The sequence below is a fragment of the Streptomyces sp. NPDC088794 genome (assembly GCF_044750545.1).
Classification (GTDB): Bacteria; Actinomycetota; Actinomycetes; order Streptomycetales; family Streptomycetaceae; genus Streptomyces.
Genome location: NZ_JBIVKB010000001.1, coordinates 837,421 through 1,012,513 on the forward strand (window position 1 = coordinate 837,421; position 175,093 = coordinate 1,012,513).

General features: G+C 70.5%; 150 protein-coding genes and 5 pseudogenes (1 of these 155 cut by a window edge). 82 read left to right on the forward strand and 73 right to left on the reverse strand.

Annotated elements, in window-relative coordinates; translation table 11 throughout:
• The 6 genes from ACIP6U_RS03805 to ACIP6U_RS03830 form a co-directional block, all read left to right on the forward strand.
• A protein-coding gene (locus ACIP6U_RS03805; protein ID WP_401712446.1) for a hypothetical protein crosses the window boundary here: on the forward strand, positions 1 to 609 show its 3' end. 798 nt of this gene lie to the left of the window's left edge; the window shows 609 of its 1,407 coding nt (coding positions 799-1,407); its start codon lies off the left edge, out of view; its stop codon occupies positions 607 to 609.
• Positions 610 to 700: 91 nt separating this feature from the next.
• Positions 701 to 1,702, forward strand: coding sequence for a GDP-mannose 4,6-dehydratase (locus ACIP6U_RS03810; protein ID WP_401712449.1), 1,002 nt, complete (start codon positions 701 to 703; stop codon positions 1,700 to 1,702).
• A 31-nt stretch (positions 1,703 to 1,733) separates the two neighbouring features.
• Positions 1,734 to 2,447 carry an NDP-sugar synthase gene (locus ACIP6U_RS03815; protein ID WP_401712452.1) on the forward strand — a complete coding sequence of 238 codons (714 nt, stop codon included), beginning with the start codon at positions 1,734 to 1,736 and terminating at the stop codon, positions 2,445 to 2,447.
• 7 nt (positions 2,448 to 2,454) lie between these two features.
• Positions 2,455 to 3,366 (forward strand): NAD-dependent epimerase/dehydratase family protein, encoded by a 912-nt coding sequence (locus ACIP6U_RS03820; protein ID WP_401712455.1) that lies wholly within the window; start codon positions 2,455 to 2,457, stop codon positions 3,364 to 3,366.
• Positions 3,363 to 4,022, forward strand: coding sequence for a spherulation-specific family 4 protein (locus tag ACIP6U_RS03825; RefSeq protein WP_401712458.1), 660 nt, complete (start codon positions 3,363 to 3,365; stop codon positions 4,020 to 4,022). Before ACIP6U_RS03820 ends, ACIP6U_RS03825 begins: the two co-directional genes overlap by 4 nt.
• Positions 4,022 to 4,873, forward strand: a complete 852-nt coding sequence (locus tag ACIP6U_RS03830; protein ID WP_401712461.1) for an endo alpha-1,4 polygalactosaminidase — start codon at positions 4,022 to 4,024, stop codon at positions 4,871 to 4,873. The genes ACIP6U_RS03825 and ACIP6U_RS03830 overlap by 1 nt, the downstream gene beginning before the upstream one ends.
• 18 nt (positions 4,874 to 4,891) lie before the next feature.
• Here ACIP6U_RS03830 and ACIP6U_RS03835 read toward each other — a convergent pair whose 3' ends face one another.
• Positions 4,892 to 7,093, reverse strand: coding sequence for a serine/threonine-protein kinase (locus ACIP6U_RS03835; protein ID WP_401712464.1), 2,202 nt, complete (start codon positions 7,091 to 7,093; stop codon positions 4,892 to 4,894).
• A gap of 235 nt (positions 7,094 to 7,328) precedes the next feature.
• Complete coding sequence (locus ACIP6U_RS03840; protein WP_401712467.1) at positions 7,329 to 7,934, reverse strand: lamin tail domain-containing protein; 606 nt, start codon at positions 7,932 to 7,934, stop codon at positions 7,329 to 7,331.
• A gap of 363 nt (positions 7,935 to 8,297) precedes the next feature.
• Here ACIP6U_RS03840 and ligA point away from each other — a divergent pair, with 363 nt between their 5' ends.
• Positions 8,298 to 10,433 carry an NAD-dependent DNA ligase LigA gene (ligA, locus tag ACIP6U_RS03845; protein WP_401712470.1) on the forward strand — a complete coding sequence of 712 codons (2,136 nt, stop codon included), beginning with the start codon at positions 8,298 to 8,300 and terminating at the stop codon, positions 10,431 to 10,433.
• 61 nt (positions 10,434 to 10,494) lie between these two features.
• Here the strand turns inward: ligA and ACIP6U_RS03850 are convergent, their stop codons facing one another.
• From ACIP6U_RS03850 to ACIP6U_RS03860, 3 genes are read right to left on the reverse strand one after another with little or no spacing between them, the layout of a single operon-like run.
• Entirely contained in the window at positions 10,495 to 13,683 is a 3,189-nt protein-coding gene (locus ACIP6U_RS03850) for a hypothetical protein (protein ID WP_401712473.1), read from the reverse strand.
• A 2-nt stretch (positions 13,684 to 13,685) separates the two neighbouring features.
• A complete protein-coding gene (locus ACIP6U_RS03855; protein WP_401712476.1) occupies positions 13,686 to 15,542 on the reverse strand; it encodes an HSP90 family protein in 1,857 nt (618 codons plus the stop codon).
• A gap of 49 nt (positions 15,543 to 15,591) precedes the next feature.
• Positions 15,592 to 16,578 (reverse strand): hypothetical protein, encoded by a 987-nt coding sequence (locus ACIP6U_RS03860; protein ID WP_401712479.1) that lies wholly within the window; start codon positions 16,576 to 16,578, stop codon positions 15,592 to 15,594.
• A 197-nt stretch (positions 16,579 to 16,775) separates the two neighbouring features.
• Between ACIP6U_RS03860 and ACIP6U_RS03865 the strand changes: the two genes are divergently transcribed.
• The 3 genes from ACIP6U_RS03865 to ACIP6U_RS03875 are packed head-to-tail and all read left to right on the forward strand — an operon-like array spanning position 16,776 to position 18,942.
• Positions 16,776 to 17,840 carry a Rieske 2Fe-2S domain-containing protein gene (locus ACIP6U_RS03865; protein ID WP_401712481.1) on the forward strand — a complete coding sequence of 355 codons (1,065 nt, stop codon included), beginning with the start codon at positions 16,776 to 16,778 and terminating at the stop codon, positions 17,838 to 17,840.
• On the forward strand, positions 17,837 to 18,010 hold the full coding sequence (locus tag ACIP6U_RS03870; RefSeq protein WP_401712483.1) for a hypothetical protein: 174 nt from the start codon (positions 17,837 to 17,839) through the stop codon (positions 18,008 to 18,010). The genes ACIP6U_RS03865 and ACIP6U_RS03870 overlap by 4 nt, the downstream gene beginning before the upstream one ends.
• Positions 18,007 to 18,942: a PDR/VanB family oxidoreductase gene (locus ACIP6U_RS03875; protein WP_401712486.1), complete on the forward strand. Its 936-nt coding sequence runs from the start codon at positions 18,007 to 18,009 to the stop codon at positions 18,940 to 18,942. The genes ACIP6U_RS03870 and ACIP6U_RS03875 overlap by 4 nt, the downstream gene beginning before the upstream one ends.
• On the opposite strand, the gene ACIP6U_RS03880 is transcribed toward ACIP6U_RS03875, so the two are convergent.
• Positions 18,857 to 19,708, reverse strand: a complete 852-nt coding sequence (locus tag ACIP6U_RS03880; protein ID WP_401712489.1) for an IclR family transcriptional regulator C-terminal domain-containing protein — start codon at positions 19,706 to 19,708, stop codon at positions 18,857 to 18,859. The two genes, ACIP6U_RS03875 and ACIP6U_RS03880, sit on opposite strands and share 86 nt — an antisense overlap.
• A 159-nt stretch (positions 19,709 to 19,867) precedes the next feature.
• Here ACIP6U_RS03880 and ACIP6U_RS03885 point away from each other — a divergent pair, with 159 nt between their 5' ends.
• The 4 genes from ACIP6U_RS03885 to ACIP6U_RS03900 are packed head-to-tail and all read left to right on the forward strand — an operon-like array spanning position 19,868 to position 23,314.
• Positions 19,868 to 20,842, forward strand: coding sequence for an ABC transporter substrate-binding protein (locus tag ACIP6U_RS03885; protein ID WP_401712492.1), 975 nt, complete (start codon positions 19,868 to 19,870; stop codon positions 20,840 to 20,842).
• The gene (locus tag ACIP6U_RS03890) at positions 20,839 to 21,612 is read left to right on the forward strand and encodes an ABC transporter permease (protein ID WP_401712494.1); all 774 of its coding nucleotides are present in this window, start codon (positions 20,839 to 20,841) and stop codon (positions 21,610 to 21,612) included. Before ACIP6U_RS03885 ends, ACIP6U_RS03890 begins: the two co-directional genes overlap by 4 nt.
• Before the next feature lie 47 nt (positions 21,613 to 21,659).
• Entirely contained in the window at positions 21,660 to 22,436 is a 777-nt protein-coding gene (locus tag ACIP6U_RS03895; RefSeq protein ID WP_401712920.1) for an ABC transporter permease, read from the forward strand.
• A gap of 29 nt (positions 22,437 to 22,465) precedes the next feature.
• Positions 22,466 to 23,314: an ABC transporter ATP-binding protein gene (locus tag ACIP6U_RS03900; protein WP_401712497.1), complete on the forward strand. Its 849-nt coding sequence runs from the start codon at positions 22,466 to 22,468 to the stop codon at positions 23,312 to 23,314.
• Here ACIP6U_RS03900 and ACIP6U_RS03905 read toward each other — a convergent pair.
• The 10 genes from ACIP6U_RS03905 to ACIP6U_RS03950 form a co-directional block, all read right to left on the reverse strand.
• Positions 23,283 to 25,424 (reverse strand): discoidin domain-containing protein, encoded by a 2,142-nt coding sequence (locus tag ACIP6U_RS03905; RefSeq protein ID WP_401712500.1) that lies wholly within the window; start codon positions 25,422 to 25,424, stop codon positions 23,283 to 23,285. The two genes, ACIP6U_RS03900 and ACIP6U_RS03905, sit on opposite strands and share 32 nt — an antisense overlap.
• Before the next feature lie 158 nt (positions 25,425 to 25,582).
• Positions 25,583 to 27,199 (reverse strand): glycoside hydrolase family 13 protein, encoded by a 1,617-nt coding sequence (locus tag ACIP6U_RS03910; protein ID WP_401712502.1) that lies wholly within the window; start codon positions 27,197 to 27,199, stop codon positions 25,583 to 25,585.
• A gap of 40 nt (positions 27,200 to 27,239) precedes the next feature.
• Entirely contained in the window at positions 27,240 to 28,115 is an 876-nt protein-coding gene (locus tag ACIP6U_RS03915; protein WP_124001935.1) for a carbohydrate ABC transporter permease, read from the reverse strand.
• Positions 28,112 to 29,071 carry a carbohydrate ABC transporter permease gene (locus tag ACIP6U_RS03920; protein ID WP_401712505.1) on the reverse strand — a complete coding sequence of 320 codons (960 nt, stop codon included), beginning with the start codon at positions 29,069 to 29,071 and terminating at the stop codon, positions 28,112 to 28,114. Before ACIP6U_RS03920 ends, ACIP6U_RS03915 begins: the two co-directional genes overlap by 4 nt.
• A gap of 5 nt (positions 29,072 to 29,076) precedes the next feature.
• A complete protein-coding gene (locus tag ACIP6U_RS03925; RefSeq protein ID WP_401712508.1) occupies positions 29,077 to 30,426 on the reverse strand; it encodes an ABC transporter substrate-binding protein in 1,350 nt (449 codons plus the stop codon).
• Between the two features lie 186 nt (positions 30,427 to 30,612).
• Entirely contained in the window at positions 30,613 to 31,608 is a 996-nt protein-coding gene (locus ACIP6U_RS03930) for a LacI family DNA-binding transcriptional regulator (protein WP_401712510.1), read from the reverse strand.
• Positions 31,609 to 31,701: 93 nt separating this feature from the next.
• Positions 31,702 to 32,517 carry an ABC transporter permease gene (locus ACIP6U_RS03935; RefSeq protein ID WP_401712513.1) on the reverse strand — a complete coding sequence of 272 codons (816 nt, stop codon included), beginning with the start codon at positions 32,515 to 32,517 and terminating at the stop codon, positions 31,702 to 31,704.
• An 11-nt stretch (positions 32,518 to 32,528) separates the two neighbouring features.
• The gene (locus tag ACIP6U_RS03940) at positions 32,529 to 33,419 is read right to left on the reverse strand and encodes an ABC transporter permease (protein WP_401712516.1); all 891 of its coding nucleotides are present in this window, start codon (positions 33,417 to 33,419) and stop codon (positions 32,529 to 32,531) included.
• Positions 33,420 to 33,422: 3 nt separating this feature from the next.
• Positions 33,423 to 34,631: an ABC transporter substrate-binding protein gene (locus tag ACIP6U_RS03945; protein ID WP_401712519.1), complete on the reverse strand. Its 1,209-nt coding sequence runs from the start codon at positions 34,629 to 34,631 to the stop codon at positions 33,423 to 33,425.
• 17 nt (positions 34,632 to 34,648) lie between these two features.
• Complete coding sequence (locus tag ACIP6U_RS03950) at positions 34,649 to 35,692, reverse strand: ABC transporter ATP-binding protein (protein WP_401712522.1); 1,044 nt, start codon at positions 35,690 to 35,692, stop codon at positions 34,649 to 34,651.
• Between the two features lie 104 nt (positions 35,693 to 35,796).
• Here ACIP6U_RS03950 and ACIP6U_RS03955 point away from each other — a divergent pair, with 104 nt between their 5' ends.
• Both ACIP6U_RS03955 and ACIP6U_RS03960 read left to right on the forward strand, forming a co-directional pair.
• The gene (locus ACIP6U_RS03955) at positions 35,797 to 36,543 is read left to right on the forward strand and encodes a FadR/GntR family transcriptional regulator (RefSeq protein ID WP_401712525.1); all 747 of its coding nucleotides are present in this window, start codon (positions 35,797 to 35,799) and stop codon (positions 36,541 to 36,543) included.
• A 36-nt stretch (positions 36,544 to 36,579) separates the two neighbouring features.
• Positions 36,580 to 37,362, forward strand: coding sequence for a cache domain-containing protein (locus ACIP6U_RS03960; protein WP_401712528.1), 783 nt, complete (start codon positions 36,580 to 36,582; stop codon positions 37,360 to 37,362).
• 70 nt (positions 37,363 to 37,432) lie between these two features.
• Here ACIP6U_RS03960 and ACIP6U_RS03965 read toward each other — a convergent pair whose 3' ends face one another.
• Complete coding sequence (locus ACIP6U_RS03965) at positions 37,433 to 38,095, reverse strand: hypothetical protein (RefSeq protein ID WP_401712531.1); 663 nt, start codon at positions 38,093 to 38,095, stop codon at positions 37,433 to 37,435.
• A gap of 223 nt (positions 38,096 to 38,318) precedes the next feature.
• On the opposite strand from ACIP6U_RS03965, the gene ACIP6U_RS03970 reads away from it, so the two are divergent.
• A complete protein-coding gene (locus ACIP6U_RS03970) occupies positions 38,319 to 38,969 on the forward strand; it encodes a helix-turn-helix transcriptional regulator (RefSeq protein ID WP_280874093.1) in 651 nt (216 codons plus the stop codon).
• 32 nt (positions 38,970 to 39,001) lie between these two features.
• On the forward strand, positions 39,002 to 39,532 hold the full coding sequence (locus ACIP6U_RS03975) for a toxin-antitoxin system, toxin component (protein WP_401712923.1): 531 nt from the start codon (positions 39,002 to 39,004) through the stop codon (positions 39,530 to 39,532).
• Between the two features lie 103 nt (positions 39,533 to 39,635).
• Here ACIP6U_RS03975 and ACIP6U_RS03980 read toward each other — a convergent pair whose 3' ends face one another.
• A complete protein-coding gene (locus ACIP6U_RS03980) occupies positions 39,636 to 40,664 on the reverse strand; it encodes an alpha/beta fold hydrolase (protein ID WP_401712535.1) in 1,029 nt (342 codons plus the stop codon).
• A 207-nt stretch (positions 40,665 to 40,871) separates the two neighbouring features.
• Between ACIP6U_RS03980 and ACIP6U_RS03985 the strand changes: the two genes are divergently transcribed.
• A complete protein-coding gene (locus ACIP6U_RS03985) occupies positions 40,872 to 41,105 on the forward strand; it encodes a hypothetical protein (RefSeq protein WP_401712538.1) in 234 nt (77 codons plus the stop codon).
• A gap of 19 nt (positions 41,106 to 41,124) precedes the next feature.
• On the opposite strand, the gene ACIP6U_RS03990 is transcribed toward ACIP6U_RS03985, so the two are convergent.
• Both ACIP6U_RS03990 and ACIP6U_RS03995 read right to left on the reverse strand, forming a co-directional pair.
• Positions 41,125 to 41,811: a 4'-phosphopantetheinyl transferase gene (locus tag ACIP6U_RS03990; protein WP_401712540.1), complete on the reverse strand. Its 687-nt coding sequence runs from the start codon at positions 41,809 to 41,811 to the stop codon at positions 41,125 to 41,127.
• Positions 41,808 to 42,695, reverse strand: coding sequence for a metallophosphoesterase family protein (locus tag ACIP6U_RS03995; RefSeq protein WP_401712543.1), 888 nt, complete (start codon positions 42,693 to 42,695; stop codon positions 41,808 to 41,810). Before ACIP6U_RS03995 ends, ACIP6U_RS03990 begins: the two co-directional genes overlap by 4 nt.
• A 313-nt stretch (positions 42,696 to 43,008) precedes the next feature.
• Between ACIP6U_RS03995 and ACIP6U_RS04000 the strand changes: the two genes are divergently transcribed.
• Together ACIP6U_RS04000 and ACIP6U_RS04005 are read left to right on the forward strand one after the other, a co-directional pair.
• Complete coding sequence (locus ACIP6U_RS04000; protein WP_401712546.1) at positions 43,009 to 44,166, forward strand: ATP-grasp domain-containing protein; 1,158 nt, start codon at positions 43,009 to 43,011, stop codon at positions 44,164 to 44,166.
• A 196-nt stretch (positions 44,167 to 44,362) separates the two neighbouring features.
• Positions 44,363 to 46,042, forward strand: coding sequence for a carbohydrate binding domain-containing protein (locus ACIP6U_RS04005; protein ID WP_401712548.1), 1,680 nt, complete (start codon positions 44,363 to 44,365; stop codon positions 46,040 to 46,042).
• Positions 46,043 to 46,095: 53 nt separating this feature from the next.
• Here the strand turns inward: ACIP6U_RS04005 and ACIP6U_RS04010 are convergent, their stop codons facing one another.
• The 5 genes from ACIP6U_RS04010 to ACIP6U_RS04030 all read right to left on the reverse strand — a co-directional run bounded on the left by ACIP6U_RS04010 (position 46,096) and on the right by ACIP6U_RS04030 (position 53,643).
• The gene (locus tag ACIP6U_RS04010; RefSeq protein WP_401712551.1) at positions 46,096 to 47,001 is read right to left on the reverse strand and encodes a sulfotransferase family protein; all 906 of its coding nucleotides are present in this window, start codon (positions 46,999 to 47,001) and stop codon (positions 46,096 to 46,098) included.
• Between the two features lie 192 nt (positions 47,002 to 47,193).
• Positions 47,194 to 48,444 carry an alpha-L-fucosidase gene (locus tag ACIP6U_RS04015; RefSeq protein ID WP_401712553.1) on the reverse strand — a complete coding sequence of 417 codons (1,251 nt, stop codon included), beginning with the start codon at positions 48,442 to 48,444 and terminating at the stop codon, positions 47,194 to 47,196.
• Positions 48,445 to 48,446: 2 nt separating this feature from the next.
• A complete protein-coding gene (locus ACIP6U_RS04020) occupies positions 48,447 to 51,500 on the reverse strand; it encodes an alpha-mannosidase (protein WP_401712556.1) in 3,054 nt (1,017 codons plus the stop codon).
• Positions 51,501 to 51,544: 44 nt separating this feature from the next.
• The gene (locus ACIP6U_RS04025; RefSeq protein ID WP_401712559.1) at positions 51,545 to 52,882 is read right to left on the reverse strand and encodes a 6-phospho-beta-glucosidase; all 1,338 of its coding nucleotides are present in this window, start codon (positions 52,880 to 52,882) and stop codon (positions 51,545 to 51,547) included.
• Positions 52,879 to 53,643: a DeoR/GlpR family DNA-binding transcription regulator gene (locus tag ACIP6U_RS04030; RefSeq protein ID WP_124001918.1), complete on the reverse strand. Its 765-nt coding sequence runs from the start codon at positions 53,641 to 53,643 to the stop codon at positions 52,879 to 52,881. Before ACIP6U_RS04030 ends, ACIP6U_RS04025 begins: the two co-directional genes overlap by 4 nt.
• A 129-nt stretch (positions 53,644 to 53,772) precedes the next feature.
• On the opposite strand from ACIP6U_RS04030, the gene ACIP6U_RS04035 reads away from it, so the two are divergent.
• The 7 genes from ACIP6U_RS04035 (at position 53,773) to ACIP6U_RS04065 (ending at position 64,478) form a co-directional block, all read left to right on the forward strand.
• Positions 53,773 to 54,831 (forward strand): carbohydrate kinase family protein, encoded by a 1,059-nt coding sequence (locus ACIP6U_RS04035; RefSeq protein ID WP_401712562.1) that lies wholly within the window; start codon positions 53,773 to 53,775, stop codon positions 54,829 to 54,831.
• A 66-nt stretch (positions 54,832 to 54,897) separates the two neighbouring features.
• A complete protein-coding gene (locus ACIP6U_RS04040; protein ID WP_401712564.1) occupies positions 54,898 to 56,184 on the forward strand; it encodes an ABC transporter substrate-binding protein in 1,287 nt (428 codons plus the stop codon).
• Entirely contained in the window at positions 56,184 to 57,134 is a 951-nt protein-coding gene (locus ACIP6U_RS04045) for a carbohydrate ABC transporter permease (RefSeq protein WP_401712566.1), read from the forward strand. Before ACIP6U_RS04040 ends, ACIP6U_RS04045 begins: the two co-directional genes overlap by 1 nt.
• 12 nt (positions 57,135 to 57,146) lie before the next feature.
• Positions 57,147 to 57,986: a carbohydrate ABC transporter permease gene (locus ACIP6U_RS04050; protein ID WP_401712568.1), complete on the forward strand. Its 840-nt coding sequence runs from the start codon at positions 57,147 to 57,149 to the stop codon at positions 57,984 to 57,986.
• Positions 57,983 to 60,904, forward strand: coding sequence for a glycoside hydrolase family 2 TIM barrel-domain containing protein (locus tag ACIP6U_RS04055; RefSeq protein ID WP_401712571.1), 2,922 nt, complete (start codon positions 57,983 to 57,985; stop codon positions 60,902 to 60,904). Before ACIP6U_RS04050 ends, ACIP6U_RS04055 begins: the two co-directional genes overlap by 4 nt.
• Before the next feature lie 34 nt (positions 60,905 to 60,938).
• Positions 60,939 to 62,783: a LamG-like jellyroll fold domain-containing protein gene (locus tag ACIP6U_RS04060; protein ID WP_401712573.1), complete on the forward strand. Its 1,845-nt coding sequence runs from the start codon at positions 60,939 to 60,941 to the stop codon at positions 62,781 to 62,783.
• 27 nt (positions 62,784 to 62,810) lie between these two features.
• Positions 62,811 to 64,478, forward strand: coding sequence for a PHP domain-containing protein (locus ACIP6U_RS04065; protein WP_401712576.1), 1,668 nt, complete (start codon positions 62,811 to 62,813; stop codon positions 64,476 to 64,478).
• 14 nt (positions 64,479 to 64,492) lie between these two features.
• Here the strand turns inward: ACIP6U_RS04065 and ACIP6U_RS04070 are convergent, their stop codons facing one another.
• Genes ACIP6U_RS04070 through ACIP6U_RS04085 form a run of 4 tightly spaced genes read right to left on the reverse strand, consistent with a single transcriptional unit; the run spans position 64,493 to position 68,307 of the window.
• Positions 64,493 to 64,948 (reverse strand): MaoC family dehydratase, encoded by a 456-nt coding sequence (locus tag ACIP6U_RS04070; protein WP_401712578.1) that lies wholly within the window; start codon positions 64,946 to 64,948, stop codon positions 64,493 to 64,495.
• Between the two features lie 23 nt (positions 64,949 to 64,971).
• A complete protein-coding gene (menE, locus tag ACIP6U_RS04075; RefSeq protein ID WP_401712581.1) occupies positions 64,972 to 66,474 on the reverse strand; it encodes an o-succinylbenzoate--CoA ligase in 1,503 nt (500 codons plus the stop codon).
• 19 nt (positions 66,475 to 66,493) lie between these two features.
• A complete protein-coding gene (locus tag ACIP6U_RS04080; protein WP_401712926.1) occupies positions 66,494 to 67,369 on the reverse strand; it encodes an amidohydrolase family protein in 876 nt (291 codons plus the stop codon).
• A 20-nt stretch (positions 67,370 to 67,389) separates the two neighbouring features.
• On the reverse strand, positions 67,390 to 68,307 hold the full coding sequence (locus tag ACIP6U_RS04085) for an SDR family NAD(P)-dependent oxidoreductase (protein WP_401712584.1): 918 nt from the start codon (positions 68,305 to 68,307) through the stop codon (positions 67,390 to 67,392).
• A gap of 201 nt (positions 68,308 to 68,508) precedes the next feature.
• Here ACIP6U_RS04085 and ACIP6U_RS04090 point away from each other — a divergent pair, with 201 nt between their 5' ends.
• From ACIP6U_RS04090 to ACIP6U_RS04110, 5 genes are all read left to right on the forward strand, one after another.
• Entirely contained in the window at positions 68,509 to 68,940 is a 432-nt protein-coding gene (locus ACIP6U_RS04090) for a MarR family winged helix-turn-helix transcriptional regulator (protein ID WP_401712929.1), read from the forward strand.
• Complete coding sequence (locus tag ACIP6U_RS04095; RefSeq protein WP_401712587.1) at positions 68,937 to 69,698, forward strand: IclR family transcriptional regulator; 762 nt, start codon at positions 68,937 to 68,939, stop codon at positions 69,696 to 69,698. Before ACIP6U_RS04090 ends, ACIP6U_RS04095 begins: the two co-directional genes overlap by 4 nt.
• Positions 69,699 to 69,822: 124 nt before the next feature.
• A complete protein-coding gene (locus ACIP6U_RS04100) occupies positions 69,823 to 71,025 on the forward strand; it encodes a sensor histidine kinase (RefSeq protein WP_401712590.1) in 1,203 nt (400 codons plus the stop codon).
• Complete coding sequence (locus ACIP6U_RS04105) at positions 71,022 to 71,723, forward strand: response regulator (protein WP_401712592.1); 702 nt, start codon at positions 71,022 to 71,024, stop codon at positions 71,721 to 71,723. Before ACIP6U_RS04100 ends, ACIP6U_RS04105 begins: the two co-directional genes overlap by 4 nt.
• Positions 71,724 to 71,854: 131 nt before the next feature.
• The gene (locus ACIP6U_RS04110; protein ID WP_401712932.1) at positions 71,855 to 73,954 is read left to right on the forward strand and encodes an MMPL family transporter; all 2,100 of its coding nucleotides are present in this window, start codon (positions 71,855 to 71,857) and stop codon (positions 73,952 to 73,954) included.
• 135 nt (positions 73,955 to 74,089) lie between these two features.
• Here the strand turns inward: ACIP6U_RS04110 and ACIP6U_RS04115 are convergent, their stop codons facing one another.
• Complete coding sequence (locus ACIP6U_RS04115) at positions 74,090 to 77,284, reverse strand: FAD/NAD(P)-binding protein (protein WP_401712595.1); 3,195 nt, start codon at positions 77,282 to 77,284, stop codon at positions 74,090 to 74,092.
• A 316-nt stretch (positions 77,285 to 77,600) separates the two neighbouring features.
• Between ACIP6U_RS04115 and ACIP6U_RS04120 the strand changes: the two genes are divergently transcribed.
• The 3 genes from ACIP6U_RS04120 to ACIP6U_RS04130 all read left to right on the forward strand — a co-directional run bounded on the left by ACIP6U_RS04120 (position 77,601) and on the right by ACIP6U_RS04130 (position 80,949).
• A complete protein-coding gene (locus tag ACIP6U_RS04120; protein ID WP_401712598.1) occupies positions 77,601 to 78,845 on the forward strand; it encodes an Ig-like domain-containing protein in 1,245 nt (414 codons plus the stop codon).
• Positions 78,846 to 78,988: 143 nt separating this feature from the next.
• Positions 78,989 to 79,345, forward strand: a complete 357-nt coding sequence (locus ACIP6U_RS04125) for a twin-arginine translocation signal domain-containing protein (RefSeq protein ID WP_401712600.1) — start codon at positions 78,989 to 78,991, stop codon at positions 79,343 to 79,345.
• A gap of 218 nt (positions 79,346 to 79,563) precedes the next feature.
• Positions 79,564 to 80,949: a glycoside hydrolase family 16 protein gene (locus ACIP6U_RS04130; RefSeq protein ID WP_401712603.1), complete on the forward strand. Its 1,386-nt coding sequence runs from the start codon at positions 79,564 to 79,566 to the stop codon at positions 80,947 to 80,949.
• Positions 80,950 to 81,053: 104 nt separating this feature from the next.
• Here ACIP6U_RS04130 and ACIP6U_RS04135 read toward each other — a convergent pair whose 3' ends face one another.
• Positions 81,054 to 81,959 carry a helix-turn-helix domain-containing protein gene (locus tag ACIP6U_RS04135; protein WP_401712605.1) on the reverse strand — a complete coding sequence of 302 codons (906 nt, stop codon included), beginning with the start codon at positions 81,957 to 81,959 and terminating at the stop codon, positions 81,054 to 81,056.
• Positions 81,960 to 82,114: 155 nt separating this feature from the next.
• Between ACIP6U_RS04135 and tkt the strand changes: the two genes are divergently transcribed.
• The 8 genes from tkt (at position 82,115) to ACIP6U_RS04175 (ending at position 92,556) form a co-directional block, all read left to right on the forward strand.
• A complete protein-coding gene (gene tkt / locus ACIP6U_RS04140; RefSeq protein ID WP_401712608.1) occupies positions 82,115 to 84,190 on the forward strand; it encodes a transketolase in 2,076 nt (691 codons plus the stop codon).
• Positions 84,191 to 84,209: 19 nt separating this feature from the next.
• Positions 84,210 to 85,355, forward strand: a complete 1,146-nt coding sequence (gene tal, locus ACIP6U_RS04145; RefSeq protein WP_401712611.1) for a transaldolase — start codon at positions 84,210 to 84,212, stop codon at positions 85,353 to 85,355.
• Positions 85,352 to 86,893, forward strand: a complete 1,542-nt coding sequence (gene zwf / locus ACIP6U_RS04150) for a glucose-6-phosphate dehydrogenase (RefSeq protein ID WP_401712614.1) — start codon at positions 85,352 to 85,354, stop codon at positions 86,891 to 86,893. Before tal ends, zwf begins: the two co-directional genes overlap by 4 nt.
• Positions 86,890 to 87,825, forward strand: coding sequence for a glucose-6-phosphate dehydrogenase assembly protein OpcA (gene opcA / locus ACIP6U_RS04155; protein ID WP_401712617.1), 936 nt, complete (start codon positions 86,890 to 86,892; stop codon positions 87,823 to 87,825). The genes zwf and opcA overlap by 4 nt, the downstream gene beginning before the upstream one ends.
• Positions 87,818 to 89,500: a glucose-6-phosphate isomerase gene (gene pgi / locus ACIP6U_RS04160; RefSeq protein ID WP_401712619.1), complete on the forward strand. Its 1,683-nt coding sequence runs from the start codon at positions 87,818 to 87,820 to the stop codon at positions 89,498 to 89,500. Before opcA ends, pgi begins: the two co-directional genes overlap by 8 nt.
• 1 nt (position 89,501) lies before the next feature.
• On the forward strand, positions 89,502 to 90,377 hold the full coding sequence (gene gnd / locus ACIP6U_RS04165; RefSeq protein WP_401712621.1) for a phosphogluconate dehydrogenase (NAD(+)-dependent, decarboxylating): 876 nt from the start codon (positions 89,502 to 89,504) through the stop codon (positions 90,375 to 90,377).
• Between the two features lie 7 nt (positions 90,378 to 90,384).
• Complete coding sequence (locus ACIP6U_RS04170; RefSeq protein ID WP_401712624.1) at positions 90,385 to 90,972, forward strand: histidine phosphatase family protein; 588 nt, start codon at positions 90,385 to 90,387, stop codon at positions 90,970 to 90,972.
• Between the two features lie 120 nt (positions 90,973 to 91,092).
• On the forward strand, positions 91,093 to 92,556 hold the full coding sequence (locus tag ACIP6U_RS04175; protein WP_401712627.1) for a membrane-associated oxidoreductase: 1,464 nt from the start codon (positions 91,093 to 91,095) through the stop codon (positions 92,554 to 92,556).
• On the opposite strand, the gene ACIP6U_RS04180 is transcribed toward ACIP6U_RS04175, so the two are convergent.
• Entirely contained in the window at positions 92,543 to 94,333 is a 1,791-nt protein-coding gene (locus ACIP6U_RS04180; protein ID WP_401712630.1) for a TIM barrel protein, read from the reverse strand. The two genes, ACIP6U_RS04175 and ACIP6U_RS04180, sit on opposite strands and share 14 nt — an antisense overlap.
• A 90-nt stretch (positions 94,334 to 94,423) precedes the next feature.
• Positions 94,424 to 95,296, reverse strand: a complete 873-nt coding sequence (locus ACIP6U_RS04185; protein ID WP_401712633.1) for a shikimate dehydrogenase — start codon at positions 95,294 to 95,296, stop codon at positions 94,424 to 94,426.
• A gap of 165 nt (positions 95,297 to 95,461) precedes the next feature.
• Between ACIP6U_RS04185 and ACIP6U_RS04190 the strand changes: the two genes are divergently transcribed.
• Positions 95,462 to 96,127, forward strand: coding sequence for a TetR family transcriptional regulator (locus tag ACIP6U_RS04190; RefSeq protein WP_401712635.1), 666 nt, complete (start codon positions 95,462 to 95,464; stop codon positions 96,125 to 96,127).
• A 170-nt stretch (positions 96,128 to 96,297) separates the two neighbouring features.
• The gene (locus ACIP6U_RS04195) at positions 96,298 to 97,638 is read left to right on the forward strand and encodes an MFS transporter (protein ID WP_401712638.1); all 1,341 of its coding nucleotides are present in this window, start codon (positions 96,298 to 96,300) and stop codon (positions 97,636 to 97,638) included.
• Between the two features lie 131 nt (positions 97,639 to 97,769).
• Here ACIP6U_RS04195 and ACIP6U_RS04200 read toward each other — a convergent pair whose 3' ends face one another.
• Entirely contained in the window at positions 97,770 to 98,378 is a 609-nt protein-coding gene (locus ACIP6U_RS04200; protein ID WP_401712641.1) for a TetR/AcrR family transcriptional regulator, read from the reverse strand.
• Positions 98,379 to 98,478: 100 nt separating this feature from the next.
• On the opposite strand from ACIP6U_RS04200, the gene ACIP6U_RS04205 reads away from it, so the two are divergent.
• The gene (locus tag ACIP6U_RS04205; protein WP_401712643.1) at positions 98,479 to 99,438 is read left to right on the forward strand and encodes an NAD(P)-dependent oxidoreductase; all 960 of its coding nucleotides are present in this window, start codon (positions 98,479 to 98,481) and stop codon (positions 99,436 to 99,438) included.
• Positions 99,439 to 99,449: 11 nt separating this feature from the next.
• On the opposite strand, the gene ACIP6U_RS04210 is transcribed toward ACIP6U_RS04205, so the two are convergent.
• On the reverse strand, positions 99,450 to 99,902 hold the full coding sequence (locus ACIP6U_RS04210; protein WP_401712646.1) for a PPOX class F420-dependent oxidoreductase: 453 nt from the start codon (positions 99,900 to 99,902) through the stop codon (positions 99,450 to 99,452).
• Between the two features lie 101 nt (positions 99,903 to 100,003).
• Between ACIP6U_RS04210 and ACIP6U_RS04215 the strand changes: the two genes are divergently transcribed.
• The 3 genes from ACIP6U_RS04215 (at position 100,004) to ACIP6U_RS04225 (ending at position 103,376) form a co-directional block, all read left to right on the forward strand.
• The gene (locus tag ACIP6U_RS04215) at positions 100,004 to 100,594 is read left to right on the forward strand and encodes a TetR/AcrR family transcriptional regulator (protein ID WP_401712649.1); all 591 of its coding nucleotides are present in this window, start codon (positions 100,004 to 100,006) and stop codon (positions 100,592 to 100,594) included.
• Positions 100,591 to 102,081: an MFS transporter gene (locus ACIP6U_RS04220; RefSeq protein ID WP_401712651.1), complete on the forward strand. Its 1,491-nt coding sequence runs from the start codon at positions 100,591 to 100,593 to the stop codon at positions 102,079 to 102,081. The genes ACIP6U_RS04215 and ACIP6U_RS04220 overlap by 4 nt, the downstream gene beginning before the upstream one ends.
• Positions 102,082 to 102,146: 65 nt before the next feature.
• Positions 102,147 to 103,376 (forward strand): serine hydrolase domain-containing protein, encoded by a 1,230-nt coding sequence (locus tag ACIP6U_RS04225; protein ID WP_401712654.1) that lies wholly within the window; start codon positions 102,147 to 102,149, stop codon positions 103,374 to 103,376.
• A gap of 42 nt (positions 103,377 to 103,418) precedes the next feature.
• Here the strand turns inward: ACIP6U_RS04225 and ACIP6U_RS04230 are convergent, their stop codons facing one another.
• The 4 genes from ACIP6U_RS04230 to ribA form a co-directional block, all read right to left on the reverse strand.
• Positions 103,419 to 104,573 (reverse strand): saccharopine dehydrogenase family protein, encoded by a 1,155-nt coding sequence (locus ACIP6U_RS04230; RefSeq protein ID WP_401712657.1) that lies wholly within the window; start codon positions 104,571 to 104,573, stop codon positions 103,419 to 103,421.
• Complete coding sequence (locus ACIP6U_RS04235) at positions 104,566 to 105,627, reverse strand: saccharopine dehydrogenase (protein ID WP_401712660.1); 1,062 nt, start codon at positions 105,625 to 105,627, stop codon at positions 104,566 to 104,568. The genes ACIP6U_RS04230 and ACIP6U_RS04235 overlap by 8 nt, the downstream gene beginning before the upstream one ends.
• Positions 105,624 to 106,769, reverse strand: a complete 1,146-nt coding sequence (locus ACIP6U_RS04240; protein WP_401712663.1) for an NAD(P)/FAD-dependent oxidoreductase — start codon at positions 106,767 to 106,769, stop codon at positions 105,624 to 105,626. The genes ACIP6U_RS04235 and ACIP6U_RS04240 overlap by 4 nt, the downstream gene beginning before the upstream one ends.
• Before the next feature lie 68 nt (positions 106,770 to 106,837).
• Positions 106,838 to 107,497: a GTP cyclohydrolase II gene (gene ribA, locus ACIP6U_RS04245; protein ID WP_401712666.1), complete on the reverse strand. Its 660-nt coding sequence runs from the start codon at positions 107,495 to 107,497 to the stop codon at positions 106,838 to 106,840.
• Positions 107,498 to 107,536: 39 nt separating this feature from the next.
• Between ribA and ACIP6U_RS04250 the strand changes: the two genes are divergently transcribed.
• A complete protein-coding gene (locus ACIP6U_RS04250) occupies positions 107,537 to 108,301 on the forward strand; it encodes a creatininase family protein (RefSeq protein WP_401712669.1) in 765 nt (254 codons plus the stop codon).
• Positions 108,302 to 108,444: 143 nt separating this feature from the next.
• Here ACIP6U_RS04250 and ACIP6U_RS04255 read toward each other — a convergent pair.
• The 5 genes and pseudogenes from ACIP6U_RS04255 to ACIP6U_RS04275 all read right to left on the reverse strand — a co-directional run.
• Positions 108,445 to 109,542: pseudogene (locus tag ACIP6U_RS04255) on the reverse strand (YbhN family protein); the annotation flags it as partial.
• Positions 109,539 to 110,636 carry a class I SAM-dependent methyltransferase gene (locus ACIP6U_RS04260; RefSeq protein ID WP_401712672.1) on the reverse strand — a complete coding sequence of 366 codons (1,098 nt, stop codon included), beginning with the start codon at positions 110,634 to 110,636 and terminating at the stop codon, positions 109,539 to 109,541. The pseudogene ACIP6U_RS04255 and the gene ACIP6U_RS04260, both read right to left, overlap by 4 nt.
• A complete protein-coding gene (locus tag ACIP6U_RS04265) occupies positions 110,633 to 111,817 on the reverse strand; it encodes a glycosyltransferase family 4 protein (RefSeq protein WP_401712675.1) in 1,185 nt (394 codons plus the stop codon). The genes ACIP6U_RS04260 and ACIP6U_RS04265 overlap by 4 nt, the downstream gene beginning before the upstream one ends.
• Positions 111,814 to 112,212 carry a 6-carboxytetrahydropterin synthase gene (locus ACIP6U_RS04270; RefSeq protein ID WP_280874153.1) on the reverse strand — a complete coding sequence of 133 codons (399 nt, stop codon included), beginning with the start codon at positions 112,210 to 112,212 and terminating at the stop codon, positions 111,814 to 111,816. The genes ACIP6U_RS04265 and ACIP6U_RS04270 overlap by 4 nt, the downstream gene beginning before the upstream one ends.
• A gap of 116 nt (positions 112,213 to 112,328) precedes the next feature.
• Positions 112,329 to 113,300, reverse strand: coding sequence for a zinc-binding alcohol dehydrogenase (locus ACIP6U_RS04275; RefSeq protein WP_401712678.1), 972 nt, complete (start codon positions 113,298 to 113,300; stop codon positions 112,329 to 112,331).
• Positions 113,301 to 113,407: 107 nt separating this feature from the next.
• Between ACIP6U_RS04275 and ACIP6U_RS04280 the strand changes: the two genes are divergently transcribed.
• Positions 113,408 to 114,202 (forward strand): CDP-alcohol phosphatidyltransferase family protein, encoded by a 795-nt coding sequence (locus tag ACIP6U_RS04280; protein ID WP_401712681.1) that lies wholly within the window; start codon positions 113,408 to 113,410, stop codon positions 114,200 to 114,202.
• Positions 114,203 to 114,562: 360 nt separating this feature from the next.
• Here ACIP6U_RS04280 and ACIP6U_RS04285 read toward each other — a convergent pair whose 3' ends face one another.
• The 5 genes and pseudogenes from ACIP6U_RS04285 to ACIP6U_RS04305 form a co-directional block, all read right to left on the reverse strand.
• Positions 114,563 to 115,000: a GNAT family N-acetyltransferase gene (locus ACIP6U_RS04285; protein WP_401712683.1), complete on the reverse strand. Its 438-nt coding sequence runs from the start codon at positions 114,998 to 115,000 to the stop codon at positions 114,563 to 114,565.
• A 57-nt stretch (positions 115,001 to 115,057) separates the two neighbouring features.
• A pseudogene (locus ACIP6U_RS04290) lies at positions 115,058 to 116,300 on the reverse strand (MDR family MFS transporter).
• Positions 116,297 to 118,069 carry an ABC transporter permease subunit gene (locus ACIP6U_RS04295; protein ID WP_401712686.1) on the reverse strand — a complete coding sequence of 591 codons (1,773 nt, stop codon included), beginning with the start codon at positions 118,067 to 118,069 and terminating at the stop codon, positions 116,297 to 116,299. Before ACIP6U_RS04295 ends, ACIP6U_RS04290 begins: the two are co-directional and overlap by 4 nt.
• A 3-nt stretch (positions 118,070 to 118,072) precedes the next feature.
• Positions 118,073 to 119,563 (reverse strand): ABC transporter substrate-binding protein, encoded by a 1,491-nt coding sequence (locus tag ACIP6U_RS04300; RefSeq protein WP_401712689.1) that lies wholly within the window; start codon positions 119,561 to 119,563, stop codon positions 118,073 to 118,075.
• 7 nt (positions 119,564 to 119,570) lie between these two features.
• Entirely contained in the window at positions 119,571 to 120,107 is a 537-nt protein-coding gene (locus ACIP6U_RS04305) for a GNAT family N-acetyltransferase (RefSeq protein WP_401712692.1), read from the reverse strand.
• 114 nt (positions 120,108 to 120,221) lie between these two features.
• Here ACIP6U_RS04305 and ACIP6U_RS04310 point away from each other — a divergent pair, with 114 nt between their 5' ends.
• Positions 120,222 to 121,169: an ATP-binding protein gene (locus ACIP6U_RS04310; RefSeq protein WP_401712694.1), complete on the forward strand. Its 948-nt coding sequence runs from the start codon at positions 120,222 to 120,224 to the stop codon at positions 121,167 to 121,169.
• A 57-nt stretch (positions 121,170 to 121,226) separates the two neighbouring features.
• Complete coding sequence (locus tag ACIP6U_RS04315) at positions 121,227 to 121,619, forward strand: SCO5389 family protein (protein WP_401712697.1); 393 nt, start codon at positions 121,227 to 121,229, stop codon at positions 121,617 to 121,619.
• Here the strand turns inward: ACIP6U_RS04315 and ACIP6U_RS04320 are convergent.
• Positions 121,606 to 122,445 carry an SDR family NAD(P)-dependent oxidoreductase gene (locus ACIP6U_RS04320; RefSeq protein ID WP_401712699.1) on the reverse strand — a complete coding sequence of 280 codons (840 nt, stop codon included), beginning with the start codon at positions 122,443 to 122,445 and terminating at the stop codon, positions 121,606 to 121,608. The genes ACIP6U_RS04315 and ACIP6U_RS04320 overlap by 14 nt on opposite strands.
• Before the next feature lie 77 nt (positions 122,446 to 122,522).
• Between ACIP6U_RS04320 and ACIP6U_RS04325 the strand changes: the two genes are divergently transcribed.
• The gene (locus ACIP6U_RS04325) at positions 122,523 to 122,927 is read left to right on the forward strand and encodes a winged helix-turn-helix transcriptional regulator (protein WP_401712702.1); all 405 of its coding nucleotides are present in this window, start codon (positions 122,523 to 122,525) and stop codon (positions 122,925 to 122,927) included.
• A 49-nt stretch (positions 122,928 to 122,976) separates the two neighbouring features.
• Here the strand turns inward: ACIP6U_RS04325 and ACIP6U_RS04330 are convergent, their stop codons facing one another.
• From ACIP6U_RS04330 to ACIP6U_RS04350, 5 genes are all read right to left on the reverse strand, one after another.
• Positions 122,977 to 124,845 carry a discoidin domain-containing protein gene (locus ACIP6U_RS04330; RefSeq protein WP_401712705.1) on the reverse strand — a complete coding sequence of 623 codons (1,869 nt, stop codon included), beginning with the start codon at positions 124,843 to 124,845 and terminating at the stop codon, positions 122,977 to 122,979.
• Between the two features lie 188 nt (positions 124,846 to 125,033).
• On the reverse strand, positions 125,034 to 126,392 hold the full coding sequence (locus ACIP6U_RS04335; RefSeq protein ID WP_401712708.1) for a GH1 family beta-glucosidase: 1,359 nt from the start codon (positions 126,390 to 126,392) through the stop codon (positions 125,034 to 125,036).
• Positions 126,393 to 126,421: 29 nt separating this feature from the next.
• Complete coding sequence (locus tag ACIP6U_RS04340; protein WP_124001858.1) at positions 126,422 to 127,282, reverse strand: carbohydrate ABC transporter permease; 861 nt, start codon at positions 127,280 to 127,282, stop codon at positions 126,422 to 126,424.
• Complete coding sequence (locus ACIP6U_RS04345; protein ID WP_401712712.1) at positions 127,275 to 128,267, reverse strand: carbohydrate ABC transporter permease; 993 nt, start codon at positions 128,265 to 128,267, stop codon at positions 127,275 to 127,277. Before ACIP6U_RS04345 ends, ACIP6U_RS04340 begins: the two co-directional genes overlap by 8 nt.
• A gap of 8 nt (positions 128,268 to 128,275) precedes the next feature.
• On the reverse strand, positions 128,276 to 129,592 hold the full coding sequence (locus ACIP6U_RS04350; protein WP_401712715.1) for an ABC transporter substrate-binding protein: 1,317 nt from the start codon (positions 129,590 to 129,592) through the stop codon (positions 128,276 to 128,278).
• 211 nt (positions 129,593 to 129,803) lie between these two features.
• Here ACIP6U_RS04350 and ACIP6U_RS04355 point away from each other — a divergent pair, with 211 nt between their 5' ends.
• Positions 129,804 to 131,600 (forward strand): coagulation factor 5/8 type domain-containing protein, encoded by a 1,797-nt coding sequence (locus ACIP6U_RS04355; RefSeq protein ID WP_401712718.1) that lies wholly within the window; start codon positions 129,804 to 129,806, stop codon positions 131,598 to 131,600.
• 130 nt (positions 131,601 to 131,730) lie between these two features.
• Here the strand turns inward: ACIP6U_RS04355 and ACIP6U_RS04360 are convergent.
• The 3 genes and pseudogenes from ACIP6U_RS04360 to ACIP6U_RS04370 form a co-directional block, all read right to left on the reverse strand.
• Positions 131,731 to 131,880 (reverse strand): annotated as a pseudogene (locus ACIP6U_RS04360) (hypothetical protein); the annotation flags it as partial.
• Positions 131,881 to 131,982: 102 nt separating this feature from the next.
• Positions 131,983 to 134,025, reverse strand: coding sequence for an elongation factor G (gene fusA, locus ACIP6U_RS04365; RefSeq protein WP_401712721.1), 2,043 nt, complete (start codon positions 134,023 to 134,025; stop codon positions 131,983 to 131,985).
• Positions 134,026 to 134,346: 321 nt separating this feature from the next.
• On the reverse strand, positions 134,347 to 135,090 hold the full coding sequence (locus ACIP6U_RS04370; RefSeq protein ID WP_401712723.1) for a dienelactone hydrolase family protein: 744 nt from the start codon (positions 135,088 to 135,090) through the stop codon (positions 134,347 to 134,349).
• Positions 135,091 to 135,300: 210 nt separating this feature from the next.
• Here ACIP6U_RS04370 and ACIP6U_RS04375 point away from each other — a divergent pair, with 210 nt between their 5' ends.
• Positions 135,301 to 135,756, forward strand: coding sequence for a TerB family tellurite resistance protein (locus tag ACIP6U_RS04375; RefSeq protein WP_124002293.1), 456 nt, complete (start codon positions 135,301 to 135,303; stop codon positions 135,754 to 135,756).
• Between the two features lie 129 nt (positions 135,757 to 135,885).
• Entirely contained in the window at positions 135,886 to 137,001 is a 1,116-nt protein-coding gene (locus ACIP6U_RS04380) for an acyltransferase family protein (RefSeq protein ID WP_401712726.1), read from the forward strand.
• Between the two features lie 44 nt (positions 137,002 to 137,045).
• On the opposite strand, the gene ACIP6U_RS04385 is transcribed toward ACIP6U_RS04380, so the two are convergent.
• Positions 137,046 to 137,405: a metalloregulator ArsR/SmtB family transcription factor gene (locus ACIP6U_RS04385; RefSeq protein WP_124001850.1), complete on the reverse strand. Its 360-nt coding sequence runs from the start codon at positions 137,403 to 137,405 to the stop codon at positions 137,046 to 137,048.
• 128 nt (positions 137,406 to 137,533) lie between these two features.
• On the opposite strand from ACIP6U_RS04385, the gene ACIP6U_RS04390 reads away from it, so the two are divergent.
• Positions 137,534 to 138,811: an MFS transporter gene (locus tag ACIP6U_RS04390; RefSeq protein WP_401712728.1), complete on the forward strand. Its 1,278-nt coding sequence runs from the start codon at positions 137,534 to 137,536 to the stop codon at positions 138,809 to 138,811.
• Here the strand turns inward: ACIP6U_RS04390 and ACIP6U_RS04395 are convergent.
• From ACIP6U_RS04395 to ACIP6U_RS04405, 3 genes are all read right to left on the reverse strand, one after another.
• The gene (locus tag ACIP6U_RS04395; RefSeq protein ID WP_401712731.1) at positions 138,781 to 139,578 is read right to left on the reverse strand and encodes an SAM-dependent methyltransferase; all 798 of its coding nucleotides are present in this window, start codon (positions 139,576 to 139,578) and stop codon (positions 138,781 to 138,783) included. The two genes, ACIP6U_RS04390 and ACIP6U_RS04395, sit on opposite strands and share 31 nt — an antisense overlap.
• 66 nt (positions 139,579 to 139,644) lie before the next feature.
• Positions 139,645 to 140,559 carry a TetR family transcriptional regulator C-terminal domain-containing protein gene (locus ACIP6U_RS04400; RefSeq protein WP_401712734.1) on the reverse strand — a complete coding sequence of 305 codons (915 nt, stop codon included), beginning with the start codon at positions 140,557 to 140,559 and terminating at the stop codon, positions 139,645 to 139,647.
• A gap of 29 nt (positions 140,560 to 140,588) precedes the next feature.
• Complete coding sequence (locus ACIP6U_RS04405; protein WP_401712737.1) at positions 140,589 to 141,983, reverse strand: flavin monoamine oxidase family protein; 1,395 nt, start codon at positions 141,981 to 141,983, stop codon at positions 140,589 to 140,591.
• A 158-nt stretch (positions 141,984 to 142,141) separates the two neighbouring features.
• On the opposite strand from ACIP6U_RS04405, the gene ACIP6U_RS04410 reads away from it, so the two are divergent.
• The 5 genes from ACIP6U_RS04410 to ACIP6U_RS04430 all read left to right on the forward strand — a co-directional run bounded on the left by ACIP6U_RS04410 (position 142,142) and on the right by ACIP6U_RS04430 (position 149,971).
• On the forward strand, positions 142,142 to 143,680 hold the full coding sequence (locus ACIP6U_RS04410) for an APC family permease (protein ID WP_401712740.1): 1,539 nt from the start codon (positions 142,142 to 142,144) through the stop codon (positions 143,678 to 143,680).
• Between the two features lie 141 nt (positions 143,681 to 143,821).
• Positions 143,822 to 145,945 carry an acetate--CoA ligase family protein gene (locus ACIP6U_RS04415; protein WP_401712743.1) on the forward strand — a complete coding sequence of 708 codons (2,124 nt, stop codon included), beginning with the start codon at positions 143,822 to 143,824 and terminating at the stop codon, positions 145,943 to 145,945.
• Positions 145,929 to 147,083, forward strand: coding sequence for an acyl-CoA dehydrogenase family protein (locus ACIP6U_RS04420; protein ID WP_401712745.1), 1,155 nt, complete (start codon positions 145,929 to 145,931; stop codon positions 147,081 to 147,083). The genes ACIP6U_RS04415 and ACIP6U_RS04420 overlap by 17 nt, the downstream gene beginning before the upstream one ends.
• Before the next feature lie 97 nt (positions 147,084 to 147,180).
• A complete protein-coding gene (locus tag ACIP6U_RS04425) occupies positions 147,181 to 148,182 on the forward strand; it encodes an NAD(P)H-dependent flavin oxidoreductase (RefSeq protein ID WP_401712748.1) in 1,002 nt (333 codons plus the stop codon).
• Between the two features lie 166 nt (positions 148,183 to 148,348).
• Entirely contained in the window at positions 148,349 to 149,971 is a 1,623-nt protein-coding gene (locus ACIP6U_RS04430; protein ID WP_401712751.1) for a cellulose binding domain-containing protein, read from the forward strand.
• 10 nt (positions 149,972 to 149,981) lie between these two features.
• Here ACIP6U_RS04430 and ACIP6U_RS04435 read toward each other — a convergent pair whose 3' ends face one another.
• Positions 149,982 to 150,896: a DUF429 domain-containing protein gene (locus tag ACIP6U_RS04435; RefSeq protein WP_401712753.1), complete on the reverse strand. Its 915-nt coding sequence runs from the start codon at positions 150,894 to 150,896 to the stop codon at positions 149,982 to 149,984.
• A 74-nt stretch (positions 150,897 to 150,970) separates the two neighbouring features.
• Between ACIP6U_RS04435 and ACIP6U_RS04440 the strand changes: the two genes are divergently transcribed.
• Positions 150,971 to 152,191 carry a metallophosphoesterase gene (locus ACIP6U_RS04440; protein ID WP_401712756.1) on the forward strand — a complete coding sequence of 407 codons (1,221 nt, stop codon included), beginning with the start codon at positions 150,971 to 150,973 and terminating at the stop codon, positions 152,189 to 152,191.
• Between the two features lie 65 nt (positions 152,192 to 152,256).
• Here the strand turns inward: ACIP6U_RS04440 and ACIP6U_RS04445 are convergent, their stop codons facing one another.
• Together ACIP6U_RS04445 and ACIP6U_RS04450 are read right to left on the reverse strand one after the other, a co-directional pair.
• A complete protein-coding gene (locus tag ACIP6U_RS04445) occupies positions 152,257 to 152,805 on the reverse strand; it encodes a S26 family signal peptidase (RefSeq protein ID WP_401712759.1) in 549 nt (182 codons plus the stop codon).
• Entirely contained in the window at positions 152,802 to 154,001 is a 1,200-nt protein-coding gene (locus tag ACIP6U_RS04450; RefSeq protein ID WP_401712762.1) for an ABC transporter ATP-binding protein, read from the reverse strand. Before ACIP6U_RS04450 ends, ACIP6U_RS04445 begins: the two co-directional genes overlap by 4 nt.
• Positions 154,002 to 154,563: 562 nt before the next feature.
• On the opposite strand from ACIP6U_RS04450, the gene ACIP6U_RS04455 reads away from it, so the two are divergent.
• On the forward strand, positions 154,564 to 155,319 hold the full coding sequence (locus ACIP6U_RS04455) for a DUF4142 domain-containing protein (protein ID WP_401712765.1): 756 nt from the start codon (positions 154,564 to 154,566) through the stop codon (positions 155,317 to 155,319).
• Between the two features lie 42 nt (positions 155,320 to 155,361).
• On the opposite strand, the gene lpdA is transcribed toward ACIP6U_RS04455, so the two are convergent.
• Positions 155,362 to 156,792 carry a dihydrolipoyl dehydrogenase gene (lpdA, locus tag ACIP6U_RS04460; RefSeq protein WP_401712768.1) on the reverse strand — a complete coding sequence of 477 codons (1,431 nt, stop codon included), beginning with the start codon at positions 156,790 to 156,792 and terminating at the stop codon, positions 155,362 to 155,364.
• A gap of 327 nt (positions 156,793 to 157,119) precedes the next feature.
• On the opposite strand from lpdA, the gene ACIP6U_RS04465 reads away from it, so the two are divergent.
• The 5 genes from ACIP6U_RS04465 (at position 157,120) to ACIP6U_RS04485 (ending at position 161,749) form a co-directional block, all read left to right on the forward strand.
• Positions 157,120 to 158,304 carry a sensor histidine kinase gene (locus ACIP6U_RS04465; RefSeq protein ID WP_401712771.1) on the forward strand — a complete coding sequence of 395 codons (1,185 nt, stop codon included), beginning with the start codon at positions 157,120 to 157,122 and terminating at the stop codon, positions 158,302 to 158,304.
• The gene (locus ACIP6U_RS04470; RefSeq protein ID WP_401712774.1) at positions 158,301 to 158,969 is read left to right on the forward strand and encodes a response regulator; all 669 of its coding nucleotides are present in this window, start codon (positions 158,301 to 158,303) and stop codon (positions 158,967 to 158,969) included. The genes ACIP6U_RS04465 and ACIP6U_RS04470 overlap by 4 nt, the downstream gene beginning before the upstream one ends.
• A gap of 76 nt (positions 158,970 to 159,045) precedes the next feature.
• Positions 159,046 to 159,963, forward strand: a complete 918-nt coding sequence (locus ACIP6U_RS04475) for an ABC transporter ATP-binding protein (RefSeq protein WP_401712777.1) — start codon at positions 159,046 to 159,048, stop codon at positions 159,961 to 159,963.
• Positions 159,960 to 160,730 (forward strand): ABC transporter permease, encoded by a 771-nt coding sequence (locus ACIP6U_RS04480; RefSeq protein WP_401712779.1) that lies wholly within the window; start codon positions 159,960 to 159,962, stop codon positions 160,728 to 160,730. Before ACIP6U_RS04475 ends, ACIP6U_RS04480 begins: the two co-directional genes overlap by 4 nt.
• Before the next feature lie 32 nt (positions 160,731 to 160,762).
• Positions 160,763 to 161,749, forward strand: a complete 987-nt coding sequence (locus ACIP6U_RS04485; protein WP_401712782.1) for an alpha/beta hydrolase — start codon at positions 160,763 to 160,765, stop codon at positions 161,747 to 161,749.
• Between the two features lie 480 nt (positions 161,750 to 162,229).
• Here the strand turns inward: ACIP6U_RS04485 and ACIP6U_RS04490 are convergent, their stop codons facing one another.
• Complete coding sequence (locus ACIP6U_RS04490) at positions 162,230 to 162,805, reverse strand: hypothetical protein (protein ID WP_401712784.1); 576 nt, start codon at positions 162,803 to 162,805, stop codon at positions 162,230 to 162,232.
• Positions 162,806 to 163,184: 379 nt separating this feature from the next.
• Between ACIP6U_RS04490 and ACIP6U_RS04495 the strand changes: the two genes are divergently transcribed.
• Positions 163,185 to 163,316 (forward strand): hypothetical protein, encoded by a 132-nt coding sequence (locus ACIP6U_RS04495; protein ID WP_401712787.1) that lies wholly within the window; start codon positions 163,185 to 163,187, stop codon positions 163,314 to 163,316.
• A gap of 179 nt (positions 163,317 to 163,495) precedes the next feature.
• On the opposite strand, the gene ACIP6U_RS04500 is transcribed toward ACIP6U_RS04495, so the two are convergent.
• The 3 genes from ACIP6U_RS04500 to ACIP6U_RS04510 all read right to left on the reverse strand — a co-directional run bounded on the left by ACIP6U_RS04500 (position 163,496) and on the right by ACIP6U_RS04510 (position 165,978).
• Positions 163,496 to 163,924: a hypothetical protein gene (locus ACIP6U_RS04500; RefSeq protein ID WP_401712789.1), complete on the reverse strand. Its 429-nt coding sequence runs from the start codon at positions 163,922 to 163,924 to the stop codon at positions 163,496 to 163,498.
• Positions 163,925 to 163,953: 29 nt separating this feature from the next.
• Positions 163,954 to 164,940, reverse strand: coding sequence for a hypothetical protein (locus ACIP6U_RS04505; protein WP_401712792.1), 987 nt, complete (start codon positions 164,938 to 164,940; stop codon positions 163,954 to 163,956).
• A 552-nt stretch (positions 164,941 to 165,492) separates the two neighbouring features.
• Positions 165,493 to 165,978, reverse strand: coding sequence for an ATP-binding protein (locus tag ACIP6U_RS04510; protein WP_401712795.1), 486 nt, complete (start codon positions 165,976 to 165,978; stop codon positions 165,493 to 165,495).
• Positions 165,979 to 166,147: 169 nt separating this feature from the next.
• On the opposite strand from ACIP6U_RS04510, the gene ACIP6U_RS04515 reads away from it, so the two are divergent.
• Positions 166,148 to 166,510: an STAS domain-containing protein gene (locus ACIP6U_RS04515; RefSeq protein WP_401712798.1), complete on the forward strand. Its 363-nt coding sequence runs from the start codon at positions 166,148 to 166,150 to the stop codon at positions 166,508 to 166,510.
• 77 nt (positions 166,511 to 166,587) lie between these two features.
• On the forward strand, positions 166,588 to 167,376 hold the full coding sequence (locus ACIP6U_RS04520) for an anti-sigma factor domain-containing protein (protein WP_401712802.1): 789 nt from the start codon (positions 166,588 to 166,590) through the stop codon (positions 167,374 to 167,376).
• Positions 167,377 to 167,414: 38 nt separating this feature from the next.
• Here the strand turns inward: ACIP6U_RS04520 and ACIP6U_RS04525 are convergent, their stop codons facing one another.
• Entirely contained in the window at positions 167,415 to 167,813 is a 399-nt protein-coding gene (locus tag ACIP6U_RS04525; protein WP_401712805.1) for an ATP-binding protein, read from the reverse strand.
• A gap of 354 nt (positions 167,814 to 168,167) precedes the next feature.
• Between ACIP6U_RS04525 and ACIP6U_RS04530 the strand changes: the two genes are divergently transcribed.
• The 3 genes from ACIP6U_RS04530 (at position 168,168) to ACIP6U_RS04540 (ending at position 169,887) form a co-directional block, all read left to right on the forward strand.
• Positions 168,168 to 168,830, forward strand: a complete 663-nt coding sequence (locus tag ACIP6U_RS04530) for a fasciclin domain-containing protein (RefSeq protein ID WP_401712808.1) — start codon at positions 168,168 to 168,170, stop codon at positions 168,828 to 168,830.
• Positions 168,831 to 168,947: 117 nt separating this feature from the next.
• Entirely contained in the window at positions 168,948 to 169,286 is a 339-nt protein-coding gene (locus ACIP6U_RS04535) for a hypothetical protein (RefSeq protein ID WP_401712811.1), read from the forward strand.
• A 94-nt stretch (positions 169,287 to 169,380) separates the two neighbouring features.
• Positions 169,381 to 169,887, forward strand: a complete 507-nt coding sequence (locus ACIP6U_RS04540) for an SRPBCC family protein (RefSeq protein ID WP_401712814.1) — start codon at positions 169,381 to 169,383, stop codon at positions 169,885 to 169,887.
• 92 nt (positions 169,888 to 169,979) lie between these two features.
• On the opposite strand, the pseudogene ACIP6U_RS04545 reads toward ACIP6U_RS04540, so the two are convergent.
• A pseudogene (locus ACIP6U_RS04545) lies at positions 169,980 to 170,179 on the reverse strand (IS5/IS1182 family transposase); the annotation flags it as partial.
• A gap of 50 nt (positions 170,180 to 170,229) precedes the next feature.
• Positions 170,230 to 170,352: pseudogene (locus ACIP6U_RS04550) on the reverse strand (hypothetical protein); the annotation flags it as partial.
• 417 nt (positions 170,353 to 170,769) lie between these two features.
• Between ACIP6U_RS04550 and ACIP6U_RS04555 the strand changes: the two are divergent.
• The 5 genes from ACIP6U_RS04555 to ACIP6U_RS04575 all read left to right on the forward strand — a co-directional run.
• Positions 170,770 to 171,168 carry a hypothetical protein gene (locus tag ACIP6U_RS04555; protein WP_401712816.1) on the forward strand — a complete coding sequence of 133 codons (399 nt, stop codon included), beginning with the start codon at positions 170,770 to 170,772 and terminating at the stop codon, positions 171,166 to 171,168.
• 729 nt (positions 171,169 to 171,897) lie between these two features.
• The gene (locus ACIP6U_RS04560) at positions 171,898 to 172,881 is read left to right on the forward strand and encodes a phosphotransferase family protein (RefSeq protein WP_401712819.1); all 984 of its coding nucleotides are present in this window, start codon (positions 171,898 to 171,900) and stop codon (positions 172,879 to 172,881) included.
• Positions 172,882 to 173,266: 385 nt separating this feature from the next.
• Positions 173,267 to 173,785 (forward strand): toxin-antitoxin system HicB family antitoxin, encoded by a 519-nt coding sequence (locus ACIP6U_RS04565; RefSeq protein WP_401712822.1) that lies wholly within the window; start codon positions 173,267 to 173,269, stop codon positions 173,783 to 173,785.
• Between the two features lie 99 nt (positions 173,786 to 173,884).
• Positions 173,885 to 174,727: a DUF4097 family beta strand repeat-containing protein gene (locus ACIP6U_RS04570; RefSeq protein WP_401712825.1), complete on the forward strand. Its 843-nt coding sequence runs from the start codon at positions 173,885 to 173,887 to the stop codon at positions 174,725 to 174,727.
• A gap of 100 nt (positions 174,728 to 174,827) precedes the next feature.
• Positions 174,828 to 175,093 (forward strand): ATP-binding cassette domain-containing protein (locus ACIP6U_RS04575; RefSeq protein ID WP_401712828.1); only part of this gene is annotated, 266 nt, incomplete at its 3' end.

A 175,093-nucleotide genomic window follows, 5' to 3' on the forward strand; every position in this document is an offset into this window, starting at 1 on the left:
CCGCTGCTGTCCCTGCTGGGCGCGGTGGCCACGGCCGCCTGGGCCCTGCGCGCCGCCCTCGCCACCACCCCGGCTCCGGGCAACTCCCGTCCCCCGCTGCGCCGTTCACTGCCCTACGGCCTGTTCGGACTGGCCGCCGGGTCGCTGGTGCTGCTGACCGGGCAGGACCAGCCGTACGCGGTGATCGTGCTGACTGTGAGCATGGGTCCTGCCGAATGGCTGCTGTACCGCTACCGCGGACTGTCGGTGGCGGCGCTGCGGGCGACGGCCACCCCGACCGCCTTCCAGCTGCGCTCGGCGGGCATCCTCGCCCTCTGCCTGTGCGCCTATCTGCTGCCCCTGCTCCCGGCGGCCCTGCTCACCGACTCCGACCCGGCCCCGCTGCTGCTGCTCGCGGCGGCGCTGTGGACGGCCCTGCTGCTCCAGGCGTTCGGCGCGGCCTGGCCGCCGGCCGGGGTCTGTCTCGTCGCCGCCGCGGCGGCGGGCGCGCTCACCCTCATGGACTCGCTCCCGGTCGTCGAGGCGCTGTCCCTCTGTTGCGGCGTCGCCGCCCTCTGTCTCACGGCGTGCGTACTGCGCCTGTTGGGACGCCCCGCTCCGCACGCCTGACCGCCTGGACCCGGTCCCCGTCCGGACGTGCACCACCCCGTTGTCGCGACACCCCCCACAGGAAGCACAACCGACCGGAAGGAAGCACGAGTTGACCACCGCACCACTCGCCGCAGTCACCGGAGCCGAGGGTTTCATCGGCTCCCACCTCACCGAGGCGCTGGTCGCCTCCGGGCACCGGGTGAGGGCCATGGCGCAGTACAACTCCTTCTCCTCCTACGGCTGGCTGGAGACCCTCCACCCCGACGTCCTCGACCAGGTCGACATCGTCCTCGGCGACGTCCGCGACCCCGGCTCGGTCCGCGGTCTGCTCGAAGGCGCCGGCACCGCCTACCACTTGGCCGCGCTGATCGCGATCCCGTACTCCTACCAGGCACCGCACAGCTACGTGGACACCAACGTCACCGGCACCCTCAACGTGCTGGAGGCGGTCCGCGCACTGGGCACGCCCCGGCTGGTGCACACCTCCACCAGCGAGACCTACGGGACCGCGCAGACCGTGCCGATCACCGAGGACCACCCGATCAACACCCAGTCCCCCTACGCGGCTTCGAAGGCGGGCGGGGACCGGCTGGCCGACAGCTACCACGCCAGCTTCGACACCCCGGTGGTGACTCTGCGGCCCTTCAACACCTTCGGGCCGCGCCAGTCGATGCGGGCGGTCATCCCGACCGTCATCGGCCAAGTGGCCGCCGGAGAACGGACGATCACCCTCGGGGACCTCCGACCCACCCGGGACTTCACCTACGTCAAGGACACCGCGCAGGCGTTCCTCACGGTCGGCACCGCACCCGCCGAGCAGGTCGTGGGCCGCACCTTCAACGCCGGCACCGGCGGGGAGATCTCCATCGGCGACCTGGTCTCGCTGATCGGCAAGGTGATGGACACCGACCTCGACGTGCGCGAGGACACCGCGCGCATCCGGCCGGCCAACTCCGAGGTGATGCGGCTGGTCGCGGACGCGAGCCGGCTCACCGCCGCGACCGGCTGGCAGCCCGCGCACTCCCTGGAGGAAGGCCTTGCGGGAACCGTGGAGTTCTTCCGCGACCCGGCCAACCTCGCCCGGTACAAGACCGGCATCTACAACATCTGACCCGACCGGTACGTCCAGAAGGAGGAGTCCCATGCACGCAGTGATCCTGGCCGGAGGCAAGGGCGTCCGGCTGCGGCCCTACACCACGGCACTGCCCAAGCCGCTCGTGCCGATCGGAGACCAGCACGCCATACTGGAGATCGTGCTGCGCCAGCTCGCCGGGGCGGGGTTCACCCGCTGCACCATCGCCATCGGCCACCTCGGCGAGATCATCCGCGCCTACGTGGGCGACGGCAGCCAGTGGGGCATGTCCATCGACTACGCCACCGAGGAGAGCCCGCTGGGCACCATGGGCCCGCTGCTCACCATGCTCGACCGGCTGCCGGAGAAGTTCCTCGTCATGAACGGCGACATCCTGACCGACCTCGACTACGCGGACGTCCTGCGCCGACACCGCGACTCGGACGCGCCGTTGACCATCGCGACGTACTCCCGCAAGGTGCACATCGACTTCGGGGTGCTGACCACCGACGAGGGCCGGGTGGTCGCCTTCACCGAGAAGCCGAGCATGGACTACCGCGTCTCCATGGGCGTGTACGGCCTGTCCCGGTCCACGCTCGCCGGCTACACCGCCGGACTGCCGCTGGGCTTCGACGAGTTGGTCCTCGACCTGCTCAAGACAGAGAACCCGCCGCACGCCTACGACTTCGAGGGGTACTGGCTGGACATCGGACGCCCGGACGACTACGACCGGGCCAACGCCGAGTTCACCTCCCGCAAGTCGCTGTTGCTCAAGGGAGCCTGACCTTTCCATGCGCATTCTCGTCCTGGGCTTCACCGGCTATCTGGGCGGCCATGTCGCCGGGCACCTGCGCACCCTCACGGGTGTACGGGTGCTCGGCGGCGGCCGCTCCCCCGCCGCGGAGTTCGGCATCGACCTCGCCACCGCCCGCGCGGACGACCTGGCGCGGGCACTGGCCGACGCGGCACCCGACGCCGTGATCAACTGCGCGGGCACCACCGGGGGCGACGCCGTGACCCTCGCCGAGGTCAACTCCCGCGGCCCCGCGGTCCTTTGCGCGGCGCTGCGCAAGGCGGCGCCGACGGCCCGGCTGATCCACCTGGGCTCGGCCGCCGAGTACGGCCCCGGCGCACCGGACGTGAAGGTGACCGAATCGGCGGCCACCCGCCCGGTCGCCGTGTACGGCGCCACCAAGCTGGCCGGCACGGTCGCGGTCACCACCTCCGGGCTCGACGCGGTGGTGCTGCGGGTGGGCAACCCGGTGGGCGCGGGCGCCCCGGCGGCCGGACTGCCCGGCCGGGTCGCCGGTCTGCTGCGCGCGGCCGGCCACGACCCCGGGGCGGTGATCCGGCTCGGCGACCTGTCGGCGTACCGCGACTTCGTCGACGCGCGCGACGTGGCACGGGCCGCGGCGCTCGCGGTGTCGTCCCCCCGCGCCCTGCCGGGCATTCTCAACATCGGCGGCGGACAGGCCACTCCCGTAAGGGACTTGGTGCACACGCTGGCCCGCGTCTCCGGGTTCCGGGGACGGATCGAGGAGAACGGCGGCGGCTCCGCCCGCTCGGGGGAGGTCTCGTGGCAGTGTTCCGACATCACGGCCGCCGAAGAGGCGCTCGGCTGGCGGCCGTCGTACCCCCTCGACGACTCGCTCACCGCACTGTGGACGGCGACGGCGGGCCCGGAAGGCGACCGGACGCCGTGAGCCTGCTCATTCCCCTGTACGTCCATCCCGCCGAGGATCCCGGCGCCTGGCACCGGCTGATCGGGGCGGTGGCCGGCACCTACGCGGTGGTGATCAACCCGGCGAACGGGCCCGGTCCGGCACCCGACCCCGCGTTCGCCGCGGCGGCGGGGGCACTGCGCGCGGCCGGTGCCCGGCTGCTGGCGTACGTCGACACCGACTACGGCGCCCGCAGCCCGGCCGAGATGACGGACGACGTCCTCCGGTACCGCGAGTGGTACCGGACCGACGGCTGCTTCCTCGACCAGGTGACGGCCTCGCCGGACGAACTGCCCGCCTGCAGACGCCTGGTGAGGTCCCTGCGCAAGCTCGGCGCCTCGCCGGTCGTCCTCAACCCCGGCATCCACCCGGCGCCCGGGTACGTCCGGCTCGCCGACCTCGTCGTCACCTTCGAGGGCCACTGGTCGACGTATGTCTCGACGTTCAGCCGGCCCGCATGGACGTCCCGGCATCCGCCCGAGCGGTTCTGTCACCTCGTCTACGGTGTGCCCGAGGCGCTGGTGCCGCTCGCCGTGCGCACCGCGGGCGAGCGCGGGGCGGGCGTGGCCGGACCGGTGACGGGTGAACTTCCGAACCCCTGGGCGCAGTTGACACCCGCACTGAAGGAGACGGAGTGATGAGGCGTACTGCCCTGGCGGGCGGCTTACTGACGGCGGCCCTGGTCCTGAGCGCGTGTTCGGGCGCGGGCGACGACGACCGGGCCGACGGCGGCGACCGTACGGCGTCGAGCGCCCCGGACCGCTCCACCAGGACGACTCCCGCCACGCCGAAGCGCTGGCAGCCCACTCCGGGCGTCGCCTGGCAGTGGCAGCTCGACGGCGAGGTCACCCCCTCCGTCGACGTGCCCGTCTACGACATCGACGGCTTCGAGAACACGGCGGCGGACGTGGCCCGGCTGCACCGCGCCGGCCGCAAGGTCATCTGCTACATCAATGTCGGCGCCTGGGAGAACTACCGCCCCGACAAAGGCGAGTTCCCCAAGTCGGTGCTCGGTGCCGGCGACGGCTGGGCGGGCGAGCGCTGGCTGGACATCCGACGGATCGACGTGCTGCGGCCGATCATGGAACAGCGTTTCGACATGTGCCGCGACAAGGGATTCGACGCCGTGGAACCGGACTTGGTGGAGGGCTACGCCAACAAGACGGGCTTCCCGCTGACCGCCGCCGACCAACTCGCGTACAACCGCATGATCGCGGACATCGCCCACGCCCGCGGCATGGCCGTCGGCCTCAAGAACGACCTGCCGCAGATCCCCCAACTCCTGCGCCACTTCGACTTCGCGGTCAACGAGGAGTGCGCGCAGTACGACGAGTGCGGTCGGCTCCGCCCGTTCACCGCGGCGGACAAGGCGGTGTTCCACGTCGAGTACGAGGTGCCCAACAGCGAGTTCTGCGCCGAGTCCCGCAAGCTGAAGCTGTCGTCCATGAGCAAGAAACTGGACCTCGGGGTGTGGCGCCGGCCCTGCTGAACACCGGCTGGAGGCAGGTCAGTCGGCTGCTGTGGGCGTCGGCGTGCCCGAGGGGCGGTCCGGGCTTACGGAGAACGCCTTGTCGCCCGCCACGGCCACGATCGCGTCCTTCACCAGCACCAGGCTCGGGATCCGGTCCTCCGCGGAGGTCCCCAGGTCGTCGACCTTGTCGGTGGTCCAGGCGACGGCGCCGGTCTTGCGGTCGAGCGCGAGCAGCCGGCCGTACCGGTTGGCGAAGTAGAGATCGTCGTACGTCGTCGACCGGACCGGTGCCGACAGGTTCTCGATCTGCGTCCCCTGCTGCCACAGTCGGGCGCCGTCGGTCACCCTGTTCGCGGTGATCGTCCCGTCGGGGCGGACGAAGTAGACGGCGCCGTCGACGAGGGTGGCCGTGCCACGCGGAGTGCCCGCCAGCGGAATCCGGACGGCCGTGCCACTGTCCGGGTCCACCCGCAACAGGCTCTTGTACGCCTCGTCCCGCCCGTCGTTCGACTCCCACTCCGCCTGCTGGGGCAGCAGGAACAGCGGCTTCCCGTCGACGGCGCCGAGCGGCGACGCGGCCAGGGGCAGCTGCTGGAGTTCGTGCGCCGTGCCGTCGGCCGGGTCCAGGCGCAGGAGGCCGGCCCGGCCCACGGTCGGGTCGTTCGCGTCGACGCACACGGCGTAGGGGGCGTCGCCCAGGACCAGCGGCACGCAGTCGGTGCCGGCCGACGACTTCACGGTCGTCCGCCACAGGTCCTCGCCCGTCGTCTCGTCGAGGGCGACGAACTCCTCGGTCCCGTCGCGCATCGCGATGACACCGCCGTCGAACAGGGCGGCAGGCGAGCCGGCGTCCACCGTCCGGGTCCAGACCGGTTTGCCGGAGTCGGCGTCGAGGGCGAACACCCGCTGGGCCGAGTTCACTTCGGTCACGTCCGGCTGGTCGGCTCCGTACACGACCCCCTCCCGGACCCCGAGGGGTCGCTCCGAGCTCTGCGGGCCGCTGCCGAACCGCCACGCGACGCGGCCCGTGGCGGCGTCGAGCCGGGCCACCGTGAAGCCGGTCCCCGAGCAGTACACGGAGGAATCGGCGGACGCGCAGCCTGATTTCACGCTGTCCACGTCGACGACCACCGACTTGTCCTTCACGGCCTGGACCAGGCTCGTCCGCCAGGGCTTCCACCCGGCGGGCAGCGCCACGGCGGGAGTTGCGGAGCGGCCGGACGCGGACGCCCGCCCGGCGGCCGGGTTCGCGGGGCTCTCGGGGCCGGACATCAGGTAGTACGCCGTCGACGCGCACACCACGGTGCCGGCCAGCGCCGCGCCGAGGATGACCAGCCGCCGTACCCGACGCCCGCGGACGCCCGCTCCGGCGGCACCGGCAGTGGGTACGACCGTCGTGCCCCCGGGCCTTCGAGGGGCGCCGCGCTGTCCCGGAACCGTCGGCGGGCTCGTCATGTCCGGCAGGTCCAGCAACAGGCCGTGCAGTTCGGCGAGTTGAGGGCGGTCCGCCGCGTTCTTCTCGAGGCAGCGGGCGGCGATGGTGCTGAGCGGTTCCGGCACGCCGTCCAACTGCGGCTGCTCGTGCATGACCTGATAGCCCGTCAAGTACGGGCTGGCGCCGTCGAAGGGACGGTTTCCGGTGGCCGCGTACACCAGGAGCGAGCCGAGCGAGAAGACGTCCGAGGCGGCGGTGACGTCCTTCGGGGAGGAGAACTGCTCCGGTGACATGAAGGGCGGGGTGCCGATCAGACGGCCGGTGACGGTGAGGGCCTGGTTGTCGGCGGCGCGGGAGATGCCGAAGTCGATGACGCGGGGGCCGTCCTCGGCCATCAGGACGTTGCTCGGCTTCAGGTCCCGGTGCACGACGCCCGCCTGATGGATGTCCCGCAGCGCCTCGACCAGTCCCAGCGCCAGCATGCGCAGTGCGCGCCCGCCCAACGGGCCGTCCTTCTCCACCACTTCGGCCAGGGTGCGGCCGGGCACGTACAGCGTCGCCATCCACGGCACCTCGGCGTCGGGGTCGGCGTCCACGACCGGTGCGGTGAACGCGCCGCTCACCCGTCTCGCCGCCGCGATCTCCTGCCGGAAACGGGTCCGGAACTCCTCGTCCAGCGCGTACTGCGCGTGCACGACCTTGACCGCCGCCTGCCGTCCCGAGGCCGAAAGACCCAGATAGACGACCCCCATGCCACCGCTGCCGAGCCGGTCGATCAGCGCGTAGCCGCCTATGGACCCCATGGGCCCCGATTCCCCGGTGCGTGGTGGCATCCCCGGTTACCCTCTCCAACCCTGCCGCGCCGCACAGCTGTTCGGCGGCATCAGGCTAACGCGTGCGCCACTCGGTCCTCACGCCCACCACCGGCATCTCCGCACGGCACAACGCGGACGGCGCGCCGGACCCGGAGGTCCGACGCGCCGTCTGCTCATCGCCCGTTGCGGGCTGTTCGATCAACCCCCCGATCGGTGTCCGGTGTCAGCGGCGGGCGTCGCGGCCACCGCCGTGACCCCCGCCCTCGTGACCGCCACCGCCGTGGCCGCCGCCCTGGTGACCGCCACCCTGACCGCCGCCCTGGTGGCCGCCGCCGTGGTGACCGCCGCCCTGGTGCCGACCCCAGGAGAAGTCGTCGACGAGGCGGTTGCGGTCGTTGCGCAGGGTGACGGTGCCGCGGTCGTTGTCCCACACGTAGTTGCGACGGTCCTGGAAGAGGTCCTTGCGGGTGTCGCGGCCCTCACCGGAGTGGACACGGACCGTGGCGCGGGGGGCCAGCCGGTAGTGGTGGAACGTGTACGTACGGCCGTGGTCGTCCTTGAGGGTCCAGCCGTCCAGGTTGACCGCGTCGCGGGTGGTGTTGGTCAGGTCCACCCACTCGTTGTTCAGCGAACGGTTCGAGCGGTCCTCGCGTCCCGGGGAGTCGTACTGGAGGGCCGAGATCTCCACCTTCGGCCCGTGCGGTCGGGCGTGGTCGGCCGCGGACGCCGGCAACGTCACCACGGATACCAGGGCGCCGGCGGCCAGTGCGGCGGCGGCGAGACGGCGGGCGGTGACAGAAGCGGAATCGGACACAGAGTCCCCCTGCATAGTGCGGGCACCCTCTCGCGGGCAGCGGTCATCACTGTCCCCGAGAGATTCGGCGCGGTGTGCTTGTCAGGCCGGTCGGCCTCACACCCACACTCTGTCCACCGAGTGCGGGACATGGGTGGGAAACGTGGATGCTTTTGCCCGTTGACCATGGTTTCGTAACTCTCGACTGCACTGTCCATGTATGTCGTGTATGCGCGAGGTTGACGATCAACTTCGGTGCGGGAGTTGGCCGCACCCCCTCTTTCGCCACACCACGCCACCCCGGCCCGCCGAGGGCGTTCACCCGAAAGTGAGTAACAGCCGAGGTGCCGCGAAATCGCTCCGGGGGCGTTGTCAGTGGTGGCAGGCAGGATGGAAGGCATGACGACACCAGTTGCAGTGATCGCCGATGCCGCCGCCTACGCGCAGGCCGTCGAGGACGCGGTGAAGGCCTCGGCCGCCTACTACGGGGGCGACACGTCCGCGCTCGACGACGACGCCTACGACCGGCTGGTGCGCGGCATCGCCGCGTGGGAGGCGGACCATCCGGAGCAGGTGCTGCCCGATTCGCCGACCGGGAAGGTGGCCGGCGGGGCCGTGGAGGGCGATGTCCCGCACACGGTGGCGATGCTGAGCCTGGACAACGTGTTCTCGGCGGAGGAGTTCACCGCCTGGACCGCGTCACTGGCCCGACGCCTGGGCCACGACGTCGAGCGCTTCAGCGTCGAGCCGAAGCTGGACGGCCTCGCCATCGCGGCCCGCTACACCGACGGCCGACTCAGACAGCTGATCACCCGGGGCGACGGGACGGCCGGGGAGGACGTCTCGCACGCGATCGGCACCATCGAGGGGCTGCCCGTCGAGCTGGCCGAGCCGGTCACGGTCGAGGTGCGCGGCGAAGTCCTCATGACCACCGCCCAGTTCGAGCACGCCAACGAGGTGCGCACCGCGCACGGCGGGCAGCCGTTCGCCAACCCGCGCGGCGCGTCCGCGGGCACCCTGCGGGCCCGGGAGCGCACCTACACCGTGCCGATGACGTTCTTCGGCTACGGCCTGCTCCCCCTGCCCGGCACCGGGACGGACCTCGCCGACCGACTGGGCGAACTCGCCCACAGCGAGCTGATGGCGCGGGCCGCCACGTACGGGGTGAACACCACCGCCGGCACCGCCGTACCCGGCACCACCGCCGCCACGGTCGAGGAGGTGCTGGACCGGGTGCGCGAGATCGCCACCCTGCGGGCCGAGCTGCCGTTCGGGATCGACGGCATCGTCATCAAGGCCGACCTCGCCGACGACCAGCGCACGGCCGGTTCCGGGACGCGCGCCCCGCGCTGGGCGATCGCCTACAAGCTGCCCGCCGTCGAGAAGATCACCCGCCTCCTGGAGGTGGAGTGGAACGTGGGGCGCACCGGCATCATCGCCCCGCGCGCGGTCCTCGAACCGGTCGAGATCGACGGGGCGACCATCACCTACGCCACCCTGCACAACCCGGCCGACATCACCCGCCGCGATCTGCGTCTGGGCGACCACGTCATGGTCCACCGGGCCGGTGACGTCATCCCGCGCATCGAGGCCTCCGTCGCCCATCTGCGCACCGGCGACGAACAGCCCATCGCGTTCCCCGAGGTGTGCCCGCGCTGCGGGGCAGACATCGACACCAGCGAGCAGCGCTGGCGCTGTGCGAACGGGCGCAACTGCCACCTGGTGGCCGCCCTCTCCTACGCCGCGGGACGCGACCAGCTCGACATCGAGGGACTCGGCCACACCCGGGTCGTGCAGCTCGTCGACGCGGGCCTGGTGACCGACCTCGCCGATCTGTTCGCCCTCACCCGCGACCAGCTCCTGGCCCTGGAGCGGATGGGCGAGACAAGCACCGACAACCTCCTCGCCGGGATCGCGGCGGCCAAGGCGCAGCCCCTGTCGCGGGTGCTGTGCGCGCTCGGGATCCGCGGCACCGGCCGCTCCATGTCCCGCCGTATCGCCCGCTACTTCGCCACGATGGACCACATCCGCGCGGCCGACGCCGAGGCGATGCAGCGGGTCGAGGGCATTGGTACCGAGAAGGCGCCGTCCATCGTCGCCGAGGTCGCCGAACTCGCCCCGCTCATCGACAAGTTGACGGCCGCCGGGGTGAACATGACCGAGCCCGGTGCCACGCCGCCGGTCGCGGAGGACGCCGAGACCGACGCCGACTCAGGCTCCGAGGGCTCGGGCACCGCGGGTTCCGGCTCCGACGGCCAGGTGGAGACCGCCGAAACTGCGGGCGGGCCACTGGCCGGGATGACGGTCGTGGTCACCGGCGCGATGACCGGCCCGCTGGAGAAGCTGAGCCGCAACCAGATGAACGAACTCGTCGAGCGCGCCGGTGGCCGCTCCTCCTCCAGCGTCTCCAAGAAGACCACTCTCGTGGTCGCCGGAGAGGGCGCAGGATCCAAGCGCACCAAGGCCGAGACGCTCGGCGTCCGGCTGGCCACGCCGGACGAGTTCGCGGCCCTGGTCGCCGACTTCATCGACTGATCGGCGCGCTTCGCGGGGTCACTCCACGACGCTCACCGCTCGCTGTTCGCTCCTCGGCGCGTCACTCCTCGTCCCGCAGCCGGGCCGACAGGGCGACCAGTTCCTCGGTCAGGTCGGTGTGACCCAGGGCCGTCAGGCGGGTGACGGCCGCGTCGAGGCGGGTGAGGGCGGGCGCCGGGCGTTCCAGGTAGAGGCCCTCCACGGCGCCCGCGAGGCGGACGCACTCGGCCCACTCGCCGGCGGGTTCGTCGTCCTGCCCCGGCTCGCCGATCAGCGACAGCGCCTTGTCCAGGGCGACCAGCGCGTCCTCGTACTCACCCGCGTAGGCGTTGACCCGCCCGTGCTCGTAGGCCAGGGCGGAGTCCAGGGAACGGCCGTGGTAGTGGTACTCGGCGGCGCGCGCCTCCTCGGCGATCCGGCCCGCGTCGTCGAGGAAGCGGAGCGCGTCGGCCAGGCCGTCGGGGCCCTGCTGCTGGGCCTGGAGACGGGCGAGTTCGCGAAGGCAGCTGCTGAGCTGCTCGTAGCGCGGGTTCCGGGCATGGGCGGCGAGCGCCTGGTCCGCGACCTCGCGGGCCCGGCCGAACTCGCCGGACTCGCCGAGGAGTACGGCGGTCTCCGCGGCGATCATGGCGTGGCTGCCCGGGTCGTCGTCCCAGCCTGCCGACGCGGCCGCCAGGGTGACGTACTCCGCGGTCGCGGCCTTGAGGTCCTCCCCCGCGCGCAGTGCGCGGGCGCGGGTCAGCCGCAGCTGGGCGACGAGCCGGTCGTCCAACTCCCCCTCGGTGACGACCGGTTCGGCCAGCAGGGAGTCAAGCAGGGCGATGCAGTCCTCGATGCGGCCCAGGTCGAGGGTGAGCTGGGCCGCGTTGCTGTAGGTGCAGAACGCCTCGATGCGGTTGCCGCGACGCAGACTCACCTCCGCCGAACGCGTGAGGTGCCGCAGCGCCTCGTCCGGGCGGCCCAGGCGCATGGCGGCCTCGGCCAGATCGCTCTGGAGGCGCGAGGTGTCGACGGTGTCGGCCGGCCACTCGGCGGCCAGTCGCAGGCCTTCGGTGAGGTTGTCGTACGCGGCCTGCGCGTCCCTGAGTCCGAGCTGGAGCCGGCCGCGCAGGCCGAGGGTCCGGGGCAGGTGCCAGGCGGGGCCCTGCGCCTTCAGCCGGTCGAGGAGGGCGTCGATCTCGGTGATCGCGGCGGGCAGGTCACCGGAGAGGGCGTAGGAGCTGGCCCGCATCAGCACGGCGCCGGAGATCTGGGTGCGGACGTCGTGCTCGGTGGCGAACGCCTCCAGCAGATCCACCTCGGCGAACACCGACGCGGCATGCTCGTCGCTCCCGGAGGCCTGGAGGCGCAGGCCGAGCGCGGTCGCCCGCATCCGCAGCAGCCGGGCCTCCTGGTACGGAGCGAGTCCGGGCGTGTCCTCGTGAAGACGGACCAGGGAGGCGTGGGCGGCCGTCAGCGCGACGACCTTCGCGTCGGCGACGCGGGCGGCCTGCGCCTCGACGTCGTTCGCGTTCCGCGCGTCGGTGCCGCCGTCGGCGGCGTGCGCCTCGGCGTCGCCCGTGCCCTTTGCCTCGGCACCGTCTGCTGCCGTGGTCTCGGCACCATCCGCAGCCTCCGCTTCGACACCAGCCGCAGCCTGTGCGGCGACACCGCCGGCGGCCTCTTCATCGGCACCTGCCGAGTCCCCGGCCTCAACGGCGTCGGCGGCCCGTGCCTCGGCCCGATCCGCGTCATCCACGGGAATCTCGGCGAGGGCGAGCACCGCGCAGGCCCGGGAGAACGCCGCCTCACCAGGCTCTCCGGCGTCCTCGTACAGGGCCGCGGCCTCCTCGTGGAGCGCGGCGGCGTCGGCGAACTCGTCCTTCTCGCCGGCCCGGTTCGCCTCGTCGGCCAGCAGGTCCGCGCGGAGCCGTTCGAGGGGGCCCGCGGCCGGATCGTCGGGGTGGGTGTAGTCCCGGGCGGCCACGAGCGTGCGCAGGCGCGCCCAGCAGGCCGTCGCGTCCGGGTGCCCCTGCTGGTCCAACGTCCTTGCCCGGCCGATGAGTTCGGGCAGGGAGTCGGGAAGGGCGGCGTCCGTACGCGGGGCGGGCGCGGCGACCGGCGTGGCCGTCGCCGTGGCCACGTCGTCGAGGCTGCGGGTGCGCAGGGTCAGGTCGAGCGCGTCCAGGAGCGGGGCCCGGTCGAGGCGGGTCCGGCGGCCGTCGGTGTGGGCGGCCGTTCCGTTGCGGGCGTCGAAGCGTGCGGCCAGGTCGTCCGCGCGGTCGCGCACCTCGGCGCGCAGTCCGGCCACCGTCCAACTGCGGCCCGCGTACCCGGCGGCGGGCAGTTCGCCGTGGCCGAGGGCCTCGACGCGCTGGAGCAGCACCTCGACGCCGGTGAGGAAGCCGAGCAGGTCCAGCGGCGAGTCGACGTCGTCGAACAGGTTCCGGTTCTCGGCGAGCAGTTCGAGTCCGCGTGCCTCGTTGCCGGTCAGCGCGCAGAACTCCAGGTGTCGGCCGACCTCCTGGGACATCGAGGGGTTGCGGCGGCAGCCTCGGTAGCCGACCAGGTGCAGTTCACGGGCCCGGTCGACGCTGCCGGTGCGCAGCAGGGGCAGCAGCGCGTACGAGACGGAGCGGGCCGGCTCCTCCTGGCAGGACTCCTTCCCGGCCAGGACGGGCTCCCAGGTGCCGAGCGCCCGTTCGTCGTCGCCCGCCGTGAGGTGGTACAGGGCGCGCTCGCAGATCTCGCAGGCCTCGCAGTCGCTGAGCCGGACGCGGGTGCGGCCCGCCCACAGTTCGTAGGCGAGGTCGGTGTCCTCGCCGGTGTGGACGGCGAGTTGGTAGGCCTGTCCGTAGTAGGGCTGGAGGCCGAGGCCGGCCTTCTCGTACCGGTCGCGCATCTCCTGCAGCCACTGGCGCAGGCTGGCCAGCGGTATCTCGGGCAGGGCGCGCAGCGCGGTGGCCACCCACTTGAACCGCCAGAAGAGCATGTGGCGCAGGCGCTCATCGAAGACGTCGGGCTGCTCGTCGAAGAGGGTGAGCAGGCGGGCGAAGACGACGGGCGACTTCCGGGGTTCGGAGCCGTAGGTGTACGCCTCCTGGAGTTCGAGCAGCGCGTGGACGAGCGGTACGGGCTCCGCCAACTGCTCGGCGACGTCGACGAGTTCCTCGGCGGTGACGGTGCGGGTGCGGCCGTAGGGGCGCCGGTCGTTCTCCTGGAGCGCCTGGAACAGCTCGTCCGTGTTCTGTGGGTGGGGTGCGGTCGGCATCGTCAGCTGTCCTTGCGGAGGGCGTGGGCGAGAAGGTCGAGGAAGGAGCGGTTGATGAGGCTCGACTCGGCGGGCCGCAGCGGGCGCCGGGAGAGCATCGCGGCCTGCCCGTAGAGGGCTTCGGCGCTGGTGCGGGCCAGCTCGGGCTCGTCGATGGAGACGGCGGTGCGGACCAGCGGGTTGAGCTGGTTGAGGATCAGCTGGGCGCGCGGTGCCTCCTGGCGCAGGGCGCCGAGGATGTCGCCCCACAGGCCGCCCTCCTGCTCGCGGGCGAGCTGGGAGCGGGTGCGCTCGTGCCGGGCCTCGCGGCTGTCGACCAGGAGGGCGGGCGCGGAGGCGGGGTGGAAGGTGCGCAGCGCGACGTCGCAGTCGAACACGGCGAGGGCGTCACGGGCCTGGGCGAGGTAGGCAGCGGCGGCCAGTTCCGTCTCCCGGTCGACGGGGTCGAGGTGCGCGGTGAGGGTCGCCGGATCGAGGTCGGCGACGGTGACCTCGGGCCTGATCTCGGGCAGCCGGTGGACCAGTTCACGGTCGTAGGTGTAGCCGCCGTTGACGACGCCGAGCCCCGCGGCCGAGGCGATCGCCGCGACCTGCCGGAACTCCTCCACGCTGGAGGTCACCAGGACGGTGCGGTGGGTGCGCGCGAACTCGTCGAGGGTGGCGTGTCCGTCGGTGGTCTCGAACGGCAGCCAGGGCAGCAGCATCCGCAGGATCTCGTCGTCGTGCACGGCGAGGGACTTCACGGCCAGGTGGTGGGCCTGGAGGAAGCGGCCGAGCAGGTCGGGGTCGCTGGCGGCGGCCCGGGAGATCCACGCGCGCAGCCGCTCGGCGAGGGCGTCGCGGACGGCGGCGAGCGTGTCGTCCTCGTACAGGGACTCGCGGGAGGCCGTCGGGCGCAGGCTCTCGGCGTCGACGACGCAGCGGACGAAGAAGGCCCACTCGGGCAGGATCTCCTCGGCCTGCTCGGACAGCAGCATGCCCTTGACGTGCACGCGGTGGCCGTGGCGGCGACCGGCGGGCACGGCCTCGGGCAGGACGCACGCGATGCCCTTGAGGCCCACGGCCGGCAGGTCCAGCTCGATGGTGTCGAGCGGTGTGAATCCGAGGGTTTCCTCGCCGAACGCGGCCAGCGCTCGGGAGCGGGCTCCCGGCGTGGGGTACGTGCGGGCCCAAGGGGCCGGCTCGGGGTTGACGGCCGCGCCGGTGCCGCCCGGACCGCCCTTGCCGTCGTCGAAGGTCACCGGGTGGCGCAGCAGGGACCCGAAGTGCCGGGCGAGCGCGTGCACTTGGGCCGGGCGGGTCCACTCGCCCGCGTCGGCGCGCGGGGTCAGCGTGACCGTCGTGCCGGGCCGAGGCCGGGCGGAGGCGGGCAGGGCGCGGACGGTGTAGCTGCCGTCGCCGCGTCCCCGCCACTCCACCGCGGGCGCCTCGGGCGTGGCGGCGGACCGGCTCAGGACGTGGATCTCGTCCGCGACCAGGAAGCAGGAGAGCAGACCGATGCCGAACTGCCCGATGAAGTCGCCGCGTTGCTCGGCGATCTTCTCCGCGCGCTTGCTGCTGCGGCCGATCGTGGCGAGGAAGGTGTGCACGTCGGCCTCGGTGAGACCGACGCCGTCGTCCTCGACGCGTACGACGGATCCGTCGGCGTACAGCCGGATGCCGAACGCGTCGGCGGGTGCGCCGGGTTCGAGGCGGTGCCGGGCGGTCAGCGCGTCGACCGCGTTCTGCATCAGTTCACGCAGGTAGACGCGGGGGCTGGAGTAGAGGTGATGGGAGAGGAGGTCGACGAGGCCGCGCAGATCCACCTGGAAGGTGCGGTCGGCGCCGGCCGGGCTCGAAGGGGCGTCGGGCAGTGTCATCGGGCAGTCCGGTGTGAGGTGAGCGACGAGCGGCGGACGGTCGGCGGAATCAGGCGCTGCGCCGGGCGCGGGCGTACATCTTTTCCGGCTGCGCCATGTACTTCCACGGCCATGGGGTGAAGGCGCCTTCGAGCTGCTCGAAGATGCGCGGCAGCGCGCTGCGCGAGGAGGCCAGCGACATCGCCATGGCGAAGGTGTTGAAGTCCTCCTGCCAGCCCGGGAAACGCTCGTAGCCGGGGTGGAGGATGCTGTGCTCGGCCGCCTCCACCAACTCGTCCTGGATCTCGGGGGTTTCGAGGCAGGTCTTGTCGTCCGACTCCACCCAGTTCTCGATGTGGGCCATGGCGATCACACAGCCGAGCCGATGCCCCTCGGGCGCGCCGGCGAACGCCTCACGGGCGAACGCGAGGGCCTGGCCCGGCTCACCGCTCCAGCGGGGCTGGAGGTACGAGATCCACTCGATGTGGGTCTCCAGGTCCAGCGGGTCGCGGCGCAGGGCCGCGTCGCGCCGGGTCTCGTTGACGGCGTGCCCCAGCGACATACCCCGGCCGGAGGTCAGCAGACGGCGCCACGGCGTGATCCACTCGGGCCGCAACTCGGCGGCCTCCAACAGCTGTTCCTCGGCGATGTGCAGCCGTTCATGAAAGATCCGCCACTGCTCCTGCGTGACGTTCACGGCCCGGTCGGCGGTACGCGCCTCCCAGCCCCAGATGATGTGCCGGGCCCCGGATATGAGCAGGGCGGTCGCCCGGTGCTCCTTGTCCTCCTCGACGGCCCGGCCGATCCAGTCCTGCACTCCGTCCACCTCGGCCAGCTCGCCCAGGACTTGATGCTCACGGCCGAGATCGAACGGGACCAGCGCGTCCTTGACCGCCGCCCACTCCCCCGCGTCGGCCGCCTCCACCAGCGCGAGCACCCGCGCGTCGCCGAGCGCCCGCAGCGGATACACCCCGTTCTTCTGCCTGCGCGGCACCGGAAGGGAGTGCGGAACCTCCGCCGGTCTCTCCGCACCTCTCCCGAACAGCTTCCCCAACATGCCGCGCCCTCCCCTGGTCCCGCGTGATCGTCCGGAGCAGCATAAACGGCACCCCTGACACCGCTTCCACAGGGTTTTCACGGGGGCCGCTTCCGTCTGACGGAAGCCGTCTTGCCGTGCTGTCGCGGGCGTCACGACTCTGGTCCCAACCACGGCACGCGGGGCAGAGCCGCCCCGCACTCAGGGACGGGATCGCCATGCCGCACACGACCGCCTTCGCCCGTAATCAGTGGTACGTCGCCGCCTACAGCCACGAGATCGGCCGGGAGTTGCTCGGCCGGACCATCCTCGGTGAGCCCCTCGTCCTCTACCGCACCGAGGACGAGGGCACCCCCGTCGTCCTGCACGACCGGTGTGTGCACCGCCGGTACCCCCTGTCCGAGAGCGGGCTCGACGGTGACCGGATCGTCTGCGGGTACCACGGGTTCACGTACGACACGACCGGCGCCTGCGTGTACGTGCCCGGGCAGAAACGGATACCCCGCACCGCGCGCGTGGCCTCCTACCCGGTCGTCGAACTGGACGCCCTGATCTGGGTGTGGATCGGCGATCCGGCGCTCGCCGACCCCGAGACCATCCCGCGCGCCCGGCACCTCGACTCCCCCGGCTGGGTCACCGTCTCCGGCATGGAGCCGATCGACGCCGACTACGGGCTCCTCGTCGACAACCTGCTGGACCTCTCCCACGAGACGTATCTGCACGGCGGGTACATCGGCACCCCCGAGGTCGCCGAGACGCCGATCACGACGGAGGTCGACGAGGGCGCGGGGATCGTGCGGGTCAGCCGGCACATGGACGACGCCGAGTGCCCGCCGTTCTACGCCAAGTCGACCGGGATCAAGGGCCGGATCACCCGCTGGCAGGACATCGAGTACCACGCGCCGTGCCTGTACCTGCTGCACAGCCGGATCGCGCCGGTCGGTGTGCTGCCGGCGGCCGACGGCAGTGACCCGAACGGCTTCCACACCGAGATCACGTACGCCATCACGCCCTCCGCCGACGGTCATGTCTACGACTTCTGGGCCGTCTCGCGCGACTGGGCGATCGACGACGCCGAGGTCACCGAGTTCCTGCGGGGCAACAACCACACCGTCGTGATGCAGGACGTCGACGCGCTCAACCTCCTTCAGAAGACGCTCGGTTCGGAGCGGTCGGGCTACCAGGAGCTCAGCATCAACATCGACACCGGCGGCCTGGCCGCCCGCCGCATCCTCGCCCGGCTGGTCGAGGAGGGCGACAAGCCCGTGGAGAAGGTGCTGTGAGCGGCAGCCCCACCGGGGAGGTCTACCGCATCGACTGGCTGCCGGGCACGGACGTCCTGCACGGCACGTGTCACTGCGGCGCCGAGCACACCGCCCAGGACCCGGTGGAGATGTGGGAGTGGATGCTCGGCCATCCAGAAGGACACCAGCCCCGGGGGCACGGCGCATGAGCCTGTACGAGGCCGAACTGGTCGTGAGCGCGAGGGAGTCGGCCGCGGAAGGGGTCGTCGTCCTCACTCTCCGGCACCCCCTCGGCGACGAACTCCCCGCCTGGGAACCGGGAGCGCATCTGGACGTCGCGCTCGGGCCGGAGCTGGAACGGCAGTTCTCGCTCTGCGGGGATCCCGGGAACTGCTCCGAGTGGCGGATCGCGGTACTGCGTGAACCCGACGGCCGGGGTGGATCCGCCTTCGTCCACGAGCAGTTGGGCGTCGGCGACAAAGTACGGGTACGTGGACCTCGTAACCACTTCCGGCTGGAGCCCGCACCTGGTTACCGGTTCATCGCGGGCGGCATCGGGATCACCCCCGTCCTGCCGATGCTGGCCGCGGCCGAGGCGGCGGGTGTGCCGTGGACGCTGCTGTACGGCGGGCGGACCCGTCGATCCATCGCGTTCACCGAGGAGTTGGCTCGGTACGGGGACCGGGTCACCGTCGCCCCGCAGGACGAGACCGGGCTGCTGGACCTCGCCTCCGTGCTGGACGACCTGGACGAGGGCACCCTCGTCTACTGCTGCGGTCCCGGGCCGTTGCTGGACGCGGTCGAGGAGCGGTGTCCGGCGCCGGTGCTGCGGGTCGAGCGGTTTCAGCCCAAGGTCCGACAGGGCGGTGACAACAGCGAGTTCGAGGTCGAGCTGGCGCAGAGCGGGCGTACCGTCACGGTCGCTCCGGACGTCTCCGTGCTGGACGCCGTGCGTGCCGCCGGGGTCGAGGTGCTGTTCTCCTGCACCGAGGGGACCTGCGGCACCTGCGAGACCGACGTGCTCGACGGTGTCCCGGACCACCGGGACTCGGTGCTCACCGAAGAGGAGCGGGCGGGCGGCGAGACGATGATGATCTGTGTGTCCCGCTGCCGGGGAAAGCGGCTCGTGCTGGACCTGTGACCGCGAGGTCGGCGTCGATCCGCTCGACCGTCGCGAACAGGTGCGGCAGCAGGTCGCGGCGGATCGACTCGACGGAGGTGCGGCCCGCGGGCACCGCGAGGTTGACCGCCGCGACCACCTCGCCGTCCCGGCCTCGTACCGGGGCGGCGACCGACCGCAGCCCCTCCTCCAGTTCCTGGTCGACGATCGCGTACCCCTGTCGGCGCACCCGGCGCAGCTCCGCCCGCAGGGCCCGGGACGAGACGATGGTGCGGTCGGTCAGCGGGCGCAGTTCCACGCGGGTGAGCCGGGCGTCGACCTCCTCGTCCGGGAGATGGGAGAGGATCACCCGGCCCACCGACGTGGCATGGGCCGGGAAGCGCGTGCCGACGGTGATCGTGGCGGCCATGATGCGGCGGGTCGGCACCCGGACCACATAGACGATGTCGTCGCCGTCGAGCACGCACAGTGACGACGACTCCCGTACCTGCGCGACGAGTTGCTCCAGATGGGGCTCGGCGATCTGCGGCAGGGTGACGCTGGAGAGGTAGGAGTACCCGAGTTCGAGGACGCGCGGGGTGAGGCGGAACAGGCGCCCGTCCTGATGGACGTATCCCAGGTCGACCAGGGTCAGGAGCAGTCGGCGGGTGGCCGCTCGGGTCAGCTCGCAGGCGTCGGCCACCTCGCTCAGGGTGCGGACGGGGTGCTCCTCGTCGAAGGCGCGGATCACGGCGAGGCCGCGCTCGAAGGACCTCACGAAGTGTGACGCTCGGGCGTCCGCTGGCATTGCCGCCTCCAGAAGTGTCAACAATGTTGTTGGCGAACCCATTGACCCGACCCGTTGTGCCTTCTACCTTCCGGCTGTGCGAGGTCGCGCACTACTGTGCGCCTTGCGCACGACCTGTCGGAACACCGTTGCACCGTTGTTGTCTGCACAGGAGGAGCCATGCGCCGTCTGCTCGCCGGTCTCACCGCCGGTGCCTTCCTGCTCGTCGCGACCGCCTGTGGCTCGTCCGACGACTCCAACTCGTCGTCGGACAAGGGCTCGTCGTCCGGCGGCATCACCACCGTCAAGGTGGGGATCATCCCCATCGTCGACGTCGCCCCGCTCTATCTCGGCCAGAAACAGGGCTTCTTCAGCAAGCAGGGCCTGAAGCTCTCGATGACGCTCGCCCAGGGCGGCGCGGCCATCGTGCCCGGGGTGACGAGCGGTCAGTTCCAGTTCGGGTTCTCCAACATGACCTCGCTGATGGTCGCCCAGTCCAACAACGTGCCCATCGAGGCCATCGCCAACGGCGTCGCCTCAACGGGCGTCAAGGGCAAGGACTTCGGCGGGCTCGTGGTGAAGAAGGGCAGCTCCATCAAGTCGCCCAAGGAGCTCGAGGGCAAGAAGGTCGCCGTCAACACCCTCAAGAACATCAACGAGATTGTGGTCCGCGACTCGGTCCGCCGGGCCGGCGGCGACCCGGACAAGGTCAACCTGGTCGAGCTGGCCTTCGACCAGATGCCGGCCGCGCTGGACTCGGGCCAGATCGACGCGGCGATGGCGGTCGAACCGGCGCTCACCACCATGAAGCTCCAGGGCGCCACCGAGATCGCCTCCCCCATGGTCGACGTGGCCCCGAACCTCACCGTCGCCATGTACTTCACGTCGACCGCGTACGCGCAGAAGAACCCGGCCATCGTGAAGAAGTTCCAGGACGCGACCGCCGAGTCCCTCGCCTACGCCGACGCGCACCCGGACGAGGTCCGCCAGATCGTCACCACGTACACCAAGACCCCGGCGGACGTCCTGGCCGCGATGACCCTGCCCAAGTGGCCGGCCGAGGCGAACCGTTCCTCGATCGAGGCGCTGGAGAAGCTGAGCGACGAGAACGGCCTCTTCAAGAACGCCCCGGACCTCGACAAGCTGCTGCCGTGAGGGGATTGAACGCCGCACTCGGCGCGGCCGGGCTCGCGGCCTTCCTCGCCCTGGGCGAGGCGGTGCCGCGGGTCGGCCTCGTCAAGGAGGCCTACTTCCCGCCGACCAGCCGGATCGCCTCGGCCCTGTGGGACGAGGTCACCACCGACGGCTTCTGGTCGGCGCTCGGCGACACCCTCACCGGCTGGGCGGTGGGCCTCGCCATCGCGGTCTGCGCGGGGGTCGTCGTGGGCGTGACGATCTCGATCGTGCCCTACCTGCGCGAGGCCACCGCCTCGACGATCGAGTTCCTGCGCCCGATCCCGTCGGTCGCTCTCATCCCACTGGCCGTCCTGCTGTACGGCGCCGAACTGAAGTCGGTACTCATCCTGGTCGTGTACGCCTCCTTCTGGCAGGTGCTCCTCCAGACGCTGTACGGCGTCCAGGACGTGGACCCGGTCGCCGAGGAGACGGCACGCTCGTACGGTCTCGGCACCTGGGCGCGGGTGCGCCATGTGCTGTGGCCGACCGCGCTGCCGTACGTCATGACCGGGGTGCGGCTCGCCGCCGCGGTGGCGCTGATCCTCGCCATCACCGCCGAACTCGTCATCGGCGCACCGGGGTTGGGCCAGGAGATCGCCGTCGCGCAGACCTCGCAGGCGGTGCCGGAGATGTACGCGCTGATCGTGGTCACCGGGGTGCTGGGGCTGCTCATCAACGTCGGCGCGCGTACGGTGGAACGGCGGGCGCTGGCCTGGCACCAGTCGGTGCGCGGGGAGGTGGCGGTGTGAGCGACGGTGTGAAGGGCGCCGTGCGCGGCCCTGTGCGTGACGGTGTGATCGGACGCCTGCTGCTGCGGCTGCTGTTCGTGCTCGCGCTGCCCGTGGTGCTGGTCGCCCTGTGGTGGGCCGCGTCGGACGGCAACACCGATCCCTTCTGGCCCCCGCTGCGCACGATCCTGAAGACCTTCCCGGACGTCTGGACCGCCGACCGGCTGCGCACGGACGTCGTACCGAGCGTCCTGCGCCTCCTCGCGGGCTACGCGACAGCGGCCGTCGTCGGCATGGCGCTCGGCACGGTCATCGGCTCGTACCGCAAGGTGCGGGCGGTGTGCGAGCCGGTACTGGAGTTCCTGCGGGCGGTGCCGCCACCGGTGTTGATCCCGGTGATCATGCTGTTCGCGGGCATCGGCGACACGATGAAGATCGTGGTGATCGCCAGCGGCTGCGTCTGGCCGATCCTGCTCAACACGGTCGAGGGCGTCCGCGCGGTCGACTCGGTGATGCTGGAGACGGCCCGCTCGTACGGCGTCGACGGCCCTGCCCGGCTCACCCACTTGGTCCTGCCGTCGGCCAGTCCGCAGATCTTCGCGGGCCTGCGCCAGGCGCTGTCGATCGGCATCATCCTGATGGTCATCAGCGAGATGTTCGCGGCGAGCAACGGCATCGGCTTCACCGTCGTCCAGTTCCAACGCAGCTTCGCCATCCCCGACATGTGGACCGGGATCCTCGTCCTCGGCCTGCTCGGCTTCCTGCTCTCCGTCGTCTTCCAACTGGTCGAGCGCCGGGTGCTCGGCTGGTACCACGGTCTGCGCGCCTCCACCCGGCGGTCCTGAGTGAACTTCGTGAAGGGGCGGTCCAGTCCATGCTCGACGTACGCGGCCTGAACAAGGTCTACGAGGGTTCGGGGCGCCGGGTGGAAGCCGTGCGCGACCTCACCTTCACGGTGTCCGCGGGTGAACTCGTCTGCCTGGTGGGCCCGTCGGGCTGCGGCAAAACGACCCTGCTGAAGTGCATGGGCGGTCTGCTCACGCCGACGGGCGGTCAGGTGCTGCTGTCGGGCAAGCCGGTGAGCGGCCCGCCGCCCGGGATGGCGTTCGTCTTCCAGGAGTACGGCCGCAGCCTCTTCCCGTGGATGCGGGTCGGCCAGAACGTCGAACTCCCCTTGAAACAGAAGAACTTGACCAAAGCGCGGCGCAAGGAGCTGGTCGCGGACGCGCTGGAGTCGGTCGGTCTCACGGACGCGGCGGGCGCGTACCCGTGGCAGCTGTCCGGCGGCATGCAGCAACGCGTCGCGATCGCGAGGGCGTTGGCCTACGAACCCCAAGTCCTGCTGATGGACGAGCCCTTCGCGGCGGTCGACGCACAGACGCGAGCCGACCTGGAGGACCTCGTACGAGGCCTGTGGCGCGAGCGCGGCATCACGATCCTGTTCGTCACCCACGACATCGACGAGGCCGTCTACCTGGGCGAGCGGGTGATCGTGCTGTCCGCCTCCCCGACCGTCGTGCGGGAGCAGCTGAAGATCGATCTGCCCGACGAGCGCGACCAGTTGCACACGCGCGTGGCCCCGCGCTTCGCCGAACTGCGGACCCATGTGTACGAGCAGATCCAGGCGGCGAAGCGCGGGACACCTCAGGACGCGGTCCCGAAGCCGGTCTCGGTCACGAAGTCGGACCCGGTCACGAAGTCGAGTACGCCTCCACTTCACTGAACTGCGCTGCCGGCCAAGCGGTGTTGGCGCTGACGGACAGCCGCAGATAGCGCAGGTTGGTGCTGGCGGGCAGCGCGATGGTGACCGTGTTGCCGGTGGCCGGGTCGAACCGGTAGCCGGTGGCGCCGACGACGGTCGAGGCGGTCCCGGCGTCGGTGCCGCCCTGCACGGTGATGGTCTGGGTGCGCGCGCCCCAGGCCGAGGACGGCGGCAGCTTCAGCACCACTCGGCGCACGTTCTTGGTCGCGCCCAGGTCCACCGTGAGCGCCTGCGGGAAGGCGTTGTTGGTGGACTCCCAGTAGCTGTTCGCGTTCCCGTCCACGGCGTTGCCCGGCGGGAAGCCGCCCTGTGAGCCGGTCGCGGTGGCCGGGCGACCCTGGGCGAGGTTGCCGCCGGTGCCCGGGTCGGGGTTGCCCTGGCCGGGCTGCGGCCAGGCCGCGCAGTTGGACCAGGTGCTGCTCCAGCCGGAGTTGCCGCCGCCGTCGGTGAGGGCGAAGGTGCCGGAGTTCGCCGGGTAGGGGCAGTTGTAGATGCCCGCCGCGCCGACCGAGGTGGCCGTCACGTTGCGGAAGGTGGCCGCGCCCTGGGCCTCGGCCTGGACGACGACCGTGCCGGTGTTCCGGACGGTCGCGCCGGTCACGTTGACGTTCCGGACCGGGTAGCCCTGACCGCCGCCGGAGACGAACTCGAAGGCGCTGTAGGGGCTGTCGGTGATCGTCGTGTTGGTGATGTTGACCGTGGCGTTGATGGCGCTGTCGTAGGAGTCGACGCGCAGGGCGCCCATCGGGTGGCCCCAGTTGGGGTTGACGGCTCCCGCGCGGACGAGCGTGTTGCCGTCGACGGTGATGGTGCCGGCCAGCGGGGAGAAGGGGTCGAGGAACTTCTGGTTGGAGATCGCGATGCCGCTGCCCAGCGCGTTGGTGTCGGAGATCAGGTTGCCCCGCACCGCGATGTCGGTGCCGCCGTAGATCGCGATGCCGTTGGCGAGGTTGGGCTGCGAGATGGTGTTGTTCTCGAAGCTGCTGTTGCTGTCCGCCCCGTTCAGCGACCACATGGCGAGCGAGTCGTCGCCCTGGTTGCGCAGGAAGTTGTTGCGGACGCGGACCCCGTGGGCGTTGCCGTTGAGGTTGAGGCCGTCGGCCGTGGTGTCGAGGATGCGGTTGTTCTCGACGACCAGGTTGTCGTTGTTGCCCATCAGCCAGAAGCCGACCTTGAGGTGCTGGATCCACATGCCGGAGACCGAACTGTTAGGTCCCAGCGTGCCGTTGACGAAGTTGTCCGGGTTGGAGTCGACGCGCTCGGTGACCTCGCCGAGGACCGCGAAGTCCCGGATGCGGACGTTTCCTGAGGAGCCGGACTGGTCGATGAACCGGGACGAGTGCACGACGGAGTACCAGCTGCCGGCGCCCTGGAGGGTGACGTTCTGGACGCCGCTGAGCGAGGACGTCAGCCTGTAGTCGCCCGGCGGAATCCACACGACTCCCCCTTGCGCGGAGGCGATCGCGTCCCGGAAGGCCTGCGTGGAGTCGCCGTTGCCGCTGGGATCGGCACCCTTGGAGGTGACGGAGACCGAACCGGCGGGCTGGCCGGTGGCCGCGGCGACCTGCTCGAAGTCGGCGACGTCGACGGTGACTTGGGTGCCGGTCGACTGGAAGGCGACCTTGTCACCCGCCTGCACGTTCCGCCCGAGCAGCAGCCGGGCGTTGTCGAAGAAGTGGTGCGTCTTCGCCCCGGCGATCCAACTCGTGTCGACGTACGAGTACTTGGAGGTCACCGCGAGCGTCTTGGCGAGCTTGGTCCCGTTGACGTAGACGTCGAGCGCGCCGGACTGACCGTCCGGGACGCTGTAGGAGACGTTCACGGCGTTGGCGGCGCTCGGCACGGTGAACTCGACGCGCTGGCCGGAGGTGAGGCGTACGGCCTGCCGTCCCGAGGCCTCGGAGGCGAGCGTGCCCTGGGTGTAGTCGGGGCCGATCCTCGTGCCGGTGGTGGTCGCGGACTCGGCCTCCACGGAGGTGAAGGGCAGGCTCGCACCAGCCGCGTGGGCGGCGGTGGGGGCGATCGCGGTGAGGAGGCCGGCGGAGAGGGCGACCACCAGCAATGATGGCATGCCCCTGACAGTTCTGTGCATTGCTGATCCCTTCGTGGTGGGGGTAAAGGGGATAGCGAGGCGGGGGTAAAGGGGATAGCGAGGCGGGGGTGGGGGTTGGTGGGGTGGAGGTAGGGGGCTGGGGGGGGGTGGCGAGGTGCGCGCGGCCTGGCCGCGGGTCAGGTGCGCAGCCAGGCCGCGGTGTCCCTCGGCAGTCGGCCGTCGGCGTCCAACGGGCCGCTGGCGAGGAGCAGTTCGGTGTGGGCGGGCAGGCCGACGGGCGCGTCGGCGAGGTTGACGACACACAGCACGCCGGCCCCCCGGGTGAAGGCCAGGACGCCCTCGGGTGCGGGCAGCCAGCCGAGCGGACCGTCGCCGAGGAGCGGCCGGAGCCGGATGGCCTCACGGTAGAGGGAGAGCATCGAGCGGGGGTCGGCCGCCTGGAGATCGGCCGCGTACGAGGCCCAGCCGGCCGGCTGCGGCAGCCACGGTTCCTGCTGCGAACCGAAGCCCGCGTACGGCGCGTCGGCGCTCCAGGGCAGCGGGACCCGGCAGCCGTCGCGCCCGGGATCCGTGCCGCCGGAGCGGAAGTACATCGGGTCCTCGATGCGCTCGCGCGGGATGTCCGCCTCGGGCAGGCCGAGTTCCTCGCCCTGGTAGACGTAGACCGCGCCCGGCAGGGCGAGCGAGAGCAGGGCCGCCGCGCGGGCGCGCCGGGTACCGAGGACGAGGTCGGTCGGGGTGCCGAAGGCCTTGGCGGCGAAGTCGAAGCCGGTGTCCGCGCGGCCGTAGCGGGTGACGGTCCGGGTGACGTCGTGGTTGCACAGCACCCAGGTGGCGGGGGCGCCCACCGGGGCGTGCTCGGCGAGCGTGGTGTCGATCGACGTACGGAGTCTGTCCGCGTCCCAGGGGCAGGACAGGAACGAGAAGTTGAAGGCGGTGTGCAGTTCGTCGGGACGCAGGTAGCGGGCGAAGCGCTCGGCGTCGGGCAGCCACACCTCGCCGACGAACACGCCGCCGAACTCGTCGGCGACCGCGCGCCAGGCGCGGTAGATGTCGTGGAGTTCGTCGCGGTCGACGAAGGGGTTGGGGTCGCGGCCCTCGACCCAGTCCGGCAGCTCCGGGTCCTTGGCGAGCAGGGCGGCCGAGTCGATGCGGACGCCCGCGACGCCCCGCTCGAACCAGAAGCGCAGGATGTCCTCGTGCTCCTGACGGACGGCCGGGTGGGCCCAGTTGAGGTCCGGCTGTTCCGGCGTGAACAGGTGGAGATACCAGTCGCCGTCCGGCAGCCGGGTCCACACCGGCTCGGTGGAGCCGACGAACTGCGACGGCCAGTCGTTGGGCGGGAGTTCGCCGTGCTCCCCGCGCCCGGGCCGGAAGTGGAACAGCTCGCGCTCGGGGCTGCCGGGCCCGGCGGCGAGCGCGGCGCGGAACCAGGGGTGCTGGTCGGAGACATGGTTGGGCACGATGTCGACGATGGTGCGGATGCCCAGCTCCCGCGCCTCCGAGATCAGCTTCTCCGCCTCGGCGAGGGTGCCGAAGGCCGGGTCGATCGCGCGGTAGTCGGCGACGTCGTAGCCGCCGTCCTTCAGCGGGGACAGGTACCAGGGGTTGAACCACAGGGCGTCCACACCGAGTTGGGCGAGGTAAGGCAGCTTGGCGCGGACGCCGGCGAGGTCGCCTGTGCCGTCTGCGTCGCCGTCGGCGAAGCTGCGGACGTAGACCTGGTAGATGACGGCGGAGCGCCACCAGTCCTGGTGCTGCGGCTGCTTCTGGGCATGGCTGGGCTGTCCCACTGTGCCTGCCTTTCTGTCTCGGGTCGGAGGGCGGTCGGTGTCAGCCCTTCGTGCTGCCCGTGCTGATTCCGGCGATGATGTGCCGCTGGAAGATCAGGAACATCGCGACCATCGGGATGCTGGCGATCACCATCGCCGCGATGAGCACGGTCAGCTGGATGTTCTGCGACAACTGGACGAGCGCCACGCTGATCGGCTGTTTGTCGGTGTCGGAGAAGACCATCAGCGGCCAGAGGAAGTCCTGCCAGACGGCGACCAGGGCGAAGATGGAGACCACACCCAGGACCGGCCGTGACATCGGCAGCACGATCGACCACAGGATGCGCAGCTTTCCGGCGCCGTCGATCTCGGCGGCCTCCAGCACGTCACGCGGGATCTGGTCGAAGAACCGCTTGAGCAGATAGAGGTTGAAGGCGTTCGCGACGGCCGGCAGCCAGATGCCCAGCGGGTCGTTGAGCAGACTGGTGTGGATCAGCGGCAGGTCGGCGACGGTCAGGTACTTCGGTACGACCAGGGCCTGGGCCGGCACCATCAGGGTGGCCAGGATGCCGCCGAGGATCAGCTTGCCGAAGGCCGGCTTCAGCTTGGACAGGGCGTAGGCGGCGGCGGTGCAGAGCACCAGCTGGAAGAACCAGGCGCCGGCCGCCTGGACCACCGTGTTCCACAGATGCTGGGGCAGCTGCATCAGGTCCCAGGCGTCGGTGTAACCGCTGATGTGCCAGTGCTCGGGAATCAGCGTCGGCGGGGTCTGGGTCACCTCGTCCGGTGACTTCATCGCGCCGGTCACCATCCAGTAGACCGGGAAGAGGAAGGCCAGCGCGAAGAGGAGGACGACGCCGGTGAAGACGGTCCAGTAGACGGCCCTGCCGCGCGGCCGGGCCAGCGCCGCCGGGGAGACCAGGGTGCGGGTGCTCACGCGAAGTCCTCCCCGGATCGGGTCAGGCGCAGGTATACGGCGGAGAAGACGCCCAGCAGCACGAGGAGCATCACGCTCAGCGCGCAGGCGCCGCCGAAGTCGTTGTAGAGGAAGGCGTACTTGTAGATCAGGTACAGGACGGTGACCGTGGCGTTCTCCGGGCCACCGCCCGTGATCACGAACGGCTCGGTGAACACCTGCATGGTGGCGATGATCTGAAGGAGCATCAGCATGAGGATGACGAACCGGGTCTGAGGGATCGTCACGTACCGGATGCGCTGGAGGATGTTCGCGCCGTCCAGCTCGGCCGCCTCGTACAGCTCGCCCGGGATGGACTGGAGGGCGGCCAGGTAGATCAGGACGGTGCCGCCCATGTTGGCCCAAGTGGCCACGATGACCAGGGAGATGAGCGCCGTGTCCGCGCCGTTGGACCAGTTCGAGGTGGGCAGGTGCAGGAAGCGCAGCGCCTCGTTGGCGAGGCCGGCTCCGGGATCGTAGAACCACTTCCACAGCAGCGCGCTGACCACCGGCGGGATCATCACCGGCAGGTAGACCACGACCCTGAAGAAGGCCTTGGCGTGCCGCAGTTCGTTGAGGACCAGGGCCATCACGAAGGGGATCGCGAAGCCGATGAGCAGGGCGAGCAGCGTGAAGGTGAGTGTGTTGCGCCAGGCGGCGGTGAACTCGGGGTCGTGCCAGACGCGGGTGAAGTTGTCGGTGCCGACCCACTCGGGGTCCGAGCCCGGCGTGTACTTCTGGAAGGAGATCACGACGGCGCGGATCGCCGGGTACCAGGAGAAGAGCGCGAAGCAGATCAGCCCGCCGACGAGGAAGGCGTAGGCGCGCGCCTGGTCGGCGAGACGGCGCCGCCTCCGGTCCCCTGCCGGAGGCGGCGCCTGCACCGGGCGCACGGCGACCGTCTCGACCGGTCGCCGCGCTGCGGTGGTCTTGGGCATGTCGGTCAGCCCCGGGCCAGGATGCTGTCGATCTTGCCGGAGGCATCCTTGAGGAGCTTGTCGATGTCGGCGTCCTTCTTGGTGAGGACGGCGGAGACGGCCCCGTCGAGGACGGAGTAGATCTGCTGGGCGTTGGGCGGTTCGATCTTCATCTGGAGGGCCTGGTTGCCGTCCAGGAAGGCCTGGTAGTTCTCCACCGGGACGTTGGCGTTGGCCTTCTTGACCTGCTGGTCCTTGGCGTCGGCGGCGCCGGTGAACAGGCGCGGCTCGGGCAGGCCGACCGGGGCGTTGTTCTGCTTGGCGCGGGCGTAGTCGCCGAGGAAGCCGTCTCCGGGGGTCAGGAACATGGAGTCGAGCCACTTCAGGCCGGCGCGGATCTGGGCGGGCGAGTCGTTCTTGTTGAACATGTAGCCGTCGCCGCCGATGAGCGTGCCCTGGCCGCCGGGCATGGGGGCCAGCGCGAGGTCCTTGTAGTTGCCGCCCTTCTCCTTGACCAGGATCGGGATGTTGTCCGGGGCGGAGAGGTACATGCCGAGCTTGCCCGAACCCATCATCTGCTGGACGTCGTTGATGACCAGGAGCTGCTTGCTGCCCATCGAGTTGTCGGTCCAGCGCATGTCGTGCAGGTTCTGCAGGACCGCGTGACCCTGCGGGGTGTCGATGCTGGCCTTCTTGCCGTCGGCGGTGACGACGTCGCCGCCCTGGGAGTACATCTCGGCGGTGAAGTGCCAACCCCCTTGGTTCTGGGCGGAGTAGTCGGCGTAGCCGACGGTGCCGTTGCCGAGCGCGGCGATCTTCTTGGCGTCGGCGCGCACCTCTTCCCAGGTGGCCGGAGGCGTGTCGGGGTCGAGGCCGGCCTTCTCGAAGAGCGCACGGTTGTAGATCAGACCCATCGAGTAGCCGGTGCGCGGGATGCCGTAGATCTTGCCGTCCACGGTGTAGATGTCGCGCAGCTGCTTCTGGATGGTGTCGTAGCTCTTCAACTCCTTGACGTACGGCGTGAGATCGGCGGCCTGGCGGATGTCGACGACATGCTTGGCGTCGGTGAAGTACGTGTAGAAGACGTCTTCCATCTGCCCGCCGGCGAGCTTGGCGTCGAACGTCTTGGGGTCCTGGCAGGGGAAGGCGTCGTGCGCGACGACGTCGATGTTCGGGTTCTTCTTCTCGAAGGACGCGATGTCCTGCTGGAAGAACGAGCGGTCGACCTTGGCGCTCTTGGGCGGCATGCAGTTGACCGTGATGCGGGTCTTGCCGCTCGCCGAGTCGTCGTCGCCCGACCCGCAGGCGGAGGCGGCCAGGGCAAGCGAACAGACACTGAGCGCGGCGAAAGTACGGCGGAACCCGGTGATTCTCATCGGTGGACCCCTCGTGGCAGGAGCGGTGGGCGCCGCACACTCAAGCACCGCCGACAGCTGTCCGCAAGATGTCGCGCAGAATCCGTAATTATTTGACAGAGGATTGGATGTGATGGATCTCCGATTGACTGTGCATCGTCAGTGACCGACAGCTCTGCCGGAAATCAGTCCGGCGGTTGCCCGGAATCAGTCCCGCGGCGCTTGCGCGGTCGAGCCCCGGACCACCAGCTCCGGCTCGAAGAGCAGTTCGTCTGCCGGTACGGCACTGCCGCCGACCTGTGCGTTCAGCAGCTCGACCGCCGCGCGCCCCATGGCCTCGATGGGCTGGCGCACGGTGGTGAGGGGCGGCTCGGTGCAGTTCATCAGCGCGGAGTCGTCGTAGCCGACGACGGAGATCCGCCCCGGCACGTCGAGGCCCTTGCGGCGGGCGGCCCGGATGACGCCGAGCGCAAGCGGGTCGCTGGCGCAGATGAAGCCGGTGACCCCGCGGTCGATGAGCCGGGTGGCCGCCGCGTGGCCGCCCTCGATGGAGAACATGGCCCGGGCGATGTGCTCGTCGGGCAGCTCGCCCAGCGCGCGGGCCGCGGTCAGCTTGCGCGCCGACGGCATGTGGTCGTCCGGCCCGAGGACCAGGCCGATCCGCTCGTGCCCGAGCGAGGCGAGGTGCCGCCACGCCTGCTCCACGGCCACCGCGTCGTCACAGGAGACACCGGGGAAACCGAGGTCGTCGATGGACGCGTTGACCAGCACAACCGGAATGTTGCGCTCGGCAAGGCGGCGGTAGTGGTGGTGCGGCGCGTCCGCCTGGGCGTAGAGACCGCCGGCGAAGACGACACCGGAGACCTGCTGCTGCAGGAGCAGATCCACGTAGTCGGCCTCGGAGACACCGCCCTTGGTCTGGGTGCACAGCACCGGGGTGAGCCCGGCCTGGGCCAGCGCTCCCCCGATCACTTCCGCGAAGGCCGGGAAGATCGGGTTCTGGAGTTCGGGCAGGACCAGACCGACCAGTCGCGCGCGCTCGCCGCGCAGTTGAGTGGGCCGTTCGTAGCCCAGGACGTCCAGGGCACTGAGCACCGCCTGCCGGGTGGGCTCGGAGACCCCCGGCTTGCCGTTGAGCACCCGGCTGACCGTGGCCTCGGAGACCCCGACCTTCTTCGCTACCTCGGCAAGTCGTCGCGTCATGCGCGCAAGAATAGCGCAAGAAACGCAAACGGCTTGCGTGGAGGTCCGATTCGGCAGCTGGATCCGTCGGCCGGACTCGTCGGGTCCGGATTCTCAGACCCTGCTGCTCGTCGCCGTGTCGGCCGACATCCGCTGGGCCACGTAGATCGGAATCACCGAGAACAGTACAAGGACGGCCGCCACCACGTTCACGACTGGTGCCTGCTGCGGTCGGGTCATGTTGTCGAAGATCCAGAGCGGCAGGGTCTGGACACCCGGTCCGGCCGTGAAGGTGGTCACCACGATCTCGTCGAAGGAGAGCGCGAAGGCGAGCAGTCCGCCCGCGAACAGCGCCGAGCGCACCAGTGGGAAGGTGACGTCGACGAAGGCGCGGAAGGTGTTGGCACCGAGATCCATCGCGGCCTCCTCGTACGTCCCTGAGGTGCGGCGCAGCCGGGCGACGACGTTGTTGAAGACCACGACGATGCAGAAGGTGGCATGCCCGACGACCACCGTGAACAGGCCGAGGCCCACGCCCAGCGGCTCAAGTACCGTGCTGAAGGCCGAGTTGAGGGCGATGCCCGTGACGATGCCGGGCAGCGCGATCGGCAGGACGACCACGAAGGACAGGGCACCTCGGCCGAAGAAGCGGTACCGGGAGACGGCGAAGGCGATCAGCGTGCCCAGGACCAGCGCGATCGCGGTGGCCCCGAGACCCGCCTTCACCGAGACCCAAAGGGCTTCCCGCGCACCGGAGTTGTCCTTGGCCACCGACCACCAGTGCAGGGTGAACCCGGGCGGCGGCCAGCTCGCGCTGCGGTCCGGGTTCAGGGAGTTGACCAGGACGAGCAGCAGCGGCACGTAGATCACCGCGAAGCCCAGCCCGGCGGCGACGCGCAGCGCGATCCGCGCGGAACGGGAGAGTTGCACGACGGGCTCCTCTACAGGTTGCTCAGCGCGCCCGTACGGCGCATCGCGAGCAGGTACAGCACGATGACGGCGACGGGGACCGTGGCGAGGGTGGCGGCCATGGGCAGGTTGAGTTCGATGTTGGAGTAGACGAGGTTGCCGATCAGCTGGGTCTTGCCGCCGACGATCTGCACGGTGATGTAGTCGCCGAGACTGAGTGAGAACGTGAAGATCGACCCGGCGGCCACGGACGGCAGCACCATCGGCAGCACGACCGACCGGAAGGTCCGCCAGCCGCGCGCGCCCAAGTCGGCAGACGCGTCAAGGAGGTTGGCGGGCAGCTGCGCCAGCGCGGTGTGGATCGGCAGCACCATGTACGGCAGCCAGAGGTAGGTCAGGGTCAGCACGGTGGCCGGCAGACCGAATCCCGGCCCGCTCAGCCCGAACGGCTTCAGCATCCAGTCGGCGAGCCCGCCCTGGGACAGGATCAGCCGCCACGCGTACACCTTCACCAGGTAACTCGCCCACAGCGGTGTGAGGATGGCGACCACGAGCAGCGGCCTCCACTTCGGCCGCGCCACCCGCGCGGTGTAGAAGGCGAGCGGAAAGGCGATCACCGCGCACAGCACGGACACCGCGAGCGCGACCCCGACACTGCGCAGGATCACCTGGCGGTAGACCGGCGTCGTGAACAGCGCGTGGAAGTTGTCGGTCGACCAGACCTTCACCACCTCGGAGGTGAAGGAGTTCGTCGTCCAGAACGCGGAGACGAACAGCACGGCGAGCGAGCCGAGATAGAGCACGGCCAGCCACAGCAGCGGGGCGGTCAGCAGCAGCCCCAGCCGGAGCCGGGGGCGCCGGTGCAGCGCCCCGGCGAGCCGCCGGACGGTCCCCCGCCCGGCGGTCTGCGCCTCTACGGTCATGGGTCAGCCCTTGATCTCGGTCCAGGCCTGGATCCACTTGGCGTACGGCACGCACTTGACGTCCGTGCGGCCGTCCAGGCACTGCTCGATGGGCGTGTTCCAGAAGGCGATGTTCTTCCAGTAGCTCTCGTCGGTCGCGTGGTAGGTGGTGCAGAAGTTCTTGTCGCTGGTCAGGTCGCATGCCTTGGAGTTGGCGGGGGCCTCGCCGAAGTACTCGGCGACCTGGGCGTTGACCTTCGGCGAGATGATCCAGTCCAGCCACTTGTAGGCGCAGTTGGGGTGCTTGGCCTTCGCCGACACCATCCAGGTGTCGGACCAGCCGGTCGAACCCTCCTTCGGCACGAACGCCTTGACCTTCGCGCCCTCGTCGGACGCCAGGTTGGCGATGACCTGCCAGGTGGTGCCGACGACGGAGTCACCGCTCTTGAACGCGGAGATCTCCTTCAGGTAGTCGCCCCAGTACTCGCCGATGCTGGAGTTCTGCGTCTTGAGCAGCGCCACCGCGGCGTCGAACTGCTTCTGGTCGAGCGCGTAGGGGTCCTTGATCTTCAACTCCGGCTCGGTGGCCTTGAGATACAGGGCCGCGTCGGCGATGTAGATCGGCGAGTCGTACGCGGTGACGTGGCCCTTGTACTTCGACGCGTCGTCGAAGACGGCCGCCCAGGACGTCGGCGCGGGCGTCACCTTCTCGGTGTTGTACATCAGCAGGTTGGCGCCGCGGCCGTGCGGGATGCCGTACATCTGCCCGTCGACGGAGTTCCAGTTCCCGTCCTTCAACCCGGCGAAGACGTCCGCGTAGTTGGGCACCAGCTTGGTGTTGACGGGCGCGGCGTCGCCGGAGGCTATGAGACGCAGGGACGCGTCGCCGGAGGCCGAGACGGCGTCGTACTCACCGGTCTTCATGAGTTTGACCATCTCGTCGGAGCTGGCGGCGACCTTGGAGTTGACCTGGCAGCCGGTCTGCTTCTCGAAGTCGCTGACCCAGTCGACCTTGGGGTCGTTGGAGCCGTCCTCGACATAGCCGGCCCAGGCGATCAGGTTGACCTGTCCCTCGGTCTTGCCGAGCTTCGACTGCTCTTTGAGATCAGGGGGGTTGAGGCCGCCGGCCGAGCCGCTGCCGGAGTCGGAGGAGCCGCAGGCGGCGGTGGCCAGGAGCAGCGCGGCGGCGGCCGCGATCTGGAGGGTACGGATGTGGCGCACGACGTTCTCCATACGTGAGGGGCGGCGGATCAGTCGGGGACGTGGACGGTGTGGCGGCGCTGCCAGCGCAGGCGGACCCGGGTGCCGCGGTAGGCGGCGACGTCCTCGGCGGAGGTCTCCAGGTTCTGCTGGAGCGCGGTGAGGCGACCGCCCGCGTCGAGGTCGACCAGGAAGCGGGTGGAGTCCCCGAGGTAGACCACCTCGGCGACGGTGCCGATCGCGGTCGTGTGCTCGGGCGAATCGGCCCCGGCGGACTCCTCGGCGGACTCCTCGGCGATCCTGACCTTCTCGGGCCGGATGCTGAAGGTGCCGGCCTTGCCGACGACGCGCTGGGCCGCCTCGCCGGTCAGCAGGTTCGAGGTGCCGACGAAGGACGCGACGAACGAGGTGAGGGGGCGTTCGTAGATCTCGGCGGGGGTGCCGACCTGTTCGAGCCGGCCCTGGTCGAAGACGGCGATGCGGTCGCTCATCGTCAGGGCCTCCTCCTGGTCGTGGGTGACGAAGACGAAGGTGATGCCGACCTCGCGCTGGAGCGCCTTCAGTTCGACCTGCATCTGCTCGCGCAGCTTGAGGTCGAGGGCGCCGAGCGGTTCGTCGAGCAGCAGGACACGGGGGCGGCCGACCAACGCGCGGGCGAGGGCGACGCGTTGGCGCTGGCCGCCGGAGAGCTGGCCGGGCCGGCGTTTCCCGTACCCGTCCAGGCGGACCTCGGCGAGTGCCTTGCGGGCCCGCACGAGCCGCTCGGCCTTGGGCACCCTGCGGACCTTGAGGGCGTAGGCGACGTTCTGCTCGACGGTCATGTGCGGGAAGAGGGCGTAGTCCTGGAAGACGGTGTGGACGTCGCGCTCGAAGGGCGCGAGCCCGGTGACGTCCTGGCCGGCCAGCTCGATCCGGCCGCCGGTCGGCGTCTCGAACCCGGCGATCATGCGCAGGACGGTGGTCTTGCCGGAGCCGGAGGGACCGAGCAGCGAGAAGAACTCCCCGTCCCGGATCTCCAGGTCGATGCCGGCCACGGCGGTCGTCCCACCGAACGACTTCCGCAGTTCGTGCAGCCGGATCGCACTTCCCTCCATGGGCGGGAACCTTTCTGGCGCTCTCATACGTTGCACGGAAACATATGAAGTCATAGTTCAAATCTCAAGGCCCCCTTAGGGTAAAGCTTGAGTCAACGCACAAGGTGGTGGCCGTGAAGCAATCGACCGACGGCGGCGCCCGCAGAGCCGTCTTCGCGCCCGTGGACAACCGGGCGCGCGTGGACGCGGTGGTACGCCGGCTCGGCGACGCCATCGAGCTCGGCCTGCTCGCCGACGGGGAGCAGCTGCCCGGCGAGAGCGAGCTGGCGGGGCAGCTCGGCGTGTCCACCGTGACCCTGCGCGAGGCCCTCATGGCGCTGCGCCAGCAGGGCCTGGTCACCACCCGCAGGGGCCGCGGCGGCGGCTCCTTCGTCTCGCTGCCCGAGGACCCCGGCGAGGAGCGCCTCCGGGTCCGGCTGCGCGGCTGGAGCCCGGAGGAGCTGCGCGATCTGGGCGACCACTGGGCGGCCCTGTCGGGCACCTCGGCCCGCCTCGCCGCGGACCGCACGGAACCCGACGACCTGGTCCAACTGCACCGCACCGCAACCGAGTTGAGCGAGGCGCCGGATCCCGCGGCCTGTTCCCGGATGTACGGGCGCTTCCATGTGGAGCTGGCCGCCGCCGCGCAGTCCGCGCGGCTCACCCGGGAGCAGGTCGCGCTGCAGACGGAGGTCGGGGCGCTGCTGTGCCTTGTGCTCGGCGACGACGAATATCGTGAAGAGGTGGCGGACCGTCACCGCTCCGTAATCTCGGCCGTGCAAGATGGGGCCCAGGATTCGGCCAGGGAACTGGCCGAGCGGTGCGTCCAGGAGTCGACGGCACGGCTCATCGCCGTACGCCTCGCCCTGTAGCCGCGCCGCGCCGGTCCCCGTCCGCTGGAGGGCCCCATGAGCAGCAGCCCTGGCCTCGTCGGCACGGCGACCCCGACGCTCGACACTTCCGCCGAGGAACAGGTGGCGGCGCGGGTGGGCGACGCGCTGGAGGCGGTGTTCGACGCGGTCGCCGAAACCCGCACGGACGCGACGGAGTTGCTGACCCGGGTGGCCGGCCGGCAGCGCCGCCCCGCGACCGCCGACCTGGCCGCGCTCCGCCCCGGTCTCCATCTGCGCCTGACCCGCCAGGAGTTGGTCTCCGGGGTGGGCTTCGTCGCCGCCCCGGGTCTGCTGACCGACGTGCCGGCCTGGCTGGAGTGGTGGCAGACCGGTGCCCAAGGGGACGTGAAACCCCTTCTGTTGGACCTCGACCCGCAGCACTCGGCGTACTCGGACTACACGCACTGGGACTGGTTCGCGCTGCCCCGCGACACCGGCCGGCGGGCGGTGGCGGGCCCCTACGTCGACTACCTCTGCTCGGACGAGTACAGCCTCACGCTCTCCGCACCCGTCGAGGTGGCGGGCCGGTTCGTCGGAGTGGCCGCGGCGGACGTGTACCTGCGGCACTTCGAGGCGGCCGCACTGCCGTTGCTGCGAGGGCTGCCGGGACCGGCGTACCTGGCGAACGCGCGCGGCCGGGTGGCGGCCTCCGCGGACCCCGCCCATCTCGCCGGCTCGCTGACCAAGGGCCCTGATTTCGCGGGGGTGTTGGAGCGGTCGCGCCCCGCGGACCTCGACGGCATACGACTGTTCCCGTGCCACGGCATCCCGTTGGTGCTGGTGACGACCGCTCGCTGAAGCCCGGATCGACAACCGCCCGGATCACTGACTGGGCGCCGTCGGCGACCTGAACGCCGACGGTGCCCGGTCAGGCCTCGGGGGTGGGAACCACCCTGAGATGAGCGGCCGTGGACCTGGCACCGCGCGGCCGGGACCGCTCACGGCGGGTCTCGCGCAGCACCAGCGTCAGCCGCCGGTATCCCAGCTCGCGCAGCGTCCGCGGTGTCTCGTCCACCACCCGGCAGTCGGTGGCGCCCCAGCGCGGATCGGGATGGAGGACGGGCCGCACGACACCGTCCTGTTCGAGGGCGGCCTCCCCGGCCACGCACATCCAGTGCGGCAGGCCCTGCCGGTACGCGGCCTCCATGATCGGGTCCTGGGCGATCTCGCGGCGAATGGCCTGAAGTCCATGGTCGTGGGCGCACCGCTCCACGGCGGTCGAGAAGTGGGCCAGCATCGGCAGGCACCACAGGGACTCGTGATCGCCGAGGACCGTGCCCGCGTCCGGGTGGAACAGCACGAAACGCAGCAGGTTGTCGCCCGGCATCGCGGTCGGATGCGGGCTCATCTCGCGGAAAAGTGACGCGAATGCACTGTTCGAAAGAACGACGTCCCAGCGGTGGTCGAAGACGACGGACGGAAAGGGGACAGCCTCCACGAGGGTGGCGTAGTCCTGCAGATACGCCTGAGCCTCGGGGCTCTCGGGGACGGGCCGCGGTGCCGGCCGCTGCCCTCCTGCCTGATACGCCATCGGGAGGTCACCCCTCTTGCCTATGCGGCCTTCACGCGGCGCCTTGATCCTGCGGTCCCGACGCGAGCCGTGTCAACTATCGTGGCATTCCGTGCCTGTTGACGGCTTAAATTGGCCACAGTTGTGGCGAGACCTGGATGTGAGTTCGAACCTACGGGTAATGTCCGTCGGGTTCACGGCAACGGCTTGTGAAAAGCCGGTGAGAAACGTAGGAGATCTGTCGGTGACGGATGGCTTCGAGGGTCCGGGCACCACGGCGACCGCTGCGCTGCCGGCCGTCGTCGCTCGCGTCGCCGCGCTCGCCGACCGCCTGGGCGTCGCGCACACGGAGGTCTTCGACGTCGGCCGCCTCTCCGCCGCCTCCGGAGTACCGCAGCCGGTGGTGCGGGACCTGTTGAACGGTCGCCCGGCGGGCGAGCCCGACGTCCAGGCCCGCTTCCTCCAGCGCCTGGGCCTGCTGCGCCGCACCCGCCTGAAGCCCAACGGCCGCAAGTACACCCAGCAGGAGATCGCCGACGGCGCGGGTATGTCCCGCCAGCAGGCCGGCGCCCTCATCAACGGCGACCGGCGCCCCACCATGGAGCACTGCGACGCCATCCAGCGCTTCTTCCGGGTGCACGCGGGCTTCCTCACCGCCGAGGACCCCGAGGCCCTCACCGGTGCTCTGCAGAGCACCGAGCAGGAGTTGCTGCAGAAGCTCGCCGAGCGGGAGGCGGACGGCACCGGCGAGGACCCGCTGGAGCGGCTGCTGCAGGACCACGGGGTGCGCGGGATCGCCTGGCGGGCCGCCCAACTCCCCACCGACCAGCACCGCGACAAGGTCGCGGAGTGGCTGGACATGCTCCTGGAGAGCGTCAAGCGGCCCGAGTCGTGAGCCGGGGGAGAACTGTGGGCATCGGCAAGCAGATGCGCCGCCTGTGCGGCGAGTTGGTCACCGAACTCACGCTGCCCGCGCCCGCGCCACCGGCGGACCTGTACGGCGCCCTGTGCTCCGCGATGAGCCGCCGCCGCGGTCGCCCGGTGCACTTCCGTACGGCGGCCTTCCCCACGGCGACGGCCAGCGGCCTGTGGCTCGACATGACCGACCAGGACCTCGTCGTCATCGAGGAACGCACCGCGCCCGATCACCAGTTGGTGATCCTGGGCCACGAGCTGTGGCACATGCAGGCCGACCACCATGGCCATCACGTCGAAGGCGCCAAGGTGGCGGCCCGGCTGCTGGACGACGGGGCGGACCTGCTGGCCACCGTGCGCGCGGTCGCCGCCCGCAGCCACTTCGACCAGGCCGAGGAGCAGGAGGCGGAGGCCTTCGGGCTGCTGCTGGCCAGCAAGTGCCGTACGTGGCTCGCCGGTTCGGGACTGCGCGGCCCGGTGCAGCGCGACCACCTGGCGGGCCGGATCGGGGCGTCGCTGGGGTATCTGGGGCCACAGGGCTGAAACGCTACGCGCGGTGACAGTGCGCCGCGCGCGCCCAACTGCCGTGCTGGAGCGACGCGTTACCGAACGGCGCTCGCCCCGTGCACCGGTACCCCGCTCACCGTCACGTGGCGCTGCGCTCGCTCGCCTCCCGCAGCTCCGCCTCCGCCGCCCGGCCGTACGCCGTGTCCATGTCCGGCTGTCCGTCGCAGAGCAGCTCCCGCCAGTGCTCGCGGCTCCAGTCGGCCGGGTCCGTGGTCCGGGTGAACTCCTCGACCAGCGACACGAATCGCCCGGGATCGCTGTGGAACGGGAAGTGTCCGGCGCCCTCGAAGATCTCCAGCCGGCTGCCCGGCATCGCCTCGTGCGCCCCGTACGCGTGCCGCACGGGCACCACGCTGTCCCGGTCGCCCCACAGCAGCATGGTCGGCATGCCCTCGGTCAGATAGCACCGGTCGAGCATGGTGACGACCTGCCCGCGCCAGTCGACGACCGCGCGCAGGGTCCGTACGAAGGCGTTGCGCGCGGTCTCGTCGGGCAGGGCGTCGACCAGGTTCAGCCACTCGCCCGCGTCCTGCCCCAGATCGGTGTTCAGCAGCTTCATCAGCCGTATCGTCAGGCCGACTTGGAGCCGCATCCCCGGCAGCCGCAGCGACGACAGCATCAGATGCGCGCCCGGCAGGGAGACCAACCGCAGCAGGGGGTTGACCTCGCGCCCCACGCCTCCGGCGCCGACCAGGATGAGCCGCTCGGTGCGCTCGGGGAACTGGTAGGCGAACTGCATGGCCACTCCCCCGCCCAGCGAGTGCCCGACCAGGGTGGCCGACTCGATGCCGAGGGCCGTCAGCAGGTCCCGCACGCCGTTCGCGTACGCGGCCACCGAGTAGTCGGCGCGGGGCTTGTCGGAGGCTCCGTGCCCGAGCAGGTCGGGGGCGATGACGGTATGGGTGCGGGCGAGGTCGGGGATCAGCTCGGTCCAGGTGGCCGAGGAGTCGCCGATGCCGTGGATGAGGACCAGCGCGGGGCCCTCGCCCGCCATGCGGAAGGCGCGCCGGTAGCCGTGCACGACGCGGTACCGCAGCGCCAGTTCGTCGTCGCCCACCGAACGCAGCCGTACGGCGCGCACCGGACGCCGACGCGGGACGTCGACCACGCGTTCGCCTCCCGTTCCCCGGCCGTGCGGAACACGGCCGAAAGCTCTTTCTCCTAGCGTAGGACCGCTTTCCCACAAGGGATTTCGGGGACGTTTCGCCTCGGCTAAGCGGGCGAACCGGAAGGCGGCGAAACCCGATTGTCAGTGGTGGACGGCAAGCTTGGGACGAGCGACCGACGACGCCGATCCAGAAGGAGCCGCCCGATGATGCCCACCGCCGTTCTGACCGACCGCGAGCGCACCGCCGTGCAGGCCTACATGCGACTGCTGCACACCGTGCGAGCCGCCTTCGACGCCGACGCCCCGCCCGAGACCCGCCGACCACCCGTCGTCCCGCCCGCCGTCCTCGCGGAGGCGGAACGGGCTCTGGCGGACGCCGGGTTGCGGGGCAACGAGGAGGAGTTCTTCCGACTGCTCCAGAGCTGGTGCCCCGGCGGTTAGGAGCCGTCGTAACCGTGGTTCAGGTGGTGGTGTGCGGCACGCTGATCGCCGTCGCCACCAGGCCCCGCTGGACGGTCCAGCGGCCCTCGAAGTGGCTGACGCGCCGTCCGCCGACGAGCGGCCCCGGCACGAGCAGTTCGGCGCGGAAGCCGCCGTGCAGCCGTTCGCCGGGGTCGTGGAAGACCTCGATGTCGGCCTCGGTGAACTCCAGCCACTGCCCGGTGAGGGGGAACCACGCCTTGTAGACGGACTCCTTGGCGCTGAACAGCAGCCGGTCCCAGTGGACGCCGGGACGCTCCTGGGCCAGCGCCCGCAGCCGGACCGCCTCCACGGGCAGCGACACGGCGTCCAGGACGCCCTCGGGGAGCGGTCCGTGGGGTTCGGCGTCGATGCCGAGGGAGGCCAGCTCGCCGGCGCGGACGAGGACGGCGGCGCAGTAGCCGTCGCAGTGGGTCATGCTGCCGACCAGTCCCGCGGGCCAGCCCGGTGCGCCGCGCTCGCCGGGCAGCAGGGGCGCCGGCGGCACGCCGAGCTTCTCCATGGCCCGGCGCGCGCAGGCCCGGACCAGGGCGAACTCGCGGCGGCGCTTGGCGACGGCCTGCGCGACCACCGCCGCCTCCTCCGGGTACAGCGGGGCGGGCTCGCTCCCGTCGTCGCCGAGTACCTCGACGGCGACCACCTCGGGCGGCAGCAGCTCCTCGATCACCGGGTCCCGACCTCCTTCGACACGTCCGACGCGCCCGGGTCGTACGGCAGGATCCGCCTCAGTCTGCCCGGTGGCTGGGGCCGCTTGCGCCACTCCCGTGGGTAGCCGACGGACACCTCTTCGAAGCGGATGCCCTCGTGCCAGGTGGTGCGCGGGATGTGCAGGTGTCCGTAGACCATGGTCGCGACCCGGAACCGGCGGTGCCAGTCGGCGGTGAGGTCGGTGCCGCACCACATGGCGAACTCGGGGTGCCACAGGACGTCGGTGGGGTGCCGGTCCAGCGGGTAGTGGTTGACGAGGACCGTGGGCAGGTCCTCGGGGATCTCCGCGAGCCGCCGTTCGGTCTCCGCGACCCGGGCCCGGCACCAGGCCTCGCGGCTCGGGTACGGGTCGGGGTGCAGGAGGTACTCGTCGTTGCAGACGATGCCGGTCGTGTGCGCGTACTCGAGCCCCTGCTCCTTGGTGACGCAGCCGGCCGGGAGGAACGAGTAGTCGTAGAGCAGGAAGAGCGGGGCCACGACGACCGGGCCGCCAGGTCCTTCCCAGACGGGATACGGGTCCTCCGGAGTGGTCACCCCCAGCTCCCGGCACATGGTGACCAGGTGCTCGTAGCGGGCGGTGCCGCGCGCGGTGACGGGGTCCTTGGGGTGGGTCCACAGCTCGTGGTTGCCGGGCGCCCAGATCACCTTGCGGAAGCGGCTCGCGAGGGTCTTCAGCGCCCAGCGGATGTCGGCCACGGTCTCGGAGACGTCGCCGGCCACGAGCAGCCAGTCGTCGTCCGTGTCCGGCCGCATCTCCTCGACCAGGGCGCGGTTCTCCGCGTACCCGATGTGCAGGTCACTGATGGCCAGCAGCTGTCCGGCACCACCGGCCGTCGACGTCACCTCGCGCCCCCTCCGCACGACCGGCACGTCCCACGCGCACCGGTCGGGACCACGACAACATATTCACGGCCCCCCGACAAGGCGGTCCGGCGCGGACCGCGTCGACGCGTGCGGAACTCCTGATCCGGGTGGGCATGATCGGAAAATCCGTAACACGTACGTTGCACGCCCGGCCTCCGCGAAGCCGTATGATCGCCCCAACACCACCGCCAGGAACTTCCCTTCAAGCAGGGGTTGTTTGGCGACCCTCCCTCCACCCTGCCCGGGCACGGGCCTGCTTTGCCCTGCCCGCGAACCATGAAAGGCGGCCTGCATGGTCTCTCGCGTACGCGTCTGGCTCAACCGCACGTACGCGGAGAACGTGTTCTTCATGGATCAGCTGCGGCGAAATCCCAGCGATCGCGCCGTCGAGATTCATGCGACGCACGGGGACGCGGACTCTCCCGTGCTGGCCGCCGCCGACACCGCCGACCTGGAACCCGAGGGCCTGTCCCCGGCCGCGTACGTCGAGTACGCGCTCGACCAGTGCCAGCGCCGTGGCATCGATGTCTTCGTGCCCCGGCTGCACCAGTCGGCGGTCGTGGCGCACCGCGCCGACTTCGAGTCGGTCGGCACCGCACTGCTGGCCCCGCCGCCCGAGGCGGTCGCCGTCTTCCACGACAAGGTGATCGCGTACGAGGCCGTGCAGGCGATCGGCGTGCCCGTGCCGTCGTGGTTCCGCGTCCGCAACGCCGACGAACTCCTCGCCGCCGTCGAGGAGTTGGAGGCCGACGGGCACAAGGCGTGCTTCAAGCCGGCGTCCGGTGCGGGCGGGGTGGGCTTCCGGGTCATCACGCGTACGCCGTTCTCGATGATGCATCTGACCGGGTTCCCGAGCTCGTATGTGCCACTGGATCTGGTCCTCGGCGCACTCAAGGAGACCGACGAGCCGGTCGACTGGCTGGTGATGCCGCGTCTTGAGGAGCCGGAGGTGTCGGTGGACTGCCTCACCGGTCCCGACAACCGGGTGCGGCTGGCGATCGGCCGGACGAAGAACGGTCGGCGGCGCGGGTTCACGCTGCACGAGCAGTGGCTGGAGCCGGCGCGACGGATCGCGGAGGGCTTCGGGCTGCACTATCTGTCCAACATCCAGTTCCGGATGTTCGGTGACCGCCCGGTGCTGATGGACGTCAACACGCGGCCCGCCGGCGGGCTGCACCAGCTGTCGCTGTGCGGGGTCAACGCCCCTTGGGCGGCTGTGCAGTTGGCACTCGGCGAGGACCCGGGCGAAATCGTGCCGCCGTTCCTTGGACAGGACTACACGGTGGTGTCGGGACCGCGCCAGCTGCGCCCGCTGTCGGTGTCGCACCAACGGCCGGACGAGGACGAGCAGCTGTCCCTGCCGGCGATGCCCGCGCAGTCGGCGGAGTCGGCCGAATCCGTCGGGGTCGCCCCGCAGTCGGCGGGCAGCCACGCGGGCGCGTCCGCCTAGGCCCCGCGCGGCGGATCACGCCCTGGACGCCCGGCGGATCACGCCCGGACGTACAACTTCATACCGGTCTGGACCAATCGCATCGCAGTACCTTGACACCGCGATTGGTCCATACCAACTTGGGTGACGCACCCTGCTCTGCTCGGTACTCCCGAGTCTGCACTCCCGAACATCCCCATTACTTCAGGGAGATCGCGTGCGTAACCCACTCAGACGTCCCGGACGTCGACTCCTCGCACTCCTCGGCACCGCCGCTCTCGCACTCGCCGGAGCCGTCGCCCTGCCGACCACGGCCGAAGCGGCCAACATCCTGCCCAACCCCGGCTTCGAGTCGGGCGCCCTCTCGCCCTGGACCTGCACCGGCAACCTGGGCTCGGTCGTCTCCTCCCCCGTCCACGGAGGCACCAAGGCCCTTCAGGGGGCGGTGAGTTCGAGCGACATCGCGCAGTGCAGCCAGACCGTCGCGGTCCAGCCGAACACGACGTACGCGCTGACCGGCTGGGTCCGCGGCTCCTACGTCTACCTCGGTGTGAACGGCGGCGCCTCGACGTGGACCACGTCCCCGTCGGCGTACAGCCAGTTGAGCGTCTCCTTCACCTCCGGTGCCTCGCAGACCAGCGCGACGATCTACACGCACGGCTGGTACGCGCAGGGCACCTACTACGCCGACGACATCAGCCTGGACGGGCCCGGCGGCAGCAACGACACCCAGGCGCCGACGACCCCCGGCGCCCTCTCCTCCACCGGCAAGACCTCGTCGAGCGTGTCGCTGAAGTGGAACGCCTCGACGGACAACGTGGGCGTCACGGCCTACGACATCTACGCCGGTTCCAGCCAGGTGCTCAGCGTCTCCGGTACGACGGCGACGGTCAGCGGGCTCTCGCCCAGCACCGCCTACACCTTCACCGTCCGGGCGCGCGACGCGGCCGGCAACTCCTCGGCGGCCTCCAACTCCGTGAGCGTCACGACGGACGCGGGCACCGGCACCCCCACCGGGTTCAAGCAGGCCGCGCCCTACCTCTTCGAGGGCTGGGGCGACCCGCCGAGCCCGACCACGGTGATGGCCGCGACCGGCGTCAAGTGGTTCACGATGGCCTTCGTCCTCGACTCCGGCGGCTGCAACCCCGCGTGGGACGGCCAACGGGCGCTGACGGGCGGGGTCGACCAGACCGCCATCAACCAGATCCGGTCGGCCGGCGGTGACATCGTCCCGTCGTTCGGCGGCTGGCAGGGCAGCAAGCTCGGCGCCAACTGCTCCTCCGCGAGCGCGCTCGCCGGAGCGATCCAGAAGGTGATCGACGCCTACGGACTCAAGGCCGTCGACATGGACATCGAGAACACCGACGAGTTCGAGAACGAGGCCACGCAGGCGAAGATCCTCACCGCCCTGAAGACGGTCAAGGCCAACAACCCCGGCCTGAAGACCATCGTCACCTTCGGGACGTCGACCACAGGGCCGACCTACTACGGCAACCGGCTGATCGAACAGGCCCAGTCGCTCGGCGCGAACATCGACGTCTTCACCATCATGCCGTTCGACTTCGGCGGCGGCGCGGACATGTACGGCAACACCGTCAACGCGGCGGAGGGCCTGAAGACCAAGCTGAAGTCGACGTTCGGCTGGGACGACGCCACCGCGTACTCCCACATCGGCATCTCCGGCATGAACGGCCTGTCCGACCAGCAGGAGAACACCACGCCCGCGATCTGGACCCAGATCAAGGACTGGTCGAACAGTCACCACATCGCCCGTCTCGCGTTCTGGGCGGTCAACCGTGACCGGCCGTGCCCGGGCGGCGGCGTGGTGAGCAACTGCTCCGGCATCAGCCACAACACCTGGCAGTTCACCTCGATCACGGCCGGCTTCACCGGCTGAGCCATCGGCTCGACCGGCTGAACTGTCAGCGACAGCAGGCGTGGGGGCACCCGTCAGGTCGGGTACCCCCACGCCTTCGCCAACTCCACGAGCCTGGGCGGCAGTTCGGCCGTGGCGTCGGCGGGTCTGGCGGGCTGGACACGGCCCGACTTGATCGTGCTGGACCAGTCGCCGAGCTGGGGGCGGAAGGTCCCGTGGTCCTTGCTGCCGTAGTCCAGCATGGCGGGCTCCCACGCGACACCCAGGTGGTCGCACAAGCCGCGCGTGACCCGCTCCGGGTCGGCGGTGAGTTCCTCGTACGTGACCACGTGGACGGAGCCGAGACCCAGCCGGGCCTCCTCCAACTTCTCTGCGTAGCGCAGGACTTCGGCGCGGATGTCCTCCTGGTCCGGGTTCTTGCGGCGGTCGGTCAGGGAGGCGACGATCGCGCCCGGGTGCCGCAGCAGCAGGATGTAGCGGGCGTCCGGCCAACATCGGTGCAGGCGCGGCCAGATGAGGGTGTTGGGCGGGGTCTTGTCGACGATGACGTCCTTGCCGCTGCGGGTGAGTTCCAGGTGCAGCACCCGGTCCCACAGCATGTGCTCCAGCTCGTCCTTGTCGAGTTGCAGTGCCTGCATCGCGTCCGCGCTGAAGGTCCGGCTCAAGTCGACGTGCAGGGTGCGCAGATGCATCTCGTGCGGGGCGCGGATCCGGCTGTGGCTGTTGAGCAGGACCCGCAGCAGCGTCGATCCCGATCGCACCGAGGACAGCACGAAGACCGGCGACTCGACCAGGCGCGGGGCGCCCGGGGCGGTGTACGACGGCGTGGCCGAACTCTTCGTGGCCGCCGGGTTCTTGGAGGCGCTGCGAGGTGACGGCATCGCGTCCAGGCTCCGGCGCGGCGGGCTCACCGCCTCGGCCATGAGCCGTCCCCGGCGCCTGAGGCCCTTCCCTATCGCGGACATTCGCGGCTCACGCACGGTCGCACCTTTCTCTCGCCTTACCGGCGCATCTCAGGCGCGACAGGCGAACTCCAGGTGTCCAAAAAAGGAACACCCCTGGTCAGCGGAGCCTAAATGCGGCCCTTGACCAGGGGACTTACCGTTCTCTTAATTCTCCATGGGAATCAGGACGCCGCGAGGATCAGAACCGCCCGGCGCCCCGGTACGGCTTCAGAACCGCCCGGCCCCCCGGTACAGCTCCAGCTCCCCGTCCAGCTCGACCGCGAGCACGGTGGCGTACGGATCGAGGTCCGCCGCGGCGGGCGGGTCGATCCACAGCACGCCGACCGCCTCGTGCAGGCCGCCGACCACCCGGTGGGCGAGTTCCGTGCCGGTGCCGAGCACACTCACCCGGCGGACCTTGGTGGCCAGCCCCCGTACCCCGATCTCGGCGCGCGGGGCGTCGAACAGCGTGAGGTAGAGGGTCCGGCCGTCGGCGGACAGCGTGCTGGGCCCGTAGTGGTGCCCGGCCGGCAGCCCGCGCACGGTCCCGTACACGGCCTCGGAGTGCTTGCGGATCCACTCCCCCAACCCCTCCAGGCGTTCGACCTGCGGCTGCGGGATGGTGCCGTCCTCCATCGGGCCGACGTCGAGCAGCAGGTTGCCGCCGCCACCGATGGTCTCGGTGAAGTAGCGGACGAGCTGCGCGAGCGACTTGTGGTTGTGGTCGTGGTGCTGGTACCCCCACGAGTCGTTGATCGTCAGGCACAGCTCCCACGGGCCGTCCGGCGGCACGATGGGGGCGCCCTGCTCGGGGGTGGCGTAGTCGCCCTCGCTGAGCATGCGGGCGTTGAAGACGACCTGCGGCGTGTACGACCGGATGAGCGCGGCCAGTTCGGGGATCCGCCACTGCTCCTCGCTGCGGTCCCACTCGCCGTCGAACCACATCAGGTCGGGCCGGTGGCGGGAGGCGAGTTCGCGGATCTGGCCGTCGCGGTAGGCGAGGAAGCGTTCCCAGGCCGCCAGGTCCTCGTCCTCGGCGGCGACTTCCGAGTAGCGGTTGTCCTCCTGCTCCGGCGGGCGGCCCGGCTTGCGCGTGGAGGCGTAGTCGGGGTGGTTCCAGTCGGAGTGCGAGTAGTAGAAGCCGACCTTGAGGTCCTTCTCGCGCAGCGCCTCGGTATAGCCGGTCAGGTAGTCCCGGCCGAGGTTGAGGTCGCCGAACTCCGTGTCCCACAGGGCGACTCCGTCATGGTGACGGCTCGTCAGCACCGCGTACTTCGCGCCCGCCCGGGCGAACAGGTCCGCCCAGGCGCGCGGGTCGTAGTGGGCACCGGTGAAGCGCTCCAGCTGGGACATGTACCGGTCGTGCGGCACGATGTCGTCGTAGAACGACCAGGACTCCTGGACGCCGTCGACGGCATAGATGCCCCAGTGCACGAAGATCCCCAACTTGGCGTCGGTGAACCAGGGTTGCATGGCCAAGGTCAGTTCACCCCGGCCCGCTTCAGGCGCAGCGTGAGGATCTGGAAGGGGCGCAGCTCGACCAGGACACCGCCGTCGTCGACGGACGCGGTCTCCAGGGGCCGCTCCAGGAGGTCGGTCACCTCGGCGCCCGCGAGCGGGAAGCCGGTGCGCAGGACGCCCTGGGCACGGCCGCCGCGCGACTCGTAGAGCCGCACCACGACATCGCCGGACTCGTCGTCGGCGAGCTTGACCGCCTCGACGGTGACGCCCTCGCCGGTCACCGAGACGACCGGCTCCGGGGTGCCCGCCGAATCGGCGACGCGCAGCGGGAGGTTGAGGGCGTAGCCCTCGGCGACCGCGTCCTCGATGCTCGCGCCGGGCAGCAGCGCGTAGGTGAAGCGGTGGCGGCCCTGGTCGGCCCCGGGGTCGGGGACGCGCGGGGCGCGGACCAGGGAGAGGCGGACCGTGGTGGTCGTACCGCCGTCCTCGCGGACCGTGCGGGAGACGTCGTGGCCGTAGGTCGAGTCGTTGATGACGGCGACGCCGTAGCCGGGCTCGCCGATGTGCACCCAGCGGTGGCCGGAGACCTCGAAACGGGCCGCCTCCCAGCTGGTGTTGGTGTGCGTGGGCCGCTGGACGTGACCGAACGCGATCTCCGCCGAGGAGTGCGGGGCGCGGATGTCGACGGGGAAGCCGGCCTTGAGGAACTTCTCGGCCTCGTGCCAGTCGATGTCCGTCTCGAAGTCGATCCGGGGGCTGCCCGCGCGGACCGTGATCGTCTGGGTGATCTTCGAGCCCTTGCCGAAGGAGCGTGTGACGCGGATCGAGCCGAGCAGCGGGTCCTCGTCGGCGATCTCCACGGAGTCGGCGTCCAGCAGGTCCGTGTAGCGGTTCTTGTAGTGCTTGTCGACGTCCCAGGCGTCCCAGTAGTTGGGGAGGTCGGTGTGCAGACGCAGCAAGTTGCCCTGCTCGGCGAGGACTTCACGGCCGCCCGCGCGCAGGTCGCGCACGGAGGACAGGGTGCCGTCCTCGGCCACCTCGACGCGGATCAGGCCGTTGTCGAGGACGCGACCCGTGACGGTCACCGGCTGCGGGGGCTCGGCGTCGGTGAGCGGCGCGCTGCCGCTGCCCGGCACCTCGACGTACGCGGCGACACCCGCGGCCGTCCGCACGACCTCGGCGCGGTCGAAGGGGCCGGCGTTGAACACCCGGGTCCCGTCGGCGCCCATCGCTGCCACCGCCTCGGCGGTCAGCGCCTCCAACTCCTGCGCCACACGGGCGTATTCGGCCTCGGCCTCGCGGTGCACCCAGGCGATCGAGGAGCCCGGCAGGATGTCGTGGAACTGGTGCAGCAGGACCGTCTTCCACAGGCGGTCGAGCTTCTCGTACGGATAGGCGTAGTCCGGCGCGTGCAGGGCGGCCGTGGTCGCCCACAACTCGGCCTCGCGGAGCTTGTGTTCGCTGCGCCGGTTGCCCTGCTTGGTGCGGGCCTGCGAGGTGTAGGTGGCGCGGTGCAGCTCCAGGTAGAGCTCGCCGACCCAGACGGGGGCGTCCGGGTACTCCTCGCGGGCCTTGGCGAAGAAGGCGTCAGGGTGCTCGATCTCGACCTTCGCGGAGCCCTCCAGGTCCTTCAGCCGGCGGGCACGCTCCATGATCTCGCGGGTGGGGCCGCCACCGCCGTCGCCCCAGCCGAAGGGAGCCAGGGAGCGGTTGGCGTTGCCCTTCTCCTGGTAGTTGCGGACCGCGCGGGACATCTCCTCGCCGCTGAAGCGGGCGTTGTAGGTGTCGACGGGCGGGAAGTGGGTGAAGATGCGGGTGCCGTCGATGCCCTCCCACCAGAAGGTGTGGTGGGGGAACTTGTTGGTCTGGTTCCAGGAGATCTTCTGGGTGAGGAACCAGTCGTTGCCGGCGAGCTTGGCGAGCTGCGGGTAGGCCGCGTTGTAGCCGAAGGAGTCGGGCAGCCAGACGCCCTTGGTCTCCACGCCGAAGTGCTCGATGAAGAACCGCTTGCCGTGGATGAGCTGGCGGGCCACGGCCTCGCCGCCGGGCAGGTTGCCGTCGGCCTCGACCCACATGCCGCCGACCGGCGCCCACTGGCCCTTCTTGACGGACTCCTGGATGCGGCCCCAGACCTGGGGGTAGTTGTCGCGGACCCACTCGTACTGCTGGGCCTGCGAGCAGGCGAAGATGAAGTCCTCGTACTCGTCGGCCAGCGAGGTGACGTTGGAGAAGGTGCGGGAGGTCTTGCGCTTGGTCTCGCGGATCGGCCACAGCCAGGCCGAGTCGATGTGCGCGTGGCCGACGCCGGAGACGATGTGCGCGCTGGCGTTGGCGGGCTTGGCGAGCACGGGCGCCAGCGCCTCGCGCACCGCCACGGCCGAGCCGGCGATGTCGTCCAGGTCGAGCAGGTCCATGGCGCGGTCGAGGGCGTGCATGATCTCGTGCCGGCGCGGGTCGTGCTCGCCCAGCTCCAGCATCAGCTCGCGCAGCACCTGGATGTCGAGGTCGAGGTGGAAGACGTTCTCGTCGAGGACGGCGAGGTCGGCGCGCTTGAAGGTGTAGAGCGGCTTGTCGCCTGCGGTGAGGACGTCGCCGAGCGGGGTCGGCCCCGCGAAGTCGTTGGCGAGGATGTCGGGGTTGGAGGCGGCCTCGACGAGATAGTCGATCTGCTCGCCGCCGACCGCCGGGTTGGCGATCGCCACGTACTGGTTGAGCGGGTTGACCGCCTTCAGCGGGGTCCCGTCGGTCAGATGGACCAGGGCCTCGGCCTGGTTGCCGGGCCAGTCGCCCACGAAGCCGAGGTCGATGACCGACTCGACGCGCTTCCCGGCCCACTCGGCGGGCACCTGCCCGCGCATCCGGAACCAGGTCGTCCCCCAGGGCGGACCCCAGGGGGTCTCCATCGCGAAGGGCTCGTACGGAGCGGCCGACGCCTCCTCGAAGGGCACCGGCTCGCCCGGCGCCTGCCAGGCCTCGACCTCGAAGGGGACGGAGGCCGCGTAGATCGCGGGCTTGATGCGCTGGTTGTGGAGGCGCTCGACGCGCTCCTCGATCCGGCGGCGTTCGTCGTGCATGGAAGTCTCCAGAAGAAGGATGGAAAGCGCTTTCCGGCGGTCGGCTACTTAAGATACGCCAGGCCCGGGTGGATCCCGGTGTAGCCCTCGACGAGCCGACGGGCCACGTTGACCGAGTCGACGAGCGGATGCAGCGCGAACGCCTTCACGGCGGTGGCACGGGACCCGGACTCGGCGGCGGCGAGCACCTCGCGCTCGACCGCCTTCACCGCGCAGACCAGACCGGTGGCGTGGTCGGGCAGCGGGTCCACCGCGACCGGGTGGGCGCCGTTGGCGTCGACCAGGCAGGGGACCTCGATGACGGCTTCCCCGTCCAGGGCGGAGAGGGTGCCGGCGTTGCGGACGTTGAGGATCAGGGTGGTGCGCTCGTCGCGGGCGATGGCCCGCATCAGCGCCAGGGCGACCTTCTCGTAGCCGCCGGACAGGTCGTCGGCGTCGCGCTCGCCGGCGCCCGCGGTCTCCCGGTTCTCGGCCATGTAGGTCGCCTCGCGCTCGGCGCGGGTGGACTCCCAGGCGGCCAGCGCGCGGGCACCGGGGTCGCTCATCCCCTCGTAGAAGCTCGCCTGCTGGTCGCGCAGGAAGGCGCCGCGGGTCTTCTCCACCTGCTGGTAGGAGCGGACGGCCTCGCGGTTGAAGTAGTAGTAGTGCAGGTACTCGTTCGGGATCGCGCCGAGCGACTGGAGCCAGTCGACGCCGAAGAGCTTGCCCTCCTCGAAGGAGCCGAGCAGGTCGGGGTCGGCAAGGAGCCGGGGCAGTTCGTCGCGCCCGGCGATCTTCAGGCCGCGGACCCAGCCGAGGTGGTTGAGACCGACGTAGTCGATCCACGCCTCCTTCGGGTTGCCGCCCAGCACGCGGGCGATACGGCGGCCGAGGCCGACCGGGGAGTCGCAGATGCCGATGACGCGGTCGCCGAGGTGGCGGGACATGGCCTCGGTGACCAGGCCCGCGGGGTTGGTGAAGTTGATGACCCAGGCGTCGGGTGCGAGTCGCGCGACGCGGCGGGCGATGTCCTCGGCGACCGGGACGGTGCGCAGTCCGTAGGCGATGCCGCCCGCGCCCACCGTCTCCTGGCCGAGCACGCCCTCGGCGAGCGCCACCCGCTCGTCGTTCGCCCGGCCCTCCAGGCCGCCCACACGGATCGCGGAGAAGACGAAATCGGCGCCGCGCAGCGCCTCGTCCAGGTCGGTCGTCGCGGTCACCTCCGGGGCGTCCGGCACGGCCGCGGCCTGTTCGGCCAGGACCCGGGTCACCGCCGAGAGGCGTCCCGCGTCCAGGTCGTGCAGCACCACCTGGGTGACCCGGCCCTCGGCATGGTCCGTCAGCAGCGCCCCGTACACGAGCGGGACCCGGAATCCGCCGCCGCCCAGAATCGTCAGCTTCACGCCTGCACCTTTCCTGCCAGCACGATCTCGACGCCCGCCTCCTCGAAGGAGGAGCGGGTCGCCGCGTCGACCGGCGCGTTCGTCACCACCACGTCCAGGTCCTCGGGACCGCAGACCTTCGCCATGCCCGTGCCCGGGAACTTCGCCTGGTCGGCGAGGAGGACGACCCGGTCGCTCGCCTGGATCATGGCTCGCTTGACCGGCACCTCGACGACCGTCGTGTCCATCACCTGCCCACCCGGGCGTACTCCACTGGTGCCGAGGAAGAGCCAGTCGGCGTGCAGCTGGCGCAGGTTGTCCTCGGTGAGGAAACCGACCAGGGAGCGGTACTCGCGGCGGACCATGCCGCCGAGCAGGACCAGCTCGATGCCCTCGTCGTCGGCGAGTTCCTCGTAGACCACCAGGTTGCTGGTGATCACGGTGAGGCGGCGGCCGTGCAGCTGCCGGGCCAGGCGGTAGGCGGTGGTGCCGATGTCGAGCAGCACCGACTGGCCGTCCTTGACCATCGCCGCGCCGCGCGCCGCTATCGCGTCCTTCTCGGCCACCCGTACCTCGGCGACCTCGGCGAAGGGCTGGTCGCCCTCCTCGGCCACGGCGCCGCCGTGGACCCGGGTGAGCAGACCGTCCTCCTCCAGCTTGAGCAGGTCCCGCCTGATCGTGGCGGGGCTCACGCCCAGCTGCTCGGAGAGGTCGGTCACGGCCGCGGGGCCACCGGAGCGCAGGGCCCGCAGGATGAGTTGATGTCGTCGTTCTGCCAGCACGCGCTGAACACTACTCGTCATCTTCAATCATTTCTATGCTCAGTTCTGCTCGACTATTGACCAATCTCGCAGCGGGGCGCACGATTCCCTGCATCGAATTTGAAGAGTTCTGACGAGAGGACCGCCTTCGTGTCCGAGGACCACGATCGGCCCGACGTGTTGTTGACAGGGCTGCTCTTCTACGACCTGGTCCTGACCGGCCTCGGCAAGCCCCCGACGCCCGGTGAGGAGATCTGGACGGCCGGCATGGGCTGCGGCCCCGGCGGGATCGCCAACCTGGCGGTCGCCGCGTCCCGGTTCGGCCTGCGCACCTCGCTGGCCACGGTCTTCGGGGACGACTTCTACGGCGCCTACTGCCACGAGGTCCTCGCCGGTCAGGAAGGCGTCGACCTCTCGCTCTCCCGCGTCGCGGACGGCTGGCCCACCCCCGTCACCGTCTCCCTCGCGCACGGACAGGACCGGGCCCTGGTCACCCACGGCCAGGAACCGCCGTACTCGCAGGACGCGCTGATGGGCGACCCGCCCGAAGCGCGCACCGCCCTCGTGCACATCGAGGCGGAACCACGGGCCTGGCTCGCGAAGGCCGCGGCGAACGGCACGCAGATCTACGCCGACGTCGGCTGGGACCCCACCCAGCAGTGGTCCTCGGACCTTCTCGACCAGCTCTCCCTGTGCCACGCCTTCCTCCCCAACGAGACCGAGGCGATGGCCTACACCCGCACCGACAGCGCGGTGGCGGCCCTCGGCACGCTCTCCGAGCTGGTCCCGGTGGCCGTGGTCACGCGCGGCGGCGACGGCGCGGTGGCCGTCGACCAGCACACCGGCGAGTACGCGGAGGTCCCGGCCCTCGACGTCGACGTCCTCGACGCGACGGGCGCCGGTGACGTCTTCGGTGCGAGCTTCGTGACCGCCTCGCTGGCAGGCTGGCCGCTGGCGGAGCGGCTGCGGTTCGCCGTGCTGTCGGCCGGACTGTCGGTCCAGCAGCACGGCGGGGCGCTCGCGGCACCCGGGTGGTACGGCGTCGACCGCTGGTGGCGCTCGCTGACGGACCCGGACCTGAAGCGGGCCTACGGCTTCCTGGCGGACCGGCTCCCGACGGACGTCGGACCGCCGGTGCGCCACGCCCCGGTCACCCCGCCGGCCCGGCACGACCCCTTCCCCCCACGCGACACCGCACGGCAGCACTGATCCCCAACGCCCCCCACAAGCCCCTCGTTCGCACGTCCTGAAAAGATCCGAAAGGCGGTGGGAGCTGTGCGGCTCTCACGAAGAGGCCTGCTCCGCGCGGGCCTGGCCGGTACGGCCGCCACGGCGCTCGGCGGCCTGACGTCCGGCTGTGCCGTTCCGACCGGTTCCACCGGCCGGAACATGGTCCTGTGGTACTGGAGCGGCGGCCTGAGCGACACGGTCGTCAAGAACGCCAAGGCGCGTTACGACAGCTCCGTGAACCTCCAGGCCATCCAGATCGGCGGCCAGTACCGCTCCAAGCTGATCACCACGATCACCGGCAACGCCCACATCCCCGACATCGCGGGACTCAAGGGCGAGGACATGGCGGCCTATCTGCCGAACGCGGACCAGTTCATCGATCTGCGGACGCTGGGCGCGGAGAAGTACAAGAGCCAGTACCTGTCCTGGAAGTGGGACCAGGGCATCGCCGACGACGGCACGATGGTCGGCTTCCCCATCGACTGCGGTCCGGTCGGGCACTTCTACCAGTTCGACATCTTCCGCAAGGCGGGGCTGCCGTACGAACCGGCCGACGTGTCCGCGGAGTTGAACACCTGGGACAAGTACTTCGACGCGGGTGAGCAGCTCAAGAAGCGGATCCCGGGGACCATGCTCCTCACCGACGTCAACTCCGTCTTCGAGAACGTCGTGCAGCAGGGCGCGAAGCGGTACGTCGACAGGAACCGTCACTTCATCGGCGACGAACAGCACGTGCGCGACGCCTGGGCGCTCGCCGTGGAGGCCAAGCGGCGCGGGATCGTCTCCGACCTGGTGAGCGGCACCCCCGACCAGCTGTCGGCCAAGCAGGACGGCAAGCTGCCCAGCGAACTGGGCGCGTCCTGGGCGGCCTTCGACATCAAGAACGGTGTGCCGAAGGCCAAAGGCAGGTACCGGGTCGCCCAGATGCCCGTGCGACCCGCCAACAACGGCGGCTCGTTCCTGTCGATCACCAAGGCGTGCCGGGAGCCCCAGCAGGCCTTCGAGATCATCACGTGGCTCCTCAACTCCGCCAACCAGGCGCAGGGTTACGTCGACGCGGGCCTCTTCCCCTCCACGCCCGCTTCGTACGGACTGAAGCCGATGCAGGAGCCCGACCCCTTCTTCGGCGGCCAGGTCACGACCGACATCTTCGGTCCTGCCGCGCAGAAGATCGTGGTCGCCTACAACAGCCCGTTCGACGTCGCGCTCGGGCAGCCCATCAAGGACGAGATCAAGAACGTCGGCGTCCTCGGCAAGGACCCCAAGAAGGCCTGGAGTGACGCCATGAGCAAGTGCCGTCGCATCGCGAAGCACCTGGGGGTGAGCTACTGATGGCTGTTCTCCAGCAGACCCCGCCCGCCGTGGTCACGCCCTCCCCGTCGCAGCCGAAGAGCGGATTCCGCAAGTACTGGCACCTGTACGCGGCGATCTCGCCCTTCTACCTGCTCTTCCTCGCCTTCGGGCTCTTCCCGGTCGGCTTCTCGCTCTATCTGTCGTTCCACCGCTGGGACGGGCTCGGCACCATGGAGTGGGCCGGCCTCTCGCAGTACCAGTACCTGCTGAGCGACAGCGACTTCTGGAACTCGATCGGGAACACGATCATCATCTGGGTGCTGGCCACCTTCCCCATGATCTTCCTGGCGATGGTCACGGCCGTGATGCTGAACTCCGCGGTCCGCTTCAAGAGCCTGTACCGGGTCGCCTACTTCCTGCCGAACGTCACCTCGGTCGTCGCGATCGCCATCGTCTTCGGCTCGATCTTCTCCACCAACAACGGTGTGATCAACGCCGTCCTGCAAGGGGTGGGGCTCGACCAGGTGGCCTGGTTGAACACGCCCTGGGGCATCAAGGTCACCATCGCGGCCCTGATGACCTGGCAGTGGACCGGCTACAACGCCATCATCTTCCTCGCCGGACTCCAGACCATCCCCAGCGATCTGTACGAGGCGGCGCGGATGGACGGCGCCGGACCGATCCAGACCTTCTTCCGGATCACGCTCCCGCTGCTGCGGCCCACGCTGCTGTTCGTGCTCGTCGTCTCGACGGTCACCGGTCTGCAGAGCTTCTCCGAACCACAGGTCCTGCTCCAGACCTCGTCCAACGACTCGACGTTCGCGGGCGGTCCGGGCCACTCGGGCCAGACCATGGTCCTCTACTTCTTCCAGCAGACCTTCGACAACAACGACTTCGGGTACGGAGCCGCGGTGGCCTGGGGCATCTTCCTCGTCGTCGTGCTCTTCTCGATCATCAACTGGCGCCTCGTGCAGCGCCGGGGCGAGTAGGAGGGGCGCATCATGTCTTCCATCAAGGGATCCCGCCGCAGAGGGATCGCGCTGCACCTCCCGCTGATCATCGGCACCCTGCTCTCGGCCTTCCCGTTCTACTGGGCCGTGATCATGTCGACGCACAGCTCGTCGGAGATCTTCTCCTACCCGCCGAAGCTGCTGCCGGGCACGCACTTCCTGGAGAACGTCCGCAATCTCTTCGACGCCATCGACTTCTTCGGTTCGATGTGGAACTCGCTGCTGGTCGCGGTGTCGGTGACCTTCCTGGTCCTGCTCTTCGACTCGCTGGCGGCCTTCGTCTTCGCCAAGTTCGACCTCCCCGGCAAGAACGTGCTCTTCGGCCTGCTCATGGTGATCTTCATGGTGCCGGCGCAGCTGTCGATCATCCCGCAGTTCGTCCTCATGGCGAAGATCGGCTGGATCGGCTCGATGACCGCGCTCATCGTGCCCGCGGCGGCCAACGCGTTCGGCATCTTCTGGATGCGCCAGTACATGAAGACGGCCATCCACGACGAACTGCTCGACGCCGCCAAGCTGGACGGCGCGAACTTCCTGCGCCAGTACTGGCACGTGGCGCTCCCGGTCGTCCGGCCGGGCCTGGCGTTCCTGGGCATCTTCACGTTCATGGGCCAGTGGAACGACTTCGCCTGGCCCCTGATCTCCCTCACCAACCCGGACAACGTCACCCTCCAGGTCGCGCTGTCCCAGCTCAACGGCACGCACGGCACCACGAACTACGGCATCGTGATGACCGGTGCGCTGCTCGCCCTCATTCCGCTGCTGATCGTGTTCGCCATCGGCGCCAAGCAGATCATCGGCGACCTCGCGAAGGGAGCCGTCCGCGGATGACGAGCGATCCACTGCTCGCCCTCCGCCCCTGGGAGTCACCCGAGGTGACCTCCTGGGGGCGGTTGCCCATGAACGCCGTCGACCGCCGCCGCGAGGCGGTGTCCCTCGACGGCGACTGGCGCTTCCAGCTGCTGCCGAGCCCGGACGCGTCGCTCACCGAGACCTGGTCGTCGACGCACGTCCCCGGCGCCTGGACCGTCCAGGACACGGACGACCTCCCTCAGTACACCAACGTCCAGATGCCGTTCGCGGAGTTTCCGCCGCACTCCCCCGCGGCCAACCCGACGGGTGTGTACGAGCGTGAGGTGGACGTGCCCGCCGAGTGGACCGATCGCCGGATCGTGCTCCAGGTCGGCGCCGCCGAGAGCGTGCTGCTCGTGCACGTGGACGGGCGGCCCGTCGGCGTCTCCAAGGACTCGCACCTGGCCGCCGAGTTCGAGCTGAGCGATGTCGTGCGCGCCGGCGAGCGGGCCACCGTACGGCTGACCGTCGTCAAGTGGTCCGACGCCTCGCACCTTGAGGACCAGGACCAGTGGTGGCACGCCGGGATCACCCGGTCGGTGCTGCTGTACTCAACGGATCCGCTGCATCTGGCGGACGTGAGCGTGCGGGCGTCCTTCGGGGGCGAGTTGCGGGTGGACTGTCTGGTGCGGGACGCGGGCGGGGCGCTGCCCGACGGCTGGTGGGTCAGCGGCGACCTGGACGGTCGACTCCTTGCGCAGAACGTGGAGTTCGACCGCGCCAACGCCGAGGACGACCGCGTCTCCGACTTCCTCGGCGAGGCCCGCCTCGACGCCGTCGTGCCCGAGGTCCGCACCTGGAACGCCGAGACACCCGAGCTGTACGGCCTCACCGTCCGGCTGCACCGCGCCGACGGAACGGTCGCCGACACCTCGTACCACCGCATCGGTTTCCGGGACGTCACGATCGACGGGCGGGACCTGCTGGTCAACGGCGAGCGCGTGTACATCCGGGGCGTGAACCGGCACGACTTCCATCCGCTGACCGGCCGCACGGTGTCGTACGACGACATGCGCGCCGACCTGGTGCTGCTGAAACGCTTCGGCTTCAACGCGATCCGCACCGCGCACTACCCCAACGACCCGTCCCTCTACGACCTCGCGGACGAGCTGGGTTTCTACGTCGTCGACGAGGCGGACATCGAGTCGCACGACCACGCGCACGAGATCGCCGACGACCCGCGCTATCTCAACGCCTTCGTGGACCGGGTCGCGCGGATGGCGCTGCGCGACAAGAACCATCCGTCGGTCATCATCTGGTCGCTGGGCAACGAGTCGGACTACGGCGCGAACCACGACGCGGCGGCGGGCTGGCTGCGCCGGCACGACCCGACCCGGCCCCTCCAGTACGAGGGGGCCGCCAAGCTGGACTGGGCGGCCACGGACGACGCCTCCGACATCGCCTGTCCGATGTACGCGCCACTGGAGGACTGCGTCGCGCACGCGCTGTCGGGCCTGCAGACCCGGCCGCTCATCCAGTGCGAGTACTCGCACGCCATGGGCAACAGCAACGGCACACTCGCCGACCATTGGGCCGCCATCGAGTCCACGCCCGGTCTTCAGGGCGGGTTCATCTGGGAGTTCTGGGACCACGGAATTCTGCAGAGCGTGAGCGACGGAAGACCCACCGGGCGCGCGGGCGCCGGGCTGTACGACAACGGTGTCGCCGCGCCCGGTCACCGCTGGGCGTACGGCGGCGACTTCGGCGAGACCATCCACGACGGCGCGTTCATCGCCGACGGGGTGGTCTTCCCCGACCGCACCCCCAAGCCCGTGCTGTTCGAGCACCGGGAGATCGCGGCCCCGCTGCGGATCGAGTGCTACCGGCACGAGGGCATCGTGCTGGGCAACCACCAGCATTTCCGGGGCCTGGACTGGCTGAACGGCACCTGGGAACTGGTCCTGGCCGACGGCCGTACGCTGACCGCGCCCGCCGTGCTGCCCGATCTGGTGCCCGGCGAGACGGTCGCGGTGCCCCTGCCCTTCGAGGTGCCGCGGGACGGCGGCGAGGCCTGGCTGACCCTGCGGGTGACCACGGCCGAGGAGTTGCCGTGGGCGCCGGTCGGCACCGAGGTGTGCGCGCCGCAGGTGCGGCTGCGCGGGCCCGCCGTGTCCGAGGGCGTCCCGGTGGACCGGCCCGTCGAGGTCGACGGCGAGGGACTGTTGATGCACCCGCTGCTGACGGCCGCGCCGGCGCTGTCCCTGTGGCGGGCGCCCACCGACAACGACGAGCTGGGCGGGATGGCGCTGCGTTGGCGGGCCTGGGGGCTCGACACACTGGTCCGCAAGGTCGTGTCGGTGCGGCAGACCGGTGCGAGCGTGACCGTGCTCGCCGAGTACGCCGGTACGGGCGGTGTCGTACGGCACCGGCAGCAGCTCACCCCGGTCGAGGGCGGCATCCGGATCGACGAGGAGGCCGAGCTGCCCGAGGAGTTCGACGACGTGGCCCGGGTCGGCTCGGTCTTCGAGACGGTGGCCGGTCTTGATCTGCTGGAGTGGTTCGGGCAGGGGCCCTGGGAGTCGTACCCCGACCGCAGCGCGGGCGCGCCGGTCGGCCATCACTCGGTCCCCGTCGACGAGTTGTTCACCCCCTATCTGCGTCCGCAGGAGAGCGGCGGCCGGCACGGGGTGCGGCGCTTCACGCTCTCGGCCGCGGACGCCACCGGCCTCGCGGTCGCGCTGGACGAGCCGCGCCAGGTCTCCGTCACCCGCTTCCGCGCCGACGACCTGACCGAAGCCGGCCACCACGACGAACTGGTGCCGCGCGCCGGGTGCGTGGTGCACATCGACGCGGCGCACCGCGGTCTGGGCACCGCCTCGTGCGGCCCGGACACCTTCCCCTCGTACCGCATCGCACCGGGCCTCCACCGCTGGAGCTGGACCCTGCGCGTGCTGTAACCCCAGGCTTTCTCACGTCACTTACGGAGCACCCGTGTGTACTTCGCATGACCACGACCAGGACGCGGCCGCCCAGTGCGAGGCCGTCCCGTCCGGGGCCGGCCGACGCGGCTTCCTGCGCGCCACCGCACTGCTCGGCGCCGCCGCCACGGCCGGGGTCGCGCTGCCGACCGTCGCCGAGGCGGCCGAGAAGAAGGGCGGTTGGCGGCCCGACCCGGACAGCCGGCGCTTCACGCTCGCCGTGATGCCCGACACCCAGTACCTCTTCGACGGGCCGAGCATCCACCCGGCGCCCCTCGAAGCCTCGTTGCGCTATCTCCTGGAGCACGGCAAGGACGACAACATCGTCTTCCTGAGCCATCTCGGCGACCTCACGCAGAACGGCGCCGAGGCCGAATTCGACGCCATCGGCGAGACGTTCGGGATCCTGGACCGGCGGGGCGTGGGCTACAGCGTCCTGGCCGGCAACCACGACGTGAGCTCCTCCACGGACGACCAGCGTGGCTCGACGCCGTACCTGGACACCTTCGGACCGCAGCGGTTCAAGGGCCGGAAGACCTTCGGCGGCGCGTCCGACGACGGCTACAACACCTACCACCTCTTCACGGCCGGCGGACGCGAGTGGATGGTGCTCGCGCTGGACTGGCGGCTGTCGGCGAAGGGCTACGCCTGGGCGAAGGACGTCCTGGCCCGGCACCCGAGGACGCCGGTGGTCCTGACCACGCACGAGCTGGTCGTCGAGGAGAACACCCTGTCCTCGTACGGGCAGCAGCAGTGGGACCAGCTGATCAAGGACCACGACCAGATCTTCCTGACGCTCAACGGCCACTACTGGCCGGCCGGGCGGGCGGTCCGCGAGAACGCGGCGGGCCACGACGTCCACCTGCATCTGACGAACTATCAGAACCGCTACTTCGGCGGCGCGGCGATGGTCCGCCTCTACCACTTCGACCTGGACCGCAACGTCATCGACGTCGAGACGGTCTCCCCGTGGATCCTCGGCCGGGCCGCCAAGGGCCTCAACGAGCTGGAGCGGCAGGAGATCGAGCTGAGCGGTGACGAGGACCGCTTCTCCGTCGACATCGACTTCACCGAGCGCTTCGCCGGCTTCGCCCCGGTGCCGGCTCGCCCGGCCCGGCCCGCCTCTCGCCTGCTGATCCCGGGCACGCAGGCGTACTGGCGCTTCGACTCGGCCCCCACCGGGACGGTCCGTGACCTCTCCGGGCGCGGCAACGACCTCACCACGGTCTCGGTGGGCGGCGGCACGCTCGGCTGGTCGGCGGACCACCACCCCGACCAACCCGGCCACGGCAGCCTGGAGTTCAGCGGCTTCAAGTCCCCGCTGAAGGGGGCGTACCTCCGGACGGTCGACAAGGCGCCGCTCAACTCGGCGACCTTCAGGGACGGTTACACCATCGAGGCGTTCTACCGGCTGCCGGCCGACTGGGACCCCGACCACAACGCCTGGTCGGGCCTGGTCGGCCGGACCGGTACGGGCGGCGCGGCGGGCAAGACCGCGGACGATCCGGACGAGCCCCTCGCCACGCTGTCGCTGTCCAACGACCGGGAACCGCAGTGGGCGATGCGCCCGCTCAACCAGCAGGGCATCGCCACCAACTGGGGTCAGGAGACCCCGCTGGAGACCTGGTGGCACCTCGCCGTCGTCAACGACGGCAGGCACACGACGCTGTACGTCGAGGGCTGCCCGGTCATCCGCAACCCGACGGCGGCCGCCGTCGGCATCACCTCGGTCGGACTGCCGTGGCTGCTCGGCGGCTACACGTACGCCGACAAGATCGACCAGATCCTGCACGGCCGCCTCGGCGATGTGCGGATCGTCTCGCGGGCGCTGCCCGTCACGTCCTTCATGACCCACTGACGCCCTCGAAGAGGACCTTCCACGATCATGACCGAGCAGCAGCTGCCCGACTGGGCCGACCCCGCCGTCTCCCCCGCCGCCCTCGACGCCCAGGGCGTGTCGAGGCGCCAACTCCTGCGTCGCGCCGGCCTGTTCGGCGCCGCGTTCACCCTCGGTTCGGCCGCGACGCCCGCCCTCGCCGCCGACCGCGCCGGCTTCGGCGGCAACGACCCGCGCCTGGCCTACCTGGTCGGCGACCACCATGTGCACTCCGTCTACAGCCACGACGCGAAGTACACGTTCTCCCAGCAGGCCAAGGCCGCCGCCAAGTACGGCCTGGACTGGATGGTGTTCAACGAGCACTCCAACTTCGGGCACGCAGACTACGGCGCCGCGCTGGAGCACAAGGAGATCCTCAAGGCCCGCGCGCAGAACCCGCGTCAGCTGATCTTCCAGGGCCTGGAGTGGTACATCCCGGCCGCCGAGCACTGCACGGTGTTCGCCGCCCCGGGTCGGCACGAGGTGGACCTGCTCACGCAGTTCGAGCTGGCCTACGACGGCAAGCTGCTGGGCTACACCGAGGGCGCGGCCGGCGCGACCGACACCGCCCGCAACGAGGCGCATGCCGTCAAGGCCATCAAGTGGCTGGCCGAGCAGCGCCGTTCGGGCTACGTCGACGACGTGCTGGTCCTCGCCAACCACCCGCTGCGCCTGGGCATCGACTCCCCGCACGAGATCCGCAACTGGCGGGACGCGGCCCCCGAGATCATGATCGGCATGGAGGGCGCGCCCGGCGCCCAGGGCGCGGCGATCCCCGGCTGGCGCGGCGCCACGTCGATCCGCGGCGAGTACGAGAACAAGCCCTCCGCGCAGTCCTGGGCGGGCTACCCGGCCGACGCCTACCTCACCTACGGCGGCTTCGACTGGGCGACCGCGACCGTCGGCGGGCTGTGGGACTCGATGCTGGCCGAGGGCAGGCTGTTCTCGATCAGCACCAACTCCGACAACCACCGCACGGTCTTCGACACCTGGAAGAACGGCGACTGGCCGGCCGGGCAGAACTTCGACAACACCGGCAGGCTGCCCGACCCGGTGAACACCGACACCCCGCAGCCCGGCAGCGACTTCTGGCCCGGCGAGTTCAGCCGCACCCACGTGGGCGTGACCCGCTACGGCTACACCGCGGTGATGGCGGGCCTGCGCGCGGGCCGGGTCTGGCTCGACCACGGCCATCTCCTCGACGGGCTCGACGTGCGGGTCAAGCGGGACTGCGACGCCGGCCGCGGTGTCACCCTCGGCAGCCGGCTGCGCGTGCGCAGGGGCGAGCGGATCACGCTGTACGTGACGGTGACGAGCGCCTCCCGGGCCAACCCGCAGGGAATCCTGCCCGAGTTGGCGCACGTCGACGTCATCCGGGGCGCGGTGCGCGGCCAGGCGAGCGACCGGGATGGTTGGAAGGCGCCGGACACCAGGGTCGTCTCCACGAAGGACGTGTCGGGCCGCAAGGGGACGTACACCCTGCGCATCCCGCTGACCGCCGGGGACGAGTCCTTCTACCTCCGGCTGCGCGGCAGCGACGGCAACCGGCACGGGGCCGGTTACCTCGGCGCCTCCGTCGACCCGCACGGGCCGATCACGCACGAGCCCGGCAACGGTGACCCGTGGGCGGACACGTGGTTCTACTCCAACCCCGTCTTCGTGGACGTAAGTCGGTAGGTCGGTAGGGATGATCAGGCGTAGAACCTGGACAGGCTCTGGAGGACGGCGGCGGGCTTCCCGCCGCCGTCGATCTCCATGGTGCCGTCGACGGCGATCTGCACCCCGCCCGGGACTTCCTCGACGGACGTCAGCTTCGCGACCAGACGGATGCGGGAGCCGACCTTCACCGGTGCCGGGAAACGCACCTTGTTCAGGCCGTAGTTGACCTTCGTGGTGACGCCCTGGACGTCCAACAGCTCGGTGAACAAAGGGATGAAGAGGGACAGGGTCAGGTAGCCGTGCGCGATGGGCGCGCCGAAGGGGCCCTGGGCCGCCCGCTCCGGGTCCACGTGGATCCACTGGTGGTCGCCCGTGGCGTCGGCGAAGGTGTCGATCCGTTCCTGGGTGACCTCGATCCACTCGCTGGTGCCCAGGTCGCTGCCGGCGAGCTTCTTGAGTTCGTCGAGGCCGTTGACGGTGATGCTCATAAGTTGCCTGTTCCTTAAGGGAGTTACCGGTCGCCGAAGCGCTTGCGCACCCGGGACTTGAGGAGCTTGCCGGAGGCGGTGCGCGGGAGTTCGTCCGCGACCACGACCGACTTCGGGATCTTGTACTTGGCGAGCCGGCCGGACAGCGAGGCGAGCACCTCGTCGGGGTCGAGCGAGGCACCGACCCTGGGCACGACGACCGCCCGCGGCACCTCGCCCCACTTCTCGTCCGGCACGCCGATGACCGCGCACTCGACGATGTCGGGGTGGCCGAGGAGCAGGTCCTCGATCTCGGCGGGGTAGATGTTCTCGCCGCCGGAGATGATCATGTCCTTGATGCGGTCGACGATATGGACGTACCCGTCCTCGTCGACCCGGGCCGCGTCCCCGCTGCGGAACCAGCCGTCCGTGAAGGAGGCGGCCGTCTCCTCGGGCAGTCCCCAGTAGCCGGGCATGACGTGCGGCCCGCGGACTACCACCTCGCCGGTCTCGCCGAGGTCGACGGGGACCAGGTCCGGCCGGACCACCCGCACATCGCTGAAGAAGTGCGGCACACCGGCCGAACCCGCCTTGCTCACCGCGTGTTCGGCGTCCAGGAAGAGTGTGCCGGGGGACGCTTCCGTCATGCCGTAGCCCTGGAGGAAGGTCAGTCCGCGCTCCTGGTAGGCGGCGATCAGCGGGGTCGGCACCGGGGAGCCGCCGCAGGTCAGGATGCGCAGCGAGGACAGGTCGGCGGCCGGCCAGTGCGGGTGTCTGGCCACCTGGTCGAACATCGTCGGCACCCCGAACATGAAGGTGATCCGGTGTTGTTGGATCAGGTCGAGGGTCCGGCCCGGGTCGAAGGCCTCGACCAGCACGCAGGTGCCGCCCTTGAGCAGGACCGGGAGCGTCAGCATGTTCAGACCCGCCGTGTGGAACAACGGGGCGGAGACCAGGGCGCGTTCGTCGGCGATCAGGTCGGTGTCGACGAGGACGTTGAGCGCGTTCCAGGTGAGGTTGCCGTGGGTGAGCATCGCGCCCTTGGGGCGGCCTGTCGTGCCCGAGGTGTACATGATGACGCAGGTGTCGTCGGGGGTGACCGGTTCGTCGACCGGCTCGGCCGCGGCCGACGTCAGCAACTCCTCGTACTCGGCGCCGACTTCGACGTAGGTGCGGACGTCGGTGCTGCCCGGGAGTCCGGCGACGAGCCCGGTGTGCGAGGGGCCGTGGACGAGGGCCTTGGCGCCGGAGTCGGCGAGCTGGTAGGCGATCTCGGGCCCGGTCAGCCGGGTGTTGAGGGGGACGAAGACCGCGCCGAGCGTGCCGGCCGCGAACAACGTCTCCAGATAGGAGGGGTGGTTGGGGCCGAGGTAGGCGACGCGGTCGCCGCGCCGGACGCCGCGGGCGCGCAGGGCGTGGGCGAGGCGGGTGGTGCGGTCGCACAGGTCCGCGTACGTGAGTGAGGTGGCGCCGTGGATCAGGGCGGTGCGGTGCGGGGTCTTGCGGGCCCGGCGTGCGGGCCACGACCCCAGTCCCTCGTTGCGCATGTCGGGCCCCTTTACGGTTCTACGGTGCGGTCAGCCCGAGCAGTCGGGCGGCGTTCTCCTTGAGGATCTTCGGCCTGACCTCGTCCTTGATCGGCAGCTTCTCGAAGTCCGCGAGCCAGCGGTCCGGGGTGAGGACGGGATAGTCGGAGCCGAAGAGGACCTTGTCCTTGAGCAGCGTGTTCGCGTACTGCACGAGCTGCGGCGGGAAGTACTTCGGCGACCAGCCGGACAGGTCGATGTGCACACCCGGCTTGTGCGTGGCGACGGCGAGGGCCTCGTCCTGCCAGGGGAAGGACGGGTGCGCCAGGATGATCTTGAGGTGCGGGAAGTCGGCGGCCACGTCGTCCACGTGCAGGGGGTTGGAGTACTTGAGGCGGATGCCGCCGCCTCCCGGCACCCCCGCGCCGATGCCCGTCTGGCCGGTGTGGAAGAGGGCGATGGTGCCCGTCTCCTCGATCACCTCGTACAACTCGTACGCCACCGAGCGGTCGTTGGGGAAGAAGCCCTGGATGCTGGGGTGGAACTTGAAGCCCTTGACCCCGTACTCCTCGACCAGCCGCCGGGCCTGCTGCACGCCCGCACGGCCCCGGAACGGGTCGATGGACGCGAAGGGGATGAGCACGTCGGCGTTGGCGGCGGCGGCCTCGGCGACCTCCTCGTTCGGGACGGGCGCGGTGCCGGTCGCGGACTCGGCGTCCACCGTGAAGATCACGGCGGCCATCTTCCGCTCGCGGTAGTACGCGGCGGTCTCCTCCAGGGTCGGCTTCCGCTTGCCCTCGACCTTGAAGTAGGCGGAGGAGGCGTCGTGGAGGTCGTCGTCCAGGGAGGAGTGGCCCTTGGTGGACACCTCCGCGTGGGTGTGGACGTCGATGGCGGCGAGTTCGCCGATGTCCATGGGGCCCGTGGGGGGTGTCATCACGCCTCCGGCAGCTTCGGTGCGGGGATGCCGACCGACTGGAGTTCGGCGCCGACCGAGGTGGGGAAGGCGTCGGCCAGGGTGTCGGGGGTCCAGCCGCCGTCGGCGTACGCCGTCCTGATCTCCTGCGGATGGGACCAGAGTGCCACCTTGTCGCCGCCGATGCCGATGGCCTGGCCGGTCACTCCGCGTGCCCGGTCGGAGGCGAGGTAGGCGACGAGGGCCGCGCAGTCCTCAGGGGTGCCGAAGCCCTCGCCCTTGCGCAGGAAGCCGGGCAGCGGCTCGCCGTTCCGCATGGCCTCGACGTACGGGGCGAAGGCGGGGATCGTCTCGGTCATCGCGGTCGCGGCGACCGGCACGATCGCGTTGACCGTGATGCCCGCGCGGCCCAGCTCCATCGACCAGGTGCGGGCGAACGCGGCGATGCCGGCCTTGGCGGCGGCGTAGTTCGTCTGGCCGAAGTTGCCGCGCTGTCCTGCCGGGGAGCCCACGAGGATCAGCGTGCCGCCCTCGCCCTGCTCGCGCATGCGGACGGCGGCGGCTCGGGCGCAGGTGAAGGTGCCCTTGAGGTGCGTGGCGATCACGGCGTCGAAGTCCTCGTCGGTCATCTTCCACAGCACCTTGTCGCGCAGGATGCCCGCGTTGGTGACCAGCACGTCGAGCCGCCCGAACTCGGTCACCGCCCGGTTCACCAGCCGGTCCGCGGCCTCGGCGGTGCCGACCGGGACGACCTCGGCGACGGCCGTGCCGCCCGCCTCGGCGATGGACTTCACGGCCTGCTCGGCCACCGCCTCGTCGACGTCGTTGACCACCACGGAGGCTCCGTGGGCGGCCAGGGCGTGGGCATAGGCGAGGCCGAGGCCCCGGCCGCTGCCGGTGACGACGGCGACCTTGCCGGTGAGATCGATGCTGGGCACGGGTGGGTCCCTTCACGAGCTTGTGCGGGTGGTGCGGCTTCGAGATCGAAGCTAAGAGCAATAGTTGTTGACGTCAATAGTTGTTGATTGCCGAAAGGTGCGGGATGCTGGGAACCCTCAGCACGTATCGAGCCGCACCGGGAGCCCGCCATCGCACGCCAGCACGCCACCCCGAACCCCATCGACGCGGACGAGCCGTGGATGCGCGGGCTGCACGCGGACACCGGCTACCTGCTGTACCGCCTGGGCCTGCGCTCCGGTCAGTTGTTCAACACGTTCCTCCAGGAGTCGGGGCTGCGGCTGCGCCACTACGCGGTGCTGCGCTTCCTCGCCACCTCCGAGGGCGCCCTGCAACGCGAGCTGAGCTCCCGGCTCGGCTACGACCCGAGCGCGATCGTCGGCCTGGTCGACGACCTGGAGAAGCAGGGCTTCGCCGAGCGCCGGCCCTCCCCCGACGACCGGCGCAGCCGGATCGTCGTGCTGACCGAGGACGGCCGCGCCTTCCTGCGGGACACCGACGAGGCGGGGCTGCGCGTCACGAACGAGCTGCTGGGCCCGCTCGGTCCGGCCGAGCGCGAGACGCTGCACGCGCTGCTGCTGCGGATGACCGAGGAGGGCTTCGGCTCGCCATGAGCGACGCCCGCTCCGCGCCCGACCGGCTGCTCGCCGTGCTCGCCGCCTTCGACCACGAGCACCCAGGACTGTGCCTGACCGACATCAGTCGCCGGGCCGGTCTCACCCTCACCACCGCGCACCGGCTGGTGGCCGCGCTGACCGAGTGGGGCGCGCTGGAGCGGGACGAGTCGGGTGTCTACCACGTCGGGCTGCGGCTGTGGGAGATCTCGGCGCTCGCCCCGCGCGGGCTCGCGCTGCGACAGGTCGCGCTGCCGTATCTGGAGGACCTGTACGAAGCGACGCACGAGAACGTGCAGTTGGCGGTCCGGGACGGCGGCGAGGTCGTCTACACCGAGTGGCTGTCGGGGCGTTCGGCGGTGGGCGTGCACATCAGGGTCGGGGCGCGCTGGCCACTGCACGCCACCGGAGTCGGCCTCGCGCTGCTGGCCCACGGGGAACCGGCGTTCCAGGAGGAGTACTGCGCCGGGCCGCTCGCCTCCTTCACGCCGTACACCGTCACCGATCCGGGACGGTTGCGCCGGATGCTGGCCGAGGTGCGGCGCACCGGGATCGCGGTGAGCAGCCGCCAGGTGACGTCCGACGCCCTCTCGGTCGCCGCGCCGGTGCGTGGTCCGGGCGGTGCGGTGGTGGCCGCCGTGTCGGTGGTGGTGCCCCAGGTCGAGGCGCAGGTACCGGTGTTGGTGCCCGCGGTGCGGCTGGCCGCGCGCGGGATCTCGCGGGCGCTGGGATGGCGGCCGGAACGGAAGGAGACGTGAACTCCCGCCGCTCGGTGAGGCGGACGCCGTCCGCCGGGGCGCGCCGGATATCCCTCTCACCGGTGAGGACCGGCCCACCCTGACCTCGTGATACTGGAACGGCCCTTGCCCCGAGGAGCCGCCCATGTCCCCGCAGTCCTCCGTCGCGCACTCCTGGTACGCGCGGCTCGACACCCGCCTGCGCACCGCGAATCCCTACGTCGTCGACACCGCCCTCGCCGCCCTGGTGCTGTTCGCCGTCTCGCTCCAGTGGCTCTTCCCCGACGAGGGCGACGACCGCCTGACCTGGCAGGGCTGGCTGCTGGGCGCCGCCACGGCGGTGCCGCTGGTGTGGCGGCGCCGATCGCCGTTCGGCACCGCGTGCGCCGTGTCGGTCACGTCACCCGCGATGGCGATCTACCACGCGCCACCGCCGGACGTGGTCTACGGCGGTCTTGTCGTCCTCTACACGATGGGCGCCCAGGGCCGGCCCTGGCAGCGGCGCGTGATGCTGTTCGGCTGGATCGTCGGGGTCACGCTGACCATGCAGCACAAGGAGGGTGCCCGGCCCTTCGAGTACGCCTTCCATCTGATGACCATCGTCTGCGCCTACGCGCTCGGCGTGCTCACCCACGTCCAGCGCGCCTACACCGCGGAGTTGGAGGACCGGGCGCGCCGCCTGGAGCGGGAGCACGCCGCCGACACCGCGCGGGCGACGGCGCAGGAACGCGCCCGGATCGCCCGCGACATGCACGACATCCTGGCGCACGCGGTCAGCCTGATGGTGGTGCAGGCGGAGGCGGGACCGGTCGTGGTGCGCAGTGATCCGGCGCGCGCGGAGGCCGCGTTCGAGGCGATCGCGGGGGCCGGGCGGGACGCGATGGGGCAGCTGCGGCGGATCCTCGGTGTCCTCAAGGAGGAGCAGCGGCAAGGGACTTCGCCGCAGCCAGGGGTGACCGCACTGCCCGACCTGCTCCGCCAGGTCGGTGAATCCACCGGCCTGCACGTCGAGTTGCGCACCACGGGCGAGCCGCGCCCGCTGCCCCCGGACACCGGCATCGCCGTCTACCGGGTGGTCCAGGAAGCCCTGACCAACACCGTGAAGCATGCGTACGCTTCCTCCGCGACGGTCCGACTCGACTGGACGGAGAGGGAGTTGACCTTGACGGTGACGGACAACGGCCGGGGCCCGTCGGCGCCCGGCGACGGCGGACACGGGCTGATCGGCATCCGCGAGCGGGCGGCGGCCTGCGGCGGCACCGCCGAGGCGGGGCGCGGTCCTGACGGCGGCTTCCGAGTGGTCGTACGCCTGCCGGTGGCCGCGGGCCGGCAGGCGGCGCTGGGGTGAGCATCCGCGTGGTCGTCGCCGACGACCAGGAACTGGTGCGCAGCGGGTTCACGATGATCCTGGAAGCCCAGCCGGACATCGAGGTGGTCGCCGAGGCCGGGGACGGGCAGGAGGCGGTCGCCGCGGTCCGGCTGCACGCGCCCGACGTGCTGCTCCTCGACATCCGGATGCCGGTGATGGACGGGCTCGAAGCGGCGCGGCGGGTGTGCGCGCAGTCGAGCTGCAAGGTCGTCATGCTGACCACGTTCGACCTCGACGAGTACGTCTACGAGGCGCTGTACGCGGGCGCCAGCGGCTTTCTGCTCAAGGACGTCCGCCGGGACGACCTCGTGCACGCGGTGCGGGTGGTCGCGGCCGGCGACTCGCTCCTCGCGCCGACGGTGACCCGGCGCCTGGTCGCGGACATCGTGCGGCGGCGCCGCAAGGAGACCGCCGCCGCGGTCACCCCGCAGCGGCTCGACGTCCTGACGACTCGCGAGACGGAGACCCTGACGCTGCTGGCCCGCGGACTGTCCAACGCCGAGATCGCCACGACCTTCTTCGTCAGCGAGCACACCGTCAAGACCCATGTCAGCAATGTGCTCAGCAAGTTGGGCCTCAGGGACCGGGTGCAGGCGGTGATCTGCGCCTATGAGACGGGACTTGTCATCGCGGGGGCGCCGGTCACGGAAGACGGGATTCCTCCCGCGCGGGAGTGAGTCCCGGCCCCCTCTCCCCCGTACGACGGAGTCCCGGAAACCGCTCCCTCCGGCGATCCGGTGGCACCCCCTCCCGCACGAGCCTGTGGGGCATGTCCATCGATGCCTCGCACACCTCGCAGGGAGGGACCGTGCTCTCCGCACTCGCCCGGACGGCCACCCGTCGTCCGCTCACCGTGATCCTGTTCTGGGTGCTCTTCCTGTTGCTCGGCTTCGGCCTGGGGACGGGCGTCTTCGCACGACTCTCCGACAACGTGCCCGAGGTACCCGGCACCGAGTCCGAGCACGCCGCGCAGTACCTGGACCGCACCGACCCGACCGGCGAGTCGATCACCGCCGTCGTCGAGGGCGTCGCGGTCACCGACCCCGGCCTGCGCGACCAGGTCGAGCGGGCCGTCGCCGACGTGCGCGCGATCGCCGGGGTCGCCGCCGTGCCGGACCCGTACACGACCCGCGGCCTCACCTCGGAGGACGGGCAGGCGCTCCTCATCCCGGTGACCCTCACCGGCGGTCTCGACGACGACGCCGAGGAACGGGCCGTGGACGCGGCGGCCGACCGGATCAAGGAGATCGACGCGCCCGAAGTCCACGTCAGCGGCGGCCCGTTGCTGGGCACGCAGATCGGCGAGCGGGCCCAGGAGGACGTGCGGAACGCCGAGTTGATCTCCCTGCCGGTCGTACTGGCCCTGCTCCTGGTCGTGTTCGGCGGACTGCGCGCGGCCGCGCTGCCGTTGGTGATCGCGGTCAGCGGGATCGCGGGCGCGTTCCTCACGCTGTTCGGCTTCAGCCAGGTCACCGACATCTCCGTGTACGCGATCCAGGTGACGACGATGCTGGGGCTCGGACTCGCCGTGGACTACGCCCTGTTGATGCTGGTCCGCTTCCGCGAGGAACGCCGGCACACGGACGACGTCGTCGAGGCCGTGCACCGAACGGTCGCCGCGGCCGGGCGGACCGTGCTGTTCTCCGGGGTCACGGTGGCCGTCAGCCTGACCGGGCTGCTGGTCTTCCCGAGCGTCTTCCTGCGCAGCATGGGCCTGGCCGTGGCCGCCGTGGTGGTCATCGACATGCTGGCCGCGCTGACCCTGCTCCCGGCGCTCCTCGCGAAGTTCGGCGGCAGGATCCCGCCGGCGAAGGTCCGTCCGGACCGCGAGGAGGGTCGCGTCTTCGCCCGCCTCGCCCGCTTCTCGGCCCGCCACCGGGTCGCCGTGGTCGCCGTCGTCGTACCCGTCCTGCTCGTCCTGGCGCTGCCCGTCGCCGGCATGAAGATCCAGCTCGGGGACGCCACCCAGCTCCCGAAGAGCACCGAGGCACGGCAGTTGTACGACACCGTCGACGCGCACTTCCCGCCGGGCACCGGCGTCTCCCCGGTCACCGTCGTCCTCAAGCCGGGCACCGACACGGCGACCGCCGACCGTGTCCGGGCCCTCTCACCGACGGCCGAGACCCACCAACTGCCCGGTGGCACAAGCATCGTCGAGATCCAGCCCGCCGGCAGTGTGGACGGCACGGCGGCCACGGACCTGGTGAAGCGGGTCCGGGACGTACGCGGTGACGCGCCCGTCCAGGTGACCGGACCCGCGGCCCGGCTGGTCGACTTCCGCGCGATGCTCTCCGACCGGGCGCCCTGGGCCGCGGTGACCGTGCTCGTCGGCATCTTCGCCCTGCTGTTCGCCTTCACCGGCTCGGTGCTGATCCCGCTGCGCACGATCCTGACCACGCTGCTCAGCCTGGGCGCGGCGCTCGGTGCGGTGGTCTGGGTCTTCCAGGACGGGCATCTCGCCGGGGCGCTGGGAGCGCAGGGTCTGGGCGCGCTGAGCCTGACCGCACCCCCGCTGATCATCGCGATCGCCTTCGGACTCGCCATGGACTACGAGCTGTTCATCCTGTCCCGGATGCGCGAGGCCCGGGCGCGGACGCACGACGACCAGGAGGCTGTGGTGACCGGTCTGCGCCGCTCCGGCCGCGTGGTCACCTGCGCCGCGCTGCTCCTCGCCGTCGTCTTCGGCGCCTTCATGACCGGCGGCTTCTCCCCCATCCTCCAGATCGGCCTCGGTCTCACCCTGGCCGTCCTGATCGACGCGACGGTCGTCCGGATGCTCCTCGTCCCGGCGACGATGGCCCTGCTCGGCCGCCGCGCCTGGTGGGCACCGAGGCCGCTGCGCCGGGTGCACGACCGGTTCGGGCTGCGTGAAGAGGCGACTGAGCAACGGGAGTTGACCCACCACTGATCCCGCTCCGGCCCACCGCCGGCTCGCCGGAGCCGCGGTCCGTCCTCCCACGGGGGTGGAGGACGGACCGCGGCTCGACGTACGGAGCAACCGATCACACGAACAGTGCGCCCAGGCAAGGCAGCTGACGTCGGCTCAGTTCCCCACCCCCGCAAGCCCCTCCCGCATCCGCCGGTCCCGCGGCGCCTCCTTCCGGTCCAGCCGTGCGTCCAGCAGCCGTCGTGCCGCCTCGCACCGGCCCGCCGCCACCAGGGCGTAGAGCAACGTCTCCTCGACGACCTCTCGTTGGGCCGAGCTGCCGCCGACCCGACGCAGGACCGGGAGCAGGGCGTCCAGGCCGCGGGCGGCCTCCTGGAAGCGTTCCTCGACGAGCGCGGCGAACGCCTCGCACAGCGGGACGATCACCTCGCGCTGCACCTGGTCCTCGCCGGCGGCGTGATCGCGCAGCCGCCGCAGGGCCGGGAGGTCTCCGGCGGCGGCGAGGGCGACGGCCGCGTGCAGGGCGGTGAAGGCGGTCGCGGGGCGTTCCAGGACCTCGTGCGTCACCGACTCCAGAACGTCCGAAGTGGGCAGCTCGCCCGGCCAGTTGTCGCTCAGCCGGGCCCGCCACAGCAGCGACCCCGAGTCGACCAGGGCCCGTACCCCGGTCACCACCCGCCCGGGCGCGAGCTGCGCGAACCAGCGTCGGCGCACGGCTTCCGGATCGTCGAGGGCGAGTTCGTGCAGCGCGATGTGCCAGGAGAAGTGCGCCCGGTGCACCGCGCCCCGGCCCTGCCCGGCGACCCAGCCGTCCAGCCAGTCGCGGCCCGCCTCGTGCGCGCCGGACTCGTAGTGGACGTGGGCGAGCGCGTGCACGGCGTGTCCGGAGGCGGGCTCGGCGGCCAGCGCGCGGTGGGCGAGTTCGCCGCCCTCGCGCAGCCGGCCCTGCCCCTGGCGCAGGAAGGCCAGCAGCGAGGTGTGGAACCAGTGGCCGTCCTGTGCGCCGGAGGTCGCCTCGACGAGCCGCAGCGCCTGGTCGTCGTCGAGGTCGGTGACGCCGGAGAAGGCGATCGTGGGCACGGCGGCGGCGAGGGCGAGCACGTCGGCGGGGAACGCGTCGAGGTGCCGCACGAGCGCGGTGTCCCCTTCCGCTCCGTGCACCCTGCGGGTCACGACGTCCACGAAGGACCGCTCCCGCTCGTCGGCCCGTTCGCGGGCGCTGCGCTGCGCCTCGGCCAGGGCCCGGGGTACGTCGACGGCGGCGCCGCACTCGTGGCCGAGCAGGGCGAGGGCCGCGTGGCCCAGCGCGAAGCCGGGGTCGAGGGCGACCGCGCGGGCGAAGGCGTCCTCGGCGCCGGCCCGGACCTTGAGGACCCGGTCCAGTCCTGTGCGGTAGGCGGCTGCCGACTCGGCGTGGGTGGAGAGGGCGAGGTCGTGTCCGTCGACCGGACGGCGGGCCGGGCGTCGGCTCGATCGGTGTCCCGGAACGAGCGGGGCGAGCAACTGCCGTGCCAGGGCCGCCGCTTGGACCCGGATCTCGGGGATCGCGGTGGTCTCCCACAGTTCGCCGCGGCGCGGGGCTCCCAATGTGAACAGCGGCCGGTCGGCGCGCCCCTCGGCGTCGAGCAGCCGTCCGTCGACCGTGGCCACGCCCATGCCGAGCGGCCCGGCGACCGCAGCGCCGGACGCGAACAGGGAGCCCCAGAGGGGGTCGTCGAAGCGGCGGCCGGGTCCTGTGCAGTCGATAACCCAACCGACGCGCAGGGTAAGGCCGTTGGAGATTGTGACCGTGAGCGCGCCGTCGTGCTCGACGGCGTCCGTGACCACCCCGGTGTGGACGGTGAGCCGGCGCGCGGTGCGGGCCCGGGAGACGTGCTCGGCGGTGGCGGGGGCCATCCGGTGGCGGTGGGTGTTCCACAACGAGCCCTCGCGGGCCAGGAATTCGGCGCGTTCCTCGGGCGTCAGGCTGTGCCACAGGCGCGCGGTGTGCGGGCGCAGGCTGTCGAGGGCGGGGCGCCAGTCGCCGTGGGTGCGCACGGAACGGCTGATATGCCGGTAGACGGCGCGACGCAGCCGGCCGAGCGAGGTGTCGTCGAGCCCGTCCGGCGGGGCCATCGGGCCGGCCGGGGTGAGCGCGTGCGGCTGAGGCAGCAGGCCGCTGCGGGAAAGGGCGTGCACCGTGCGGCCGGGACGGTCGAGGGCGAGGGCGAGATCCACGGCGGTGAGTCCGGTACCGACGAGGAGGACGTCGGCGGTGTCGCCCCGGGGTCCGTCCGAGACGGCCTCGGCGGTGTCCCCCCTCGGGCCGCCCAGGGCACCGTCAGTGATGCCGTTCCGCGGACCATCCAAGGCACCGGCAGCGGTGTCGCTCCGCGGGCTGCCCAATGGGACATCGGCGGTGCCATTCCGCGGACCATACAAGGAGACGTCCGCGATGTCCCTCCGCGAGCCGCCCAAGGCGCCGTCAGCAGTGCCATTCCGCGGACCACCCAAAGCACCGGCAGCGGTGTCCCGCCTCGGCCCGCCCAAAGGGACATCGGCGGTGCCATTCCGCGGACCACCCAAGGAGACGTCCGCGATGCCCCTCCGCGCCCCGCCCAAGGCACCATCAACAGTGCCATTCCGCGGACCACCCAAGGCACCGTCAACGGTGTCCCTCCTCGGCCCGCCCAAGGCGACGTCCGCAATGCCATTCCGCGGACCACCCAAGGTGACACCCGCGATACCGCTCCGCGACCCACCCAAGGCGACGTCCGCCGGGTCGGCCAGCGGACCGTCCATGGCGCCCGTGGTCCACGGCTCGGCGACGAAACGGGCCGAGGCGCGCAGAGCGGGTGGTGCCCAGCCTGCGGAGGGGGCCGCGGGTCCGGTGGCCAGGACGGCGCTGTGCGCGATGAGGTGTCCCCCGTCGGCGAGGTGGAGGTCCACCCGTCCGTCGGGGGTGCCGGTACAGCTCTCGGCGCGGGTGCGCAGCCGGCGTACCGCGACCGTGCCCTGGGCCCGGACGATCGCCTGCGCGAGGGTGTCGGCGAGGTAGGCGCCGTAGCGGTAACGGGTGGCGAAGTCGGCGGCGGTGACGGACGGTTCACCGTGTCTGCACAGCCAGCGGGTGAAGTGGCCCGGGTCGTCCGGATAGCAACTCATGCCGCCCGAGGGCACGTTGAGGCGGTGACGTGGGTCCCGGGTGGCGTACGCGGTGCCGCGGCCGGCTTCCGGGGCCGGATCGACGAGCACGAGGTCGAGCGGTGTCCGGCGGCGCGTGGCGCTCTCGCAGAGCTGGACGGCGGTGAGGGTGCCCGCCGCGCCCGCTCCGACGATGGCCACGGTGTGTCGCTCGCGGACTTCGGTCACGAGTACCTCCGGCAGTGATCGGCGGCGGAGCCGCGGGAAACGGAACTCCGCCTTCAGTCGTTCCTCGCTTTCGAACTATTCCGACCGGGAAGGTGGGGAAGCCATGCCGGAGCGGGGATCTCACCGGATACTCAGGGCCCGGCCGGGCCGTTCATACTCTGTTCACAAACCCTGCCGCCCCCACAACCGTGCTTTCAGGCCTTCTCTCACCCTGTCCTCACAGGAATCTCAGGGAGCGGCCCGGGGATTCAAAGGATCAACCCATGTCCGCGGCGCAGGATGCACCCGCAAGGTGGATTTCTCAGGAAGGCCTGCCGTGGGCGCATCGCACATATCGAACCGGTCCGAGCAGCAGTCGGCGAGGTGGTCCCGCCGCGGGGTGCTCACCGCACTCGGCGCGGTGCCTGCCGTCGTCCTGACCGGGTGCAGCTCGGCGGGCGCCTCGGAGGACGACACCACGAAGGCCGCCGCGTCGGGCGTGGCCTCGGCTTCGGCCACGAAGCGGCCCACCATCACGGTCAGCCCGGCCGACGGCACCAAGAAGGCCGACTTCGCGAGCCCGGTCGAGGTCACCGTGACCGACGGCACCCTCGCCTCGGTCGAGGTCACCGGAAACGACGGTTCCACGCTGGCCGGCTCGCTCAACGACGCCAAGACCAAGTGGACGTCCACGAAGAACCCGTACTCGGGTACGAAGTACACCGTCGCGGCGACGGCCCAGGGTGCGTCCGAGCAGACCTCGACCTTCACCACCAAGGCGCCCGGCGAGACCTTCGTCGGCTACTTCACGCCCGAGGCGAACACCACCTCCGGCGTCGGCATGCCGGTGTCGCTCAACTTCACGCACGCCGTGGCGGACCGGGCCGCCGTCCAGAAGGCGATCACGGTGACCGCCGAGCCGGCCGTCGAGGTGGTCGGCCACTGGTTCAGCGACACCCGGCTCGACTTCCGCCCCGAGACGTACTGGGCGTCCGGCACGACGATCACGCTCAGCCTGCGCCTGAAGGACGTCGAGGGTTCCGACGGCGTCTACGGCGTCCAGTCGAAGGACGTCACCTTCCACATCGGCCGCGAGCAGATCAGCACGGTCGACCTGTCCACCAAGGAGATGGTGGTCAAACGGGACGGCGCGACCCACGCCACCTACCCCGTCTCCGGCGGCGACTCCGACCACACCACCTGGTCCGGGATCATGGTGATCAGCGAGCGGTTCAAGCAGACCCGCATGGAGTCCTCGACGGTCGGCCTCGGTGACGAGTACGACATCTCCGACGTCCCGCACGCCCAGCGCCTGACCACCTCCGGCACCTTCGTGCACGGCAACTACTGGGCGTCCACGGGGGTGTTCGGCCACCAGAACACCAGCCACGGCTGCGTCGGCCTGCACGACACCAAGGGCGCGAACGACACCTCGGTGCCCGGCTACAAGTTCTACGACAGCTCGATGCTCGGCGACGTCGTCATCGTCAAGAACTCCGGCGAGAAGACGGTGGAACCGTCCAACGGCCTCAACGGCTGGAACATGTCGTGGGCCAACTGGAAGGCGGGCAGCGCTATTTAGGCCCCGCCCTTCGCACGAGGCCGGTCTCGCCCAGGTCATCCACGAGCGGACGATCTCGTTCAGCCCCTCGCCGTGATCGACCGTGCATACGATCGGCCGACGGCCCCGGGAGGCACCCGCGCGGCCGTGAAGGAGGGGGTACTTTGTCCAGAATCTCAAGACGTTCCCTGCTCGGATACTCCGGTACGGCCACCGCCGGCGCCGTGCTCGGTGGCGCGGCGGCGGCCCAGCCGGCCCAGGCCGCGGAGGCGGAACAGACCGCGGAAACCACATCGACCGACTTCCCCAACGGGACGCTCTTCAGCGGGAACTCCCAACTGGTTCAGGACGATATGAACGGGGACCTCACGATCAAGTTCAGCGTCGGAGTGAGCGACGCATCGGCGGCCCACGTCATCTCCCCGCTGGAGATCGCCGAGGCGCTCAACGAACTCGCGGCCACCAAGGGCTGGCCGCCGATCACGTTCTACGGCACCCCGGCGCCCGCTCCGCTGAACTGACCCGGGCCGAGGCGGCCGCGGCCCGCGGCCGCCTCGCACCCATACCTTCCATACGGTCCTTCATCGGGTGAACTCGCCCCGTCCGCAAGGACTTTCCCTGCTTCAACTCTTGACGACCGGAGTACCTGAGGGCACATTGACCCCACCTCTGAGAGCGCTCTCAAAGGCTCTTGGACACCCGCGCACCCCACCTCACTCCGTACCCGAGAGGCACCCCCATGAGTGCACCCTCCGGAATACCCAGACGCCGCCGGGCCCTCGTCGCCGTACTCTCCACGATCGGTCTGGCGGCCGCTCTCGCCACGGCCGCCAGCCTCCCCGCGAACGCCTCCGCGCCCACGCCCCCGGCGGGCTGGTCGCAGGTCTTCCTCGACGACTTCAACGGGACCGCCGGCACCGGCGTGAACACCTCCAACTGGCAGTACGACACCGGGACTTCATATCCGGGCGGCCCCGCCAACTGGGGCACCGGCGAGGTCGAGACGATGACGAACAGCACCACCAACGTCTCGCTCGACGGCTCCGGCAACCTGCGCATCACCCCGGTGCGCAACGCGGCAGGACAGTGGACCTCGGGCCGCATCGAGACCACCCGGACCGACTTCCAGCCCCCGGCCGGCGGCAAGCTGCGCGTCGAGGCCCGCATCCAGATGCCCAACGTCACCGGCACGGCGGCCGAGGGCTACTGGCCGGCGTTCTGGGCCCTGGGCGCCCCCTACCGCGGCAACTACCAGAACTGGCCCGGTGTGGGCGAGTTGGACATCATGGAGAACGTCCAGGGCCTCAACAAGGTCTGGGCAACCCTGCATTGCGGCACCAGCCCGGGCGGCCCGTGCAACGAGACGACGGGCATCGGCAATTCGGTCGCCTGCCCCAACACGACCTGCCAGTCCGGCTTCCACACCTACTCCATGGAGTGGGACCGCTCGGTCAGCCCCGAGGCGATCCGCTTCTACGTCGACGGCGTCAACTACCACACCGTGACGGCCAGTCAGGTGGACGCGACCACCTGGGCGAACGCCACCAACCACGGCTTCTTCCTGATCCTGAACGTGGCGATGGGCGGCGGCTTCCCGGACGCGTTCGGCGGCGGCCTCGACGGCGACACGCAGTCCGGCGTGCCGATGGTCGTCGACTACGTCCAGGTCCTGTCGGCAAGTGGGAGCGGTACCACGCCTCCGCCGACCGGCAACCGGGATGCCTACAGCGCCATCCAGGCCGAGTCCTACGACAGCCAGTCCGGCACGGTCCCCGAGACGACCACCGACACCGGCGGCGGCCAGGACATCGGTTCGCTCGCCAACGGCGACTGGGCGCAGTACAAGGGCGTCAACTTCGGCTCCACGGCGGCCACCCAGTTCGTCGCGCGCGTGGCCAGCGGTGCCGCCTCCGGCGTGAGCGGCCTGGTCGAGGTGCGCCTCGACAGCCGCACCAGCACACCCATCGGCAGCTTCGCCCTCGCCAACACGGGCGGCTGGCAGTCCTGGCGGACGATCCCGGCCAACATCAGCTCGGTCACGGGGACGCACGATGTCTATCTGACCTTCACCAGCGGCCAGCCGGCCGACTTCGTGAACGTCAACTGGTTCAACTTCGGGCACTGACGCACCCGTTGGCAATGCCCCCGCGAGGCCGGTGAGATCCGGTCCTGCTCGCGGGGGCATCGTCGTGCGCGGGGCATCGCAAGGGGCACCCGCGGGCCCGGCCGCTACCGCAGCTCCGCCCGGAACCCCGCCGGCGTCAGGTCCGTGTGCTGGTGGAAGAACTTGGAGAAGTTCGCCGCGTCGGGGAAGCCGACCGCCGCGCCGACACGGCCGATGGGCAGGTCCGTGTGGGCGAGGAGGCGCTTGGCCTCCAGGACCACGCGTTTGTCGATGAAGCCCTTGGGGGTCTCGCCGGTGGCGGCGCGGACCGCGCGGACGAGGGTGCGGCGGGAGTAGCCGAGGGCGTCGGCGTACGCGCTGACGCTGTGGTTGGTGGCGAAGCCCTGCTCGACGGCGTCCCGGAAGAGGGTGAACGTCGTGTCGGCCTGTCCGCGGGCCGCCTCCGCGGACGTGGCCGCGAGATGGGCGAGGCGGAGCAGGAACGCGGTCAGCGAGTGGCGCAGGATCGAGGTGTGCAGGCTCAGCGTGAGCGTGGTCGTGTCCTCGTACTCGCGTTGGAGCTGGGCCAGGGACGAGCGCAGGGCGGCCAGTTGGGGGGCGTCGGGGCGGAGCAGGGGCGGCAGGTCGTAGCGGTAGAGGCCGGTCGCCTCGACCGTGGCGCGCGGGAGGAAGCCGGGCTGCATGGTCAGGACGGTGCCGCGGTACTCGTCGTCCCGTGCGAAGCGGTGGACCTGGCCGGGGCGGATCCACAGGATGTCGCCGGCCGTCGCCTCGTACTCGTCGAAGTCGATCATGTGGCGGACCGGTCCCTCGTCGAAGAGCATCACGACATGGAAGTCGATGCGGTGGACGCGGTGCAGCGGGGCATCCGCGTGCCAGGTGCGGTCGGTGCCCATCGGCCCGACCTGCATGCCGACCCCGCACACACTCAGCTCGACCGGGAAGGGAAACGTTCGGATGGCGTCCACGCCGCCTTCACCGTCGCCACCTTGGATGGTTCTGTCCGCCATGTCCTTCTCGTGCCGCCTCGATCGCGCTGTCCGTGTCCCACTTTCACCACAGGCTGACACACAGGGACCTTCCCTCTAAAAAGTCAGACTTTTAGTTTTGAACGCGTCAGACCAGCTACCCCGCTCCGATCGAGGACTTCTTGAAGATGAGGACGATGAGCGCGCAGACACCGGACAGCTTCGAATGGACCGAACTCGACCGGCGTGCCGTCGACACGGCCCGGGTCCTGGCGGCCGATGCCGTGCAGAAGGTGGGCAACGGGCATCCGGGCACCGCGATGAGCCTGGCCCCCGCCGCATACACGATCTTTCAGAAGGTGATGCGTCACGACCCGGCGGATCCGGAGTGGACGGGCCGTGACCGCTTCGTCCTCTCCCCCGGCCACACCTCGCTGACGCTCTACACCCAGCTCTTCCTCGCCGGATACGAGGTGGGTCTCGACGACCTCAAGGCCTTCCGCACGCACGGCTCCAAGACCCCGGGTCACCCGGAGTACGGACACACCGCCGGCGTCGAGACCACCACGGGCCCGCTCGGCCAGGGCGTCGCCAACGCGGTCGGCATGGCGATGGCCGCCCGCTACGAGCGCGGCCTGTTCGATCCCGAGGCCCCCGAGGGCACCTCCCCGTTCGACCACACCATCTGGGCGATCGTCTCCGACGGCGACCTGGAGGAGGGCGTCTCCGCCGAGGCCTCCTCGATGGCCGGCCACCAGAAGCTCGGCAACCTGGTCTTCCTCTACGACGACAACCACATCTCCATCGAGGGCGACACCGCCACCGCGTTCTCCGAGGACGTGCTGAAGCGCTACGAGGCCTACGGCTGGCACGTCCAGCGGATCGAGCCGGCGCTCGGCGGCGACATCGACCCGGCGGCCCTGTACGCGGCACTGAAGGCCGCGCAGGCCGAGACCGGGCGGCCCTCGATCATCGCGATGCGCACGATCATCGCCTGGCCCGCCCCGAACGCGCAGAACACCGAGGCCTCCCACGGTTCCGCGCTCGGCGCCGACGAGGTGGCCGCGACCAAGCGGCTGCTGGGCTTCGACCCGGAGCAGTCCTTCGAGGTCGCCGACGACGTCCTCGCCCACACCCGCACCGCCCTGGACCGGGGCGCGGAGGCGCACGCGGCCTGGGACAAGCAGCTCGACAAGTGGCGCGGCGCCAACGCCGAGCGGGCCGCCCTGTTCGACCGGATCGTCGCGGGGCAGCTGCCCGAGGGCTGGCAAGACGTCCTGCCCGTCTTCGAGGAGGGCGCCTCCGTCGCGACCCGGGCCGCCTCCGGCAAGGTGCTCCAGGCGCTCGGCGGGGTGCTGCCCGAGCTGTGGGGCGGCTCCGCCGACCTGGCCGGCTCGAACAACACCACGATCGACAAGACGTCGTCGTTCCTGCCCGAGGGCAACCCGCTGCCCGGCGCCGACCCGTACGGCCGTACGATCCACTTCGGCATCCGCGAGTTCTCCATGGCGGCCGAGATGAACGGCATCGCGCTGCACGGCAACACCCGCATCTACGGCGGCACCTTCCTGGTGTTCTCCGACTACATGCGCAACGCCGTCCGCATGGCCGCGCTGATGCAGCTCCCGGTGACCTACGTCTGGACGCACGACTCCGTCGGTCTCGGCGAGGACGGGCCGACCCACCAGCCGGTCGAGCACCTCGCCTCACTGCGCGCGATCCCGGGTCTGAACGTGGTCCGTCCCGCCGACGCCAACGAGACCGCGATCGCCTGGGCCGAGATCCTGAAGCGGCACGCCACCGACCCGGCCCCGCACGGCCTCGCCCTCACCCGGCAGGGTGTGCCGACCTACGCGCCGGACCCGGACGCGGCCAAGGGCGGCTACGTCCTGCGCGAGTCCTCCAAGGACACGCCCGACGTGATCCTCATCGCCACCGGTTCCGAGGTCCACCTCGCGGTCGAGGCGCGTGAGCGGCTGGAGGCGGAGGGGATCGGCACGCGCGTGGTGTCGATGCCGTCCGTGGAGTGGTTCGAGGAGCAGCCGCGGGAGTACCGCGAGCGGATCCTGCCGCCGGCCGTGAAGGCCCGTGTCGCCGTCGAGGCGGGTGTGGGTCTCACGTGGTACCGGTTCGTAGGTGACGCAGGACGCATCGTCTCCCTCGAGCACTTCGGCGCCTCCGCCGATGCAAAGACCCTTTTCGCCGAGTTCGGTTTCACCCCCGAGAACGTCGCCACGGCAGCCCGGGAATCCCTCGCCGCCGCGCGCGGTTGATCCGTTCGCCAGAAAGAAGATGATCATTGTGACCGATGCAACCGCGTCCGCGGACAACCTCAAGCGCCTGTCCGACGAGGGCGTCTCCATCTGGCTGGACGACCTGTCGCGCAAGCGGATCGAGTCCGGCAACCTGGCCGAACTCGTAGCTAAGCAGCACGTCGTGGGCGTCACCACGAACCCCTCGATCTTCCAGGCCGCGATCGGCACGGGTGAGGGTTACCAGGAGCAGCTCGCCGACCTCGCCGTCCGCGGTGTGACGGTCGACGAGGCCGTACGGATGATGACGACCGCCGACGTGCGCGCCGCCGCCGACGTGCTGCGGCCCGTGTACGACGCCACCGGCGGCCGGGACGGCCGGGTCTCCATCGAGGTCGACCCCCGTCTGGCCCACGAGACGGCGCCCACGATCGCCGAGGCCAAGCAGCTGTCCTGGCTGGTCGACCGCCCGAACGTCATGATCAAGATCCCGGCGACCCTGGCGGGCCTACCCGCCATCACCGAGGTCATCGGCCTCGGGATCAGCGTCAACGTCACGCTGATCTTCTCCCTGGAGCGCTACCGCGAGGTCATGGACGCCTACCTGGCCGGCCTGGAGAAGGCCGCCGCCAAGGGCCTCGACCTCTCGACCATTCACTCCGTGGCCTCCTTCTTCGTCTCCCGCGTCGACTCCGAGATCGACAAGCGCCTGACCGTCCTGGGTACCGACGAGGCCCTCGCCCTCAAGGGCCGGGCGGCACTGGCCAACGCGCGCCTCGCCTACGAGGCGTACGAAGATGTATTCCAGGGCGGTCGCTGGACCGCACTCGCCGGCGCGAGGGCCAACAAGCAGCGTCCGCTGTGGGCCTCGACCGGGGTGAAGGACCCGGCGTACAAGGACACCCTGTACGTGGACGAGCTGGTCGCGCCGGGCACCGTCAACACGATGCCGGAGGGCACCTTGAAGGCGACGGCGGACCACGGCGTGATCACCGGTGACACGGTCACCGGCGGCTACGCCCAGGCACGCGCCGATCTCGCGGCCGTCGAGCGGCTCGGGATCTCGTACGAGGAGGTCGTCAAGCAGCTGGAGGACGAGGGCGTGGCCAAGTTCGAGGCGGCCTGGCAGGACCTGCTGGACGCCGTGACGAAGTCCCTGAACAGCGAAGGGGTCGACGGAGAATGACCGAGAGTCCCGCCATCGACTGGGCGAACCCGCTGCGCGACGCGCGCGACCGGCGGCTGCCCACCATCGCCGGCCCGTCCGGCCTTGTCATCTTCGGCGTCACCGGCGACCTGTCCCGCAAGAAGCTGATGCCGGCCGTCTACGACCTCGCCAACCGCGGCATGCTGCCGCCGGGCTTCTCCCTGGTCGGGTTCGCCCGCCGGGACTGGGAGGACGAGGACTTCGCGCAGATCGTGCACGACTCCGTGCGCGAGCACTCCCGCACCCCGTTTCGCGAAGAGGTGTGGCAGCAGCTCGCCGAGGGGATGCGATTCATCCCGGGCGACTTCGACGACGACACGGCGTTCAAGCAGCTCAAGTCGGCCGTCGAGGAGCTGGACGCCTCCCGGGGCACCGGGGGCAACTTCGCCTTCTACCTCTCCGTACCGCCGAAGTTCTTCCCCAAGGTCGTCAAGCAGCTCAAGAAGCACGGTCTGGCGAACGCGCCCGAGGGGTCCTGGCGGCGCGCGGTCATCGAGAAGCCGTTCGGCCGCGACCTGGCGAGCGCGCGGGAGCTGAACGCGCTCGTGCACGACGTGTTCGAGCCGGACCAGGTGTTCCGCATCGACCACTACCTGGGCAAGGAGACGGTCCAGAACATCCTGGCGCTGCGCTTCGCCAACCAGATGTACGAGCCGATCTGGAACCGTTCGTACGTCGACCACGTGCAGATCACGATGGCCGAGGACATCGGCATCGGCGGCCGGGCCGGCTACTACGACGGCATCGGCGCCGCCCGTGACGTCATCCAGAACCACCTGCTGCAGCTCATGGCGCTCACCGCCATGGAGGAGCCCATCGCCTTCGACGCCGAGTCGCTGCTCACCGAGAAGCTCAAGGTGCTCAAGCAGGTGCGGCTGCCGGAGAACCTGGGCGAGCACACCGTGCTGGCGCAGTACGCGACCGGCTGGCAGGGCGGCGAGAAGGTGGCCGGCTACCTCCAGGAGGAGGGCACCGACCCCAAGTCGAAGACCGACACCTACGCGGCCGTCAAGCTGGAGGTGGACAACCGCCGCTGGGCGGGCATCCCCTTCTACCTGCGCACCGGCAAGCGCCTGGGCCGCCGGGTCACCGAGATCGCGGTCGTCTTCAAGGTCGCCCCGCACTCCCCCTTCGACTCCACGGCCACCGAGGAACTGGGCGCCAACGCCATCGTGATCCGCGTCCAGCCGGACGAGGGCATGACGGTCCGCTTCGGCTCCAAGGTGCCGGGTACCTCGATGGAGATCCGGGACGTCTCCATGGACTTCGCGTACGGCGAGTCCTTCACGGAGTCCAGCCCGGAGGCGTACGAGCGGCTCATCCTTGACGTGCTGCTGGGTGACGCCAACCTGTTCCCGCGTCCCCAGGAAGTGGAAGAGTCCTGGAAGATCCTCGACCCGATCGAGGAGTACTGGGCGAAGCAGGGTAAACCCGCTCAGTACCCCTCGGGCAGCTGGGGGCCGAAGGAAGCCGACGAGATGCTCGCACGAGACGGACGGAGCTGGCGCAGGCCATGAAGATCGACCTGACCGACACCACGGCAAGCAAGATCAACAAGGCGTTGGTGCAGGGTCGCCGCGCCATCGGCACCCCTGCCGTGGGCATGGTCCTGACGATGGTCATCGTCACGGACGAGGAGAACGCCTACGACGCGATCAAGGCGGCCGAGGAGGCCTCGCACGAGCACCCCTCGCGCACCCTGGTCGTCATCAAGCGGCTCGCCCGCTCGCCCCGCGACCGTACGACGTCCCGCCTGGACGCCGAGGTCCGGGTGGGCGCCGACGCCGGCACCGGCGAGACGGTCGTGCTGCGCACCTACGGCGAGGTGTCCGACCACGCCGACTCGGTCGTCCTGCCGCTGCTGCTGCCGGACGCCCCGGTGGTCGTGTGGTGGCCGGCGGACGCGCCCGAGGTGCCCGCCAAGGACCCGCTGGGCGCCCTCGCCCAGCGCCGGATCACCGACCTGTACGCGGTCGAGCGGCCGCTGGAGGCGCTGGCCGGACGGGCCCGCGCCTACACGCCCGGTGACACGGACCTGGCCTGGACCCGGCTGACACCGTGGCGCTCGATGCTGGCGGCGGCCCTGGACCAGGCCCGGATGCCGATCATCTCGGCGGCCGTGGAGAGCGAGGCGGACAACCCGGCGGCCGAGCTGCTCGCCCGGTGGCTGGAGGCCCGCCTGAAGGTGTCCGTCGACCGGGTCGAGAGCGCGGGCCCCGTGGTCACGGCCGTGCGCCTGGGCACCACGAGCGGCGAGATCGTCATCGACCGACCCGAGGGCCCGCTGGCCACGCTGACCCTGCCGGACCAGCCGCCGCGCACCCTCGCCCTGAAGGTACGCCCCACCTCCGAACTCATCGCCGAGGAGCTCAGGCGCCTCGACGCCGACGAGATGTACGCCATCGCCCTGCGGGGCGAGGCCACCAAGGAGACCCCCTCTCATGTCTGACTCCCCGACGCTGGACCGGCGCCCCGAGTGGGCGGCACTCGAGGACCACCGCGCCCAGGGACAGCCGCAGTTGCGCGAGCTGTTCGCGACGGACCCCGGACGCGCCGAGCGGTACGTCGTGCGCGTGGGCGACCTGCGCATCGACTACTCCAAGCATCTGATCACCGACGAGACGCTGGCCCTGCTCCAGGAACTGGCCACCGCCACCGACGTGTTCGGGCGGCGCGACGCCATGTTCCGCGGCGACCACATCAACTCCACCGAGGACCGCGCGGTCCTGCACACCGCACTGCGCGCCCCGCGCGACGCGGTGATCGAGGTCGACGGCGAGAACGTCGTGCCGGCCGTGCACGCCGTCCTCGACAAGATGAGCGACTTCGCGCACCGCGTCCGCTCCGGCGAGTGGACCGGGCACACCGGCAAGCGCATCAAGAACGTCGTCAACATCGGCATCGGCGGCTCCGACCTCGGCCCCGCGATGGCCTACGAGGCCCTGCGGGCGTTCACCGCACGGGAGTTGACGGTCCGCTTCGTGTCGAACGTGGACGGCGCCGACCTCCACGAGGCCACCCGCGACCTCGACCCGGCGGAAACGCTGTTCATCGTCGCCTCCAAGACCTTCACCACGATCGAGACGATCACCAACGCCACTTCGGCCCGCTCCTGGCTCCTCGCGGGCCTCGGAGATGGGGGCCCCTCCCGCTCGAACGAAGTTGAGAGTGGGGGAGACAAGGCGGTGGCCAAGCACTTCGTGGCGCTGTCGACGAACGCCGGCAAGGTCACCGAGTTCGGCATCGACCCGGACAACATGTTCGGGTTCTGGGACTGGGTCGGCGGGCGCTACTCGTTCGACTCCGCGATCGGCCTCTCGCTGATGATCGCCGTCGGTCCCGACCGCTTCCTGGAGATGCTCGACGGCTTCCGGATCGTCGACGACCACTTCCGCACCGCGACCGCCGAGTCCAACGCCCCGCTGCTCCTTGGCCTGTTGGGTGTCTGGTACGGCAACTTCCACGACGCCCAGTCGCACGCGGTGCTGCCCTACAGCCACTACCTCTCCAAGTTCACCGCGTACCTCCAGCAGCTGGACATGGAGTCCAACGGCAAGTCGGTGCAGCGCGACGGCCGGCCGGTGGAGTGGCAGACCGGCCCGGTGGTGTGGGGCACGCCCGGGACCAACGGGCAGCACGCGTACTACCAGTTGATCCACCAGGGCACCAAGCTGATCCCGGCGGACTTCATCGGCTTCGCCCGGCCCGTGGCCGAGCTGAGCGACGAACTCAAGGCGCAGCACGACCTGTTGATGGCGAACTTCTTCGCCCAGACCCAGGCCCTCGCCTTCGGCAAGACCGCCGAGGAGGTCCGCGCGGAGGGTGTGCCCGAGGCGCAGGTCGCGCACCGCACCTTCAAGGGCAACCACCCCACGACCACGATCCTGGCCCGCGAGCTGACCCCGTCGGTGCTCGGCCAGCTGATCGCCCTCTACGAGCACAAGGTGTTCGTGCAGGGCGCCGTGTGGAACATCAACTCCTTCGACCAGTGGGGCGTGGAGCTCGGCAAGGTGCTCGCCAAGCGCGTCGAACCCGCCCTGACCGAAGGCGCGGACGTCCCCGGCCTCGACCCCTCCACCACCGCACTCGTGGCCGCCTACCGCGACCTGAAGGAAGTGAACTGACATGCAGCTCGGCTTGATTGGTCTCGGCAAAATGGGCGGCAACATGCGCGAGCGCATCCGCCGCGCGGGCCACACCGTCGTCGGCTACGACCGCAACCCGGAGGTCTCCGACGTCAGCGGTCTCACCGAACTGGTCGAGAAGCTCGAAGCGCCCCGCACCATCTGGGTGATGGTGCCGGCCGGCGCGGCCACCCAGTCGGTGGTCGACGAGCTCGGCGGCCTGCTGGAGGCCGGTGACGTCGTCGTGGACGGCGGCAACTCCCGCTGGACGGACGACGAGCAGCACGCGAAGGAGCTGGCGACCAAGGGCATCGGCTTCGTCGACGCCGGTGTCTCCGGTGGCGTGTGGGGCCTGGAGAACGGCTACGCCCTGATGGTCGGCGGCGACAAGGAGCACGTCGAGCGGCTCCAGCCGATCTTCGAGGCGCTCAAGCCGGAGGGCCCGTACGGCTATGTCCACGCGGGCAAGGTCGGTGCCGGGCACTTCTCCAAGATGGTCCACAACGGCATCGAGTACGCCATGATGCAGGCCTATGCCGAGGGCTGGGAGCTGCTGGAGAAGGTCGACTCGGTGGACAACGTCCGCGAGGTGTACCGCTCCTGGCAGGACGGCACGGTGATCCGGTCCTGGCTGCTGGACCTCGCGGTCAACGCCCTGGACGACGACGAGCACCTGGACAAGCTCAAGGGCTTCGCGCAGGACTCCGGCGAGGGCCGCTGGACCGTCGAGGCGGCCGTCGACCACGCCGTGCCGCTGCCCGCGATCACGGCCTCGCTCTTCGCGCGGTTCGCGTCCCGCCAGGACGACTCGCCGCAGATGAAGATGATCGCGGCGCTGCGCAACCAGTTCGGCGGTCACGCCGTCGAGTCGAAGTAGGCCCGCCGTGGGGGACCTGTTCCTGGTCCGCCACGGCGAGACGGAGTGGAGCGTGTCGGGCCAGCACACCAGCTGGACCGACCTGCCCCTCACCCAGCACGGTGAGGAGCAGGCCAAGGCGCTCGCTCCCCTCCTCTCCCGGCGGACCTTCGCTCTCGCCCTGACCAGCCCGCTAGGCCGCGCGATACGCACCGCCGAACTCGCGGGCCTGACCGGGTCCGTACCGGATCCCGACCTGCACGAGTGGGACTACGGCGCCTACGAGGGCGTCACCACCGTCGACATCCACCGCGCCCGCCCCGGCTGGGACCTGTGGCTGGACGGCGTCCCGCCGGGCCCCGAGGGCCACCCCGGCGAGTCCCCGGCCGAGGTCGGCGCCCGCGCCGACCGGGTCCTGTCCCGCGTGGACCCCGCCCTCGCCGACGGCGACGTGATCCTCGTCGCGCACGCCCACTTCCTGCGCGTCCTGACGGCCCGCCGCCTGGGCCTGCCGCCCGCGGAGGGCCGGCTGTTCCAACTGTCGACGGGCACGGTCAGCCGCCTGTCGACCGAGCACGACCGCCCGGTGATCGCGGAGTGGAACGCCAGGGCGTAGCCCTGTACTCGACAACGGCCCGGGCCGACGCGTTGGCGTCACGGCCCGGGCCGTCTGCACAACTCCACGCTCACAACGGGGTGTTGACAGCTCACGCGGGCCGGGTCAGAGTCACCGCTGATGGAGATCACTGATCTGACACCGGCCGAACTGCGGGTGTGGCGGGCCTTTCCCCGGGGCGAATCCGTGGACTTCCGGGAGTCGACGGACGAGGACGCCGCGACGGGGACCGAGTGGGGACCGGAACGCACGGTCCGCGCCCTGGTGCTCAAGGCACTTCTGCTCAGCACACCGCAGGAGGAGGGCGAGGTCCCGGGTCTCAGCCTCTCGGGCGCCCGCGTCACGGGGATGCTGAACCTCATCCACGCCGTGGTCGATCATGCCGTCCGGCTGGTCCACTGCCACTTCGACGAGCCTCTCGAACTGCACAGCTCCCGGCTGCGCGCACTCAACCTCAGGGATTCCGTCTTCCCGGCCCTCGCCCTCGGCAACGCACGGATCGACAGCCCCCTGCGGCTGACGCGTTGCCGCACCCGGGGACCGGTGAAGCTGGGTGGGATACAGACATCGGGTGCGGTCTTCCTGAAGGAAGCCGAGATCAGGGCTCCGGACGCCGAGGTGCCGGCGCTCCAGCTCAACCAGGCCGCCATCGGCCACGACTTCATGGCCGCAGGGCTGCGCGTGTACGGCGAGACACGGCTCAACGGCGCCACGGTCGCCGGCAAGGTGAATCTGGAGAACGCCGAGTTCCACAACCCCGGCGGCACCGCCTTCAGCGCCGAGGCACTCGACGCGAACGCCGATGTACACGCTCGCAGACTGCGCGCGTGCGGCCGTATCGAACTTCGCGGCGCCCGCATAGCCGGCCGCCTCGACCTGTCCCGCTCACACCTGTCGCACCCCGGCGGCACGGCACTGCGGGCCAGCAGCAGCGTCATCGGGGAGCTATGGCTGTACGGCGGCGATCGCGTCGAGGGAGTCCTCAACCTCCGCCGGGCGCACATCGACGTCCTCAGCTTCGGCCCGGAGGTGCTGCCGACCGAGGTACGTCTCAACAACCTCAGCTTCACCACGCTCACCCCGCACCTGCCCGCCGACCAGCGCCTCCCGATGCTGGAACGGGACGGCGAAGGCTATGTTCCGTACGCCTACGAGCAGTTGACCGCCGCCTACCGGCGCATCGGCGACGACCGGGCGGCCCGTGAGGTCCAACTCGCCAAACAGCTCCGCCATCGCGCCACGCTCCCCTGGTACGGGCGCACTTGGGGCCACCTCCAGGAAGTCACCGTCGGCTACGGCTTCCGCCCGCTCCGCGCGGCGATCTGGCTGCTCTCCCTGCTCGCCACGGGCTCGATCGCGTACGGCCTGCACAACCCGCCCGCGCTGAAGCCGTCCGAGGCCCCTCCCTTCAACGCGGTGTTCTACACCCTCGACCTGCTCCTCCCGGTGATCTCCTTCGGCCAGGAGAGCGCCTTCGCCCCACGCGGCGGCTACCAGGCGCTGTCCTACGTCCTCATCATCACCGGCTGGATCCTCGCCACGACGGTCATCGCGGGCGTGACCAGGAGCGTCAGCCGCCAGTGAGCCGCCGAGCAGTGTGCTGGGCGGCCAGCCGGACCGGCGCGTTCGCCGCGCCGTACCCCCGATAGCCCCCGTCCCGCTGGACCAGCTCGAAGAAGACACGGCCGACGGTGCGGGTGTAACAGTGCCTGAACTCCCCGTACACGTCACGGTCGTAGAGGATGCCCAGCTCCTTGTACGTCGCCAACTCGCCGTCGGCGAACTCGAACCGGGCGGCCAGGTCGTCGTAGTAGTTGGCCGGCATCTCCAGCAGCAGCCCGCCCGCCGCGCGGAACCGGCGTGCCGCGGCCACCACGTCCAGCGTGTCCAGGGCGATGTGCTGGGCGTGGACCGTGTCGTCGGCGGGCGCAGCACCGACGGACAGGGCGATCCGCACATCGCCGCCGGTGACGGCACGGCTGCGCAGCAGCCCGTACGGGTCGGCCACGTCCACGCTCTCCTGGGCGTCCAGACCGAGGACGCCCTGATGGAAGAGCGCGGCCTCGTCGAAGTGGTGCCAGGGCTGGGTGAGGGCGAGGTGGTCGATACGACGGACGTCCGAGGCCGGTGGAGTGTGCTGGACGTCCTCGAAGTCGGCTCGCCAGTCGGACAGTTCGGGCCGGCCCGTCGCGCAGAAGAACAACTCCGTCCCGTCGGGAGCGGCGACGGCTTCGAGGGGCGTGTCCTCGCGCGCCCGCCGCCGCGGCAGCACCGGCGCCAGCAGCGCCTCGGCACGGCGGGCGGCACCCTCGGGGTCCGGCGACTCGAGACCGATCGCGGCGAGACCGGTACCGTCGCGGCGGGCGGCCGACCCGGTGTTGACGAGCACCCGGGCGTCCCCCTGCTGCCACAGATCGACCGGCTTGCTCCGGTGCCGCGCGGCGCGCGCGAACCCGAGAGCACCGAGAACCGCCGAGACCGGCTCGGCGTCGGCGGTGACCAACTCGGCGAAGGCAATGCCCGTGGGGACGACGGGCGCGGGCAACTCCGCCACCCCGACGGCCTCCTGAAGGACGAGCAACGAGCGGTGCGCGTCCACGGCGGTCGGACCGGCCTCGGCCTGACGGAAGACGTCGTTGAAGACCTCGAGGGAGAGCGGGCCTGTGTACCCGGCACGCAGCACGTGCCCCACGAGCCCTGCCACATCGAAGCCACCCTGCCCCGGGAAGCAGCGATAGTGACGGCTCCACTGGAGCACGTCCATGGCGAGCAAAGGGGCGTCGGCGAGCTGGAGAAAGAAGATCTTCTCCCCCGGGATGTCCTCGATGCCCTTGGGATCGGAGCCGCGGGAGAGGATGTGAAAACTGTCGAGACAGGTACCGAGGGCCGGGTGTCCGGCGGCCTCGACTACCTGCCAGGCATGGTCATACGTACTGACGTGCCGACCCCAGGCAAGCGCCTCATAGGCGACACGGATCCCGAAGTCCTGCGCAAGATCGGCAAGTTGACTCAACTGCTCGGCAGCCAAGTCGTCATCGTCCACCGCGAACGGGGACACGCTGGAGCAGACGAGCACAGTGTCGGCACCGAGCCGCCGCATCACCTCGAACTTGTGCCGGGCACGCCGCAGATTCCGCGCGAACTCTTCCGCGGGGACGGCTTCGATGTCCCGCATCGGCTGATAGAGGTCGACGGTGAGCCCGAGGTCGGAGCACCGTCCCCTGATTTCCTCGGGCGTGAGCGGACTGGCGAGCAGGTCGTTCTCGAATATCTCGACGCCGTCGAACCCGGCCCGGGAGGCAGCGGCAAGTTTCTCGGTGAGGGAGCCGCTGAGGGAGACAGTTGCAATAGACGTACGCACGATCGCACTCCTCGTAGATGCCGTACTGGTCCACGCCCCTTTTAAGGGGCGCGGGGAACTGCGCGACCAGCCACAACGAGCCGGCACCCGTCAAACAACCTGTCCCGCCGAATTCTCCACCACAAAATCCGCGAGCATCCGCCCGACATCCGGCTCACGCCCCGTGAACAGCCGAAACGCGTCCGCAGCCTGGAACACGGCCATCCCGCCCCCGTCCAGAACGGCACACCCCACCGCCCTGGCGACCCGCACCAACTCGGTCTCCAGCGGCCGGTACACCACCTCGGCAACCCACAACTCCCTGCGGAGCAACCCCGCGGGGAACGGCAATCCGGGATGCGCGGCCATCCCGGTAGGCGTCGCATGCACAACCCCGTCTGCACCGGCCAACAACTCGCCCAACCGCTCCGGAGAAGCCGCGGCAGCCCGGCCCACCCCGAAATGCCGATTGAGCGCCGCGGCCAGATCCACCGCTCGATCGGCCAACGCGTCCACGACAGTGACCCGCTCCGCGCCAAGGTTGAGCATGGCGTGCGCGACAGCCGCCCCCGCACCCCCCGCACCGAGTTGCACGACCCGCTCCACCGGAACGTCCGGCAACCCACGAGCGAACGCCGCAGCGAACCCCGTGACGTCGGTGTTGTACCCAACGGCACAACCATCCTCGAAAACCACGGAGTTCACCGCCCCGAGCGCCGAAGCCTGCGGAGCAAGCGCGTCCAGGTGCTCGATGACGAGCTGCTTGCACGGGTGGGTGACATTGAGCCCGTCGAAGCCCAGGTCCCGCGCGGCCCGCACCAGATCGCCGACGGCCTCCGGCCGCAGGCCCAGCTCGTCGATGTCGATGCGCCGGTACAGGTAGCGCAGGCCCTGCCGGTCCGCCTCCCGCTCGTGCAGCGCCGGGCTGAGCGACGGCCCGATGCCGGCGCCGATCAGTCCGACGAGAAACGAGTCCTTGGCCACGCGGACCTCCTGAGCCGATCACTAATGTACGAACCAGTACGTTAGCTATATCAGCCGCACCGCCCCGCAGGGAAGGCCCGGGACCGCCACGACCCCCGCCTTCCGCAATCTCCCGCCTAGAATCTGGCGCAGCGGCCGCACTCCCGAAGGAACCCAAGGAACCCGATGACCAGCGTCGACGAACCGGCACGACCCAACGGACGGATCCGCGACGCGGTCCGCACCCAGGCCGAGATCCTCGACGTGGCGACACAGGAGTTCGCGCGGGCCGGCTACGACGGCGCCCGCGTCGACGAGATCGCGGCCCGCACCCGCACCACGAAGCGGATGATCTACTACTACTTCGGCGGCAAGGAGCAGCTCTTCACGGCCGTCCTGGAGCGGGCGTACACCGTGATCCGCGAGGCCGAACAGAGGCTGGACGTCGAGCACCTCGACCCGGTCGCGGCCATCCGCAAGCTCGCCGAGGTCACCTTCGACCACCACGAACAGCACCCGGACTTCATCCGCCTGGTCAGCATCGAGAACATCCACGGGGCCGAACACATCGCCGCCTCCGAGAAGTTGGGCAAGATCGGCTCCCCCGCGCTCGACGTGATCCGCCGCATCCTGGCCGTCGGGCAGGAATCGGGCCTGTTCACGGCCGACGTCGACGCGGTCGACCTGCACGCGATGATCAGTTCGTTCTGCTTCTTCCGGGTCGCCAACCGGCACACGTTCGGCGCCCTGTTCGGCCGCGACCTCACCGACCCGGACCGGCGCGAGCACTACCGCGCCATGCTCGGCGACATGGTGATCGCCTACCTGACGGCGGAGCGTACCGCCGACTGAACCGGCGACGCGCGACCTCTTGACACCCGGGAAACGCGAGCGCAACATCCCTACCCACCGAGACTAACTATCCAGTGGGTTAATTAACCGACCCACGTTCGGGTACCTCGGCCCCGTCCCTCTCCTCCCCGCTCACTCCTCTACCTTGGAGTTCCCCGAAGGAGCACGCCGTGTCCGTCCCCGCCGAAGCCGTCGGGCAACCGAACAAGGCGGCCGCCGCCGCCTGGATCGGCAGCGCCCTGGAGTACTACGACTTCTTCATCTACGGCAGCGCCGCAGCCCTGATCTTCCCCAAGGTCTTCTTCGACGAGTCCGACCCGGCCACCGCGACCCTGCTGTCGCTGGCCACGTTCGGTGTGGCGTACGCGGCCAGGCCGGTCGGCGCGCTCTTCCTCGGTCACTTCGGCGACCGCGTGGGCCGCAAGAAGATCATGGTCTTCACACTGATCCTGATGGGCGTGTCGACGTTCCTGATCGGCTGTCTGCCCAGCCGTCACCAGGTCGGCACCCTCGCCCCCGTCCTCCTGGTCGCCTGCCGTGTCCTCCAGGGCATCTCGGCGGCGGGCGAGCAGGCCAGCGCCAACTCGATGACCCTCGAACACGCGCCACCGCACCGGCGCGGCTTCTTCACCAGCTTCACGCTCGGCGGCACGCAGGGCGGACAGCTGCTGGCCACGCTGGTCTTCATCCCGATCGCCTCGCTGCCCGAGGACCAACTGCTGTCCTGGGGCTGGCGGGTGCCGTTCTGGCTGAGCATCGTGGTCGCCGTCGTCGGCTACGTCATCCGCCGCCGGCTGGAGGAGACGCCCGCCTTCGCCCGCCAGGTGGCCACGGACGGTGTGGTGAAGCTGCCGCTGATGGTGCTGCTGCGCGAGCACTGGGCGGATGTACTGCGGGTGATCGGGGGCGCGCTGATCGCCTCCGTCTCCACGATCTTCACGGTGTGGGCGCTGGCGTACGCGACCAGCGACGCGGTCGGCATGTCCCGTACCTCGATGCTCTGGGTCGGCGCCCTCGCCAACCTCGTCGCGCTCGCCGCGATCCCGCTGTGGGCCACGCTCTCGGACCGCGTCGGCCGTCGCCCGGTCTTCCTGATCGGCGCCGTGGGCAGCGCGATCATGATGTTCCTCTACCTCTGGGCCATCTCCACCGGCTCCTACCCCCTGATCATGCTCCTCGGCATCATCACCTTCGGTGTCGTCTACAGCGCCGCGAACGGCGTGTGGCCCTCCTTCTACGGCGAGATGTTCTCGACCCGGGTCCGGCTGTCCGGCATGGCGATCGGCACGCAGATCGGATTCGCGGTGGCCGGCTTCGCGGTCACGTTCGCCGCGCAGATCGCCGGCCCTGACGGCACCGACTGGTCCTCGGTGGCCCTGTTCACCGCGGCCCTGTGCGTCCCCCCGGTCATCGCCGCCGTCTCCGCCCGCGAGACCTGCAAGGTACCGACCGAACACCTCGGTGAGCGGACACCCGCGCAGGCGTCACAGCCGGAGAAGGTGACTGCTTGATTGCTGCCGGCCGGAGATGGCCTGATCTCCGCCGGCTGGTGAGGGGGTGATCCCCGCTGCCTTTCATCGCCCGATCGCGGGGACGTTCCCGCGATCGGGCAGCAGGTCAGCCGGTCAAGGGGCGGGCCTGCTCAAGAACGCGCCGCTCCCGTCGCCGCCGCGTCCAGCATCGGCGCGAGCTCCCTGGCCACGGTCGTCAGTGCTCGGGTGTCGTGCTCGGCGCGGGCGATCAGGAGGGCGCCCTCCAGGGTGCTGATCATGAGGGTGGCGAGGGGCTCGGCGCGGTCGGTCGGTACGCCCATGTCGGTCAGGGCGCCGGCCACCGGACCGGTCCAGGTGGCGAAAGCGCCGGCCGCGGCCTCACGGGTCGACTCGGTGGAGTCGGCGCAGTCGACCGTCGCGGCGGCGACCGGGCAGCCGGCGAGGCGGCCCGCCGTCTCGTACTCGTCGGTCCACTGGCGCACCATCGCCGCGAACAGGCCGCCGGGTGTCGGCTCGGGCATCCCCGCCATGAAGCGGGCCACGCGCCGGCCCGCGTACCGGCCCGCCCAGGCCACCGCCTCGTTGACCAGCTGTTCCTTGCCGCCCGGGAAGTAGTGCTGGAGCGAACCGCGTGGCGCCCCGGCGTGGACGGCGACGTCCCGCATGCCGGTGCCGCCGACGCCCTGCCGCCGGATGAGCTGGGCCGCGCTGAAGACCATCCGCTCACGCGGACCCCGTTCGGACCCCGACTTCGGCATAGCCGACCTCCTCGTTCCACACCCACCCTATGACCGCTGTCATAGCGCGGGCTACTATGACGACTGTCATGGCTGGTCACTCCGGGACAGGCGGTGGATCGTGCACAGCGAGCAGGCGGGCCAAGTCGACCATGCCGATGACACCGACGGCCGTCCGGTCCGCGTCGGCTTCCTCGGCCTCGGCGTCATGGGTCAGCCCATGGCACTGCGCCTGGCCCGCGCCGGCACGCCCCTCACCGTCTGGAACCGCACGGCCGCCCGCACCGAACCGTTGCGCGCGGCCGGTGCCTCCGTGGCGGCCGACCCCGCCGAGGTGTTCGCGCGGGCGGACGTCGTGATCGTGATGCTGGCCGACGAGTTCGCGATCGACGCCGTCCTCGGTCGCGGCGCCCCGGAATTCGCGGCGCGCGTCGCCGGGCGCGTGGTCGTCCACATGGGCACGACCTCGCCGGAGTACTCGCAGGCACTGGAGGCCGACATCCGCGCGGCGGACGGGAGGTACGTCGAGGCGCCCGTCTCCGGCTCCCGAGTCCCGGCGGAGAACGGGCAGTTGGTCGCGATGCTGGCCGGGGAGAAGTCCGCCGTGCAGGTCGTACGGCCGCTGCTCACGCCCATGTGTCACAGCACCTTCGTGTGCGGCCCCGCGCCCAACGCCCTGTTGATGAAGCTCGCGGTGAACCTGTTCCTGATCACCCAGGTCACCGGACTCACCGAAGCCTTCCACTTCGCCGAACGCCAGGGCCTGGACCGCCGGTTGTTCCTGGACGTCCTGGACGCGGGCCCGATGGCCAGTGCCGTCTCCCGGATGAAGGCGCCCAAGCTCCTGGAGCGCGACTTCGCCGTGCAGGCGGCGGCCTCGGACGTCCTGACGAACAACCGGCTCATCGCCGAGGCCGCACGCAAGACAGGGCTCGCCTCGCCGCTGCTCGACGTCTGCCACGCACTCTTCGGGGAGACGGTGTCGCTCGGGTACGGCGGCGAGGACATGGTGGCCGTCCTGCGCGCGATCGAGGCCCGCACGCAGGAAGGGACGCAGCGGCAGACGCCCTCGCCGTACTAGCCGCCGAGTCGTCAGCCCCGGTTGGCGCCCGCCGGGATCCCGTACGCCCGCTCCACCTTCACCCGCAGCACCAGCCGCCGGTCTCGGACCATCGCGGCCCGGTAGTCGTCCCAGTCAGGGTGTTCGGCGAGGACGTCCCGGTAGAGGCGGATCAGCTCCTCGACGGTGTCGTCGTGCGGGTCCTTGGCGACGGGGGTGAGCTCCGCGGTGCCCTCGACGACGGTGTAGGCCCGGCGGTCGGGGCTGGTGACGTGGTACGACACCCGCGGGTCCCGGCGCGCGTTGCCGGTCTTGGCGCGGCCGTCGGTGACCGAGATCCGGACGATCCGCTCGTCCGGGTAGTAGTGGTGGCTGACGTTCGACAGCTGGGGCCGGCCGTCGCGCTTGAGGGTGACCAGCACCCCGCCGCGGCCGTCGGAGAGCAGTTCGAGCAGCGCGTCCTGAGCCGATGTGTCCTGAGTCATATCCCGGTCAACTCACGCCACGGGTCTCCACATTCCCGAATCAAGGCTCACCCACCATCGCCGAGTAGACAGTGTCTACGACACCCTGGTAGACAGTGTCTATGTCATCGGGAGCTGTGGACGAAGCGGAGACCGGGCTGCGGGCCCGGCTGGTCGATGTCGGTGTGGAGCTGGTTGCTCAGGAGGGGGCGCAGGCGCTGACCCTGCGCGAGATCGCGCGCCGGGCCGGCGTCTCGCACGGGGCACCCCGCCGCTACTTCCCGACCCACCTGGAGCTGCTCTCCACCATCGCGCGCCGCGGCTTCGCCGACCTGGCCGAGCGGGCATCGGCAGCGGTCGGGGACGGATCGGGGTCCGCGCGTGAGCAGTTGGCGGCGCTGGCGGGGGCGTATCTGGAGTTCGCGCGGGACAGCCGTGGCATGTACGAGTTGATGTTCCGTCACGATCTGCTGGAAAGCGGCCACTTGGGGCTGCGGGACACCAGCCTGCCGCTCTTCGGCGGGCTGGTGGAGCTGGTCGGCGCCGCCCGTCCCGACGCGGACGCCCGGCTGGTCGCGGGCGCGCTGTGGGCGAACCTGCACGGCGTCGCCCAGCTGTGGAACTGGGGGAGCCTCCAACTCGCCACCGGCGTGCAGGACTTCGCGCCCTTGCTGCGCGCGGTGCTGGACGCCCACCTCGGGAGCGGCGAGTGAAGGCGCGCCGCTCGCTGACGCTGGCGAGCAGTGTGGCCGGGGCTGCCGTCGTGGCCCTGGACGGCACGGTTCTCGGCGTGGCGCGACCGACCCTCCAGCGCGATCTGCACGCCTCCTTCGCCGAGGTCCAGTGGACCAGCACGGCGTATCTCATCGCGGTGGCGAGCCTGTTGGTGTTCTCGGGCCGGCTCGGCGACCGGTACGGGCACCGACGCACCTTCGCCCTGGGCATGCTGGGCTTCGGAGTGACGTCCGCAGCCATCGGGCTCGCGCCCGGCGTCGGCTGGGTGATCGGACTGCGCGCCGTCCAGGGCGTGTTCGGGGCGCTGCTGCAACCGGCCACGCTCGGCATCCTCCGGACCGCGTACCCGCCCGACGAGTTGCGGATGCCGATCGCGATCCGGACGAGCGCGATCGGGCTCGCGGCGGCGGCCGGCCCGGTACTGGGCGGGGCACTGGTGGCCGGCCCCGGCTGGCGAGCCGCGTTCTACCTCAACGTCCTACCGACGCTCGCCTTCGGCACGCTCGCGCCCACCGCGCGCACCGGCGCCGAGCAGACGCGCCCCGCCCTCGTCGACGTACCCACCGACACGGCGCGGCCGCACCCATCGCATCCGGACGCACCCGACTCCCACCTCTCCGGTCTCGACACGACCGACCCCCGCCCCTCCCCCAAGACCCCCCTCGACCTCCCCGGCGCCCTCCTCCTGGCCCTCGCCCTCGCCGCCCTGGTCCAAGCCCTCGTCGCGCTGGCGGACGGTGGCCGGAGCGCCATGACCACGGCCGGACTCGCGATGGCCGTGGCCGCAGCCGCCGGTGCCGTCTTCCTGCGCCACGAGCGGCGCGCGGCAAGCCCGTTGATACCGACGGACGTCGTCCGCGCGCCCGGTATCCGTCCCGCCCTCGGCGTCCTGGTGGCCGCGTCCGCCGCGCTGAACGGCACGGTGTTCGTGGCCGCCTACCTGTTGCAGGACGACCTCGGGTTCACCGCGTTCCGCACGGCTGTGCTCAGTCTGCCGCTCGCCGGGGCGATGATCCTCGCGGCGCCCGGCTGCGCGCTGCTGCTGCGCCGGGTGGGCACCCGGCGTACGACCGTGGCGGCGACGGTCGTGCTCGCCGCCGGGATCCTGCTGCTGTCGCGGGCGTCCGGCACCCTCGCGATCTGCACGGCGTTCGCGCTCCTGGGCGCCGGGTTCGGCACGGTGATGGTGGCGATCACGCATGTCGTGGTCCGGCAGGCCCCCGCGGAGTCGGCCGGTGTGGCGGGCGGGCTCAAGCAGACCGCGATGAACATCGGGCCAACGCTGGGGGTGGCCGTCGCGACCACGCTGACCGGGCTCGGCGGGGGCCTCGGGCCCGCTCTGCTGGTGCTCACGGGCGTGGCTGGGGCGGGTGCGATGGTGAGCTGTGCGTTGCCGAAAGGTTTCGTCTTTGCGATCAATCCCGGTCAACCTGGGGACCGAGCCCCTGTTCCTGCGCGACCATGAGGTCTGAGGGCGGTCCGGCGGGGTATGCGGGACCGCGCCTCGACGAACGTATTCGGAGGAGAGCGATGGCACAGCTGCGACAAGAGGTCGACCCGGGTGAGGTAGGACTGGACGCGAAGGCGCTGGACCGCCTCGACCAGTACCTCGCCCACTACGTCGACGAGGGCCGGCTGCCGGGTTACCTGGTGTCCGTGGCCCGTGGCGGACGCATCGCCCACCTCACCACCCACGGCCGGCGCGACATCGCGGCCGGACTGCCGGTCGAGGCCGACACGTTGTGGCGGATCTACTCCATGACCAAGCCGGTCACCGCGGTCGCCGCGCTGATGCTGGTGGAGGAGGGCAGGCTGTCGCTCGACGACCCGGTCGCCCTTCACCTCCCCGTCTTCGCCGACGTCGAGGTGTACGACAGCGGGTCCGGGGACGACATGAAGACCCGTCCGCCGGCCCAACCCATGCTGATCCGGCACCTGTTGACCCACACCGCGGGCCTGACCTTCGCCTTCTACCACTCGCATCCGGTCGACGCCCTGTACCGCGAGGCGGGTCTCGAGTCGTCGGTGCCGTCGGGCGCCGACCTGCCGCGGACCATGGAGGTGTACGCGAGCCTGCCGTTGCAGTTCGAGCCGGGCACGCAGTGGAACTACTCGGTCGCCAGCAACGTCATGGGCCGGGTCATCGAGGTGGTGTCCGGGCAACCACTGGACGCCTTCTTCGCGGAGCGGATCTTCGGCCCCCTCGGCATGACCGACGCCGGTTTCTGCGTCAGCGACCAACAGGCGCCCAGGCTCTCGGAGTTGTACGGCGAGGCCGACCGCGGCGGGATCGAGCCGATCGCCGGTCTGCCGCTGCACGGCCGGCCCCGCTTCCTGTCCGGCAGCGGCGGCATGGTCGCCTCGGCGCACGACGTGCACCGCTTCATGGAGTTGCTGCGCCGCCGCGGCGAACTCGACGGGGTGCGTCTGCTCGCCCCCGAGACCGTGGACCTGATGACAAGGAACCACCTCCCCGGCGGCGCCGACCTGCGCGCCTTCGGCAGCCACCCGGCCCACGACGAACCCGGCAACGACGGCATCGGCTTCGGCTTCGGCGTCTCGGTCGTGATCGACCCGGACCGCACCCTGGCACCCCTCGGGCTCGGCACCTACGGCTGGAGCGGGGCGGCGACCACGACGTTCTGGGTCGACCCGGACCGCGATCTCACCGTGCAGTTCTACACGCAGGTGCGGCCGAAGACCTCGCACACGATGATCCTCGACCTGAAGAAGTTCGTGCACGAGGCCGTCACCGGCTGAGCAGGGGCCTGCCGCTCGGCCGACCCGCATTCGTCCGCTCGGCTACTCGTCGACGCGGAGGGTGAAGTCCACTCCCTCACCAGCCAGTTCGCCCAGCCACTGGTCCGACCGGGCCGCCGTCTCGGCGGCGCGGTTCAGGCCGGCCGGCAGGGTGCCGTCCAGGATGTGCCGCACCCCGAGGGCCAGCGGCCGGGAGACGCAGCGGGCCATGGTGCTCTCCTCCGCGTCACCCACCAGATCGAGGACGTAACTGCCCGACCAGGTACGCCCCTCCGCACCGCGCACATCGAGCGACACGGCGAGGACGACCCGGTCGCGGTCCGCGTCCGTGGTCGGGTGGCGGGCCGCCAACTCCCGTGCCAGAGCGGCGATCCGCTCGTCGTCCCCGCCCTTGAGCTCCTCGAAGACCTCGGCCCAGGCGGTCAGCCATCCCTCAAGCCGCAGCGTCCCGCGCACGAAGGACCGCGCCTCCCAGCCCGCCGGCAGCCCGTACTGCTCGACGAAGGGCACGCTGTCCCGGTTGGGGTAGACCTCGAACTCCTCCCCGTCGAGCAGGTGCCGCCGGGTGACCTCCCAGGGCCGCTCGGCGACGGTCTCGGTCCCGCCCTCGATGTAACGGGCGGGCGAGCGCAGCGCGTTGAGTACCCCGGCGGGCGCCCAGCTGAAGCGGTACCTGAAGTCGTTCGGCACGGCGGGGATCCCGCCGCAGTACGAGGTGAAGGCGTACGAGGCTGTCGTACTCCCGCCGATCGCCTCCCGGGCGCGGGCGACCAGGCTGTGGGCGAAGAGGTGGTCGATGCCCGGGTCGAGCCCGGCCTCGGTGAGGACGACCAGGCCAGCCTTCGCGGCCTCGGGGACCTGTTCGAGGACGGCGTCGGAGACATAGCTGGAGCAGGCGAAGTGGGCCTGGGCCCCGATACAGGCGACGAGGATGCCCGCGTGCTCCGGTGCGGGCAGCATCGACACGACGGTGTCGCCGGGGGCCAGTTCGGCGGTGAGCGTGGGGAGCGTGTAGGCGCGGGGTTCGGCGCGGCCGGTGAGGCCCAGCCGGTCGAGTGCCTCGGCGGCCCGCTCCTCGGTGCGGTGCCACAGGAACACCCGCTCGGCCGTGTCGCAGAGGCGGGCGAGACCGCTGCCCGTGGACAGGCCTGCGCCGACCCAGTGCACGGTGCCGCTTGCCGGAACCCGGTCAGACATGACGGAACTCCCCTTCCTGAATGCCCAGTTCACGGCCCGCCTGGTGGAAGCGGTCCAACGCGCGCCCCCATGGTCCGCCCGCGCCGAACTCCAGGAGCTGCGGCAGCAGGGCCGCGGAGAAGTCGGTGCTGGACTCCAGCGGCAGCAGGGACGGCAGGTTGTCGATGGCGATGAGGTCCAGCGGGGGGTCCTCGCGCAGGCGGCGGACCGGGTCCGCCCACTCGGTGGTGCGGTCGTAGACCGGCAGCACGTTCAGGGGCGAGCCGACGTCGACGGTGACGTCGCACAGGGTGCGCAGGCGGCGGCCTGGGTCGTCGAGGTCCGTCTCGCGCAGGAAGGGCGGGACGGGGGTGGTGGCGAGGACCGCGTTCACCATCACGTCATGGGCGAGCAGGGCCGTTCGGTCCAGGTCGCGGGTCTCGGCCAGGTCCCAGGCGGTGGGCTCGACACCGGCGGTGGAGAAGGCGACGCGCGCGCCCCGGCCGCTGCGGCCCAGGGCGCCGACCACCAGCGCGGTGAACCGCTCGTCCCCGGTGACGGGTCGCAGGGTCTCGTCCAACTCCGCCTTGGACGTGGGCGTCAGGGGCGCCTTGAGCCGGCCCCGGTGCTGGAGCACGGCGAGGGCGGCACCCAGGTAGCCGGCCCAGAACCCGAAGGCGGCGAGCCGTCGGCCGTCCTCGTCGACGAGGTACTCCAGGTCGAAGAGACTGCCGCCGCCGGCGGCGAAGCGCCGCAACAGGGCCTCGGCGCCCGGCTGTCGCTTGTAGGCGTGGCCGAAGAAAATGTGCCGGTGGGTCAACTCGGCTGGTTCGTCCGGGAGTTCCTTGAGGCCGATGACGACGGCGTCCGCCGGCGCGGAGACCCACGATCCGGTGGGCGCGATCCGGCAGCCGGCCGCCTCGTACTCCTCGATCGGGAAGATCCGCTGCGGTGACTCCTCCACGGTCAGCGTCGCTCCGGCGTCGACCAGCTTACGGGCGTCGGCCGGCACGATCGGCGTGCGTCGTTCGGTGCCGCGGTCCTCGTGGCGCAGCCACAGGTGGAGTTCGGTCATACGAGGTTGGCCTCCGGGCGCGGGGCGTCGGCCGCGAACCGGCCGGCGCTCAGGGGACGGACGTCCACGAAGGGTACGCGGCCGAGGTACAGGTCGCGGACGACCTCGCCGACGGCGGGTCCCTGGAGGAAGCCGTGGCCGGAGAACCCGGTCGCGTAGAGGAAGCGGGAGACCGAAGTCGCCTCGCCGATCAGGGCGTTGTGGTCCGGGGTGATCTCGTACAGGCCCGCCCAGCCGCCGGTGCGGCGCAGGTCGAGCAGGGCGGGTGCCCGGCGCTCCATGGCCGCGTACAGGGCGGGGATCCAGCGGTCGTGGGTGTCGGTGGCGAAGCCGGGGCGTTCGTCCGGGTCGGACATGCCGAGCAGCAGGCCGGGTCCCTCGGTGTGGAAGTAGAGGCTGCTGGTGAAGTCGATGGTCATGGGGAGGTCCGGTGGCAGGTCCGGGACCGGTTCCGTGACGGCGATCTGGCGGCGCAGCGGCTGTACGGGCAGGTCGACGCCGACCATCGCGCCCACGGCCCGGGACCAGGGTCCCGCCGTGCAGATCACGGTGTCGGTGGCGATGCGGCCGAGGGTGGTCGAGACGGCGGTGATGCGGTCGCCGTGCAGTTCGACGCCGGTGACCTCGGTGTGCCGCAGGATGCGGGCGCCGTGGGCGCGGGCGGCGGAGGCGTAGCCCTGGACGACGGCCTCGGGGGTGCAGTGGCCGTCGTCCGGCGAGAACGCGGCGGCGAGCAGGCCGTCCGTGCTGATCAGCGGGGAGAGCCGCTGGGCCTCCTTCGGGGTGATCATGCGGCTGGGCACCCCGAGGGAGTTCTGCAGCCGCACGCCCGCCTCGAAGGAGGCGACCTCCTCCGGCGTCGACAGGAGGAACAGGTAGCCGACCCGGTGCAGATCGATGTCGTGCCCGGTCTCCGCCTCGAACCGCCCGAACGCCTCCAGACTGCGCGCGCCCAGCTGGATGTTGAGCTCGTCCGAGAACTGCGCCCGCACCCCGCCGGCGGCCTTCGAGGTGGACCCGGAGGCGAGTTCGTCGCGTTCGACGAGGACGACGTCCGGCACACCGGCGGCGGCGAGGTGGTAGGCGACGCTCGCGCCCATCACTCCGCCGCCGATCACGACGGCACTGGCCTGAGTCTTCACGGGCGAGCCTCCAGAGGGTCGTCGGGGTCGGTCACCCCTTCTTCCTGTCCGGGCCCCCGCGCCGGTATTCAGGACAGGTGGGCCACCGCGTCCAGGTGGGGCAGGATGTGGTCCAGCCGCTCCCGCTTGGTGCGCAGGTAGGTGATGTTGCTCTCGCACGGCGGGATCAGCAGCGGGACCGTCTCTGCCACGTCGATGCCGTGCGCGAGCAACGACTCGCGCTTGCGCGGGTTGTTGGAGAGCAGGCGGACGGAGTTCACGCCCAGGTCGTGCAGGATGTCGGCGGCGACGCCGTAGTCGCGGGCGTCCACCGGCAGTCCGAGCGCGAGGTTCGCCTCGACCGTGTCCAGGCCCTCGGCCTGGAGTGCCATCGCGCGCAACTTGCCGAGCAGGCCTATCCCGCGGCCCTCGTGGCCCCTCAGGTAGACGACGATGCCGCTGCCCGCGGCGACCACGGCACGCAGCGCGGAGGCGAGTTGGTCGCCGCACTCGCAGTGCTGGGAGCCGAAGGCGTCGCCGGTGAGGCACTCGGAGTGCAGCCGCACGAGAACGCGTTCGGCACCTATCTCGCCGTGTACCAGGGCCACTTGCTCGTCACCGCGGTCGTGATCCATGTAACCGATCGCGCGAAATTGCCCGTACACAGTGGGCAGCGGCGCATTCACGATACGTTCCACGCCCGTGCGCTGCGGTGACTTCTTGCCGAGTACGCCGACTTTATCTGTCATGATTCTGATTCCTAAACAGAGACGAAAGGCCGTGAAGAAATGAGTGGTTCGGGCGCGCATGCGGCGGCATACGGTCTGGTGCCGACGGACACTACGGATGACGTACGGACCAGGGCGGCGGGTGTCTCAACGCAGGTGGCCGTCCTTCCCGTGGGCAGCTTCGAGCAGCACGGCCCCTACCTTCCGCTGGCGACCGACACGTTGGTCGCCTGTGCCGTGGCCCGGGAGATCGCCGCGGCGTACCCGGTGCACCTCCTTCCTCCGGTGACGGTCGCCTGCTCGCACGAGCACGCGGCCTGGCCCGGGACCGTCAGCATCTCCTCGACCACCCTGCACGCGGTGGTGAGCGACATCGCGGCCTCGCTCCGCCGCTCCGGTGTCGACGCCCTGGTGGTGGTCAACGGGCACGGCGGGAACTACGTACTGGGCAACGTCGTCCAGGAATCCTCCGCCCGCGGCGAGCGGATGGCGCTCTTCCCGGCCGTGGAGGACTGGGACGAGGCGCTGCGGCGGGCGGGCGTGGCCACCTCGCCGCTGACCGACATGCATGCGGGAGAAATCGAGACCTCCATCCTTCTGCACACTCACCCCGAATTCCTTCGGCCCGGTTACGAGACCTCCGATTTCGTCGCCGACGACCGACGTCATCTGCTCACCCTCGGTATGTCCGGCTATACCGATTCGGGTGTCATCGGACGTCCCTCGCTGGGTTCCCCGGAAAAGGGGAAGGAACTCCTCGCGAGCCTCACGGATTCCTTCGGCGCGTATTTCTCGCTGCTCACCTCGGCGGACGGACGCGGGTAGTCGGCGGCGGGGTCCGGGACCGTGGGGGGTGTCCCGGAACCCGAGCGCAGGCCGGTGTACCAGCGCGCGACGAGCACGGCGAGGCCGGGCAGAGCGGCTACGAAGCTGAGGACGCCGTAGATGACGGAGACGGCGAGCCCGGTGCTGGCGCCGAGGCCCGCGGCGCCGAACGCCCAGGCGGTGGCGCCCTCTCGGGGGCCGAAGCCGCCGACGTTCAGCGGGAGGCCCATGACGACCAGCGCGAGCACGGCGATCGGCAGCAGGGCGGCGACGGAGGCGTCGGAGCCGGCGACCCGGGCGGCGAGCACGAACATCGCGATGTGGCCGGCCAGGACGAGGACGGAGGAGACGACGACGCCCGGCGCGTTGCGGCGGGACAGCAGCGCCTCGCGGGCCTCGGCGAGGGTGGCGCGCACGGCCCGGCCGCGGCGGGAGGGAGCGGCGGAGGACGTCCGGTTCATTCGGAGGGCGATGACGACGGCGAGCGCGCCGACCACCGCCAGCGCGACCAGCGGCACGAAGTGCCGGGTCTCGGCGAGCACCGGGGACGGCATGGTCAGCAGGACCACTCCGCCGATCACCGTCAACGCGACCTGTCCCGCGGCCCGTTCGAGGACGACCGAGCGGACCCCGCGGCCCATGTCACCGGCGCTCTGCCCGTGCCGCACCGCGCGGTGCACGTCACCGAGGACACCGCCGGGCAGGGCCGCGTTCAGGAACAGGGAGCGGTAGTAGTCCGCGACGGCGGCGCCGAGCGGGAGCGTGATCCGCAGCCCGCGGGCCACCAGTGCCCAGCGCCAGGCGCTCAGCACGGTCGTGGCCACGCCGATCGCGAGTGCCAGGAGCAGCGTCGGCCCGTCGATCCGCCGCAGCCCGTCCAGGAACACCCCGGTGCCCAGCTTCCACAGCAGGGCGGCGAGGATGGCGACCCCTGCGACGGTCCCGAAGTGGGTCCGTACCGCACGGGAGTTGACCCGTGCCGGCGCCCGCCGCCACCAGGCCGGCCGCGCTGTCGCGTCGGTCCGGGCGGCGGTGACGATGACGCCGATACGGTCCTTGGAGACGGCGGCACCGGCGGGCGGGCCTGCCACGAGCCGGGGTCGGTCGGCGAGCGCCACGGCCCCGACGCGCTCGACCGGCGCGCGGGCGATCTCGCCGCCCGGCGCGCTCTTGCCGATCCGTCGCGTGCGCTCTACCGGCTCGCGCCGGACCACGTGCGCCCGTACCGTCTCCACGCTCATGCCGCGCTCCCGGTCGGCCGGGACAGCGCCAGGAGGTCGCTGTGGTGGACCACCGCGTGCAACTCACCGGCCTCGCAGGCGGCCAGGCGGTCCTGCAGATACCGTTCTGCACGAGCGGCGAGGTCGGGGCGCTGTTCGACGGCCGCGCCGACCCAGCCGCGCAGCCACTGGGCCGTCAGCTGGGACTCGTCGGGGCCAAGACGCCAGGCGCTGGGGTGCAGGCGTACCGTCGCGCCGCGTTCGGAGAACGCCTCGCAGGCCACCGTCACCGAGTCCGGGCCGAGCAGTCCGTCCCGGCGCTGGTGGGCGTTGAACGCCTCGGCGATCTCCGCGTCCATCGGGTGGGACGGGGTGAGTTCGACGCGTCCGGCGACCGAGAGCGTGAGCAGGGCCGGGCAGCCGGCGCCGGTGCAGGCTTCGGCGAGGGTCTCGATCTCCTCGCGGGTGAGGACGTCCAGGAGTGCGGAGGCCGTCACCAGGGAGGCACCGCGCAGGGCGTCCGGGGTGAGCCGGGCGACGTCGCCGCGGCGGGTCTCGACGGTGACCCGGCTGCCGTCGGCGGCCGACCTCGGGGAGGCGACGGCCGCGAAGTGCAGCAGGTAGGGGTCGCGGTCGTGCAGGATCCAGTGCTGGGCGCCGTCCAGCCGTGGCGCGAGCCAGCGGCCCATGGAGCCGGTGCCGCAGCCGAGGTCGTGGATGACCAGGCCTGCCTTGCCCGGCAGGTTGGCGAGCCGGATGCGCAGCGGGTCGAGCAGGTCGTGAGCCCGCGCGTCGGCGTCCGCCGGCTCGCGCAGCTCCAGCCACTCGGGGGCGTAGCGCGCCGGCTCCTCGGGCCCGGTCTCCCGCAGCCGTACGGTGGCGCGCTCGCCGGGGCGGGCGCTGGGCCCGGCGCCGGGGATCACGGCGCCCGGCTCCTGGGGTCCGGTCACCGCGTCGCTCACGTTCACCGGAACGGCGTGCGCCTCCTCCGTCACCACAGCGTTCATGTCCTGCATTCCGACACCCCGCTCCTGCCGCGCCGACCCTGCGATACGAGCCTGTCGGGGTCCGGGCTGGGCCGGAATCCTCCCGCTCGCCTGTGCCGTCCTGTTCATGCGGCCCTCCTGGGTTCGCTGGGGAGCCGGCCCAGTACTCCGGCGAGAGAACGGGCGGTGGTCGCCCAGCCGTCCAGGGCGGCCCGCCGGCCCCGGGCAGCGGCCTTCAGCCGGCGTCGTACGTCGGCCTCGCCGAACCAGCCGCGCAGTTCGACGGCGAGCGCGGCGGGGTCCTCCGGCGGGACGAGGATGCCGGGCACCCCGCCGTCGGGGGCGCGGCCGACCGCCTCGGGCAGTCCGCCGACGTCGGTGGCGAGCACCGGGATGCCGCGCGCGAGTGCTTCGGTGACCGCCATGCCGTAGGTCTCCGCGTAGGAGGTGAGGACCATGAGGTCGGCGGCGGCGTAGGTGGCGTCGAGTTCGGCGCCGACCTGCGGTCCCGCGAGGTGGATGCGGTCCTGGAGGCCGTGTTCGGCGATCAGGGTCCGCAGCCGGGCGACGTACTCGGGGTCCTGCGCGAGCCCGCCGACGCAGACGCAGCTCCAGGGCAGGTCGGCCGCCGCGGCCAGGGCCTCGACCAGTCGGTGCTGCCCCTTGCGCGGGGTGACCGAGGCGACGCACAGCAGCCGCGAGACGCCGTCGGTGCCGGAGGCTATGGGCGCGATGTCGGCGCCGGGGGCGGCGACATGGACGCGCTCGGGGGCCAGGCCGTGGTGGGAGACCAGGCGGCGCACCGCCCAGTCGCTGGTGGCGATCACCGCGGGGACGGCCCGCAGGACGTCTCGTTCCTGGGCGTCCAGTTCGGCGGCGACCGCCGGGTCGAGCCCGCGCTCGTCGCCGAGCGGGAGGTGCACGAGGACGGCGAGCTGGAGCCGCTCCGTCTCCGGGATGACGACCTCGGGGACGCCGCAGGCGACCAGTCCGTCCAGCAGGACGATCGAGTCGTCGGGCAGCTCCCGCAGCGTACGGGCGAGTTCGGCCCGGGCGCCGGCGTCGGGCCGGGGCCAGCCGCCGTCCACGGCGTGCTTGTGGACCTGCCAGCCGAAGCCGGCCAGGTCCAGACTCACGCGCCGGTCATAGGCGTTGCCGCCGCTCGGCACGGCCGGGTCGTCGACCCCGCCCGGCATCACGAAGTGCACGGAGCGCAAGGACATGGGCAGGATCTCTACGTTCTTCCTCGGGGCGGAGTGCTGCAGGGGCACGTAGCCGAGCCGTGCGCGGTCCACGGTCATGTCGGTCACAGGGCACGCTCGTAACTCGCCCACGCGATGTGGGACTCGTGCAGTGCGACGGCGATCGCGGCGATGCCCCGGGCGCCCTCGCCCAGCGCGCCCTTCTCGATCCGGTCGGCGAGCCGGTCGGCGATGACCTTGGCCAGGAACTCCGTCGAGGTGTTGATCCCGGCGAACTCGGGCTCGTTGTCGAGGTTTCTGTAGTTCAGCTCGCTGACAACGGCGCCAAGCTCCTGCGTGGCCAGGCCGATGTCGACGACGATGTTGTCGTCGTCCAGCTGCTCGCGCCGGAATGTGGCGTCCACCAGGAACGTCGCTCCGTGCAGGCGCTGTGCGGGTCCGAAGACCTCACCGCGGAAGCTGTGGGCGATCATGATGTGATCGCGGACGGTGACACTGAACAACGGACGACCCTCCAGGTGCGGCGCGTCTGGCCCCCGGGCCGTTGGCTGCCCGGGGATACCGTCTACTACGGCTCTTCGGTTCCCCCCGTTCAGCCCACTCTCACTCTTTTCTCAGGTCAGGGGTACCGGATCCGGTGACAGAGGGCCGGAATGACTCCCTCTGCCAGCTTCGGCAGCACCTCCGGCAGCTCCTCGAACGCGCTTTCCCCTGTGATGAGCGCGTCGAGCGCCGGGTCGGCGAGCAGGTCGAGGGCGAGGGCGAGCCGGTCGGCGTAGCTGCGGCTCGCGCGGGCCGGGGAGACGGTGCCGACCTGGCTGGCGCGGATGGTCAGCCGACGGGAGTGGAAGGCCTCGCCGAGCGGGAGGCTCACCCTCCGGTCGCCGTACCAGCTCAGCTCCACGACGGTGCCCTCGGCGGCCAGCAGTTCCAGTGAGCGGGCCAGACCCTGTTCGGTGGCGCTGGCGTGCACGACGAGGTCGCGGTCGCCGAGCGCGTCGGCGGGCAGCGCGAAGTCGACACCGAGGGCCTTCGCGGTCGTGGCGCGTGCCGGGTCGGCGTCGACCAGCTGCACCCGTACGCCCGGGAACCTGGCGAGCAGGGCGGCCACCGAGCAGCCGACCATGCCGCCGCCGACCACGGAGATCCGGTCGCCGATCATCGGACCCGCGTCCCAGAGGGCGTTGACGGCGGTCTCGACGGTGCCGGCGAGAATGGCGCGTTCGGCGGGCACGGTCTCCGGTACGACGGTGACGGCGGTGGCGGGGACGACGTACCGCGTCTGGTGGGGATACAGACAGAACACCGTGCGCCCCACGAGTTCCTCGGGCCCCTCTTCCACCACGCCTACGTTCAGGTAGCCGTACTTCACCGGGGCGGGGAAGTCGCCCTCCTGGAAGGGGGCCCGCATCACCGCGTGCTGGCTCACGGGGACGCCCCCGCGGAAGACCAGGGTCTCCGTGCCGCGACTGACTCCGGAGTAGAGAGAGCGCACCACGACGTCCCCTACCGCGGGTACGGGCAGGTCTACGTCCCGCAGCTCTCCTTGACCCGGACGGGTGAGCCAGAACGCGCGGCCGATGCGGTTCATCCGGCCTCCTCCTGAACGATCGGGAAGTGGTGCACGTACCGAGGTGTGCACAGGCCGCGCACAGTACGCGGCGTTGATCCACTTGTCACTTGGCCGGAGGGTATGCGGTGGCCCTGAACAACACTTACGACGCAAGGCTGGTCCAGCAGGAGACCGCTGTGGGAGCGGGTCTGCAGATCCTGTTGCTGGTGTTGCTCGGTACGGCGATCGGCATGGGGCCGGCGGGCTGGCTGACCGGCCTCGTCTTCGCCGTCGCCACCTGGGCGGTGCTCTCACGGGCACTGCATCGCAGCCGGCCGCGGTCCTTCGGCCCGGCCAACCGCGTGACGCTCGGCCGGGCGACCCTGGTGGGCGGTGTGACCGCCCTGGTCGCGGACTCCTTCGAGAGCTCGCCGCCGGTCACGCTCTTCGTCGGCCTCACGGCCGTCGCGCTGATCCTCGACGGTGTGGACGGCAAGGTCGCCCGCGCCACGGGCACCTCGACCCCGCTGGGCGCGCGCTTCGACATGGAGGTCGACGCGTTCCTGATCCTGGTGCTCAGCATCTACGTCTCCATGAACCTGGGCCCCTGGGTCATGCTGATCGGCGCCATGCGCTACGTCTTCGTGGCCGCGGCGCGCGTCTGGCCCTGGCTGAACGCCCCGCTCCCCCCGAGCACGGCCCGCAAGACGGTCGCTGCCCTCCAGGGCGTCTTCCTCCTGGTCGCGGCCTCGGGCTACCTCCCGTACACCCCGACCTTCGCCGTCGCGGCCCTCGCCCTGGCCCTGCTGACCTGGTCCTTCGGCCGTGACGTCATCTGGCTCCACCGGACCTCCCGGGTCCAGGACGGCGAGGTCGAGGAGATGCTGGAACTGGCGGCGGAGTGCGAGCCGGAGCGCGAGCGGGAGACGGTCAGCTCCTGATCGACGCGGGACGTCGGCCGGAGACATGCCATCCGACCCAAGGCCGGCGGTCCACCCGAGACGCTCAGGCTCAGCGAGCCCCCCGAGCACTGCCGACCTCGACGGGGCACCACCGGGACACGGACCGAATCGGCCGACGGCGGGCCGGACCGGACCGGAAACACCCCGGCCGGAGACACACTGTCCCGACCGACGCCGACATCCACCGGACACGCGCCCCGAGCACTGCCAACCGCGATGGGGCACGACCGGGTCCCGGCCCGAGTCGGCGCCGACCGACGGCGGGCCCGACCGGAGCCGCCGGACCGACCGGAGGTACGCCGGCCGCCGGACGGCGACAGCGACACCCCTGATCCACCCTCACCCGTCGAGCGGCAACCGATACACCGTCGACTCCCTGACCTGGAACCCGAGCCGCTCGTAGAGCCGGTTCGCGGCCTCCCGGTCTGGCCGTGAAGTGAGATCGACGGTACGGGCTCCGGCCTCCCGGGCGACCTCCAGAGCCCTCCGCGTCAACAGCCCGGCGACTCCGTGGCCCCGCGCCGCTCCGTCCACGACGACGTCCTCGATACGGGCCCGCAGCCCGGAGAGCACGGGGAACATGACGAGGGTCAGCGTGCCGACGATCTCCCCGTCGGCCCGGGCGACGAGCACGGTGTTGGCGGCGCAGGCCAGGATGCGGGCGACCGCGTCGGCGTCGAGGACCTTGGCCGACCGCGACAGCTGCGGCAGCAACCGCCCGAAGGCGTCCACGAGTTCCTGGTCCGCTTTGCGGGCGATCTCCACCTCGATGTCCATGGGGTGGACCTTATCGACGCGACCCGCACCCCGGACTCACCCACCACTCCCCCGGACTCACCCACCGCTCCCCTGCCTCCGCGGCAGCACCCCGATCGCCGCGACCGGTACCACCGCCAGCGCCACCCACGGCACCGCCGGTGGCAGCCCCGCGTCGAGGAGCAGGCCCGTGGCCGAGCTCCCGGCCAGCACGATGAGGCCGGACACGGAGGACAACGCCCCTGTCGTAGAGGCCGAGTCGGCCGTCCTGCGCGAGGTCGGGGACCCAGGCCCGGGCGGCCGGTGCGATGAGCATCTGGCCGAGGGTGAGCAGGACGACGAAGCCGGCGGCGGGGAGCAGGGCCGTCGTGCCGGTCGCGCCGGCGGGGCGGCACGCGGCCACGAGGACGAAGCCGGTTGAGATGAGGGCGAGTCCCGCCGTCATGGACCGGCGCAGGGTGAGACGCGTCGACGCCCAGCCGGTGACGGGGAGTTGGGCCGTCACCACGAGCAGGGAGGACAGCGCGAACAGCCAGGCCAGCGGCGCCTGCGAACCCGCCACGCGTTCCACCTCGGCGGGCAGCGCGAGGTAGAGCTGGTTGTAGGCGAGGAGATAGGCGCCGTAGGCGCAACACAGGGCCAGGAAGCGGCGGTTGCGAAGCAGCAGGGGCAGGCCGCCCTTGAGGCGGGTCCGCGCGTGACCGGGCACGTGCTGCGGCAACAGCCACACGTGGCCGGCGAGGACGAGCACGAAGATCCCGGCGCCCGCGAGGCACACGGCCCGGAAGTCCACCGCGAGCAACAGCGCGCCCAGCAACGGCCCGACGAAGGCCCCCGCCTGTCCGGCGACCGTGAACAACGCCAGGACCCGCGTACGTGAACCACCACCCGTCCGCTCCAACAGCACCGCCTGCCGGGCGACTTCGGACTCCACGGCCGGCGAGAACAGCGCCGCGGCGAAGCCGATCAGCAGCACCGCGCCCACGACCGACCAGGTCTCCCCGGCGTACCCGAGCCACCCGAACCCGGCGATCCGCAGCACACACCCCCCGAGCACCACGGGCCGTATCCCGTACCGGTCCGCCAGCGCCCCGCCCACCACGAACAGCCCCTGCTGGCTGAAGGTCCGCAGCCCGAGCACGAACCCGACCAGCCAGCCCGCCATCCCCATCGCCTGCCCCAGATGCTCGGACAGGAAGGGCAGCACGGCGAAGAAGCCGATGTTGAAGGCGAGTTGGGTGAGGATCAGGAGTCTCAGCAGAGGCGTGAGCCGAACGCCGCCGCTCCTCGCCTTCCGCAGTCCGACCGAGGACACGGTCACTCCGCGCCCACCAACTCCCTTGCCCGCGCGGGCTGTTCTACAACGGCAACGGCCGCTTTACTTCGTCGCCGCCACCGCACTCCCCCGGCCGCGCTCACCGCCAGCGCGCCGAGCAGGGCGAGTGCGGCGGCCGGTGCGAGGACGGCCCAGGGGGCGCGTTCGGCGTAGGGCTGGTTCTCGGCGAGGAGGAGGCCCCACTCCGGGTCGGGCGGCTGGGCGCCGAGGCCGAGGAAGGCGAGCGAGGCGAGCGCGAGGGCGATGCCCGGCAGGCGCAGCAGGGCGTGCCGGGTGACGGACGGCAGGACGGCGGGCAGCAGTTCGTGCCGGAGCAGATACCGGCGGTCCGCGCCGAGGCCGCTGGTCGCGGTGATGTGCAGCGCGGCCCGTTCCTGCCGCAGCAGCGCCGAGGTGTGCGTGGCGAGCGGCGCCCAGGCGACGACCCCGACGGCGAGCGCGGGCGTACCGGCACCGCTGCCCGCGACGGCGGTGACGAGGAGCGCGCCGAGGACCGGCGGCACGGCGTTGACGGTGTCGACGAGCGGCCCGGACAGGCGGGGCACGAGCCCGAGCAGTACGCCGGTGAGCAGGGCGACGGCGCCGATCGCGAGGGCGAGCAGGAGGGTGTCGAGGGCGCCGTGGGCGACCCGCGCGAGCACGTCCCGGCCGAGGGCGTCCGTACCGAACGGGTGGGACCAGGACGGGGGTTGGAGGCGCCGGCTCGTGTCGAGGGCGAGCGGGTCGCGGGGCAGGCCGAGCGCGATGACACCGAGCAGGACACCGGCGTAGAGGAAGGGCTGAACGGTGCGGGCGGGTGGGGTCGGGCGGTGCAGGGAGGGGAGGGTGCCGTCGCGCAGGGCGGGGCCGATCAGGAGGCGGGCGGCGAGCCTCGCGGCTGCGGTGGAGGCGGCGGCGAGCAGGAGGAGGAGCAGGGTGCCGGCCTGGAGGACGGGCAGGTCCTGGGCGAGGGCGGCCTGGAGGGTGGTGCGGCCGAGGCCGGGAATGTCGAAGATCTGCTCGACGGCGACGGAGCCGCCGGTGATGCCGACCACGAACAGACCCGCGTTGGGCAGGAGTCCGGGCAGACAGCGGCGTACGGCCTGCCGCGCGATGCGCCGGTTCGGCAGTCCGCGTGCGGCGGCGGCCAGCGCCCACGGTTCGGCGAAGGCGCTGGGCAGCAGGTCGTCGAGGAGCCGTCCGAGCACGGCCCCGGCGGGCAGGCCGAGGGCGAGCGCGGGCAGCACCGTCCACTGGGGTCCGTACCAGCCGAGCGCGGGGAGCCAGCCCAACTGCACGCCGACGACGGTCGCGAGGACCGACGCGGTGAGGAACTCGGGCAGCGCGGCGAGGACGGCGGACCCGCCGCCGGCCGAACGCCCGCTGCGGCCCTGCCGGTTGAGGGTGGGCGCGCAGACCAGCCCGGCCGTGACGGCCGCGACCGCGAGTGCGACCGCCATCAGCAGCAAGGACGCACCGAGCGCCTGGAGCACAGCGGGCCCGACCTCGGTCCCGGAGATCCAGGACCGGCCCGCGTCCCCACGCCACAGCCCGCCGACCCACCGCCCGAGAAGCGTCAACGGGCCCTCGGCAAGGCCGAGTTGAGCCCGGATGTCGGCCAGCACCTCGGGTGTGGGGTCGCGGTCGGCCGAGCGCGCCTTGAGCACGGTGAGCGCGGGGTCGGTGCGCGTGAGCCAGGGCAGCAGACCGATGCCGCACACCAGGGCGGCCGCGAGACCGGAGCGCCACAGCAGCGCGATCACTCGATGCCGCATCCGTCAGCGCCGGGTGCCGGTGCCGACGAGAGTGCGCTCGTACGGGTCGAGCAGCGCGCCGCGGACCGAGGTGCCGACGCCAGTGATGATCCGCTGGTGGACCAGGGGGACGACGGCATCGGTGCCGAGGATCGCCGCCTCGGCGGCCATCGCCGCGTCCTGCCGCTTCGCGGTGTCGGCGGCTCCCTCGGCCTCGGCGACGGCCCGGTCGACATCCTTGTCGCACAGCAGCGCCAGGTTGTAACCGCCGTCGCAGGTGAAGTCGCTCGCCAGCACGGCGACGGGGTCGCCGGTGTCGACCAGGGTGTTGCGGGCGAGCACGAAGGCGTCGAACTTTCCGTCCAGCGCGTCGCTCTCCAGCCGCGAGTACTCGCGCACCTCCAGCTCGACCCGGAACCCGGCCTTCTCCAACTGCTGCTTCAACACCTGGGCGACTTCGGGGAGTTCGGGCCGGTTGTCGTACGTGGCGAGGGTGATCTTCGCGCCCTTGGGGGACGTGGCGTCGGCCCGCCCCGCCGGCCGCTTCCGCTTGCCCTCGGCCCAGGTGACGGCGGGGCCATAGATGCCGGCTCCGGCGTCCGCGTGTCCTTCGTAGACGCCGTCGGCGAGCGCGCCGGTGTCGACGGACTCGCGTGCGGCGGCCCGCAGTTGCGGGTCCTTGAAAGGGCCCGAGTCGCTGTTGAGGAGCAGGCTGGTGGTGCGGGTGGTGGCCGTTTCCTTACGGGTCGCCCGGTCCAGGCCGGCGGCCTGCGCCACAGGGATCGCTTCGGCGAGGTCGGCCTGTCCGGTGCGCAGGGCGGCGGCGCGGGCGGTGCCGTCGGCGATGAACTTCACGTCCACGCCCGCGGCTTGGGCCCGCCCGCCCCAGTAGTCGTCGAAGCGGTCGAGGCGCGCGGCGGTGGCGCCGGTGACGTCGGTGAGTTCGAAGGGGCCGGTTGCGGTGCCGGCCGGATCGACGGCGCCCCCCTTGCCGTAGGCCTTCGTCGACAGGACGGCGAGGCTCGGGCTGGACATGCGCAGGGGCAGTACGGGGTCCGGCTCGTCCGTGGTGATCCGTACGCCGGTGGCGCCGTCGGCCTCGGCCTTGAGGGTGACGCCGGAGAGGGCCGCGGGTGCGGGCTTCGCCTCGGCGGCGTGGGTGAGGGAGGCGGCGACGGCGGCCGGGGTGACCTCCGTGCCGTCCTGGAAGGTGGCCTCCCGCAGGGTGAACAGCCACCTGCGGTCGTCCTCGCGGCGCCAGGAGGCGGCGAGCGCGGGGGCCGCGGCGCCGTTGGCGTCCAGCGCGGTCAGGCTCTCGGTGACGCCGAGGCGGCTGAGGATGGTGGCGTCGGCGCCGTACGGGGAGAGGTTCTCGGCGGGCGGGAAGGCGAGGGCGACCCGCAGCCGCGAGCCCTTCTTCGCGTCGCCGGCCGGGTCGCCCGCGCCGCCGGAGGCGAAGCAGCCGGTCAGGGCCGGGGCGAGCAGAAGTGCGAGCAGAAGTCGAAAGCGGTGCACGGTGCGTCTACCGACCCATCGGTATCTCGAAGTGGATGATCCCCTGGCCGCCGCCCGGTTCCGCGCGCTCGTCGAGCACGACCTTGCCGAGCGACCGCCAGAACGGCTCGGCGCCCGGCACCGCCGGATCCGTGTGCAGATACACGGCGCGGTAGTGGCCGTCGGCGGCGGCGAACGCGAGCAGGTCGTCGACCAGGCGCCGGGCGAGACCGCGGCGGCGATGGTCCGGACGGACGTAGATCCGGCGCAGTTGGGCGGTCTCGCCGGAGGGGTAGCACTCGGCGAGGCCGCGCGGGTTCGGCGGGTGGGCCGGGCCACGGGAGTCGAGGGCGCCGGTGGCGACGACGGTGTCGTCGGCCGGGTCGAGCGCGACCAGGAGGGTGTGGCGGGCGGGCGCGAGGTAGGCGGTGGCCGGGTCGATGATGTCGCCGTGCCAGCGCGGCACATAACCGGTGCCGAAGTCGCGGTAGACGGTGTCGAGCATCACGGCTCGCGCACCGTCGAGGTCGTCCGGGCACGCCGCCCTGATGCAGTAGTCAAGCACTTGCACATCATATGCATTAACCCCCTGGACCTTGATCACGTCGATTTGACAGCCTCGCGGCCACCCCCTAAAACCTACCCACATGACATTCATTTTCAAAAACGCGGTCCGGTAGTGCGGGTCGCCTTCGTCGGGAAGGGCGGCAGCGGCAAGACCACCCTGTCGGCCCTCTTCGCCCGCCACCTGGCCCGCTCCGGCGCGCCCGTGCTCGCCATCGACGGCGACATCAACCAGCACCTCGCCGCGGCGCTGGCCCCTGACACCGAACCGGTCATCGCCCCTCCCCTGGGCGCCCACCTGGGCGAGCTGAAGGAGTTCCTGCGCGGGACCAATCCCCGCATCGCCTCCCGCGAGGCCATGATCAAGACGACCCCGCCGGGGCGCGGCTCACGCCTGCTGCGCCTGCTCGGCGACGACGAGGTGCACGGCCGGCACGTGGTCCGCGCGGGTGAGGTACCGCTGATGGCCACGGGCGAGTTCGAGGAGAGCGACCTCGGGGTGGCCTGCTACCACTCCAAACTCGGCGCGGTGGAGCTGTACTTGAACCATCTGGTCGACGGCCCCGGCGAGTACGTCGTCGTCGACATGACGGCGGGCGCGGACGCCTTCGCGTCGGGCCTGTTCACCCGCTTCGACCTGACGTTCCTGGTGGCCGAACCCACCCGCAAGGGCGTCTCCGTCTACCGCCAGTACCGCGACCACGCCCGGGAGTTCGGCATCCGGATCGCGGTCGTCGGCAACAAGGTGACGGGCGAGGACGACCTGCTCTTCCTCAAGGAGGAGGTGGGCGACGACCTCCTGACCCACCTGGTCCAGTCCCCCTGGGTACGCGCCGCCGAACAGGGCCGCACCCAGGGCGAGTTGGAGCCGTCCAACCGCCACGCCCTGAACGTCCTGCGCGAGGCCGTCGACGCCCGCCCCAAGGACTGGCCGACCCTGCACCGCCACGCCGTCGACTTCCACCTGCGCAACGCCCGGGCCTGGGCGGACCGGGCGACGGGCCTGGACCTCGCCTCCCAGGTGGACCCGGACTTCGTACCGGGCCCGCCGGCACTGGCCTGACCCACCACTGCGCGTGCTCTCCTCACTCACCAACTACCGGACAGGACACCCCCTTTCATGTCTCTCGACGTCTCCCCGAAGCTCCTCGCCGAAGCCGAGAACGGTGACATCCGCGAGGCGGACTTCGTGGACACGGTCCGCACGTCCCTCCCCTACGCCTACGACCTGATCGCGTCCCTCGCCGGTGAACTGCGCGACGGCACGGCCGAGTTCACCGACAACCAGACGCCTCCCCCGTCGGAGAAGGAACGCGGCCAGCTCCTGCGCGCCCTCGCCAGCGACGCGATCCGCGGCAGCCTCGAACGTCACTTCGGGGTCGCCCTGGCCTTCCAGAACTGCCATCGGGTGGCGGCGTTCCGGCCGGAGTCGCTGGACGGGGAGTCGTACGCGAAGTTCACGTCCGTGCGCTCGCAGATCCTCAACCAGTCACCGGAGTTCAGGGACTGCTGACCCTGCCGAGCAACTCCTCGGTATAGGCCGCCAGGCGCTTCGCCGCCTCCGGGTCGAGGGTCCGCAACGACTTGTCCACCGGCCAACCGCGGTCGTTCGCGGTGAGCGCGTCGGTCGGTGGGGCGTCGATCCAGGACACGATCGGGCGGACCGCGTCCTCGACCGGACGGGCGAAGAAGCGCGCCAGGGATTTGATCACGGCGCGGGTCACCGGGTTCGGGTTGGAATCGGCTCCACTTCGCGTGAAGCCGGGGTGGTAGAGGACGTAGCGCGCCTTGCTTCCGGACCGGTCGGCGAAGGCCACTCCCAGCAGGTCGTTCGCCCGTCCGGCCTGGAGCTGGGCGCGGATCTGGCCGTAGCGGTGGGTGAGTTGGGGGTCCTCCCAGAGGATGCCGCCCGCGGTGGCGCCGACGCCCGCGACGTTGATGATCAACGGGTGTGCGGCGGCGTCGAGTTGGGGGCGCAGCAGGTTTCCCAGGAGGTGGCGGCTCAGGTAGTACAGGGCGAAGGTGTATTCGAGACCGTCGGGCGTCTCGCGCCGTTTCGGGCTGAGACGGTTGGCGAACAGCGCCAGCGCGTCGACCGTGTCGTGCCGCTCCTGGATGCGGGCGGCGACCCGTTCGACCTCGGCGATCGAGGACAGGTCCGCCTGGAGGAAGCGCAGCCGGGGGCTGTTCGCCTCGGCCAGCAGTCGGTCCCCCTTCGCCCGGCTGCTGCCGATGACCGTGACGTCATCGCCTCTGCTCAGTCTGGCCAGCGCGGTCGCACGGCCCATGCCGTCGGTTCCGCCGCTGATGATCACGGTCTTCGGTGATTGGCCCGGCACGGATGTCCTCCTTGGGGTCGAATGGCGGTGGTCCCATCGTGGGTCCGTGCCAACCGCGGCCGAAAGAAGGCAGTTTGATGTCCGGTACGCACATCGGTGTTCCCTCGGTGCTCGCGCACGAGCTGCCTCGCCCGGTGCCGCTCGACGAGGTGGCGCGCTGCCCGGTCGGTGATGTCTTCCGACGTCTGGGCGACCGGTGGAGCCTGCTGCTCCTGTCCTTGCTGGGCACACGCCCGCATCGGTACAACGAGCTGCACCGCTCCGTCGAGGGCATCAGCCAGCGCATGCTGACCCGCACCCTGCGCAGCCTGGAGAGCGACGGTCTGGTCCGGCGGCAGGTGCATCCGACCGTGCCGCCGAGCGTGGAGTACAGCCTGACCCCGCTCGGCGGCACGCTGTTGGAACCGTTGTCGGCACTGGCGGACTGGGCGGTGCTGCACGCCGGCGAGATGGACGAGGCCAGGGCGCGGCACACGGGCTAGCGGTGCACCGACCACCGGTGCTCCAGTGGTCGGTGCACGGGCCGGTGGGCTACCGCTTCTGCTCCACCCGCACCCAGTCCACCTCCGCCTGCACTCCCCCGGCCGCGACCTTGTCCACGCTGGACTGCGGCAGGCCCCAGTAGGGGGTCGTCACCTGGTTCCAACCCGCCGGATACGCCCCGCCAAGGGCCAGGTTGAGGATGACGTACTGGTTGTGGTCGAAGACCCACTGCCCGCGCGTCGACTCCAGCTTGTTGCGGGTCGTCTCCTGGACGAGGACGTCATCGACGTAGAAGCGCATCCCGGTGGGCGTCCACTCCACCGCGTACGTGTGCCACTGGTCGATCCTGCCGCCGTTCGGGTAGGTCTGGCGGGCGCCGATGTTGCCGTCGGCCGAGTAGCCGGGGCCGTGCAGGGCGGTGCTCGTCCAGTCCGGGTAGCCGATGTTCTCCATGATGTCGGTCTCGCCGGAGGCCGGCCAGGAGACCGAGGTGTCGTCGACGTTGCTGCCGAGCAGCCAGAAGGCGGGCCAGAAGCCGTCCCCGACCGGGAGTTTCATGCGGGCGCTGACCCGGCCGTAGGTGAAGTCGAACTTGGTGTTGGTGTCGATGCGCCCGGAGGTGAAGTCGTAGGTCCCGGCCGGTGTCTGGGTGCAGTCGTTGCAGTACCGGGACTTCAGCAGCAGGCTGCCGTTCTGCGTGACGATGTTGTTCGTGGAGTCGACGTACGCCTGGGACTCGCCGTTGACCGGGCCCATCTCGTAACCGGTCCTGACCACACGCCACTTGGAGCGGTCCAGGCTCGTCCCCGTGAAGTCGTCGAAGAACGTCGTCTGGTACGTGCCCGACTGCTCGCCGGGCAGCGCCGGGTAGGCCGCCGCCGCGCTGCCGCCCGTGCCCCAGACCTGGAACTCGTAGAGGGAGTAGCCGAATTGGGCGGTGGCGGGGGCGGGGTTGTAGAAGCTTCGGCGCTCCTTGCCGAGCATGCGGACGTAGCGGCCGGTGGCCGGGGTGGAGAGGGTGACCGTGTCGTGGCGGCCCACGGCCTCCGACGGTGACTTGATGTCCGCGCGGCGGGCTGCCACGTCGGCGGCGGAGGGCTGATAGACCGTGCGCCAGGTGCGGTTGTCGTCGGAGACCTGGAGCTGGTAGTCGACGGCGTAGGCCGCCTCCCAGTAGAAGTCGACGGAGGAGATCGTCGAGGTGGCGCCGAGGTCGACCGAGACCCAGCGGTCGGCGTTCCAGTCGCTGGACCAACGGGTCGCGTCGTCCTTGAGGTTGGCGGGCCAGCCGCCGTCGGTGAGGAACGCCGGTGAGTTGCCGGAGTGTTGGTAGTAGTTGGAGTACGCGGGGTGGTTCAGGGCGAGGTTGCTGCGGGTCGTGGACGCGGGGGCCGGTTCGCCGCCGTAGACCCTGAACGAGTAGAGCGAGTAGCCGTAGGGCGTGGCGCGCTCCAGGCCGCGCATGCGGACGTAGCGGCCCGTGGCCTCCTGCGGGTACGTGTTCGCGGTGACCGAACCGCCGGTGCCGGCCGTCTCCGTGTAGAAGGGGGTCCAGTCGGTGCCGTTCTTCGAGACCTCCAGGACGTAGCGTTTGCCGTAGGCGGCCTCCCAGTCCAGGGTGACGCGGTCGACCCGGATGGTGGCGCCGAGGTCGATGCGGATCCAGGCGTCGTCGGCGAAGTTGCTGGACCAGCGGGTGGCGCCGTTGCCGTCGAAGGCGAGGCCGGGGGCGGTGCCGGCGTTCTCGCTGCCGGAGGCGGTGACGCCGGCCGGGTTCGCGGTGTACGCGGTGCCGGCGCGGTCGGTGTCCCAGGTGGCCGCGGCCGCGGCGGCGTCCGGGGCGGGGGTGGCGAAGGCCGGGGTCGCGGACAGCAGGGCGACGGCGGCCAGGGCCGCCAACAAGGTGCGGGATCTCATGCGGCTCTCCTTTGAGCTGGGGATGAGACAGGGGTGAGGCGGGGATCTTGATGACGTGCTCATGACAGATTCAGGGCTCCGTACATCCCTGTGGATCAGTCGTTCCGGCCGCCCGAAGAGGTCCGCCGACCCGGCACGGTGGCCGTGGGCTCCCGCACCCACGTCCACCGTGCCCGCCGCCGAGACCGTCAGGCCGCCCGCTGCGCCTGACTGCGATGCGTCCGCACGAGGTCGGCGTACCGGTGTCCGGTGCCCTTGATCGTGCGTACCTGCGTCTGGTAGTCGACGTGGATCAGACCGAAGCGCTTCTCGTAGCCGTAGGCCCACTCGAAGTTGTCCAGCAGCGACCAGGCGAAGTAGCCCGCCAGCGGGGCGCCCTTGCGGGCGGCCGAGGCGCAGGCCGCCAGGTGCTGCTCCAGGTAGTCCTGGCGCTCGGGGTCGTCGACGGTGCCGTCGGGCCGTACGACGTCCGGGTAGGCGGAGCCGTTCTCGGTGACGTACAGCTTGCGGGCGCCGTACTCCTCGGTGAGCCGGAGCAGCAGGGTCTCGATGCCGCTCGCGTCCACCTCCCAGTCCATCCCCGTGCGCGGCACGCCGAGGCGGCGGACCGAGCGGACGCGGGGCGCCTGGCCGCGCGGGTCGTCGGCGACGGTGGCCGGGAAGTAGTAGTTCAGGCCGAGCCAGTCCAGCGGCGCGGCGATGGTCTCCAGGTCGCCCGGCTGCTCGGGGAGTTCGACGCCGTAGACCTCCTGCATGTCGGCCGGGAAGCCGCGGCCGTGGATCGGGTCCAGCCACCAGCGGTTGACGTGGCCGTCGTGCCGGCGGGCGGCCTGGATGTCCTCCTCGCGGTCGGTGGCCGGGTACACGGTGGAGAGGTTGTTGACGATGCCGATCTGGGCGTCCGGGGCGGCGGCACGAATCGCCTGGACCGCGAGGCCGTGGCCCAGCAGCAGGTGGTACGAGGTGCGCACCGCGGCCGTCAGGTCCGTCCAGCCCGGCGCCATCTTGCCTTCCAGGTGGCCGATCCAGGACGAGCAGGAGGGCTCGTTCAGGGTCGCCCAGTGGGAGACGCGGTCGCCGAGGCGTTCGGCCACGACGGAGGCGTACGAGGCGAAGTGCTCGGCGGTCGCCCGCTCGGGCCAGCCGCCCCGGTCCTGGAGGGCCTGCGGGAGGTCCCAGTGGTAGAGGGTGACCGACGGGGTGATGCCCGCCTCCAGCAGGGCGTCCACCAACTGGTCGTAGAAAGCGAGGCCCTTGGCGTTGACCGGGCCGTCGCCGCCGGGCACCACACGCGGCCAGGCGATCGACAACCGGTAGGCGTTGGTGCCCAGTTGGCGCATCAGGCCGATGTCCTCGCGCCAGCGGTGGTAGTGGTCGCAGGCCACGTCACCGTTGTCGTTGTTCGCGATCTTGCCGGGCGTGTGCGAGAAGGTGTCCCAGATCGACGGCGCTCGTCCGTCCTCGGCGACGGCTCCCTCGATCTGGTACGCCGCGGTGGCCGTGCCCCACAGGAAGTCGTGCGGGAGTGCGGCGAAGTCGATGGTCACAGAGGTCCTTTCGAGGTGGGGGGAGTCGCTCACTTGACGGCGCCCGCCGTCAGCCCGGCGACGAGGTAGCGCTGGAGGAGCAGGAAGCCGGCGACCACGGGCACGCTGACGACCAGCGAGGCGGCCATGATCTGGTTCCAGTACACGTCGTTGAGCGTGGAGTAGCCCTGGAGGCCGACGGCGAGGGTCCGCGTGGTGTCGTTGGTCATCACCGACGCGAACAGCACCTCGCCCCACGCGGTCATGAACGCGTAGACGGCGACCGCGACGATGCCGGGGATCGCGGCCGGCACCACGACCCGGAACAGCGCGCCGAGCGGCCCGCAGCCGTCCACCAGGGCGGCCTCGTCCAGGTCGCGCGGCACCGAGTCGAAGTACCCGATCAGCATCCAGATCGAGAACGGCAGGGAGAAGGTCAGATACGTCAGGATCAGCCCGCCGCGCGAGCCGAACAGGGCGATGCCGGTGGCGTTGCCGATGTTGACGTAGATGAGGAAGAGCGGGAGCAGGAAGAGGATGCCCGGGAACATCTGCGTGGACAGCACGGTGACCGTGAACACGCGCTTGCCGCGGAAGCTGTAGCGGCTGACGGCGTACGCCGAGAAGACCGCGATCACCACCGACAGGACGGTCGCCGCACCCGCCACGACCAGCGAGTTCATGAAGTACCGGGCGAGCGGCACGGTCGACCAGATGTCGATGTACGGGCGGATGGTCAGCCCGCTGGGCAGCCAGCGGAACTTGCCCGTGACGTCGGCCAGCGGCTTCAGCGAGCTGGAGATCATCACGTACACCGGGATCAGCACGAAGCCGGTGAGCAGCGTCAGGAAGATCCGCCGGGACCAGATGAAGGAGCGCGGCGGCGCCATCGGCGAGCTGGGGCTAGACATCGGTGGTCCTCCGTCCGCGCGAGGTGAGCACGAGGTACACGCCCGTCACCACCAGCAGGAACAGCAGCAGCAGTACGGACATGGCGGAGCCGGTGCCGAAGTTCCAGGTGACGAACGAGGCCTGGTAGATGTGGACCGAGATGAGGTCCGCGGCCTCGGGAGCGGCCTTGCCGAACAGGACGTAGGGCGTGTTGAAGTCGTTGAACGTCCACAGGAACAGCACCAGGACGAGGACCTGGTTGACCGGGCGCAGCGACGGCAGGGTGATGCGGCGCAGTTGCTGCACCATCCCGGCGCCGTCCAGCGCGGCGGCCTCGTACAGCTCCTTGGGGATGTTCTGCAGGCCGGCCATCACGATGAGGAAGGCGAACGGCCAGCCCTTCCACACGTGCACGATCAGCAGCGCGTAGAAGCTGTTGTCGCCGATCAGCCAGAACGACGGCTTGCTGGTGATGTGCAGCTGGTCGTGCAGGACGTGGTTCACCAGGCCGTTGTCGTGCTGGAACATGAACACCCAGGTGATCACGGCCGCGTAGACCGGCAGGGCGTACGGGACCAGGAACAGGGCGCGCAGAATGCCACGGCCGCGGAAGTTGTCCTGCATGTAGACCGCCGCCGCCGTGCCGATCAGCCAACAGAGGCTGACCGACAGGATGGTGAAGACGACGGTGACGAAGAAGGAGTGCAGCAGGTCCTGGCCGACGGGGGCGTCGAAGTCGACCGACACCTTGTAGTTGTCGAAGCCGGACCAGGGCGCGGTCCCCCAGTCCCGGATGTAGAACTGGGTGAGCTCCTTGAAGCTCATCACGATGCCGATCACCATCGGGATGAGGTGGACCAGGAGTTCGAGGAGCAGGGCGGGCAGAAGCAGCAGATACGGCAGTGCGATGCGGCGGATCCTCCCGGGGCGGCGGCGGGGCGCTTTCTCCGCCGACCCGGGAGAGTTCTTGTGCACGGCGGCCTCTGCGGGTGCAGTGGTCGTCATTGTTTCTCTCACTTCGCCGGCATCTGCTGCTGGGCCTTCTCGAGCTTCGCCTTCACCGACGCGGTGGTCACCGCGCGGCCGGCGGCGACGTCGGCGAACAGGTCCTTGACGGCCGTGCCGACCGCGGTCTCGAACTGCGACTCGTCGGCGACCTGCGGCAGGGCCGCGGCGCTGGTGGCGAGAGTGTTCTTGAGGACCGAGTTCGACGCGGAGTTGAAGGCGGCGTCCTCCTGCGCGGCCTTGACCGGCGGGATCGAGCTGTAGGCGGTGTTGAGGATCTTCTGCTCGGCGTCGCTGGTCATGAACTTTACGAACTTGGTGGCGCCGTCGAGGTTGTCGGTGTTCTTGAAGACGGAGAGGTTGATGCCCGCCACCATCGAGTTGACCTGCGCGCCGGTGCCGGGGGTGCCGGACTGCACGGGCACCGGGGCGATGCCGTACTTGGACTCGTCCATGCCCTGCGACTTGAGGTTGGCGGCGGCGGACTGCCACAGCAGCATCGCCTGCTTGCCCTTGGCGAAGTCGCTCACCGACTGGTTCTGCGCGTACTCGGCGTCACCGGTCGGGATGACCTTGTCCTTGGCCATCAGGTCGACGTACTGCTTGACGCCCGCGACCACCTTGTCGTTGGTGAAGTCGGCCTTGCCGTCCGGAGTGAAGAACTCGCCGCCGTTCTGCTTGGCGAAGACGAAGACGTGGTGGATGTTCTCCGAGACGTTCGCGCCCTCGGCGCCGAGCGCCGACTTGCCCTTGGCCTGGATCTTCTTGCCGTCGGCGACCAGCTCGGCCCAGGTGGCCGGGGGCTTGGTGATGCCGGCGTCGGCGAAGATCTCCTTGTTGTAGTAGAGGGCGTAGGCCATCGAGTACAGCGGGACCGCGGCCGGGTCCTTGCCCTCGGCGCCGGTCGAGCCGAGCGCCGAGTCGACGAAGCGGTCCTTGCCGCCGATCTTGGCGAAGTTCTTCGCGTCCCACGGCAGCAGGGCGCCGGTGGCCTGGAGCGAGGCGCTCCAGGTGTTGCCGATGTTCAGGACGTCGGGGCCCTGGCCCGAGGTGGTCGCGGTCAGGATGCGGTTGAGCAGGTCCGACCAGGGGACGACCTCCAGCTTGACCTTGATGCCGGTCTGCTTCTGGAACTTGTCGAGCTCCGGCTGGAGGACCTTCTTGTCGATGGCGATGCTCGCGCCCTGGTTGGAGGCCCAGTACGTGAGGGTCTTCGGCGAGTCGTTGGACCCGCCGTCCGTCGACGAACCGCCTCCGCAGGCCGTGGCGGCGAGGGCGAGTGACATGGTGACGGCGCCTACGGCCGCGGCTCGGATGCTGCGCATGGCTCCCGGTGTCCCTTCAGGGATTACAGTCATGACTTAATTTAGGACGTGAGTTAAACCTCAAGAGATGCCCTCGTCAAGGGGTACGGCAACCATCGTGGAACTCCGGTCGCGCCTCTTGACGCATCCGTTCAGACAGTTGAAGCATTCAAGGACAAGAGAGCGCTCCCAAACCCCACCGTGTTCACTTTCTGAACAGGAGAGCCGCCCCATGTCTTTGCCTGCCCTACCTCGCAGAACCGTCCTCGGTGCCGCGGCCGCCGCGGCCGCTCCGGCGGTGCTCGGTCTGTCCGCCCGCGCGGAAGCCGCCCCCACGTCCCGCTCCGCCGCCTCCGCCGCCCTCGGTCCGGCAGCCCTCCCCGGCGGCGGCGACCTCGGCGCCAACGTGATCGTCTTCGACCCGTCGATGTCGTCCGCGAGCATCCAGACCCGGTTGGACCAGATCTTCCGGCAGCAGGAGACGGCGCAGTTCGGCACCGGCCGCTACCAGCTGCTCTTCAAGCCCGGCACCTACAGCGGGCTCAACGCCCAACTCGGCTTCTACACCTCGATCTCGGGCCTCGGCCTGTCCCCCGACAACACCACCATCAACGGCGACATCACGGTCGACGCCGGCTGGTTCAGCGGCAACGCCACGCAGAACTTCTGGCGTTCGGCGGAGAACCTCGCGCTGGTCCCCGTGAGCGGCACGAACAGGTGGGCCGTGGCTCAGGCGGCCCCCTTCCGTCGTATGCACGTGCGCGGCAGCCTCAACCTCTCGCCCAACGGCTACGGTTGGGCCTCCGGCGGGTACATCGCCGACAGCCGGATCGACGGCCAGGTCCAGCCGTACTCGCAGCAGCAGTGGTACACGCGGGACAGCGTGATCGGCAGCTGGCTCAACGGCGTCTGGAACATGGTGTTCTCGGGCGTGCAGGGCGCGCCGCCGCAGGGTTTCCCGAACCCGGTGTACACCACCCTCGGCACGACGCCGATCTCCCGCGAGAAGCCCTTCCTGTACCTGAACGGCACCGAGTACCGGATCTTCCTCCCGGAGAAGCGCACCAACGCGAGCGGGGTGACCTGGGGCAACGGGACACCGCGGGGCACCTCGCTGTCCCTGTCGCAGTTCTACGTCGCCAAGCCGGGCGTCACCGCGGCCACCCTCAACGAGGCGCTCACGCAGGGACTTCACCTCCTGCTGACGCCGGGCATCTACCACCTGAATGCGCCGATCCAGGTGAACCGCGCCAACACCGTTGTCCTGGGCCTGGGTTACGCGACTCTGGTCCCCGACAACGGAGTCACGGCCATGAAGGTCGCCGACGTCGACGGCGTGCGGCTCGCGGGCTTCCTGATCGACGCGGGTACGGTCAACTCGGCCACCCTGCTGGAGGTCGGCCCCGCGGGCACGACGACGGACCACTCCGCCAACCCCACCACCGTCCAGGACGTGTTCGTCCGCATCGGCGGCGCGGGTGCGGGCAAGGCGACGACCAGCATGGTCATCAACAACCGCCACACCATCGTCGACCACACCTGGCTGTGGCGCGCCGACCACGGGTCGGGCGTCGGCTGGGACACCAACCGGGCGGACTACGGCCTGGTGGTCAACGGCGCGGACGTCCTCGCGACCGGCCTGTTCGTGGAGCACTTCAACAAGTACGACGTGCAGTGGAACGGCGAGCGCGGCCGCACGATCTTCTTCCAGAACGAGAAGGCGTACGACGCGCCCAACCAGGCCGCGATCCAGAACGGTTCGATCAAGGGGTACGCCGCCTACAAGGTCGGCGACAACGTGACCGTGCACGAGGGCTGGGGTCTGGGCAGCTACTGCTACTACAACGTCAACCCGGCGATCGTGCAGCACAACGGCTTCGCGGCGCCGGTCCGGTCGGGGGTGAAGTTCCACGACCTGCTCGTGGTCTCGCTCGGCGGCCAGGGCCAGTACGAGCGCGTCATCAACGAGACCGGTTCGCCGACCTCGGGCACGTCGACCATCCCGTCCACGGTGGTGTCGTACCCGTGAACCGGGGGCGGCCCCGCGCCCGTTGGGGAGCGGGGCCGCCGTACCGTTCGGTCGCGGAGCCGCCGAGTCACCGAACCACCGGGTTCCGACTCACCGGATCTCCGGCTCATCAGATCCCCGGCTCATCGGGTCACCGCGCCGTCGTTCCGGCGGGCGCCGGCGCGTACCCGGTGGGCCGGGCCGTGAACGTGCCGCGGCCCTGGCTTCGGCTGCGCAACCTCGTTGCGTAGCCGAAGAGTTCGGCCAGCGGCACGGTCGCCGTCACGATCGCCGAGCCGCCGGCGCCCCGGGCCACCTAGCCGCCAGTGCCCCGAGGCCACCGAGCCGCCGGTGCCCCAGTGCCACCGGGCCACCGGGCCACCAGACCCCCGACCCCACCGAATCACCCCGCCGACATCCCCGCGGGCGCCGGCGCGTACCCAATGGGCCTGGCCGTGAACGTGCCGCGACCCTGGCTTCGGCTGCGCAACCTCGTCGCGTAGCCGAAGAGTTCGGCCAGCGGCACGGTCGCCGTCACGATCGCCGAGCCGCCTCGCGCGGTCGAGGCCGAGACGCGGCCGCGGCGGGCGGCGAGGTCGCCGAGGACTCCGCCGACGGCCTCTTCGGGCACGGTGACCGTGACCTCGACGACCGGCTCCAGGAGGACCATCGCGCAGGCGCGCAGGGCCTCCCGCAGTCCGAGCCGGCCCGCCGTGCGGAAGGCGGTGTCGGAGGAGTCCTTCACGTGGGTCGACCCGTCGGTGAGCGTGACGCGCAGCCCGGTCACCGGGTGCCCGCCCAGCGGCCCTTCGGCCAGGGCGTCCCGGCAGCCGGCCTCGACCGCGCGGACGTACTCCTGCGGGACCCGCCCGCCGACGACCGCCGAGCGGAACTCGAAGCCGCTGTCCGCCGGTTCGACATCGAGGACGACATGGGCGAACTGCCCTGCCCCGCCGTCCTGTTTGACGTGCCGGAAGACAAGACCGGACACCCCGCGCCCGACCGTCTCGCGGTAACTCACCCTCGGGCGGCCGACGTTGACCTCCAGGGCGTGGACGCGCCGCAGCTGCTCCGTCGCCACCTCCAGGTGGAGTTCGCCCATCCCCGACAGCACCGTCTGGCCGGTCTCGGGATCCGTCCGCACGACCAGCGAGGGGTCCTCCTCGACCAGTCGCGCGAGCGCCGAGGCCAGTCGGCCGGTCTCGATCGACCTGCGGGCCTCGACCGCCACGGAGACCACGGGTTCGGCGACACCGGGCGGTTCAAGGACCAGCGGGGCGCCGGGCGCGCACAGCGTCGAGCCGGCCCGGGCGGACTTCAGCCCGGCCACGGCGACGATGTCCCCGGCGACCGCGCGGTCGACCTGGGCGTGCCGGTCGGCCCGGACGCGCAGGATCCGCCCGACGCGCTCGGTTCGGTGTGCGACCGCGTCCCACACGGTGTCTCCCTTCTCGATCGTTCCCGAGTACACCCGCAGATACGTCAGCCGTCCCGTCGGGGTGGCGTTCACCTTGAACGCCAGTGCCGCGAAGGGCGCCGTCGGGTCGGCCGGCCTGACCTCCTCCGCACCCTCCGCCGTGCCCCGTACGGCGGGCACGTCGAGCGGTGACGGCAGGTAGGACACGACGGCGTCGAGCAGCGGCTCGATCCCGCGGTTGCGGTAGGCCGAGCCGCACAGGACGACCAGTCCGTCCCCGCTGCGGGTGAGGTCCCGCAGGGCGGCGGCCAGCGTCTCGGCGGACAGCCTCCCGTCGGCGCAGAACTCCTCCAGCGCCGCCGGATGGAGCTCGGCGACTGCCTCCTCCAGCAGCCGTCGACGCCGGTGCGCCTCGTCGTACAACTCCCCGGGCACCGGCATGAGTTCGGCCGCCTCTGCGCCGTCCGCCCACACCAGTGCGCGCATGCGCAGCAGGTCGACCACGCCGGTGAAACCGCCCTCGACGCCGATGGGCAACTGCACGACCAGTGGCGCCGGGTGCAGCCGTTCCCGGATCGAGTCGACGGCGCTGTCGAGGTCCGCGCCCGCACGGTCCAGCTTGTTGACGAACGCGATCCTGGGCACGCCGTGCCGATCCGCCTGCCGCCACACGGACTCGCTCTGCGGTTCCACGCCCGCGACGGCGTCGAACACCGCGACCGCGCCGTCGAGCACCCGGAGCGCGCGCTCCACCTCGTCGGCGAAGTCCACGTGCCCCGGAGTGTCGATCAGGTTGATCCGGTGACCTTCCCAGGTGCAACTCACCGCCGCCGCGAAGATGGTGATCCCGCGGTCGCGCTCCTGCGGGTCGAAGTCGGTGACGGTGGTGCCGTCGTGGACCTCACCGCGCCGGTGCGTGGTGCCGGTGGCGAACAGGATGCGCTCGGTGACGGTGGTCTTGCCGGCGTCGACGTGGGCGAGGATGCCGAAGTTGCGGACAAGGGTCAGGGGGTTGAGGTGAGTGCGCACGGCCCATGGGCCTTTCTGGTGATCTCGCGATCGGAAAAGGGCAGCGCGATTCCCGGACGGAACGCCACGGCGACGGACGCCATGAAGGCTCGTCGGTGGACGGGAGAAACGTGTCAGACGTTCGTCACGGGCATCCGGTGCCGGCCGCGCAGCGGGCACCGGGCGGACGGAGACACCAGGATCACCTGGTACCGGGAACGGGGAACGACGACAGCGGCGCGGTGACGCACGGCCTGGCTCCCCTCGACTGGTCTGACGTGACCCGCCGAGTGTAGGGAGATCAACGCCTGCCGGTCACCGGGTTTTTCGAGCCCCGGGACCTCAGCGGTACTTGGCGATGAACACCTTGACCTCGTCCCACACGGAAGGCTGCTGATTCAGCAGGTCGTTGCCGTGCGCGGCGCCGTCCACCAACTCCAGCTTCTTCCCCGGGGACTTCTTTGCCAGCTTCGCCAACTCCTTCGCATCGGCGGCGAATTCACCGTCTCCGTTCGCCGCGATGAAATACACCGGCATGGTCAACTTCGGTACGGCGGCGGTCGCGTCCATGTTCTGGTACAACCCGGGACCGGACACCGACACCACCGCCGAGACCGCCGGCCGCACCTCCGCCGCGGCGACCAGCGAGGCGGTACCGCCCTTGGACGCGCCCATCAGGACGATCTTCCCGGCCCCTTCGCCGCGCAGCCGCTCGGCGGCCCCCTGGATCTCCTCCACCTCGGAGCCGTTGCTGTCGACGGCGATCACGCGGTAGCCGTCGGACGCGAGTTCCTCGGCGCCGACGACCCAGGAGCAGATGTTGTTGTCGGACTGATGGGACAGGACGACGCCGGTGGTGCCGGTGCCCGTCTCGTAGCCGTCGACGTCGGCGCCCTCGCTGTCCTTGAAGGTGATCGACTTCTTGAGCTGCTTGCCCGACAGACAGCCGAAGTCGTTGGCGGTGGCCTCGGCCTCCGGTGTCGTGGACGGACCGGCCTTGCCTCCGTCTCCGTCGCCGCCGCACGCGACGAGCGCCAGCATCCCCGTACTCACCAGCGCCACGGCAGCCCGCATCGCAGAGTTCACGCGTCCTCCCCCGTCGAGAATCTGCCGCAAGCTAACGGCCGGGCCATCTCCCGTCAATGCGTCGCACAAGGCACCGGCCAATGCGTCGCGCAGGGCCGGCACGACCGCCGTGAACATCGGTGGAACGCTGGGAACTTATCCATCGGTCCGGCAGTTTCCACGATGCTGTAGATGTCCGACAGTTATCCGACCCGAATACCAGGAGTGCGCATGGCTCTGTGGGACCGCATCAAGGAATCCGCATCGACGATGCAGACCCAGCTGGTGTCGAAGAAGAACGACCTCAAGAGCGGTGCGTTCCGTGACGCCAGCATGGCGATGTGCGCGCTCGTCGCGGCGGCGGACGGCACCATCGACCCGGCCGAGCGCCAGCGCGTGGCCCAGCTCATCTCCACCAACGAGGTCCTGCAGAACTTCCCCGCGGACGACCTGCGTCGCCGCTTCGAGGAGAACCTGAACAAGCTGACGGCCGACTTCGCCTTCGGGAAGGTCACCGTGTTGCAGGAGATCGCCAAGGCCAAGAAAAAGCCCGCCGAGGCCCGCGCCGTCATCCAGATCGGCATCGTCATCGGAGGCGCCGACGGCGACTTCGACAAGACGGAACAGGCCGTCGTACGGGAGGCGTGTTTCGCGCTCGACCTGCCCCCGCACGAGTTCGACCTCTGAGCGTCCCGCCCTGACGGGCGGCTGTGCCGCTGACCCGGCCCGGATTTTCCCGGGCCGGGTTTACGTCGCGCAGAACCGGTGAGGCGCGTGGGATGTGTCATCCCCTCCACACCGTTTGCAGGTGATGTGGTGAGCCAGACCACACGCACCGAGCCCGCCCCTGTCCCCACCCCTGCGTCTGCCCCCACGCGGACCAGGCCCGAGACCGGCACCGAGCAGCCGGGCACCGCCGCTCCCCGCCCCCCGAAGGCCCGCGACTCCTACTTCGACAACGCCAAGTACCTGGCGATCCTGCTGGTCGCGATGGGCCACGCGTGGGAGCCGCTGCGGGACGGCAGCCGCACCGTCACCGCGGTCTACACGTTCGTCTACGCCTTCCACATGCCCGCGTTCATCGTGATCTCGGGCTACTTCTCGCGCTCCTTCGACGCGAGCCCGCAGCGGATCCGGCGCCTGGTGACGGGCGTCGCCGTCCCCTACGTCCTCTTCGAGACGGCGTACACCCTGTTCACCCGCTGGACCGACAACGAGCCGGACCGCGCGATCAGCCTGCTGGACCCGCTGTATCTGACCTGGTTCCTCGCCGCCCTGTTCGTCTGGCGGCTGACCACCCCGATCTGGCGGCAACTGCGGTGGCCGCTGCCGATCGCGCTGGTCATCGCGATGCTGGCGACCATGTCACCGTCCATCGGCGAGGACCTCGACATGCAGCGCCTGTTGCAGTTCCTGCCGTACTTCGTGCTCGGCCTGTGCCTGCGGCCCGAGCACTTCCGGCTGCTGCGCCAGTGGAAGGTGCGCCTGCTCGCCGTACCGGTGGCCCTGTGCGGGCTCGCCGTGGCGTACTGGACGGCGCCCCGGATGACCGGCGCGTGGTTCTTCCACCGGGACAGCGCCGAGCAGTTGGGGTCGCCCAGCTGGACGGGGCCGCTGATGACGCTGGCCATCTTCGGCTGCTCGACCGTGCTGGTCGCCTGCTTCCTGTCCTGGGTGCCGGGGCGCCGGACGTGGTTCACCGTGCTGGGCGCGGGCACGCTGTACGGCTATCTGCTGCACGGTTTCATCGCCCAGGGCTCGAAGCCCTGGGGTTGGTACTCCCCCGACTGGATCTACCGGCCGGTCGGCGAGGTCGTCGTCACCCTCTTCGCCGCGGTGACCGTGACCCTGCTGTGCACACCGCCGGTCCGACGGATCTTCCGCTTCGCCATGGAGCCGAGGATGGAGTGGGCGTTCAGGTCACGCTCGTGATCTGAACGCCGCCCGCCTCGACCGCCTCGCTCGCCCGAGTCGTCTCAGTCGTGCGGTGCCTTGCCGGTGACCCGGTGGTCCGCATGGCTGAGCGCCTCCATGACCAGCCGGCGCAGATGCCCGTCGCGCAGGCTGTAGTGGACGTGCCGTCCTTCGCGCCGCGTCTCCACCAGACCCGCGAGCCGCAGCTTGGCCAGATGCTGGCTGACCGCGGTCCGGGACGCCTCGCAGCGCTCGGCCAGTGACCCGACGTCCGACTCGCCCTGCGCGAGCAGCCACAGCAGATGCAGCCGGGTCGCGTCGGAGAGCAGCGCGAAGACCTCGGTCGCCTCGGCCAGCCGCGCGCCGTCCGGGGCCCGCAGATGCGTATCGGCCGCAGGTGGCACTGGCTCGCGTGAGGGCATGGGGTCAGCCTAGAGCCAGGCCGGTACGAAGCCCGCATCAAAAACCTGATCGTCATGTGCGCAGATGCGCACATGACGACTATGCTGACGGCGTCGACCCGACCGCCCCGCCCCAGGGAGCCGTCCGCATGCTCGCCGTCCTGCGCAACCGCACCTATCGCCGGCTCTTCACCGCCCAGGTCGTCGCCCTGGTCGGCACCGGTCTGGCCACCGTGGCGCTCGGTCTGCTGGCCTACGACATCGCGGGCGCCGACGCCGGTTCGGTGCTCGGCACCGCGCTCGCGATCAAGATGGTGGCGTACGTGGCGATCGCGCCGCTCGTCGGTGCCGTGGCCGACCGCGTGCCGCGCCGGACGCTGATGGTGAGCTCCGACCTCATAAGGGCCGGCGTCGCTTCCGCGCTCCCCTTCGTGGACCAGGTCTGGCAGGTCTACGTCCTGGTCTTCCTGCTCCAGTCCGCGTCGGCCGCGTTCACCCCGACGTTCCAGGCCGTGATCCCGGACGTGCTGCCGGCGGAGCGCGACTACACACGGGCCCTGTCCATGTCCCGGCTGGCCTACGACCTGGAGAGCCTGTTCTCGCCCGCCCTGGCCGCCGCGCTGCTGTCCGTGATCACGTACAACTGGCTCTTCACCGGAACGGTGTTGGGCTTCCTCGCCTCGGCCGCGCTGGTGCTCTCGACACCGCTGCCGAGGCCGGCCTGGACGCGGCCGGCGGCCGGCGCGTACGCCAAGGCGACGGCGGGCACCCGCCTCTTCCTCGCCGTCCCGCAACTGCGCGCCCTGCTCGCGCTGAACCTCGCGGTGGCCTGCGCGAGCGCGATGGTGACCGTCAACTCCGTCGTCTACGTACGCGACTTCCTCGGACTGTCGGCCGGTGCCGTGGCGCTGGCGCTCGGCGCGTACGGCGCGGGCTCGATGGCCGTCGCGCTGGCGCTGCCGCGTGTGCTGGACCGGGTGACGGACCGGACGGTGATGCTGTGCGGGGCGCTGCTGCTCGGCGTCGTCTTCGCCGGGCTCGGCGCCGTCACGGCCGCGCGGTACGGGAGTTGGCGGGCGCCCGCGTTGCTGGTCCTGTGGGCCGCGTTCGGCGCGGGCTGCTCGACGATCCTCACGCCGACCGCCCGGCTGATCCGCCGCGCGGCCCCTGCGCGGGAACGGACGGCGGCGTTCGCCGCGCAGTTCTCCCTGTCGCACGGCTGCTGGTTGCTGACGTATCCGCTGGCGGGCCTGCTGGGCGCGGGAATTGGGCTACAGGGAGCCGTATTCGCCCTGGGCGCCCTCACCTTGGCCGCCTCCCTGCTCGCCGTCCACCTGTGGCGGGTGCCTCGGCCGACGGCCGCGGTCGTACCAACCGGCCCCGCCCACGGGCGAGTTCAGTCCCGCTTGCGCGCCACGCCCCCGTAGAAGCCGATCTCCCCGGAGCGCGCCGGCGGCGGGACGTCCGGGCGCCAGAAGGGCACCTGGGCAAGGCCCGGCTCGACCAGGTCGAAGCCGTCGAAGAACCGCTCGACCTCGGCGCGGGAGCGCAGGTTCAGGCTGGCGCTGGCGTTCTTGTAGACGGCCTGCGCCTCGCGGCGGTCGGCGAAGTCGCCGGTGGCGTGCGAGAGGACCAGGTAGCTGCCGGCCGGCAGCGCGTCGCGCAGGGTGGCCACGATCTGCTCGGGCTTGTCCGCCTCGGTGAGGAAGTGGACGACGGCGACGAGGAGTACGGCCACCGGCTGATCGAAATCGATGACCTTGCGTACGTCGGGGTGGTCCACGACGGCCCGCGGGTCGCGCAGGTCGCCGAGCACGATGCTGGTCGCGCTGGTGTCGCTGAGCAGCGCGTCACCGTGGACCTTCACGATCGGGTCGTTGTCGACGTAGGCGACGCGCACGTCCGGCGCGGCCGCCTGCGCGGTCTCGTGCACGTTCGGCGAGGTGGGCAGTCCGGTGCCGATGTCGAGGATCTGGTGGACGCCGGCCTCGACGACGTGACGGACGGCGCGGCGCATGAAGTCCCGGTTGGCCCGTACGCCGATCCGTGCCTCGGGCGCCGCGGCGGCGAGTGCGTCACCGGCCTGGCGGTCCACCTCGTAGTGGTCCTTGCCGCCCAGCAGGTAGTCGTAGATCCGCGCAGGATGCGGCCTGCTGGTGTCGATCTCCTCGGCGCGGAAGCCGTCCTTGCCCACCCTGTGCTCCCCTCTCCACCCGCCACGGCCAACGGACCCGTGATCGGTTGACGACAGCTTCGCATATCAACTTGGCCCCGCGTGACCGGAGTCGACGCTGGAAGCACTGGAGTGGTCCGTCAGGTCGAGGTGCGGTTCGAAGGCCCGCAGCAGGAGCGCGCGCATGCGGTCCGGTCGCATCTCGGTCGAGCTGGCGAGGATCTGGATCGCCAGTCCGTCGACCATCGCGGTGAACCGGTCGGCGAGGGCTTCGACGTCCGCCTCCGGTGCCAGACCCTCCGACCGGCACTCGGTCAGTACGTCCACCACGACCCGGTACCAACCCGAGTAGATCCGCCGCTGCGCGGGCCGCAGACGGGGTTCGAGCATCGCCTGGTTCCAGAACTGGATCCACACCGACCATTCGTCGATGTCGTCGTCGGTGAGCGGGAGTTGGACCTCGATCAGGCGGCGCAGCTTGTCCCGCGCGGAGGTCGCCCGGCCGAACTCCTCGTCGAGCCGGGTGCGGAACCGCTGGGCGTAGTACTCGAGCGCCGCGTGCAGCGTCGCTTCCTTGCTGGGGAAGTGGTAGTGCACCGTCGCCGTGCTGGTCCCGCAGTAGCGGGCGATGTCCGATACCCGCACGTTGTGGTAGCCGCGGCGGGCGATGAGGACGGTCGCGGCCTCCAGGATCTGCTGGCGCCGCTCCTGTGCCGTCACCGCCTGCGCCCGGTCCCGTCCGGTCTCGGGCGGGAGGACGGGCTCCGGACCGGCTCCCTCGACCAGATACGCCGTGGACACCCCGCAGGCCTTCGCGATGGCGGCGATCTCCTCGTCGCGCAGCCGCCGGGTCCCGCGCAGCGCCTTGGACAGGGCGGTCGGGTCCATGCCGATCCGGTGGGCGAGTTCGCGCTGGGAGACGGCGGCGGCGCGGATCGCCGTACGGACGCGTTCCGGCAGATCGGCGGCGGTCCCGGCCGGCCGCTCTTCGGTGCTGGTCATAACCCGGTCAGTATGTCAGCCAAGGCGGTTCACCCCAGGTACCCGACGGCCGCGAGGGCGCTGATCACCTCGGCCGCGGCACGCTCGCCCGAGGAGATCGCCCCGTCGATGTAGCCGTTCCACACCGAGGCGGTCTCGGTGCCCGCCCAGTGGACGAGCCCGGACGGTTCCCGCCAGCCGTCCCTGCCGTGCCGGGTCCAGCCGCCCGGGGTCACGAAGCACTCGTAGCCGCCGATGGTCCAGCCCGTCCGGGGCCAGATCCTCTCGACGTAGTCGACGGGCCGTCCGGCCTCGGGTCCGGCCACCGCGGACAGTGCGGCCAGCACCTCGTGGCGGCGCTCGGCGTCGGTTCCGGCGGACCAGCGGTCGAGCCGGTCGCCGTAGACGAACGCGACGAGCACACCGCGCGAGGCGTCCTCCGGGGAGTTGTCGAAGACCACGCCGACCGGGCTGTCGCCGTACAGCGTCGCGATCCCGGAGTGTCCTGCCGCGCGCCAGAAAGGTTGCTCGTACACGGCGTGCACCTTGGCGACCCGTCCCATCGGCGAGTGGCGCACCCAGCCGCGCCGGCCGACGGGCAGCACCGGGTGGAACGCGATCCGCTCGACCGCCGCCGGCGGCACGGCGACCACGGCTCGTCGGGCGCGGACGACGGTGTGGCCTGTGTACGCCTCCACGCCGTGCGCGGTCTGTCGCAGGGACAGCACCGGTTCGCCCAGCCTGACCCGTCCGCCCAGCGACTTCGCGACCGCGTGGGCCACGGCGTCCGCCCCGTCGGAGAAGCGGGCGTCCTGGGCGCAGCCGCGGGTCTCCATCAGCTGTTCGTAGCCGCCGCCCGAGGCCAGGTAGAACAGCACGTGGAAGAAGGAGATCTCGCGCGGTTCGGCGCACCACACGCCCTGGATCGCGAGCGCCAGCCGCGCCAGGGCGTCCTCGTCGTCGGTCCGCGCGCGGAAGAAGTCCTCGGCCGACAGGGCGTCGAACTCGGCGAACCGCGGGGTGGACCACGGCAGTTCGAGGTCGACGGTACGGGCGAGATCGTCGAGCAGGGCGGTGACGCGTTCGTACTCCTCGATGCCCGGTCCGGCGTCCGGTGCGCCGCCCGCGTAGTCGACGCGGGTGCCGTCGGGGCGGATCTCGACGTGCCGTCCGGTCTCCCAGGTCGGGAACCTCCGGCAGCCGAAGCGGTCCGCCAGCGCGTGGAACCGTCGCTGGCTCGGCCCGATCCACTGCCCTCCGTGGTCGACGCGCACGCCCGACGGGCTCACCTCGCTGAACACACGGCCGCCCACGCGGTCGGCGGCCTCCAGCACGACGACGTCGACCCCGGCGTCGGCCAGCCGCCACGCGGTGGTGAGCCCCGCGTATCCGGCGCCCACGACCACGACCTCGGTCTCCACGGCAGAAGTTTCGAGTGGTGTCACGCCGGTCACCGTGCCGCAACATTGACTCACCAGTCAAGACACTCCACAAAATTGCGATCGAAGCCTTGACAGCACCCTCCGCCACAGCCAGCCTGACTCACCAATCAGTCATTGCGTTTTCTTGTCGATACCCGTAGACCAGTAGATCGGGAGTGGCAATGACCTCTGATTCGCAACTCCAAGTGCGAGAGGCCCAGACGGACAAGGGCCTGCGCTCCGGCGCGCTCTCCATGGCCACCAGCCTGATCCTCGCCGTGGCCTCCGCGGCGCCCGCCTACAGCCTCACCGCGACCCTGGCCTTCGTCGTCGGATACGTCGGCTTCCAGGCCCCGGCCGTCGTGGTGCTCGCCTTCGTCCCGATCCTGTTCGTCTCCTTCGGCTACGCCGCGCTCAACCGCCGCGACCCGGACTGCGGCACGATCTTCACCTGGGCCACCCGCTCCCTGAACCCGAGCCTCGGCTTCCTCGGCGGCTGGGCGATCATCGCGTCCTTCGTCCTCGTGATCGGCAGCCTCGCGCAGGTCGCCGGGCAGTACGTGTTCCTGCTGTTCGGCGCGGAGAACATCGGTTCCGATCCGGCGAACTGGCGTGTGCTGTTGGCCGGTCTGGGCTGGCTCGCGCTGATGACCCTGGTCTGCTACCGCGGTATCGAGATCGCGGCAGCGGTCCAACGCGCCCTGCTCTTCCTGGAGTTCGGCATGCTGGTGGCCCTGTCGGTCGTCGCACTCGTCAAGGTGTACGCGGGCAGCGCGCCGACCGGGACCCGGCGGCCGAGCCTGTCCTGGCTCAACCCCTTCGAGGGCGCCTCACTGAGCGCGTTCGTCAGCGCGCTGGTGCTGATGCTGTTCATCTACTGGGGTTGGGAGACGGCGCTCACCGTCAACGAGGAGACCACCGACCGGCACCGCGTCCCGGGCCGCGCCGCGACCTGGTCCACGGTGCTCCTGGTGGCGCTGTACCTCCTCGCCACATTCGCCGCGATCTCCTTCGCCGGCATCGGCGACTCCGGGATCGGCCTGAACAACCCGGACAACTCCGGAGACGTCCTCTACGGCTTCGGCACCGCGGTGTTCGGGTCGAGCGGTTTCGGCTCGGTCCTGTGGCACCTGCTGATCCTCATGGTCCTCACCTCGGCCGCCGCCTCGACGGAGACGACCGTACTGACCCTGAGCCGCACGATGCTGTCGATGGGCGACCAGGGCGCGCTCCCCCGCGCACTGGCCAAGGTGCACCCGCGCTTCCGCATCCCGCACGTGGGCACGATCGCGGTCGGGGTCATCGGCGCGGTGGTGTACGTGGCGTTGAACTTCCTCGGCCACGGTCTCGTCCTCGGCGACGCGGTGTCCGCCTGCGGAGTGCTGATCGCGTTCTACTACGGGCTCACCGGGCTCACCTCCGCCTGGGTGCACCGCGCCGGGCCGCGCGCCAAGGCCTCGGACGTCTGGCTGACCGTCGTCCTGCCCGCGATCGGCGGGGTCGTCCTGCTCGCCGCGGGCGCCTGGAGTCTGGTGCAGGCGTGGGATCCGATCAACAGCGGTACGAGTTGGACCCTCCCGTTCTCCTCGGGATCCCGCGTCGGCGGCGCGTTCGTGATCGGCATCGGGACGGTCGTGCTCGGTCTGCTCGCGCTACTGGTCTGCCGGCGCCTGTATCCCGCATTCTTCGAACGTCGGCCGACCGCCGCGGCCCAGAGCTGAGTCCGGGCCGGGCCTGCTGCCGCCCGGTCGTCTGCCCAACTTCCGCCGTCCGCCCGGGACTTCTGCACCCGCTCTCCTTCGCCTCCTCTCCTTCGCCTCCTCTCCACCCCCTCCCCCTCCCCCGAAACCGGGAGATCATCCGTGTCCTTTCCCCAGGCCTTCGTCGACCCCTCGTCCATCGCCGTCGTCGGCGCCACCGAGGACCGCGCCAAATGGGGCTACTGGCTCGCCACCGGCGCCCTCGCGGGAGCCGACCGACGGACGGTGTGGCTGGTCAACCGCCGTGCCGCACAGGTCCTCGGCCGACCCTGCCGTCCGACGGTGGGCGACCTGCCCCAGGCCCCCGATCTCGTCGCCCTGTGCGTGCCCCCGCAACACGTTCTCCCCGTCGTCCGGGACGCCCTCGCCAAGGGGTGCCGCGCCTTCCTCTCGATCACCGCGGGACTCGGCGCCGACGAGGCCCGACTCGCCGCGCTGCTGCGCGAGTCGGGCGCTCGGATGATCGGGCCGAACAGCCTCGGGTTGTTCAACGCCGCCACGGAACTCAGGCTCGCCTGGGGGAACTTCACCCCCGGGAGCCTGGCGATCGTCTCGCAGAGCGGTCAGCTCGGTTCCGAGATCGCCGGCCTCGGCGCACGGGCCGGGCTGGGTGTGTCGCGCTTCTACTCGGTCGGCAACCAGCTCGACGTGGGAGCCGTCGACGTACTCGAATCCCTCGTCTCCGACGAACACACCACCACGGTGGCGCTCTATCTGGAGAGCTTCGCGGACGGACCGCGGGTCGTCACCGCCCTCCAGGCACTCCGCCGAGCCGGCAAGCACGCGCTGGTGCTCACCACCGGTGCCAGCGAGGGCAGCCGTCGGCTCGCGCGGTCCCACACCGGTTCGATGACCTCGGCGCTCGACGTCGTCGACGCGGCGTGCCGCGCCGCCGGAGCCCTTCGGGTCACGTCTCCGCGCGAACTCGTGGACACGGCAGGGGTGTTGGACGCGGCCGCTCCCCCGGACGGACGCCGGGTCGCGATCATCAGCGACAGCGGCGGACAGGGCGGGATCGCCGCCGACCTCGCCACGGAAAGGGGCCTTCGTGCGCCGGTCTTCACCGACCGGTTGCAGTCCGGTCTGCGTGACCTCCTCCCCGCTGCCGCGGCGGTGTCCAATCCGGTGGACCTCGCGGGCGCGGGGGAAGCGGATCTCCAGGTCTACACGCGGGTCGCCGAGTTGGTGGCCGCCTCCGGCGAGGTCGACTCGATCGTCCTGTCCGGGTACCTCGGTTGCTACGGCGAGGACGCGCCGAGCCTCGTGGACGCCGAGTCCGCCGTGATCGACCGCCTCGGCGACCTCCAGCGGACGCACGCGGCGCACGTGCCCCTGGTCGTGCACAGCATGAGCGCCGGTTCGCCGGCGATCGCCCGCCTTCGGGAGCACCGCGTCCCGGTCTTCGACACCATCGACGCGGCCCTGGGCGCACTGGGCCACGTGACCCGACTGGGCGGACAGCCCCGCCCGACTCCGGTGACCGTGAGGATCGAAGCGGCCGTCCCTGAGCCCGGCTACTGGGCTGCTCGTACGTTCCTGTCGACCCTCGGCATCGCGACGCCCAAGGCGCAACGGGTCACCGACGCGGCCGAGTTCGCGGAAGCCTGCGCATCCCTCCACCCACCGCTCGTGCTCAAGGCCGGCTGGATCGAGCACAAGAGCGAACACCAGGCCGTCAGAACCGGGTTGGGCCCGGAGACCGCCGGCGCGGTGTTCCGCGAGATGTACGAACGGCTCGGACCGGGCGAGTACGTCGTCGAGGAGCAGGACACCCGGCCGGGCGTCGTCGAGCTGGTGATCGGCGCCCGCCGGGACCGTGACTTCGGTCCGACCGTGACCGTGGGCCACGGCGGAGTCCACACCGAACTCTGGCGTGACGTGTCCGTGGAACTGGCGCCGGTCGACCGGCGGACGGCGGCCGGGATGCTCGACCGCCTGCGTTCGCGCCGGCTGCTGGACGGCTGGCGGGGACAGCCGGCAGTCGACGTCGACGCGCTGATCGACGCGATCGTCGCCGTGTCCGAGGCGATCGCGGGCACCACCGGCGTGGCGGACATCGAGGTCAACCCGATCCGGGTCGGGCCCGACGGCGCCCTGGCGGTGGACGCGCTCGTCGTCCCTCGTGGCGCGGACGTCGTACCGAAGACCGCATGTGCAGCAACCGGGGTGAACGGCCGCCGGAAATCCACCGAGGAACAGGAGATATCGCGTGAGCACGTCCACTGAGCCCTGGCCGCTGACCGATGAGCAGCGGGCGATCGTCGAACTGTGCCGGGAGTTCGCCGCGAACGAGATCCGGCCGCGCGGACGCGAGGTCGACGAGCGGGACATCGAGTCGCCGCTGGACATCTTCCGGGCCGCGGCCAAGGTCGGCATCACCGATTTCATGCTGCCCGAGGAGTACGGCGGCGGCGGATTCACCGATGTCGTGACCCAGTGCCTGGTCCAGGAGCAGATGTGCTGGGGCGACCCGGGCATCGGCAACTTCGTCTGTTCCAACGGGTTCTTCGCCGACCCGCTGCTCGCACTCGGCACCGAGGAGCAGAAGGCCGAGTGGTTGCGTCCGCTCGCCGGTCCGAACCCGCTCTACACGGCGTTGGCGACGACCGAGCCGGAATCGGGTTCCGATGCCGCGTCCATCGTCACCACCGCCGTGCGGGTCGAGGGCGGTTACGCGATCAGCGGGCAGAAGGCGTGGATCTCCAACGCGGGTCTGGCCGACCAGTACGTGGTCTTCGCGAAGACCGACCCGACCCGGGGGTCTTCCGGGGTCACCGCCTTCCTGCTGCGCAAGGGCGCCGAAGGGATGCGGTTCGGTGAGCCCATGCGGAAGATGGGCCAGCGCGCGATCGTCTGCCGGGAGATCTTCTTCGACGAGGTGTTCGTGCCCGAGTCCGACCGGCTCGGGGACGAGGGGCAGGGCTTCCGCGGGTTGATGAAGACGTTCGACATCTCGCGGATCGTGCTCGCCGCCGCGGCGACCGGAGCGGCCCGCGCGGCCTACGAGTACGCGCTCAAGTACGCCCGGGAGCGCAAGCAGTTCGGGAAGCCGATCGTCGAGCACCAGGCCGTCGCGTTCCGGCTGGCCGACATGGCGACCCGGATCGAGTCCGCATGGCTGCTCACCCTGCACGCGGCCCGGCAGATGGACGCGGGAGCGGATGCCACGAAGGTCGCGGCCATGGCCAAGCTCCAGGCTTCCGAGACCGCGATGGCGGTGACCTGGGGCGCCGTCCAGACCCTCGGCGGATGGGGCTACTCGCGCGAGTTCCCGGTCGAACAGTGGATGCGTGACGCCAAGTTGGAGGAGATCGAGGAGGGCACCTCGGACATCATGCGGCTGATCATCTCGCGACGTCTCTGACACCTCTTGGCACCTTGGACGCCGTGGACGCCTCTAACCCCTTGGACGTCTCTGGGACCTGTGACGTCTCTGCCCCTGTCTCAGCAAGTGGAGTGACATGACCTTCCGGAACGAGTTCACGGAGATGTTCGGGGTCGAACACCCCATCGTGTGCGGCGGAATGCTCGCGGTGGGCACCGCGGAGCTGATCTCGGCCGTCGCGAACGCGGGTGCGCTGGGGTTCCTCAGCGCGCTGACGCAGCCCACCCCGGAGGCACTCGCGAAGGAGATCGCACGCTGCCGTGACCTGACCGACAAGCCGTTCGGCGTCAACCTCACCATCCTGCCCACCATCGAACCGGTGCCGTACGAGGACTACCGGGCGGTCATCGTCGACTCGGGCGTGAAGGTCGTGGAGACGGCGGGCAGCAACCCCGCGCCGCATCTGCCGGCGTTCAAGGCGGCCGGGGTGAAGGTCGTACACAAGGCCGTCGCCGTCCGGCACGCGCTCAAAGCCGAGGCGTTGGGCGTCGACGCGGTGAGCATCGACGGGTTCGAGTGTGCGGGGCACCCGGGTCAGGACGACGTCCCCGGTCTCGTCCTGATCCCGGCCGCCGCCCGCCGGCTGCGCATCCCGATCATCGCGTCCGGCGGCTTCGCCACCGGTGCCGGTCTTGTCGCGGCGCTGGCGCTCGGGGCGTGCGCGATCAACATGGGGACCCGGTTCGAGGCGACCGAGGAGGCGCCGGTCCACCCGAACGTGAAGGCGCGGATCGTCGCGAACGACGAGCGCGGCACCCAGATCGTGTTCCGGGAGTTCGGCAACACCGCCCGGGTGGCGCGCAATTCGGTCTCGGAGGCCATCGCCCGCCTCGGCGCGCTCCCCGGGGCCGTCTTCTCCGACGTCGCCGACCTCGCCTCCGGGAAGCGTGGCAGGCAGCGGGTGCTGAGTGAGGGCGATGTCGAGGGCGGAATGTGGTGGGCCGGTCAGGCCCAGGGCCTCATCGACAGCGTGGAGAGCTGCGAGACGGTGGTCCGCACGATCGTGGCGGACGCCGAGAGCGTCATCCGTGACCGCTTGCAGCGGCAACTGGCGCCCGCGGACCCGGAATTGGTCTAGACGAATCTTTCCCGAATCTCTTGACGCCGTCAGGCGCGGCCGGTCACCCTTCCCTACGCAGGCAGATGTAAGGAAAGTTTCCGATTAAGTTCACGGCTTACCGGTTCGGTTTCCATGCCTTTCGGCCAGGCGCCGTACGCGACCTCGCCCCACAGAGGAGTCCCCCATGAGACGTGCGTCGCTGCGCGCCGTTCTGGCCGCCGCCCTGGCGGTCGGCGGCTTGACCACGATCGCCGCCCCTGCCTCCCACGCGGCCGACAACACCGGTCTGATCGCCTCCTTCGGCGTCACCTCCACGTGGGGTGCCGGCTTCGAGGGCGGTTACACGGTCACCAACAGGTCGACCCACACGGTCAATTCATGGACCATCACCTTCACCCTGCCCGCCACCGAGGCCGTCACCAGCTCGTGGAACGGCACGGTCACCCACAGCGGGACGCAGTACACCATCACCTCCCCCAGCTGGGAGGCCTCGCTCGCCCCCGGTGAGTCCGCGCCCGTCGTCGGCATGGACTTCAGCTACACCGGCTCGGTCGTCCTGCCGAGCTCCTGCCTGATCAACAACGGCCCCTGCGCCGGTGTCCCCGCCGACACCGCCGCGCCCTCGGTCCCCTCCGGCCTCGCCGTCCGGGCCACAGGGCCCGGCAGCGTCACGCTGGGCTGGAACGCCTCGACCGACAACATCGGCGTGGTCGGCTACCGGGTCTACGAGGGCAACGAGGTCATCGCCACGACCTCCGGCACCGGCACCACCTTCAAGGTGATCGGCCTGCTCCCCGGCAGCAGCCACAGCTTCTCGGTGACCGCGCTCGACGACTCCAACAACCAGTCGGCGCGCTCGGCGACCCTCACCGCGACCGCGGGCAGTGGCACAACTCCCGGCGTGGCGGCCCCCTTTGTCGACCTCGGGTCCTACCCGACGCCGAACCTCACGCAGATCGCCACGGACACCGGGCTGCGGCAGTTCTCGCTCGGCTTCATCACCGCCGGGTCGACCGGCTGCAACGCGAGCTGGTTCAACTCCTTCGACCCCGGGGCGGGTTGGAACCGGGCGGACTTCGACTCGCTGCGCGCGATGGGCGGTGACGTCCGGCCGTCCTTCGGTGGCGCGTCGGGCACCGAACTGGCCCTCGCCTGCACCAGCACGACCGCGCTCCAGGCGCAGTACCAGAAGGTCGTGGACGCCTACGCCCTGGACCGCGTGGACTTCGACATCGAGGGCGCCGCGGCGGTCGACCACGCCTCGATCGACCGGCGCTCGACGGCCGTCGCCGCCGTCCAGGCCGCCCAGCGTGCCAAGGGCCGCGACCTGAAGGTCACGCTCACCCTCCCGGTCCTGCCCAGCGGCCTGACCGCGGACGGCGTCTACATCCTCAGCTCCGCCAAGTCGCACAACCTGAACGTCGACACCGTCAACCTGATGGCCATGGACTACGGCGACAGCGCCGCGCCCAACCCGTCCGGGAAGATGGGCACGTACGCCATCCAGGCCGCGACCTCGACCCGCGCCCAGATCGCCTCGGTGTGGCCCAGCCTCACCACCGCCCAGACCTGGGCGATGGTCGGGCTCACCCCGATGCTCGGCCAGAACGACACCGCCGGCGAGGTGTTCACCTTCGCCGACGCGCAGCAGGTGCTCACCTTCGCCAAGCAGAACCACCTGGGCGAACTGGGCTTCTGGGACGTCACCCGCGACCGGAACGCCTGCACCGGCGCCCTGAGCCAGTGCACGAACATCCCGCAGACCCCGTACCAGTTCTCCAAACTGTTCGCGACCTACGCGGGCTGACCCCGTCCCGTCAGTTCGCCCGGCCGCGCATCTGCGCGGGCCGGGCGGGCGCGATGATGGTGGGAGCGGATCCTCGGGGTACGGGGGTGTCCGCTCCCAGGACTTGGCAGCGCGCCAGTCCGTGCCGGGACCACAGTGCGGCCGTCCACGCGCAGAGCAGCGCGTCGATGAGGTCTTCCCGGTGCTTGTAGTCGGCGTCGAGCTGAGGTGAGGGCTCCTCGATCAGGCGACGGGACTCCGCGTGGGAGTCGAGCAGAAGGGGCGGATCGGCGGTGGCCAGAGCCGCCATACGCGCGATCAGTTGGTCGCACACCTCCGCCCGGACCGCTCGCCACCGCGCCCTCGGCACTCGGGCGGGCGGACGCTTGTAGGCGGGGCGCTCCTGGTCGTAGCCCAGCTCGGACGCGCCGACCAAGGTCGTGTACGGGTAGCACTCGGAGACGACCAGTCCGCCCGTCGGCGGGCCGCCCCTGCCGTCGTCGTAGACCCAGCCGGACTCCTGCAACAACGCCCTCAAGAGCACTCCGCCCCGACGGGGAGAGCTCTGGTTGGTGCTGTTCGCGCTCACCTTCCAGCGGCCGTACCGCCGGCCGACCTCCCGCTCGCAGGGCCGCTGGCCGGCCGGATTGTCGACGACCAGCGGCGCGTCGACGAAGGCGAGGGTCGATCCGTCCACGGCCGTCCTGGCGATCCAGGCCATCGTCTCGTCGAGCCCCGAGGTCCAGCCGCAGTCGATCACCACGCCACGACCGTCGACGGCGGCCACACCGGTCTCGTTGACCTTGGTGCGGGCTCCCTCCTGCGACTGCGCCCAGGCGAGGTCGACGCCGATGAACCGCTCGATCCCCATGCGTCGGTAGTACCAGAGAACCGGCCGGTGGCGTGACCCGGTCGTCTTCTTCGCCGCTCCTCGGGCCGCCCTCATGAACACCCCTCCGACCGGCCCGAGGGCGACCGGATACAGTTCGCGGGAGGGCAGCCTGGTCAGAGAGGTGAAGCGTGACCGACACCAGCGACACTCGACCCGCCGACAGCGTGGCGCAGGCTCCACGGCGGAGCCGGCTGCTGCGCCTGATGCGCTACCTCCCGCTGATCGCGCCCGTGCTGCTGTGGACCGTGCCCTGCTGGGTGCTCCTGTACACCGGCCAGCACTGGCCGCTGCCCGTCACTCTGGTCGGCACGGCCCTGTTCGTCCTCGGCCTCGTCGGTATGCCGCTCGCGATGGGGCGCGGCCACGGCCGGCGCCAGCAGGACTGGGCCGCGATCGTCGGTGACAGCATGCTAGGCGCCAGTTGGGTGCTGTTCACCTGGTCCGTGCTGCTCGGTGTCCTGCTGCGGCTCGCCCTGACCTTGGCTGGCGTCGGCGAGAGCCAGGACCGGGCCCGGATCGTCGCCTGGGCCGTCCTCGGCACCACCGCCGCCCTCCTGGCCTGGGGGTACGCCGAAGCCCGCCGCGTGCCCCGCGTGCGCCGCCTCGACGTCCAACTCCCGCGGCTGGGCGCCGGGTTGGACGGCACTCGGGTCGCCCTCATCACCGACACCCACTACGGCCCGCTCGACCGTGCACGCTGGTCGGCGCGGGTGTGCGAGACGGTGAACACCCTGGAAGCCGACGTGGTCTGCCACACCGGTGACATCGCGGACGGCACGGCAGAACGCCGCCGTGCCCAGGCCGTCCCGCTCGGTACCGTGCGGGCCACCGAGGCCCGGGTCTACGTCACCGGCAACCACGAGTACTACAGCGAGGCCCAGGGCTGGGTCGACCTGATGGGCGAGCTGGGCTGGGAGCCGCTGCGCAACCGCCATGTGCTGCTCGAACGCGGCGGCGACACCCTCGTGGTGGCCGGCGTGGACGACGTCACCGCCGAGTCCTCCGGCCTGCCGGGCCACCGCGCCCACCTCGACGGAGCCCTCGACGGCGCCGACCCCGACCTGCCCGTCCTGCTCCTGGCGCACCAGCCCAAGTTCGTGGACAAGGCGGCGGCCGCCGGCATCGACCTCCAGCTCTCCGGCCACACCCACGGCGGCCAGATCTGGCCCTTCCACCACCTGGTCCGCATCGACCAGCCCGCCCTGGCCGGCCTCAGCCGGCACGGCGCCCGCACCCTCCTCTACACCAGCCGCGGCACCGGCTTCTGGGGCCCGCCCTTCCGCGTCTTCGCCCCCAGCGAGATCACCCTCCTCGTACTCCGCTCCCCGCAGGCACCCACGTCGCCGTAGGACGGTCCTCACCGGTTCCCGCGAACGCGCCTTCTACGGCGACCAGTTGACCGTGAGGGGACCGGTCACCCCGGCGGTCGCTCCGGTGGCGCGGCAGACGCGCTTCCGGCGCCGGAGCGGTGCGCGAGAGGTGTGTCCCGAGGCTGAACCGTCCTCATCCCGGGCAGGCTCGCCTTGCGCACCGCCCTGCCGACGACCCACGCCGACGGCACGGGGCCGTGATGCCGGGAGTCCGTGCTCAGGGCCTGATTGTCACCCAGGACGACCACATGGCCGGCGGGCACCGCCGCGCCCGGCTCCCTGCTCGGCACGCCGGCGGGCAGGGCATCGCCCGGCAGAGCCGCGATCCGCTTGATCGTCAGCCGGCCCACCATCGTCCTGCCCTCGGGCGCCTGCCCGGTCGGCGGCATGTCCACGATCACCACGTCGCCACGGCACAGGTCCTTCGCCGCCACGCGCCGGCCCACCACCCAGTCGCCCCGCAGATAGGCCGGACTCATGCTCCGGCCGTGCACCAGCACCAGGACGACGGTCCGGCGGACCCGGGCCAGGACCATCCGAGTGGCAGCGAGGAACAGCACGGTCACCGCCGCGGCGACGAGGAGCCAGGTCACGTTCTCGCCTCCACGGGCTGTCCCGGAACGTTCTCCCCCGGCCCGATAGTCTCGGACCCGTCCCGCGGCCCGACGGCCTCGGACCGGTAGCCCTCGGCCTGCGCCGCGAACATCCCCGCGTACAGCCCTCCCTGCGCGATCAGTTCGTCGTGCGTCCCGTGCTCGGCCACCTCGCCGGCGTCGACGACCAGCAGTTCGTCCGCCTCCCGTACCGAGCCCAGTCGGTGAGAGATCAGCACGCTCGTCCGGCTCCCGCGGTATTCGCGCAGCTCACGATGGATCCGGTCCTCGGTCTCGGCGTCCAGGCCGGAGCTGGGTTCGTCGAGGATCAGCAGATCCTGACGCCCGCGCAGATACGCCCGTGCGATGGCCAGCCGCTGCCACTGCCCGCCCGACAGCGTCACGCCCCGGTCGCTGTCGCCGTCCTCCTCGTCGCCCTGGAAGAAGATCCGGGACAGCAAGGTGTCGTACCCGCGCGGCAGTTCACGGACGAAGGCGTCCGCGCCCGACCGCTGTGCCGCCTCGACCACCCGCTCGATCGACGCGTTCGGCAGATCGCCCAGCGCGATGTTCTCGTAGGCGCTCAGGTCGTACGTCATGTAGTCCTGGAACACCGCGCCGATCCGGCGCCGCAGCTCCGCCGGGTTCATGTCCCGCAGGTCCACGCCGTCCCACAGGACCGCGCCCCGCTCCGGGTCGTACATGCGGCAGAGCAGCTTCACGATCGTGCTCTTGCCCGCGCCGTTGCGTCCGACCAGTCCGAGTGAACGGCCTTGGCCGACGCGGAAACTGACGCCCCGCAGCGCCCAGGGATGGTCCGGCGAGTAACGGAACCACACATCCCGGAACTCGATGCCCGAGGACAACTCCGGTACCGGCAAGGGTTTCTGCGGCACCGGAAGGTCCGTCTCACCGTCGACGACGGACAAGTAGTGGCGGAACATGAGCAGTTGCTGATGGGACTTGGCGATGTCCCGCATGAGGCCGGCGCCCGCGGACTGGACTCCGGCCACGGACGCGATCATCAGCGACACGTCACCCAGGGAGATCCGCCCGCTCAGTGCCGCCAGCACCGCCCAGATGACGACCGCGCCCGCCCCGCTCGCGGTGACGAGACCCGACAGTGTCTGAGCCGTCAGCTCCTGCCGGTCGAGCTTCGCCCGGACCGAGTTGGCCTTGAGCTTCTCGCGGGTCATCCGTGCGGCGAGCGGTCCGCCGATGGCGGCAGCAAATCCGCGCGGCGATGTCGCCGGAGCGTTCCGGGGATGCGAGGCGCGGGCATACGGACGGGCCGGGTACTGGCCCGGAAAATGCTCGCCTATGGGATGCGCGCCTCGTGGAACTTCATCGGTGACGGCGGTTCTCTCCGTTGCGGTTTCTCTGTTCCGGCTGCGGAGGCGGCCGCGCCTACCGGTGGCGTCTCGGACGAGTCGGACCGTCGGCCTCGTGGGTGTGCGAAGCACGTACTCGGTTTTCCCCGACCGCGGAGCGGGCCGCGAGCTTTTTGACTCTCCCTGAAATGGAATCGGAGGTTCAGGGCGGGAGGAGAGCGGGTGACCGACGAGCGACGCATGCGGCGCACCGGCTGACCGGCTGACCGGCTGACCGGCTGACCGGCTGACCGGCTGACCGGTGGATGATCTCGCCCGGCACTCGGACCCCGTCCCGCGTCAAGCAATCTTTACCTCGCGCAAGGGTCTCCTTTCCCTGCACTCCGCGTACGACCTGTCAGCCGCACCGCCCGTATCCGGAGGCCCCATGCCCCTCTCGCGCAGCACGCTCGGATCCCTCGCCGTCGGCGGGGCGCTCGCCACCACGCTGGCCGCCCTCGCCTACCCCAGCATGCTCGGCATCCAGACCACGGCCTCCAACCAGGCCCGAATCATCGCCAACACGCAGTGGGGACCACTCACCGAGGCCGACCGCAACTTCGTCGTCTTCGTGCGCTCCGCCGGTCTCTGGGAGAGCCCCTCCGGATCCCTGGCCATGCAGAAGGGCACGACGCCGGCCGTACGCGAGGCCGGACGGCACCTGGTCGTCGGCCATGCCGCGCTCGACGCCAGCTGCCGCACGATCGCGCCCGAACTGAACATCACCCTCCCCGACCAGCCCACGCCGCAACAGCAGGGCTTCCTGGCCAACTTCCGCTCGGACAAGGGCAAGCAGTTCGACTCCGACTTCGCCAACACCCTGCGGATGACCCACGGTTCGATCTTCAACGTCATCGCCAAGATCCGCTCCACCACGGAGAACACCCTGGTGCGCGCGCTCGCCGACCAGGCCAACGACGTGGTCCTGGACCACATCACCCAGATGGAGAAGACCGGCCTGGTCGACTTCAACCAGGTCAACTTCCAGGAGACCGCCCCGCCCAAGCTCCCCGCCGCACAGGTGACACCACCGGTGCCGCAACCGGGCGCACCCCTGGTCACCCTCACGGTGCCCCCGGGACTGGCGACGGACGGGGTACCGACGGGACCGGCCGGGACCCCCTCCCCCTCACCGACGGGATGACCGGGGAAGGGGGCGCGGCCGGTTCCGCCCTGTGGCGGCGCGTCACATGTTGATCATGTGTCCGGCGAGCCCGTGCACCGCTTCCTTCACCGCCTCGCCCAGGGTCGGGTGGGCGTGCACATTGCGGGCGACCTCGTGGACGGTGAGGTCCCACTGCTGGGCGAGGGTGAGTTCGGGGAGGAGTTCGGTGACGTCGGGGCCGATGAGATGGCCGCCGAGGAGTTCGCCGTACTTCGCGTCGCTGATCAGCTTCACGAACCCGGTGGTGTCGCCGAGGCCGTGCGACTTGCCGTTCGCGGTGAACGGGAACTTCGCGACCTTGACGTCATGGCCCAACTCCCGTGCCTGCGCCTCGGTGTAGCCGAAGCTGGCGATCTGGGGCTGGCAGTAGGTGGCGCGCGGGATCATCGCGTAGTCCAGCTCCATCGTCTCCGCGTCCGCGAGGGTCTCGGCGGCGATCACACCCATCGCCTCGGCGGCGTGCGCGAGCATCAGCTTCGCGGTGACATCACCGATGGCGTACAGGTGCGGCACGGACGTACGGCACCGCCCGTCGACGTCGATCGCACCGCGGTCGGTCACCGCCACGCCCGTGTTCTCCAGCCCGAAACCGGTGACGTTGGGCGCGAACCCGATCGCCTGGAGCACCTTGTCGGCCTCCAGGACCTGCTGGGCACCGTCCTTGCCGGTGACCGTGACGCGGACCTGCGGTCCCGACTCGTCGATCGACTCGACGCGGGTGGAGGTGAGCACGTCGATGCCCAACTTGCGGTATTGCTTGGCGAGTTCGGCGGATACCTCGACGTCCTCCAGGGGCGCGACCCGGTCCAGGAACTCGACGATCGTGACCTTCACGCCGTAGTTGTGCAGGACGTAGGCGAACTCGATGCCGATGGCGCCGGCGCCCGCGATCACGATCGACTGCGGGAGCTCCTCGGCGAGGATCAGCTCCTCGTACGTCACCACGCGCGCACTGCGCTTGGTGCCGGGCAGCAGCCTGGGCGTGGCGCCGGTCGCGATGATGCAGTGCTCGAACCCGATCGTGCGGGTCTCGCCGTCGTAGCCCGCCACCTGGAGCGTGTGCGGGTCGAGGAAGGTGCCGCGGCCGTCGATCTCCGTGATCTTGTTCTTCTTCATCAGGTAGTGGACGCCCTTGACCCGGCCGTCCGCGACCCTGCGGCTACGGCGGAACGCCTCCCCGTAGTCGAAGGAGACCTCCCCCTCGACCTTGATCCCGAAGGTCTTCGCCTCGCGGGTGAAGATGTGCGCCAACTCCGCGTTGCGCAACAGCGCCTTGGTCGGGATGCAGCCCACGTTCAGACAGACACCGCCCCAGTACTTCTCCTCGACCACCGCGACCCGCTTGCCGAGCTGGGCGGCACGAATGGCGGCGACGTATCCGCCAGGACCCGCGCCGAGTACGACGACATCGAACCGCTCGTCCTGCGAGTCCTGCGCGTCCTGCTGACCCATCGAAAGATCCTTTCCCACCGGGAGGTCCACGCCCGAAGGCCCGTCCTCCAGAGATCCTCTACGGTGTCCAGGATGCGCGCTCGTGCACGATTACGCGCACGAGCGCGACGGAGAGGTCGGTCTCACATACGGAGAGAGCCGGGGCGCTCGTGAGGGACTGAACGCGGGATGAGGTCTGGGTCCTGGCCGCCCGCCTCGGCGTCCCCGGCTTACCACACCAGCACCCAGCGGCCGATGCAGCGCGCATTCGCATACCGCTGAGCACGTAGCCGGCCGGTACTCCCGTCGGCGTATGCGCGCGGGCATTCCCGCTCCTACGGTGGGGAGGTGACGACCTTCGACCGTGTGTCCGCCCGGCTGCGGGCGTTGCCGCCGGGTGCCGTGGATCTGCTGGTGGTGGCGGTGGTCGGGATGTTCACCGGGTCGGACGCGGCGGTGAACGAGCCGCCGTACCGGCAGGCGGACTGGTTCACCTGGCTGCTGCTGGCCATCTCGCTGGTGGCGCTGGTGTGGCGGCGGCGCCGGCCGGTGCCGGTCGCGGTGGTGACGGGGGCGGCGTGTGCGGGCTGGGCGCTGTACGGGCACATCGGGGAGTTGCTGAACCTGCCGGTGATCGTCGCGCTGTACACGGTCGCGGTCCAGGGCGACCGGCGGCGGACCCCGTGGACCGGGCTCGTCGCCTCCCTCACGTCGGGTGTGGTCGCCCTGCGGGTCGGCAAGGACGTGGTGAACCCGCAGGGCTTGCCGGTGCTGGAGATGCTGTGGCCGCTGGTGCCTCTGCTGCTGGGCGAAGTGGTGCGCACACGGCGGCAGTTGCTCGCCGAGTACGCCGCCCGGGCCGCGCGCGCCGAGGTGGACCGGGAGCGGGAGGCGATGCGCCGGATCGGCGAGGAGCGGGTGCGGATGGCCCGCGAGGTGCACGACGTCGTCGCGCACACGGTGACGGCGATGACCGTGCAGGCGGGTGTGGCCCTGGACGCGTTCGACGTGCGGCCGGAGGTCGCGCGACGAGCGATGCGGCACGTGCGGGAGGCGGGCAAGGAAGCGGTACGGGAACTGCGGGCCACGGTCACCGTGCTGCGGGAGCCGGCGGACGGGCCGGTCGAGTCGGCACCGGGGATCGGTCAACTCCCCTCCCTGGTCGGGCGGTTCGCGGGCGGCGGCGTCGAGATCACGCTCCGGCAGGAGGGGACCCCCGAGGGGCTGTCACCGGTGGTCGGGCTGACCGCGTACCGGATCGTGCAGGAGGGGCTCACCAACATCGTCAAGCACTCCGGCGCCCGGCACGCGGCGGTCTCCGTCGTCCGGAGGGACGGCCTGCTGGCGGTGGAGGTCGTCGACGACGGACCGCTGTCCGGGGCGCCCGCGGCCGGTGGCTTCGGGCTGGTCGGGATGCGGGAGCGGGCCACGGCGGCCGGGGGCACGATCGACTACGGGCCGCTGCCCGCCGGGGGCTTCCGGGTCCGGGCCGAACTCCCGGCCTGCGAGGACCGTGGAGTGGAGCGACCGTGACCGTGCGCGTAGTGCTCGCGGACGACCAGACCGTCGTACGGGCGGGCTTTCGCGCCCTGTTGGACCTGACCGACGACCTGGTCGTGGTCGCGGAGGCGGCCGACGGAGCGCAGGCCGTCGAGGTGGTGCGGATGACCCGGCCCGACGTCGTCCTGATGGACATCCGCATGCCCGGCGTCGACGGCATCGAGGCCACCCGGCGCATCGCCGCCAACGCCGCGCTGGACGGCGTACGTGTGATCGTGCTCACCACGTACCAGGTCGACGCGTACGTCTTCGAGGCACTGCGGCACGGTGCGGCGGGCTTTCTGCTGAAGGACATCGAGCCGGACGAACTGCGGGAGGCGATCCGTACGGTGGCGGCCGGACAGAGTCTCCTCGCCCCGGCCGTCACCCGCGCGGTCGTGGAGGAGTTCGCCCGGCTGAAGGCCCCCGAGGCGACGGGTGCCGAGCGTCTTGCCGTGCTCACCGAGCGGGAGCGGGAGGTCATGGCGCTGGTCGCGGCCGGGCTGAGCAACGAGGAGATCGGCCGCGAACTGGTCATGAGCCCGCTGACCGCGAAGACGCACGTGAGCCGGGCGATGACCAAGCTGGGAGCGCGGGACCGGGCGCAGCTGGTGGTGCTCGCGTACGAGACCGGGCTGGTCAGGGCGGGCGAGCGATGACGCTACTCCCGCGGGAGTAGCCGCCGACTCCCCTCGGCGGATGCCCGAATCGGCCCCGCTTCCTACCGTCGTCGGCATGATCGAAGCACGTGACCTCACGAAACGCTACGGCAGCCGGACCGCCGTCGACCGGCTGACCTTCAGCGTCCGGCCCGGCCGGGTCACCGGCTTCCTCGGACCCAACGGCGCCGGCAAATCGACCACCATGCGCCTGGCTCTCGGCCTGGACACCCCCACTTCGGGCACGGTAACGGTGGCGGGCCACCGGTACGCCGAACTGCCCGCGCCCCTGCGCACGGTCGGCGCATTGCTGGATGCCAGGGGCGTGCACGGCGGCCGTACCGCCCGCTCGTACCTGACCGGCCTGGCCGCGAGCAACCGCCTCCCGCGCCACCGGGTCGCCGACGTCCTCGACCTGACCGGCCTGACCGAGGCGGCGGGCCGACGGGTGAAGGGTTTCTCGCTCGGCATGAGCCAGCGGCTCGGCATCGCCGCCGCCCTGCTCGGTGACCCCGAGGTGCTGATCCTCGACGAGCCGGTCAACGGCCTGGACACCGAGGGCGTCCGCTGGATCCGCACGCTCCTGAAGTCCCTTGCCGCACAAGGCCGTACGGTCTTCCTCTCCAGCCATCTGATGAGCGAACTGGAGCTGACCGCCGACCATGTGATCGTGATCGGCCGGGGCAGACTGCTGGCCGACACCAGCGTGCGCGACTTCATCGAGACCAACTCCCGCGCCCATACGCTCGTCCGCTCCCCGGAGCCGGAGAGACTGCGGGAGCTGATGGAGGCCAGGGGCGCGGCCGTACGACTGGACGCGCGGGGCGGCTGGCGGGTGGACGGTCTCGACGCCGCCGCCATCGGCGACCTCGCCCGCGACCACGGCCTCGCCGTCCATGAACTCGCCTCCGCCCGCTCCTCGTTGGAAGAGGTCTACACAGCCCTCTCCCACGAGTCCGCCGAATACCGCACACCTCAGGAGGCCGTGCGATGACGACCGCCTTCATGGATGTGCGGGCCGGGTTCCCGCAGGCCCTCGCCCACGAGTGGATCAAGTTCCGCGGCGTGCGTTCCCTGGTGTGGACGGCGTGCGCGGTCGCCGTCGTACCGGTGGCGGGCGCGGCGTTCGTCGCGGCGACCGGCAGTCTGCGACCCGACGACACGGTGCTCGGCGGCAGCCTCAGCCTCACCGTCGCGGCCCAGGTCCTGGCCGCCGTGCTGGGCGCCCTGCTGATCACCGGCGAGTACGGCACCGGCGGTCTGCGCACCACCTTCGCCGCCACCCCGCGCCGCACCACCGTGCTGGCCGCGAAGGCGACCCTGGCCGCGGGAGGGACGTACGGCCTCGCCCTGCCCTCCTGCACGCTCGCCCACCTCGCCGGCGACGCGATGCTCGCGGACGGCCGGTACGCCCAAGGGGAGCCGTGGCCCGCCCTGTTCGGGATCGCCGCGTCCTTCGCCGTGGCCGCGCTGCTCGGCCTGGCGGTCGGCACCCTCCTACGGCACTCCGCGGGCGCGGTCGCCACCGTGATCGGCGTGCTGCTCCTGCCCTCCCTCCTCGGGCCACTCTTCGGTGACGCCCGGCGCTGGGTCGCCGGCGCCTCCCCGACGGCCGCCCTGCAGAAGCTCACACAGACCTCGGACGCGACCGCTCAGACCGCCGGCAGCCTCGGCGCCTGGCCGTCCCTGCTGCTGGTCGCCGGCTGCACGGCGGCCCTGCTCGTGCTCGCCTCCGTGACGTTGAACAGGCGGGACGCATGACACAACAGCCCTCTCATGAAAGGGGATTGACCATGCCGTGGAGTGCTGGCCGCTTACGGCTGCTTCTCGCCCTGGCCGTCGTCGGCCTCCTGCTGCCGGCCGGTGTCTCCCGCGCGGAGGCCGACACCGTTCCGCCCGCGCCGCACGGTGTCCGGGTCACCGCCGAGGAACGGGTGAGTGGACGTCTCGTCGACCTCACGGTCGAATCACCGGCCCTGGGCCGCGCCGCGAAGGTCCGGCTGCTGACCCCGGACGGCTGGCGGGAGCGACGGCCCGGCGACCGGTGGCCCGTCCTGTACCTCCTGCACGGCGGCTTCGAACCGGCGACATACAAGACCTGGACCCGCGAGTCCGACGTCGAGGAGCTGCCTCAGCTCCGGAATGTCCTGGTGGTGATGCCCGAGGGAGGCCGGATCGGCTTCTACAGCAACTGGTGGAACCACGGCGCCGGTGGCCCGCCGGCCTGGGAGACCTTCCATCTGGACGAACTGCGCCCGCTGTTGGAAGGCGGCTACGGAGCCGGGAGCCGCCGAGCGGCGGCCGGGCTGTCGATGGGCGGCTTCGGCGCCGTGTCCTACGCGGCCCGGCGCCCCGGCATGTTCCGCGCGGCCGCGAGCTACAGCGGCCCCGTCCATCTCCTCCACCCGCGGATGCGCGAGGTGTGGCCGCAGATGGAGGAGGCGTACGGCGGCGACCTGGACGCCCTGTGGGGAGACCGGTTCACCCAGCGTGCCGTCTGGCAGGCGCACGACCCGCACCACCTGGCCGAACGCCTGCGGCACACGTCGGTCTACCTCTCGACCGGGGACGGCACCCCGGGACCGCTCGATCCGCCGGACAGCGCGTACGACCCGGCGGAAGCCGTCATCCACGAGCTGACCCGGTCCCTGGACACCCGGCTGCGCGAGATCGGCGCTCCGGTGACCAGGCATTTCCACACCGGTACCCACCATCCGGCCTACGGAGAACGGGAGTTGCACCACTCACTGCCGATGCTGTTGCGCGCCCTCGCGCCCTGATGCGGGCGCCGCTCTTCAGGTCGTTCTTCTTCGACACCAGCTGGGTCCGACGACCTGTCGAGTGGGCTACGCGAGCGCCTTCAGCCTTGGGTGGCAGACGGCCACCTGGCTGGGGCTACCTGGGCTGAGATCGCGGGACTGGATCCAGCAACTGCTCCGGCTGAATGGTCCCCGGAGTTGGTTGCTGCGGTGGGTCCACCCCCACAGGAACTGGAAGGAGGCAACCGTTACCTCGAGTGGAACAGCGGAGACCTGCTTTGCCGGTACGAGTCGTTGACGGCTGGCTCCATCCTGGGCCCCAGGTCCCACTGGCCACACGTGGTTGCCGTTATGAAAGCTCTGGCAGACCGGTGCCCTGTACGTGGCTGCGTACTTCCGCTGCTACCTGATGAATGACACCCGGTCGGCGCCCGTCCTGGAAGAACGCACCCATCCGGCGGCCGGTACGGCGACCGTCGACGTGAAGGCCACTGGGTGATGTCAGCAGGGCCGGACGTACCAGACGGGGGTCCAGTCGTAGCTCGCGTTGCTGAAGGGAGCGGCAGGCGTGGGTTCGATGACCGCACGGTTCTGGTTCTTCATCAGGGCCTGGGTGCCACGGGTCTGGAGGTTGTAGTACGAGCCTCGGCCGGTCCAGTCCTGTAGGGCGTAGTCCTGGCAGAAGTAGAGGGAAAGTCGGTCGCCCATGCCCAACTCCTGGCGGTACATGCAGAAGTAGTCCTGGTCGCAGTCCCACTGCGCCGCGGCACGGTTCTTGGCCGACGTGTTCAACTCACGCACGTACTTCTCGCCGGGAACGGTGACTGTCAGGACGGCACCGTCGGCCAGGGCGATCTCGTTCGCCGCGACCTGCCGCCCGTCGTGACGAGCGAGGTAGCGGTCCACCTTCGTCTGGAGAGCTTCGGCATCGCCTCGGCCGAGGCCGGCGGTGCGGGCCTGTTCGGCGAAGGCTCCCTGGGTGTGGGTCGGCTGCGCGGATGCCGGTCCCGCCAAGCCCATGGACAACACAGCCACGGCCGCAGCCGCGAGAGACGCGTAGCGCTTCAATGTGGACATGCCTTTCCCCTCCTGACGAGCCATGAACAACAAGGAACTTGGGAGAACGTATGCGGGCTGTCTCGCGGTGTCTTCCTGACATCTGTCAGGAAGACACCGCGAGCAAGCTGTGCGGTTCGTCCGAGGGAAGAGCGCGGTCACAGGCCGGACTCACCGCGCGGTGGCAGTCCGGCCGCACGGTAGATGTCGTCGATGATCCCCATGGTCACGACGGTGTCCGGGCCGAGGTGAGGATCGGACCGCCGTCGAGGACCGCGGCGCCGAAAGCGGACAACTGGGAGGCACAGCTGGAGGGTTGCCGGGGCAGAGGCGCAGCCGCTTCGCAGGTGGGCGGGATCCGCGGTGGCCGTGGGGACGCGCACGCCGAGAGGCTGATCAGATGGGCCGTCGACGGCACTGCGAGATGATTCTCGCCGCCGTCCTGGCGGCGGCGGACGCCGGCGACGCCATCGACTGGACGGTGCCGGTGGACTCCACAGTCGTCCGAGCTCATCAACTCTTCGAGGACTGAGTGACCAGGACGATGCGGGGCTGCGGGGGCCCGCACTGCAGCCCCGCCAACCTGCTCAGCCTCAAAGAACAACTCTCCACACGCGCAGGCAGTTCACCGCCTGCTGTTCGGACCTTGCCGAAGCGAACTAGGCGGCGCTCAGTCCTCCCGCGCGACGATCTCGTCGAACTCTGGATGCCTCAGGGCAGGTTCGTCCATCGATGCGAGGAGATGTTGTCGTTGAGCCACTCCCCTGAACCGGGACCCGTGTTCGCGTCGAAGGTCCACTGGCGTAGGTCACTGAGTCCTACGCCGTTGTAGACGCCCCGGCGTGCACCTGTGTAGTTCAGGCCCCAGTACACCCAGATGTCGTCCAGGCTGCCGGGGTAACCGTTGTTCCAGAGCGAGCTCACTTGGTTGCGGCAGCTGCCCCAGTCCGGGGCTTCTCCCGACCAGTCGTCGCACCATCCCGAATAGCCGGTGTTGTAGTAGACGTGGAGATAACCGTCGGCGAGCTGGCTCTTCGCAGGCACGGGAACGGGTTCCGATGCCTGAGCGGCGAGCGGAGTGGCTGCCACCGTCACAACGGCGAGAGCCGCGCCGATCAGCGTTGTGCGCACTTTGCCCATGTTCTTTCCTCTCGTTGCGGATTTCGGGTTCAGGAGGATGTGCCGGCTTTCCGTGTGAGCTGGCGGGCACGGGAGAGTGCGTTCAGTTGCATTTCCCGGTAGGTACGCACGTCCCTGTATTGCCGGGCAAGGCTGCGGGCGTAGTGCCGGTCCAAATCCTGTGCAGTCTTGGCCAACCCTGACGTGCGGGCGCACCGCGCCTCGGTGACGGCAAGTGCGATTTCCTCGCTCCTGGGAAGGGGAGGCCTGCGCGAGCCGGTCGCCGTTCGCAGGTCGGCCGGACTCGTGTACGGATGGCCGGCTGCCCGCATGCACGCGGACCAGGGCTTGACCGCCTCGGCGAACCGCGGATCCTCGGTGACCCTGGCATGCCGGATCTCCGTGACCGCGTCGGCGGTGACTTTCGCCTGGAACCATTTCTCCAGATCGCCGTAGAGCGTCGCATCGGCCTCCGACTGGCAGCCCTTGGGGCTGCGTTGGTACTGCATGCCGTCGGGGGTCTTGGCCGTCACCGTCAGGGGGCGAGAACCGTTGGCTGCGGTCAGAGCCGCTGCCTGCCGTTTGGCCGGGAGCCCACGAAAGTACCGCTGATTGGCATCTGTTTTCCTCAGCTCGGACAGATCTTGCTGTATATCCGTGCCGTAACCGTGTTCTTTGGCCCACGCCAAGTCGTCGAGCACGTAAGGAAAGTCCCGAGCCTCTGGAACCGGGTTCTCTTTGACCGGCTGGTATTCGAAGCCCTTCCGCTGCATGCAGTCACGCAGCAAAATCTGGCCGGCTTCGTGCAGAAGACTCAACTCCTGCCGTGACGGCTCACGCGGCTCTCTTCCAGCCGCAGCAGTAGAGGAGGTCGACGGGGAAACAGCAAACATAAGAATGCCCCCTGTCAAGACCAAGGTCACGCACGCGACACCGACCACGACAAAACGGTTTCTCGCGTCGGGAGTTCGCCGGAATACGGCCACCATTGCCTCCTTTGCCATATCCCGGTCGGCCACCCGTCCCGGCATGAACACGTCACTCTGGTATCGCCTTGAGATACTCGCGTGACCGGTCCACGACCGGCAAAGATTTCAATAATGTTCGAAACGTTGGACACAGTGATGGAGGATCAGACACACGGCGACGCCCGGAACGCATCGCGCAGTTCGTCGTCTCCGCGCGAGTGGGGGTGTCTGGCGCCTATGCGTCGCGCAGGTTCGTGCCGGACGGGGTGAACTCCAGCCAGCATCCGTCACTCTCCGCGACCAGATCTCTGGAATGAAAACGGGTACTTCGCAGGCCAAACGCCATCCTTCTGGCAGTTCCGTACATGGCCGCCTGGCCTACGACGCCTGCTTCCACACCGGTCGTGTGCACCGTCCGTTCCACGCCCGGAGGCCGACGAGGCGTGCGGGCTGGGCCGCCGACAGATGACTACGGCGTGAGGCGGTCGACCTCAAGCACACCGTGCTCGGGCTGACATCCACAGCGACGAACGGCGTCGACACCGGATTCATCCGCGAACCGGCGGGACCGTTGAACTCCATGGCCACTGAAGGACGGGTGCCGGGGAGAGGCGCGCATCATCAGGTGCGGCGCGCCGAGGCCGAGTGATCGGGGCCGACAGCCGGAGACTCGAGCAGGGAGATCCAGGCGGTTACGCGTTTACCGGACGGCTCAAGGTCCACGTGAAATCGCTCGGCGACGGCCACGACGATCTCCAAGCCGTGCTGGCCGACCCGGTGCGGGTCGAGGGAGCGGCCGCCCGGTCGAACACGGGCGCTGTCCCGTACGGTCACTTCCACCTGGGTATCCGTGATGCGCAGATCCATCCGCGCGGGCCCGGGGGCGTATTTGTGGGCGTTGGTGACCAGTTCGCTGACCACGAGTCGCGTGAGGGCCAGGGCGCGGGCGGAGACGGGCACACCGTGATCCGCGCGGGCGCTGGTGAGGAAATCGGCCGCGAGTTCGCGCGCCTGGGCAATGCAGGCGCCTTCGCCACTCAGCGGCACAGTGGTCCACAGGGAGCGTGCGCGCGGCGTCTGTCCATCATCTGCGTCAACAGACTCCACTTTTTGTCCCCTTCGTTCCGCTTGTTCACTCGGCTACCCGTTGCGGATGGGCACACGCTCCTCAGGCTGGAATTGGTTGGCCGTACAAGTCTCCCTTTCCCTGCTTCCTGGGCAGGATTCTTGTACGTGCTCGGGCCCGAGCGCATCAGCGAGCGCAGGCGAGGACACGGTGACGGACGCACTGCCAACCCGGCTCGGCGATCTGATGGTCAGCCAGTCCATGGTCGGCGACATCCGCGTCATCGCCCTGAGTGGCGAACTGGACCACACGGTCCGCGACCACATGACGAAGGTACTGAGTCCGCCGACCGACGCCGAGCCGTCCCGCACAGTGGCCGACTTCACTCGCGTGACCTTCATGGACTCAAGTGGCGTCAATGCCCTCATCGCCGCTCACCGAGCCGTCCAGGACGCTCAGGGCTGGCTGCGCATCGCCGGGCCCCAGCCGCAGGTCCTGCGCGTAATACAACTCGTCGGCATCGACACCGTTATCGCCTGCTATCCCACACTTCGACAGGCACTGGCCAGCTGATCTCACCGTACGGCGGAGGCCGAAGACACGGTTGCCGCGAGCCGGGGGGCGCGGACAGCGCGCCGTGTTCGGCGTCGGTGCTTGGGGTCGCCCGTCCCGTCCTGCGCGACCACGCGCAGTCGGAGGAGGGCGCCCAGGAGGTCCTGATGAAGGTGTGGCGCACCGCGCTACCGGCCCGACAGCCGGACCGCCATGAACTGGATCCTGACCCGCCCTGCGAGGCGTGCACGCAGGAAGCCGCCGAACTGTCCGCCACCGCAGCCCGGTTGGGCCTGGCGATGTCCGTGGAACCCGGCCAGGAGCTGCGCGGGCGAGTGCTGCACCACATCACGACTGTCCGCCGGATGGCGCCGAGCGAGGTCCCCGTGACTCGTTCCGGTCGTGGGGTGCTGCGGGCACACCTGCTGTCGCGATGGGCGCTGGCCGCCTGCCTCGCCGCAGCCGCCGCGCTCGGCGAAACCGCAGTATGGCAGCAGCACCAAAGGGTCGAGAACGCGCTCGCCCAGGCGCAGCGGGCCGAACAGGGAACAGCACAGATCAGCGCTGTGCTTGCCGCACCGGACGCTCAGACGCAGGCCATGACGTTGCCCGAGGGCGCCACCGGCACCGTGGTGGTCTCCCGCGGCAGGGACCAGGCAGTGTTCGTAGTCTCCGGATTGGCCCAGGCGCCGGCCGGGAAGACCTACCAACTCTGGTTAGACGATGCCGGCTCCATGCGCCCGGCCGACCTGATGGACCCCGACCGCACCAACCAGACCGTCCTCCTCCAAGGTGCCGTCGACGCGGCCTCGGGCATCACTGTCGAACCTCCGGGTGGATCGCAGCCCACATCCGCACCGCTCGCCCTGACCCGCTTCCCCGCCTGAGCGGACACGGCCCCGCGGTTGGGCCCGGCCACGTCCGCTCAAACGACGCCTCGTGGCAGGTCGGCCCAGACTGTGTGACCCCGGCGGTGATGCCGGTCGCCCCACGCGCGGGAGAGCGCCTCGACCAGCAAAAGCCCACGGCCGCCGCCGCTCAGAACAGCGGACGGACGCATCCACCTCGCCCGGATCGCCTTCATGTCGAAGCCGGGGCTCATGTCGCTGACCTGGATCATCAGCGACTGACAACCCGGCCGCCCGTGCAGAGCGAGCGACAGACGCACCGGCGCCCTGCAGTGCCCGAAGGCGTTGCCCAGCAACTCGCTGACAACAAGCGCGGCGTCCTCGGCCAGTTCGCTGCGCCCCCATCGCACCAGTTGTCCGCGCACGTCACCCCGCACGGAGCACAGACCGTTCTCCGGGGCGGGAGCGAAGCTCACGTAAGAGCTCTCCATGGCGCATCAGCTCCTCCAACTCTCACGGGTAATCCGTTGCAGGCGGCACAGCGGACGGGTTGAGAATTCGAGCAACCGGAAAATCCGGGACCCAATATCCGTAGCAGGTCCGGCCGCGGATTGGTCCGAGAAAAAGATTCATCCGATCGAGCAAACGGCCAATCCGGCAGGCCTTCGGGACCGGATTCCCCACGTGACCGACGACGAGAAGGAAGTGCGAACTCTCCGGAATTCCCGGGGAATTCTCGACTGCCTCCAGCCGGTCCAGCCGATCTCGAACGATCTTTCTCATCCCCGTCTGCATGCGGCACTCGCCGCATGAGCAACAGGAGAACCGTCATGGACACCCGTATTCGCCGTACTGCCGTCGTCCTCGCCGCGGCGGCCGTCCTCCCGTTCGCCCTCAGTGCCTGCGGCGACAGCGGCAGCGACTCCGACTCCGCGAAGTCCGACACCTCCAGCAAGGCGTCGGCCCCCACGTCCTCCTCGGACGACAGCATGGCCGGTGCCGGCGCGACGACGTCCGACCAGCCCTTCGGTACGGCCTGTTCGGGTGTCCCGAAGAGCGGAGCGGGCTCCTTCGACGGCATGGCCAAGGACCCGGTCGCCACCGCCGCCTCCAACAACCCGGCCCTGTCCACCCTGGTCACCGCGGTCAAGAAGGCCGGCCTGGTCGACACCCTCAACAACGCCCAGAACATCACCGTGTTCGCGCCCACCAACGACGCCTTCGCCAAGATCCCGAAGGCGACGCTGGACAAGGTCCTGGCCGACAAGGCGCAGCTGACGAAGATCCTCACCTACCACGTCGTCGGCCAGAAGCTCGCCCCCGCCGACCTGGAGAAGGGCTCCTTCGACACGCTGGAGAAGTCCAAGCTCACCACCGCCGGCTCCGGCGAGTCCTACACCGTCAACGACTCCGCCAAGGTCGTCTGCGGCAACGTCAAGACCGCCAACGCCAACGTCTACATCATCGACACCGTCCTGATGCCCACCAGCTGACGGACCACCGAACTCCTGTTACGGGGAGACGCCGAGGGGCGGGGCACTTGCCCCGCCCCTCTGTGCTGCCCGCGGTGTCGCCCCCGTGCTGTACGCAGTCGAGAGAGGACGGAGTACATGTCGGCACTCTTCCGCGTCCGCGTCCTCGCGGTCTCGGGTACGCAGGTGTGGTGCGCCGCGGCAGGCCGGCTGACCACGGTCACGAGCGGTGTGCTGCACGCGGAGCTGACCGCCCGGTGCGGTGAGGCGACGGTGGTCGTACTCGACCTGCGCCAGCTGCAACTGCAGCTGTCCGTGGACGAGTTCCTGCCGTTGGCGCCGTGGCCGGACGGCCCGCACACCATCCACCTGCTGGCTCCGAGCCTGCTGCACTCCCGCACGGCCGACGACGCACGCCTGCACTGGCACACCGACCTCCAGGCCGCCTGGCAGGCGTGGTCCGCACTGTCCCCCTGAGGTTCCTCCGCCAGGCCGCCTCTTCGGCTTCGCCCGGTCGCATGCCATGATTGCTACTCGGCAGTAATTTGTGTTCTCGGCGGGAGGCGACACAGTGACCAGGGTGTTCACCGTGAGCGACAGCATCGTCATCGGCATCTCGCCCGATGCCGCCTACCAGGCCGTGAGCCGCCCCGGAGACATGGGTCGGTGGAGTCCGGAGAACCTGGGCACGACATCGGGACCGGACGGGAACGCCACGCTGGGCACCACCTTCGTCGGGCGCAACAAACGGGGCGGGTTCCGCTGGGTGACGCGCTGCACGGTCACGGCGGCCGATCCGGGCCGCCGTTTCGCGTTCCGTGTCCACGCGATCGGGCGCACCCGCCCGCGTCTGCGTGGTCCGATCGCCACCTGGGAGTACCGCTTCGAGCCGGCCGACGAGGGCACGCGGGTGACGGAGACCTGGACGGACGACCGGCGGGCCTGGCCCACCTTCGTGGCCAACGCCTTCGACCGAATCGCCACCTCTGGCAAGACGTTCGCCGACTACCAGGCCCGAAACATCGCCAAGACCCTGCACAACCTCAAGCGGGAACTGGAGCAGGACCACGCAGCATGAACGTCTCCCGCCCCGGGCGCCGATGCGTCCTGGGCGCGAGACGGCCGGACCAGGGACCGACTTAGTGAGCGTTTGGTTCTCCGTTGTCTGTTTCATTTGGTTTGGTTGTGGCGCCAGTTGGGGGTGGCCTCGTGGTGAGGCGGCAGGTCATGAGGTTGATGGCGGCCAGTTGGATCATGGCGGCTGAGCGGTGGGGGTGGGTTTCGTAGTCGCGGGCGAGACGGCGGTGGTGCATGAGCCAGCCGAGGGTGCGTTCGATGACCCAGCGGCGGGGTTGGACGTGGAAGCCGCGGGCATCGCCCGCCACTTGATGCCGTTGTCGACGAGGTAGCGCACCGCGTCGATCATCTGCCGGTGGCAGTAGCCCTCCGGCCGCCCACCCCGGCCCGCCAGCCATCCCGGCACCGGCACCGGCACCGGCACCGGCAGCAGATCCCGCAGGACCGCCCACTCGCTATCGCTCATGTCCGAGTCGTACCGGGGCCGCCGTTCCGGCCGATCGACCGCGCTCCCGAACCTGTGAGCGAGACAGTCACACCCGAGTGTGGACGAACTGGACCCGGCAACCGCGACCACGCCACACTTCGACAACAGGGCCTCTTGCTTCTCGCTGGACTCGACATCCGCGAGCTACCAAGAGGCCCTTCTTCCGTGCACCCATGCCGGCCAACTCACCCGGACCAGGCCCTTGTTCGAGCCTTCCTGACAACACGAGCGGATAGAGAACAGCCAGTCAGTGTTGGCGGAGAGTTCACAGTTGGTTACCGCAGAGTCCACAACCCCTGCCACCACCTTGCTAGGGGCTATCGCACGGACGAAGGGTCTTCAGTAGCTGAATCGGCGGTGCCTCCGATGGAGGCGAAGTGGAAACGGGAGGGAATCATGCGAACTTTGCGAAGAGCCTCGATGGTGGCCGGGATCGTGGTGATGTCGACGATCGGCCTCGTCACCCAGGCACAGGCGTCGTCCAACAGCGGCTGGGTGTACACGAGCAATTCGAGCGGTGCCGTGTACTTCGACGCCGATCTGAACGGCTACCCGGGCTACGAGAAGATCACGGTCTGCGACAACACGACCGACGGCCGCGGTACCGAGGCCGTGGTGCAGGGCTATGACGGTGACGGCGCTGTCGCTTACGTCGTGTCCGATCCGAACAACAACGGGGAGTGCGAGTCGGCGATCGGCAACTTCTTCCTGGAGGAGACGGCCGTCAGCGTGACTGTGTACGAGTACTGGGGCAGTAACACTGCCCACCCGGGGTACGGCTCGGGCGTGGCCTAGGTCTAGATCCAAATCGTCTGCGAGGGCTCGCCGGTTTGTCCGGCGGGCCCTGGCAGTTTGTCGGGCAGGATGAGGGCCAGGGCACTGTCTCATCGGTGTCTTCAGTGTCAGTGAGCTCTGTCAGCGATGCCACTCCGGGTGGGCGCATGGCCAAGCCACGAGACTGATGCCTCGCACCGGCGTCGCTCGGCCTACTCTGCTACACCAACCCACGCTGACGACTGCACGCCGCCGCCTCCGTGCGGAGTCCTCGACGCCGAGTCTCGGCCAGGCCCGCAGCAATCGCCTTGGCCACCGCGGCTACGTTGCCCAGACGGTTCCGTGAATCGTGTACGGGCGCGGGCGCTGCTCCCCGTGACCGCACCGCTCGCCCGCCAGCTCGGCGTCTACGCAGTGTTGGGCACGGTGAAGCCACTCGCTCTACGCCGCGTCTGAGGAGGCGTCAGTGCGACGCCCATCAACTCGCTCAGTTCGAACCACTCTTCCCGGTACAGAGGGAAGGTGTACCAGGGGCGAGGAAGCGTGCGCAGACCGGACCGGCTTCTGCACCCCTTGGTGGGTACAGGGCGGCTGGACAGTCCCATTCCGACGTGATCACGTCCACCGGAGGGTGAGGAGGAGGCCGGTCTCCTCGGCGACCCGTATGCGCTCGTCTATCTCGGTCGGGGAGTAATCGTCAACAGTTGTGGGTGGGGGTCCGTCGATGAGAGAGATCGATAGCCTGCCTCCATGGTCGCGGACGAGGGGGCCGAGTACATCAGTACCCATCTTGAGGACCAGGGTTGGAGCGCGACGCGTGCCTGGGTGGAGAAGGAGCTGTCTGAGGCAGAACGCATCGAGGATGTCGTGCGGTTGCGTGGCGGTTGGACGTCGGAGATGCGCCGTCTGAACATCTGCGGACGGGGCGGTCGACGGTCGCTGGTCCTGCGGTCTTTCGTCAAGCCATTCTACGTTCGCCACGCGGAGGGCCTGCTGACTCGCGAGGCAGCCGTTCTGCGCCTGCTCGGCGGCACGGATGTGCCCGCGGCCAGACTGGTGGCCGTGGACGCGACAGCGCAGTACTGCGACCATCCGTCCTTGCTGATGTCTCTGTTGCCCGGGACTGTGCGCGTGAGCGATGAGGGGGCCGACCGGCGTGCCGAACTGCTGGCCCACCAGTTGTTGCACATCCACCGACTGCCCGTGACCGCCGAGGCACGGCCGCGCGCGTATCAGGCGTGGACCTCTCCCGAGCGGGTGAGCTCGCCCGAAGACACCGATCAACCTGAGCTGTGGCAACGGGCCGTGGACGTGATCCGCCGCGAACCCCCGGAATACCGAGCGTGCCTCCTGCACCGGGACTTCCATCCCGGCAATGTCCTCTTCACGGACGACGGCGACGGCCTGCAGATCAGCGGCGTCGTCGACTGGGTGGAGACCTCCTGGGGGCCGGCCGATCTGGACGTGGCCCACTGCTCGACGGCCCTGGCTCTGCTGCACGGGGTTTCCGCGGGCATGCGCTTCGCCGACCGCTACGTGGCGGCAGGAGGGACGCTGGCCGAAGATCGCGCCGCCCACCTCTACTGGCGTCTGCTGGACGCCTTGGCCTTCGCTCCGGACGCCGAGAAAGTCGCCGTCCCGTGGCGCGAGATGGGCCGTGCCGATCTGACTCCCACCCAGCTGACCAGGCGACTGGAGGAGTATCTTCACGCCCTCTTCGCGCGCTACGCCTGAAGCCGGATCGACGGCCTGCGGGCAAGGAGGCCTTGGTTGGCGGGCTTGTCGTGCTGCGAGTTGTTCGGGGCGTTCGACGAGTTGACCGCGTGCGAAGCGGGCTCCGGCGCGGACGGGGGCGACGAGGGAGATGGCCCTTACTCCGAGTGGCATCGCTTGGCACTGCTTGGCATCACACGGCACTGCATGACACCAAGTGGCCCCACGAGATGCAGAGTGGCATCACTCCTGCACCATCAGGAGCACCAGAGCGAGCAACGAGCCGTGGTTACGCGTAGCACTTCCGTCAGATTTCCGCAGCTCAGACCACTTTGCACTTGAATCTGCCCCACATAGGCACCATTCAGGGTTGCCATTGGCATCACAACGGTGCCACTATGGCGCCATGGACCTCACCCCGTATGTCGACTCCCTACGCCGCGAGCTCGCGGTGGCTGCCGAAGCCGGTGGCGACGAAGCCCGCGAGCTGGCCGAGAGGCTCACCGCTCCCCTGGAGTCGGCAACCCGGCTGACCATGCTCAACGTGCTCTCCGCCGCGATGGACGAGATCACCCGCGACCTGGCCCCCGGCTCGGTCGACGTACGCCTGCGTGGGCTCGACCCCGACTTCGTGGTGACACCACCGCCCACGTACGAAGGAGCTCCCACGGAGCAGACCACTCCCAGCGAACCCTTCAAGGCGCAGGCGTCGGCTGAAGGCGATGAGGGTGGCACCGCCCGAATCAACCTGCGCCTGCCGGCCAACCTCAAGGCACGCGCCGAGGAGGCTGCGAACCGCGAGGGCCTTTCGGTCAACGCGTGGCTGGTGCGAGCCGTGTCGGCCGCGGCCGACGGCGGCTCACGCCCGCGTCCGACGGAGAGAACCCACACCATAGGACAGAGCTTCACGGGCTGGGTCCGCTAGCCGCGCCGCAGTCCGCTTCGCACCCGCACCCGCACCAATTCACTCGCACCCCGTCCCACCTGCAGGGACGGCTCACTGACCCACAGAGACGGGACAGCCATGCCTACTTTCGAAACCCCCGAACCGATCTCGACCACCGCCTACGTCTACTCCGGTTCCATCCGCTTCACCGCGGGCGACCGCCTCGACACCGTCGTCGAGGTACGGCCCCGCGACCCGAAGAAGGACCTGGACGTGCGGACCGCAGAACAGACCGAGGTCACCTGCACGGGCGGCATCCTGACCGTCAGGACCCCCAAGGCCAACCTGCTCGGGCGCGGCGGCACCGTCGACGTGACGGTGGAGGTACCCACGGGCTCGAACATCGACGTGACCGGCGCCGCCGTCAACGTGATCGGCGAGGGCCGGCTCGACGACGTCCGGGTGAAGTCCTCGGCCGGCGACGTCCGCCTCGACACCACCGGCTCGCTGCAGTTGAAGGCGTCGCACGGCGCCAGCACCGTCAACCGGGTCGAGGGCCCGGCCGAGATCACCAGCAGCACAGGCAACATCCGCATCGGTCTCGTCGACGGCCCCGCCGTCCTCAAGAACTCGCACGGCACCATGACCGTCGGCGCCGTGACCGGCGACCTGCGGGTGAACGGCGCCAACGGCCCCATCGACATCACGCGCGCCGAAGCGTCGGTCACCGGCACCACCACCAACGGCTCTCTCCGTATCGCCGAAGTCGCCCGCGGCACTGTGCAGTTGGAGACCTCCAACGGTGCCATCGAGGTCGGCATCCGCGAGGACACCGCAGCCTGGCTCGACGTGAACTCCAACCACGGGCAGGTACGCAACACACTCGCCTCCTCCGATGCCCCCGAGCAGACCGAGGACACCGTCAAGATCCACGCCCGGACCAACTGGGGCAACATCGACGTCCTGCGCGCCAAGGCCTGAGGGGCCACCGCTGACCGGCACCGCCGTTCGGCCCGCCATCCGGACCAGACCCAACTCTCATCACTCCCCCGGTCACTTCAGCCTTCAAATGGAGGGCCTCATGCCTTCGCCTGTCATGTCCACATCCAACCGCAACGACGATCACCCGACCTCCGTCGCTGTCTCCACCGTCGGCCTGCGCAAGACGTACGGCGACAAGACCGTCCTCGACGGCATCGACCTCACTGTGCCGGCCGGCACGATCTTCTCGCTGCTCGGGCCGAACGGCGCGGGCAAGACGACCGTGGTCAACATCCTGTCGACGCTGATCTCCGCGGACGGCGGACAGGCGCGGATCGACGGGTACGACATCACCGGCGAGGCCCA

Coding starts and splice junctions, on each gene's coding strand:
- ACIP6U_RS04045 (WP_401712566.1), top strand. CDS start 56,184: ATGGCTGTTCTCCAGCAGACCCCGCCCGCCGTGGTCACGCCCTCCCCG.
- ACIP6U_RS04325 (WP_401712702.1), top strand. CDS start 122,523: ATGTCCGGTACGCACATCGGTGTTCCCTCGGTGCTCGCGCACGAGCTG.
- ACIP6U_RS04495 (WP_401712787.1), top strand. CDS start 163,185: ATGGGCCGTCGACGGCACTGCGAGATGATTCTCGCCGCCGTCCTGGCG.
- ACIP6U_RS04385 (WP_124001850.1), bottom strand. CDS start 137,405: ATGCCCTCACGCGAGCCAGTGCCACCTGCGGCCGATACGCATCTGCGG.
- ACIP6U_RS04490 (WP_401712784.1), bottom strand. CDS start 162,805: ATGTCCACATTGAAGCGCTACGCGTCTCTCGCGGCTGCGGCCGTGGCT.
- ACIP6U_RS04375 (WP_124002293.1), top strand. CDS start 135,301: ATGGCTCTGTGGGACCGCATCAAGGAATCCGCATCGACGATGCAGACC.
- ACIP6U_RS04070 (WP_401712578.1), bottom strand. CDS start 64,948: ATGAGCATCACCGTCAACGGCCTCGACGAACTCAAGAAGCTCGCCGGC.
- ACIP6U_RS04565 (WP_401712822.1), top strand. CDS start 173,267: ATGGACCTCACCCCGTATGTCGACTCCCTACGCCGCGAGCTCGCGGTG.
- ACIP6U_RS03820 (WP_401712455.1), top strand. CDS start 2,455: ATGCGCATTCTCGTCCTGGGCTTCACCGGCTATCTGGGCGGCCATGTC.
- ACIP6U_RS03905 (WP_401712500.1), bottom strand. CDS start 25,424: ATGCCATCATTGCTGGTGGTCGCCCTCTCCGCCGGCCTCCTCACCGCG.
- ACIP6U_RS04090 (WP_401712929.1), top strand. CDS start 68,509: ATGCGCGGGCTGCACGCGGACACCGGCTACCTGCTGTACCGCCTGGGC.
- ACIP6U_RS04210 (WP_401712646.1), bottom strand. CDS start 99,902: ATGACTCAGGACACATCGGCTCAGGACGCGCTGCTCGAACTGCTCTCC.
- ACIP6U_RS04130 (WP_401712603.1), top strand. CDS start 79,564: ATGAGTGCACCCTCCGGAATACCCAGACGCCGCCGGGCCCTCGTCGCC.
- ACIP6U_RS03835 (WP_401712464.1), bottom strand. CDS start 7,093: ATGGGGTCCATAGGCGGCTACGCGCTGATCGACCGGCTCGGCAGCGGT.
- ACIP6U_RS04485 (WP_401712782.1), top strand. CDS start 160,763: ATGCCGTGGAGTGCTGGCCGCTTACGGCTGCTTCTCGCCCTGGCCGTC.
- zwf (WP_401712614.1), top strand. CDS start 85,352: ATGACCGAGAGTCCCGCCATCGACTGGGCGAACCCGCTGCGCGACGCG.
- ribA (WP_401712666.1), bottom strand. CDS start 107,497: ATGACAGATAAAGTCGGCGTACTCGGCAAGAAGTCACCGCAGCGCACG.
- ACIP6U_RS03880 (WP_401712489.1), bottom strand. CDS start 19,708: ATGCCAGCGGACGCCCGAGCGTCACACTTCGTGAGGTCCTTCGAGCGC.
- ligA (WP_401712470.1), top strand. CDS start 8,298: ATGACGACACCAGTTGCAGTGATCGCCGATGCCGCCGCCTACGCGCAG.
- ACIP6U_RS03815 (WP_401712452.1), top strand. CDS start 1,734: ATGCACGCAGTGATCCTGGCCGGAGGCAAGGGCGTCCGGCTGCGGCCC.
- ACIP6U_RS03830 (WP_401712461.1), top strand. CDS start 4,022: ATGAGGCGTACTGCCCTGGCGGGCGGCTTACTGACGGCGGCCCTGGTC.
- ACIP6U_RS04215 (WP_401712649.1), top strand. CDS start 100,004: ATGTCATCGGGAGCTGTGGACGAAGCGGAGACCGGGCTGCGGGCCCGG.
- ACIP6U_RS03965 (WP_401712531.1), bottom strand. CDS start 38,095: ATGGCGTATCAGGCAGGAGGGCAGCGGCCGGCACCGCGGCCCGTCCCC.
- ACIP6U_RS04530 (WP_401712808.1), top strand. CDS start 168,168: ATGGACACCCGTATTCGCCGTACTGCCGTCGTCCTCGCCGCGGCGGCC.
- ACIP6U_RS04190 (WP_401712635.1), top strand. CDS start 95,462: ATGACCAGCGTCGACGAACCGGCACGACCCAACGGACGGATCCGCGAC.
- ACIP6U_RS04000 (WP_401712546.1), top strand. CDS start 43,009: ATGGTCTCTCGCGTACGCGTCTGGCTCAACCGCACGTACGCGGAGAAC.
- ACIP6U_RS04340 (WP_124001858.1), bottom strand. CDS start 127,282: ATGTCTAGCCCCAGCTCGCCGATGGCGCCGCCGCGCTCCTTCATCTGG.
- ACIP6U_RS04050 (WP_401712568.1), top strand. CDS start 57,147: ATGTCTTCCATCAAGGGATCCCGCCGCAGAGGGATCGCGCTGCACCTC.
- ACIP6U_RS03960 (WP_401712528.1), top strand. CDS start 36,580: ATGAGCAGCAGCCCTGGCCTCGTCGGCACGGCGACCCCGACGCTCGAC.
- ACIP6U_RS04480 (WP_401712779.1), top strand. CDS start 159,960: ATGACGACCGCCTTCATGGATGTGCGGGCCGGGTTCCCGCAGGCCCTC.
- ACIP6U_RS04100 (WP_401712590.1), top strand. CDS start 69,823: ATGTCCCCGCAGTCCTCCGTCGCGCACTCCTGGTACGCGCGGCTCGAC.
- ACIP6U_RS03900 (WP_401712497.1), top strand. CDS start 22,466: ATGCTCGACGTACGCGGCCTGAACAAGGTCTACGAGGGTTCGGGGCGC.
- ACIP6U_RS04260 (WP_401712672.1), bottom strand. CDS start 110,636: ATGAACAGGACGGCACAGGCGAGCGGGAGGATTCCGGCCCAGCCCGGA.
- ACIP6U_RS04435 (WP_401712753.1), bottom strand. CDS start 150,896: ATGAGGGCGGCCCGAGGAGCGGCGAAGAAGACGACCGGGTCACGCCAC.
- ACIP6U_RS03840 (WP_401712467.1), bottom strand. CDS start 7,934: ATGCAGGGGGACTCTGTGTCCGATTCCGCTTCTGTCACCGCCCGCCGT.
- ACIP6U_RS04430 (WP_401712751.1), top strand. CDS start 148,349: ATGAGACGTGCGTCGCTGCGCGCCGTTCTGGCCGCCGCCCTGGCGGTC.
- ACIP6U_RS04400 (WP_401712734.1), bottom strand. CDS start 140,559: ATGACCAGCACCGAAGAGCGGCCGGCCGGGACCGCCGCCGATCTGCCG.
- pgi (WP_401712619.1), top strand. CDS start 87,818: ATGTCTGACTCCCCGACGCTGGACCGGCGCCCCGAGTGGGCGGCACTC.
- ACIP6U_RS03875 (WP_401712486.1), top strand. CDS start 18,007: ATGAGCCTGTACGAGGCCGAACTGGTCGTGAGCGCGAGGGAGTCGGCC.
- gnd (WP_401712621.1), top strand. CDS start 89,502: ATGCAGCTCGGCTTGATTGGTCTCGGCAAAATGGGCGGCAACATGCGC.
- ACIP6U_RS03975 (WP_401712923.1), top strand. CDS start 39,002: ATGCGCCGCCTGTGCGGCGAGTTGGTCACCGAACTCACGCTGCCCGCG.
- ACIP6U_RS04475 (WP_401712777.1), top strand. CDS start 159,046: ATGATCGAAGCACGTGACCTCACGAAACGCTACGGCAGCCGGACCGCC.
- ACIP6U_RS04455 (WP_401712765.1), top strand. CDS start 154,564: ATGCCCCTCTCGCGCAGCACGCTCGGATCCCTCGCCGTCGGCGGGGCG.
- ACIP6U_RS04410 (WP_401712740.1), top strand. CDS start 142,142: ATGACCTCTGATTCGCAACTCCAAGTGCGAGAGGCCCAGACGGACAAG.
- ACIP6U_RS04295 (WP_401712686.1), bottom strand. CDS start 118,069: ATGCGGCATCGAGTGATCGCGCTGCTGTGGCGCTCCGGTCTCGCGGCC.
- ACIP6U_RS04350 (WP_401712715.1), bottom strand. CDS start 129,592: ATGCGCAGCATCCGAGCCGCGGCCGTAGGCGCCGTCACCATGTCACTC.
- ACIP6U_RS04500 (WP_401712789.1), bottom strand. CDS start 163,924: ATGGGCAAAGTGCGCACAACGCTGATCGGCGCGGCTCTCGCCGTTGTG.
- tal (WP_401712611.1), top strand. CDS start 84,210: ATGATCATTGTGACCGATGCAACCGCGTCCGCGGACAACCTCAAGCGC.
- tkt (WP_401712608.1), top strand. CDS start 82,115: ATGAGCGCGCAGACACCGGACAGCTTCGAATGGACCGAACTCGACCGG.
- ACIP6U_RS04230 (WP_401712657.1), bottom strand. CDS start 104,573: ATGTCTGACCGGGTTCCGGCAAGCGGCACCGTGCACTGGGTCGGCGCA.
- ACIP6U_RS04065 (WP_401712576.1), top strand. CDS start 62,811: ATGACCGAGCAGCAGCTGCCCGACTGGGCCGACCCCGCCGTCTCCCCC.
- ACIP6U_RS04450 (WP_401712762.1), bottom strand. CDS start 154,001: ATGACCCGCGAGAAGCTCAAGGCCAACTCGGTCCGGGCGAAGCTCGAC.
- ACIP6U_RS04570 (WP_401712825.1), top strand. CDS start 173,885: ATGCCTACTTTCGAAACCCCCGAACCGATCTCGACCACCGCCTACGTC.
- lpdA (WP_401712768.1), bottom strand. CDS start 156,792: ATGGGTCAGCAGGACGCGCAGGACTCGCAGGACGAGCGGTTCGATGTC.
- ACIP6U_RS04275 (WP_401712678.1), bottom strand. CDS start 113,300: ATGAACCGCATCGGCCGCGCGTTCTGGCTCACCCGTCCGGGTCAAGGA.
- opcA (WP_401712617.1), top strand. CDS start 86,890: ATGAAGATCGACCTGACCGACACCACGGCAAGCAAGATCAACAAGGCG.
- ACIP6U_RS04235 (WP_401712660.1), bottom strand. CDS start 105,627: ATGACCGAACTCCACCTGTGGCTGCGCCACGAGGACCGCGGCACCGAA.
- ACIP6U_RS04175 (WP_401712627.1), top strand. CDS start 91,093: ATGGAGATCACTGATCTGACACCGGCCGAACTGCGGGTGTGGCGGGCC.
- ACIP6U_RS04555 (WP_401712816.1), top strand. CDS start 170,770: ATGCGAACTTTGCGAAGAGCCTCGATGGTGGCCGGGATCGTGGTGATG.
- ACIP6U_RS04315 (WP_401712697.1), top strand. CDS start 121,227: ATGTCTCTCGACGTCTCCCCGAAGCTCCTCGCCGAAGCCGAGAACGGT.
- ACIP6U_RS04250 (WP_401712669.1), top strand. CDS start 107,537: ATGAGTGGTTCGGGCGCGCATGCGGCGGCATACGGTCTGGTGCCGACG.
- ACIP6U_RS04355 (WP_401712718.1), top strand. CDS start 129,804: ATGTCTTTGCCTGCCCTACCTCGCAGAACCGTCCTCGGTGCCGCGGCC.
- ACIP6U_RS04095 (WP_401712587.1), top strand. CDS start 68,937: ATGAGCGACGCCCGCTCCGCGCCCGACCGGCTGCTCGCCGTGCTCGCC.
- ACIP6U_RS04345 (WP_401712712.1), bottom strand. CDS start 128,267: ATGACGACCACTGCACCCGCAGAGGCCGCCGTGCACAAGAACTCTCCC.
- ACIP6U_RS04020 (WP_401712556.1), bottom strand. CDS start 51,500: ATGCACGACGAACGCCGCCGGATCGAGGAGCGCGTCGAGCGCCTCCAC.
- ACIP6U_RS04330 (WP_401712705.1), bottom strand. CDS start 124,845: ATGAGATCCCGCACCTTGTTGGCGGCCCTGGCCGCCGTCGCCCTGCTG.
- ACIP6U_RS03885 (WP_401712492.1), top strand. CDS start 19,868: ATGCGCCGTCTGCTCGCCGGTCTCACCGCCGGTGCCTTCCTGCTCGTC.
- ACIP6U_RS03945 (WP_401712519.1), bottom strand. CDS start 34,631: ATGGAGAACGTCGTGCGCCACATCCGTACCCTCCAGATCGCGGCCGCC.
- ACIP6U_RS03865 (WP_401712481.1), top strand. CDS start 16,776: ATGCCGCACACGACCGCCTTCGCCCGTAATCAGTGGTACGTCGCCGCC.
- ACIP6U_RS04390 (WP_401712728.1), top strand. CDS start 137,534: ATGCTCGCCGTCCTGCGCAACCGCACCTATCGCCGGCTCTTCACCGCC.
- ACIP6U_RS03860 (WP_401712479.1), bottom strand. CDS start 16,578: ATGTTGGGGAAGCTGTTCGGGAGAGGTGCGGAGAGACCGGCGGAGGTT.
- ACIP6U_RS03985 (WP_401712538.1), top strand. CDS start 40,872: ATGCCCACCGCCGTTCTGACCGACCGCGAGCGCACCGCCGTGCAGGCC.
- ACIP6U_RS03950 (WP_401712522.1), bottom strand. CDS start 35,692: ATGGAGGGAAGTGCGATCCGGCTGCACGAACTGCGGAAGTCGTTCGGT.
- ACIP6U_RS04200 (WP_401712641.1), bottom strand. CDS start 98,378: ATGCCGAAGTCGGGGTCCGAACGGGGTCCGCGTGAGCGGATGGTCTTC.
- ACIP6U_RS04080 (WP_401712926.1), bottom strand. CDS start 67,369: ATGGACATCGGCGAACTCGCCGCCATCGACGTCCACACCCACGCGGAG.
- ACIP6U_RS03940 (WP_401712516.1), bottom strand. CDS start 33,419: ATGACCGTAGAGGCGCAGACCGCCGGGCGGGGGACCGTCCGGCGGCTC.
- ACIP6U_RS03925 (WP_401712508.1), bottom strand. CDS start 30,426: ATGAGAATCACCGGGTTCCGCCGTACTTTCGCCGCGCTCAGTGTCTGT.
- ACIP6U_RS04535 (WP_401712811.1), top strand. CDS start 168,948: ATGTCGGCACTCTTCCGCGTCCGCGTCCTCGCGGTCTCGGGTACGCAG.
- ACIP6U_RS04285 (WP_401712683.1), bottom strand. CDS start 115,000: ATGGACATCGAGGTGGAGATCGCCCGCAAAGCGGACCAGGAACTCGTG.
- ACIP6U_RS03930 (WP_401712510.1), bottom strand. CDS start 31,608: ATGACGCGACGACTTGCCGAGGTAGCGAAGAAGGTCGGGGTCTCCGAG.
- ACIP6U_RS03850 (WP_401712473.1), bottom strand. CDS start 13,683: ATGCCGACCGCACCCCACCCACAGAACACGGACGAGCTGTTCCAGGCG.
- ACIP6U_RS04425 (WP_401712748.1), top strand. CDS start 147,181: ATGACCTTCCGGAACGAGTTCACGGAGATGTTCGGGGTCGAACACCCC.
- ACIP6U_RS03855 (WP_401712476.1), bottom strand. CDS start 15,542: ATGACACTGCCCGACGCCCCTTCGAGCCCGGCCGGCGCCGACCGCACC.
- ACIP6U_RS04225 (WP_401712654.1), top strand. CDS start 102,147: ATGGCACAGCTGCGACAAGAGGTCGACCCGGGTGAGGTAGGACTGGAC.
- ACIP6U_RS04055 (WP_401712571.1), top strand. CDS start 57,983: ATGACGAGCGATCCACTGCTCGCCCTCCGCCCCTGGGAGTCACCCGAG.
- ACIP6U_RS03920 (WP_401712505.1), bottom strand. CDS start 29,071: ATGCCCAAGACCACCGCAGCGCGGCGACCGGTCGAGACGGTCGCCGTG.
- menE (WP_401712581.1), bottom strand. CDS start 66,474: ATGCGCAACGAGGGACTGGGGTCGTGGCCCGCACGCCGGGCCCGCAAG.
- ACIP6U_RS04560 (WP_401712819.1), top strand. CDS start 171,898: ATGGTCGCGGACGAGGGGGCCGAGTACATCAGTACCCATCTTGAGGAC.
- ACIP6U_RS04135 (WP_401712605.1), bottom strand. CDS start 81,959: ATGGCGGACAGAACCATCCAAGGTGGCGACGGTGAAGGCGGCGTGGAC.